This is a genomic window from Idiomarina sp. H2, from assembly GCF_004364275.1.
Taxonomy (GTDB): Bacteria; Pseudomonadota; Gammaproteobacteria; order Enterobacterales; family Alteromonadaceae; genus Idiomarina; species Idiomarina loihiensis.
In genome coordinates this window covers 1-230,686 of the sequence record NZ_SNZY01000001.1, presented here as the reverse complement: position 1 = coordinate 230,686, position 230,686 = coordinate 1, and the positions used below count along the sequence as shown (strand labels likewise).

222 protein-coding genes, 8 tRNA genes and 3 other RNA genes (1 of these 233 cut by a window edge) are annotated in these 230,686 nt (G+C 47.9%); 96 read left to right on the top strand and 137 right to left on the bottom strand.

Annotated elements, in window-relative coordinates:
• The 5 genes in view from DET62_RS01155 to DET62_RS01135 are tightly spaced (each overlapping or abutting the next) and all read left to right on the top strand, a layout consistent with a single transcriptional unit that may run on beyond the window.
• Nucleotides 1-852 carry the 3' portion of a DUF58 domain-containing protein gene (locus DET62_RS01155; RefSeq protein ID WP_011234247.1) on the top strand. Its footprint begins 108 nt before the window's first position, so the window shows 852 of its 960 coding nt (coding positions 109-960); its start codon lies off the left edge, out of view; the stop codon is at nt 850-852.
• A complete protein-coding gene (locus tag DET62_RS01150) occupies nt 852-1,328 on the top strand; it encodes a DUF4381 domain-containing protein (RefSeq protein WP_011234248.1) in 477 nt (158 codons plus the stop codon). Before DET62_RS01155 ends, DET62_RS01150 begins: the two co-directional genes overlap by 1 nt.
• The gene (locus tag DET62_RS01145) at nt 1,321-2,304 is read left to right on the top strand and encodes a VWA domain-containing protein (RefSeq protein ID WP_011234249.1); all 984 of its coding nucleotides are present in this window, start codon (nt 1,321-1,323) and stop codon (nt 2,302-2,304) included. Before DET62_RS01150 ends, DET62_RS01145 begins: the two co-directional genes overlap by 8 nt.
• Complete coding sequence (locus tag DET62_RS01140; protein ID WP_110012634.1) at nt 2,301-4,133, top strand: VWA domain-containing protein; 1,833 nt, start codon at nt 2,301-2,303, stop codon at nt 4,131-4,133. The genes DET62_RS01145 and DET62_RS01140 overlap by 4 nt, the downstream gene beginning before the upstream one ends.
• Nucleotides 4,127-5,857, top strand: coding sequence for a BatD family protein (locus DET62_RS01135; RefSeq protein ID WP_110012635.1), 1,731 nt, complete (start codon nt 4,127-4,129; stop codon nt 5,855-5,857). Before DET62_RS01140 ends, DET62_RS01135 begins: the two co-directional genes overlap by 7 nt.
• A gap of 70 nt (nt 5,858-5,927) precedes the next feature.
• Here DET62_RS01135 and DET62_RS01130 read toward each other — a convergent pair whose 3' ends face one another.
• From DET62_RS01130 to DET62_RS01080, 11 genes are all read right to left on the bottom strand, one after another.
• Nucleotides 5,928-7,796, bottom strand: a complete 1,869-nt coding sequence (locus tag DET62_RS01130) for a SurA N-terminal domain-containing protein (protein WP_110012636.1) — start codon at nt 7,794-7,796, stop codon at nt 5,928-5,930.
• Nucleotides 7,797-7,949: 153 nt separating this feature from the next.
• Nucleotides 7,950-8,222: a nucleoid-associated protein HU-beta gene (gene hupB, locus DET62_RS01125; protein WP_011234253.1), complete on the bottom strand. Its 273-nt coding sequence runs from the start codon at nt 8,220-8,222 to the stop codon at nt 7,950-7,952.
• Between the two features lie 304 nt (nt 8,223-8,526).
• Nucleotides 8,527-10,851, bottom strand: a complete 2,325-nt coding sequence (lon, locus tag DET62_RS01120) for an endopeptidase La (protein ID WP_011234254.1) — start codon at nt 10,849-10,851, stop codon at nt 8,527-8,529.
• Nucleotides 10,852-10,972: 121 nt separating this feature from the next.
• Nucleotides 10,973-12,244, bottom strand: a complete 1,272-nt coding sequence (clpX, locus tag DET62_RS01115; RefSeq protein WP_011234255.1) for an ATP-dependent protease ATP-binding subunit ClpX — start codon at nt 12,242-12,244, stop codon at nt 10,973-10,975.
• Between the two features lie 28 nt (nt 12,245-12,272).
• Nucleotides 12,273-12,893, bottom strand: a complete 621-nt coding sequence (gene clpP, locus DET62_RS01110; protein ID WP_011234256.1) for an ATP-dependent Clp endopeptidase proteolytic subunit ClpP — start codon at nt 12,891-12,893, stop codon at nt 12,273-12,275.
• A gap of 99 nt (nt 12,894-12,992) precedes the next feature.
• Nucleotides 12,993-14,294: a trigger factor gene (tig, locus tag DET62_RS01105; protein ID WP_011234257.1), complete on the bottom strand. Its 1,302-nt coding sequence runs from the start codon at nt 14,292-14,294 to the stop codon at nt 12,993-12,995.
• A gap of 180 nt (nt 14,295-14,474) precedes the next feature.
• Nucleotides 14,475-14,702 (bottom strand): hypothetical protein, encoded by a 228-nt coding sequence (locus DET62_RS01100; RefSeq protein ID WP_011234258.1) that lies wholly within the window; start codon nt 14,700-14,702, stop codon nt 14,475-14,477.
• A 100-nt stretch (nt 14,703-14,802) separates the two neighbouring features.
• A tRNA-Pro gene (locus DET62_RS01095) sits at nt 14,803-14,879 on the bottom strand.
• Nucleotides 14,880-14,906: 27 nt separating this feature from the next.
• Nucleotides 14,907-14,982: transfer RNA gene (locus DET62_RS01090), tRNA-His, on the bottom strand.
• Nucleotides 14,983-15,008: 26 nt separating this feature from the next.
• A tRNA-Arg gene (locus DET62_RS01085) sits at nt 15,009-15,085 on the bottom strand.
• 28 nt (nt 15,086-15,113) lie between these two features.
• Nucleotides 15,114-15,190 (bottom strand) — tRNA-Pro (locus tag DET62_RS01080).
• Nucleotides 15,191-15,430: 240 nt separating this feature from the next.
• On the opposite strand from DET62_RS01080, the gene folD reads away from it, so the two are divergent.
• Nucleotides 15,431-16,291: a bifunctional methylenetetrahydrofolate dehydrogenase/methenyltetrahydrofolate cyclohydrolase FolD gene (gene folD / locus DET62_RS01075; protein WP_110012638.1), complete on the top strand. Its 861-nt coding sequence runs from the start codon at nt 15,431-15,433 to the stop codon at nt 16,289-16,291.
• 3 nt (nt 16,292-16,294) lie between these two features.
• Here the strand turns inward: folD and DET62_RS01070 are convergent, their stop codons facing one another.
• The gene (locus DET62_RS01070; protein WP_110012639.1) at nt 16,295-17,029 is read right to left on the bottom strand and encodes a TadE family protein; all 735 of its coding nucleotides are present in this window, start codon (nt 17,027-17,029) and stop codon (nt 16,295-16,297) included.
• A 111-nt stretch (nt 17,030-17,140) separates the two neighbouring features.
• Nucleotides 17,141-19,759, bottom strand: coding sequence for a type I DNA topoisomerase (gene topA / locus DET62_RS01065; RefSeq protein ID WP_110012640.1), 2,619 nt, complete (start codon nt 19,757-19,759; stop codon nt 17,141-17,143).
• Between the two features lie 296 nt (nt 19,760-20,055).
• Here topA and astB point away from each other — a divergent pair, with 296 nt between their 5' ends.
• On the top strand, nt 20,056-21,399 hold the full coding sequence (astB, locus tag DET62_RS01060) for an N-succinylarginine dihydrolase (protein ID WP_011234262.1): 1,344 nt from the start codon (nt 20,056-20,058) through the stop codon (nt 21,397-21,399).
• 34 nt (nt 21,400-21,433) lie between these two features.
• Here the strand turns inward: astB and purF are convergent, their stop codons facing one another.
• The 10 genes from purF to fabB form a co-directional block, all read right to left on the bottom strand.
• Nucleotides 21,434-22,951, bottom strand: coding sequence for an amidophosphoribosyltransferase (gene purF / locus DET62_RS01055; RefSeq protein ID WP_110012641.1), 1,518 nt, complete (start codon nt 22,949-22,951; stop codon nt 21,434-21,436).
• Nucleotides 22,952-22,965: 14 nt separating this feature from the next.
• Nucleotides 22,966-23,460 (bottom strand): CvpA family protein, encoded by a 495-nt coding sequence (locus tag DET62_RS01050; protein WP_011234264.1) that lies wholly within the window; start codon nt 23,458-23,460, stop codon nt 22,966-22,968.
• A gap of 89 nt (nt 23,461-23,549) precedes the next feature.
• A complete protein-coding gene (locus DET62_RS01045; RefSeq protein ID WP_243734820.1) occupies nt 23,550-24,038 on the bottom strand; it encodes an SPOR domain-containing protein in 489 nt (162 codons plus the stop codon).
• Nucleotides 24,039-24,098: 60 nt separating this feature from the next.
• A complete protein-coding gene (gene folC / locus DET62_RS01040; RefSeq protein WP_110012643.1) occupies nt 24,099-25,391 on the bottom strand; it encodes a bifunctional tetrahydrofolate synthase/dihydrofolate synthase in 1,293 nt (430 codons plus the stop codon).
• Nucleotides 25,391-26,269: an acetyl-CoA carboxylase, carboxyltransferase subunit beta gene (accD, locus tag DET62_RS01035; RefSeq protein ID WP_011234267.1), complete on the bottom strand. Its 879-nt coding sequence runs from the start codon at nt 26,267-26,269 to the stop codon at nt 25,391-25,393. Before accD ends, folC begins: the two co-directional genes overlap by 1 nt.
• A gap of 91 nt (nt 26,270-26,360) precedes the next feature.
• A complete protein-coding gene (truA, locus tag DET62_RS01030; protein WP_110012644.1) occupies nt 26,361-27,146 on the bottom strand; it encodes a tRNA pseudouridine(38-40) synthase TruA in 786 nt (261 codons plus the stop codon).
• 11 nt (nt 27,147-27,157) lie between these two features.
• Nucleotides 27,158-29,515 (bottom strand): FimV/HubP family polar landmark protein, encoded by a 2,358-nt coding sequence (locus tag DET62_RS01025; RefSeq protein WP_110012645.1) that lies wholly within the window; start codon nt 29,513-29,515, stop codon nt 27,158-27,160.
• A 79-nt stretch (nt 29,516-29,594) separates the two neighbouring features.
• Entirely contained in the window at nt 29,595-30,611 is a 1,017-nt protein-coding gene (locus DET62_RS01020; RefSeq protein ID WP_110012646.1) for an aspartate-semialdehyde dehydrogenase, read from the bottom strand.
• A 9-nt stretch (nt 30,612-30,620) separates the two neighbouring features.
• Entirely contained in the window at nt 30,621-31,766 is a 1,146-nt protein-coding gene (locus DET62_RS01015; RefSeq protein ID WP_110012647.1) for a 4-phosphoerythronate dehydrogenase, read from the bottom strand.
• Between the two features lie 21 nt (nt 31,767-31,787).
• Nucleotides 31,788-33,002, bottom strand: coding sequence for a beta-ketoacyl-ACP synthase I (gene fabB, locus DET62_RS01010; protein WP_011234272.1), 1,215 nt, complete (start codon nt 33,000-33,002; stop codon nt 31,788-31,790).
• Between the two features lie 133 nt (nt 33,003-33,135).
• On the opposite strand from fabB, the gene mnmC reads away from it, so the two are divergent.
• The gene (mnmC, locus tag DET62_RS01005) at nt 33,136-34,956 is read left to right on the top strand and encodes a bifunctional tRNA (5-methylaminomethyl-2-thiouridine)(34)-methyltransferase MnmD/FAD-dependent 5-carboxymethylaminomethyl-2-thiouridine(34) oxidoreductase MnmC (protein WP_110012648.1); all 1,821 of its coding nucleotides are present in this window, start codon (nt 33,136-33,138) and stop codon (nt 34,954-34,956) included.
• Here mnmC and DET62_RS01000 read toward each other — a convergent pair.
• Nucleotides 34,921-35,217 carry a YfcL family protein gene (locus DET62_RS01000; protein WP_011234274.1) on the bottom strand — a complete coding sequence of 99 codons (297 nt, stop codon included), beginning with the start codon at nt 35,215-35,217 and terminating at the stop codon, nt 34,921-34,923. The two genes, mnmC and DET62_RS01000, sit on opposite strands and share 36 nt — an antisense overlap.
• A 105-nt stretch (nt 35,218-35,322) precedes the next feature.
• Here DET62_RS01000 and fldB point away from each other — a divergent pair, with 105 nt between their 5' ends.
• Both fldB and DET62_RS00990 read left to right on the top strand, forming a co-directional pair.
• A complete protein-coding gene (gene fldB, locus DET62_RS00995) occupies nt 35,323-35,844 on the top strand; it encodes a flavodoxin FldB (protein ID WP_034820885.1) in 522 nt (173 codons plus the stop codon).
• Between the two features lie 5 nt (nt 35,845-35,849).
• Nucleotides 35,850-38,252: a zinc-dependent metalloprotease gene (locus DET62_RS00990; protein WP_110012649.1), complete on the top strand. Its 2,403-nt coding sequence runs from the start codon at nt 35,850-35,852 to the stop codon at nt 38,250-38,252.
• A gap of 18 nt (nt 38,253-38,270) precedes the next feature.
• Here the strand turns inward: DET62_RS00990 and DET62_RS00985 are convergent, their stop codons facing one another.
• The 3 genes from DET62_RS00985 to DET62_RS00975 all read right to left on the bottom strand — a co-directional run bounded on the left by DET62_RS00985 (nt 38,271) and on the right by DET62_RS00975 (nt 43,234).
• Nucleotides 38,271-38,663 carry a hotdog domain-containing protein gene (locus tag DET62_RS00985; protein ID WP_011234277.1) on the bottom strand — a complete coding sequence of 131 codons (393 nt, stop codon included), beginning with the start codon at nt 38,661-38,663 and terminating at the stop codon, nt 38,271-38,273.
• A gap of 40 nt (nt 38,664-38,703) precedes the next feature.
• Complete coding sequence (locus DET62_RS00980; RefSeq protein ID WP_110012650.1) at nt 38,704-40,935, bottom strand: DPP IV N-terminal domain-containing protein; 2,232 nt, start codon at nt 40,933-40,935, stop codon at nt 38,704-38,706.
• A 139-nt stretch (nt 40,936-41,074) separates the two neighbouring features.
• Complete coding sequence (locus tag DET62_RS00975; protein WP_110012651.1) at nt 41,075-43,234, bottom strand: TonB-dependent receptor; 2,160 nt, start codon at nt 43,232-43,234, stop codon at nt 41,075-41,077.
• 176 nt (nt 43,235-43,410) lie between these two features.
• Here DET62_RS00975 and DET62_RS00970 point away from each other — a divergent pair, with 176 nt between their 5' ends.
• On the top strand, nt 43,411-45,057 hold the full coding sequence (locus DET62_RS00970; protein WP_110012652.1) for a M28 family metallopeptidase: 1,647 nt from the start codon (nt 43,411-43,413) through the stop codon (nt 45,055-45,057).
• Between the two features lie 126 nt (nt 45,058-45,183).
• Complete coding sequence (locus tag DET62_RS00965; RefSeq protein ID WP_011234281.1) at nt 45,184-46,887, top strand: GNAT family N-acyltransferase; 1,704 nt, start codon at nt 45,184-45,186, stop codon at nt 46,885-46,887.
• Here the strand turns inward: DET62_RS00965 and DET62_RS00960 are convergent.
• Complete coding sequence (locus DET62_RS00960; RefSeq protein WP_011234282.1) at nt 46,869-47,570, bottom strand: UDP-2,3-diacylglucosamine diphosphatase; 702 nt, start codon at nt 47,568-47,570, stop codon at nt 46,869-46,871. The two genes, DET62_RS00965 and DET62_RS00960, sit on opposite strands and share 19 nt — an antisense overlap.
• A gap of 4 nt (nt 47,571-47,574) precedes the next feature.
• Entirely contained in the window at nt 47,575-48,072 is a 498-nt protein-coding gene (locus DET62_RS00955; RefSeq protein ID WP_110012653.1) for a peptidylprolyl isomerase, read from the bottom strand.
• A gap of 117 nt (nt 48,073-48,189) precedes the next feature.
• Here DET62_RS00955 and cysS point away from each other — a divergent pair, with 117 nt between their 5' ends.
• Together cysS and DET62_RS00945 are read left to right on the top strand one after the other, a co-directional pair.
• Nucleotides 48,190-49,569, top strand: a complete 1,380-nt coding sequence (gene cysS, locus DET62_RS00950; RefSeq protein ID WP_110012654.1) for a cysteine--tRNA ligase — start codon at nt 48,190-48,192, stop codon at nt 49,567-49,569.
• 28 nt (nt 49,570-49,597) lie between these two features.
• Complete coding sequence (locus tag DET62_RS00945; RefSeq protein ID WP_110012655.1) at nt 49,598-51,142, top strand: leucyl aminopeptidase family protein; 1,545 nt, start codon at nt 49,598-49,600, stop codon at nt 51,140-51,142.
• 87 nt (nt 51,143-51,229) lie between these two features.
• Here the strand turns inward: DET62_RS00945 and DET62_RS00940 are convergent, their stop codons facing one another.
• On the bottom strand, nt 51,230-51,829 hold the full coding sequence (locus DET62_RS00940) for a Yip1 family protein (protein ID WP_011234286.1): 600 nt from the start codon (nt 51,827-51,829) through the stop codon (nt 51,230-51,232).
• A 198-nt stretch (nt 51,830-52,027) separates the two neighbouring features.
• On the opposite strand from DET62_RS00940, the gene miaE reads away from it, so the two are divergent.
• Nucleotides 52,028-52,810, top strand: a complete 783-nt coding sequence (miaE, locus tag DET62_RS00935; protein ID WP_011234287.1) for a tRNA isopentenyl-2-thiomethyl-A-37 hydroxylase MiaE — start codon at nt 52,028-52,030, stop codon at nt 52,808-52,810.
• 44 nt (nt 52,811-52,854) lie between these two features.
• Here miaE and DET62_RS00930 read toward each other — a convergent pair whose 3' ends face one another.
• The 3 genes from DET62_RS00930 to DET62_RS00920 all read right to left on the bottom strand — a co-directional run bounded on the left by DET62_RS00930 (nt 52,855) and on the right by DET62_RS00920 (nt 57,676).
• Nucleotides 52,855-54,138: a dicarboxylate/amino acid:cation symporter gene (locus tag DET62_RS00930; protein WP_110012656.1), complete on the bottom strand. Its 1,284-nt coding sequence runs from the start codon at nt 54,136-54,138 to the stop codon at nt 52,855-52,857.
• 97 nt (nt 54,139-54,235) lie between these two features.
• Nucleotides 54,236-55,234, bottom strand: a complete 999-nt coding sequence (gene sohB, locus DET62_RS00925; RefSeq protein WP_110012657.1) for a protease SohB — start codon at nt 55,232-55,234, stop codon at nt 54,236-54,238.
• A gap of 72 nt (nt 55,235-55,306) precedes the next feature.
• Nucleotides 55,307-57,676, bottom strand: a complete 2,370-nt coding sequence (locus DET62_RS00920) for a VolA/Pla-1 family phospholipase (RefSeq protein ID WP_110012658.1) — start codon at nt 57,674-57,676, stop codon at nt 55,307-55,309.
• Between the two features lie 185 nt (nt 57,677-57,861).
• Here DET62_RS00920 and DET62_RS00915 point away from each other — a divergent pair, with 185 nt between their 5' ends.
• Nucleotides 57,862-58,614: a YciK family oxidoreductase gene (locus DET62_RS00915; RefSeq protein WP_110012659.1), complete on the top strand. Its 753-nt coding sequence runs from the start codon at nt 57,862-57,864 to the stop codon at nt 58,612-58,614.
• An 81-nt stretch (nt 58,615-58,695) separates the two neighbouring features.
• A complete protein-coding gene (locus DET62_RS00910; protein WP_110012660.1) occupies nt 58,696-59,766 on the top strand; it encodes a hypothetical protein in 1,071 nt (356 codons plus the stop codon).
• A 13-nt stretch (nt 59,767-59,779) separates the two neighbouring features.
• On the opposite strand, the gene DET62_RS00905 is transcribed toward DET62_RS00910, so the two are convergent.
• The 12 genes from DET62_RS00905 to DET62_RS00850 all read right to left on the bottom strand — a co-directional run bounded on the left by DET62_RS00905 (nt 59,780) and on the right by DET62_RS00850 (nt 71,376).
• Nucleotides 59,780-61,897 carry an aminotransferase class V-fold PLP-dependent enzyme gene (locus DET62_RS00905; RefSeq protein WP_110012661.1) on the bottom strand — a complete coding sequence of 706 codons (2,118 nt, stop codon included), beginning with the start codon at nt 61,895-61,897 and terminating at the stop codon, nt 59,780-59,782.
• 56 nt (nt 61,898-61,953) lie between these two features.
• A complete protein-coding gene (nqrM, locus tag DET62_RS00900) occupies nt 61,954-62,166 on the bottom strand; it encodes a (Na+)-NQR maturation NqrM (RefSeq protein ID WP_034819948.1) in 213 nt (70 codons plus the stop codon).
• A gap of 11 nt (nt 62,167-62,177) precedes the next feature.
• Nucleotides 62,178-63,206, bottom strand: coding sequence for an FAD:protein FMN transferase (locus DET62_RS00895; protein ID WP_110012662.1), 1,029 nt, complete (start codon nt 63,204-63,206; stop codon nt 62,178-62,180).
• A 3-nt stretch (nt 63,207-63,209) separates the two neighbouring features.
• The gene (gene nqrF, locus DET62_RS00890) at nt 63,210-64,436 is read right to left on the bottom strand and encodes an NADH:ubiquinone reductase (Na(+)-transporting) subunit F (protein WP_110012663.1); all 1,227 of its coding nucleotides are present in this window, start codon (nt 64,434-64,436) and stop codon (nt 63,210-63,212) included.
• 36 nt (nt 64,437-64,472) lie between these two features.
• Nucleotides 64,473-65,081, bottom strand: a complete 609-nt coding sequence (gene nqrE, locus DET62_RS00885; protein ID WP_110012797.1) for an NADH:ubiquinone reductase (Na(+)-transporting) subunit E — start codon at nt 65,079-65,081, stop codon at nt 64,473-64,475.
• A 5-nt stretch (nt 65,082-65,086) separates the two neighbouring features.
• Entirely contained in the window at nt 65,087-65,719 is a 633-nt protein-coding gene (locus DET62_RS00880; RefSeq protein WP_011234298.1) for an NADH:ubiquinone reductase (Na(+)-transporting) subunit D, read from the bottom strand.
• On the bottom strand, nt 65,712-66,488 hold the full coding sequence (locus DET62_RS00875) for a Na(+)-translocating NADH-quinone reductase subunit C (RefSeq protein ID WP_011234299.1): 777 nt from the start codon (nt 66,486-66,488) through the stop codon (nt 65,712-65,714). The genes DET62_RS00880 and DET62_RS00875 overlap by 8 nt, the downstream gene beginning before the upstream one ends.
• Nucleotides 66,481-67,683 (bottom strand): NADH:ubiquinone reductase (Na(+)-transporting) subunit B, encoded by a 1,203-nt coding sequence (locus DET62_RS00870; protein WP_110012664.1) that lies wholly within the window; start codon nt 67,681-67,683, stop codon nt 66,481-66,483. The genes DET62_RS00875 and DET62_RS00870 overlap by 8 nt, the downstream gene beginning before the upstream one ends.
• 2 nt (nt 67,684-67,685) lie before the next feature.
• A complete protein-coding gene (locus DET62_RS00865; RefSeq protein ID WP_110012665.1) occupies nt 67,686-69,026 on the bottom strand; it encodes a Na(+)-translocating NADH-quinone reductase subunit A in 1,341 nt (446 codons plus the stop codon).
• A 174-nt stretch (nt 69,027-69,200) separates the two neighbouring features.
• Nucleotides 69,201-70,379 carry an enoyl-ACP reductase FabV gene (fabV, locus tag DET62_RS00860; protein WP_034819919.1) on the bottom strand — a complete coding sequence of 393 codons (1,179 nt, stop codon included), beginning with the start codon at nt 70,377-70,379 and terminating at the stop codon, nt 69,201-69,203.
• An 84-nt stretch (nt 70,380-70,463) separates the two neighbouring features.
• A complete protein-coding gene (locus DET62_RS00855; protein ID WP_034819916.1) occupies nt 70,464-70,784 on the bottom strand; it encodes a BolA/IbaG family iron-sulfur metabolism protein in 321 nt (106 codons plus the stop codon).
• A gap of 115 nt (nt 70,785-70,899) precedes the next feature.
• A complete protein-coding gene (locus tag DET62_RS00850; RefSeq protein ID WP_110012666.1) occupies nt 70,900-71,376 on the bottom strand; it encodes a hypothetical protein in 477 nt (158 codons plus the stop codon).
• A gap of 116 nt (nt 71,377-71,492) precedes the next feature.
• On the opposite strand from DET62_RS00850, the gene DET62_RS00845 reads away from it, so the two are divergent.
• Nucleotides 71,493-72,803, top strand: coding sequence for a capsule assembly Wzi family protein (locus DET62_RS00845; protein WP_110012667.1), 1,311 nt, complete (start codon nt 71,493-71,495; stop codon nt 72,801-72,803).
• Here the strand turns inward: DET62_RS00845 and DET62_RS00840 are convergent.
• Genes DET62_RS00840 through DET62_RS00825 form a run of 4 tightly spaced genes read right to left on the bottom strand, consistent with a single transcriptional unit; the run spans nt 72,800 to nt 78,029 of the window.
• Nucleotides 72,800-73,354 carry an ABC-type transport auxiliary lipoprotein family protein gene (locus tag DET62_RS00840; protein ID WP_110012668.1) on the bottom strand — a complete coding sequence of 185 codons (555 nt, stop codon included), beginning with the start codon at nt 73,352-73,354 and terminating at the stop codon, nt 72,800-72,802. The genes DET62_RS00845 and DET62_RS00840 overlap by 4 nt on opposite strands.
• Nucleotides 73,347-74,987 carry an intermembrane transport protein PqiB gene (gene pqiB / locus DET62_RS00835; RefSeq protein WP_110012669.1) on the bottom strand — a complete coding sequence of 547 codons (1,641 nt, stop codon included), beginning with the start codon at nt 74,985-74,987 and terminating at the stop codon, nt 73,347-73,349. Before pqiB ends, DET62_RS00840 begins: the two co-directional genes overlap by 8 nt.
• Nucleotides 74,984-76,237, bottom strand: a complete 1,254-nt coding sequence (locus DET62_RS00830) for a PqiA/YebS family transporter subunit (protein WP_110012670.1) — start codon at nt 76,235-76,237, stop codon at nt 74,984-74,986. Before DET62_RS00830 ends, pqiB begins: the two co-directional genes overlap by 4 nt.
• A complete protein-coding gene (locus DET62_RS00825) occupies nt 76,200-78,029 on the bottom strand; it encodes a sodium:proton antiporter (protein ID WP_110012671.1) in 1,830 nt (609 codons plus the stop codon). The genes DET62_RS00830 and DET62_RS00825 overlap by 38 nt, the downstream gene beginning before the upstream one ends.
• Before the next feature lie 174 nt (nt 78,030-78,203).
• Between DET62_RS00825 and DET62_RS00820 the strand changes: the two genes are divergently transcribed.
• The 9 genes from DET62_RS00820 (at nt 78,204) to bfr (DET62_RS00780) (ending at nt 87,205) form a co-directional block, all read left to right on the top strand.
• Nucleotides 78,204-79,229, top strand: coding sequence for a Fe(3+) ABC transporter substrate-binding protein (locus tag DET62_RS00820; RefSeq protein WP_110012672.1), 1,026 nt, complete (start codon nt 78,204-78,206; stop codon nt 79,227-79,229).
• A gap of 22 nt (nt 79,230-79,251) precedes the next feature.
• Nucleotides 79,252-80,880 (top strand): iron ABC transporter permease, encoded by a 1,629-nt coding sequence (locus DET62_RS00815; protein WP_110012673.1) that lies wholly within the window; start codon nt 79,252-79,254, stop codon nt 80,878-80,880.
• Nucleotides 80,881-81,939: an ABC transporter ATP-binding protein gene (locus tag DET62_RS00810; RefSeq protein WP_034819897.1), complete on the top strand. Its 1,059-nt coding sequence runs from the start codon at nt 80,881-80,883 to the stop codon at nt 81,937-81,939.
• Nucleotides 81,940-82,012: 73 nt separating this feature from the next.
• Nucleotides 82,013-82,954 (top strand): CorA family divalent cation transporter, encoded by a 942-nt coding sequence (locus DET62_RS00805; protein ID WP_034819895.1) that lies wholly within the window; start codon nt 82,013-82,015, stop codon nt 82,952-82,954.
• Between the two features lie 101 nt (nt 82,955-83,055).
• Nucleotides 83,056-84,927 (top strand): acetate--CoA ligase, encoded by a 1,872-nt coding sequence (locus DET62_RS00800; protein WP_110012674.1) that lies wholly within the window; start codon nt 83,056-83,058, stop codon nt 84,925-84,927.
• Nucleotides 84,928-84,963: 36 nt separating this feature from the next.
• Nucleotides 84,964-85,941, top strand: a complete 978-nt coding sequence (locus DET62_RS00795; RefSeq protein WP_110012675.1) for a calcium/sodium antiporter — start codon at nt 84,964-84,966, stop codon at nt 85,939-85,941.
• Between the two features lie 62 nt (nt 85,942-86,003).
• The gene (locus DET62_RS00790; RefSeq protein WP_110012676.1) at nt 86,004-86,228 is read left to right on the top strand and encodes a (2Fe-2S)-binding protein; all 225 of its coding nucleotides are present in this window, start codon (nt 86,004-86,006) and stop codon (nt 86,226-86,228) included.
• A 33-nt stretch (nt 86,229-86,261) separates the two neighbouring features.
• Nucleotides 86,262-86,738 (top strand): bacterioferritin, encoded by a 477-nt coding sequence (gene bfr, locus DET62_RS00785; RefSeq protein ID WP_034819886.1) that lies wholly within the window; start codon nt 86,262-86,264, stop codon nt 86,736-86,738.
• The gene (gene bfr / locus DET62_RS00780) at nt 86,738-87,205 is read left to right on the top strand and encodes a bacterioferritin (protein WP_110012677.1); all 468 of its coding nucleotides are present in this window, start codon (nt 86,738-86,740) and stop codon (nt 87,203-87,205) included. The genes bfr (DET62_RS00785) and bfr (DET62_RS00780) overlap by 1 nt, the downstream gene beginning before the upstream one ends.
• Nucleotides 87,206-87,586: 381 nt before the next feature.
• Here bfr (DET62_RS00780) and DET62_RS00775 read toward each other — a convergent pair whose 3' ends face one another.
• Complete coding sequence (locus tag DET62_RS00775) at nt 87,587-88,465, bottom strand: S24 family peptidase (protein ID WP_110012678.1); 879 nt, start codon at nt 88,463-88,465, stop codon at nt 87,587-87,589.
• Nucleotides 88,466-88,492: 27 nt separating this feature from the next.
• On the opposite strand from DET62_RS00775, the gene DET62_RS00770 reads away from it, so the two are divergent.
• The 47 genes from DET62_RS00770 to DET62_RS00545 all read left to right on the top strand — a co-directional run bounded on the left by DET62_RS00770 (nt 88,493) and on the right by DET62_RS00545 (nt 125,106).
• On the top strand, nt 88,493-88,894 hold the full coding sequence (locus tag DET62_RS00770; RefSeq protein WP_243734821.1) for a helix-turn-helix transcriptional regulator: 402 nt from the start codon (nt 88,493-88,495) through the stop codon (nt 88,892-88,894).
• Nucleotides 88,891-91,071, top strand: a complete 2,181-nt coding sequence (locus DET62_RS00765; RefSeq protein ID WP_110012679.1) for a DDE-type integrase/transposase/recombinase — start codon at nt 88,891-88,893, stop codon at nt 91,069-91,071. The genes DET62_RS00770 and DET62_RS00765 overlap by 4 nt, the downstream gene beginning before the upstream one ends.
• Nucleotides 91,072-91,110: 39 nt before the next feature.
• Nucleotides 91,111-91,821 (top strand): ATP-binding protein, encoded by a 711-nt coding sequence (locus tag DET62_RS00760; protein WP_110012680.1) that lies wholly within the window; start codon nt 91,111-91,113, stop codon nt 91,819-91,821.
• A gap of 36 nt (nt 91,822-91,857) precedes the next feature.
• A complete protein-coding gene (locus DET62_RS00755) occupies nt 91,858-92,394 on the top strand; it encodes a helix-turn-helix domain-containing protein (protein WP_110012681.1) in 537 nt (178 codons plus the stop codon).
• Nucleotides 92,382-92,900 carry a hypothetical protein gene (locus DET62_RS00750; protein WP_110012682.1) on the top strand — a complete coding sequence of 173 codons (519 nt, stop codon included), beginning with the start codon at nt 92,382-92,384 and terminating at the stop codon, nt 92,898-92,900. The genes DET62_RS00755 and DET62_RS00750 overlap by 13 nt, the downstream gene beginning before the upstream one ends.
• Before the next feature lies 1 nt (nt 92,901).
• Nucleotides 92,902-93,168, top strand: coding sequence for a hypothetical protein (locus DET62_RS00745; RefSeq protein ID WP_110012683.1), 267 nt, complete (start codon nt 92,902-92,904; stop codon nt 93,166-93,168).
• 9 nt (nt 93,169-93,177) lie between these two features.
• Complete coding sequence (locus tag DET62_RS00740) at nt 93,178-93,780, top strand: DUF3164 family protein (RefSeq protein ID WP_110012684.1); 603 nt, start codon at nt 93,178-93,180, stop codon at nt 93,778-93,780.
• Nucleotides 93,778-93,840, top strand: an RNA gene (locus DET62_RS00735) — hammerhead ribozyme type II. Before DET62_RS00740 ends, DET62_RS00735 begins: the two co-directional genes overlap by 3 nt.
• Before the next feature lie 27 nt (nt 93,841-93,867).
• Nucleotides 93,868-94,602, top strand: a complete 735-nt coding sequence (locus tag DET62_RS00730) for a hypothetical protein (RefSeq protein ID WP_110012685.1) — start codon at nt 93,868-93,870, stop codon at nt 94,600-94,602.
• Nucleotides 94,595-95,170 (top strand): helix-turn-helix transcriptional regulator, encoded by a 576-nt coding sequence (locus DET62_RS00725; protein ID WP_110012686.1) that lies wholly within the window; start codon nt 94,595-94,597, stop codon nt 95,168-95,170. The genes DET62_RS00730 and DET62_RS00725 overlap by 8 nt, the downstream gene beginning before the upstream one ends.
• Nucleotides 95,169-95,231, top strand: an RNA gene (locus tag DET62_RS00720) — hammerhead ribozyme type II. The genes DET62_RS00725 and DET62_RS00720 overlap by 2 nt, the downstream gene beginning before the upstream one ends.
• Before the next feature lie 9 nt (nt 95,232-95,240).
• Nucleotides 95,241-95,696 (top strand): hypothetical protein, encoded by a 456-nt coding sequence (locus DET62_RS00715; RefSeq protein ID WP_110012687.1) that lies wholly within the window; start codon nt 95,241-95,243, stop codon nt 95,694-95,696.
• Nucleotides 95,695-95,757: hammerhead ribozyme type II (locus tag DET62_RS00710), an RNA gene on the top strand. The genes DET62_RS00715 and DET62_RS00710 overlap by 2 nt, the downstream gene beginning before the upstream one ends.
• A 6-nt stretch (nt 95,758-95,763) precedes the next feature.
• Nucleotides 95,764-96,324 (top strand): regulatory protein GemA, encoded by a 561-nt coding sequence (locus DET62_RS00705; protein ID WP_110012688.1) that lies wholly within the window; start codon nt 95,764-95,766, stop codon nt 96,322-96,324.
• Entirely contained in the window at nt 96,314-96,724 is a 411-nt protein-coding gene (locus tag DET62_RS00700; protein WP_110012689.1) for a Mor transcription activator family protein, read from the top strand. Before DET62_RS00705 ends, DET62_RS00700 begins: the two co-directional genes overlap by 11 nt.
• 9 nt (nt 96,725-96,733) lie before the next feature.
• A complete protein-coding gene (locus tag DET62_RS00695; protein ID WP_110012690.1) occupies nt 96,734-97,174 on the top strand; it encodes a hypothetical protein in 441 nt (146 codons plus the stop codon).
• 37 nt (nt 97,175-97,211) lie between these two features.
• Complete coding sequence (locus tag DET62_RS00690; RefSeq protein WP_166635809.1) at nt 97,212-97,763, top strand: glycosyl hydrolase 108 family protein; 552 nt, start codon at nt 97,212-97,214, stop codon at nt 97,761-97,763.
• Nucleotides 97,760-98,098, top strand: coding sequence for a hypothetical protein (locus DET62_RS00685; protein ID WP_110012692.1), 339 nt, complete (start codon nt 97,760-97,762; stop codon nt 98,096-98,098). The genes DET62_RS00690 and DET62_RS00685 overlap by 4 nt, the downstream gene beginning before the upstream one ends.
• Nucleotides 98,088-98,627: a hypothetical protein gene (locus DET62_RS00680; protein WP_110012693.1), complete on the top strand. Its 540-nt coding sequence runs from the start codon at nt 98,088-98,090 to the stop codon at nt 98,625-98,627. Before DET62_RS00685 ends, DET62_RS00680 begins: the two co-directional genes overlap by 11 nt.
• On the top strand, nt 98,614-98,835 hold the full coding sequence (locus DET62_RS00675) for a TraR/DksA C4-type zinc finger protein (protein WP_110012694.1): 222 nt from the start codon (nt 98,614-98,616) through the stop codon (nt 98,833-98,835). Before DET62_RS00680 ends, DET62_RS00675 begins: the two co-directional genes overlap by 14 nt.
• A complete protein-coding gene (locus DET62_RS00670; RefSeq protein WP_110012695.1) occupies nt 98,835-99,152 on the top strand; it encodes a DUF2730 family protein in 318 nt (105 codons plus the stop codon). The genes DET62_RS00675 and DET62_RS00670 overlap by 1 nt, the downstream gene beginning before the upstream one ends.
• Nucleotides 99,149-99,439 carry a hypothetical protein gene (locus DET62_RS00665; RefSeq protein ID WP_110012696.1) on the top strand — a complete coding sequence of 97 codons (291 nt, stop codon included), beginning with the start codon at nt 99,149-99,151 and terminating at the stop codon, nt 99,437-99,439. Before DET62_RS00670 ends, DET62_RS00665 begins: the two co-directional genes overlap by 4 nt.
• 1 nt (nt 99,440) lies before the next feature.
• Complete coding sequence (locus tag DET62_RS00660; protein WP_110012697.1) at nt 99,441-100,001, top strand: DUF3486 family protein; 561 nt, start codon at nt 99,441-99,443, stop codon at nt 99,999-100,001.
• An 18-nt stretch (nt 100,002-100,019) separates the two neighbouring features.
• On the top strand, nt 100,020-101,651 hold the full coding sequence (locus tag DET62_RS00655) for a terminase family protein (protein ID WP_110012698.1): 1,632 nt from the start codon (nt 100,020-100,022) through the stop codon (nt 101,649-101,651).
• A gap of 9 nt (nt 101,652-101,660) precedes the next feature.
• Nucleotides 101,661-103,238, top strand: a complete 1,578-nt coding sequence (locus DET62_RS00650; RefSeq protein ID WP_110012699.1) for a DUF935 domain-containing protein — start codon at nt 101,661-101,663, stop codon at nt 103,236-103,238.
• Between the two features lie 184 nt (nt 103,239-103,422).
• A complete protein-coding gene (locus DET62_RS14420) occupies nt 103,423-103,590 on the top strand; it encodes a hypothetical protein (protein ID WP_166635810.1) in 168 nt (55 codons plus the stop codon).
• The gene (locus tag DET62_RS00645) at nt 103,590-105,020 is read left to right on the top strand and encodes a phage minor head protein (RefSeq protein WP_110012701.1); all 1,431 of its coding nucleotides are present in this window, start codon (nt 103,590-103,592) and stop codon (nt 105,018-105,020) included. The genes DET62_RS14420 and DET62_RS00645 overlap by 1 nt, the downstream gene beginning before the upstream one ends.
• On the top strand, nt 105,017-105,214 hold the full coding sequence (locus DET62_RS00640) for a hypothetical protein (protein WP_110012702.1): 198 nt from the start codon (nt 105,017-105,019) through the stop codon (nt 105,212-105,214). Before DET62_RS00645 ends, DET62_RS00640 begins: the two co-directional genes overlap by 4 nt.
• Nucleotides 105,214-105,651 carry a phage virion morphogenesis protein gene (locus DET62_RS00635; protein WP_110012703.1) on the top strand — a complete coding sequence of 146 codons (438 nt, stop codon included), beginning with the start codon at nt 105,214-105,216 and terminating at the stop codon, nt 105,649-105,651. Before DET62_RS00640 ends, DET62_RS00635 begins: the two co-directional genes overlap by 1 nt.
• Nucleotides 105,652-105,927: 276 nt before the next feature.
• On the top strand, nt 105,928-107,094 hold the full coding sequence (locus tag DET62_RS00630) for a phage protease (RefSeq protein WP_166635811.1): 1,167 nt from the start codon (nt 105,928-105,930) through the stop codon (nt 107,092-107,094).
• Nucleotides 107,094-107,492 carry a hypothetical protein gene (locus tag DET62_RS00625; protein ID WP_110012705.1) on the top strand — a complete coding sequence of 133 codons (399 nt, stop codon included), beginning with the start codon at nt 107,094-107,096 and terminating at the stop codon, nt 107,490-107,492. The genes DET62_RS00630 and DET62_RS00625 overlap by 1 nt, the downstream gene beginning before the upstream one ends.
• 11 nt (nt 107,493-107,503) lie before the next feature.
• Nucleotides 107,504-108,382, top strand: a complete 879-nt coding sequence (locus DET62_RS00620; protein WP_110012706.1) for a Mu-like prophage major head subunit gpT family protein — start codon at nt 107,504-107,506, stop codon at nt 108,380-108,382.
• Between the two features lie 75 nt (nt 108,383-108,457).
• Entirely contained in the window at nt 108,458-108,919 is a 462-nt protein-coding gene (locus DET62_RS00615) for an HI1506-related protein (RefSeq protein ID WP_110012707.1), read from the top strand.
• Between the two features lie 3 nt (nt 108,920-108,922).
• Nucleotides 108,923-109,345, top strand: coding sequence for a phage protein Gp36 family protein (locus DET62_RS00610; RefSeq protein WP_110012708.1), 423 nt, complete (start codon nt 108,923-108,925; stop codon nt 109,343-109,345).
• Nucleotides 109,345-109,794, top strand: coding sequence for a hypothetical protein (locus DET62_RS00605; protein WP_110012709.1), 450 nt, complete (start codon nt 109,345-109,347; stop codon nt 109,792-109,794). The genes DET62_RS00610 and DET62_RS00605 overlap by 1 nt, the downstream gene beginning before the upstream one ends.
• The gene (locus tag DET62_RS00600; RefSeq protein WP_110012710.1) at nt 109,784-110,707 is read left to right on the top strand and encodes a hypothetical protein; all 924 of its coding nucleotides are present in this window, start codon (nt 109,784-109,786) and stop codon (nt 110,705-110,707) included. The genes DET62_RS00605 and DET62_RS00600 overlap by 11 nt, the downstream gene beginning before the upstream one ends.
• A gap of 26 nt (nt 110,708-110,733) precedes the next feature.
• A complete protein-coding gene (locus DET62_RS00595) occupies nt 110,734-111,048 on the top strand; it encodes a hypothetical protein (RefSeq protein ID WP_110012711.1) in 315 nt (104 codons plus the stop codon).
• Between the two features lie 5 nt (nt 111,049-111,053).
• Nucleotides 111,054-111,404, top strand: a complete 351-nt coding sequence (locus DET62_RS00590) for a hypothetical protein (RefSeq protein WP_110012712.1) — start codon at nt 111,054-111,056, stop codon at nt 111,402-111,404.
• On the top strand, nt 111,401-114,367 hold the full coding sequence (locus DET62_RS00585) for a tape measure protein (RefSeq protein ID WP_110012713.1): 2,967 nt from the start codon (nt 111,401-111,403) through the stop codon (nt 114,365-114,367). The genes DET62_RS00590 and DET62_RS00585 overlap by 4 nt, the downstream gene beginning before the upstream one ends.
• The gene (locus DET62_RS00580; protein WP_110012714.1) at nt 114,364-114,957 is read left to right on the top strand and encodes a hypothetical protein; all 594 of its coding nucleotides are present in this window, start codon (nt 114,364-114,366) and stop codon (nt 114,955-114,957) included. Before DET62_RS00585 ends, DET62_RS00580 begins: the two co-directional genes overlap by 4 nt.
• Nucleotides 114,958-115,052: 95 nt before the next feature.
• The gene (locus DET62_RS00575) at nt 115,053-115,583 is read left to right on the top strand and encodes a hypothetical protein (RefSeq protein ID WP_133566264.1); all 531 of its coding nucleotides are present in this window, start codon (nt 115,053-115,055) and stop codon (nt 115,581-115,583) included.
• Nucleotides 115,580-115,984: a hypothetical protein gene (locus DET62_RS00570; protein WP_110012716.1), complete on the top strand. Its 405-nt coding sequence runs from the start codon at nt 115,580-115,582 to the stop codon at nt 115,982-115,984. Before DET62_RS00575 ends, DET62_RS00570 begins: the two co-directional genes overlap by 4 nt.
• The gene (locus DET62_RS00565) at nt 115,984-121,503 is read left to right on the top strand and encodes a phage tail protein (protein WP_110012717.1); all 5,520 of its coding nucleotides are present in this window, start codon (nt 115,984-115,986) and stop codon (nt 121,501-121,503) included. The genes DET62_RS00570 and DET62_RS00565 overlap by 1 nt, the downstream gene beginning before the upstream one ends.
• Nucleotides 121,500-123,035: an SUMF1/EgtB/PvdO family nonheme iron enzyme gene (locus tag DET62_RS00560; RefSeq protein ID WP_110012718.1), complete on the top strand. Its 1,536-nt coding sequence runs from the start codon at nt 121,500-121,502 to the stop codon at nt 123,033-123,035. The genes DET62_RS00565 and DET62_RS00560 overlap by 4 nt, the downstream gene beginning before the upstream one ends.
• Nucleotides 123,036-123,099: 64 nt before the next feature.
• Entirely contained in the window at nt 123,100-123,444 is a 345-nt protein-coding gene (gene avd / locus DET62_RS00555; protein ID WP_110012719.1) for a diversity-generating retroelement protein Avd, read from the top strand.
• A 288-nt stretch (nt 123,445-123,732) separates the two neighbouring features.
• Nucleotides 123,733-124,761 (top strand): reverse transcriptase/maturase family protein, encoded by a 1,029-nt coding sequence (locus tag DET62_RS00550; RefSeq protein ID WP_110012799.1) that lies wholly within the window; start codon nt 123,733-123,735, stop codon nt 124,759-124,761.
• A gap of 3 nt (nt 124,762-124,764) precedes the next feature.
• Entirely contained in the window at nt 124,765-125,106 is a 342-nt protein-coding gene (locus DET62_RS00545) for a hypothetical protein (protein ID WP_110012720.1), read from the top strand.
• 110 nt (nt 125,107-125,216) lie between these two features.
• Here DET62_RS00545 and DET62_RS00540 read toward each other — a convergent pair.
• From DET62_RS00540 to DET62_RS00515, 6 genes are all read right to left on the bottom strand, one after another.
• Nucleotides 125,217-125,304 (bottom strand) — tRNA-Ser (locus DET62_RS00540).
• Nucleotides 125,305-125,350: 46 nt separating this feature from the next.
• The gene (locus tag DET62_RS00535; RefSeq protein WP_110012721.1) at nt 125,351-126,982 is read right to left on the bottom strand and encodes a methyl-accepting chemotaxis protein; all 1,632 of its coding nucleotides are present in this window, start codon (nt 126,980-126,982) and stop codon (nt 125,351-125,353) included.
• A gap of 118 nt (nt 126,983-127,100) precedes the next feature.
• Nucleotides 127,101-127,760, bottom strand: coding sequence for a gamma-glutamyl-gamma-aminobutyrate hydrolase family protein (locus DET62_RS00530; RefSeq protein ID WP_110012722.1), 660 nt, complete (start codon nt 127,758-127,760; stop codon nt 127,101-127,103).
• A complete protein-coding gene (locus DET62_RS00525) occupies nt 127,733-128,710 on the bottom strand; it encodes an amidoligase family protein (RefSeq protein ID WP_110012723.1) in 978 nt (325 codons plus the stop codon). Before DET62_RS00525 ends, DET62_RS00530 begins: the two co-directional genes overlap by 28 nt.
• Complete coding sequence (locus tag DET62_RS00520) at nt 128,703-130,088, bottom strand: M28 family metallopeptidase (RefSeq protein WP_110012724.1); 1,386 nt, start codon at nt 130,086-130,088, stop codon at nt 128,703-128,705. The genes DET62_RS00525 and DET62_RS00520 overlap by 8 nt, the downstream gene beginning before the upstream one ends.
• Nucleotides 130,089-130,181: 93 nt before the next feature.
• Entirely contained in the window at nt 130,182-132,095 is a 1,914-nt protein-coding gene (locus DET62_RS00515; RefSeq protein ID WP_034819870.1) for a PilZ domain-containing protein, read from the bottom strand.
• A 68-nt stretch (nt 132,096-132,163) separates the two neighbouring features.
• On the opposite strand from DET62_RS00515, the gene DET62_RS00510 reads away from it, so the two are divergent.
• Nucleotides 132,164-133,006 (top strand): SDR family oxidoreductase, encoded by an 843-nt coding sequence (locus DET62_RS00510; RefSeq protein WP_011234324.1) that lies wholly within the window; start codon nt 132,164-132,166, stop codon nt 133,004-133,006.
• 16 nt (nt 133,007-133,022) lie between these two features.
• Here DET62_RS00510 and DET62_RS00505 read toward each other — a convergent pair whose 3' ends face one another.
• The 18 genes from DET62_RS00505 to DET62_RS00420 form a co-directional block, all read right to left on the bottom strand.
• Nucleotides 133,023-134,444, bottom strand: a complete 1,422-nt coding sequence (locus tag DET62_RS00505; protein ID WP_110012725.1) for an FAD-dependent oxidoreductase — start codon at nt 134,442-134,444, stop codon at nt 133,023-133,025.
• A complete protein-coding gene (gene gltB / locus DET62_RS00500) occupies nt 134,444-138,910 on the bottom strand; it encodes a glutamate synthase large subunit (protein ID WP_110012726.1) in 4,467 nt (1,488 codons plus the stop codon). Before gltB ends, DET62_RS00505 begins: the two co-directional genes overlap by 1 nt.
• Before the next feature lie 139 nt (nt 138,911-139,049).
• Nucleotides 139,050-140,090, bottom strand: a complete 1,041-nt coding sequence (nadA, locus tag DET62_RS00495) for a quinolinate synthase NadA (RefSeq protein ID WP_110012727.1) — start codon at nt 140,088-140,090, stop codon at nt 139,050-139,052.
• Between the two features lie 142 nt (nt 140,091-140,232).
• Nucleotides 140,233-140,308, bottom strand: a tRNA-Lys gene (locus DET62_RS00490).
• A gap of 30 nt (nt 140,309-140,338) precedes the next feature.
• Nucleotides 140,339-140,414, bottom strand: a tRNA-Lys gene (locus DET62_RS00485).
• 132 nt (nt 140,415-140,546) lie between these two features.
• Entirely contained in the window at nt 140,547-141,257 is a 711-nt protein-coding gene (gene ybgF / locus DET62_RS00480) for a tol-pal system protein YbgF (RefSeq protein WP_243734822.1), read from the bottom strand.
• A 68-nt stretch (nt 141,258-141,325) separates the two neighbouring features.
• Nucleotides 141,326-141,862, bottom strand: a complete 537-nt coding sequence (gene pal / locus DET62_RS00475; protein ID WP_110012729.1) for a peptidoglycan-associated lipoprotein Pal — start codon at nt 141,860-141,862, stop codon at nt 141,326-141,328.
• 53 nt (nt 141,863-141,915) lie between these two features.
• Nucleotides 141,916-143,265 (bottom strand): Tol-Pal system beta propeller repeat protein TolB, encoded by a 1,350-nt coding sequence (gene tolB / locus DET62_RS00470; RefSeq protein ID WP_011234331.1) that lies wholly within the window; start codon nt 143,263-143,265, stop codon nt 141,916-141,918.
• Nucleotides 143,266-143,276: 11 nt separating this feature from the next.
• Entirely contained in the window at nt 143,277-144,194 is a 918-nt protein-coding gene (gene tolA, locus DET62_RS00465; RefSeq protein ID WP_227016311.1) for a cell envelope integrity protein TolA, read from the bottom strand.
• A gap of 2 nt (nt 144,195-144,196) precedes the next feature.
• Nucleotides 144,197-144,625: a protein TolR gene (gene tolR, locus DET62_RS00460; protein ID WP_011234333.1), complete on the bottom strand. Its 429-nt coding sequence runs from the start codon at nt 144,623-144,625 to the stop codon at nt 144,197-144,199.
• Nucleotides 144,622-145,332 (bottom strand): protein TolQ, encoded by a 711-nt coding sequence (tolQ, locus tag DET62_RS00455; RefSeq protein ID WP_011234334.1) that lies wholly within the window; start codon nt 145,330-145,332, stop codon nt 144,622-144,624. Before tolQ ends, tolR begins: the two co-directional genes overlap by 4 nt.
• 3 nt (nt 145,333-145,335) lie before the next feature.
• Nucleotides 145,336-145,746 carry a tol-pal system-associated acyl-CoA thioesterase gene (gene ybgC / locus DET62_RS00450; RefSeq protein WP_110012730.1) on the bottom strand — a complete coding sequence of 137 codons (411 nt, stop codon included), beginning with the start codon at nt 145,744-145,746 and terminating at the stop codon, nt 145,336-145,338.
• Nucleotides 145,747-146,147: 401 nt separating this feature from the next.
• Complete coding sequence (gene ruvB, locus DET62_RS00445; RefSeq protein WP_011234336.1) at nt 146,148-147,167, bottom strand: Holliday junction branch migration DNA helicase RuvB; 1,020 nt, start codon at nt 147,165-147,167, stop codon at nt 146,148-146,150.
• 9 nt (nt 147,168-147,176) lie between these two features.
• Nucleotides 147,177-147,794, bottom strand: a complete 618-nt coding sequence (ruvA, locus tag DET62_RS00440; RefSeq protein WP_110012731.1) for a Holliday junction branch migration protein RuvA — start codon at nt 147,792-147,794, stop codon at nt 147,177-147,179.
• 12 nt (nt 147,795-147,806) lie between these two features.
• Nucleotides 147,807-148,343: a crossover junction endodeoxyribonuclease RuvC gene (gene ruvC, locus DET62_RS00435; protein ID WP_110012732.1), complete on the bottom strand. Its 537-nt coding sequence runs from the start codon at nt 148,341-148,343 to the stop codon at nt 147,807-147,809.
• The gene (locus DET62_RS00430; protein WP_110012733.1) at nt 148,344-149,093 is read right to left on the bottom strand and encodes a YebC/PmpR family DNA-binding transcriptional regulator; all 750 of its coding nucleotides are present in this window, start codon (nt 149,091-149,093) and stop codon (nt 148,344-148,346) included.
• A 16-nt stretch (nt 149,094-149,109) separates the two neighbouring features.
• Nucleotides 149,110-150,879, bottom strand: coding sequence for an aspartate--tRNA ligase (gene aspS / locus DET62_RS00425; protein WP_110012734.1), 1,770 nt, complete (start codon nt 150,877-150,879; stop codon nt 149,110-149,112).
• Nucleotides 150,880-150,953: 74 nt separating this feature from the next.
• Nucleotides 150,954-152,447, bottom strand: a complete 1,494-nt coding sequence (locus DET62_RS00420; protein ID WP_243734823.1) for a diguanylate cyclase — start codon at nt 152,445-152,447, stop codon at nt 150,954-150,956.
• 54 nt (nt 152,448-152,501) lie between these two features.
• Between DET62_RS00420 and cmoA the strand changes: the two genes are divergently transcribed.
• Genes cmoA through DET62_RS00405 form a run of 3 tightly spaced genes read left to right on the top strand, consistent with a single transcriptional unit; the run spans nt 152,502 to nt 155,128 of the window.
• On the top strand, nt 152,502-153,233 hold the full coding sequence (cmoA, locus tag DET62_RS00415) for a carboxy-S-adenosyl-L-methionine synthase CmoA (RefSeq protein WP_110012735.1): 732 nt from the start codon (nt 152,502-152,504) through the stop codon (nt 153,231-153,233).
• A gap of 8 nt (nt 153,234-153,241) precedes the next feature.
• Nucleotides 153,242-154,213, top strand: a complete 972-nt coding sequence (cmoB, locus tag DET62_RS00410) for a tRNA 5-methoxyuridine(34)/uridine 5-oxyacetic acid(34) synthase CmoB (protein WP_110012736.1) — start codon at nt 153,242-153,244, stop codon at nt 154,211-154,213.
• 21 nt (nt 154,214-154,234) lie between these two features.
• Nucleotides 154,235-155,128, top strand: a complete 894-nt coding sequence (locus DET62_RS00405; protein ID WP_034819822.1) for a LysR family transcriptional regulator — start codon at nt 154,235-154,237, stop codon at nt 155,126-155,128.
• A gap of 7 nt (nt 155,129-155,135) precedes the next feature.
• Here the strand turns inward: DET62_RS00405 and galU are convergent, their stop codons facing one another.
• Nucleotides 155,136-156,020, bottom strand: coding sequence for a UTP--glucose-1-phosphate uridylyltransferase GalU (galU, locus tag DET62_RS00400; RefSeq protein ID WP_110012737.1), 885 nt, complete (start codon nt 156,018-156,020; stop codon nt 155,136-155,138).
• A gap of 103 nt (nt 156,021-156,123) precedes the next feature.
• Between galU and DET62_RS00395 the strand changes: the two genes are divergently transcribed.
• On the top strand, nt 156,124-156,435 hold the full coding sequence (locus DET62_RS00395; protein ID WP_110012738.1) for a DUF6170 family protein: 312 nt from the start codon (nt 156,124-156,126) through the stop codon (nt 156,433-156,435).
• Here DET62_RS00395 and DET62_RS00390 read toward each other — a convergent pair.
• The 11 genes from DET62_RS00390 to ccmA all read right to left on the bottom strand — a co-directional run bounded on the left by DET62_RS00390 (nt 156,404) and on the right by ccmA (nt 165,121).
• A complete protein-coding gene (locus DET62_RS00390) occupies nt 156,404-157,393 on the bottom strand; it encodes a response regulator (protein ID WP_110012739.1) in 990 nt (329 codons plus the stop codon). The genes DET62_RS00395 and DET62_RS00390 overlap by 32 nt on opposite strands.
• Nucleotides 157,394-157,466: 73 nt before the next feature.
• Nucleotides 157,467-158,201 (bottom strand): VacJ family lipoprotein, encoded by a 735-nt coding sequence (locus DET62_RS00385; protein ID WP_110012740.1) that lies wholly within the window; start codon nt 158,199-158,201, stop codon nt 157,467-157,469.
• The gene (gene ccmI, locus DET62_RS00380) at nt 158,198-159,406 is read right to left on the bottom strand and encodes a c-type cytochrome biogenesis protein CcmI (RefSeq protein WP_110012741.1); all 1,209 of its coding nucleotides are present in this window, start codon (nt 159,404-159,406) and stop codon (nt 158,198-158,200) included. Before ccmI ends, DET62_RS00385 begins: the two co-directional genes overlap by 4 nt.
• Nucleotides 159,399-159,860 carry a cytochrome c-type biogenesis protein gene (locus DET62_RS00375; RefSeq protein WP_011234350.1) on the bottom strand — a complete coding sequence of 154 codons (462 nt, stop codon included), beginning with the start codon at nt 159,858-159,860 and terminating at the stop codon, nt 159,399-159,401. Before DET62_RS00375 ends, ccmI begins: the two co-directional genes overlap by 8 nt.
• Nucleotides 159,857-160,405 (bottom strand): DsbE family thiol:disulfide interchange protein, encoded by a 549-nt coding sequence (locus DET62_RS00370; protein ID WP_110012742.1) that lies wholly within the window; start codon nt 160,403-160,405, stop codon nt 159,857-159,859. The genes DET62_RS00375 and DET62_RS00370 overlap by 4 nt, the downstream gene beginning before the upstream one ends.
• Nucleotides 160,398-162,353, bottom strand: a complete 1,956-nt coding sequence (locus tag DET62_RS00365) for a heme lyase CcmF/NrfE family subunit (RefSeq protein WP_110012743.1) — start codon at nt 162,351-162,353, stop codon at nt 160,398-160,400. Before DET62_RS00365 ends, DET62_RS00370 begins: the two co-directional genes overlap by 8 nt.
• On the bottom strand, nt 162,350-162,832 hold the full coding sequence (gene ccmE, locus DET62_RS00360) for a cytochrome c maturation protein CcmE (RefSeq protein ID WP_011234353.1): 483 nt from the start codon (nt 162,830-162,832) through the stop codon (nt 162,350-162,352). Before ccmE ends, DET62_RS00365 begins: the two co-directional genes overlap by 4 nt.
• Nucleotides 162,816-163,046: a heme exporter protein CcmD gene (ccmD, locus tag DET62_RS00355; RefSeq protein WP_011234354.1), complete on the bottom strand. Its 231-nt coding sequence runs from the start codon at nt 163,044-163,046 to the stop codon at nt 162,816-162,818. The genes ccmE and ccmD overlap by 17 nt, the downstream gene beginning before the upstream one ends.
• Nucleotides 163,046-163,783, bottom strand: a complete 738-nt coding sequence (locus tag DET62_RS00350) for a heme ABC transporter permease (protein WP_110012744.1) — start codon at nt 163,781-163,783, stop codon at nt 163,046-163,048. Before DET62_RS00350 ends, ccmD begins: the two co-directional genes overlap by 1 nt.
• Before the next feature lies 1 nt (nt 163,784).
• Nucleotides 163,785-164,468, bottom strand: coding sequence for a heme exporter protein CcmB (gene ccmB / locus DET62_RS00345; protein ID WP_011234356.1), 684 nt, complete (start codon nt 164,466-164,468; stop codon nt 163,785-163,787).
• Nucleotides 164,465-165,121: a cytochrome c biogenesis heme-transporting ATPase CcmA gene (gene ccmA / locus DET62_RS00340; RefSeq protein WP_011234357.1), complete on the bottom strand. Its 657-nt coding sequence runs from the start codon at nt 165,119-165,121 to the stop codon at nt 164,465-164,467. Before ccmA ends, ccmB begins: the two co-directional genes overlap by 4 nt.
• A gap of 78 nt (nt 165,122-165,199) precedes the next feature.
• On the opposite strand from ccmA, the gene DET62_RS00335 reads away from it, so the two are divergent.
• Nucleotides 165,200-166,837 carry a flagellar hook-length control protein FliK gene (locus DET62_RS00335; protein WP_110012745.1) on the top strand — a complete coding sequence of 546 codons (1,638 nt, stop codon included), beginning with the start codon at nt 165,200-165,202 and terminating at the stop codon, nt 166,835-166,837.
• The gene (locus tag DET62_RS00330; protein ID WP_011234359.1) at nt 166,834-167,115 is read left to right on the top strand and encodes an EscU/YscU/HrcU family type III secretion system export apparatus switch protein; all 282 of its coding nucleotides are present in this window, start codon (nt 166,834-166,836) and stop codon (nt 167,113-167,115) included. Before DET62_RS00335 ends, DET62_RS00330 begins: the two co-directional genes overlap by 4 nt.
• A gap of 6 nt (nt 167,116-167,121) precedes the next feature.
• On the opposite strand, the gene DET62_RS00325 is transcribed toward DET62_RS00330, so the two are convergent.
• The 12 genes from DET62_RS00325 to flhA are packed head-to-tail and all read right to left on the bottom strand — an operon-like array spanning nt 167,122 to nt 179,421.
• Complete coding sequence (locus DET62_RS00325; protein WP_110012746.1) at nt 167,122-167,574, bottom strand: DUF2802 domain-containing protein; 453 nt, start codon at nt 167,572-167,574, stop codon at nt 167,122-167,124.
• On the bottom strand, nt 167,575-168,078 hold the full coding sequence (locus tag DET62_RS00320; RefSeq protein WP_011234361.1) for a chemotaxis protein CheW: 504 nt from the start codon (nt 168,076-168,078) through the stop codon (nt 167,575-167,577). It lies immediately after the preceding gene.
• Between the two features lie 21 nt (nt 168,079-168,099).
• Nucleotides 168,100-168,957 (bottom strand): chemotaxis protein CheW, encoded by an 858-nt coding sequence (locus DET62_RS00315; RefSeq protein ID WP_011234362.1) that lies wholly within the window; start codon nt 168,955-168,957, stop codon nt 168,100-168,102.
• A 3-nt stretch (nt 168,958-168,960) separates the two neighbouring features.
• The gene (locus DET62_RS00310; protein WP_011234363.1) at nt 168,961-169,737 is read right to left on the bottom strand and encodes a ParA family protein; all 777 of its coding nucleotides are present in this window, start codon (nt 169,735-169,737) and stop codon (nt 168,961-168,963) included.
• Between the two features lie 12 nt (nt 169,738-169,749).
• On the bottom strand, nt 169,750-170,910 hold the full coding sequence (locus DET62_RS00305; protein ID WP_011234364.1) for a chemotaxis response regulator protein-glutamate methylesterase: 1,161 nt from the start codon (nt 170,908-170,910) through the stop codon (nt 169,750-169,752).
• A gap of 15 nt (nt 170,911-170,925) precedes the next feature.
• Nucleotides 170,926-173,076, bottom strand: a complete 2,151-nt coding sequence (locus DET62_RS00300; RefSeq protein WP_110012747.1) for a chemotaxis protein CheA — start codon at nt 173,074-173,076, stop codon at nt 170,926-170,928.
• A gap of 13 nt (nt 173,077-173,089) precedes the next feature.
• Nucleotides 173,090-173,839, bottom strand: a complete 750-nt coding sequence (locus tag DET62_RS00295) for a protein phosphatase CheZ (RefSeq protein ID WP_110012748.1) — start codon at nt 173,837-173,839, stop codon at nt 173,090-173,092.
• A gap of 13 nt (nt 173,840-173,852) precedes the next feature.
• Nucleotides 173,853-174,236, bottom strand: a complete 384-nt coding sequence (cheY, locus tag DET62_RS00290) for a chemotaxis response regulator CheY (protein WP_016341317.1) — start codon at nt 174,234-174,236, stop codon at nt 173,853-173,855.
• A 37-nt stretch (nt 174,237-174,273) separates the two neighbouring features.
• Nucleotides 174,274-174,999, bottom strand: a complete 726-nt coding sequence (locus DET62_RS00285) for an RNA polymerase sigma factor FliA (RefSeq protein ID WP_011234368.1) — start codon at nt 174,997-174,999, stop codon at nt 174,274-174,276.
• Nucleotides 174,992-175,864, bottom strand: coding sequence for a MinD/ParA family protein (locus DET62_RS00280; protein ID WP_011234369.1), 873 nt, complete (start codon nt 175,862-175,864; stop codon nt 174,992-174,994). Before DET62_RS00280 ends, DET62_RS00285 begins: the two co-directional genes overlap by 8 nt.
• Nucleotides 175,865-175,920: 56 nt before the next feature.
• Nucleotides 175,921-177,255: a flagellar biosynthesis protein FlhF gene (gene flhF, locus DET62_RS00275; RefSeq protein ID WP_110012749.1), complete on the bottom strand. Its 1,335-nt coding sequence runs from the start codon at nt 177,253-177,255 to the stop codon at nt 175,921-175,923.
• 12 nt (nt 177,256-177,267) lie between these two features.
• Nucleotides 177,268-179,421: a flagellar biosynthesis protein FlhA gene (flhA, locus tag DET62_RS00270; RefSeq protein ID WP_011234371.1), complete on the bottom strand. Its 2,154-nt coding sequence runs from the start codon at nt 179,419-179,421 to the stop codon at nt 177,268-177,270.
• A 167-nt stretch (nt 179,422-179,588) separates the two neighbouring features.
• Between flhA and DET62_RS00265 the strand changes: the two genes are divergently transcribed.
• From DET62_RS00265 to DET62_RS00240, 6 genes are read left to right on the top strand one after another with little or no spacing between them, the layout of a single operon-like run.
• Complete coding sequence (locus DET62_RS00265) at nt 179,589-180,005, top strand: prepilin-type N-terminal cleavage/methylation domain-containing protein (RefSeq protein ID WP_243734824.1); 417 nt, start codon at nt 179,589-179,591, stop codon at nt 180,003-180,005.
• A complete protein-coding gene (locus tag DET62_RS00260) occupies nt 179,999-180,499 on the top strand; it encodes a prepilin-type N-terminal cleavage/methylation domain-containing protein (protein WP_110012750.1) in 501 nt (166 codons plus the stop codon). Before DET62_RS00265 ends, DET62_RS00260 begins: the two co-directional genes overlap by 7 nt.
• Nucleotides 180,500-180,511: 12 nt before the next feature.
• Complete coding sequence (locus DET62_RS00255; RefSeq protein WP_110012751.1) at nt 180,512-180,706, top strand: Type II secretion pathway-like protein; 195 nt, start codon at nt 180,512-180,514, stop codon at nt 180,704-180,706.
• Nucleotides 180,687-181,031 carry a prepilin-type N-terminal cleavage/methylation domain-containing protein gene (locus DET62_RS00250; protein ID WP_110012752.1) on the top strand — a complete coding sequence of 115 codons (345 nt, stop codon included), beginning with the start codon at nt 180,687-180,689 and terminating at the stop codon, nt 181,029-181,031. The genes DET62_RS00255 and DET62_RS00250 overlap by 20 nt, the downstream gene beginning before the upstream one ends.
• A 28-nt stretch (nt 181,032-181,059) precedes the next feature.
• Nucleotides 181,060-181,314, top strand: a complete 255-nt coding sequence (locus tag DET62_RS00245) for a type II toxin-antitoxin system RelE/ParE family toxin (RefSeq protein WP_110012753.1) — start codon at nt 181,060-181,062, stop codon at nt 181,312-181,314.
• Nucleotides 181,298-181,630: a helix-turn-helix transcriptional regulator gene (locus tag DET62_RS00240; protein WP_110012754.1), complete on the top strand. Its 333-nt coding sequence runs from the start codon at nt 181,298-181,300 to the stop codon at nt 181,628-181,630. Before DET62_RS00245 ends, DET62_RS00240 begins: the two co-directional genes overlap by 17 nt.
• Here DET62_RS00240 and ispH read toward each other — a convergent pair whose 3' ends face one another.
• Genes ispH through murJ form a run of 6 tightly spaced genes read right to left on the bottom strand, consistent with a single transcriptional unit; the run spans nt 181,631 to nt 189,005 of the window.
• Nucleotides 181,631-182,575, bottom strand: a complete 945-nt coding sequence (gene ispH / locus DET62_RS00235; RefSeq protein WP_110012755.1) for a 4-hydroxy-3-methylbut-2-enyl diphosphate reductase — start codon at nt 182,573-182,575, stop codon at nt 181,631-181,633.
• A gap of 36 nt (nt 182,576-182,611) precedes the next feature.
• Entirely contained in the window at nt 182,612-183,052 is a 441-nt protein-coding gene (gene fkpB, locus DET62_RS00230) for an FKBP-type peptidyl-prolyl cis-trans isomerase (protein ID WP_110012756.1), read from the bottom strand.
• A 10-nt stretch (nt 183,053-183,062) separates the two neighbouring features.
• Nucleotides 183,063-183,590, bottom strand: a complete 528-nt coding sequence (lspA, locus tag DET62_RS00225; RefSeq protein WP_110012757.1) for a signal peptidase II — start codon at nt 183,588-183,590, stop codon at nt 183,063-183,065.
• A complete protein-coding gene (gene ileS / locus DET62_RS00220) occupies nt 183,583-186,417 on the bottom strand; it encodes an isoleucine--tRNA ligase (RefSeq protein ID WP_110012758.1) in 2,835 nt (944 codons plus the stop codon). Before ileS ends, lspA begins: the two co-directional genes overlap by 8 nt.
• A gap of 26 nt (nt 186,418-186,443) precedes the next feature.
• The gene (ribF, locus tag DET62_RS00215) at nt 186,444-187,382 is read right to left on the bottom strand and encodes a bifunctional riboflavin kinase/FAD synthetase (RefSeq protein WP_110012759.1); all 939 of its coding nucleotides are present in this window, start codon (nt 187,380-187,382) and stop codon (nt 186,444-186,446) included.
• A gap of 60 nt (nt 187,383-187,442) precedes the next feature.
• Nucleotides 187,443-189,005: a murein biosynthesis integral membrane protein MurJ gene (murJ, locus tag DET62_RS00210; protein WP_110012760.1), complete on the bottom strand. Its 1,563-nt coding sequence runs from the start codon at nt 189,003-189,005 to the stop codon at nt 187,443-187,445.
• Between the two features lie 192 nt (nt 189,006-189,197).
• Between murJ and rpsT the strand changes: the two genes are divergently transcribed.
• Nucleotides 189,198-189,458: a 30S ribosomal protein S20 gene (gene rpsT, locus DET62_RS00205; RefSeq protein ID WP_011234382.1), complete on the top strand. Its 261-nt coding sequence runs from the start codon at nt 189,198-189,200 to the stop codon at nt 189,456-189,458.
• A gap of 106 nt (nt 189,459-189,564) precedes the next feature.
• Here the strand turns inward: rpsT and DET62_RS00200 are convergent, their stop codons facing one another.
• From DET62_RS00200 to DET62_RS00115, 18 genes are all read right to left on the bottom strand, one after another.
• On the bottom strand, nt 189,565-189,858 hold the full coding sequence (locus DET62_RS00200; protein ID WP_243734825.1) for a hypothetical protein: 294 nt from the start codon (nt 189,856-189,858) through the stop codon (nt 189,565-189,567).
• Nucleotides 189,859-189,862: 4 nt separating this feature from the next.
• On the bottom strand, nt 189,863-190,285 hold the full coding sequence (fliS, locus tag DET62_RS00195) for a flagellar export chaperone FliS (RefSeq protein ID WP_110012761.1): 423 nt from the start codon (nt 190,283-190,285) through the stop codon (nt 189,863-189,865).
• Nucleotides 190,286-190,301: 16 nt separating this feature from the next.
• Nucleotides 190,302-191,693: a flagellar filament capping protein FliD gene (gene fliD, locus DET62_RS00190; protein WP_110012762.1), complete on the bottom strand. Its 1,392-nt coding sequence runs from the start codon at nt 191,691-191,693 to the stop codon at nt 190,302-190,304.
• A gap of 12 nt (nt 191,694-191,705) precedes the next feature.
• Nucleotides 191,706-192,116: a flagellar protein FlaG gene (locus DET62_RS00185; protein ID WP_110012763.1), complete on the bottom strand. Its 411-nt coding sequence runs from the start codon at nt 192,114-192,116 to the stop codon at nt 191,706-191,708.
• 213 nt (nt 192,117-192,329) lie between these two features.
• Complete coding sequence (locus DET62_RS14590) at nt 192,330-193,745, bottom strand: flagellin (RefSeq protein ID WP_110012764.1); 1,416 nt, start codon at nt 193,743-193,745, stop codon at nt 192,330-192,332.
• 304 nt (nt 193,746-194,049) lie between these two features.
• Nucleotides 194,050-195,264 carry a flagellar hook-associated protein FlgL gene (flgL, locus tag DET62_RS00175; protein ID WP_110012766.1) on the bottom strand — a complete coding sequence of 405 codons (1,215 nt, stop codon included), beginning with the start codon at nt 195,262-195,264 and terminating at the stop codon, nt 194,050-194,052.
• A gap of 5 nt (nt 195,265-195,269) precedes the next feature.
• A complete protein-coding gene (gene flgK / locus DET62_RS00170) occupies nt 195,270-197,285 on the bottom strand; it encodes a flagellar hook-associated protein FlgK (protein WP_110012767.1) in 2,016 nt (671 codons plus the stop codon).
• Between the two features lie 90 nt (nt 197,286-197,375).
• Nucleotides 197,376-198,344, bottom strand: coding sequence for a flagellar assembly peptidoglycan hydrolase FlgJ (gene flgJ, locus DET62_RS00165; RefSeq protein WP_110012768.1), 969 nt, complete (start codon nt 198,342-198,344; stop codon nt 197,376-197,378).
• 15 nt (nt 198,345-198,359) lie between these two features.
• Nucleotides 198,360-199,460 carry a flagellar basal body P-ring protein FlgI gene (locus DET62_RS00160; RefSeq protein ID WP_110012769.1) on the bottom strand — a complete coding sequence of 367 codons (1,101 nt, stop codon included), beginning with the start codon at nt 199,458-199,460 and terminating at the stop codon, nt 198,360-198,362.
• Nucleotides 199,461-199,470: 10 nt separating this feature from the next.
• Complete coding sequence (gene flgH / locus DET62_RS00155; protein WP_110012770.1) at nt 199,471-200,145, bottom strand: flagellar basal body L-ring protein FlgH; 675 nt, start codon at nt 200,143-200,145, stop codon at nt 199,471-199,473.
• Between the two features lie 34 nt (nt 200,146-200,179).
• On the bottom strand, nt 200,180-200,968 hold the full coding sequence (gene flgG / locus DET62_RS00150) for a flagellar basal-body rod protein FlgG (protein ID WP_110012771.1): 789 nt from the start codon (nt 200,966-200,968) through the stop codon (nt 200,180-200,182).
• 21 nt (nt 200,969-200,989) lie between these two features.
• Entirely contained in the window at nt 200,990-201,733 is a 744-nt protein-coding gene (locus tag DET62_RS00145; RefSeq protein WP_110012772.1) for a flagellar basal body rod protein FlgF, read from the bottom strand.
• Nucleotides 201,734-201,838: 105 nt separating this feature from the next.
• Nucleotides 201,839-203,296 carry a flagellar hook protein FlgE gene (gene flgE, locus DET62_RS00140; protein WP_110012773.1) on the bottom strand — a complete coding sequence of 486 codons (1,458 nt, stop codon included), beginning with the start codon at nt 203,294-203,296 and terminating at the stop codon, nt 201,839-201,841.
• Nucleotides 203,297-203,311: 15 nt separating this feature from the next.
• Nucleotides 203,312-203,995, bottom strand: coding sequence for a flagellar hook assembly protein FlgD (flgD, locus tag DET62_RS00135; protein WP_034819617.1), 684 nt, complete (start codon nt 203,993-203,995; stop codon nt 203,312-203,314).
• A 14-nt stretch (nt 203,996-204,009) separates the two neighbouring features.
• Nucleotides 204,010-204,462 carry a flagellar basal body rod protein FlgC gene (gene flgC / locus DET62_RS00130; RefSeq protein ID WP_034819615.1) on the bottom strand — a complete coding sequence of 151 codons (453 nt, stop codon included), beginning with the start codon at nt 204,460-204,462 and terminating at the stop codon, nt 204,010-204,012.
• A gap of 6 nt (nt 204,463-204,468) precedes the next feature.
• The gene (gene flgB / locus DET62_RS00125; protein WP_110012774.1) at nt 204,469-204,873 is read right to left on the bottom strand and encodes a flagellar basal body rod protein FlgB; all 405 of its coding nucleotides are present in this window, start codon (nt 204,871-204,873) and stop codon (nt 204,469-204,471) included.
• 100 nt (nt 204,874-204,973) lie between these two features.
• Nucleotides 204,974-205,810, bottom strand: a complete 837-nt coding sequence (locus tag DET62_RS00120; protein WP_110012775.1) for a protein-glutamate O-methyltransferase — start codon at nt 205,808-205,810, stop codon at nt 204,974-204,976.
• 92 nt (nt 205,811-205,902) lie between these two features.
• Nucleotides 205,903-206,838, bottom strand: a complete 936-nt coding sequence (locus DET62_RS00115; protein ID WP_110012776.1) for a chemotaxis protein CheV — start codon at nt 206,836-206,838, stop codon at nt 205,903-205,905.
• 162 nt (nt 206,839-207,000) lie between these two features.
• Between DET62_RS00115 and flgA the strand changes: the two genes are divergently transcribed.
• From flgA to flgN, 3 genes are all read left to right on the top strand, one after another.
• Nucleotides 207,001-207,723: a flagellar basal body P-ring formation chaperone FlgA gene (gene flgA / locus DET62_RS00110; RefSeq protein ID WP_011234401.1), complete on the top strand. Its 723-nt coding sequence runs from the start codon at nt 207,001-207,003 to the stop codon at nt 207,721-207,723.
• A 116-nt stretch (nt 207,724-207,839) separates the two neighbouring features.
• The gene (gene flgM, locus DET62_RS00105; protein WP_110012777.1) at nt 207,840-208,163 is read left to right on the top strand and encodes a flagellar biosynthesis anti-sigma factor FlgM; all 324 of its coding nucleotides are present in this window, start codon (nt 207,840-207,842) and stop codon (nt 208,161-208,163) included.
• Nucleotides 208,163-208,564 (top strand): flagellar export chaperone FlgN, encoded by a 402-nt coding sequence (gene flgN / locus DET62_RS00100; protein ID WP_034819602.1) that lies wholly within the window; start codon nt 208,163-208,165, stop codon nt 208,562-208,564. The genes flgM and flgN overlap by 1 nt, the downstream gene beginning before the upstream one ends.
• 64 nt (nt 208,565-208,628) lie before the next feature.
• Here flgN and DET62_RS14495 read toward each other — a convergent pair whose 3' ends face one another.
• A complete protein-coding gene (locus tag DET62_RS14495) occupies nt 208,629-209,771 on the bottom strand; it encodes an RNA-guided endonuclease TnpB family protein (protein ID WP_110012778.1) in 1,143 nt (380 codons plus the stop codon).
• Nucleotides 209,772-209,962: 191 nt separating this feature from the next.
• Here DET62_RS14495 and DET62_RS00090 point away from each other — a divergent pair, with 191 nt between their 5' ends.
• The 3 genes from DET62_RS00090 (at nt 209,963) to DET62_RS00080 (ending at nt 211,820) form a co-directional block, all read left to right on the top strand.
• Nucleotides 209,963-210,442, top strand: coding sequence for an LPP20 family lipoprotein (locus DET62_RS00090; RefSeq protein WP_110012779.1), 480 nt, complete (start codon nt 209,963-209,965; stop codon nt 210,440-210,442).
• 97 nt (nt 210,443-210,539) lie between these two features.
• Complete coding sequence (locus DET62_RS00085; RefSeq protein ID WP_110012780.1) at nt 210,540-211,703, top strand: flagellar assembly protein FlgT; 1,164 nt, start codon at nt 210,540-210,542, stop codon at nt 211,701-211,703.
• Nucleotides 211,704-211,743: 40 nt separating this feature from the next.
• Nucleotides 211,744-211,820 (top strand) — tRNA-Arg (locus DET62_RS00080).
• A gap of 6 nt (nt 211,821-211,826) precedes the next feature.
• On the opposite strand, the gene DET62_RS00075 is transcribed toward DET62_RS00080, so the two are convergent.
• The 7 genes from DET62_RS00075 to DET62_RS00045 are packed head-to-tail and all read right to left on the bottom strand — an operon-like array spanning nt 211,827 to nt 221,099.
• Nucleotides 211,827-212,630, bottom strand: a complete 804-nt coding sequence (locus tag DET62_RS00075; RefSeq protein ID WP_110012781.1) for a sterol desaturase family protein — start codon at nt 212,628-212,630, stop codon at nt 211,827-211,829.
• Nucleotides 212,623-213,261 (bottom strand): CDP-alcohol phosphatidyltransferase family protein, encoded by a 639-nt coding sequence (locus DET62_RS00070; RefSeq protein ID WP_110012782.1) that lies wholly within the window; start codon nt 213,259-213,261, stop codon nt 212,623-212,625. Before DET62_RS00070 ends, DET62_RS00075 begins: the two co-directional genes overlap by 8 nt.
• Nucleotides 213,254-213,922, bottom strand: a complete 669-nt coding sequence (locus DET62_RS00065) for an ATP-binding cassette domain-containing protein (RefSeq protein ID WP_110012783.1) — start codon at nt 213,920-213,922, stop codon at nt 213,254-213,256. Before DET62_RS00065 ends, DET62_RS00070 begins: the two co-directional genes overlap by 8 nt.
• Nucleotides 213,906-215,525 (bottom strand): ABC transporter permease subunit, encoded by a 1,620-nt coding sequence (locus tag DET62_RS00060; protein ID WP_110012784.1) that lies wholly within the window; start codon nt 215,523-215,525, stop codon nt 213,906-213,908. Before DET62_RS00060 ends, DET62_RS00065 begins: the two co-directional genes overlap by 17 nt.
• A complete protein-coding gene (locus tag DET62_RS00055) occupies nt 215,504-216,571 on the bottom strand; it encodes an ABC transporter substrate-binding protein (protein ID WP_110012785.1) in 1,068 nt (355 codons plus the stop codon). Before DET62_RS00055 ends, DET62_RS00060 begins: the two co-directional genes overlap by 22 nt.
• Before the next feature lies 1 nt (nt 216,572).
• The gene (locus DET62_RS00050; RefSeq protein ID WP_110012786.1) at nt 216,573-218,765 is read right to left on the bottom strand and encodes an FAD-dependent oxidoreductase; all 2,193 of its coding nucleotides are present in this window, start codon (nt 218,763-218,765) and stop codon (nt 216,573-216,575) included.
• 9 nt (nt 218,766-218,774) lie between these two features.
• A complete protein-coding gene (locus DET62_RS00045) occupies nt 218,775-221,099 on the bottom strand; it encodes a TonB-dependent receptor (RefSeq protein WP_110012787.1) in 2,325 nt (774 codons plus the stop codon).
• A gap of 155 nt (nt 221,100-221,254) precedes the next feature.
• Between DET62_RS00045 and DET62_RS00040 the strand changes: the two genes are divergently transcribed.
• On the top strand, nt 221,255-221,740 hold the full coding sequence (locus DET62_RS00040) for a DUF547 domain-containing protein (RefSeq protein ID WP_227016314.1): 486 nt from the start codon (nt 221,255-221,257) through the stop codon (nt 221,738-221,740).
• Between the two features lie 68 nt (nt 221,741-221,808).
• Here DET62_RS00040 and DET62_RS00035 read toward each other — a convergent pair whose 3' ends face one another.
• The 3 genes from DET62_RS00035 to DET62_RS00030 all read right to left on the bottom strand — a co-directional run bounded on the left by DET62_RS00035 (nt 221,809) and on the right by DET62_RS00030 (nt 223,016).
• Nucleotides 221,809-222,402 (bottom strand): Fic family protein, encoded by a 594-nt coding sequence (locus tag DET62_RS00035; protein ID WP_034819574.1) that lies wholly within the window; start codon nt 222,400-222,402, stop codon nt 221,809-221,811.
• Nucleotides 222,392-222,556 carry a hypothetical protein gene (locus DET62_RS14415; protein WP_166635812.1) on the bottom strand — a complete coding sequence of 55 codons (165 nt, stop codon included), beginning with the start codon at nt 222,554-222,556 and terminating at the stop codon, nt 222,392-222,394. The genes DET62_RS00035 and DET62_RS14415 overlap by 11 nt, the downstream gene beginning before the upstream one ends.
• Nucleotides 222,557-222,713: 157 nt before the next feature.
• Complete coding sequence (locus DET62_RS00030; protein ID WP_110012788.1) at nt 222,714-223,016, bottom strand: helix-turn-helix transcriptional regulator; 303 nt, start codon at nt 223,014-223,016, stop codon at nt 222,714-222,716.
• A gap of 178 nt (nt 223,017-223,194) precedes the next feature.
• Here DET62_RS00030 and DET62_RS00025 point away from each other — a divergent pair, with 178 nt between their 5' ends.
• Nucleotides 223,195-223,917 (top strand): DUF1499 domain-containing protein, encoded by a 723-nt coding sequence (locus tag DET62_RS00025; RefSeq protein ID WP_110012789.1) that lies wholly within the window; start codon nt 223,195-223,197, stop codon nt 223,915-223,917.
• 54 nt (nt 223,918-223,971) lie between these two features.
• Here DET62_RS00025 and DET62_RS00020 read toward each other — a convergent pair whose 3' ends face one another.
• The 4 genes from DET62_RS00020 to DET62_RS00005 all read right to left on the bottom strand — a co-directional run bounded on the left by DET62_RS00020 (nt 223,972) and on the right by DET62_RS00005 (nt 230,239).
• On the bottom strand, nt 223,972-224,547 hold the full coding sequence (locus DET62_RS00020; RefSeq protein WP_110012803.1) for a FlgO family outer membrane protein: 576 nt from the start codon (nt 224,545-224,547) through the stop codon (nt 223,972-223,974).
• Between the two features lie 13 nt (nt 224,548-224,560).
• Nucleotides 224,561-225,136 (bottom strand): FlgO family outer membrane protein, encoded by a 576-nt coding sequence (locus DET62_RS00015; RefSeq protein ID WP_110012790.1) that lies wholly within the window; start codon nt 225,134-225,136, stop codon nt 224,561-224,563.
• A 119-nt stretch (nt 225,137-225,255) separates the two neighbouring features.
• Nucleotides 225,256-227,220, bottom strand: coding sequence for a S9 family peptidase (locus DET62_RS00010; RefSeq protein WP_110012791.1), 1,965 nt, complete (start codon nt 227,218-227,220; stop codon nt 225,256-225,258).
• 67 nt (nt 227,221-227,287) lie between these two features.
• Nucleotides 227,288-230,239 carry a TonB-dependent receptor gene (locus DET62_RS00005; RefSeq protein WP_110012792.1) on the bottom strand — a complete coding sequence of 984 codons (2,952 nt, stop codon included), beginning with the start codon at nt 230,237-230,239 and terminating at the stop codon, nt 227,288-227,290.
• Nucleotides 230,240-230,686 lie beyond the last annotated feature (447 nt).

The window sequence follows — 230,686 nt, the reverse complement described above, 5'->3', positions numbered from 1 at the left end:
CGCCATCATAAAAGTCTTCCACGCTCAAGCCAGACCGGCCCCTTGCTAAGCAAAAGCCGTGGTCGCGGAATGGAGTTTGATGAAGTACGACATTACCAGCCGGGCGATGATATCCGTTCCATTGACTGGCGGGTAACCGCACGAACCGGTAAAGCCCACACTAAGCTCTATCGCGAAGAAAAAGAGCGCCCGGTATTTATCTGGGTGGACTTGTCTCTGACTCAGCTTTTTGGCAGCCAATTTGTGTTCAAATCTGTTCAGGCCTGCCATTTAGCCGCGGCACTGGCCTGGCAGGCACAACATAAGGGTGATCGTATTGGAGGGCTCATTGGCAATGGCTGGCAACATCAGGAGCTAAAACCTATAGCCCGGCAAAAAGGCGTTCTACGTTTGTGTCATGCGCTTCTGGAAGTTCATAATGACAGCCTGACCCGTTGGCAAAACAAACAAAAACAGCAACAAAACACGCTGGACGATAACCTAAAGCGGATACGACAACTGGTTAAGCCTGGCAGCAGCATTCATGTTATCAGCGATTTTTATAACGCCAGCGAACGCTTTATGGATGGATTGCGCGTACTTTCCCAGCATAATTCGGTTCGTTGTTTTGGGCTTTACGACCCTATGGAGCATGAGTTACCCCAGGGGTACTCGTCGCATCCACTAGCAATTACCGATGGTCAGCAACAAGTCAGTATAAATCTAGCTGATCAACAGCAAAGAAAAACATATCAAAATGCCGCCGAGCTTCGTTGGAGCAATATTCAGCAAGAATTCAGGAAACGGAAGCTGGCTTTAACACCAATATCCAGTGCCTTACCGTTGGAACAGCAATGGGCAGAGGTAAAATAATGCAGCAACCGTCACTAAATAATCTTAATGATATTGTTGAGCCGGGAGCGGCGAGTTGGTGGCCGCCTTCGTGGCCGACAATTGCTATTGCCATAGCGCTTCTTGTCGGTACTGCTTTTTTTATTTTCTGGTTGATTCGGCGTCGACAGCAGTCGCACATACGCAAAATCGCGATCCGGCAGTTACAACAAGACAGAAACATAAGCATCGAAGAGCTTACGGTAATACTTAAGCGCACCGCGCTGGCATATTATCCCAGAGAATTCGTTGCGGAAAAACACAGTCGCCAATGGATAAGTTTTTTGCTCACTCCTCTGTCAGAAAAGGAAAAAGCAACTTATGAATCCTTGCTTAATGAGGCTAATAAAAACTTTTATGGCATTGCTGATAATAACTTTAATCAACAATACTACGAACTCGCTCACCTTTGGCTGAGCAAAGATTTGAGCAAACAACCCGGAGCCGAAGATGTTTGAATTTGCCTGGCCATGGATGTTTTGCCTACTGCCCTTACCCGCAATTATCTGGAAATGGTTTCCGGCCGTACGTAAAAATAGCTCGGCTATACGCCTTCCCAGTACTTACGGCTTAGTTAGCGGCAGTCAGAGCTCTGGTAAACGCTGGTTATTGTTACCGCTGATGAGTTTATGCTGGATCATGCTGGTCGCTGCGGTGGCTAAGCCTCAATGGTTGGGCGAGCCGCTAGCAATTCGGGCTGAAGGACGAGAAATTATGCTGGCTGTAGACTTATCTGGCAGTATGGAAATTGCAGATATGCAATTGGAAGGCCGCTCAGTGAACCGTCTAACTATGGTTAAGCACGTTTTGAGCGATTTCATTGAACGCCGCGAAGGTGACAGGCTCGGACTGATTCTATTTGCAGACACGGCCTATTTACAGACTCCCATGACTTACGATCGCAACACCGTAAAACAGATGCTTAATGAATCTGTACTCGGCTTAGTTGGCGAACGAACCGCGATAGGAGATGCTATTGCTTTGTCTGTGAAGCGCTTTCGAGACGACGAAAAGTCAAACCGGGTACTGGTACTACTAACCGATGGTCAGAACACAGCCGGTAACCTGCCCCCTGAGCAGGCACTTGAACTGGCTCAGGCTTACGATGTAACGATATACCCTATTGCGGTCGGTGCTGAAGAAGTAGTCGTTGATAGCTTTTTCGGGCAACGAAGAGTTAATCCAAGCCGCGACCTGGACGTACCTTTAATGCAAAGTATCGCTAAACAAACTGGTGGTAAGTACTTCCGTGCTCGCAGTACCAATGAACTCGAAGAAATTTATCAACGCCTGGACAAGCTGGAACCTATTGCTGGCGACCCTCAGCAACTAAGACCTCGAGTGAGTTTATTTTACTGGCCATTGGTAATAAGTTTTCTTCTGTTTATTGCGTTAGCCATGTTGCACTATCGACCATGGGGGAGACGTTCATGAGCGAATTTCACTTATTGCGCCCCTGGTGGTTACTGGCTTTAGTTCCAGTTGCACTACTGTATTGGCGTTTACTCTACAGTCAGAAACATCAGGCCGGATGGCATCAATGGCTCCCCGGGCACCTGTCAAAAGTATTGGTTAAGTCAGGGTCACAACCGTCTCTCTGGCCTGCCCACCGTTTTTTGTTAATTTCAGTTCTGGCAACACTGGCTCTTTGCGGGCCCACCTGGGAACGACTACCACAACCGGTTTACCAGCTTGAATCGGGACAGGTCGTGATTATGGACATGTCGCCATCGGTTTTAGCCGATGATATTGCCCCTAACCGTTTAACCAGAATGAGATACAAAGCCATTGATTTAGTCCGGGCAGGACTTGATGGTGATACCGGCCTTATTGCTTACGCCGACGATGCTTTTATCATCAGTCCGCTTACTGCCGATAACCGTAATTTAATAAATTTAATCCCATCACTGTCACCCGATATTATGCCGGCGCAAGGCAGTGAACCCTTGTTAGCTTTGAAGCTGGCTGACGATTTATTAAAAAATGCCGGCTACCCTCAGGGCGATATATACTGGCTTACCGACGGCATCAGTAGTAACGAACTCAACCAACTCAGTAGTTACTTGCGTTCTGTCGATCATAGGGTTTCTATTCTGGCGGTTGGTACTGAAGAAGGTGCTGCAATTCGCGATAGCTCAGGCCGTTTATTAAAAGACAACAATCAGGTCATTATTGCCAAAACTTATCCTTCACGATTATCCGATCTGGCTTCTATTACGGGAGGAGCCTTTTCATCAGTAACCGCCGACAATCGTGATATTGATAAACTCATAAACCAGGCACCACTGACGCGTGAAGGTAAAGACGGCGATGAACAACAGCAAGGAGACGCATGGCGTGATATGGGTCCTTACGTTGCCCTCTTTATCTTACCTATTATGTTGTTTAGCTGGCGTCGGGGCAGCCTGCTTAGCCCTTTATTACTCTCTATGTTATTGCCTTTAATCGGCTTCAGTCCCAATGTGCATGCTGCACAAGAATCCGTCTGGCAGAAGCAGTTGCTAAACCGTGAGCAACGTGCACAGCGTTTATATCAAGAAGAAGAATACCAACGGGCGGCTAACCTTAGCAGAACTCCGTTTCGTCAGGGCGCTGCTCTGTATCGCGATGGTGACTATGAAGCCGCCGCCGAAGCCTTTTCTCAAGGCGATTCGGCAGAGGCGCAATATAATTTAGGTAATGCACTGGCTAAGCAGCAACAATACGATGCGGCAATAGAAGCTTACGACAACGCTTTAGAACAACGCCCTGACTGGTCCCAGGCAGCCGAAAATAAGCAACTCGTTGAGCAATTGAAGCAACAGCAGGAATCAGAAGACTCCGGCGGTTCAGACGAATCCTCCAAGGAATCAGATTCTGATAAAAACGAATCGGATAAGAGTTCTGAGCAAAGTGGTGACGGCGAGGAACAACAAAATAATCAGTCCAATAACAGTGATGGGCCCCCTAATCCTGATGAAAGGGGTCAAGAGGATGGAGAGCCGGAGCCGGAACAAAAAGAACAGGAGCCTTCTCAAGAAGAACCCCAGGAGCAGCAACGCCAGGACACAAGCCCAGAAAGCCAGGAGGAATCCAGCCAACTACTTCAACAGAAGGTGCGCGAAGGCGAGATTGACCCTGAAAAAGCCCAACAACTGGAGCAGTGGATGAACCGGGTGCCGGATGACCCAAGTATACTGCTACGTAATAAAATGCTTCTGGAGAGCCAGAAACGGCGTCAGCGCAGAACCTCAGAACCCCAGGGAGACGATAAAAAATGGTAAGAGTATGGCGACACATTATCTTATTGATGAGCTTTTTACTTGTGAGCCAACTTGCTCACGCCGATGTCTCTGAGGTTACTGCTACGGTAGACCGTAATCCGGTTACGGCGAACGAATCCTTCGTATTAACGATAACCGTTGATGACGATGTTGCTAACGACAGCTTTTCGCCATCTAAACTACTAAAAGACTTCGTTGTAGGCAGAACATCGGTCAGTCGCCAGACATCAATGATCAACGGAAAACTTAGCAAACAGACGCGCTTTACAACCGTGCTTATTCCCCAGTCTGCCGGAGAATATAAAATCCCCGAAATTAGCATAGGTGGTGTCTCGTCGGCTCCTATTTCATTGCAAGTCCTGGAACCCGGCAACAAACAGGATAACGAACAGAAAATCGCTTTTCTGGAAGCTCGCGTAGACAATCAGCAAGTCTATCTGCAGCAGCCTATCACTTATGTTGCACGGCTATTTCTTGCGGCCGACTTGAACAAAGGAAACTTAATACCGCCTGAAGCAGAAAACGCCGACATTCAGCAAATTGGCAGGGATGAAGAAAGTACAGAAATGGTGAATGGCAGGCGCTATAAGGTTTATCAGCGTGTTTACCAAATAACGCCAAGCAAGTCAGGTTCTTTAAGTATCGCAGGCGCCCGTTTCGACGGCGAAGTTTTCACTCAAGGGCAACGCTCTATCTTTTCGTCTTTCTCCAACACACAGCCTGTCAGCACCATTGCTGAAACTATCGAGGTTGAGGTGCAGGCCGTCCCTGATAGCTGGCAAGGTCACTGGTTGCCTAGCGAGCTTGTCAGTGTTTCTCAATCCGTTTCGCCTGAGCAAGAAAGTTATACCGTAGGTGAACCTTTCACTATTTCCTATATGCTGACCGCTGTTGGTGTAAAACCAGAGCAGCTACCAGACGTTCGACCAAGCTTCCCCGATACGGTGAGAATTTATCCGGATGGCGATGAGACGGATCAATTTAGTCGCAACGGCGTTATTATCTCTCAAAAAACAATAAGCTTTGCGGTCGTCCCCAATCAGCCAGGACCATTAAGAATTCCGGCACTAAATATCCCCTGGTTTAATACCAAAACGGGCAAACCTGCATCGGCGGTAACCGAAGAGCTAAACTTTTCTGTCGCAATGGGTGACGGAATGCAATCTATTCCGAAGGCAAGTAATAATGCCGAAGCTAAAGCGACTGAAGAGCAGCAGCTAAATGATGAGGAAGTAACTCAAACTGAGGCGAAAACCCAATCAGTTGAATGGAATACCTGGATAGTTAGCTTACTCGCCCTGGTACTGATTGTTTCAATTATACTGAACGCGTACCTTCTCTGGAGTCGAAGCACAAGCTCTAAGAGCAAAGTATCGACGCGTAAAACAACAGAAGATAAACCTCACAATCTAAACAAAGACAAATTATGGAGAGAGTTTCAGCTAGCTTGCCGTAACAATAACGCACAAGAAGCAAAAGAGTTTTTGCTGAAATGGGCAAACCGCTATTTTGAACGCAGCTTTAATAGCATAACTGAGCTGTCTCAATATCTTTCAATAGAAAATGCATGCTCAAGCTTGCAACAAAGTCTTTATCAGCCGAAGGCTACCTCATGGCAGGATGGAAAAGTGCTTTATAAAGAAGTTAAGACCTCTATAGAAGCAAAAAAAAATATAACAACTACTAAAGACGTGTTGCCAAACTTGTACAGCAATAACGGATAAACTCACTACAATAGAAATAAAAAAAGGCTCAGACTTGTCACGGTCTGAGCCTTTTTTGCGATATCAACGTCTACGGAGTTGATAAACGTTTTATATCTGCGTCCGCTTTTAAGTTATTAATAAAGGCTTGCAACATAACCTGAGCCTGACGGTTCCGCATCTGACTCTTTAACTCGTCAAGTTGGCTGTCATCAGTACTTCCTGGAGAAACTTCGGTCAGTGCAACCACAGCAGCATCTCCATTCGGTAACGCAACCGTGTTAAAGACGCTCTCATCGCTTGCTGAAGGAGACATTGAGAATAGCTCACGTACAATAGTTCTTGGGTGCTCACCATTGTTACGCTGAATGCTATCTACCCAGACAATTTCGTCGCTCACCTCTTCACCCGCTTTCCAGGCTTGCATCCATTCATTAGCCTGCTCAAGCGCTAATTGCTGAGCTTTTTCTACGCGCAGTTCGGACACTATTTTTTCACGAACTTCGTCCAGCTCTTTTACTCGCACTGGTTGATGCTCAGTTACACGTACTACCAGTGACCGATCATCTGAAGTTTCAATAATATCGCTGTTCAACTTCTCTTTAATTAACTGCTCTGAAAATAGGTTATTGAGAACAACATCGTCGCTCAAGGGCGTTGGGGCTCTGTCACGAGTGAATAAATCGGAACGGCGTACAGTGGCTCCAATTTCTTCAGCAGCGGGCTCCAATGTGTCAGGTTGCTCAAAGCTAATTTCCGCCAGTTTCTGTTGTTTTTCAAAATAGCGATCTTCTGCCTTTTCGGTTAACAACTGTTGACGCACTTCGTCTTTCACTTCGCTAAATGGTGTTACTGAACCTTCGCGTAAATCGGTAAGTTTAATAATGTGGTAACCAAAGCTCGTTTCAACAACGTCTGATAAATCACCAACATTTTCTAACTCAAAAACGGAGGCATCGAAATCTTCATCCATCATTCCGGCTTCTATCCAACCTAGATCTCCGCCCTGCTCAGCTGAGAAAGTATCGTCTGAATAAGTTTGCGCTACCTCCGAGAAGTCCGCACCTTGTTTAAGTTCAGCAAGTGCTTCTTCAGCTTTCTTTTTAGCGTTATCAGTCTCGAACTCGATCAGAATATGAGAAACACGGCGCTCTTCTTCGGTCGAATATTGCTGCTGACGCTCATCATAATATTGACGCACTTCTTCATCTGAAATCTCAACTTCTGATTCAACAGCAGCTAAAGAGAGCTCAACATAGGCGACGCTGAGTTTTTCCTGAGTCCGGAACATATCTTGATTTTGCTGATAGAAGTTTTCGATATCCTGTTCTGCAATCTCTACCTGCTCTTCGAAACTTTTATTGCTTGCCACTAAAAAGCCGCCTGAACGCGACTGGCTTTGTAAGCGCATAAAGGCAATAGCTTCAGGTTCAAGCACGAACGCAGTCGCAGACAAGCCTCGTAGTAACTGATTTCGGGTCATATCCTGTTGCATCACTTTTGCGAAAGCTTCAGGGCTATAACCCGCATTACGCAAAGCCATCAGGTAAACATCGTTATCAAATTGTCCTGCTGTACGAAATTGAGAAATATCACGGATTGCAGCTTTTACCTGCTCAGGGCTCACTCTCATCCCGTTATCTTCAGCGTATTGCACTAAAAGCTCTTGTTCGATGAGTTGCTCTAATACTCCACTGCGTAAATTACGCATATAATCTGGATCGGAAGTAATAGCAGAAAACATATCACCAAACTGCTCTTGCAAGCGACTACGCTCATTTTCATAAGCACGATCGTAGTCACTACGAGGAATTTCTTCTCCATTAACTTTTGCGACAGCATCTTCTGTGTCACTAGTGATATAACCACCAACACCTGCTAATGCAAAAGTTAGAATGATTAACACAAGAATGGCCTTAGCAGTATAACTCTGCGAGCCTTCCCGAATCCGCTCTAACATAATAAGGCTTTCCTTATTTAACCTGAATAAACAACGTCACATTATAAGGTGATTCGTCTTAAAACTCACCATTCATACAAAAAAATAACCCGAGGTTTTATAAACCTCGGGCTACTATTATTATTCTTTAAAAAAAGCGCTAATGCGCTTTAATTAATTTACTGCGTCTTTCAGTGCTTTACCTGCTTTAAAAGAAGGAACTTTAGCAGCAGCGATCTGAATAGTCTCACCCGTTTGAGGGTTACGACCAGTACGAGCAGAACGCTCACGCACGCTAAACGTACCGAAGCCAACTAATGCGACTTGGTCATCTTTTTTTAGAGCATCAGTTACTGCATCGATCATAGAGTCCAGAGCACGACCAGCAGCAGCCTTAGAAATATCTGCACCTGCCGCGATTTTGTCAATAAGCTGAGACTTGTTCACAGTATCATCCCCTTAGATTGTTATTATCAAGTTTCCGTGGTTCCATTCGGATTTTAAAATGGGCCAGAACGGTTATATCAAGCTTGATTTAATTGTTCAAGCACCATTAGTCCAAATGGCTTTCCTATCCAGCTGTTCGTATGTCATACATGTGAATCAGCTATAAACTCTAGGCTACCACAGTCTTTTAGATTGAAAACCCTTTTTACTCACTTTTTAACGAAAAAATGCGGTCTGAAGCATGATTTCTCATCCGCAGACCGCATTCTAGTGCTTGAATATGACTTTAGTATTATATTGCTGGTTACTCCTTAACCAAAGCAACATCCAATACTTCATCAATCCATTTTACCGGCTGAATCACTAAGTCCTGTTTTACGTTGTCAGCAATTTCTTTCAAGTCGCGTTCATTTTCTTTAGGAATTAACACATGCTTGATTCCACCACGGTGCGCAGCCAGCAATTTCTCTTTTAAACCACCAATGGCCAGCACTTCACCGCGCAACGTAATTTCGCCCGTCATTGCTACATCAGAACGAACAGGTTTACCGGTTAACGATGACACCATAGCTGTCACCATAGCAATACCTGCACTGGGCCCATCTTTCGGTGTAGCGCCTTCTGGCACATGCACGTGAATATCGCGTTTTTCATGGAAGTCTTCCGCAATGCCCAGCTTGTCAGCACGGCTACGAACCACTGTCAGAGCAGTTTGAATCGACTCCTGCATAACATCACCCAGGGAACCTGTGGTGGTTGTCTTTCCTTTACCAGCTACATTAGTAGCTTCGATAGTCAGCAAGTCTCCGCCAACTTCAGTCCATGCTAAGCCAGTAACCTGACCGACTTGATTCGCTTCTTCAGCTTTGCCGTAATCAAACCGTTGCACGCCCAAATAGTCGCTAAGATTGTCGCCGGTAATCTCAACATGTTTTATCGATTTATCCAGCAAAATTTGCTTAACCGATTTCCGGCACAAGCGCGACAGCTCACGTTCGAGGTTACGCACCCCGGCTTCGCGGGTGTAATAACGGATAATGCCAATAATCGCACTGTCCTGAACCGTAATTTCTTTTTCTTTTAAACCGTTACGGCCAATTTGCTTGGTTAACAAATGTCGCTTCGCAATATTCAGCTTCTCTTCTTCGGTGTAACCCGACAAGCGAATCACTTCCATGCGGTCTAATAATGGCGCTGGAATATTCATACTGTTAGATGTCGCCACAAACATGACATCTGACAAATCGTAATCGACTTCAAGATAATGGTCATTGAAGTTAATGTTTTGCTCAGGATCCAGTACTTCTAGCAATGCTGAAGCCGGGTCACCGCGCATGTCAGCCGACATTTTGTCAATTTCATCTAACAGAAACAGTGGATTACGAACGCCAACTTTTGACATTTTTTGAATCAGTTTACCCGGCATAGAGCCAATATAAGTACGGCGGTGACCTCGTATTTCTGCTTCATCGCGTACGCCCCCTAGCGCCATGCGCACATACTCACGCCCCGTCGCCTTCGCTATCGACTGTCCAAGCGAGGTTTTACCGACACCTGGAGGACCTACTAAACAAAGAATCGCACCTTTCACTTTGGTGGTTCGTTGTTGTACCGCAAGATACTCAATAATACGTTCTTTAACTTTCTCCAGCCCGTAGTGATCAGCATCTAAAACTTTTTCAGCATGAGCTAAATCTTTCTTAATACGCGAACGTTTCTTCCATGGAACCGATACCATCCAGTCTATATAGCCGCGCACGACAGTCGCTTCCGCTGACATGGGTGACATCATTTTTAATTTTTGTAACTCAGCTTCAGTCTTTTTCTTCGCTTCTGCCGGCATCTTGGCGTCATCGATTTTCTTCTGTAACTGCTCAAATTCATCGACGCCATCTTCGGTTTCACCCAGCTCTTTCTGAATGGCTTTCATTTGCTCATTCAAATAATATTCGCGCTGGCTTTTTTCCATCTGTTTTTTAACGCGGCTACGAATGCGCTTTTCCACCTGCAGAATATCAATCTCACCTTCCATCAGAGCCATCAGATGCTCGATGCGCTCCCGAATGTCAGTAATTTCAAGAATGGCCTGCTTTTCTGCAAGTTTCAGCGGCATATGGGCAGCCATTGTGTCCGCTAAGCGATCGCCGTCTTCAATGCCGGACAGAGACGTCAGTACTTCCGGCGGTATCTTCTTATTTAGCTTTACATAGCCTTCGAACTGATTCAGTGCCGAACGAATAAGAATCTCTTCTTCTTTTTCCGGTAACTCTTCCGCGGCCAGATAATGAATACTAGCTTGAAAGTATTCTTCGTTATCCTGCAATTCATCCAGCTGCGCCCGTTGCTTACCTTCAACCAGCACTTTAACGGTGCCATCGGGTAGTTTCAGTAGCTGTAGAACTGTCGCAACTGTACCTACCTGATAAATATCCTCAGTAGTAGGTTCATCCACAGAAGCGTCTTTCTGAGCCGCCAGAAAAACTTGTTTATCTTCATCCATAGCGGCTTGTAAGCATCGAATCGACTTTTCCCGACCGACAAAGAGTGGTATCACCATATGCGGGTATACCACGACATCTCTCAACGGCAGAACCGGCATCGTTAATTGTTCGGTGCGCTCTTCGCTCATTAAATTCTCTCCCGACCTAGGTTTACTTTGTAATATGCGGTCTTTACCTGAAAGTTCAATCCTTGACAGAAAAAAAGGGCCTTTCCGGCCCTTTTTCGAACACTTTTAATACAGTTTCGGATTATTCGCCCGAAGCCTGCTTATTTTTCTGCTGATTCGCGTAAATTAGAATAGGATCGGATTCACCAGCGATTACCGACTCATCCACCACAACTTTCGCGACCCCTTCAATAGAAGGCAGTTCATACATAGTGCCCAGCAGAACACCTTCCACAATGGAACGTAGACCACGAGCACCTGTTTTGCGAGCCATAGCCTTTTTCGCGATAGCTCTTAAAGCATCTTCACGAAACTCCAATTCAACGTCTTCCATTTCAAACAAAGCTGAGTATTGCTTGGTTAACGCATTTTTTGGCTCACGCAAAATTTCAATCAACGCTTCTTCATCCAGCTCATCTAGCGTGGCTACAACCGGTAAGCGACCAATGAATTCGGGAATCAAGCCATAGCGAACCAAATCTTCCGGTTCCACTTTAGCAATGATTGCCCCTTCTTCACTTTGCGTCTTACTCTTCACTTCTGCGCCAAAACCAATACCTGTTCCGGTAGACAAGCGTTGCTCGATAACTTTATTCAAGCCAGCAAAAGCACCGCCACAGATAAACAGAATTTTTGATGTATCGACTTGCAGAAACTCTTGTTGAGGATGTTTCCGACCACCTTGTGGCGGCACAGAAGCAACTGTTCCTTCAATCAGTTTCAGTAAGGCTTGTTGTACACCTTCACCACTGACATCGCGAGTAATCGACGGATTGTCCGACTTACGTGAAATCTTATCAATCTCATCAATATAGACAATACCACGCTCTGCTTTCTCAACGTCGTAATCACACTTCTGTAAAAGCTTTTGAATTATGTTTTCAACGTCTTCGCCAACATAACCCGCTTCGGTTAATGTTGTTGCATCTGCCATAGTAAATGGCACATCCAAATAACGCGCTAAGGTTTCAGCCAGGAAAGTTTTTCCTGAGCCTGTCGGACCAATTAGCAGGATATTACTTTTGCCAAGCTCAACTTCCTGCTTGGCTGAACCGCGTAAGCGTTTATAGTGATTATAAACGGCTACCGACAACACCTTTTTGGCGCGATCCTGACCAATAACATAGTCATCCAAATGCTTACGGATAGCTTTTGGCACAGGCAACTCATCCTGATCCGGAACCGGAGACAGTTGATGAATTTCTTCTTTTAGAATGTCATTGCATAGCTCAACGCATTCATCACAAATGAATACGGACGGTCCTGCAATAAGCTTCTTAACTTCGTGCTGACTTTTGCCACAAAAAGTGCAATATAGCGGCTTATCGCCGTCACCTTTGGACTGATCCGTCATGCTTTTCTCCTAACTGCTCTGCGCCAACTCAGGACTCTTCGCCACGCTGACGTAAAATACCATCAACCAGGCCGTAATCGATTGACTCTTCTGCCGATAAAAAGTGATCGCGATCAGTGTCTCTGGCCACTTTCTCGTAATCCTGACCTGTGTTCTCCGCTAACATACGGTTTAAGCGCTCTTTCAGATCCAAAATTTGTTTCGCATGAATTTCAAAATCTGACGCTTGTCCCTGGAATCCCCCCAACGGCTGGTGAATCATCACTCGGGAATTAGGTAAACAATAACGTTTACCCTGAGCACCACCAGCCAATAGGAACGCGCCCATACTGGCCGCTTGGCCCATACATACCGTGCTAACATCCGGCTTAATAAAGCGCATGGTATCGTAAATAGCCATACCCGCTGTCACTACCCCACCAGGCGAATTAATGTAAAGGTAAATGTCTTTATCAGGATTATCTGATTCTAAAAACAGTAGCTGAGCCACAATGAGATTGGCCATGTGGTCTTCTACCTGACCACAACAAAAAATGACACGTTCTTTTAAGAGACGTGAATAGATGTCGTAAGAGCGCTCACCTTTCGAAGTCTGCTCGACGACCATAGGGACTAGCTGTGCCATTGGATCCTGAATATCGCTCGACATGTTTTATAAAGCTCCTGAAATAAAAATGGCTCGTATGAGGTCATACGAGCCATTAAACCAAGCTGTAGCGGGACCCGTCAAGGATTCCGTTACACTAGATTACTGCTGCTTCGGATTCATGATGTCATCAAAGCTCGCTTTTTTATCTTTAACCGAGGCTTTTTCCAACACGAATTCGATTGCTTGCTCTTCCAACGCTAAGTTACGAACTTGCTGCATCATATCGTTGTTTGACTTGTAGTATTCCACAACTTCCTGCGGGTCTTCATAAGCAGAAGCTGCCGTTGCGATGATTTCATCAACTTTCTCATCATCAGCTTTAAGCTCGTTACCACGAATCACTTCACCTAATAACAAACCAACTTTAACACGCTCTTTCGCTTGTTCTTCGAACAGCTCCGCCGGTAAGTCAGGCATTTGTTCAACATTACCACCGAAACGTTGAGCCGCTTGCTTACGCAACTGGTCAATTTCCTGGTCGATCATTGATTTAGGCAGTTCAACGTCGTTGTTTTCAACAATACCTTTCAGTACTTGTTCTTTAACTTTTGCTTTCACTGCGTTTTTCAGCTCACGTTCCATATTTTTGCGAACTTCTTCTTTCAACGCTTCAACGCCGCCTTCTTTCACACCAAACAATGCAACGAACTCATCGTTTAGCTCTGGCAGGTCACGTGCTTCAACTTTCTTCGCGGTTACCACGAATTGCGCTTCTTTACCTTTCAGGTTTTCAGCGTGATAGTCTTCCGGGAAAGTGACTTCAATAGTCTTTTCTTCGCCCGCTTTAATTCCTTTGATTTGATCTTCAAACCCAGGAATCATGCGACCTTCGCCCAGCTCAAGCGCGAAGTCGTCAGCTTTACCGCCTTCAAATTCTTCACCGTCAATAGAACCAACGAAATCCATAGTGACACGGTCACCCTTTTTGGATTTACGCTTAACTTCTTTCCAGTCAGCATGTTGTTTCTGCAACGTTTCCAGCATGTTGTCGACGTCTTTCTCTGTGACTTCAACAGCAGGCTTTTCAACTTTTACTTTGTCCAGGTTCTGTACTTCTACTTCTGGATACACTTCGAACGTAGCCGTGAACTCAAGATCTTTACCTGGCTCATTGACTTTAGGTTCAATTGCAGGTGCGCCAGCAGGGTTCAGTTTTTCCTGCATAACAGCTTCAAAGTATTTACTTTGCATGATACTTGACGCTGCACGTGAACGGGCTTCGCGACCAAACAGCTTTTGTAATACGTTTGGCGGAATTTTTCCTTTGCGGAAACCATTCACACGACGATGGCGATATTCTTCTTTTAATAAGCGTTTTACTTCGCTATCAATTGTATCTGCCGGGACTGTAACAGTCACACGACGTTCTAAACCTTGAGTTGTCTCTACAGAAACCTGCATTGCTTCATTACCTCGGTTTCAATCAATGAATGTTACTCGCATCAACTTATCATTATAAAAATGAGATACGGCAACGGCGTTGACCTTTAAAAATGACGCAGCATTATAGCGAGGTGACCGCCCGGAGTCGAGCCCCCGAGCGGCAATTTTTAGGCTTCACTTTAACGGAAGGAAAAATAACTAAGATTTATCTTTAAGCTCAAGGAGTAGATTGTTGATTTCGCCCAGTTTATCCGGTTTATCCCCGGCCATATTTTCTTGATCGGCGACTTCGGTTTCCAATTCATCATAACGCCACTGCGTCAGCACTTCGATTTTCTGCTCGTTTGAAAGCTCAGGATCATTTGCCACGTCTTGCGGAGAATCGAACGCTTCAGCGGGATTCTTTAAACTTTTCTTAAAGTCCATAACAATAGCTCCAGCCAAGGATTAACAACAAAATCTTTTGATTAAGTATTAGATAAATGTAGCAGTAGTGGCTGAAAAGAAAAAGGGGGAATTAGTGTAATGGTCGGCGATGCAGGATTTGAACCTGCGACCCCTTGGACCCAAACCAAGTGCGCTACCAAACTGCGCTAATCGCCGAAATACAGGATGTTACTTCAAAAGAAATGGGGTGGATGATGGGACTTGAACCCACGACAACCGGAATCACAATCCGGGGCTCTACCAACTGAGCTACACCCACCACTGAGTGATTTCTTTGGCGCGTTATGGCGCACCCGGCAGGATTCGAACCTGCGACCCACGGCTTAGAAGGCCGTTGCTCTATCCAACTGAGCTACGGGCGCATATCGAACCAATAAACCGTCAAGAGAATGGTCGGCGATGCAGGATTTGAACCTGCGACCCCTTGGACCCAAACCAAGTGCGCTACCAAACTGCGCTAATCGCCGAATTTCTCCGAAAGCCGTGTCATACGCAGCTTTTAAAAATACTATTGCTGGTCGACAACGGTGGCGAATATTACCTGCTGAAGACTGACCCGTCAAACTTTTTTTCGGTTATCAGTGCCGACTGGCTACTTTTGCAACAACCTGACGACTAAACCAACAACCGGTGACATTCAGGGCAGAAAAAAGTTACAATACAACTTATATATCACCTTGAATTCTCTCATCTTTGGGAACGTCATTATGCCAGCTCAAATTATCGATGGTAAAACCATCGCTGCCACTGTTCGCCAGGCGGTTAAACAGCAAGTAAAAGAACGCATTGATTCCGGATTACGCGCACCAGGGTTAGCTGTTGTTCTGGTCGGAAGCGACGCCGCTTCAGAAGTTTACGTGGGCAACAAGCGCCGTGCCTGTGAAGACGTTGGTTTTCGTTCGTTTGATTACGACTTACCAATAACCACAACACAGAAAGAACTTGAGAAGCTCATTGAAGATCTGAACGATGACGACGCCGTAGATGGTATTTTAGTTCAGCTTCCGTTGCCTGCGGGTCTGGATGCCACACCAATTTTAGAAAGAATTCGCCCGGATAAAGATGTCGACGGCTTCCATCCATTCAATATTGGACGTTTGTCACAACGTATCCCGGCTTTGCGCCCCTGTACCCCCAAAGGTATTATGACACTGTTAGAGCATACGCACGTTGACTTACACGGCTTAAACGCAGTGGTTGTCGGGGCATCGAATATTGTTGGTCGTCCAATGAGCCTGGAGTTATTACTGGCAGGAGCAACAACGACGGTGTGTCATCGCTTTACCAAAGACTTATCCGATCATGTCAAGCGTGCTGATATCGTTGTTGTTGCGGTAGGCAAAGCGGAGTTCATTCCTGGCGAGTGGATTAAACCTGGCGCCATCGTCATAGATGTAGGAATGAATCGCCTGCCCGATGGTCGATTAACCGGTGACGTGGAGTTCTCTGTCGCTGCCGAGCGAGCCGGCTGGATCACTCCTGTTCCCGGTGGCGTTGGCCCCATGACAGTTGCCTCGTTAATTGAGAACACATTGCAGGCCTGTGTCGATTATCACGACGTTCGTTAAATTTTATTGCTGTCGGTAGCCGCTTAACATGACATGTTGAGCGGTATTCGATAACCCCCACAACGGTTTATCAAATAAAGTACTTCGGCCTGCACAGTAAGTCGCGGCTTTTGAATCTGAGACTAAACTCTGTGTTGCCGCCAGAAAATCAGCAGCAATTGGAATTTCCAGTGGCAAGCACCAATAAGTTTCAATAACCAAAACGCGTGCCTGATGCCATTCCTCGGAGGCATTATCGCCAGCCCGTGCATGATAATGGTCAACCGAAATTTCCAGTACGTCTTTTTGCAATTCGTTATCCCAGCGCCAGTCCGAAAACTGGCGAAAATCATTAGTACTGGGTGACAGAACCTTTAATTGTCCAAAGCGCGAGAAATGAAGTCGCTGTTTAGCTATAGCCTCAGCTGCGGCGGCTATTTTGTTATCTATGTTCAGTTGTGGTTTTAAACCGGCCATTCCTGCCGCCAGCGTGTTCACCATGGCATTATTGTTACCATGGTTAAGACTTCCTGCTCTCACTGCATACTGATTCGCTACTGTAAGTGTTTGCTGCGCCCACCAAATAAAGAGAACCTGAACAAAAGTAAAAACGCAGGCGACAATAACAGGCCAAACGACCAGCAACTCAACACTCGCCTGCCCGGATTGTTTTTTCAATATTTTAACGGGGTTCAGAAAAGAAAAACCCGCTGCCGGAAAAGCAGCGGGAAGTGTTATGCTCAAGCGAGACAATAACATGAGGACCTCCGTGTCCGGTGTGCCGTGTCCTTCAATAGACACCGCACTATGTTAGTCCTGCTTTTATATTTTAACTATTGGCAAAATGAGTGTTTGCTCGTAAGCCTTTAACTACTTTTCTTCTACCTGCCATTTACCACTGCGGTAAAAAGCCTTCCAGCCCGTTTGTTTCTTCTTAATTTCAGTAACAACGTACTGTTCTTTGTTCTTTCTTGAAAAACGAACAATAGCATCATTACCGTCATCATCTTCTTTCGGGGCTTCAGCCAGGTACTTGAACTTTTCCGGTAAACGATCTTTAAACTTAGCCAGTTCTTTTACCGTAACTGCCCGAGTTTCTCTCGATTTAGGGAAGGTATTGGCCGACAGGAAAATACCGGAGGCACCGTCTCTTAGCACAAAGTAAGCATCCGACTCTTCACAAGGTAACTCAGGCAACGGCACTGGGTCTTCTTTCGGTGGCGCAGCTTCCCCGCTTCGCAGTAATTTTCGGGTGTTTTTACACTCACTGTTAGTGCAGCCGAAGTACTTACCAAAACGTCCCGTTTTTAACTGCATTTCAGAACCACACTTATCGCATTCAATGGTGGGTCCGTCATACCCCTTAATGCGGAAAGTCCCCTCTTCAACCAGTTGACCGTCACATGTTGGGTTGTTACCACAAACATGAAGCTTACGCTTTTCGTCAATAAGGTAACTGTCCATTGCGGTGCCACACTTAGGGCAACGCTTTTTGGCACGAAGCGCTTCTGTTTCGCGCTCTTCTTCGTCAGTCACCTCTATCGCTTCTTCGCCCGGTGTCAGGTTAAGCGTTTTGGTACAACGTTCTTTGGGCGGTAAGTTATAGCCAGAACAGCCAAGGAATACGCCCGTGGACGCTGTTCTTATTCCCATTTTACGACCACACTCAGGGCAATCGATATCGGTAAGAACCATGCTGTTCTCACGCATGCCGCCCTCAGTCGGTTCCAGTTCTGCTTTTTCCAGGCGCTCTTTAAAGTCTGCATAAAACTTATCCAGAGTCTCTTTCCAGTCACGTTTCCCGGCAGCAATATCATCCAGCGCCTGTTCCATTTCTGCCGTAAAGTTATAATTCATTAGCTCAGTGAAGTTCTCAATCAACCGATCATTGACAATTTCACCCATTTTCTCGGCAAAGAAACGACGGCTCTCCACCCGAACATAACCGCGATCCTGAATGGTAGAAATAATTGAAGCATAAGTTGATGGACGACCAATGCCTCGTTTCTCCAGTTCTTTGACCAGAGAAGCCTCACCATAACGCGCCGGTGGCTTAGTAAAGTGTTGTTCCGGGTTCAGTTTCTCCAGCTGTAATGCATCGCCTTTTTTCACATCAGGCAAGGTCGCATCACCGTCTTTTTTACTACTGGCCGGAGGCATCACCTTAGTCCAACCGGCAAACCGCATCACGCGTCCGCGAGCTTTCAATTCAAAATCGCCGGCGGTTGCCGTCAGGGTGGTACTATCGTATCGAGCCGGTACCATTTGGCAGGCCACAAACTGACGCCAAATCAACTCATACAAACGCTGCGCGTCTCGCTCCACAGAAGCCAGTGACTCTGACTTAACCTTCACATCTGACGGACGTATCGCTTCGTGCGCTTCCTGTGCGTTACTTTTTGCACCATAGCGAACAGGAGCGTCCGGTAAATAATTTTTACCAAAGTCCTTGGTAATTAATTCACGACAAGCATCGACAGCCTCAGAACTTAAATTGGTTGAATCGGTACGCATGTACGTAATGTGGCCTGCTTCATACAGACGCTGAGCCATCATCATGGTTTTCTTAACGCCAAAGCCTAATCGGGTACTGGCGGCTTGCTGCAGAGTCGAGGTAATAAAAGGCGCACTGGGTTTACTGGACGTTGGCTTATCTTCACGCCCGGTAATTTCATAGCCGGCTTTTTTCAGTAGTGCTAAAGCTGCGTCCGTTTCCTGTTTATTGGACGGACGGAAGTTCTTACCAGCCTGCTTCATCACCTGCATGCGCAGAGACTCGTCCGCAGGCGTGTTTAAGTCTGCATGAACGTCCCAGTACTCTTCCGGTACAAAGGCTTTAATTTCACGCTCACGTTCAACCACAAGCCTTACAGCGACAGATTGGACACGTCCTGCTGACAACCCTCGGGCGATTTTCTTCCACAACAAGGGCGACACCATAAAACCAACGACCCGATCCAGGAAACGTCGGGTCTGCTGCGCATTAACCCGGTCGGTGTTCAGCTCTGCCGGATGTTGAAAAGCTTCTTGAATGGCTTTTTTCGTTATTTCGTTAAACACCACGCGTTTATATCGCGAGTCATCACCACCAATAAGTTCCCGCAAGTGCCAGGCTATCGCCTCTCCCTCGCGGTCCAAATCCGTTGCCAGAATAATTTCATCTGACTTTTTGGCTAACTGTTTTAGCTCTTTAACGACTTTTTCTTTTCCCTGCAGAACCTCGTAATGCGCTTCCCAGTCATTTTCCGGGTCAACCCCCATACGAGCAATCAGTCGCTTATAATCACGTTCTTTCTGGTATTTTGCCTTAGCATCCGGCGACATCTTGCGTACTTCTGCAGCCGGCTTACTCTTTATTGTCTCAGTGGCACGGGTAGGCAGATCACGGACATGACCAACACTGGACTTAACGACAAAGTCCTTACCTAAATACTTATTAATCGTTTTGGCTTTTGCCGGAGACTCGACAATGACGAGCGATTTTGCCATAGAATAATCGTTCTCTTGTTGTAGATGACCGTGTATATACGTGCTAACAGTAACAATTACAAGTGCAATTGCTCTTTAGCGGCCTTTTTTAGGTATATCGGTTATCGCTTGCAGAAACAACCGCAACTCGGTTATTTGATAAAAATTCGCACAAGTTAAATAAACAGTCACAATTACGTTAGCAAGCCAAAGTCCAGAAAAATAAAGGCTTTCAAGGCCGTTTTAAAACAGTATAATGGCAATTAAGTTTCTATTTTTAGGTGCACGATACGTGCAGGGAGTATCGACAAGTGAGCATGCAACACTTCGAAGTCAACTATGACGGTTTGGTTGGGCCAACTCATAACTACGCTGGACTGTCGTTCGGCAACGTTGCCTCTTTAGCCAATGCAAAAGCAACATCCAGCCCCAAACATGCTGCCCTGCAAGGTCTGAAAAAAATGAAAGCCTTGCACGATATGGGAATGAAGCAAGGTGTGTTGGCGCCACAGGAACGCCCGGATATTTTTGCATTACGCCGCCTGGGCTTCCACGGTACCGATTCCGAGGTTTTATACCGTGCAGCAACCGAAGCGCCCGCCATATTTCAGGCCGTTTGCTCCGCTTCCAGTATGTGGACAGCCAATGCCGCGACAGTTTCGCCCAGTGCAGACACAGCAAATGGGAAAGTGCATTTCACTCCGGCGAATCTGACCAATAAGTTTCACCGTTCGTTAGAACCACAAACCAGTGGCCGTATTCTGCAGGCAATGTTCAATAATGGTCGTTATTTTGAGCATCACACCCACCTGCCGGACAATGAACATTTTGGTGACGAAGGTGCCGCGAACCACACCCGTCTGTGTCGTGAATATGGTCATGCCGGAATTGAGCTCTTTGTTTTTGGCCGTTACGCCTTCGACAGTTCTAAACCAGCACCTAAGCGCTTCCCGGCAAGACAGACTCTGGAAGCCTCTCAGGCAATTGCCCGGTTGCATGGTTTAAGTGAAGACAACACCGTTTACATTCAGCAGAACCCCGATGTTATTGACCAGGGCGTATTCCATAATGATGTTATCGCGGTCGGTAACCAGAATGTGCTTTTTTATCACGAGCAGGCCTTTACTGATACCGAGTCGAAATTAGCAGAAATTCAACGTAAATTCGGCGAACATCCGCTACATTTCATTAAAGTTGCTACAGAACAAGTGAGCATTCAGGACGCAGTAAATACCTACTTATTCAATACTCAGTTAATTACACCGCCCGACGGCCAAATGACCATTATCGCGCCTACAGAGTGCCAGGAAAACGATAATGTCCGTTCCTATCTTGAGCAGTTGACGCAAAGCGCTGACAGCCCAATTAAGCGGGTTGAGTACTTTGATGTGAAACAGAGTATGCGCAACGGGGGCGGTCCAGCCTGTTTGCGTTTACGTGTTGCTTTAAACGATGAAGAAATAGCGGGTGCAAACCAGAATTGCCTGATGTCTGACGGGTTATTTAATCGTTTGAATCAATGGGTAGAGAAGCATTACCGTGATGAGTTAGCAGTAGATGATTTACGTGACCCGGCGCTACTGGAAGAATCACGCACGGCACTTGATGAGTTAACACAAATTATGAAGCTGGGTTCGGTGTACCCATTCCAGCAAGACTGAGCGCCCAGCGCTCAGTCTTTTATTTCAGAATGAATTAATCGTTGTCGTTGTGAAGTTCGAGGTTGGCGTCTTCTGAGCCGTCACGATCGGACCTTGCAACGTCATTACGTGCCGCATGCAAACGATCTAAGTACTCCTGGCTCACATCACCCGTTACGTATTCACCACTGAATACCGACGTATCAAAACGTTTAATTGATCGGTTCTCTGCTCCTACTGCTTCAATTAAGTCGTCAAGATCCTGATAAATGAGACCATCAGCTTTAATTATGTCACGAATTTCCGTTGCTTCACGTCCGTGACCAATCAGCTCGTTAGCGCTTGGCATATCAATGCCGTAAACGTTCGGGAAGCGAATTTCCGGAGCAGCTGAAGCAAAATATACTTTCTTCGCACCGGCTTCACGAGCCATTTCAATTATTTGCTCTGACGTTGTTCCACGTACAATTGAATCATCAACCAGCAGAACGTTCTTACCACGGAATTCCGCGCTAATGGCATTTAACTTTCGGCGTACTGATTTACGTCGCTGAGTCTGTCCCGGCATAATAAAGGTACGACCAATATAACGGTTTTTCACAAAGCCCTGGCGATAAGGTAAGTCCAGCACGCTGGCTATCTCTAAAGCGATATCACAGCTGGTTTCAGGAATTGGAATAACCACATCAATATCGAGTTCGCCGTAATCACGCTTTATCTTCTCGCCCAGCTTACGGCCCATATTAACCCTTGATGCATACACCGAAATGCCATCAATAAACGAGTCGGGACGCGCAAAGTACACGTACTCAAAAATACACGGACAATGTATTGGCTTATCAGCGCACTGACGAGAATACAGCTTGCCATCGTTTGTAATATAAATAGCTTCGCCAGGCTCGACATCGCGCATATATTTAAAACCGGTGCCGTCAATGGCAACGCTTTCAGAGGCAACAATGTACTCTTCGCCGTCTTCGGTATCACGTTTACCCAGAGCTAAAGGACGAATGCCCCATGGGTCACGGAATGCAACCATGCCATGACCCAGAATCATGGCTACCACAGCGTAAGAACCACGAACCTGACGGTGAACCGCGGTCATGGTGCGAAAAACGTCTTCTTCGCTCAGCGTTAAACTCTCGTTTTTATCCAGCTCATTGGCAAAAATGTTCAGCAAAATTTCCGAGTCGGAGGTGGTATTAATATGACGACGGGCCGTTTGAAACAAATGTTCCTGAACGTCAGCAGCATTAGTTAAGTTACCGTTGTGCGCCATGGCAATACCAAAAGGCGAGTTAACATAGAATGGCTGCGCTTCTGCTGAGCTCGAACTTCCGGCCGTAGGATAACGCACATGACCAATACCGACGTTACCCGACAAGCGGTGCATGTGACGCGTATGGAACACATCCCGCACCAGTCCGTTGGCTTTTCTTAAACGCAAAGTACAGTGTTCATCAACTGTCATAATACCAGCGGCGTCCTGGCCACGATGTTGAAGCATAGTTAACCCATCGTAAAGCGCTTGGTTAACGGGTTGCTTACCAACAATACCAACAATACCACACATGTCTTTTCACCTTTTTATACAGGTTGAGGGACTAAAAAACTGGAGCTGTTTTCCAGGTAACTGAAAAACCACTGAATAAATACACCGAAATGGGGAATTAACACGGACTCCTTCCACCAGTCACTGGAAGATAAGGTAGTAAAGGAGTCGATAAAGAATAATAACGCACTGACAATTAGCACTCCGCGTAAGGCACCAAAAACCAGACCAAGTACCCGGTCGGTTCCGGACAAGCCGGTGTGATGGACTAATTGAGAAAGAATATAGTTGATAATAGCGCCCAGAATAAGTGTCGCTACAAATAGTGCAGCAATAGCGGCTGCGTTTCTGACCAACGGGTCCCCAATTTGGGTAAAGTATACCGCAAGATCTTCGTAGAACTGACTAGCGATGAAAAAAGCTGCTATCCAGATGGCCAGAGATACGGCTTCTTTAACGAATCCTCTTACCAGGCTGATAAGCGTAGAAAGGCCAATAACAATGATAATGGCGTAGTCAATCCAGAGCATAGTGACTCACAATTGCTGAGCTAAAGACGCGGGCGATTTTAACAGAATGCGATTCATAATGTGATTTCTTTTCGCATATATTGCAAAACTTATGGCCGGTAGGTAATGACCTTACCTTCAAGGCCAGTTAGCTCTTTTAACGGCGTCAGTTGCTTTTCTAGTTCTGTTTTTGATGTATCCGGACCAACCAATACACGGATCAAAGAACCTCCGGACGTCTCTTGAGAGTATGCGGCAAAGCCTTTTGCCTGTAGCTGTGAAATAAGCCGCTTAACACTATCTTCCTGACTAAAAGCACCTAACTGAATAACCCAGGCTTTACCATCGACCGCGAACTCGGCTGGCTCACGTGGTGGAGCTTGTACGTTGCTGTCCTCCTGAACCGAAGCGGCCTCATCTGCCGTTTTCTCAACATCTGATGATGCTTCTTCAACCGTAACGGGTTCTGCTACAGTTGTATCTGATAGAGTTTCCGGCTTCTTCAGCTGCTCCTCTACTGCGGGTTTTAATGGAATGGTTTCCATTGGTTCCACAGGCTCTTTCTTTTCGCCATCAAGCACATCTGGAATAATGATCACGGCTAACGCCACAAGTATTAAAGTGCCAACGAGACGATTTTGTAGAGGACTGGACAAAGCTCAAGCTCCTTTTAGATACGCGTTAATTCTCGCTACAGTGTAAAACGAGCCGAAGCCGAAAACCAGAGCTTTGCCGTCATTCATTTGCCATTGCTGCGCTGCTGTCACTGCTGCTGCAAACGCCTGCTCCACCGATTCAAACAGATAACAGGATTCTGTAGGTAATTTAGCATTGATCACCAAGTTATCAGCAGTTTCACCACGCGGCTCTGACAGTGAGCCAAGATACCAGGCAGAAGCCTGAGAACTCAAGGCATTAGCGACACCGGCATGGTCTTTGTCACTTAACATCCCCACAACAGCAAAAATTTTATGTTGTGGATAAAATCTATTCAAATAGCGACTAGCATAAACTGCAGCCTGCGGGTTATGCGCAACGTCCAGCAAAACTTCAATACCATTAACGGTATCAGACTGCATTCTCCCAGGTAAACTTGCCCGAGTAATACCTTCACGAATAGCCGATAAGCTGACTGGTAACGGCAATTGTTCGATAGCCGCAATGGCTGTTGACGCGTTGATAAGAGGCAGTTTTGGTAACGGCAAGTCATTCAATTGGGTGTTCTGACTACGATAACTCCAGCTTTCATCGTATTCGGTACGATGAAAGTCACGCCCGACTTGATAAAGCCTAGCCCCGATGCGCTCCGCGCTTTCTGCAATACTGGCCGTTGGACTTGCTTCACCACAAATTAATGGCTTACCCGATCTGGCAATACCGGCTTTTTCATACCCAATGTGCTCACGATTATTTCCGAGAAAAGCAATGTGGTCGATGCCGATACTGGTGACCACAGCCACGTCTGCGTCAACACAGTTAACCGCGTCTAGACGCCCACCCAGGCCTACCTCAAGAATAGCGACATCCGGAGACTGGCGACCCATTAACCAAAGCGCCGCTAACGTACCAAACTCAAAATAAGTTAATGACGTATTGTTACGAGCCTGCTCAATAGCATGAAATGCTTTAACGTGTTCGGAGTCCGGCAATTCTTGCGCATTAACCCGAACTCGCTCGCGATACTCGGTAATATGCGGTGAAGTATAAACGCCGGTAGTGTAACCTGCCGCTTGCAGAATCGTTTCCAGATAGCAAACTGTTGAGCCTTTACCATTGGTTCCGCTAACCGTTATGACTAAAGCTGCCGGCTTTAATACGCCGGCATTAGCAGCCACTCTGGCTACACGCTCCAGACCCATATCGATATTTTTCGGATGAAGTTTTTCGAGGTAGGTCAGCCACTCCTGCAGTGATGCAGTCACTGCAGGAGCTGATGAGGATATCTCCGCCATTACTCGTTTACACTTACTTCCGTAGCTTCGGTAGAAGGTAAGTTTTGCATTTTCGCCAACAAACGGGCAACAGTATCGCGCATATCACGACGGTCGGTAATCATGTCGATAGCCCCATGTTCCAGCAGGAACTCAGCGCGTTGAAAACCTTCCGGTAAGGTTTGACGAACCGTTTGTTCAATAACCCGAGGTCCGGCAAAGCCGATGAGAGCTTTTGGTTCAGCAATATGAATATCGCCCAACATTGCCAGACTCGCAGAAACACCACCCATGGTCGGGTCGGTTAATATCGAGATGAACGGCAGGCCTTCTTCGCTCATACGAGCTAAAGCCGCAGAGGTCTTAGCCATTTGCATTAACGACATCAGAGCTTCCTGCATACGAGCACCGCCGGAGGCAGAGAAACATACCAGCGGAATACGATGCTTAAGGCAGACTTCGGCAGCCAGTACAAACTTAGCCCCTACCACCGATGCCATGGAGCCGCCCATAAAGTTAAAGTCAAAGGCAACCGCGACTAGAGGAACGCCTTTTACGGTACCTTTCTCGGCAATTAGGGCGTCGTTCTCACCCGTGCTTTTTTGCGCGGCAGCAATACGGTCTTTGTATTTTTTGGAATCTTTAAAGCGCAGAACATCTTTTGGCTCTAAATCTGTGCCTATTTCTTCGCGATTGTCTTTATCCAGAAAAATATCTAAACGGCTGCGCCCGGTAACCCGCATGTGATGATCACACTTAGGGCAAACATTAAGGCTGCGTTCTAAATCAGCCTTATAAATAATATTGCCACAGGCCGTGCACTTACTCCACACGCCCTCTGGAACGCCACGTCTTTTGTTAATTTTTGGCTTCGCAAGAATTCTTTCTATCCAGCTCATACTATTCCGCCCAAAGGCTGTTATTAGTCAATTTGATGTAGCTTACATGGTACCACAAATGGGTCAAGCAAAGAGGTCATAACAGTGACTCTTAATCGCCTAGCCACAAAGGTCCCAGTGGAGCCTCCGGTATATTATAGTGTTCTGGGTAAGTTACTGCCACCAGGTAAAGTCCGCCGGGTTTCGCTGTAGCTGCGGCCTTGGTGCGGTCTTTTTCTCTTAGCAGTTCGCCAATCCACTCCGGCGGCTGCAAATGCTGGCCAACAACGATCAGGCTGCCGACGATATTGCGCACCATGTGGTGCAAAAAGGCATTCGCAGAAATATCCACGATAATATAATCGCCACGGCGTTCAACTGTTAAATCGGAAACCTTGCGAAACGGCGTATGCGACTGGCAATGAGATGCCCGAAATGCAGTAAAGTCGTGTTCACCAATAAGCGCCTGAGCGCCTTCTTGCATAACTTCTGCATCAAGTGGCTGATGATAATGACTGACCCCGGCCGAGTGGATACCCGGACGAAATCTGGTATTAGCAATAATATAACGGTAACGCCGCGACGTCGCACTAAAACGGGCACTGAAATCACTGTCAACTTCCTGCGCCCAACGCACAGCAATACCGGCCGGTAAATTACTGTTCACGCCTAATGTCCAGGCGACATCAGCTCTTGGTACCGGGACATCAAAATGCACTATTTGTGCAGTGGCATGAACGCCAGCATCTGTTCTGCCAGCGCAGGTTACCTCAACAGGCGCATTCGCTATTTTACTCAAAGCCTCTTCAACACACTGTTGAACACTGGCTACTTCACGTTGTCGTTGCCATCCATAATAACGACTGCCGTCGTATTCAAGGCATAAGGCCATTCGCATACTACTTTATCCTACGAATCTAGTTTTTGTTGCAGCGTCTTAGCTTCATTTGCCAGCGCTTCATCATCACCTTCTGCTAATTGCTGAAGAATCTCCCGTGCTTCATCCTCTTCGCCCATTTCAATATAGGCTCTGGCCAGGTCAAGCTGACCCGCCGGATCATCATCTTCTGGAGCACCTTCAGCATCTCCCGATTCATCATCCGGTAAAACGTCTTTTACTGCCGAGGACTGATAGCGATCGCTGTCTTCGTCTTCCTCATCGGCGTCCGCCATTAAGGAGTCAATATCCACAAATTCATCATCGTCGGTAGCACTAAACGCGTCAGTTTCGGCTTCCTTTTCGGTTTCGTCTTCTTCTGTCGCCAGCTCATCTTCATCGGCAGTGTTATCTGCGTTATCAGTACCGCCAAATAATGATTCTAAGTCTTTGTCAGCTTCATCTTCAGCCTGATCAAGTTCCGCATCGTCGTCGGGAACTTCTTCTTCAAGATCATCCAGATCGTCCAGCGACTGCGTCAGCTCATCCGACTCTTGCAGCAACTGTTCCAGATTATCCTCTTCGGTGTCCTCTTCTACAGGCTGGCTCTCCTCTTGCGAGGTTAGCTCGGTTTCTTCAGGTTCAGCAGTCTCTTCTGGTTGAACCTCATCAGCGTCTGGTTCATCTGCTGCTTCGGAGCTGTCTATTTCTGTGCTTTTCGCTTTCTCACCTTCCGGCTCATCGGCTTCGTTTTCTGCAAGACCTAATTCAGCGAGAACATCATCAACTTCGCTGTCGTCAAAGTCATCCGGCAACAAATCATCGTTTTCTTCATCAGGTTCGCTTTCACCTTCGTCCGGCTTTTCATCAGCCGCAGGCTCATCATCGCTCTCAGCTTCTTCAGGGGTTTCTGAAGGCGCGTTGTCGGACAGAATGTCATCGATATCGTCGACATCCGCTACTGCAGACTCTTCTTCTGTTGCTTCACCTTCTTGCTCAATATTTTCTGAATCAGGTTCATCAGCGTCTACACTTGATGACTCCGGCGACTCTTCTTCATCATTGACGGAAAGGTCAATGGCCTGTTCATCGTCGTCGTCGGCTTCGCCAAACAAACGGTCCAGCTCATCCTGAGACAGTTCACTAGACTCTTCGTCTTCTTCATCCGGCAACACAGCCTGATCATCATCATCCAAATCGTCTTCTACAGCCGGTTCAGCTTCTGCTGCCGGTTTTGGCTCTTCCTTCTTGGCATCGTCTTTTCCATCATCAAGACGAACGCTCAAATCAGCGGCTTCCGGTTCGCTCGAGTTCCCGGTTAACTCGGCCTCTAACGCACTTAAGTCGTCACCTTCATCGTCAGCACTTTCTTCACCGTCGATATCGAATAAACCATCCGTACTGTCGTTAGGCACATCACCCAGCAATTCTTTATCGAGTTCAGCCGCGGCTTCTTCTTCGGTGAGCTCTTTACTGGTTTTCTCTTCCTGCTCTTCATCTTCCTCTGCCGGTTTCGTTGAACGGCGTAAAAAGAAGAAAACAATAAGACCGATAATGAGCAGAGCCGGCAACACCGATACAAGCAACATATTCAGAGGGCTTTGCAGCCAGTCGGAAAAACCTGACTCCTCCTCCATTTCTTCCCGGGCTTGCTGTTCAAGCAACTCTCGCTGTTGAGCTAATACCTGTTGAAACTGAACTTCCAGCTCATCGGTTTTGCTTACATTACTGGCGAGCTCATCTAAACGCGACGCTAACGAGTCAATACGCTCCTGCAGAGACTTATTCTCTCCATACATGCGTTCAACCGCCTGCATAGACTGCTGCATATCAGAGCGTAGCTCCTGAAAATTTTGTTCCTGACGCTGTTCAACTTCCTGAATGGTTTGTTCAGCTTTTGCCCTGGCTTGTTCCAGTAACTGTTGCTGTTCAGCGCGAGTTTTCTGGGTGTCCTGCCGAGCTTGCGAGAGTTGTTGAGACTTGGTTTTTAATTGGCTATCTACCACGACTTGCCGACGAGCCGCTTCGGGGTTAACCATTTTGATTTCTTGCAAGGAAGGTATACGCAGGTAAAAACCATTGAGCATGCGGTTCATATTACCATCGACGAAGGCATCGTCATTAGCCTGCACAATAGCAACCATAGTCTGATACTGGGTCACACTGGAGTGTGGCTTATAACGCCGCGCAATATCCCACAAGGTGTCGTTGCTGCTTATAGGCCCATAGCGCTCCTGGCCGATACGAACATCGGTTGCTTCTGAGCCTTTCTCGCCTTTTATAACGACGCCATCCTGCCAACCTGCTGCAGCGACAGTCATACTGCCGGACAACACCATGGCTGCCAGCGAGAAGTATCTCAGTACCTGCACTATCTTGGTTTTTCTCATCCTTTAGTCTCTGCCCGCGCTTTGCTCTTATCTTTAACGGCGTTCGTTAAAAAAACTTTATGACATACAGCTGCTGAAATTACCAGTAATCACGAATTAAAGTTTCCGCAATTTGTATACTGTTGGTTGCCGCGCCTTTGCGTATGTTGTCCGATACAACCCACAGGTTCAGTCCATTAGGGTGGCTGATATCTTCCCGTACCCGCCCTACAAAGACATCGTCATTGCCAGCAGCATTTCCCACTTGAGTCGGAAATTCCTCGCGCTGTTCCATTAAAGTAACACCAGGAGCCTCACTTAACAGCTGTTTTGCATGCTCAGCGGTAATTGGCTGCCGCGTTTCGATATGAATGGCTTCTGCGTGTCCGAAAAATACAGGAACCCTTACCGCCGTAGGGTTAACCCGAATACTGGGGTCATTAAATATCTTTTGGGTTTCCCACACCATTTTCATTTCTTCTTTGGTGTAGTCATTCTCCTGAAAAACGTCTATTTGAGGAATGCAGTTGAAAGCAATTTGTCGACTGAAGTTCGCGACCGTCGGCTGCTTGCCGTTTAAAAGTTCTGCAGTCTGCTTTGCCAGCTCTTCCATCGCCTCTTTACCAGCACCGGATACCGACTGATAGGTGCTGACATTTATGCGCTCAATGCCAACCGCATCATGAATAGGCTTAAGTGCCACCATCATTTGAATGGTCGAGCAATTCGGGTTAGCAATAATATTGCGGTTTCTGAAATCGGCTAGCGCCCAGGCATTAACCTCCGGCACCACCAAAGGAATATCCGGCTCGTAGCGATATTCAGAGGTGTTATCAATAACCACACAGCCTGCTTCAGCAGCTTTGGGGGCGAACTCGCGTGAAATTGAACCGCCCGCTGAAAAGAACGCGATATCAGCATTAGACCAGTCGAACTCACCAGCATCTAACACTTCTATTTCTTCGCCATTAAAATCAACTGTTGCGCCAACAGAGCGGGCACTAGCTAAAGGGAAAAGTTCTGCCACCGGGAATTTTCGCTCAGCTAAAATTTCTATCATTTGCTGGCCCACTAAACCTGTTGCACCTAATACAGCAACGCGAAACCCATGTGACATGCTAACTCCTTACTTAGACAATAGCCGGGCACTAAAGCCCAACTGTAAAAACTGGATATATTGCTCGCTATTATGGCATGTAACGACCTGATTAATGAACTCTCTGCGCGGGCTTTCTTTGCGATAATTGCGTCGTAAACTATCAAAACCTTCGGTAGTGAGACCCTGTTGTCGGAAAAGTTCATCGTCCCGGAACAAGTCGTAGTGTTCTTTTGCCCACAAATTAAGACTTTCCAGTGAATTCAACTCATCGGCATCACGTTCATTCCAGGCCTTCCCCGGCAACACATCAGACAAAGTCTTATCGGCGGGCTTACCAAAGTGTTCCAGCAATGCATTTGAAATCATTACCGCCCCGCCGACTTTACCTTCCAGACTGTGTCCGGCAATGTGTGGAGTTGCGATATCAACATAAGGCACTAAGCCTGACAATACTTCGGGTTCATTCTCCCATACATCCAGCACCAGCGATGGCCGCTCCCCCTGCTCTACACGCTCCAGTAAGGCATTATTGTCGATAACCGCACCCCGGCTGGCATTAATTAGTAACTGCTGCGAATGCAGTGACTGCAATGCCGTATTTTCAAACAAATGCTGAGTCGGGAAATCGCCGTCCCGCGTCAGGGGGACATGACAGGAGATAATATCGGCCGTTAGTACACGCTGCCAATGGTCATGCACAAACTTAACGCCTTTTTTACACAAGGGCGGATCATAATAATGAACATTGAGTCCCAGAGCTTCCAGCCTTTTTCCCGCCGCTTTCCCCGTATGCCCTGCACCAACAATAGCAACATCGATTTCGTCAGCTATATACCGGGATTTGCCATTTAACCAATTGAGCACGGCGCACAAAACATACTCACCAACTGACTGCGCATTCGCCCCCGGCGCGTGTGCAAAGCCAATGCCTCGCTCTTCTAGAGCCTGAAGATTGATATGCTCAGTGCCAATGGTTGCGGACGCAACAAACTTAAGTTCGGGAGCTTGTTCTAAAAGTACTTCATCAACTTGAGTCACAGAACGCACGAGTAAAGCATCAGCTTCTGCCAACAGTTTCTGCGGAGGGATTCGTTCAGAAAAGTAGGAAAGTGTTCCCGCACCCGACAATAAGTCGGAAAGTGCGGGAATATTCTGATCGGCAACGATTTTCATCGAAATAACCGATCTAGTCGATTATTCAGAGTATTGGCGCATCACTAACGATGCGTTTGTACCACCGAAGCCAAAGCTATTAGACATAACCGTTCTAAGTGGTGCTTCAGTCGTCTGCTGAATAATGTTCATGCCGTCGGCTTTTTCATCCAACGCTTCAATATTGATTGAAGGTGTAACAAAACCATTCTTAAGCATAAGCAGAGAGTAAATAGCTTCGTGCACACCAGCTGCGCCCAGAGCATGGCCTGTCATTGCTTTAGTAGCACTAATCATCGGCGTTTTCTCTGGGAAAACTTCACGAATAGCTTCTAACTCTTTAACGTCACCAACCGGTGTACTGGTACCGTGAGTATTCAGATAGTCGATTGGAGTATCCACCGTTTCCATTGCCATTTTCATGCAACGAACCGCGCCTTCACCCGACGGAGCTACCATATCGTAACCGTCTGAAGTCGCACCGTAACCAACAATTTCACCGTAAATTTTGGCGCCACGAGCTTTTGCCGCTTCCAATTCTTCAATAACCAGAATACCGCCACCACCAGCAGGTACAAAACCGTCTCGCCCCTGGTCGTAGGTACGTGAAGCTTTTTCAGGCGTATCATTGTACTTAGTACTTAATGCGCCCATAGCGTCAAATTCCATGCCCAGGGTCCAGTGCAGTTCTTCACCACCGCCGGCAAATACTCGGTCTTGTTTACCGAACTGAATTAATTCCAGCGCATGACCGATACAGTGCGCAGAGGTTGCACAAGCAGAACTAATTGAATAGTTAACACCTTTAATTTTAAAAGGTGTTGCCAGGCAAGCTGAAGTCGTTGACGCCATGCAACGAGGTACCATGTATGGGCCAACTTTTTTCACGCCACGTTCACGCAAAATATCAGCTGCTGCAACCTGATGTTCACCAGAAGCGCCACCGGAACCAACAACTAACCCCGTACGCGGGTGAGAAACTTGCTCTTCGGTTAAGCCTGAATCCTCGATAGCCTGAGCCATTGCGATATAGGCATAAGCCGCCGAATCGCCCATGAAACGCAACGCTTTGCGGTCAATATGGTCTTTAGGATCTAACTTAACTTCGCCCCATACCTGACAACGCAAGCCCATTTCAGCAAAAGATTCTGAACGGGTAATACCCGATTTGCCGGTACGTAATGACTCCAGCACTTCTTCTTGATTGTTCCCGATACTTGATACAATACCAAGTCCGGTGATAACAGCTCTTCTCATTCTATAATCCTGTCTGACATTGCTACGTCGATATCTTACCAACGTCGTGTGTGAATGTGGTCTGCTTTGTCCACTGTTGTTCGTAAAGTTGTTATTATAGCGGTCATCAACCAATAAATCATGGGATAGCCGCTTGAATTCTAATTCATCTGTTCAGTTTAACGAGCAAGGCGTACCCGTTTCCACTACTTTCGATGATATTTATTTTTCTGTCGAAAGCGGTGTTGACGAAAGTCAGTACGTATTTCTGGCGCAAAACGGATTACCCCGTCGCTGGCTGTCGCTACCGGCTCATTATAGCTTTACCATAGCCGAAACCGGGTTTGGTACAGGTTTGAACTTTCTTCTGACCTGGAAACGTTTTTTAGAGCAGGCACCTGCCAATACACGTCTCCATTTTGTCAGTTTTGAAAAGTTCCCTTTATCGCGTCAGCAACTTGAACAAGCATACCAATTACTGGAACCCTTAAAGGAATTCAGTCAGTTGTTTCTGGAGCATTACCCGGCAACCGATCCCGGCTGTCATCGCATTATCCTATCACAGGGCCGGGTCATTCTGGATCTGTGGATAGGCGACCTCAATGAGCTATTGCCCGAATGGCTTCCACAGGCACAACACCAAATTGACGCCTGGTTTCTCGACGGTTTTGCTCCGGCAAAGAACCCGGAAATGTGGCAGCCCACACTTTTTGATGCCATGAAGCAAACCGCACACAGCGAAACAACCTTTGCTACCTTCACCGCTGCTGGCAGCGTAAGAAGAGCACTACAACAAAGCGGATTCGAAGTTCAAAAAGTAACGGGCTTTGGTCGCAAACGAGAAATGCTTTGTGGTCACTACCATAGCGCCGAAGTTTGTCAGAAATATTACGACAGACGTGACGTTACCATTATTGGTGGCGGCATTAGCGCGGCATGTTCAGCCCTGGCACTGAAGCAAAGAGGCGTTAACGTCAGAGTCGTTAGTGCAGGTAGCGCCGACGGCGCATCCGGAAATCCTCAAGGAGCCGTTTACCCTCTGTTACACGCCGAGCATACGCCGCTCAGTCGCTTCTATTGGCAGGCGTTTTCTACAGCCACCAGCTTCTACCGTAATTTTTGTGACGACCACTGGTTTCCCGTGGGGGTTATGCAGCCAGCATTTAACGACGACAGAGCCCGGCGTTATCAACGTATAGCCGATGAACTGTATGCGCCAGACACGGTACGCTATTTATCTCAGCCGGAAGCAGAACAAGCAGCCGGGGTTTCGCTGGCGGTTCCGGCGCTGCTTTACCCTAAAGCCGGATGGTTACGACCGGCGGCTGTGGTCAAAAGTCTTTTAGAAGCAGCACAAATTGATCTTATTGAAGGCGAAGCTAAGGCTCTGGAGAAAACTGAAAGTGGCAGTTGGCAGATATCACTAAAGGACGGAAGTTTGCTGGCCGCTGAGCGAGTTCTTATTGCCACCGGTCATCACATCAATGGGTTATTGCCGGAAAGCGTTAACCCCCTGCCAATACAACCAGTTCGCGGACAAGTCAGTCTGGTTCAAACAACACCGTTATTATCTTCACTAAAAACGGTTTTATGCTTTAAAGGGTATTTAGTTCCGGAAGATGGCAACCATCACTGTGTTGGCGCAAGCTTTAATCGCGACAGAGAGGATTTAGAACCAACCCCCGAAGATGACGAAGAAAACCTGAAACAACTCGCTGAAAACGCGAAGCAGCCATGGGCTGAATCTCTGCAGTTAACATCCCAAAGAGTCTCGGTACGGGCGACCAGCCCCGATCACCAGCCTGTTACCGGAGCGGTTGCCGAAAACTTATATGTCATTACAGCGCTGGGGTCTCGGGGCTTCACTTCTGCCCCTATTCTGGCAGAAGTGATTGCCTGTCAGTTAACCGGAGAGTTAACGCCGTTAACTCAAGATGCTTTACGCCGCATCTCCGTTAGTCGCTTTAAGGGCTAACTTATCCAATACATTGTTAATGTGAGTCTGGTCAGCCGGAGACAACTCATGCCGCGTTTTGTGAACTGCCTCACGCAAAGCCGGCATAATTCTCTCCGGTTGAGTCTCACCAGCCATTTCCAGTTGCGCAACGACTAAGTCGAAATGCCCGCGCAAATAACCGCAGGCAAATAGCTCGTCATCTGTGCCGGAAACCACCGCATCATCGAATACGGTTTCAAGTCGTTCCACTAATTGATCAAAGTCCGTACGAGTTCCCATCTGCAGTTTCCCGTTGAAAAACAAAGGCGCTCATTCTAACGGTCTTTTTGTTACAATGCATCCGCATCAAAGACTCAACCTATGACAGAGGTAGTTATTATGTCCCTGGAAATTGGCTTGTTTTACGGCTCTACCACTTGCTATACCGAAATTGCTGCAGAAAAAATTCAGCAAGCCATTGGCGAGGACATTGTTCAGCTGTTTGATATAAAAAATACCCCGCTAAAAGAAGCTGAGCAATTTGATATTCTTATTTTTGGTATTTCCACCTGGGATTTTGGCGAACTTCAGGAAGACTGGGAAAGCCATTGGGACGACATAAATGACGTGAACCTGCGCGGTAAAGTTGTTGCGCTGTTTGGAATGGGTGATCAGGAAGGTTATACCGACTGGTTCCAGGACGCTCTGGGCATGCTGCACGATGCCATAGCCAACCACGGCTGCAAGCGCATTGGTTTTTGGCCAAATCAGGGTTACGAATTTGCCGCCTCCAAAGCGTTAACCGCAGATAACACTCAGTTCGTCGGTTTATCACTAGATGAAGACTCCCAATATGAGCTATCAGATGAACGTATTGAACAATGGACGACGCAAATTTTAGAAGAAATTGCCGAACAATTAGGATAATAAAAATGCAAAACTTTCTTTCAAAAACCCTGCTGTTACTCGCTTTGTTGATGTCGGTAACGGCCCAGGCAAAAACCGAAGCTCCCGGCATTGACGAGTTCACTTCGTCATTTCAGGAGCACCCCGGTTTTTTCACCTTTTACCACGATGAAGCTAGTGCAAAGTTTTATCTGGAAGTGCCGAGGCAAGGACCACAGTTTATTTTTCAAACCAGTCTTCCCTGGGGGTTAGGTTCTAATGATGTCGGGCTGGACCGCGGTCAACTGGGTGAAACTCGGTTAGCATCATTTCGTGTTGAAGGAAATAAGGCGTTATTGGTTCAACACAATACCGAGTTTCGTGCACAAACGCGGAATCAGGCTGAACGCAGCAGTGTCGATCAAGCGTTTGCCGACGCCGTGCTTTATGGTTTTGACGTTGTTGCGAGCAACGATGAACGTGTGTTAATCGACTACACCCCTTACTTGTTTAGCGATGTGCACGGTGTTAGTAAGCGCTTACAGCAAACCGAGCAAGGACAATTTAAGGCCGATACAAGCCGCTCAGTCATTTACCCTGAACGTAGCAAAGCCTTTTCAGAAAATACGGAGCTAGAAGCGAAAGTCACTTTTGTCGGTGACGGAAAAGGGCAGTGGATAAATCAGGTTGCGGCCAACGCCGATGCACTTTCTTTGCACCTGCACCACTCCTTTATAAAGCTACCTGACGCCGGATACCAACCCCGGAAATTTCATCCAAACAGCGGTTTTTGGGCTCACAGCTTTAAAGACTACGCAGCACCTCTTGGCGAATCGATGACAGTGCAATATATCCCGCGTCACCGGTTGAATAAGAAAGACCCTATTGCCTCACAAAGTGAAGCGCGTGAACCTATTGTTTATTATCTTGACCCAGGTGCACCGGAACCTGTCAAAACGGCACTGCTTGAAGGTGCCCGCTGGTGGGCTCAGGGCTTTGAAGCCTTAGGTTTCGAGAATGCTTTTCAGGTAAAAGTTCTGCCCGACGGTGCTGACCCTATGGATGTGCGCTACAACGTTATTCAGTGGGTTCACCGGGCAACCCGTGGCTGGTCTTACGGCTCGTCGGTAATAGACCCTCGTACCGGCGAAATCATTAAAGGTCATGTCACCCTGGGGTCGCTGCGTGTTCGCCAGGATATGAAAATAGCCGAAGGCTTGTTGACGCCTTTTATCGAAGACCGCAGTGAACTTAAAAGCGCGGTAAAAAATATGGCTCTGGCTCGTATTCGCCAATTAAGTGCACACGAAATAGGCCATACCTTAGGAGTAGCTCATAACTTTGCTGCCAGCGCGTCAGACAGAGCTTCCGTTATGGACTACCCTCACCCGCTGGTAAACCTGACAACCGATGGCGGTTTAAGCCTAAGCAACGCTTATACAGAAGGCTTAGGAGTATGGGATAAGCAAGTTCTGGCTTATGGGTACAGTGATTTTGGCGGTATGCCATCGTCTGACGAGCAACTCGCCCGTATTCTGGATGAAAATAAAACACTCAATCTCAGCTTCATTTCAGACAGAGATGCACGCCCTGCCGGTGGTGCTCACCCTCAGGCACATTTATGGGATAACGGCAGCGAACCTGTTACCGAGCTTGAACGCCTGCTTTCAGTGCGCCAGCAAGTGCTGGATAACTTCAGCAAGGACATGCTGAACAGCGATCAGCCATTAAGCCAGTTACAATCGATCTTTGTGCCTATTTACTTGCTGCACCGGTACCAAACAGAAGCCGCAGTAAAATGGTTAGGCGGCGTTAACTACCATTACTATATGGCTGACGACTCTACGGACGACTACCAGCCGGTAGGGGCCGCCAGACAACAAGCGGCTCTTAAACAGTTGTTAAAAACCATTCAGGCAGATACTTTGCGTGTGCCTTCACATATTAAACAATGGCTGGTTCCGTCAGCTTACGGTGAAAGCTCATCGCGCGAAAACTTCAGTGGTAAAACAGGGCTAATACCCGATACCGTCAGCATGGCTGCCAGTGCGGCGGATCACAGTTTAAGTTTGATGTTAAACAGCCAGCGTCTGAACCGGTTAGCACAACAACACGCGGACAATGACCGAGTGCCTTCTCCGGCCGGACTGATGACAGCTATTTTCAATACCGTTTTCAGCGACTGGGAAAACGCAAAGAAAGCCCCGGTTCAGCAGCGCTTGCTGGCAACAGCTATCAACGCCGAAGTAAGAGCGGTAAAAAATTCGGGACTGGCTGCAGAGACCCGGTTAGTTATGCGAGCTGAGCTTGCTGAGCAACAACAGAAGCTTGCCAAGTCCGACTCACTACTCGTAAAGCAATTGGCAAAAGATTTAGATAAATTCTTAAACGAAGGGGAATGGCCGGAACAATACGAACCCGAGCCGTTACCGCCGGGTTCGCCAATTTAAATGAAAGATCAGAGCCGCTTAAAGCGGCTCTGGAAAATCGTCTAACTGCTCTTTGGTTTTGCCATGAGGCGTTGGCTGACGAGTTTCCGGATCAATATGTACGAAAACAATATCATCAGCTGAACAAATATTTTGCTTGGTGTGCTTATTGCGTACCAGACAAGTAATCGCTAACGACGTGCGTCCCACAGATTTCACCTGCAGACCAAATTCAACGACATCGCCCTGAAACGCCGAAGTTTCAAAGGTAATAGCGCCAATATGCTTAGTTACCAGGCTTTTTGCCCCTAACTGGCAACTGGCAAAGATATAAGCTTCTTCGTCAATCCATTCTAAAATACGGCCACCAAATAACGACCCGGCAAAGTTCAAATCATTTGGCATAACCAGTCGGCGAGATAAAAAGCGCATAGTCACTCCTTGTTCATGGAAGATATGTACATATTATAACCTATTGTTCGCCAATGGTTTGTTGAAAAAATTGAGCAATCATTGAATATAAATGAATTTTTGTATTACGCCCGTTAATAGAATGCTTTTTCCCCGGGTAATTCATCATTTCAAAAGCCTGAGCGTTGTCCTGCAATTGCTTATACAGCTTCGTGCTATGAGTAAACAAAACATTGTCATCCGCCATTCCATGGTAAATCAGTAAATCACCTTTTAAGTTATCGCTGTATGGAAAAACCGATGAGTTTTCATAGGCATTACCATCACCCGGCATGCCCATAAAACGTTCGGTGTAATGCGTATCATACAAACGCCAGTCGGTTACCGGTGCGCCAGCCACTCCAGCCTTAAAATATTCAGGTGCTTTAAACATAGCCAGCAGCGACATGTAACCGCCGTAACTGTGACCATATATACCGATGCGCTTTGGGTCGACATAAGGCAGGCTGGTTAAATACTTAACCCCAACCACCTGATCATCTACTTCCGGGCTCCCCATATTTTTATAAATAGGTGCCTCAAAACGCTTTCCCCTATTCGCCGAACCGCGGTTATCCAGAGTGAAAACAATAAAGCCCTGTTGAGCCATATATTGAACAAAACCACTGCCCCAGCTTTTGGTTACTCGCTGCGCTCCGGGACCGCCATAAACATACACCAGCACCGGATATTTTTTTTCTGCATCAAAATCTCCTGGCTTGGTCATTTTGTAATAAAGCGTCTGCCCGTCTTCAGCTTTTAGCTCACCGAACTCAGGGTAACGCCAGTTTCTCAAGTAAGGAGACAGTGGATGCTCATCTGTCACTTCGTTTTCAGCCAACCACACCAAATGATTACCAGTTGGCCCGTGCAAACTTACTTGTTTGGGCTGCTGAGGCGATGAGTAGGTGTCCAGATACAAGCGCACATCGGCATCAAATTCAATATGGTGCATACCTTCACGCGTTGTAATGCGCGTTGGGTTGGCCGCAGAACTTGCATTTAGCTGAGTACGATACAGGTGAGATTCTAGTGGTGATTTTTTCCGGGCGGTAAAGTACAGCGTGCCAGTACTTTCATCAATAGCTTCCAGTTCATCTACTTGCCAATCGCCAGAACTCAATTGACGAATTAACGATCCGTCCAGGCGATATAAATAAAGATGTTTGAAACCGCTTCGTTCAGATGCCCAAATGAAATGCTTATTATCATTTAAGAAATACAAGTCATCGTGCAGATTCAGCCAGCTATCTGAGGTTTCTGTCAACAACTCACGCTGGGTTTCACTTGTTCGATTATAAAGCCAAAGCGTCAGTGCTTGCTGATCTCTGCTTTGCCATTGATAACTCAAACGTTTGCTGTCACCAACCCACTTAACCCGGGCTAAATACCCATCATTTAGCTTATCCAGCTGCAGCCAATTGGTCTGTTTATCAGCAATTTGATATACCCCAAGGTCAATCTCTACGTTGTCGCTTCCGGCGAACGGATAACGCTGTTGTATGGTTTCAATTCGGTCCGCGTATATCTCACTGCGGGTAGCGAGAGGCACAGGACTTTCATCAACTTTGGTTAACGCAATAGCCGACTCATCCGGAGCCCACCAGTAACCGGTCATGCGCTTCATTTCTTCCTGGGCAACAAACTCCGCCATACCAAACTTAAGCGTGTTACCGCCTTCGGTTGTAACCGCATGTTCTTCACCACTGGCAAGGTCAATAAAGTACAAATTCTGTTCGCGGACAAAAGACACGTAGCTGCTTTTTGGCGAGAACTTAACGTCAGTTTCAAAAGCATCCGTTTTTGTCAGCTGAGTCACTTTTTCTTCGTCAGTCTGGTAATAAAAAACATCACCGTTATAGGGAAAAAGCAGCGCATCCCCTTTTGCTGACCAGCTGTACTCAATTATGCCATTGCCGCTAATACGTTGGCGTTCCCGGCGGGCTTTCTCTTCGTCGGATAATTCAAGTTCACTGGCAGCTATCTGGTCTGCCGCAACTAACAATTTATGTGTCTCGGCCTCGATATCGTATAACCAGAGATCATAACGTTGCGGCTCTTCCTTACTGCCTTTTAAGTATGAAAGGTATTGCCCGCCGGGCGCAAACTTTAACGATTTTGGTGTTTCCCCCGTAAGACTGGGGCCACTAAACAAACGTTCTACGGTTAACTCTTCGGCAAAAACAGAGAGACTAAAAAAGCTAAAAACAATAATAGCAATCGCCTGAATACGACGATTAAAATGAAAAGGCATGATGCAAGATCCAACGATGAGTTTATTACCACTTATATTAACAAAGTTCGGGATAAAAATCGGTTGGCTGCGGTGAAATAACACGAAAACGCTACCGCCGAATTACGACGATAGCGTTATTTTCGGGAGGGCGGTTCAATTAGAAGCTAATAGATACGCCAGCCTGGAAACGACGACCGGTAACAGGTGCGTCATCTTTTATAAAGGAGCTGTGAACAAAGCCTAGCTGATCTGTCAGGTTTTCACCTTTCAGATAAAGCGTAGCACCGTAGTTTGCTAACCACTCCGGGTAAAAATTGACGCGGGCGTTCAGTAAGCCATAAGCATCGGTTACGGTCTCATTCTGCCCTATTTTATCCTGTTCCATGTAGCGCGTATAACCGATAGCACCATCCCAGCCAACGGCCTGATAACGCACTTCTGTACCAATGCGTTGCGCCGGGATTCTCGGTAAATCATCGCCATCACGCTGTTTTGCACGGGTATAGTCACTAAAACCGTGAAGTGACCACTGTTCTGTGAATTTCCAGTCTAACTCGAGTTCATAACCATAAAGCTCGGCGTCAACTTGTTTAAACTGAACCACTTGCAGACCGCCATGATCATGCTCGCCTTCGTGTTCGTGCTCCTCTTCGTGGGCATGCTCTTCGTGGTCATGGTCCTCATCACCATGCAATTGTTCACTGTTAAGGCCAATAAAATCATCGTAAATGAAATCATCAACGCGATTGTAGAACACGTTCAAATTTGCATGAAAGCTGTCATTTTCATAATGCAACCCGACATCAATGTTGTTTGACGTTTCGGTTTTAATTGCCACATCGTTTGGCTCAACATGATACTCGTCAAGCTCTTCTTCATGTAGTTCGTAACCCAGGCCAAGTTCATAAGTACGGGTTGCAAAGTGATTCCCGTTAGCAAAGACTTCATTTGCAGCAGGAGCTCTTTCTGCATGACTGAGGTTAAATGAAACCGAGGTGTGATCATTGAAGTGGTAGAGATAACCAGCAGACGCTGAAGTGGCATCAAAGGTATCCAGTTTGCGCTCCTCACTGGAAAGCGATGTGCGCTCGTGACGAACACCTAAATCAACGTGATGAGAACCAAATTCCTGCTCTACGACCCAGAACAAGCCTTGAGTGCGACGCGAGGTATTCGGCGTAAAGGCTTCTTCTCCAAAAGCCGCTTTATCGCTGATGTCCCACTGCCAGCCGACAGCACCTTTCCACCCTGCAATTTCTTTATGCTGACCAATCAGTCGTATCTCTTTTTGTTCATTTTCAAATTGAGTCGCAACGAAATTGTCTTCAATTTCCTGATGCTGGTAGTCAGTTAAAGCGGCGCGAAAATCTAAGCGGTTAAAGCCACTGAATGGATTACGCCACTGACCGGCAAATTGAATACGTTCCTGCTCCAGGTCTGCATAAGGGCCGGCCTCTGCGTGTTCATGCTCGTCTTCATGACCCGGCTCTTCCTCATGCTCATCTTCTTCCTCACCATGACCGTGGTCATGACCGGGAATACCGTATTCCTGATAGAGTCCCTGGTAAGACACTCCGAAAAAGCCGTCATCAAACTGGTAGCTGGCACCAATGGTGCCACCCTGAGCATCAATAAACGAGTTCTCAACATGGTCTACCGTTTCACCTTCGTCATTCGTAAAGGATGGCGTCTCATAATCATTGGCGCGGCGAATAAAAGCATCGGTATAAAGTGCCCAGCGACCATTGCCTATTTGCAAGTCGTAAGAGCCTTCTTTGTTATCATTATTGGTAGAGGCTGACACATTTGCATTACCTTGAATGCCGTAAACAGGCTCAGAAGGGATCCGGTTGTCGACCACGTTAATCACGCCACCAATTGCTCCACTACCGTAAAGCAAAGTTGCAGGCCCTCTTAATACCTCAATTTGTTGTGCTGTACTGGTTTCCGTTGTAACTGCATGATCGGGACCACCACGGGATACGTCACCAGTATCGAGACCATTTTGAGTAATTTTCACTCTTGGTCCGCCCAGTCCACGAATAATGGGTCTACCAGCGACATTCGCAAAATGAGTGTTATTGATGCCCGGTTCCATTGCCAGAGTTTCCCCCAGACTATGAGCATTCTTTTGCTTAAGCGCGTCACCAGAAATAATATTGACCGGCTGTGCTGATTCAAGCGCTGTCTTATCCAGCGGGCTTGCATTAATGACAATGACTTCATAGTCATTAATGTGTTCATGTTCTTCTTGCTGTTGCGCATGCACGACGGTACTTGTTGCCAGTAATGCAAGAGTTAACGCATTCAGTTTCATAACCACTCCAGTTAACGTTGTTTCAGATTAACGCCATCTCGTTATTGTAATAATATAACATTACAAAATCCTGATACGTTTTGCAACACTCTTTCAACTATCCACTCTGGTTGTCTGTTATCTGCTGCGGTACACTAGCTTCGCTATTACGATAAAAATAAAACCAAGGACATGATATGAAGCCATCCCATATTCTTCTGCCCGTTACATTAAGCCTGCTGGTAGCGGCTTGTGGCGCATCAGAACCCGAGTCAAAAACGACGGAAATCCGTGCTGAGGAATCCAATATTCGTGCTCATTTAGAGTTTCTTGCAGACGATGACCTTAAAGGTCGTGAAACCGGTAGCAACGAGCACGAAATTGCCTCGAACTACATCGTTTCTGAATTCAAGCAGTTAGGCCTTGAGCCTGCAGGTGATGACGGCACTTATTATCAGCGCATTCCTTTTCGTAAAAGTACACTGAAAGAAAACAGCGCCCGAATGACCTTTGAAAACAATGGTGAAGTGGTCGAGTTTGAATTCCCTAAGCAATTCATTACCGGTCCAAGTCATTATGAAGAAAAGGACGAAATTACTGCGCCATTAGTTTTTGTCGGCTATGGTATGGAAGCTCCTGAATTTGGTCTTGATGACTACAACGGCCTTGACGTAGAAGGCAAAATTGTTGTCATGTTAACCGGCCGTCCGGAATTTTTACCTAGCGAGGAAGGTGCTCACCTGGCCAACATTAAAAGTGATATTGCCCGCGAAAAAGGTGCTGTTGGCATTATTACACTACACACACCAGTGCGCGAAAAAACTCGCAAATACGAAACCAGTGTTTATTACACCAAGACACCTCGCATGACCTGGTTAGGTCCTAATGGCTTACCTAAAGGCGAAGAACAGCAGTTAAAAGGTTCTGCCTATATTGATGATGAACCTGCAGAGAAACTGTTTGCGAATGCTCCGACTGAATTGAGCACTATCTTCGAGAAAATTGAGGAAGACCCGGACTTCTCTCCTAAAGGGTTTGAACTGGAAGGCGAAGTCACCCTGGCTCGTGAATCGCGTCACGAGGAAATTTCCAGCCCTAACGTCGCAGCCGTATTACCTGGTTCTGACAAAACGCTGAAAGACGAATACGTTGTTTATACTGCGCATTCCGATCATATCGGCGTAGTAAAAGACATGAGTCGCGAAGACAATATCAATAATGGCGCGATGGATAATGCCAGTGGCGTTTCCATTATGCTGGAAACCGCGCGCTTGTTTGTAGAGTCAGAGCAAGAATTTGACCGTTCAATTATGTTCTTGTCGGTAACTGCAGAAGAAAAAGGTCTGTTAGGTGCGGACTACTTTGCCAATAACCCAACGGTTCCTTTAGAAAATATCGTAGCAAACGTAAACCTGGATATGCCGGTACTACTGTATGATTTTGCCGATGTCATTGCCTTTGGTGCTTCTCATTCAACTTTGGGTGACACTGTTAGCAAGGCAGCTCAGCAATTCGATACAAAGCAAAGCCCTGACCCTATGCCTGAGCAGGCTATTTTTACTCGCTCAGACCATTACACTCTGGTCAAAAAAGGCATTCCGGCGGTATTTTTAATGACTGGCTTTACCTCACGTACCGAAGGTGAAGACGGCGGCGAAGTCTGGGGCGAGTTTTTTGCTGAGCACTATCACAAGCCCAGCGATGGACTCAATTTAGATATTAACTACGAAGCAGGAGCCCGCTTTACCAATATTAACTTTGCCATTGGTAAAGAAATTGCGAACGCCGATAAGCGTCCACAATGGCTGGAAGACTCATTCTTCGGTAAGCAATTTAACGACTAAGCGTACTGTTAAAGCACAGAACGAATTCCAGGGAGTCTTAACCGGCTCCCTTTTTGTTAGCGACCGTCATTAAACTGTCATTTACGCTCTCTACACTTTTACCATCAGTAGCTGCCGGAGCACTTGATGTTATCTGTAGACAAAGTCGTTAATGACAAGCTTCCACTCATTAAAGGTAAACCCTGGTTAGAAAAGCCAACAACCTGGGTTTTACGCAACCTTTTACACGAAGAAGACATTCAGAAGTTTGGCAAAAGCTCGCCCTCTTTAGAAGGCATAGACTTTGTTGAACACACTCTGGACTACTTCAATTTCACTTACTCCTACTCTTCGCAAGAACTGGATAATATCCCTGTAAGCGGACGTCTGGTTATTATTGCGAATCATCCGATAGGCTCTCTTGATGGGCTGGCGTTATTAAAGTTAGTGAGTGAAATGCGCAGCGATGTAAAAATAGTTGCCAATGAATGGCTGTCTGCACTCGAACCTCTTAATTCTTTATTGCTGCCGGTTAATGTCTTCGGCGGCAAACCCAGCCGCAAAGATATTCGCAACATACATAACCACCTTCACGACGAAGGGTGCGTCATACTGTTTCCTGCAGGTGAAGTGTCGCGGTTACGCCCTAACGGGGTACGTGACACACACTGGCAAAGTGGCTTTCTGAAAATAGCCAAGGCGACTCAAAGTGACATTTTGCCTATACGCCTTGATGCCCACAACTCTGCCTGGTTTTACACCGCTTCTATGGTCTACAAGCCTTTAGCTACCATGCTCCTGGTGAAGGAAATGTTTCGTCAGCAACGTAAGCAGGTTAAGTGTCATATAGGGCAAAGAATTCCGGTTGAAGCCTTTCTTCATCAGGGGTTGAGTGTAAATCAGCAGGTTAAACTGTTTAAAAAGCACCTGTACCGTTTAGGCACTCAAAAAAAGCCGATTTTCCCGACTCAAACAGCAATAGCCCGTCCCGAGTCGCGCCAGCCTTTGAAAGCGGCCATTGAGGCCTGTGAATTACTGGGTGAAACCCCATGTGGCAAAAAGATTTATCTGTATGAATTCAGTGGTAGCTCCCCTATTCTTCGGGAAATAGGCCGCTTAAGAGAAGTGGCTTTTCGCACCGTGGGCGAAGGTACCTGGCGTAAACGCGACCTTGATGAGTACGATACCTGGTATATGCACCTGATACTCTGGGATCCGGATGATCTTGAAATTGCTGGTGCTTACCGTCTGGGCGACTGCAATAAAATAATAGAAACGCACGGCCAAAACGGACTCTACAGTGACGGATTCTATGAGTTCTCAGACGCTATGAAGGAGATTTTTCCGCAAAGTCTGGAGCTGGGTCGCTCATTTGTTCAACCCCGGTACTGGGGTAAACGCAGTCTGGACTATCTTTGGGTTGGTATTGGAGCTCTGTTGCGTAAGCACCCAAATTATCGTTACTTATTTGGCTCTGTCAGTATTAGCAACGCCTTACCAAAGGATGCACAGGCCGCTTTAGTTAAATTTTACAGCAGCCATTTCCCACCGCAAACACCCATGGCAAGGGCGAACATTCCTTATCGTTTAAACACCGACTCAACGGTGCCTGACTTTACCGGTAACAACTACGCCGATGAATTTGTTCTGCTAAAAAGCTACATGGCAAATATCGGTTCCGCCATTCCCACACTTTACAAACAGTACTCAGAGCTATGCGAACCCGGCGGAGTGCAGTTTTTAGAGTTTGGCGTTGACCCGGATTTTAATCATTCGATAGACGGACTGGTGTTAGTGGATACCACCAAACTCAGTGCGAAAAAGCGCAAGCGTTATTTAGAAACGAGATAAGCACTGGCCTGCTGATACCAGTCGCCCAATACAATACGTTTAGCAGGTTTGCCGTCACCGAGAGTAAAGCAATGCACGGCCGGACGGTGTGTGTGACCATGAATTAGCTTTCTAACGCCGTGCTTTTCCATAACATGCAGCACTTCACTGTGCTGAGCATCCATTTTATAAAGCTGTTCCGGGGTTAATTCAGGTCTTTGGCTACTGGATTTTTGCCGTAACCGATTAGCAATACGCATACGCCAGGACAAGGGTAAGCTGCGCATAATACCTTTGACCATAGCATTCTGGATAATAGCCCGATAACGCAGATAGCCTTTATCCAGCGTACATAAGGTATCACCATGCATCAGCAGTATCCGCTCGCCATACAAGTCAATGACCGTTTCATCCGGGAGAAGAGTTAAGCCAACGTCGCTGGCAAAACGCTCACCCACCATGAAATCACGGTTCCCGGCCATAAAGTAAAGGCGTACACCGCTATCCGTCATGTGCTTCAGCTGACTTTTTACTTGCGCCGCAAATTCGCTGGTGTCGTCGTCGCCCAGCCAGGCATCGAACAAATCACCTAGAATATATAGCGCATCAAGATTTTGGTGTTGCTGACAAAAGTCATCAAAAGCAGCCAGAATATCTGGCCGCCCCGGACTTAAATGTAAGTCAGCGATAAAACCGGTGGTCATGGAATCAGTCTTTAACCGACACACTTTCAATAACCACGTCTTCAACCGGCACGTCCTGATGGAAGCCCGCTGAACCGGTTTTCACGTCTTTAATGGTGTTTACCACATCCATACCTTCAACAACTTCAGCGAATACACAATAACCATAGCCATTCGGTGTTTCATTCTGAAAGTTTAAAAAGGCATTGTCGTTCACGTTAATGAAAAACTGAGACGATGCGGAATGAGGATCGGGCGTGCGCGCCATAGCCACCGAGCCAACCACATTGGGTTTTGCTGCCGGCGCTTCGTTTTCAATATTCGCGCGTGTTTCTTTTTGCTTCATGCCGGGCTCAAAACCACCGCCCTGCACCATGAAGTTACTAATAATACGGTGAAAAATTGTGCCGTCATAAAAACCGTCACGGGCATACTGTAAAAAGTTATCTACAGTCTTAGGCGCGGTTTCATTGTGCATTTCTAAAGTGATATCACCATGATTGGTATGTAAAACGACTTGCATTGAATGTACCTGTTTCATTGACTAAACCAGCCAATAGTGTACCAGAGCCGTACCATAGGTGGTATCATAAGCCCCCAGTTTTCATCGCTAACCGTTTAAAAGTAAGAGACACTATTTATGGCATTAACCGTATTTAACACCCTCACCCGCAAAAAGCAGTTATTTGAGCCTATTCAACCCGGCCACGTGGGTATTTATGTGTGCGGTGTTACCACCTACGACTACTGCCATATTGGTCATGCCAGAACCTATGTCGCCTTTGATATCGTTGTGCGCTATCTGCGTAAGCTGGGGTACAGCGTTAAATATGTCCGCAATATCACCGATCTGGACGACAAAATCATTAAACGTGCAGCTGAAAACGGAGAAGATTTTCATCAGGTGACTGAGCGTTTTATTCGGGAAATGCACAAAGATTTTGACGCGTTGAACTTAGTCCGTCCCGATATTGAACCACGTGTAACCAGTCATATGGATGAAATTATCCAGATGATTGAACGCCTTATTGAAAACGGCAACGCCTATGAAGCCGGCAACGGCGACGTTCTGTTTGATGTTTCCACATTTAACGATTATGGCAAGCTCAGTCGTCAGGACTTAGAACAATTACAAGCCGGTTCGCGGGTTGATGTTGATACAGCCAAGCAAGATCCGCTCGACTTTGTACTCTGGAAAAGCGCTAAACCCGGAGAGCCCAGCTGGTCTTCTCCCTGGGGTGAAGGTCGCCCGGGCTGGCATATTGAATGTTCAGCAATGAATAAGAAGCACTTAGGCAGCACTTTCGATATTCATGGTGGCGGCTCTGACTTGTCTTTTCCTCATCATGAAAATGAAATAGCTCAAAGCTGCTGCGCAAATCAATCTGAGTACGTAAAGTACTGGATGCACAGCGGTATGGTGCAGGTCGACAATGAAAAAATGTCGAAGTCACTGGGTAACTTTTTTACGATTCGCAGCGTACTGGAACAATACGACGCGGAAACGGTGCGGTACTTCCTGTTGTCGAGCCACTATCGCTCGCAGTTGAACTATACTCAGGAAAATCTGGATCAGGCGCACTCCGCTCTGGAGCGCTTATACACCGCATTGCGTGACATAACACCGCAAACCGCCAGCGAAGAACTGCGTAGCAAATACTGGCAGAGCTTTCAGCAGGCAATGGACGATGACTTAAACGCACCGGAAGCCATGAGTGTGTTATTTGAAATTGCCCGGGAAATTAACCGCAACCGCGAGAGTGCTCCGGACACAGCCGCGCAGTTAGCGCACGTTTTGCTTGAGCTGGCTGAAGTTATGGGGCTGCTGCAACAGTCTCCGGAAGAGTTTTTACAGGGTGACGACGACGATGTCGCCAAAATTGAAGCGTTGATTGCCAAGCGTAATCAGGCCCGGGAAGATAAAGACTGGGCAGCAGCAGACGAAGCCCGTGATGAACTAACCAACATGGGCATTGTTTTAGAAGACGGTGCTGAAGGCACCCGCTGGCGTCGCGCTTAACCGACAAACTGATTAAGAGGTTTTACCTATGGCATTTGCACAGTTGCAAATCGTCAGCTCACTGGCTGACGCATACTCAAAAGATGGTGCCGACGCACTTATCTTAATTGGAAATTTTGATTCTATTGACGACTCAGCTTTGGCTGAAACTATCCAGCAGGCACAAATTACCGATCAAAGAGTAGGAAAACAGCCGTTGCTGTTAAAAGCAGACGGTGTTCCGGGCCAGCGTTTGGTCGCTGCGCCTACCGGGCCGTTAAACCGTGACTTTGACGATGTCCGTCAAGTTTTCGATGCGGCACATGCTGCAGCAAAAGTCGCACAGGATGCTGGCGCACGCCATCCGGTTATTGCCCTGAATAATGTCAACGTAAATGACGAACGTTATCAGCAAGCCTTTTTAGCCGCTTACCTTGGCTTTTGTCAGGCACTTTATCAGCCACTGGAAGCTCGCGAAGCTCATGGTGAAGAAGCCATTGAACCGACCCAGAACGTCATTTTAGTCGGAGAGCTCGACGCTGAATGGGCTATGGCAGTTGAAGCCGGTAAACGCGTTGCCCGCGACCTTGCAGGTACCGAACCTGAGCGTATGGCACCACCTAAATTCGCTGAGTATTGCCGCCAGGCCTTTGCCCACACTTCGGTTAAGGTCACGGTTATCGATGACTACCAGCAGCTACAGCATGAGTATCCTCTACTGGCAGCCGTTGGTCGCTCGTCAATGGCTGTAGAGCGTCACCGCCCTTGTGTTATTCGCCTTGAGTACCACGGCAATAACCCGGAACGTACGGTCATGTTTGCCGGTAAAGGTATTGTTTACGACACCGGTGGTGCTGACTTAAAAACCGGTGGTCATATGGCCGGTATGAGCCGCGATAAAGGTGGCGCTGCAGGCGTTGCCGGCTTCTTAAAAACGGTTTCGGAAATACAGCCAGAACACCTTAATGTGATTGCTGAAATTGGCGCGGTACGTAACAGCATTGGTTCGGATGCTTTTGTTGCCGATGAAATTATTACCGGCCACAGCGGAAAGCGTGTTCGCATTGGCAATACCGACGCCGAAGGTCGCCTGATAATGGCCGACTTGTTGTCGCATTTACGTGAGGAAGCGGCGAAAAGTGACGGAGAACACGAGTTGTATACGGTAGCAACTCTGACAGGCCACGCAGCCCTTTCAAAAGGTCCATACAGTGCTCTGGTACCCAATGGCCATGCACGTCGTCAAAATCTGGCTCAGGCTCTATTCAATGCAGGCGAAACCTATGGTGACCCGACAGAAATATCCTGGTCGCGTCGTGAAGATTTTGACTTTGTTAAAGGCCGTACCTTATGCGATGACCTGTTGTCATCTAACAACGGTCCTTCTGCCGCTACGCCACGTGGACACCAATTCCCAATGGCATTTCTGACCGGGGTGTCCGGTCTGGACAATCATGGCATTGATAGTGAGCACCCAATAAGTTATATCCATATTGATATTGCCGGTAGCGGTGTGGAAGGCGGAGACTGGCAACACGGCAAACCAACAGCAGCTCCGGTTACTTGTCTGGCGGGTCATTACCTGAAGAAATAACTTTTACGAAAGCACTTTATTGAAAACAATAAAAAATGCCCGGTTCTGGTTAAACAGAACCGGGCATTTTTTTATTTAGCATTTACCTTAAGAAATAAAATCTGGCCCAAAACCATTGGTCCATAAAATGGCGGTTGTTGCCATTAATACAACCATAGCAATAAGACCTGCGGTCACTACCGAGCTCGCGTACAGAAAGCCACGTTCTTCCGGAATGTGCATAATAACCGGTAGGCCTGAGTAAAGCAGGTAAACCGAATAAGCCACACCAATAAGAAAAACGGAAGCAACAAACCACAGCTCAGGATAAATTGACGCTATCCCCGACATAATAACCGGAGTTGCCGCGTAAGCTGCTAATTCAAGCGATTTCGTATAGCTGGGATCAGCACCAAAGGTTTTTGCCATCCAGTAAATTAAGTAAGCCAACGCAAACGTGGCTCCCAAAATACCAATATACATTGCAACGCCAAGCATGATGCCACTGCTTTGGGTAAGATAAATAGACTCGCGGGCACCAACACTCCAGCCGATATGAGCTGAAGCATAGTAAGCTGCCAGACAAGGTAATATTGCTATCAGTAAAATATGAGAACACGAATAAAGAAAGCTCTCACGCTTGCTGTCTATCGATTTCCACTCTTGCGCTGGATGGGCGTATAAACCCCAAATATGATTCAGTATCATAATTTCACTTCCCCATAGTTCGCGGTCATACCGCCAAATTCGTAAATACGTTATAATTTTTGATGCGGGTACTTCTGAAAAATTCACCCCATGTATCTAATATTCAGCACCACCGGTATTCTGTCAAGGCCTTTTGTTATAGAACAAAGGGTTAGTTGTTAATTTCTTATTACACCTTTTACGCCAAGAAGGATCGCTGTGAACTATAGTCTCGTCGAACCCTATCTAAATCTACTCGACCCAATACACTCGTTTTTACTTTGCCGAACACCTCCTGAGTGGGTTAAGCAAGCGTCGCTGGCTGAGAATCTGCCCGTCATCTTACTGGATCATTTGCACTGTGAGCTAAAAGCGGCTCAAAGTGCAGCCTTATTGCTGCGCCGTTATGCCGTTAATAAAGATCACGGACAAACCCTGCTTGACGCTCTGCAGCCATACGAAGACCTGGTTTATCGCGGTATCGGAGATTTTCAACAACTTAAACAAAGCAAGCAGCTGTCTCACGCTTTACAAGCCGCAGAGTCACAACCATACGCCGACGAAATTATTGATAAAATGTCCCGTTTAATTCGGGAAGAGCTACATCACTTCCAGCAGGTTCTTGAAATAATGCAGGCGCGTGATGTGCCCCTTTATAAGCTCAGCGCATCGCGTTATGCGGCCAGCCTGATCCGGCATGTACGTACATACGAGCCGCAGGCTTTAATTGATAAGTTAATTATAGGCGCTCTTATTGAAGCGCGCTCTTGTGAGCGCTTTGCCGCACTGGCTCCTTATCTGGATGAGGATATAGCTCGCTTTTACGTGTCCCTGTTACGTTCAGAAGCACGCCATTATCAGGATTACCTCGAGTTAGCGCAGAAGCTAAGCGATACGGACATTACCGAGCGGGTTAATCAGTTCAGAGAGTGGGAAGCAGAATTGATTATGTCTGAAGATACTGAGCTACGTTTTCACTCAGGAGTACCAGTGCACGCTTGAGTGTGCACCGGCTCTCAAAGTAATAACCGGAAAAACGTCAGCCGTTAGAGCTCTTCCAGCTTTTTGCCAGCGTCGTTGTCATAATAAACATCTTCATCAAAGTCGCCTTCTGAGCGCGCAACCACACAGCTGACCATAGCGTCACCGGTTACGTTAACTGCGGTTCGGGTCATATCCAACAAGCGATCCACACCGATAATAAGGCCAATACCTTCAACCGGTAAACCAACTTGCTGCAGCACCATGGCGAGCATGATAAGCCCAACCCCGGGCACTCCGGCAGTACCGACCGATGCAAGAGTTGCAGTCATAATCACCATCAGGTATTCAGCAACACCTAAGTCCAGGCCATAAACCTGCGCAATAAAGACGGTAGCAACACCTTGCATAATAGCCGTACCATCCATGTTGATGGTAGCGCCCAGCGGCACAGTGAAGGAACCGACACTGTTACTAACACCTAAACGACGGGTAACGGTTTCTAATGTGATAGGCATAGTCGCATTACTGCTTGCTGTGCTAAAGCCAAACAGTTGGGCATCCCGCATCTTACGCATAAAGATACCCGGCTTAACCCGTGCCAGAACGCGCATAAATAAGGGGTAAACAATTAAACCATGAGCGAGCAGCACAAACAGCACAAGCAGGAAGTACTTCGCCAGACTGCCTATCATTTCCACGCCAATTTCCGTAAACAGCTTAGCCATTAACGCAAATACACCATAAGGCGCCAGGTTCATTAAAATAACAACCAACTTCATGATGACCGAATTTAAATCATCAAAAAAGCCTTTCAAACGTTCACCCGGTTTACCAACCAGAGCCATAGAAATACCGAACAGCAATGCAAACACAATAATCTGCAGCATATTGCCTTCAGCCATAGCGTTAATGGGGTTGTCGGGAAACAAATTAACAATGACTTCGCTGACCGATGGTGCTTCACTGGGCTCAAAGCTGGCATCTGAAGCGCGCTCAATACCCGAGCCCGGTTGCACCATAATTGCCGAGCCAATTGCAAAAGTAATTGCTATGGCCGTGGTGACCATATACATGCCCACTGCTTTTCCGCCTAAGCGCCCAAGCTTACTAGGGTCACTTAAGGAACAGGTACCGACCACCAGTGATACAAACACCAATGGCACAACCAGCATTTTCAAAGAGGTAATGAATATTTGACCAACAACGTCGAAAAGACCATTGGTTAAATACAAAGAAACCCAGGCATTATCACCGGCAACGTAACGAATAATGGTACCGAGAATGATCCCAGCGACCATGCCGATAACAATGCGGCTAGTCAGACTGAGTTTTTTCTTTTCGCTCATAAGCGTCCTTTATTATTCATTCTAGAAAAACTGCGACAGCCTAGCAGAAAGCTTTTAAATAAGCAGCTATAAAACTGTAAGCCTCGCTGAACACCTTCTATTGTGCGACATCTGACCGGGTTAAGGAAGATTTTAAGGTATGAATAATAACAGACATACCTTTCGCAAAACGTTCACTTAGCGGTTTACGGATAACATACTGTAATTTTAATACGTCAAAACCTTTATGCTGTTTCATTAACCACGCGTCACTGGTCGTCACTTCATCAATCAGGCCAAGCTCTTTTGCTTCCTGACCTGACCAGACCTCGCCTGTTGCTACTTTGTCTATATCCAGTTCACTTCGGTTTTCCTGAACAAAAGACTTAAACTGACGGTGAATGGCTTCTAAATCCTGTTTAAACTTACGACGCCCTTCATCAGTATTTTCACCAAAGATAGTCAAAGTGCGCTTATATTCACCCGCGGTTAATTGCTCAAAATCGACATTATGCTTTTTCAAAAGCCGATGAAAATTCGGTATTTGCGCAACCACGCCTATTGAGCCGATAAAGGCAAAAGGTGCCGCCATGAGCTTATGACCAACACAGGCCATCATATAACCGCCGCTTGCAGCCACTTTATCTATAGCAACATTAACGATTAAGTTATGCTCTCTCAAACGCAGCAACTGAGCCGCCGCCAGACCATAACCATTAACCACACCACCGCCGCTTTCCAGTCTTACCAGTACTTCGTCTTTCTCGGTGGCCAAGTTTAGAATAGCGTTGACTTCATGGCGTAAACTGTCGACCTCTTTTGCATCCATGCTGCCTTTAAAATCAATAACAAAAAGACGTTTCTCTTTATTCTGCACAGCCTTCTTTTTCTTTAACGCTTTCAGTGCTTTTTTCTGAGCTTTTTTATCCATAAGCTCAATTTTCAATTGTTCACTCAGCTCATTCAGCTCTTTAGATAAATGCGTGACTTGTAAGTCACCTTTACTCTTTTTCTGTTTCTGCGCCGCTTGAGCAATAAGGCCCACAATAAAACCAACAGCCACCACAATAATAGCGGCTTTTAGTAAAAAGCCTCCAATATCAGCAACAAAATCCATACCACTCTCCTAAAACGAAAAAGGCCAGCATAACTGCCGGCCTTTGAATACCAAGTGTTCAATAACCTGAGATTATTCTACCAAATCTGCGTCGCTGATTGTCACTTGCATCATATCAGATGCAAACCAAAATGCGATTTGTTGCTGCATTTCAGCCGTAACCGCCGCAGACGATTCTGAACTAACTAATGAAGCGTGCTCTGCATCACCGCCAAAACGAACGATGCCCGACACTGAATTGCCATCAGGTGTTGTTGTCTCAGAAATGCCCTCTAAACCTAGTAATCCGGCTAGAGGTTCGGTACCTGCCAAAGGTTTATTTTCAACTGCGTTTGGAATTACTGCATCACCTACAGCTTCAATCATAAGTACAGGTGTTTCCGATGCGACTACGCTACTTGCATAGTTAACAGGGTCGCCTGAATCGATAACGGTCTGAGCCGCAAAAGCGAACTGTTCAAGAGTTGCATTAATTTGCGCAACTTGCTGTTCTGACGCTTGTGCCATAAATCCTGCGTAGAATTCTTCAAGAGTCGCGCCGCCAGCGATAGCCTGGTCGGCCGCCGCTTTAAACTCTGGGTTAGACGAATAGAGTAAAGTTGCTTTAATAGTCGGTCCGAAGCTGTCAGAAGCCAATAGGAAACTCGCTATGCTACCACCTGGCATACCTAAACTTGAGGCTTGAACAGAAAACTGTCCATCAAGAGCCGCAAGCGGGCTGTCTTCACCGAAAGACGTATTAGCTAAGGCTGTGAAACCAGTTCCGGCAATTGCGCCTAAAGAATGTCCAACAAAATGCACATCCTGACCGTTTAGTTCTTCTGTAGCACCCGCATCCTGAAAGTAATTCAAACTTAGACGAAGCCCAATAAGGTCAGTAATAGACTGACGCAAGTTATCTCGTGTCGTTAATAAACTGCTTAAGTTCATATAAGCGGTAACGCCACTTTCACTGGATGCGTCGATATCATCAGTGCCGTCATTGTCGACATCAAATGCACGCCCGCCATGCAATGGATGGTCGATGGCAACAGTCGCAAATCCGGCTACTGCGAAAGTCCCCGCTATTGCTGCAGCATTTTCTTTCTCGCCCGTAATACCGTGTTGGAAGATAATAACAGGCCAACCATTGGCCGGAGCGGTTAAAGGATCAAGCCCCATTGTAGCTCGCACGCCATTTGCCGTTGCCAAATCAGGAATGGTAATAAACGCTTCTATAGTCTGATCGCCCTGATTTGCAGGAATAGGATTATATCGAGTTAAATTGCGTTCCTCATCAACACCTTCAATATCAAAGCAGTCGTTAGGCGGCAGCATCAATTTTGGATCATCAATCATTGCAGCACTGATTCCCTCAGCTGCAGCATCAATTTCACCAGCCTGCAAAGCATTTAGTATAGCAGCCGGACTATCACATTGAGCCGTCCACCGTCCTGTCAAAGGTGCATTTGGGTTCTCTGTAGTAGGTAACGGCGAGTAATAAGGTAAGTCTACCTGCCCTCCATAAACTTTTGCTGCACTTGCTACAGCCAGAACGTTCGGATCAGTAATTCCTGCGCCGGACAAAACCGTATTCAAAGTAATCCCCTGAGAAACGGCTTGAAGCACTGGTGGATTAGAAGCCGAAACCCGTTGTCCTAGTAAACTTTTTGTCGCGCCCAAAACATCACCCACAGACTGTGTAGTAAAGTTCGAGCTGTAAATCACGCCTTCAGGATCAACGCCAAACTGCTCTAAAGAACCTTCATAACTGTTAACCAGGCGCTGCAGAGAGACTGCACTTGCATCACCTGAAACAGGCTTCTCATCGGCATTACGCTTCATTAATGTATAGGTTTGTGATGGTTTAACATCGCGACCGAGGGAGTCTTGAATATTGTCGGTCAATACCACCAGGTAACCGGTTTTAGGTTTGAATGGACGCAGTGGTACAACGGCAACACTGCCCTCACCCGTTGCTTTAACCGTAAAGTCGGTATTGTGTTCAAGCTCACCTGTTACGGCACATACAGCCGCAGGATTTGCAGCGGCACATTGCTCAGAAACAGCGCTGCCGCCCTGAATCGTTTCAAATACCCGTATTGAACCCTGAGCTTCCAGGCTCGCAGCTTCAATAGTGACTTTCTCACCGTTTTCATCAACTGGTAATGAGAAATTAAAAGTTAAGGTTGAGTGCGTACCCCAGCCATCAAGCCCATTGATAGCAACCTGAGGGTTTGCTATATCTGACGCATCTTCAACCGGCAAATTCAACGTACCGTCAACTGATCCGCTTAAGAGTATGTTTGTTGGTACAGGTAAAGCACCATTCGACGGATCAAAAACTACGCGAGACGCAGCAACACTAACTTCAGTTTCTGTAACAGGAGCTTCGTCACCGCTACCACAGCCTACAAGGCTAAGTGCAGAACCAATTGCAAGCGGAAGTAATAATTTCTTCATGAGGTATCCTCAATTCTTTTTATGATTTGTTATTTTACGTCTTCTCTTAACGATTTTTATACACCTGTATCAAATAAGATGAAAGGCTTTTTACCGATTTTTCGTTCGTTTGCTGAGAAGTTACTCGAATATCGTTACAATAGCCCACTCACCCGACCACAGTCCAATGGTATTAAGAAACTGTTATGGAAATTAAAACCGTACATGATTATCAGGCAAGCCCTGAATTATTGAAAAATAAGGTTATTTTAGTTACTGGTGCAGGCGACGGAATTGGTCGTCAAGCTGCTCTAAGCTACGCGGAACATGGTGCTACAGTTATTTTACTGGGGCGTACGGTCAGCAAGCTGGAGTCGGTCTATGACGAAATTATCGCTCAGGGAAGCCCACAACCGGCAATTATTCCGCTAGATATTAAAGGCGCGACAGAAAATCATTACCGCGATATGGCAGCGACCATTGCCGATCAGTTCGGTAAGCTTGACGGCGTGCTGCATAACGCTGGTTTGCTTGGCATTCTGTCCCCTTTTACTCACATTGAAAAAGACAGCTGGGACGACATTATGCAGGTTAACGTAACGGGTCAGTTTGCCATGACTCAGGCACTGATTCCGGTAATGGAGAAGTCGCCAAATGCATCGTTAGTATTTACCTCCTCCGGCGTAGGAAGAAAAGGACGCGCATTCTGGGGGCCATATTCGGTCAGTAAATTTGCCACCGAAGGCATGGCTCAGGTTATCGCCGACGAGTATGAAGGTACTAAATTACGCACTAATGTCATTAATCCCGGCGCGACCCGCACAGCAATGCGTGCGAAGGCGTATCCGGCAGAAGACGCTAAGTCGCTTAAAACGCCGAAGGACCTGATGCCAACTTACTTGTACCTGATGAGCGACGCCAGCATTCCGGATAATGGCTTGTGCTTCGACGCTCAGTAAACCGGCAGCTTCGAACTGACGTATCGGTAAAAATGAAACGTGTTACACTCAATAACATGCATAATTAATTAGGTTACGTCTATGACATCGAAGCTACAGCAGCGAGCCGCTACTATACTGAGGCTCGCTTTGCCCTTCAGCGCATTGTTCAGTTTGTCAGCAGTGGCTGAGCCTCCGGAGATCGAAGTTTTTGATAACGTCCGCCAGCAACAATGGGTGGGGGTAAGTCCTGTTAGTCGCGATACTATTTGGATCTCCGGTGAGAAAGGAACCGTAGCCAGAACCACAGATTCAGGGAAGAGCTGGGAATATTTTCAACCCGGACCTGATGACCTCGATTTTCGCGATATTGAAGGGATTGATGACCGCCGCGCCTATGCATTAAGTGTTGGCACAGGAGGTCAATCACGTATTTATTACACTGATAACGGTGGTAACAGTTGGCGTCTGCGTTATCGCGGCGAGGCGGACAGCTTCTTCAACTGCATGGCACTAGCTCCTAGCGGCGAAGCCTGGGTGCATGGCGACAGTGTTGGAGACGAATGGCGGATGGTACGCAGTGCCGACGGTCGCAACTGGATGCAAGTTCGTAGTGCGGTTGCCGAGCCACCTCAATCTAACGAAGGTGGTTTCGCCTCAAGTGGCAGTTGTGCCCGATTTAATAACGACAACTGGATGATTGCAACGGGTAATGCTGATAAAGCTCGAGTATTAATTAAAGGCTCGTTTGGCATTCGCTTTCGTGTGGTAGAAACACCAATGGAAGCAGGCCCTATGGCGGGCATTACCAGTGTGTGGCCTATTGACGATAAAACCTTTTATATTGCTGGTGGTGACTTAAATGATGCTTCTGGCGATGAAAACCGTTTATGGCATTATCAAAATAACGAATTTGAAGCCTTGCCCGGGCCACCAATTAAAGGCGCTCTTTATAGCTTGAGCCTTATCGATCACAACGGTTCCTGGTTACTAACGTCTAACCCCCAGGGCGCGGCGGCACTTAACCTACAAACTAAGAAATGGTTTAAGCTCTCTGATGACAACATCTGGAATATTCAGTGTCATGGGGATATCAGTTGCTGGCTGGTTGGTAAAGACGGCTACGTTGGCCGTTTGCAATGGCAGGCGCCGCAACAGCGCCCTAAGCTCTAACAGTTCACGTACATTAAGCGGCTGGAGAACTTAATAAAGCCAGCCCACCTAATAAGTGACGGCTATTAAATCCGTGCCGCTTAAGCACGTTAGCGACAACCTGGCTTCTGTTGCCCGAGCGACATAAGCAAATAATATCGCGTTCTCGCAAGTGTGAGTTACTGTGTATAAACTGAATGACTTCAGTCAATGGTACATTAACCACCTCTGCATTACAGGGAATATCGGACAACACGTGCTCCTGCCGCTCTCGCACATCAACAATTAATAAATCATCGCGATGCCAGAATTCGTCAGTATCCCCCACCGGAATATTAACCCCTTCATCAACACGACAGTCACCGTTTAATTCACAAGGCGTGTAAACAATATGGTGCTCTGAGTCTTGCCCCGGGCAAATAAGCGTACTCTCGCCTATAAAGCACTCATAAGTGCTCGATGCTGCCTCAGACCCGGTAAATAAAAAGTCTGAACCCACCCGGCTTTTCAGCGCAGCCGATTCACTTAATACATAAACCGGATTACGGTTACCGACTCGAAATAAACGTCGCTCACCGATACTCACACAGCCACTGACACTGCCTTCGCATTCCATTGGAACCACGTCACAGGAATCAGTAGCAGACTTAGGCCAGCCAAACACATCGTACTCGTCTATTGACTGCTCAGGCATGAGTATTGGTAATAACAACTCAATAGACTGGCTGGTAATTGAATCAGCGGATGTCGATACCACCGCTTTCACTTGATAATGCTGGCAGCTGACAATATTCTCAATTCTGCCAGCCAAAGCCGGATGAGGATCGATAACGGCTATTTCTTTAGCTTGCTTATCTATTACCAGGTAACAGCAATGATCGTCGTACTTCAGTTGCACAACACCGTCTAACTGAGCGTCGTTATCGTTATTCGTGTCCGCAACAATCAAGCAGGAATTTCTCAATGCATCAGCAGCTTGTTTTATACGTACACAAGCCTCAGTAATTTCCTCTTGTCGCGTTGCCGGACCAAAAGATAATCGAATAGCAGAACCGCTGCGCCACTCTTCCAGCCCCATAGCGTCTAAAACAAAGCTTTTTGTTACCTTAGAACTGCATGCAGAGCCTGAACTCACTCTTATCTGACAGGCGTCAAAAACATCCATAATATCGCGCGAGGCAACTCCTTCTACGGAGAAGTTCAGCGTAGTAGGAACCGAACGCTCAAAGTCATGGTTAAATACAATAGAGGGGAAAGCTGACCGCAGGGCTTCAACCAACTGAGATCGATAATCCTGTAATTTAGCTTCACTATGAAAGCGACGGTTACTGTCATCCAGCATCAATTCAAATAACGCATTTAATGCTGCTATTCCGGGTAAGTTTTCGGTTCCGGAACGCAGACCTGACTCTTGCCCTCCACCAATAATTAGAGGGGTATAAGGGGCTGAATCCCGAACCGCCATAAACCCAATGCCTTTGGGCCCATAAAGCTTATGACCACTAAACGGAGCGTAATCAATGGTTGTTTCATCTAAATTAAGAGCTTTTTTCCCTAATACCTGAACGCAATCAACCATCCAGGGTACATCCGGGCTATGCTGACGTATCGTTTCTTCCAGTTGTTTTAAGTTCTGAATAACACCGGTTTCGTTGTTAACAGCCATAGTGCATATCATGGCAGCATCTTTTACATGCTCAGCAATAAACTGGCTATCCAACAGGCCTTGTTTATCAACTGGAATGGCAACAAGCTCAGCTTTCAGTCCAAGTAACTGATTCCAATGAGCCAGGGCCTGGGGCACGGCTTTGTGTTCTGTCGCACCATACAGGAGGTATTTTTTTCGCTTATCGGGAGCAACCTGCATAGCTGCATGAATTGCAGAAACCACAGCCGTCTGAATGCCTTCTGTCGCGCCACTGGTAAAAATAAGTCGACCTGACGGCAAACCAACAATTTTACGAGCTAACTGACGGGTGGTATCCAGAATATAACGAGCTTTTAAGCCCGTAATATGGCTACTTGAAGGGTTACCAAAAACTGTTTCCATCGTATGCGAAACAGCTTGAATAATTTCGGGAAGTACCGGAGTGGTAGCATTACAGTCCAGATAAAGTTCGTTTGCGTTTGTCTGAATATCTACTGGTTTCATGCCACCCTCCAAATTAACTAAAAGTTATATGTTTATAACCTTTATGACTAAAAGGGTCAATGAATCTGGTTTTCTTTCCAGGCTTGTTCCTTTTTCATCCTGTCTTTTCGCTTGTCGCATGGTTCATCACAGTCACAGGCTTTTTCCATGCCCAGAGCGCCGATGCCACCACAGCTACCGGAAATTGTCTTGCGCTGTACAATATAGCCAACGGCCATCGCCAGCACAACGATAATAAATAAGGCGAATACCATTATAAAGGTTTGCATTAAAACTCCTACTACTGCTCGGCCAACAACGGCTTAAATGCATCACTCATATACTCTTCAAAACCGTTTTCGGTTTTATAAATGAGCATAACTGCCATATTGTGTCTTTTTGCGAAGGACTTTGCTCTTTCCGTCCCCATTACAAATAAAGCAGTTGCATAAGCGTCGGCAGACATTGTGTCCTCGGCATAAACTGAAGTAGAAACCAAGTTATGCTGCACAGGAGCACCGGTTACCGGGTTAATAATATGCGAATATCGTTTACCATCTTCTTCATAGTAATTGCGATAATCACCCGATGTCGCCAAAGCACCGTCTTTAAATTGGACAACATGTTGCACCGCACGTTCCGTTGAAACCGGTTTTTCTATCGCCAGGCGCCATAATGCTTCATCCGGCTTGCCGCCTTTTGCAATAACCTCACCGCCAATTTCCACCAGGTACTGCTTTATACGCAACTGATCCAATAAGTGAGCCACTCTGTCGACGCCGAAGCCTTTGGCTATAGTAGACAGATCGACGTATAGATCAGGGTTATCCTTAATCAATTGATGATTTTCTACACGTAGTTTCTGATAGCCCGTTTTTTCCCGAACCGCATTCAACTCTTCTTCAGACGGTTCTTTTTCTGGTCTTGCCTGAGGACCAAAGCCCCAAAGATTCACCAGAGGACCAACGGTTATATCCAGAGCACCTTCCGTTTCCTCAGCAATTTCGAGACCACGATTAACTACCCGTTCAAGGTCACGGCTAATAACCATAGGTTGGGTACTTTTAAACTGATTAAACTGGGAGAGTTCAGACTCTGGATCATAAGTCGACATTTGTGCATTAACTCTTTTGAGCACTATATCAACTTTCTTCTGAATCTCTTCTTTGTTGTGTCTGGGATCCTTAGAGTAGACAGTGACACTATAGGTGGTTCCCATAGTCTTACCGCTAAAGGATATTTTCTCAGGTGCATCAGAACAAGAAACTAAAAAGGCCAGCCCCAGAAGGGCTAGCCAAATTTTAGCAATCGACAGTTTCGATAGCATCATGAATTAACCACCAAAGTCATCCAACATGATATTTTCGTCTTCAACGCCTAAGTCTTTCAACAAGTTGATAACTGCTGCGTTCATGACCGGTGGTCCACACATGTAGAACTCACAATCTTCTGGTGCGTCGTGGTCTTTAAGATAACGCTCATAAAGAACGTTGTGAATAAAGCCAGTATCACCTTCCCAATTGTCTTCAGGCTGTGGATCAGACAATGCCACGTGCCAGTCAAAATTTTCGTTCTCTTCGGCCAGCATGTCGAAATCTTCAACATAGAACATTTCTTTTTTAGAGCGGGCACCGTACCAGAACGAAACCTTACGATCAGTTTTTATACGACGCATCTGATCAAACAAATGAGAACGCATTGGTGCCATACCAGCACCACCACCAATAAAGACCATTTCAGCGTCAGTGTCTTTGGCAAAGAATTCACCAAATGGACCTGAAATTGTGACTTTGTCGCCTGGCTTCAGACTGAAAATGTACGATGACATTTTACCTGCAGGCAAGCTTAAGTCGTTAGGTGGCGGCGTCGCTATACGGACGTTCAGCATAATAATGCCTTTCTCTTCCGGATAGTTAGCCATTGAATACGCACGCACAACTTCTTCGTCAACTTTAGACTCAACATCAAAGAAACCGAAACGATCCCAATCTCCGTGATATTCTTCAGAAATATCAAAGTCTTTGTATTTAACGTGATGCGGTGGAGCTTCAATCTGAATGAAACCACCCGCACGGAAAGGCACTTCTTCGCCTTCCGGCAACTGAACAATAAACTCTTTAATAAAGGTTGCCACGTTGTCGTTAGACTTAACCGTACAGTCCCACTTGCGAATACCAAAAACTTCTTCTGGTAATTCAATTTCCATGTCCTGTTTCACGTTAACCTGACACGAAAGACGACAGCCTTCACGAGCTTCACGTTTGGTAATGTGGTCAAGTTCGGTCGGCAATATGTCACCACCACCCTCTTTAACTGTGACACGACACTGGCCACATGAACCACCACCACCACAAGCTGACGAGACGAAAATACCAGCATTAGCCAGCGCGCCCAGAAGTTTAGTACCTGGCTGGGTCACGATTTTTTTGTCTTCGTCGTCATTAATCAGGATTTCCACATCACCCTGAGGTACCAGCTTTGATTTTGCGAACATAATAATCGCAACCAAAGCCAGTACGATGATGGTAAACATCCCTACACCGAGATATATCTCTTGCATCGATTCGTACCTTTTTTTACCGATTCAACACACTGGTTATAAGGATACGCCGGAGAACGACATAAAGCCCAAACCAATCAGACCCACTGAAATAAATGTGATACCTAAGCCACGCAGGCCATCAGGTACATCTGCATATTTCAGTTTTTCGCGCACTGCAGCCAGAGCAACAATAGCTAAAGCCCAGCCAACACCACTACCAATTCCGAACACAACGGATTCGCCGAAATTGTAATCACGCTCGACCATGAAAGCTACGCCACCAAAAATAGCGCAGTTAACGGTAATGAGTGGCAGGAAAATACCCAGTGCGTTGTACAATGCAGGCACATATTTATCCAGCGTCATCTCCAGAATCTGTACCAATGCCGCAATAACACCGATAAAGGTCAGGAATTTCAAAAAGCTTAAGTCTGCATCCGGGAAGCCCGCCCATTCCAGAGCACCTGGCGCCAGAATGTTGTGGTAGATTAAATTGTTTACCGGTACTGAAACACCCAGTACAACAATAACCGCGACACCCAGACCAAATGCCGTTTTTACTTTCTTAGATACAGCCAAAAACGTACACATACCTAAGAAGAAGGACAATGCCAGGTTTTCAATGAAAACCGCGCGGATGAACAGGTTGATATATTGTTCCATGACCATTACTCCTTAGGTTCAACTTGTTCAGTGCGGAAGGTACGCAGTACCCAGATAAACCCGCCAATGATGAAGAAGGCACTTGGTGGCATCAGTAACAAGCCAACCGGCTCGAACCAACCACCTTGTGATGCCAGAGGTAAAATCTGTACATCAAACAAGCTGCCAGAACCAAAGAGTTCACGAATGAAGCCAACAACCAACAGCACCACTGAGTAACCTAAACCGTTACCCAATCCGTCCAGGAAGGACATAAACGGAGTGCTCTTCATAGCGTAAGCTTCTGCGCGACCCATAACGATACAGTTAGTAATGATTAAGCCAACGAACACTGACAACTCTTTAGAAATTGAGTAAGCGTAAGCCTTTAGTATCTGGTCAACGACAATAACCAAGCTCGCGATAATTGTCATTTGAACAATAATACGTACGCTTGACGGAATATGATTCCTGATAATCGAAATAAACAAGTTAGAGCACGCAACAACAGCGGTTAGTGCAATGCACATAACCAACGTGTTGCTCATTTTCGACGTTACAGCCAATGCAGAACAGATACCAAGAATCTGCAGTGCGATGGGGTTGTTGGCGAATATCGGTCCGAATAATACGGACTTCATTTCTTTTACATTAGCCATTGTTCAACTCTCCCTCACGAAGTTTCTTGAGTAATGGACCGTAACCATTTTCGCCCATCCAGAATTGAACCAGGTATTCAACACCATTACTGGTCAAAGTTGCACCAGAAAGCGCATCAACTTCGTGCTCGCCTTTGGCGCCGCCTTTTACCACTTCAAACTGGACGTTACCGTCCTCGCCGTAAACTTCTTTACCTTGCCAAGTTTTTACCCAGGCCGGATTGGTGATTTCACCACCAAGCCCCGGAGTTTCAGAGTGCTCGTAGAAGTTAACGCCTTTAACAGTGTCAAAGTCGCCTTCTAACGCCAGCAAGCCGTACATGGTTCCCCATAGCCCCTGGCCACGAACATGAAGAACAAGACCTGTTGTTTCGCCGCTTTCATCTTTAACAAGATAAATCTGTGTTAAATTTTCGCGGGTACCTAAACCAGCAGGGTCGTTCTTTTTCTCAAGTTTTTTACTTCTTTCAGGGTCACTCGCTGCTTTGCGGTTGCTAAAAGATGTCGGGTCAATGTCTTCCTTAACGGTTAAATCTTCAAGGCTGACAACCATGGTATCGATGCGTTGCTTGTAAGTTTCAACAACGTCGGTATCGGCTTCCAGAATACCGGCAGCATCCAAAACGTTCTTCTGCATATCAAGTGCCGCATTCTTTTCCTGCATTGGTTTCAAACCAATAGCAGCACCAGAAACAACAATTGAGCAAACCAGGCAAAGCGCCAGCACGACACCAACGGTCTTGCCTAAACTTTCATTTTTCTTAGCCATTGCGCGCTAACCTCCGTTTGATATTTGCCTGTGCTACAAAGTGGTCAAATAACGGTGCAAATACGTTAGCAAATAAGATGGCCAACATGATGCCTTCCGGGAATGCCGGGTTAATGACACGAATCATGACCGTCATAAAACCAATTAACAAGCCGTACGCAAACTTCCCTTTATTGGTAAAGGACGCAGATACCGGGTCCGTAGCCATAAACATCATTGCAAAGGCAAAACCACCTAATACTAAGTGCCAGTACCAAGGCATTGCGAACATTGGATTGGTCTCGCTACCAACAAGGTTAAGTAGCCCGGAGAACAGAACCATACCAGCAAAGACACCCAGAACGATACGCCAGGAGGCAATACGGAAATAAATTAACGCTAAGCCGCCAATCAAAATCAGTAAGGTTGAGACTTCGCCTACTGATCCCTGGATGTTACCAAGGAAGGCGTCCCACCAAAGCTGAGTATTCCCATAATCCATTTCACCCAGAGCCGCTTTACCCAGGTTTGTTGCACCAGAAAAGCCATCGACGGCAGTCCAGATGGAATCACCTGACATGCTGGCAGGATAAGCGAAGTATAAGAATGCGCGACCGGTTAGTGCCGGGTTAAGGAAGTTGCGACCAGTACCGCCAAAAATTTCCTTACCGATAACGACACCAAAGGTGATACCTAAAGCAACCTGCCATAATGGCGTTGTTGCCGGCAAAATCAGGGAGAATAAAACCGAGGTAACGAAGAAACCTTCGTTAACTTCGTGCTTACGAATAGACGCAAACAGGACTTCCCAGAAGCCACCAACAAAGAAGGTAACCGCGTAAATAGGCAGGTAGAAACACGCGCCATACCACATTTTCGCGCCCCAGCCGGCATTAGCGCCTAACTCGCCACCGAACAAGTGGAATAACCCAACCTGCCAGACGTCAGAAAGCGCATAGCCGTCAGCCAAAGCCAAAGCAGCCTGGTTACCAACGTTATACATACCCCAGAACATTGCCGGGAACGTCATCATCCACACCAAGATCATAATGCGCTTAAGGTCGATACGGTCACGAACATGCGTAGCCGACTTAGTCACAGTACCTGGTGTGTACAAAATAGTGGCTACGGCTTCGTAAAGCGCGTACCACTTCTCGTATTTACCGCCTTCTTCAAATTGCGGTTCAATACGCTCGAGTGTGTCTTTCAAGCTCATGGTTAGCCTTCTTTCTCAATCTTAGTGAGACAGTCACGCAGCACCGGGCCATATTCGTACTTCCCGGGGCAAACATAAGTGCACAATGCGAGGTCTTCCTCGTCCAGTTCCAGACAACCCAACTGCTGACCTTCATCAGTATCCCCTGATAACAAGTCACGTAGCAGTAATGTTGGCAGAATATCCAAAGGCATTACGCGTTCGTAGTTACCAATTGGAACCATTGAACGTGAAGAACCATTCAGTGACGTTGTCATGCTAAATAACTTCTTCGGATTAAAGTGTCCGGCATAAGCGCGTGTAACTGAGTGCAAGTCCGAGCCAGGACGTATCCAGCCCAGAAACTCTTTATAATTGCCTTCCGGAATAACGCTAACCTGATTATGGAAACGACCTAACCAGGCGTGTTCGTTATCCGCAGTGTGACCATGCAGGACTGACCCTGAGATAATACGTTGATTATCACCACTTAGCTCACCATCCGTTAACTCATGCAAGTTAGCACCTAAGCGGGTGCGCAGCAGGCGAGGCTCTTTAACGCCTTCACCGGCAACCGCAACAACGCGATCAGTAAAGATTTCACCTGTAGTGAATAACTTACCGTAAGCGATAACGTCCTGATAACCGATGTGCCATACCGGGCGTTTAATGCTCGCTGGCTGAAGGAAATGTATATGAGTACCAACCAAACCTGATGGATGAGGGCCGGAAAATGACTCCAGCGTGACATCTGCGTCGCCAGTATCAACTTCAGCGTCACCCGCTTTACAAACAAACAACTTGCCTTCGGTCAGGTTAGAAAGAACCTTCAGACCATCAATGAAAGCTTGTTTCTGTTCATTTATAAATAAAGTTGGGTCGCCAGCTAACGGGTTAGAATCCATCGCGTTGATAAAAATCGCGCTGGCTTCTGCATCTAATGCCGGAGTTTTGCTGTAAGGACGGGTACGGAGCGCAGTCCATTGACCAGACTCAACCAGAATGTCCTGAACTTTTTCACGACCTAATGAATTGAGCTTGTCGCTGTCAAATTTGTCAAAAGTAACCTGCTCGTCACCTTTCAATTCAATAACAACCGCCTGCAATACTCGGCGCTCACCACGCAGGATGTCTTTTACTACACCAGCACCAGGGGCTGTGTACTTGACACCAGGGTTTTTCTTATCCTCGAAAATCAGCTGACCTTTTTTAACCTGGTCACCTTCTTTCACGTGCATGGTTGGGCGCATACCCACGTATTCTTCACCTAGGGTAGCGACTGTCGTCACAGCCTTACCGTCGGATAGTTCTTGCTGGGGCGCCCCTTTAATAGGGATGTCCAGCCCTTTCTTGATCGTAATCATATGCGTTTGCACTACTCGTTAAGGGAAGATTCATCACAACCAGCCACTGGGGCTGGAAACCTGAATAATCAAATAGTTACCGACACAAACAACCGCCTTCAGGGGGCTTGTCATCGGCAACCTGAAACATTTTCCACACTTATCGATGGGATTTTAGCATTTTTCCCACAACGCTTACCAGTTTACTTTTGGATCAATATCCGCGTCATAATCAACGTTATCAAAGCCAAAACCGAATAAGTGCAGAAACTCCTGATGATATCCTTCGTAATCGGCAAGCTGATGGAAGTTATCCTGAGTTACTTGCTCCCAGAGTGCTTCTATTTTTGCCTGAGTTTTATCGTTGGTTTCGTAGCCGTCCATGTGAAGCCGGCCTGCGTCATCCAGCTCCGGATTACTATTATATAGACCTTCAGTAAACAGGCGGTAAATTTGTTCGATACAACCTTCGTGCGTGCCTTCTTCTTTCATCACTTTATAAATTAATGAAATATACAGCGGCATAACAGGAATAGCTGAACTCGCCTGTGTTACCAACGCCTTTAATGAAGAAACGTAAGCTTTCAGATTAAGATCATCGCATTCGGTGACGAGCTCTGATGCCGCGCGATCCAGATCTTCTTTTGCGCGGCCGATGGTTGCATGACCGTAAATTGGCAATGTCAGTTTTTTACCTATGTAAGTATAAGCAGTGGTTTGACAGTTTTCGGCCAAAACGCCCGCATTATGCAGAGCTTTAACCCAGCGTTCCCAGTCTTCACCGCCCATCACTTTTACGGTATTGGCAATATCTTCATCGGTAGCCGGATCAAGTGTCACTTCGTGTACCTGATCTTTGTCCGTATTGTAGGTTTTGGTTGTGTATTGTTTGCCTATTGGCTTTAACACTGAACTGTAGACTTCACCGCTATCGGGGTCTTTACGTTTAGGTGATGCCAGGCTGTAAACAACGAGGTCAATTTTCCCCATGTTTTGCTTAATGTAATCGATACTTTCCTGCTTAATTTCATCAGAAAATGCGTCGCCATTAATTGAATGGAAAGCTAAACCGGCTTTGTTCGCTTGCTGATGAAAAGCGGCGGTATTATACCAGCCAGCTGTCGCTGTTTTCTTTTCTGTAGGCTCTTTTTCAAAACACACACCAAGAGTATGGGCTTCGCTACCAAAAGCAGCCGTAATTCTTGACGCGAGTCCATAACCTGTGGAGCAGCCTATGACTAATACATTCTTGGGGCCATTGGTAATGGCAGGCTTATTACGGACAAATTCGATTTGACGTTTGACGTTTTCGGCGCAACCCACCGGATGAGAATTGGTGCAGATAAAACCGCGAATTTTTGGCTTAATGATCATATTGATGTGTCCCTGTTGTTCGCATTATTTCGGCTATTGTAACCAATCAAACGACAGGAACACATCAGACATGCGGAATTTTTCTTAATTTGCCGCTATTTTCGACCCACCCAGGCAGTTGGGTGAACGTCTGGACTCTCCCAGTTGCTCCCACTCACCTTGAGTATAGGTGTGTAGCGCCAATGCATGGATATGATTCATTAATTCATCCGCTAAGATTTTATTAACCGCACGGTGTCGGTTAATGAGTCGCTCACCACTAAACTTCGGAGTAACTAAGACCACTTTAAAGTGAGATTCAGCATTAGCACCACCCGAGTGCATATGGCTTTCGTCTGCCACTTCCAGATGCACCGGAGTAAACGCTTCGCGCAACTTATTTTCAATATTTAGCCCAATAGACATAACTGCTCCCCTCTGCGTTTGCCTCTAATCTTCAGTTTAGATTACTTATACTGAATCGCAGAAAATTTTTACAAAAACCTGCTAACTCTACGAATTTTCGACAAATAAAGTTTGTTCAATATTCAGAGTCATCAACTGCCGCATGACAAACTTCCTCACTTGAGGATAAGCTAACGACAGCAGGAAAAACTGCATCCACAACTTCGCCTTTTGAGGCAGAGGCCGGTTTAACCACGTGATAGCGTTGTGCACTGACATTTCCTTCTGCCTGCCACAGTAAAACATCGGTTTTATCAAAAAGCCTGGACAAGGCATCTAAGCCCTCGCTTCTGTATGGGGGAAACGCGGTACTTTCTCCCGATAAGCGCCAGCCTCGTAGCTCTGCCTCCGATGCCAGCAAAGCCTCATTAATGCGGTTACGACAAAAGCTGAGCTCAATCGTTGCCCGGCTCAATTGCCAGTTATCATTAGGCAGTAACTGTTCGTCCAGAGCTTTAACTTCAGCGCTGCGCAAATTCGTTGTACCTTCCTGACTGCAGCCACTAAGAACTGCGAGGAATAGCCCTGCCATCAAAAAATTTTTAAAAGTCATAAGGAAACCTCCAAGGCTTGATATTATAACTGAAAAGCGCAGATAAACCGTTGTCTTAGTGTTAAAATTTCTGGCAGTATAGAGTGTAATTTGTCATAGGGATTCAAATCAGTTTCATGTCATCCATCTCATTTTTTCGTAACGCCCTTATTGCTGGTGGTCTTAGCTTACTCATTACCCCTTCTGCGCTTAGCTCCGTATGGATTGAAGCAGATGACGCAGAATTGCGAAACAGTCTGATTGTATTAGCTGAATCAGGGCTTATCAAAACACCTATTCAGCAATTTCCAGTTACCTGGAAGAGCTTACTGCCTGAGTTGGATGCGCTTGAATTGAAAGACCTAAGCCCAACCCAGCAATTGGCGTTACGCCATGTACGTCATCAATTGTCACAAGCTCAGAATGGGCCTAAAACACGATGGTATATTGGTGCAACGGATAGTGAACAAGTCGTTCAGGATTACGGCGACGACACCTATGAAGAAGGTAAAATTAGCCTAAGCCGCAGTATGCACGGTACTAACTGGGCGGCCAGAATTCAGGTGAATTATCGTCAGGACCCTTTTGAAGGCGACCACAAAAAGACTCTGGATGGCAGTTACTTAGCTTACAACCTGAATGACTGGAGTTTCAGTCTGGATTCACTGCCACTGCGTTGGGGGCCGGCAGAGCACAGCAGCTTGCTGTTTTCTAACAATGCCCGCCCTATGCCCAAAATTCGAATCGATTACGCTCCTGATTATCCGCCTGCCGGAATGAATCCATTCAAAATCAGTTTATTCAGTGCCTATCAGGACGATGGATACAGCGACCATTATCGGGTCAGCGGCATCCGCTTTTCCAGTCAGTTATTTCAGCATTTATGGTTTGGTATAAGCGCCATTGAGCAGAGCGGCGACAACCGCCCCGACAACCGGATGTTGACCGCCGATGCCAGAACCGGTTTCGACTGGGGGACTCATCAGTTTTCAGCTTACGCAGAACTGGGTATTGACCGAAAACTGGAAACCGACGACAAACCGGTATATACCCTGGGCGCACAATGGATGACAGGCTCTAAAGAACGTCGTCATAGCTTCACGGTTGAATACAGTCAGTTAGACGGCGGAGAAGAACACGACTTTTATTCACTGGACGAAAACCAACGACAATACTTTCTGAACCACCAGCGTAATCCCGGCTCGCCTTTCCCCCGTGAGAGTCAGACTGTATCTGCCAGCTATCGCCAGTTTTCAGCCGACGGTTCTGCCTGGACGGCGCTGGTCAGTCATAGTAAAGAAAAAGATGATGACACTCTGTCACGGGCTTTACTGCGGCGCACTGAACCTGCTTTTTCGGGGTTAGTTAAACTCTCTCTGCAATACCTTGACGGCAGCAATTACGACGGCGAAGTGGGCGTTCAATTGAGTGGAGAATGGCGCTTTTAACGCGCCAGCTTCTGCCCTACTCCCAGACTGATGGTGTCCATAACATCAAGCCAGGCTTCATCCAGAGCATTGACTAACGCAGGATAGCCGTCACTTTTCAACGGCATGCTTTCAGTAAAGGTTCCTTTCAGCACCGTCTGGTTATCCTGACTTTTATACTCCCAGTGACCCGCAACAACGGCCCGTGAGTCATTACTTCCATAAAAATCGTCAACCCAAACCGTTAGCTTGCCTTCGCAATTGTCAGCCAGCAAAAGGCGCTGAGCACTACGCTGAAGTTGATGCGCCAGAGGCGTACTCCAACGGTGCTGCCGGGCACTATGCCAGCGGGTTTCATCCTGCTGTAGCTGCAACCCGGGTTTCGCCGCTGAATCACCCACAAATACAGGACGCTTATCCGCATGACACAAGGCTTCCGCGGACTCACTCAAATGTGGAAGTCGATATTGCGTTATCTCATATGAGTTAGAGGAACACCCGGCGAGCAACGCAATTGCTGCACCAGTAACAAACGGCTTGAGTATTTTTGGAAAAGAATATCTGCTATTCATAAGCTTTCGGCTCCGGATCGGGCTCTATAGATGGGCTAAAAATAAGCGAGTTCGGCTGTTCCTGTAACAACTCAATTACCGGTTTTAACTCACGTGAGAGCTGCTCAATTTCAGTTAACGTTTGATTCAGCTGCTGTCGTGTCGGGGAACCTTCATTAAAACTGCCGGTAAGCTCTTTCAGCTGAATAAGATTTTGCTGCAATAACTGAGGCAATTGCTTCATTTGTGGTTGCTCAACAATAGCCGCCAAACTTTCCGACACACTATCAAGCTTCCTGGCCGTACTGTCGACCGAACTCATCGCTGCCGAAAAGTCATTAAGTCCTTGCTCCAGTGGCAACTGATTGAACTTATCCAATAGCGCCGTTAACTTTTCTTCCAGTCGAGTGAAGTCACTAGCCATTGCCGGCATAACCGGGTATCCGGCAAATATATCGTCGCCACTTTTCTCACCTGCGTTCGGATAAAAGCGAACATCGACAAATAAGGTATTGGTTAACAAGTTAGAGGCTCGGATATTCGCTCTTAAACCCTGCTTAAATAATTCTGGCAAACGTCTTTCCCAGTTTTCAATATCGGTATCGGCCACCAACCCTCTTAGGCGCTCAGGTTCAAAGCGAATAAGAATGGGAATACGTTTTAAAGGAGCTTCATCACCGTTTTCCGGGAACCAACGCAGCGGCACCTCTCTTACCGTGCCAACACGCACCCCTTTAAATTGAACAGGAGCTCCTTTTTCAAGACCCGCAATAGACTCATCCAGTAAAACAACGTAATCAATACCGTGAATATAGCCTTGCTGTTTTGCTTCCTCCAGACTTTCAAACAGCTCAAACTCCTGTTCACTGGTAAGCTTATCCCCCCGTGGCTGTCCTTCAGGAACACCAAAAGTCACACTGGCTCCCAATAGGGACTCGATGGAGCCCAAAGCCAAGTCCAGTCCCTGAGAATTCCACTGAATAGAAACCCCCCGCTGCAACCAGAACCGCGTATTTTCGGTAATAAGCTCATCATAAGGAGCCTTCACAAAAATTTGATATCGAGTTTGTCGTTCATCGACCTGAAACTCCGACTGCTCTACCTGACCAACGGTGAAACCTTGATATTGCACTGAGTCACCTACTGTTACGCTGGTTTGCCCCTCGCTGGTCAAATTTAACCGGCGCCCTGGAGTTTCTTGAGAAGTAACAGGTGGCTGTTCCAGTGCTTTAAAATGCGACTGCTGCTCCTTAGAGTCTCCTGGCTGCAAACGAATATAAGCACCTGATAGTAAAGTTCCCAACCCGCTAATTCCCTGTCGTCCAATTCTGGGTTTTACTACCCAAATTCGGGTCTCCGAGTTTAACATTCGCTCGGTGCCTTCGTTCATCGCCACTTCTATAACAGCCGAAGAAAAGTCTTCCGACAGGCGCACTTCAGTAACCTGTCCGACGTCTACGTTACGAACTTTCACCTGAGTTTTTCCGGCTTCGATGCCTTCGGCGTCCCCTACCGCCACAGTAATAGTGGGCCCGGTTCCGCGCGTATCCTGCCAAACCATCCAAAGCGCCACAGCAAGAGCCAGCAGCGGTACAATCCAGACCGGTGATATGCCGGAAAATTTGCGGACCTTAGTCGTTGAACTCTCTGTCATTTATCTGCCTCTCGCCAGAATAAGCGTGTATCAAAACTCATCGCTGCAAGCATAGTAAGAACCACAGCTGCCGCGAATGAAACCGCAGCACTGCCCGGATAAACCGACATAACGGAACCACTACGAACCAAAGCTACCAGTATCGCAACAACAAAAATATCGATCATTGACCAGCGCCCTATCCAGTCCGTCAGTTTGAATAAAATAAGACGGTGGCGAACCGTTTGCGGAGTTTGCCAGCGAGCTAATATTAGCAAAGTTATCAGCACCAGTACTTTAGCCACAGGTATAACCAGACTGGCGACAAAAACAATAGCCGCTATTGGTTTATCCCCACTTTGCCATAACTCCGTTACTCCGCCAATTATGGTTGACGGTTGGTCGCTACCAAATCGGACGGTTTCCATAACCGGTAACCAATGCGCTGGAATTAACATAATAGCGCCGGCAGTAATTAACGCGACCGTTGTGCCTGGCCTACGCCACCAGGATGTTTTCTGTGGCTCTGTGCATTGGTAACAAGTATCAGCGTTCTGAGAATTCAGTGCATAACATACCGGGCAAGTCTGTAACCCTTGTTCAAATGCTGTCATTCCGGGTTGACCGTCAGGTGCTGACTGTGACGTTTTAATCAAATGCCGCCAAACGGGTGTCTGTTTCACCCGTTCATAAACGAAAAGTAACAGCACAACAAAGGCGCTAAAGCTCCAGAAGCCCTCCAGTAAGCGAATATCTGCCAGGCTGGAGATCTTAACCAACGCCACCAAAGTGCCAAGCAGGAAAACGTCGGTCATTAACCAAGGTTTTAGATGTTCGGTTAAGCGCAGTAAATATAGACTACTTCGGTTTCGTGCTGCGTTTTTAGCATGACTGTAAACCCAAATCAGGCTCACCAGGTAAATAAACGGAATGAGAATAACCGTTAAAAGAACTAAAACAGCCAATACTTTTTCGTGAAAATAAGAAAGCTGCCACGCAGTGTCCAGTAGGGTCATTGACTGTTCAACACCGGCCGCAGAATAACGAATAAAGTCGACCGATAGACTGGCTAAAAGCATGACCAGAGCCGAGGTGGCTATTGCCACCAAAGTAAAATGCTCTGTTCTCCTGCCATGCTCCAGAACGTACCCGCAACGTGGGCACTCAGCGCGTTCATTCCCGGAAAGAGAGACGAGTCGGCTTACCCAGTCACATTGAGGGCAGCCGACAACATCATTCTTTTCGCTCTGCGTTATCCTGCTCGACGTCATTTTCTTCAGGCTCCGCTGAAATCATGGCTATTACTGTCCAACCCGACTGTGGTATCAATTCCCTTTCAGTGGTAAAAATATGGAGTTTTTCGGCATCGTCCAGCGCAAACATCGGCAACGCACGAGTTCCATACTTCTGCTGGTAGTCTGCAAAACTAAAACTGTCGGTAATAGGTGTCGACTTAATTTTAGCGCCTTTAAAATGCAGGCTTGCAAGCTTTGAATAGGTTACGCTGTCGCCAAATAAGTTTAATGTCTTGCGGTAACTTTCGGTCAACTGATGGCTGGCTCGGTAATCCTGCTCTCCACCGTTTAAACCATGCACTTTTCTGGAACCAAACCAATCCTGATAGTACATAGACACTAAGGGGTTCAGCTGTTTGTAGGGCGACATAACCAACAACTGGCCAAGGCCGGTTAAATCAATATTATTAGCTGCGTGTTCAGAAGCCGGGTTACCAAAATACACAGGTAAGTTATCCATTCGCGCTAACTTGATGTTTTCCCAGTTAGTATCAGCCAGACGCACGGGGATGCCGCTTTCCTGTATGCTTTTTGCAACGGCCCGCGCCATTTGATTAGCACCGAAAATTAAGAAGCCTTTGGCTTGTGGTTCCAGCAGCCCAAGCATTCTGGCTAATGGTTTCGCGGTTAAACTCTGCAATACAACCGTGGTCATTATCACCAGAAAAACCAGTGGAACAACCGCCGCAGCTTCGGTCCAGCCAGATTCTTCCATTTTTAACGCAAATAATGCAGAAACTGCCGCCGCAACAATACCGCGAGGCGCTATCCAGGATAATAAAACCTTATCTTTAAATCTTAATTCGGTTCCTATCGCAGACAACCAAACAGCCAGAGGGCGCACCGCAAACAAAATAATGGCAATTAGAATAACTGCGGGCATTCCCAACGCATCAAACTCTGCAAAATCCAGCCGCGCTGCCAAAATAATGAAAAGCGCAGAAATAAGGAGCACACTGAGAGTTTCCTTAAACTCTAGTATTTCTTCCATATTGAGGTTACGCGTATTGGCCATAACCATACCCATAACCGTAACGGTTAATAAGCCGGATTCATGTTGAATAGCGTTGGATAACGCGAAAACTCCCAGCACTATGGTTAGGGTAGCAACGTTTTGTAAATAATGCGGGAACCAGCCACGACCTAAAGCTAAACCTAACAGGCGAGCAGCGCCCCAGCCCAGAGCAAAACCCAGAGCAATGGTTGTCGCGAAAGCCTGCAACGCGTGCAGGAAAGCGACATCCTGACTGGCAATAATAAACTCGTATACCAATACCGCGAGCAAAGCACCCAGCGGATCAATAATAATGCCTTCCCAGCGTAGAATATTTGCTAACTTATTAATCGGCCGGATAGAGCGTATCATAGGCTGAATAACGGTAGGCCCCGTTACCACAACAAGTGCGCCAAACAAGGCTGAAATTTCCCAGCCATAGCCCATAATAAAGTGCGTTAGCACCGCTATAACAATAAAGGTTACCAGCATGCCTATGCTGACCAGATTGGTTACCATACGGCCATGACCACGAATTTCTTCAAACTTAAGGGTCAGGCTGCCTTCGAATAAAATAACCGCTACCGCTAACGAGACAAAAGGAAATAACAAGTCTTCAAATAGCGAGTCGGGTTCAAGTAACCCCAGAGTAGGCCCTAGCAATAAGCCACAAATTAATAACGGCAGTATTGCCGGCAACTTAATACGCCACGCTAACCACTGACAACTAATGGACAATACGCCAATCAGGGCAAGCATCGATAAGTCAGACATAATTTCTCCGCTGAAAGTAAGTCGTTTTAGAATAGCAGAAGCTAACACTCTGACTACCCTCAAATAGCGAATTTAGATGACTATTTTTTTAAATGAGAATGGCTATCATTATTCGCTTTGTTTGATATAATCGTCGCGTTTCTCTTAAAATAGTTCGTTAAGGAGTCATCTGAAATGCGTAAGTTTCATTCACTACTGGCAATACTTGCTGCGACTTCTGCGACACTGGTGTCCTTCACTAGCGCCGCCGCTGAAGTTAATATTTACTCAGCCCGAAAAGAAGCGCTGATCAAACCCGTTTTGGAAAAATTCACTGAAGAAACCGGCATCGAAGTTAATTTATTAACCGGTAAAGCGGACGCGTTGCTGGCCCGATTGAACTCCGAAGGCGAGAACACCCCGGCGGATCTATTTTTAACCGTTGACGCAGGTGCTCTTCACCGCGCCGTTGAAGCAGACGCGTTTCAGGCGGTAAACTCTGACGAAATTAATTCAGCCGTTCCTTCTCATTTTCGCTCTACCGACAACCTTTGGTTCGGATTAAGTTTACGCGCCCGCCCCATTTTTTACTCGCCAGAGCGCGTTAACCCGGACGAACTGGACTCTTATTTAAGCCTCGCAGATGAAAAATGGAACGACCGTATCTGCATCCGCTCTTCCAATAATCTGTATAACCAGTCGTTAGTTGCTGCGCTAATTGAACACCACGGCGCAGAAAAAACTGAAGAATGGGCAGAAGACTTTGTCGAAAACTTTGCTCGCAAACCCGTTGGTGGCGACCGCGACCAAATTAAAGGCGTAGCTTTTGGTGTTTGTGATATCGCTATTGCCAATACCTATTACTTTGGTCATATGCTGAACTCCGACGACGCAGAAGAGCGTTCAGCGGCCGAAAAAGTTAAAATATTCTGGCCAGCACAGGACAAACAAGGTGCTCATGTAAACGTCTCTGGCATAGGCATTACCAAACACGCTAAAAACGTTGACGAAGCTCAAAAGCTCATCGAGTTCCTGGTCTCTGAAAAATCACAAAAATGGTATGCTCAGGCCAACTATGAATACCCGGTTCGCGAAGGCGTCGAGTGGAGCGAAACACTCCAGCAATGGGGTGACTTTAAGCAGGATGACATTGAAATGGATATTCTGGGTGAGAATAACGGCGACGCCGTGCGTTTAATGAACCGTGCCGGCTGGCGTTAATTTACTACCAGGAGACGTATAGATGAACCGTGGCACGCTGTTGCTGTTTGCCGTCGCGGTCTTGATAGGGCTACCACTCATAGTGGTAGCTTTGTCGTTACTGAACCCTCAATGGGACACTCTGCAACATCTTTGGCAAACCGTGATACCGGAATACATCGGTCATTCAGTGATCTTATTGTTCGCTGTCGGTACCGGTGTCACTTTGCTCGGGGTAAGTACGGCCTGGTGCATTAGTCAATACGATTTTCCCGGCTGGCGTTGGTTAAGCTGGGCGTTATTGCTGCCACTGGCTATGCCTGCCTACATTACAGCTTATACCTATACAAGCCTGCTCGATTATGCCGGCCCGGTACAGGGGGTTATCCGGGACATTTTCTCTGTCAATATAGGTGAGTACTGGTTTCCTGAAATACGCAGCCTGAACGGTGCTATCTTTGTTCTTTGTATTGTTCTTTACCCCTACGTCTACCTTATTACACGCTCCGCTTTCATGCAGCAATCGACAACCGCGTTTGAAAGTGCAAAAACCCTGGGCGCCAGCTCATTAAGAAGTTTCTGGAAAGTTGCTCTGCCACTGGCGCGACCGGCTATAGCAACCGGCGTCACTCTGGCATTAATGGAAACTCTGGCTGATTACGGCACCATGGAATACTTCGGCGTCACAGTGTTTACCACAGGTATCTTTCGCACCTGGTATGGCATTGGCGATGCGCAGGGAGCGCTGCAACTGTCCGCTTTATTGCTGGTATTCGTCATTATTTTGATAATGGTTGAACGTTACTCCAGACGTCGCGCTCGTTTTTATCAACAGCGCTCTGCAACCAAGCCTCCTCAGCGGCGACCACTAAGCGGCTGGCGAGCGGCTCTGGCTTCGCTGGTCTGCTGGCTGCCCGTTGTGCTTGGCTTTGTTATACCAGCGACACAACTGCTCTTGTGGTCGGTTCAGAAATCAGAAATATGGCAGCAAAGCGAATTCTGGATGTTAACCTTCAACACACTCTGGTTAGGCTTATTAGCGGCGTTGATCACTGTTGCTCTGGCATTATGGCTTGCTTACGGTCGCCGGCGCCACCCTACCCGACCTTTACGCGCGGCTATCAGTCTGGCGGGCATGGGCTACGCTATTCCCGGTATTGTTATAGCCGTTGGATTGTTATCGCCTTTAGCCTGGCTAGACAATCAAATTATCAGTATCAGCGAATGGTTATTCGACTTTAATCCCGGTTTATTATTCTCTGGTACCGTTGTCGCGCTTTTGTTTGCCTACAGTGTCCGGTTTTTATCGGTGTCCTTGCAAACCGTTAACTCGGGGCTGGAACAAATCACACCGCAAATGGACGATACAGCGAGAACTCTGGGCGCCAGCGGTAAACGTATTTTATGGCGGGTTCACTTACCCTTGCTTCGCAGCCCGTTATTGGCGGCGTTAATTTTGGTGCTGGTCGATGTGATGAAAGAACTGCCCGCCACGCTGGTATTACGTCCATTTGATTTTAACACTCTGGCAGTGCGCGCATTCGAAATGGCCTCTGATGAACGCTTAGCTGATGCCGGGCCCCCCGCATTGATGATTGTCGCAGTCGGGCTAATTCCGGTTATTATGCTGTCCCGGGCCTTACGCAGTAAAACACTGAAAGCAGGAGAGTAAATGAGCACATTACTGAATATTGACGCAGTCAGCATCCAGCTCTCCGGTGACCTCATCGTCGACAGACTGAGTTTGTCTCTGGAGCCGGGTGAGATAGGTTGCCTGCTAGGCCCCAGTGGCTGTGGGAAAACCACTTTGCTGCGCGCTATTGCCGGCTTTATTCCGGTTTCCGGCGGACAAGTTGAGCTGCACGGAAAAACGGTCTCATCCAGCCAGGTGCAAATACCAACCGAGCAAAGAGAAGTTGGTATGATGTTCCAGGATTTTTCATTATTCCCCCACTTAACTGTGGCCGACAATATCCGTTTTGGCATTAATCGATTACCCAAAAAGCAGCAGGAAGAGCGAGTTAAAGAGCTGCTCATCCGCATTGGTCTTAACGGTTATCAAAATCGCTACCCGCACGAGTTATCCGGAGGACAACAACAACGGATTGCTCTGGCCCGCGCTCTGGCTCCGAAACCTAAATTGATGCTGCTTGATGAGCCCTTCTCCAGTCTTGATGCCGAACTACGCGAAGTGCTGGCTCACGACGTAAGACGATTGCTAAAAGAAGAAGGTATTACCGCATTACTGGTGACTCATGATCAGCAAGAAGCTTTTGCTATGGCAGATAAATCCGGCGTGATGTATTCAGGTCAGCTACTGCAGTGGGAAACGCCTTATGCCCTTTATCATCAACCAACGCATCAACTGGTCGCCGACTTTATTGGCCGCGGCGTTTTGCTGAATGGCGAAATAAGAGAACATCAATTACATTGTGCATTTGGAATCATAGAGCACTCTCAGTTGCACAACAAACCCGACATGAGTGTTAACTTTTTAGTTCGCCCCGATGATGTATTAATTAATAACGATAGCAGTATGCAGGCCATAGTGGTTGGCTGCGGTTTTCGTGGTTCGCATTATCTCTATACTCTGGAGCTGGCCGACACCAGTCACGTGTTGGCGGTCGGTCCATCACACCAACCGTTAAAAACAGGCGAACAAATTGGAATTGATATCGACTTTGATCATTTGGTCGTATTCGACTCGTCTTTGTGCGAGTTGCCCGACTAACTGATGCGTAAAACAAATGACAAGTTGAATACCTCACTATAGACTCTGAATAATTGTCATATGTGAGGATTCTATGGATTTTTTAATTGACGCATGGGATTTCAGTCAACATCCCGCAAAACAACTTCAGTCGCCATCGCGCGCCACAGAAAACACCTGGTTTCATTTTCAGCGTGATGCCGAAGGGTTAACCGAATGGTTAACTCAAGCCGGTATACCAGAACCTCTTATTGATGCGGTACTGGAAGAAGATACCCGTCCTCGTTTTCAGCGTTTACCCGACGGTTTTATGCTGTTGCTACGGGGTGTTAATTTAAACACGGGTGAATCTCCCGAAGACATGCTCAGTCTGCGCCTACTGTATTATAAAGGCGCGTTGTACAGCTTTCGTAAACGTCCTTTTTTATCCGTAGCAAAATTGCGTGAGCAACTTGGTCAACAAATAGGGCCGGAGTCGTTACACGACTTTATCGTTGCCCTCATTGAGCAATTAAACTTACGAATTGAAGATGTGGTGTCCTCAGCGGAGCAAAAATTGGAAGCTATTGAGGGTGAAGGCTTTGATAATACCGCATCGGTTCAGATAAAACTCACCGCTTTGCATCGTCGTCTGTTACGCCTTAACCGCTTTATCCGCCCGCAGTTGGCCGCTTTAGAAAAACTCAGTACCGAAACCGAAAAGGTTATGAGCACAGAGTTGCACCAATGGCTTATCAACGAGCGCGATACCACTCAGCGCTTATTCGAGCAAATTGACCTGATGCTGGAGCAAATCTGGATGCAGCGCGAGCAACTGCAGCAGGCCATAGCCGAAAAAATGAATCGCAACACCTATTGGCTCTCGGTTATTGCCGGAGTGTTTTTACCCCTCAGTTTTTTAACCGGTGTTTTTGGAATAAACATTGGTGGTATGCCCGGGGTAGAAAGCGAAGGTGCATTTATGATTTTCTGTGGTGCGCTGGTAATTATCGCGATTGTCGAATTCCTGTTGTTGAGACGCCTGAGATTCTGGTAAACCTGACTTATATCAAAGCGGTTTAGACCTAAGTCGAATAGGAAATTTAAGCCAACAGAATATGCTTAAAGGCTCTGCATAAAAGGATTTGAGGTAGTGCTATGCAAGCCTATAAAAACGTTTACTCCGAAGCTCAGCAAGATCCTGAAGGTTTTTGGCTGGAGCAAGCGCGTCGCTTAAATTGGTTCAAAATGCCTAAAGTCGCAGCCCGGGTCAAAAAGAATGGACTGGCAGACTGGTTTCCGGATGGCGAAGTTAACATCAGTTATTTAGCACTCGATGCACAAATTGAAGCAGGCCGCGGCGAGCAAGTCGCTTTGTATTACGACTCACCGGTTACCGAAAGTAAAACCAGTTACACCTTTAATCAGTTACGGGAGCAGGTTGCCTGCTTTGCTCATGTGCTGAAGCAACACGGCGTAGAAAAAGGCGACCGGGTTATTATTTATCTCCCTATGATACCGCAAGCCGCTATTGCAATGCTGGCCTGCGCTCGCATTGGGGCCATTCACTCCGTCGTTTTTGGTGGCTTTGCTGCGCACGAACTGGCTGTTCGCATCGACGACGCGGCTCCCAAACTCATTATCACCGCGTCTTGTGGTATTGAGGGGACCAAAGTTCTGCCCTACAAACCTATTGTGGATAAAGCTCTGGCTGAAGCGAGCTACAAACCGCGCACTATTGTCTACCAGCGCGAGCAGTGCCAGGCAGAAATGCAAGAAGGTCAGGACACCAACTGGGAACAGGCATTAGCGACAGCAAGCCCTGTAGAAGCTGTTCCTCTACCGGCAACTCATCCTCTTTATATTCTCTATACCTCGGGCACTACGGGCAAGCCGAAAGGCGTTGTGCGCGACCACGGTGGTTATGCCGTTGCCCTGAATTTTTCTATGAATTACGTTTACGGATTAAAGCCGGGGGAAGTCTTCTTCACGGCATCCGATGTGGGCTGGGTCGTTGGTCACTCTTATATTGTTTATGGTCCGCTGCTCTTTGGCTGCAGCAGTGTACTCTACGAGGGCAAGCCGGTTAATACGCCAGACGCAGGAGCCTTCTGGCGCATAGTTCAGGACTATAACGTCAGCGCCATCTTTTCTGCTCCTACGGCTTTCCGGGCAATAAAAAAAGAAGACCCTGAAGGCGAATTTATTCAGCGCTATAACCTAAGCTCACTGAAACGCATTTACATGGCCGGAGAGCGTTTAGATCCGGCTACCTATGAATGGACAACCGAATTAACCGACTTGCCGGTTTACGATCACTGGTGGCAGACCGAGAGCGGCTGGCCAATGTGCGCTAACCCTGTTGGTATTGAAGCGGTAAAAGTAAAACCTGGCTCTTCCACCTTTCCGGTTCCCGGCTATGAAATCAGTGTCCTCGACCCACTGGGAAAAAGTTTAGGCAGCAAAGAAGAAGGGGCAATTTGTGTACGCTTACCTTTACCTCCCGGATGTCTGACTACCGTATGGGGCGATGAACAGCGGCTGCACAGTAGTTACCTCAACGCCTTTCCGGGTTATTACTGCAGTGGCGACGGAGGGTACATCGACGAACAAGGCTATGTTTTTATCATGGGCCGTACAGACGATGTAATAAACGTTGCAGGCCATCGCTTGTCTACCGGAGAAATGGAAGAAATTCTAGCCGCTCACAAAGACGTTGCAGAATGTGCCGTTGTCGCCCAACCCGACGAACTAAAAGGTGAATTGCCGGTTGGTTTTGTTATTCTTAAAAACGCCTCCACTATTGGTCACGAGCAATTGCAACAGGAACTTATCCAGTCAATACGAGCAGAAATTGGCGCTATTGCCTGTCTTAAAACCTTACATGTTGTGTCGCGGCTACCTAAAACACGGTCAGGAAAAATACTGAGACGTCTTATTCGGCAGGTATTACAAGGCCAGGATGTCGCTGTTCCTTCAACCATTGATGATCCGTCAAGTATTGATGCTATTAAGGAAACCATGCGTTAAACTAGCGCCCTTTCTTTTAAACAGGATCAGGGTGTTATGACGTTATCGATTGTTGCGGTCATTATAGGTTTGGCTGTTTTGGTCTGGAGTGCCGACCGCTTTGTTGAAGGTGCAGCCGCAGTAGCAAAACATCTGGGCATGGCGCCATTAGTTATCGGTATGGTCATTATAGGCTTCGGTACATCGGCGCCGGAAATGGTCGTATCGGCATTGGCGTCAATGCAGGGCAACCCCGCATTAGCACTGGGTAACGCTTATGGCTCGAACATAACCAACATAGCGCTGGTTTTAGGTATTACCGCCATGCTCGCCCCTATTGCGGTTAAATCTGTGGTTATCCGCCGTGAAATGCCAGTGCTAATCGCAATAACCCTGTTAAGCGCCCTCTTTTTGCTCGACTATCAAATTACCAGACTGGAAGCTATTCTTCTGTTAGTTGTTTTTGTTGGCTACATGGGCTGGTCAATCTGGATAGGTTCAAAAAGCAGCGACGACAGCTTAGCCGCGGAATTCACCGAAGAACTGGACGCAAACCCTCTGCCAATGAAGCCCGCTATTATTTGGCTTATTGTGGGCTTATTGCTGCTCATTGTCAGTTCACGTGCTTTAGTGTGGGGCGCCGTAAACATTGCGGTATCACTCGGCGTCAGCGATTTAGTCATAGGCTTAACTGTAGTCGCCATTGGTACCTCCTTACCAGAGCTTGCTTCCGCCATTGCGGCAACCCGCAAGAATGAGCACGACCTGGCACTGGGCAACGTTATCGGCTCTAATATGTTCAATACTCTGGCTGTGGTGGGTATTGCCGGTGCTATCGAGCCGGTTTCGCTTGAGCCTCTGGTATTAAGTCGCGACTGGGTTGCTATGGCTGTACTGACATTACTGCTAATGGTCTTTGGTATTCGCAAGGCACGACAAGGGCGAATTAACCGCGTACACGGGTTTATCTTTATCTGCCTGTACTTGCTCTACACATTGTACTTGTTGAAAACCGGCTTCATCGCCCCGCAATAAAACACTATTGCAAATCGTTCGCATTTAACATAGACTGTCACTATCAAGTGAGGTGATAGTCTATGTATGTTTGTCTTTGTAAAGGTATTAACGATAAAGTCATCCATCAGGCCGTAGTTTCTGGTGAGGTGAACTCAATGCGAGACTTACGCCAGCAATACGGTGTAGCCTCACAGTGCGGCTGTTGTAAAAACTGTGCCAAAGATGTTCTTCACAAAGCCCTCGAACAACGTTCTAATCAAGCAGGTAAAGAGACTCAACTTCCGGTTTCCGTATGCTACACTTAATTCATACCTAGTGAATTAAGGAGTAATACGGCTATGAAAGGTGATGCTAAAGTCATCCAGCAACTGAATAAAATACTGACGCTCAAACTTACCGCTATTAATCAGTACTTTCTTCATGCCCGCATGTATCGTAACTGGGGCTTCGAAAGTTTGAACAAGCCTGTTTATAAAGCCTCTATTAACGAAATGAAGCACGCCGATGTGCTTATCGAACGCATTTTGTTCCTGGAAGGCATTCCTAATTTGCAGGAACTGGGTAAGTTATACGTTGGTGAAGACCCAAGAGAAATGCTGGAAATGGACCACAAAGTCCAGTTTAATGATGTCAGCGCAATACGCGAAGCCATAAAAGAGTGTGAGATACACAAAGACTATGTCAGCCGTAACGCATTACGCGATATTCTCGACTCGCAGGAAGAGCATCTCGACTGGATTGAAACTCAAATTGATTTGATATCGCGCCTGGGTAACGAGGTCTATTTGCAAACAAAAATTCAAGGAGCTGAATAATGCGCAGAGATAACAATGTCGTTGAGCAACTAAATCGCCTGCTGGCCTTTGAACTCACGTCAATTGACCAGTACACCTCACATTCGCGTCAGTACGAAGACATGGGTTTAATGAAGCTTTATGAGCGCATTAACCATGAAATTGACGACGAGCGCGGTCATGCAGACTTGCTCATTCGCAGAATTTTATTCCTGGAAGGCAAACCCAACATGAGCAATCGCGAACCTCATACCATAGGTTCGGATGTTCGGGAGATGCTGGAAAACGATCTACAGCTTGAGCACAACAACGCCAAAACACTGCGTGAAGTCATTGAATACTGCGAAGAAGTTGACGATTACGTTACTCGCGAAATGCTGGTCGGTATTTTAAAAGATACCGAAGAAGATCACGCGTACTGGCTACAGATACAACTGAACTTAATGGATCGACTGGGTGAGCAGCTGTATTTACAAAGCATGATGTAATCCAGTCCCCTCTTGTAACGGGTCACCTAGATTAAATCACCAGTGCAGTGAAACTGAAACGCGGGAGAATCCAAAATCATGCGGGAGAATCTGAGTAAAGCTTGTCGTGACGCTGTGTGCGACGATGTCGCTTTGTTTGGTTTCGGTTTAGCCTGTGTCGCAAACTTTTTTACAGAATCCAGAGGTTAGCGACACGCTGCGTTTAAATGCCGGATTCGCTCAACGCCTTTTAAAAAGCGGTTTAAAGGCTGTTTGTTGTAAATTTATCGGTGCGGAAATTGTTGATTTCAGAGCCGTCCAGGTTGGCGTCCGAAAATAGGCTTGCAGACCGCACCGCACAAGCTCTATAAACATTATTTATAGCGCGACTTTTTGACATCATCAAAATCTATCTGAGTGTTTGTCGATTCGGACCACCTTCCCAATCACTTCAACTTTTTTACTGTCTTCCTGGTTCAGTTGCTCGTTGGAGTAATGCTCATTATCGGTCATTAAATGGAGTCCGTTGATTTTATGCTCCACTCTTCGCATAAATACCTTGCCCTGGACGCTAACCACATAGATGCCGCTGCTGGATAACGAGGCTCGGTCATCAATGATTGCGATCTCTCCCTGGGCAATTGTCGGTGCCATTGCTTCATCGGTCGGGAAAGCCGCTTTTAGGTGCTTGGGGTCGAGTTTTTTATCTGCCACCCAGCTCCGGCGTACGGGGTGAAAATTATAAAGGTCTAAATCTGTTCCGAAGTCGTGAAAGGCTGACTCGTTTTTGGGATTAATAACCGGCAATAAATAAAATGATTTAAATGGCTCGCTGAGCTCATTAATTAATTTACGAAATGCGACGTGGTTTTTAATTCCAATTTCGTCATATATCTCATGAGTATTATTAACCTTTGTTTCTGGCGGAGTTGGCTCCATGAGGTTATCAAATATTAAATTTAAAGCGTCTACTATTGCTTTCGTTTCTGTCGCTGAATTATCTGCATCCTCATAAATTTGCTTTGAAGTTTTATCCAGCATCATATTTCCGTTACCGGTCAGCAGCCAAAGCGGACTAACCCCTAACTCAGCGAACTTTTTTAGGACAACAGTTGAAGGGTTGCTTACATCCTGTTCGTTTGCCTGGTAACCACGAAGTGACATATCGACCATCTCTGCAAACGTTGATTGGTTGAGCCCAACCTCCTTCCGGGCTGCTTTAAGTCGCTCCCCAACCGTAAAACTTTGGGAATCTGAATTTTTTAATTCCATGTTTTTCATGCACTTACCTTAAAGTCACATTATTTTATGGTAGTCACTATTGTAAATAGTAACTTTATTTATCATCATGGCTTTATGAACACACAAGAAAGCCGCAAAAAAACCAGGATGGCACCTGGTCCTGCTTCCGACATGCACCCTGCTGACATCAAGTGTGCATTGGAAAAAGCAGGCTGGACGTTACGCCAGTTATCAAAAAAACACGGGTTCTCACCCAATGTCGTTGGTCGTGCTTTCCGGCGTCGTTATCCAAAAGCCCAAGAAATAATAGCTGAGGCTTTAGGTATGAAGCCTTGGGATATATGGCCTTCTCGTTATGACGAGAATAACAATCCGATCAAAAAGCATCGTGGATGGCCGACGTCGAAATCATTCAAACCGAAGCATAGTACAGAAGCTTCAGATAAGCGACAAGGAGAGCCGTCATGACGCTTGAGCAATCCTTAATTCCTGACGAAATTTCCGCAGCTGAACTGGCCGACATTATCGGCAAGCAAGAGCGGACGGTTTACCGTTTAAAAGAACGGCTTGGCTGGGCTGAAACAGAGCCTAAAAAGGTTGGTAGCGGAAAACCAAAACGGTTCATTTTAGTGCACTCTCTCGATGCTGAAACGCTTGAGACGGTAAAAGCGCATTATCTTCAAACCAAGAGTTCGGAAGAGTACCGGACGATTTTCGAAGGCTTGAGCGACGCTGCTATCGCACGTGGTAAAGCCGCTAGTGACATTCTGTTCCACTGGTCACTGTATTCACAAGGGCACGGCTCAGGCCGGCTGGCTCACGAGAGCTTTGCCAAGGCATACAATCGTGGTGAAGTCGAAGTAAATGCCGATACGCTAAAAACTAAGCGCCGCATAAGCTATACCACGCTTTATCGCTGGGAAAAGGATTATAAGGACAAAGGCTTTGTCGGTCTTACCGGTCAGTATCGTAAGCGGAAACAGAACAAAATCGCCAATCAGCCAGAGCTGGCTGATTTTGTTCAAGGCTTGATATTAAAGCGCCCAAGCCTGACAACGAAGGCTGAACAAATACGTCAGCTTATCGCGTCCAAAAAAGTGACCGAAGGGCGTGATTGGCATGTTCCAAGCCCTTCATCCATCCGCCGTTATGTTAAGTCGTGGGTTGAGAATAACCGCGCTTTAATTGCACTGAGCACAGATCCTGATGGATACAACAATTATATCCGCCCGTTATTCAGCCGCGATGATACCGGTCGCTATCCTAACGATTTGTGGCAATTAGACAGCACCCCAGCTGACGTTATTTTACAGGATGGTCGCTTCCACCTAGTTGCGGGGATTGATGTTTATACGCGCCGATTAAAAGTCATTGTTGCGCCTCAGAGCAACTCTGAAAGCATTTTAACACTGCTTAAACACATGATTATGGACTGGGGATTGCCGAATGATGGCGGCTGCGTAAAAACAGACCAAGGTGCTGATTACAAAAGTAACGCAGTAAAAATGGCGTTAAAGCGACTCCAGGTCGAGCAAACCATCAGTAATGCCTACTCCGGTTGGGAAAAATCGTTCATCGAGAGGGCTTTCAGAACGTTAAACCATTCCATCCTGGAATGGATGGCTGAGTTTTGTGGCCACAACGTTGCAGAGCGAAAACGCATTGAGGCGGTTAAGAGTTTTGCGCAGCGCCTGGCAGCTAAGAAACGCAACGGCGGAGAGATTATTGAAAGCAGCCTGACGTCTTATGAGCTTCAGGAGATCATCAATCAGTGGGTCGATATGTACCACGACAAGCCTCATTCCGGCCTGAATAAAAAGACGCCTAACCAGGTTTACCGTGAGTCTCGCTATCAGAAGCGTGTTGTAGACGAGCGTCAGCTTGTGGTTTGTATGAATTACGCCGGTTCGCGGTCAGTCACTCGCGGCGCTATTAAGCTGAACAACCGTGAATATGCCGCTGAGGAATTCCAAGATCCGACCACCGCTTATCTCGAAGTGGATGTTCATTACGACCCTGAGAACTTAGGTCGCGTTTTTTGTACACCTAAAGGAACGGATGGTACCGGCCAGGTCATCGTTGCATACGACAAAGAGTTGGTCGGCAATGAAATTGACCGCGCCCCATTCCAAAAGGCGCGCGCCGAAGGACAGCGCAAGCTGCGCGGATTGCTCAGGGAGCATAACTCCAAGGCTAGGTCGTTTGATATTCAAAACCTGCATAAAGCCCCTCTTGAAGCTGCTAAACAAGCCAAGCAAAACGTTACTGGCTTTGAAAGAGCGCCCGTTCAGGCTGCCAACCCATTTGGCGATATTGAAGCGGCTATTAAACGCTCAGCGCAAACCTCTGAATTTAAAGACACCGTCGAGGCTAAAAGCATCAGCGAAATGATTGCCGAGCAGCAGCGCGAGAAAGAGGAATTGAGCGCTCAGGAAGCGCCTATCCGCGAGCGTCGCCAGAAAATCATCCGTACCGAGGCGGACCTGATCCAAATGCTCATTTACAAAGAGCTGGAGGAAGGTTTAACCGAAGAAGAGCAAATGAAAGTTGAGGATTACATGATGAGTGACGTTGGTGAAATGCAGGTTAAAGCATGGCGTCAAGTCGCAACCTACGAGCACGCTAAACGAGCCAAAAACGGTTAGCGCGCTCGTAAATTACCACCCCAAAAGAGGACTTAAATTATGAAACATAAAGTGGTTACAGTCAAAAACGTTAACAAATCAATGAATCTGTTACGTAACTTGCAGAGTCGGTCATCAATTATCCCAGGCTTGGGATTGATTCACGGCCCCTCTGGCTTCGGTAAAACCACTACCGTTGTCTGGATGTTCAACCAAACCCGTAGCATCTATGTGCGCTGCTATGCCACCGACACACCCAGCTCATTCTTAGGGCGCGTGTTGCAGGAAATGGGTGAGGTACCACGTCCACCGCTTTCCAACATGGTTGACCAAGTGATTGAGCGCATTGTTATGGATCGCTGCTGCCTCTTTATTGATGAAATCGATCATGCAGTCAGTAACGACCGCATCATGGAAACCATCCGCGACATCTACGACAGCACCGAAGAGCCAATTGTAATGATTGGCATGGAGAAAATCGCCAAGCGCATTAGGCACCGCAAGCAAATGTCTAACCGCATCTCCGAGTGGGTCGAGTTTCAGCCGGCCGACCTAGACGACATGGAAATGCTGGTTAAAGAGCTGTTCGAAATTGATGTGGACATCAAGGAGGACATGCTCAGCTACATCTGCAATGAGAGCGGTGGCGACATGCGTCAAATTCTTGTTGCCCTGGAAAAGATTGAGCGTTTTGCCATGGCAAACAAGCTCGACGCAGTGGACCGCCGCAGTTGGGGCAAAGAGCCGCTGTTCCTATTGCAACGCCGTTAATGGCTGTCGTGCGCTAAAGATAATAAGGATAATCCAATGGATCATAAAAAGTTGTCAGTAACCGCCGAGTGTCAGTTAGCCGTTATGCGCGAGCTCGGCCAGTTCACCCGCTACGATGTGATGCGCAAGCTGGACGTGTCCCGCACCCATGCGCAGACCATGGTTAACCGCCTTCGTCGTAAAGGCTATGTCGAAGAAGTGGGCTTTACTGAAGGCCGTTTAAAAAAGCGTTTAAAGGTCTTTCAAGTGACCAGCAAACCCATCGACCTTGCCTTACCGGCACGTCAGAAAATCTGGAACACCCTGCGCATTTGCCGGGCGTTCACCAAGCCCGAAGTGTGCGCCGCGGCAGATGTCAGCATGGCGCTGGTTTCACGCTACGTGAACGAGCTTATTCGCTGGGGCTATGTGCGCAAAATCAACAATGGCCGTCCGGGCGAAGTAGCCGGTTATGCCCGTTATCGCCTGCTACGCAATACGGGCCCTGACTACCCTCGCGTGGCACCGCAAACCTGCTCCGACCCCAACAACGGCGAAGTGCGCAAAGTGGAGGCTGAATCATGCAATGGATAGACGTGTTAAAGCGCGAAGTCAGCAAGCAAGGATTAGGCGCTGTAGCTGAAATGATGGAGACCAGTCGTGCAGCGGTATCGCAACTGGTCAACGGTAAATACCCCGGCAACCTTGACCGCATGAGAGCCCGCGTTGAGGGCGTGTTCTTTAACCGTACTGTGGAGTGCCCGGTGGCCGGTGAAATACCGGCACAGCAATGCTTTAGCAATCAGCGCAAAAAGCCCGGTAGCAATCCGATGAACCTGCGTTTTTTCAAAGCCTGTCGCAGTGGCTGTCCGCATAGCCAGCAGAAGCAACAGTTCGGCGGTGAAGTGATTCCCACGCTGTACGTCAGCACCGACGAGCCACAGGAGTACAACCCGCATCGCACGTTGCACCTGTTAAAGACCCAGGCGACCAGCCAGGAAGACAGCAGCAAAGACGCGCAATTGACTTACATACAGTTGCTGGAGAGCGAAGTACACAACCTCGCAGCACGCCTAAAAACAGCAAACAAAGGTGAGTGACATGACCAAACAACAACAAAACTGGGCCGTCGCAATTCAGGCAGTGGAAAAGCTTCAGGCGCTTAATATCACCGTGTGCAATGTGTGTATTTCGGCCAGCAAACCGGTGATCACCATTGAACCACCCAAGGGCGTGCGCTTTGCGCAGCGCCCTGCCGAAGTCTCAATCCGCCGGGGCGGCGGTGAGCTCGTCAGAATCCGTACCGGAATGTTCGAAGGCTGCGCTGTGCGCTGGCTGAACGAACGCATCATTGACCAAGTGCACTAGGGGAAACCAATGCAACAAGAACAGTACAAAAAAGACGCCAAAGGCCGTCTGATTCCGATTGACCAAATCCACGAGCTGGACATTTTAAAAGATGACTTTGTGAACGAGATGGTCACCAAAGCCAAAGAGAAAAACGGCGATTTAAAAGCCTTTAAAAAGGCGTTATTCGACGACTTTGGCACCTTCATGGAAATGATAGCCGAGCGCTACCAAACCACAGTGGGCGGCAAAAAAGGCAACGTGACCATCTATTCATTTGATGGTCGTTACAAGCTGTCAGTTGCTGTCCAGGACCGCATCACCCTGGGCCCTGAATTACAGGTGGCGGAAAAACTCATTAAAGAGTGCGTCCGGGACTGGTCACAGGATGCCCGCTCCGAGCTTAAAACCTTGGTTGAGCGTGTCTTCGAGACCGACAAGGAAGGCAATATCAACACCCGCGAAGTGCTGGCACTGCGTCGTTATGAAATTGAGGACGAGCGCTGGCAAAAAGCCATGGACGCTATTTCTGACGCCATCAACGTGGTCGGCAGCAAAGAGTACATGCGCTTTTACGAGCGTGACAGTGCGGGTGATTACAAGCCTATCTCCGTCGATTTTACCAAAGTCTAGCGAAACGCCCTTCGGGGCGTCTGTCAGGCGTGGCGGCCAGGCACTGATGAGCAGCCAAACATTGAACCAAAACAACGAGGCAGAACAATGAAACTCGATTTTTTAAAGACATTGCAGGAGGTACAGCCCTGCGGCCTACGGGCAATTATAGAAGTACTTGATGAGAGCTATCCGGTAATGGCGTATTCCGACTGGAAAGAACTTGCGGTGCAACTGATTGACGCTGGTTTTATAAAGCGCCAGGGCAACGGTCAGTACAACGTCACTCCTGCGGGTAAAGAAGCCATCGCCAAAGGCAAAGAGTTTTTAGAGGATGCACTGGGCAGTGATCAGGAATCCGATGAGCCGGAAGGTGATCATGGTGAACTGAAAATTACCGGCTATGACATGGGCGAAGGTGATTATCACGCCGAGACTGAAATTAAGGCATCGTCGAAGCCAGCTCCTGAACACCCTTGGCGCAAGCCTTTGCTGGCTAGTAATCCAGTTACCGAGGAAATCCAAAGAAAGGAGCGCGAGGAAAAAGCGCGCAAGGCAGATGATACAACAGCCGAAGAAACGAAAGGTCACGCTAAAGAGAGCGCAACTGCGGAATCTATAAGTGATTCACTCTCGTTCTCAGAGCGTACCCCAAAGCACGATGTGCCAATGAAGTTCTATGCATGGACCACAAAGTCCGACCTCGAAAAAGTCGACACCGACGAGCTATTAAGCCGCCATCAAGTGCTTAAAGAGCATCTGGATGAAATCAAGTCAGTGGTTAATCAGCGAATCAACAGCGCTTTTTATCCGAGCACGCAACGGGAGAGCGGCCATGTCTGAGTTAACCAACCGCCTAAAGCGCGCTAGAGCTCATACAGGCCTAAACCAAACCGACTTTGCTCGCCAAGTTGGTCTATCAATGCGTGGTTATCAAGCGCAAGAGAGAGCTATTGCTAGGCCTTCATTCGCGGTTTTAGAGAAGTTCGCCGAACTAGGAATTAATGCAAATTGGTTGCTTACCGGTGAAGGGGAAATGCTACTTAATGATACGGGTGAAGGCAAGTTCAAGGCACTGAGGCAAGAGGTTGTTCGGGTGTTGGCCAGAATAAAAATTGGCAAGATACAAACCAAAAAGGAAGTCTACGGAGAGCTGTATAAAGCGCTCTATGATAAACGCCCTACGGAAGAGCTGCCAGCCGATGAGACACCTAATGCTGAACAGCCAAACGAGACATCGCTTTTGGAAACCCAAGTAAACGCCAATAAAAAGAAGATCGACACCTTATGGGAGTGCGCCCGGGCTACCAATATCCAAATTGAATGCTTGCTTAAACTAAACAACCGCACTCGCCAGCCACTCATTAAGCGAGTATGGGACTGGGTGTTCGGCAATAACGTAGAAGCCTAAGCGAAACGCCCTTCGGGGCGTCTGGCTGGCGTGGTTGCCAGTCACTGATGAGCAGCCAAAAGGTTTTAAAATGGATAAATGGAAATCTCTAGAAAGCCAACTCCAAGGCATGTTTTGCGAGGTTAAGGCGCAAGTTGAGGGTTACGAGCTGGAATTTAAAAAGCAGTTAGACGGCGAAAAGCTGGTGGTCAGCGTGTTCGTTAACGGTTGGATAAAAGGTGCATGGGCATCGGTTGACCCAGAGGGTAACCCAAAACATCCAGAGGGACGCTTCTGGTGTCCGAAGAAAATGCGTGTATGGCCAAAGAAGAGATACGCAGAATTGAAACGTATTTACGGCAAAAAGAAAGCAGACCATATGACTGCGTTACGCGTGAGCTGTGTGCTGCCCGCCTTCAGCTCTCCCAGAGCCCTGACGGCATTTTACCGTAAGCATTTTCCTGAGCTTCAATTCGTTTGCCAGAACTGTGGAGAAACCTATGAAGTAAGCTGCCAAGCCTGCACCGCTGAGCAAGTTGGCCAATAAGCGAAACGCCCTTTGGGGCGTCTGACTGGCGTGGTTGCCAGTCACTGATGAGCAGCCGAGGTGAGTAATGAATAGCAAGGCAAGATTAATACAGCTTATCCATGTGGCCAAGCGAGAATTGCATCTCGATGATGCAACCTATCGAGCCGCATTGCAGGGCGTTTGCCAAAAAACGTCATGCAAAAACATGAGCGTGGCCGAGCTGGAAAAGGTTTTTAATCACTTTGAAGAAAAAGGCTTTGAAAAACGCGCTAAAAAGAACAAAAAACGCCAGTCGCCCTCTTCTAAAAAGCCAGTCAGAGTTGGAGAGGTTCGTGTTATCCGGGCTATTTGGATACAGGCGGCCAAAGATAAGTTATTACACGACGGTTCGGAAGAAGCCCTGGATAATTGGGTTTTCCGTATGAGCGGCGTTCGTCACGTTGGCTGGTTAAGCTATGACAGCGCTTTCAAAGTGCTTGAGTCATTAAAAAAATGGCATAAGCGTCTGATGATCAATTGGTTAGATGCTGAATTCGGGTATAGTTATGCGCTCCTGGACAAGGACGAAACGTTGCCGTACGCAGAAGTAAGCAAGGTCTTTGAGGCGTGTCGTAAGGCTCAAGAGGAGCGCAAAAATGCAGAATGAAATGTTTGAAGACGATAAAAACCTTGATGAATTGTTGAGCAAAGCGGAAGATATAGAGCTTGATTCAACGGCATGGCCGCATGCACTGGCCGAGCTGGTCAGTATTTTTAAAGATGAAATGACCAGTTCTGCTAAGCTGGACGAAGGCAAAGCGTTAAAGCTGGCAAAACGGCTAGTAGCACGCCAGGCGCACCATATGGGTGGCAGGCAGTATTATCTGCCACGTGATGAACGGCTGAAAAAAGCTTTGCGCGATGTCGATATTTGGCAACGTTATGATGGTCGCAACATTGATATGCTGCAACGCGAGTACGGTTTAACGAGCCAGCAGATTTACGCGATTTTGCGCGAGCAGCGCCAGTTAGAGCGCGACCGTCGTCAACATAAACTATTTGGGTAGGGAGGCCTTATGGAACAGCAAGATGATTTCAAACAACAACCGGAAGACAGCGATTCAGGGCAAGTATATGGGATTTTAGCCGCCATCGTTTTGGTGCTTATTATGTTTTACTTTGCCTACGCAAAAAGTGATGTTGATTTATTCGTAGAAGATATGGACAGGAGTTGCTATAGACAGGTGGCCAGCGCTCTGTCTGATGAAAACCGAGATGCTCACGACTTCGAAATAGATGAAGTTTATGAGCACAGCGATGGTGAATATACTGTAGTTGGCGATGTCACCTCGCATTCGCGCAATCTTGGTTTATATCACTTCTGGGACTTTGCCTGTGATGTAAGCATTGACGACGAAGGCAATCAAACACATTCAATGGTTCAGCTCACTGTCGAGCACAAAAAATTCAAGAAGTTCCTTTCTAACCACATCCCCAAAAGTAGCAAAACGCTTTAATCCCCACGTTTGACCAATAGCCGCCACCATGGCGGCTATGAACAAAAAAACACTTTTCTCAGACCAAGACGCCGAGCTCCAGAAAACCTTTGAACTGGGGCTGGCCTTTGTATTCGAGGTTGAAGGCATTGAGTCCGACGACCCCGACGACAAGGGCGGCTTAACGCGTTTCGGCATCGCCCAAAACTATAACCCGGACGTGGACGTGGCTCGACTCACTCGCGACCATGCCGAACTGCGCTATCTAACCAATTACTTCTATCCGGCCAGCTGCGAGGACTTACCGCGCCCTATCGCTATAGCGGTGTTCGATGCGTCGGTTAATCATGGCTCGATAACCGCCGTTAAGCTGCTCCAGTCAGCACTGCGTGTCAAAGCCGATGGACTCATTGGTCCGGTAACAATTGCCGCGATTGAGTCACGCAACCAACAGCAATTGCTCATTGATTTTCTGTCACATCGCGCCCTGCGCTACCACGAAATTGCCGCAGAAACGCCGTCGCAAACCAAGTTTATACGCGGTTGGATGCGTCGTTTGTTCAAGCTTCAGCATTACCTTAACAACCTTTCAAAAGGGGTTCGGCAGTGAATGGGCGCAAGATCAAATTGCCTGCCCCGACCTTTCCGACCACGGGGTTTCATGGCTTTAAGAAACGCTTTGTGGAGGGCTGGAACGAGCGCCTGATTGCTGAGTTTAACCATCGTTTAAACGGCACTGAAGTTACCTTTAAAAACCCGTTTGGTCCGGTTCACTTAGCCAGAAGTTATGAAGCCGGCTGGTTCGCTGTGAGCGACATTGAAATTGACCAAATGATGGTCATGAATGAGCGCGCCGTCAGTAATGACGATGCGGGCCGTCGCCTGTTTAACCAAACCCGCCAACGCTTGTTTGGCAAACGCTATGGAGCATCTCATGTGGGATAAAGTAAAAGAGTTTATCGGTGGTGCGGCTCCGGTCGTTGGCTCGCTATTAGGTGGGCCCGCAGGCGGCGCGACCGGCTCATTAATCGCCAGTTGGCTGGGTGTTGAAGACAGCCCGGAAAAGGTTTTAGAGAAGTTACAGACCGACCCGAAAGCCATGGTTGAGCTGAAGAGAATGGAAAGCGAAGAGCGCAAACAGTTGCGTGAGCTGGAGCACCAGGCCGCTATGGCCAAGCTAAAAGACCGGCAGCACCAACACGAGCAGCAACAGGAAACCATTCGAAGCGGTGACAACGCGGAAGATGAGTACGTGCGCCGCACTCGCCCGAAGATTGCACGGCGGGCGTTTTACTTCGGCTTTGCCTATATCGCGCTGTTTGAACTGCTGGCGGTGTTCGATAAAGGCGACGGTGCCAGTTGGGAAATTGCCGGCATGTTCTTAGCGCCGACCCTCGCTTATATGGGTTTCCGCACGCTAGACGGCTTCGGTAACAAATTCAAGTTTTTGGGTAAAAAGAATGGATCAGTTTGACCGCGCCCAGAAGCTGGAGCAAATACATCGAGACCGGGCTATCAATGCCGCGAAAAGACGACCGTCCGAGCAGCCAATGTTTGTCGAGGGCATTCAGGTCTGCATTGATTGCCTGGACGACATTGACCCAGTGCGCCTTAAGCATATTCCCGATGCGGTGCGCTGTATAAGTTGCCAACAAGATTACGAACGGAGGAATGTGCAGTGATGCAGTGGCTAGTGGACTTCGCGCCTTACATTATCGCGGCGCTTCAGATATTGGCATTTCTGGGGTTCTTGGTGCTGTCCAAGCATTTCGCCTCTCGCTCTGCCCAGGAGAAGAACGAGCAAGAGCTGCAAAAGGTTAACTTGCGCCTGACTCGCGTAGAAGACGCGGTAGAGAAAGCGCCCAGTCATGGCGAAATCAGGCAGCTGGAGCGACAGCTCGGGCAAGTGAGTTCGGATATTAAGCGGTTGGAGCCGTCCATAAAACAGCTTAGCAACCACGTCGATATGCTGTTCGAAAAGGAGCTTAATAAGAAATGAGTTTGCGCCAAATTCGGGCGGAGAGCTTCCGCCTATCGATCTTAATTGCGTTGGTCAATGAGCCCAGTTATCGCATGAATGATAGCGAAATTCGCACGGTGTGTGCGCACTTTGGTAACTCAATGAGTAGCGACGAATGTCGGGGCAATCTGCACTGGCTGGAGACTCAGGGGCTGGTCACGTTGGATTCTCATACCGGCTACACCATTGCCAAGTTGACCACCCAGGGGCAGGACGTAGCCGAGGGCATCATTACATGGCCGGGCGTAAAACGCCGGAGAGCCTGACATGAGTAAAAAAACACGCGGCAAGCCGAGCAAAGTGGATCAGTTACCCGGGCAAATTAAAGAGCGCCTGGACAAGCTATTGCGCGATGGCCGGTTGACTCAGGCGGACATTCTTGAGCAGGTGAACCAGGCTATTGATGGTTCCGGCTTGCCGGATGAACTGAAGCTGTCACGCTCAGGGTTAAACCGTTACGCCACCTCGATGGAGACGGTTGGTCAACGTATCCGCGAGGCGCGTGCTGTTTCCGACCAGTGGATAGCCAAGCTGGGTACCGAGCCCTCCGGCGAAGTGTCACAACTGCTTATCGAGATGGTACGAACGCTTGCGTTTGACCAGGTGCTGAAGATGAGCGACAGCGGTGAAGCCGTTGAACCGAAGATGTTAAAAGACCTTTCACACGCCATCGAACGGCTGGAAAAAGCGGCGGTTGAATCGACCAAGCGAGAGCTTGAATTGCGCAAACGCATGGCCGAAGACGTTGAGAATGACCTGCGCGGTGTTGATGGCATGTCGGAAGAGCTGGAAGACCGAATTCGCGGCATTCTGCTGGGCCGGGAATAACCATGACAGGATATAGCGATGGCTAAAATGAAGGTGCGGCCAACGGCACCACCGCGCAAGATAGACTTGCGCGAAGAGTGCCAACTGGCCGGGGTGGATTCCCATGACAGCGACTTGCGACTTTCACCGGCCAAACAGCCGGTGTTACTGCCTTATCAGGCGCGCTGGATGGAAGATGACGCCAACATTAAGATTGCTGAAAAGTCGCGCCGGACCGGTATCACCTGGGCGGAAGCTAGTGATAACGTCTTAACCGCATCCAAACCTAAGCATCGCGGGGGCGGCAATGCGTTCTACGTCGGCTCTAAAAAGGAAATGGCGCTGGAATACATTGCCGCCTGTTCGTTGTTTGCTAAAGCTTATAATCAATTAGCTGAAGCTGACGTCTACGAGCAGCCATTCTGGGATGAAGGCAAACAGGAAGAAATACTCAGTTATATGATCCGCTTCCCCAACAGCGGATTTAAAATTCAGGCACTCAGCTCACGCCCGTCGAACCTGCGTGGTTTGCAGGGTGATGTGATCATCGATGAAGCCGCCTTCCATGAGTCCCTCGATGAATTATTAAAAGCGGCCATGGCCTTAACCATGTGGGGCAACCGTATCCGCATCATATCGACCCATAACGGCGTTGATAACCTGTTTAACCAGTACATTAACGATGCCCGGGCGGGCAAAAAAGACTACTCGGTGCACACCATTACCCTGGATGATGCCATCGAGGAAGGGCTTTATAAACGCATCTGCTTTGTGACCGGGCAAGAATGGTCTTTAGAGAAGCAACAAAAGTGGCGGGATGATCTGTATAAGAACGCCCCGGATGAAGCCTCGGCCAATGAAGAATATGGCTGTGTGCCCAAGCAATCAGGCGGTCACTACATTAAGCGGGTACTGATTGAAAACGCCATGGTGCGCGACCGCTCTATTCCAATCGTGACGTTAAAAGCCCCGAAAGACTTTGAGCTGCGCACCGAGGAAGCCCGCAACCTCTTTATTGATATGTGGTGCGAAACACACCTGCTGCCCCTGCTGGAGCAGTTAAACCCGCTCAACCAACACGTCTTTGGTGAGGACTTTGCCCGTCGCGGCGATATGTCCGTATTTCTGCCGCTGGAAATTAAGCCGGACTTATCCAAACGCACCCCGTTTGTGGTGGAGCTGTCGAAGCTGACTTACGACGGCCAGCGTCAAATCATGTTTTACATTTTAGAGCGCCTGCCCCGCCTGCGCGCCATGGCGTTTGATGCCACCGGTAACGGCGGTTACTTAGCCGAAGCCGCCGCACTTAAATACGGCGTCGAAATGGTGGACCAGGTCATGCTAAACGACAACTGGTACCGCGAGTGGATGCCGAAACTAAAAGCGTCTTTTGAAGACGGCATGTATGAGTTGCCGCGTCATCAGAACGTCCTGGATGACTTTGCCAAAGTGCAGGTTAAAAACGGCGTTCCCAAAATTGATAAGGGCAGCGACAAACAAACGGATGGCACACAGCGCCACGGTGACTTTGCGGTTGCATTGGCGATGGCCGAACGCGCCAGTTGGATGGACGGCTCGCCGATTGAGTTCGAGGCGCTGCCGGCTAAACGCAGTGAGTGGGATGATGACGATGATGTCGATGTTTACGAGCCGTTCGACGGTGCCTGGTAGGAGAGCCTTATGAAACCAAGAGTAAAAGTTTATAACGGCGATAAGATTGATTTAACCGCCCTTCAAGAGGCGCAAACAGAGCGCTCTGAAGTCGCGCACTTATTGCAGCATTTCAGTAACCACCCATCGCGTGGGCTGACCCCGACCAAGCTGGCGGCCATTTTAAATGATGCCGAGCTGGGCAATATTGTTGCCCAGTGCGAGCTGGCTGAAGACATGGAAGAAAAAGACGCCCACATTTTCAGTGAGCTGCAAAAGCGTAAACGGGCTATGCTGGGCGTGGACTGGACAATTGAACCGCCGAAAGATGCCAGCAAAGCCGAAAAACGCGATGCCGAGATGATCACCGAATGGCTCGAAGACGGCGACTTCCTCGACGACTTAATTCTGGACATGGGCGATGCGATTACCAAAGGCTTCAGCGCCACTGAAATGAAGTGGCAGTACGAGCAGAAGCTGTGGACGCCGGAGCTTGAGTGGCGTGACCCGGCGTGGTTTAAAACCCATACGCTGTTTCGCAATGAGCTGCGGCTGCGTGACCACACGCCGGAAGGTGCGGCACTCGAACCGCTTAACTGGATAGTGCACCGCCACCAGGCGAAAAGCGGTTACATTGCCCGTACCGGTCTGGTGCGTGTGCTGGCCTGGCCGTTCCTGTTTAAGAACTACTCGGTGCGTGACTTGGCCGAGTTCCTTGAGATTTACGGCCTGCCGCTGCGCCTGGGCAAGTACCCCACGGGTGCCACCCGCGATGAAAAAAGCACCCTGCTGCGGGCGGTGATGTCGATTGGCCACAATGCCGGTGGCATCATTCCCAAAGGCATGGAAATCGAATTTAAAGACGCGGCCAAAGGCTCATCCGACCCATACAAAACCATGATCACCTGGGCGGAGCAATCCCAGTCCAAAGCAATACTGGGCGGAACACTGACCTCGCAGGCCGACGGCAAGACCTCAACCAATGCGCTAGGCAACGTGCACAACGAAGTGCGTCAGGAACTGCGTGACTCGGATGTTAAGCAAATTGGCCGCACATTAACATCACAGCTCATCATGCCGTTTTACATGCTGAACGGCACCAGCTTTACAAGTGAGCATCGCCGCCTGCGCTTTAAGTTCGACACCAAAGACGCCGAGGACTTAAAAAGCTTCAGCGAGTCGGTACCGAAACTGGTGGGCATGGGGATGCGCATTTCGAAACAGTGGGCGCATGAGAAAACCAACATTCCCGAAGCCAAAGACGATGATGACTTGCTGGTTGTCTCCAATAACAAATCACTGGTACCGCCGGCAGAGCCTGAACCAAAAGCCGCGAACCGGCGCATTGTGTCATTGCGTCGTGAGAGCGATATTGACGATGACGCGACCGATGATTTTATCAGCCAGCTGCAACAGCGCATGGCTCCCATGCTGGAGAATATGACCGACGAAGTGCGTCAGCTCGTTGAGCAGGCCGAGTCCCTGGAAGAGCTTCAGGACGCACTGGCGGAGCTTGATATTGACAGCGAGCAAATGGGCAACCTGATAGCACAGTCAATGCTGGCCGCTGAGCTGGCCGGTCGCTCGGATGTGGAGGACGGTGAGTGATGATAATTAAACGCTTTGAAGACCGCTACCGTGGCAACGGCTGGCACATATCTGGTCGGCGATGGACAATCGCATTTCGTTGGCGCTGGCGGGCAGCATTCATTAGACCGCCAGGGAAGCCGGGGTATACCCGAATTTACATAGGCCCGGTGGAATTTGAGTGGCGCGCTAAGGTGGGTAACTTATGAAGTACATCGGAAGCGGGTTATGGGCTGTTGCAGCGGCGTTCTTGGAAGTATCAGGCTTTGGTTTTAGCGCACTTATCTTTGGTGTTGTCGGTCTGCTCATTGCTATGCTTGGCTCTAGTAGCGCTGTGTTTAAGCTGAACTACAAAACCAAGGACGGTGAGTAATGCCGAGCGCTCAGTACGGCTCTCTGCCCTTTGAAGAGGCGATAAAGTACTTCCGGCAAAAGCTCAACGTGCCGACGGAGCGCTGGGCGGATGTCTGGGGCAAAGCGCACGACCGTGCCTTTATGGTCGCCGGTGCCATGAAAGACGATTTACTCAATGACTTTCGCATGGCCGTGGATGATGCCATTGCTAACGGCCGGTCAATTAGCTGGTTTAAACGTGAGTTCAAAAACATTGTGGCGCGCCATGGCTGGTCGCATACCGGCAACGCGAACTGGCGTTCACGGGTTATCTATGAGACCAACGTCAGGCAGAGTTACAACGCGGGCCGTTACGCTCAGTTGCAGCGCTTCCCTTTCTGGGAATATCGCCACGGTGACTCCATTGTGCCAAGGCCATTGCATTTATCCTGGGACCGCTTGGTATTGCCAAAAGACGATCCATGGTGGGCGAAGCACTTCCCGACCAACGGCTACGGCTGCAAGTGTAAAGTCTATGGCCGCTCTGAAAACGAAATGCAGCGCCGTGGCCTGACACCAGGCAACGCACCCAATGACGGCACGTATGAATGGACCGACACAGTCACGGGTGAGGTTTTTGAGATGCCGCGCGGCATTGACCCGGGCTTTGACTACGCGCCCGGTTCAGGTGTTGAAACCCGCTCATTGGCTCAGGTTGCCGAGCGCAAAGCCAAAGTCTATGAGCCGCCCGAGCGGGTGGTACCGGATTTATTTTCCACGGCCAGAGGCGTCACCAACGATACCTTTAACGCGATATGGCAGCGCGCCCCGGGTAACCTGAAGAGCTCAGTCGATACGCTCAGCCGGTTTATGGCTTTGCACCCGACTAAGACGCTCTTTATTAAGCAGACCGAAATTGGCACCAACAATAAAGCCTCGCGCAATATTCAGGAGGACGTGGCCGCATACCTTGGCCTCGATGCCAGGGACCGTCAGTGGACGTATGGGCGCGCTACCCGCGCCGCAGGATATACGGCTGTGCCCTGGGACTTTACAGTAGTGAAGGTAAAAGCCGACACCCGCTTTTCTAATGTCGATTTAACGCGCATTCAAACCGAGTTAAAAGCACTCTTAAACGAGCGCCGCGACGGCAAGCTCGAATGGTCAATGTCTCGCCGTTTGCGCCAAAAAGGCTATAATGATGACGGTGTGTTAATTACCTGGTTGCATGAGCTTGGCCATCAGATCCACTTTTGGGGTGGACAGGCCAACTGGACATCACGTGCTCGCGATGGCCTTATCACGCGTTACGGCGGCACCAACGCCGAAGAGTTCTTTGCCGAGCACTTTGTTATGTGGTTTTTTGCCCGCGATGAGCTGCGCCGGTGGTCGATTGATTTGGCCGACTGGATAGATGAGCAGGTAGACAGTGCCATGACATCAAATCGAAAAGGAAACTGGAAACGATGAGTAAAGGTGTTGTAGAGACCGCACAAGAAATTGTTAATCAATCGCCGACCGTTGAGAATGCGCGGCGGTTGAATCGTCTTATTCGTGAGGCCAAAGGTGAAGATAAAGACTTTATCTATGATCTGGTCGAGTCGTTCCTGATGCAGGTGGAAGAGCCCAGTCAGCGCGATGCGCTGCTTAAGGAGATAGACTAATGGCCGGTGCACGCGTTGTTGTCGATGGCAGTACTGCCGTTATAAAGCAAGTCCTTGACACATTGCGCAAGCAAGGCGTTGACCTCAGCGAACCCAACGCCGAAGTGGGTGAATACCTGATTGAATCGCACCAGGACCGCTTTGACCGCGCCGAGTCACCAGACGGTGATGCCTGGGCGCCGCTGTCGGAAAGTTACAAGGCGCGCTCTAAACGCCCCAGTGATATCCTGATTGAGGACGGCATACTCAAAGGGACGCTGAACTACAACGCCTCTCAGGAAGAGCTGTTGTTCGGCACGCCGATGGAATACGGTGCCGCCCACCACTTCGGTTACGAGAAACGCAACTTACCCGCCCGCCCCTGGCTCGGATTATCCGATGAGGATGAAAACGTCGTTATCGCGATTTTTCGGGCGCACCTCTCAGAAGCGTTTTAAGCGCCTTAAATGATTTATCCGCTACGATGGTTCAAAGTCACCCCTGAAAATCCCGTGACGGAAAATTTAAACGGGTTTTAAACGGGGTCAGGGTGTTTTGCTCGGGTGCGGTTTTACACCTGCGCGTAATAACCCACAACTTTTGATTGAAAACTGACCCGTTGTTCTGGATAGTAATAACGCCTGGTCAACCACCGACCACCAAAGCTACCCCCTCAAAAAGTAGCAAAACACTTTAATCCCAACCTCCCCCCGAGTGTCGCCAATATGGGCGGCATGAAAACGAAAAAGCACCCAAACCCAATTGTCGCTCTGACGACTCGCCGCCCGGAGGCTGATGCTTCCGGCATGGCCGTTATGAGCACCATCATTACGCTCGCCGAATCCGGCAAGCGTCGCGTCCAGCTTTTGCCTGACGGTGAGTTCCGCGCCAAGGACGGTCGTCCGTTCGATGCCCCGCACTGGGTGATGAACCAGGACGTTGCTGACCGTTTGATTAGCAAGGTTTCTGCCCGCGCTAACGATCTGCACTTTGACTACGAGCACCAAACCCTGAATTCAGAAGCTAACGGCAAAGAAGCGCCGGCGGCGGGCTGGTTCCGTGAGCTTGAGTACGTGCCAGGCGAAGGGCTATTTGCGCTTGAGCCGGCCTGGACATCCAAAGCCAAAGCCTACATCGACAACAAAGAATACCGCTATGTGTCGGCTGTGTTCCCCTACGACAAAGAAACCGGCGAAGTCACCGACCTCTACCACGCGGCGCTGACCAACGACCCCGGCTTAGACGGCATGAAGTCGCTGGCGGCCATGAAGCACTTTACCCCTACGCCCGAGTCCTCGGGCATTCAACCACAACAGGAAGATAGTCCGATGAACGAAGCACTGAAATTGTTGCTGACGACATTAGGCATTGAATTTGAGGCGAAAGACCTTGAAGACAAAGCCGCCTGTAAAAAGCTCGCCGACAAGGCTGATGAAGCAATTGCCGCACTGAAGGCAAAAGCCGAGGCCTCGGATGAGCTGACGACAGAAGTCGCAGCACTGAAACAACAGCAGGCCGACCCGGCCAAGTACGTTCCGATTGAGGTGGCTAACGAGTTGCGCACGCAAATCGCGGCCCTCAAAAGCGGCGGCGATGAAGCAGCGGTTGCTGCCTTGATTGACACCGCGCGCTCGGAAGGTCGCTTACTGGCCTCGGAAGAAGCCTGGGCGAAACAGCTGGCTGAAAAGCACGGCGTTGAAGCGCTCAAATCGAACCTTGAATCACGCCCTTCGGTAGCGGCCCTTACGCGTGACAACAAGGACAAGGCGTCTGGCAAAGACAGCAAGACCGTCACAAAGCCAGATGGAGAAGAAACCGAGTTAACAGCGGACGAATTGGCGATTTGTAAAGCCTGCAATCTCGACCCTGAAGACTACAAGAAACAGCGAGGTGGTCAGTAATGCCATTAACGAATGACCGCGATACTCATCGCTCAGACCTGACGCTGGTCACCGACCCGGTGGCGGCATCCGCCCGCATTTTTGGCGGTTCGATTGTGATGCTGGACAGCTCTGGCAATGCCGTGCCGGGTGCTACAGCAGCCGACCTGGTAGCTCGGGGCATTAGCCAGGAGCACGTGGATAATTCTGCCGGCAGCGCCGGTGAAAAAAACGTCCGCTCTCGCCGTGGTGTTTTCTGCCTGACGAATGACGGCAGTGTGACCCGCACAGATATTGGTGGCCAGGCATACGTAGTCGATGACGAAACTGTGGCAAACAGTGACGGCACCGGCACACGCTCGGCTTTGGGCAAAATTATTGACGTAGACGCCAAAGGTGTCTGGGTCGAAATCGCTTAAGGGGCGTTGTAATGATTGTTAATAAACAGAACCTGAGCACGCTTTACGTTGCGATTAAAACCGCGTTTAACAAGGGTTTAAAAAGCAACGAAGTGCTATGGAGCCGCGTGGCGACGGAAGTCCCATCGAGCACCAAAGAAGAAAGCTACAAGTGGCTGGGTCAATTCCCGCGCCTGCAAAAGTGGATTGGTGACCGTGTCATCAAAAACTTAAAAGCGCACAGCTACTCAATCACTAACGAGAAATTCGAGTCAACCGTCGGTATTCCGAAGGACGACATTGAAGACGACACCTACGGCGTGTTCACCCCGTTGTTTGAAGAGATGGGTTATTCCGCACTAACGCACCCTGATGAGCTGGTGTTTGGTTTGTTGGCCAAAGGCTTTGATGAGCTGTGTTACGACGGCCAGAACTTTTTCGATACCGACCATAAGGTAGGCGAAGACTCGGTGAGCAACATGCAAGCCGGCAGCGGTGTGCCATGGTTCCTGCTCGACACCAACCGTCCGTTAAAACCGATCATCTTCCAGAAGCGCCGTGACTACAGCATTAAAGCGCGTCAGGACGATACCTCGGAAGCGGTCTGGCAGCGTGATGAGTTTGAGTACGGCGTCGATGCGCGGGTTAACGCAGGCTTTGGCTTGTGGCAGTTGGCCTTTGGCTCGAAAGCTGACCTGACCGCCGCGAACTTCGATACCGCCATGGAATCCATGATGGGCTTGAAGTCAGACGAAGGTCGTCCGCTGGGTGTTCGTCCTAACTTGCTGGTCGTCGGTCCGAAGAATCGCGCCAAAGCGAATCAGGTGATCGAAGTGATGAACCAGGAAGGCGGCGCGAGTAACCCGAACTACAAAGCCGTTGAAGTGTTAGTGGTTAGCTGGCTCGACTAAACGATTGAGCTGATGTTCTCCCTGGAGCCGCCTGTGCAGTAACGGCGGGCGGCTTTTTTTAACCGAGGAAAGACGATGTCTAAGAGTAAATTAATTGCAGCCATTGCTATGGTCGCCGCCCATGACGGTTACCGCCGTGCGGGGATTGACCTGGTCAAAGGCGAAAATAAGCTGGAAGTGACAGAAGCACAGTTTGCGCAGCTCGATGCTGACCCGCGCATTTCCGTGCAGCGTGTGGCTGAAAGCAAGTCATCAACCAGTCAAAGCACCGGAGGCGATAAAAAAGAGCCGACGAAAGTGACCTTTGATGCCGAAGCGCCGGACGAGCTGGACTTATCCAAGTTCGAGCCCGAAGGCTTAGCCCATTACGTGGCCGCCATTTACGCTCAACACAAAGCCGGCAAGCTGGAGCTTAATGCTGACGGCAAACCGAACGTGGGTGACTTAGCGGTGGAAGTGGACGGTAAAACGGTCAAGCCAAATGCAACAGACCGCGATACCGTTTGGGAAGGCTACAAAGCGTTAATTGGAGCCTAAGCGATGAGTTATTGCTTAGTGACTGACCTTGTGGCGCGTTTTGGCGAGCGTGAGCTCATGGCGCTGACGGACCGGGACGGGACAGGCTCTGTCTCCGATGTGGTTGCTCAACATGCAGTCGATGACGCCTCGGCGCTCATTGATGGTTATTTGCATGGCCGTTATAACCTGCCCCTGAACCCGGTCCCCAGCGTGCTGACCTCGCTGTGTGCAGATATAGCTCGCTATAAGCTGTACGACAACGATGCGCCTGAGGTCGTCACTAAGCGATACGACACCGCCATTGCCTTTTTGAAGTCAGTTGGTCGTGGCGAGGTGACGCTTGGTGTCAACACCGACAATAGCGCCCCAAGCTCGACCGACCTGCCGGATATTCAGTCAGGCGGCAATGTGTTTAACCGCGATAAATCCAAAGGCTTTATCTGATGATGCGCGAGTTGATTGAGCAGCGCCTGCAAACACTTACGCTGGATGGTGAGCCGGTGTTTCAGCACATTGAGTCCGCCACCAACCTCGACTCGGTCATCAAAAATAATCGTATTGCGACGGACACAGCCTTCGTTATTCCGATGACGGACCGGGGCGCAGCTGACCAGCTGAACACTTATCAGTTTCAGCAGCCCATTACGACCGGCGTTGGTGTGGTGATTGCCTGTCGTAGCATTAACGACCGCCTGGGCAGTGATGCCATTGAGCGCATGGAGTCGCTGAAAGTTCACGTTCGCCAGCACCTTTTGGGCTGGGAGCCAAGCGAAACCTATGAGGCCTTGCTGTTTGACCAGGGCCGCATTGTGTCATTTAGCAAAACAGCGGCCTTTTGGTTAGAGCAATACCGCAGCCGCTTCACATTCAGAGGACAAGACCATGTCTCGTAAGACGAAAAAACGCCTGTTGCTGGCCGCATTGCGTGATGCCGGCGGCTACGGCGAAGACCACATTATCGACAATGCGGTGACCCCCAAAGCCATGCAGACGATGGACTTGGAAGTCACGCCGATTGAAGCGACGGAAGTGGACCGCGAGTTCGACAACGGTCGCCCGGGTAATAATCAGTTTCTGGTTGTTGGTAAGCACTGCAAAGTGACGTTCTCAGTTGAGCTGACCGGCGGCAGCGACCCGATTACGCCGGCCAATTACACAACGGTGCTTCAGGCCTGCGGCTTTAGTGAGACCGTCGGTACCACCGAAGTGACGTACGAGCGTATTGACGACAACACCGAGAAAGACGTGACGCTTCACGCCTATATCGATGGTGTGAATCACAAAGTTTTGGGCGCGCGTGGCACCTATAAGTACATCGCCAAAATCGGTGAAGTGCCCAAGATTGAGTTTGAGTTCACCGGCCTGTTTGGTGGTCTAGCGGGTGAAAGCATCCCGGCAGCGGACTTTAGCGGCTGGCAAATTCCGGCCACGGTCGGCGCGAAACACACCACTATGACGCTAGACAGCACTGAGTTGTCGATGCACGAGTTTGAGCTTGATGGCAAAACCGAAGTCATTTACAGCGAGAACACCAAATCCGAGCAGGTGTACATCACTGACTGGAAGCCCGACGGCAAGATTGTGTTTGAAGCGCCGGCACATGCCGATTTTGATCCAACGTCTGTTTATGTCGCCGGTGCCACGATGCCAATCAACTTAGTGCACGGTACGGTTGACGGCAACATCGTCACCATCGCCAGTACGGCCATCCAGTTAGGTAAGCCCACCTACGGCGATAAAGACGGTGTACTGACGTTCGACTGCCCGTTCCGGGTTATTCAAGATGAAACGCTGGTGACTGCGTAGTCGCCGGCTAACAGGGAGAAATAGACATGGGTTTTAAGTTTAAACGCGTTAATGAAATTACCTGGCCGGTGACGGCAGACGTCCCTCAGGATGGCGGCAAAACCGAAAAGCACGACTTCTTTTGTCGGTTCCGTTACATCACCCGCTCTGAATTTAATCGCCTTCAGGCACTGGGTGAAGAGGCGCTGATGCGTCATGTGATTGTCGGTGTGGGTGAGACGAAAGAAGACATCGATACCACTGAAAAGACGATCCGCGAAGTGACCGAAGTGCCCTATTACACCTCGGCCATTTACCAGGCATTTCTAAAAGTGCTGATAGGGGCTGAAGCAAAAAACTAGAGTCCGTGGCCCATCAGCTTGCTAAAGGAAACGCCGCCGACCCGAAAGAAGACGCGGCGTTTATCAAGCAGATGGAAGCTGCGGGAGCTCCGAAAGAGCTGATAGAAAAACAGCGCATGAGCGCCGCCAGTAGCGATGAGATTGAGGTATTAAACAGCTGTTATCCGGCGGTTGAATGGTTCTTTCAGGTGTACGACCTGCTGCGCTGGAACCAGCACTTTTGTTTAGGGCTGGATGTGGTGGCCGTAGAAGCGGATGCGCGAATGCGCGGTATCGAGATAAACCCAAGCGATTATCAGAATCTGCGCACACTAACCGCTTACTACAGCGATGCGATTAACGAGGAGAGCGCGTGAGTAACGATTTAAGCTTGATGATACGCCTTAAGGGCGAATCCTCAGACCTGGTCAATGCACTCAGTAAAGCCAGCGCCCAGAACCGGGTACTTAATGGCGAGCTGCGAGCATCCGGCGCAAGCTCTCAAACCGCATCGCGTGGCTTTGACCAGGTGACCCGCCAAAGTAGCGCCATGGGCGGTGCACTTCGCACTGCCGGCATTGCCATTACGACGTACTTCGGTGTGACCCAACTCCAGAACATGGCCACTAACCTGACCAGTGCTGCCGGTAAGATGCAGGATGCGGAGGTTCGACTTCGCAACCTGACCGGCTCATCCGAAGAGTTTGCCGAAGCGCAAAGCTTTATCAGCGAAACAGCTGAGCGCCAGAGTCGTGACATTCTGGTATTAACCGATTCCTACGCTCGCTTATTGGCGCTTCAAAGTGGTGGCATCGTCACTGGGGCCGAAACTCGCGAAATCATGATCGGCATCAATGATGCAGCGGCGGGTTTAGGTGCTACTTCAGCTGAAGTGCAGCAAGTCATGTACGGCTTATCGCAAGCACTCGCCTCGCCTGTTGTGCGTGCCGAAGAGCTTAACCAAGTGGTTGAGTCGCTACCCTCATTGCTGCAAGCCATGGACAAAGCATCCGGTGCCGGTGAAGGTGGCTTTCGGCAAATGGTTAATTCCGGCCAGGTGACCTCTGAGTTTTTCAAAACAACGCTTATACAGGCACTGAAGAAGTGGGAAGGCGCTGCCGAGTCTACCTATGACAATATTAATTCGAAAATTCAGCGTAACCGCAACAGCTATTACGCCATGGCTAACGCCTTCGAAGATCCGATTGATGATGCGTTGACCCCGCTGTTAAACGCACAATCTGCCGCGATGGAGTTTGCGGCCAATAATGCCCAGACCCTTGCCACCGCATTGCAAGGCACTCTGATTGCGGGCGTTGGCTCACTGACCGGTATGCTCGGTGCCTATATCGTGGCACGTGCACGTGCCACCCAGGAAGAAACCCGATCACTGGTGGCCAAACAGCGCTCGCTTCAGGCGGAATACCAGCAGGCGGTAGCGGCGCAGCGTACAGCACAATTTGAATTGAACAAAGCGGCAGCGTTTCGTACCTCAACCGCCGTACTGACGGCCGCAACAGCGGCAACCAACCGCTACACAGCCGCACAAACCGCGCTAACGGCAGCGAACGCCCGCGTCACAGCCGCGCAAACCGCTAACGCAGCCGCGACCGCAGCGCTTGCCGGTCGTATGGGGATGCTGGGACGTATTGGTGGCGGTGTTTTACGAATCCTAGGTGGCTGGCCGGGCTTGCTTATTACTGGCGGCCTGGCATTGATGACCTTTGGCGGGCGTGCTAAAGAAGCCGCTGAAGACACGTTCGAATACTCTGACTCGCTTTACACCTTATCAGATGCCATAACCAAAACGGTCGATCAGCTCAAAGCCGATCAGCAGGCCGCTGGCACCGAGTTGCAAAAACTTTCCGCACACTTAGATGAGCTAGTAGCAAAGAAAAAGTCATTAGAGCAAAACAATAAGATGACGGCATTCAATGTCTTTGCTGGCGACCCTGGTCAAACTTACGCTAATGAGAAAGCTGAGATTGAGAGCCTAGAACTTCTCATTGAAGAAGTTCAGAAAAAAATTAAACAGCTAAAAGAAACTCAGGGCGAGCGCTCCACCGTCATCGACAACAAGAGCGAATCCAACAACCAGGCTGAGCAAGAAAAAGAAAAAATGCGCCTTAAGTCTGTTCAGGAGCAGGCGCAAAAAATGCTGGAAAGCCTTGAGAAGCAAAAGCAACTTCAGGGGCAGGTGTCAGAAGCGGCTAAGGTTCGCTATGAAGTGGAGCATGGTGCGTTAAAAGAAATCGAAGCCACTACCAAGCAGTTGCTGATTGAGAAAGCCAAAGAGCTGGACGCGGAAAAAGAGCGTCAGGAGCTTCAGTCGACCGCTAAAGACTATCTGGCCAACCTGCGCGAGCAGGCGAACGTGCACAACATTACCACCGAGCTTGCCCGGGTTCGTTACCAAATTGAACACGGCGAGCTTCAGGGCATCAATGCTGAACTGGAGAAACGCTTACTAAACGAAGCGCGCTTGGCCGATGCCGCGCGCCAAAAAGAAGAGCAAAAACAGGCCGACAAGAAAACCGAGCAGCAATTCACGTCGCTGACCGGCTCAATGGAAAACGACCTGATGAGCCCGGAGCAGCGGCTTCAGGCTGAATACGAAAAGCGTCTGGAGTTAATTGACCAGTACGGCCAGCTTGAAATCGCCAAAACTCAGGAAGTTGAACGGGCAAAACTTGCGGCCAAACAGTTGTTCGACAAGCAGACCGAAGAGCTTCAGCGCAAGCAGCTGCAAACTCAGCTCTATGCCGGCCAGCAAATCTTTGATGGTATGGCGGGGCTTGCCAAAGCCTTCGGCGGTGAACAATCAGCAGCTTATAAAGCGATGTTTGCGGTCAGCAAAGGCTTTGCTATTGCCCAGGGCGTTCTGAACCTGTCGACGGCTATATCCAATGCGTTTGCCCTGCCCTGGCCGACAAATATACCAGCGATGGCCACCGCAGCGACCGAAGGTGGTCGCCTGCTTACCACCATCAAAGGCACGACTTACCAGGGACAGGCTCACGATGGTATTTCACGTGTGCCGGCTTCGAATGAAGGCACCTGGATGCTGCGCCGTGACGAGATGGTGCTTAACCCGCGTCAGCGCGATAACTTCGAACACCTGGTTAACCGCGTTGACGGCATGTCTGGCGGTCGTGGCGGCGCGCAGGTCATTGAGTTCTCGCCACAAATTGCCATTGATGCCCGGGGCGCTGCCGAAGGTGTGGAGAACCGTTTAGAAGGCGTTATGGACGAGATGATGGAGCAAATGAAACAAGAGCTGTACGACGATTTTGCCAACAACGGTCCGCTGTCTCAGCGACTACGGAGTAATGCGGCATGAACCTATTCCCGGACATTGAGCCAACACGCAGCGGCTTCACCATAAGCTTTGCCACTAAATCCATGCTCTCGCCTTATAACCAGGTCGAAGAAATCTGGGAAGAGCCCGGCGACAAGTGGCACATTTCGTTACGTTGGGCGTTTATGACCAAAGCGGAAGGGCGTCGATTACGTGCTCACTTGTTGGCCCTGCGCGGCCATAGTGGCGTGACCTTTATCGAAGACACCGCGCACAGCAACGAAGGCAGCTGGAACGGCACGCCGGTTGTGCACGGGTCGAACCAATACGGCGTTCAATTAACCGCCCGGGGCTTTGCAGCGTCGCAAACGGTCGCCAAAGCGGGTGACCGCTTTCAACTCGGTAACCGGCTGCATGAATTAACTGAAGATGCGGTCAGTGATGGCAGTGGCATTGTCACGCTGAACTTTCAGCCGGAGATTATCACGGTGCCACTGGATGGGGATTTTCTGATCCACAACCGGCCACGTGTGCGCGCCATGCTAAAAGAGCCGGACAAGCTACCGTCCTTCTCTGGCACAAAAGCCGGCTTTCGTAATATCCAGGTGGATTTTCAGGAGGCGTTACGATGAGCCGCTTTACGGAGCCGAGCATTGAGCAGGTGCTGCTAAGCACCGACCCCAAACGGCAACTGGTATTCGCTGAAATCGAGTTCCCCAGCGGATGGGTGCGAGCGCACACCGGCGTGGGTGAGCGTACTTATAACGGTCAGGTGTATTTGGGAGTTGGCGAGTTGGCAAAAATTGGCAAGTTCAAAGAGTCTGCCGGCAAGTCGCCCAACGGTTTTGAAGTATCACTGCTTCTGGATGACCTGACGTTGTTCTCGGACATCGTCAATGAAGACCCGACCGGCCTAACCGCCCGGCTGCATTTAGTCGGCCTCGATGACAAGCGTCGCATCACCGGCGGTGCATTGTTGTTTGATGGTTTCAATGGTGGGCTGTCGGTGAAAAAAGGCAAACCGTTCACCGCCACGCTGCGAATGACCGACTGGTATGAGCGCTGGAGCAACCCGGTGCAAAACGCCCGTATTAGCAACGAGGCGCAACAAGCCATTCACCCGGGCGACAAAATTTACGATCAGGTTGAGAAGCTGGCTAAAGGCATCGACAGCGACGTGCCAGGACAACAAGTTGGCGGCGGCAGACCCGGCGGCGGTGCTTCGCCCAAACGAGTACGGAGACTGAGCGAGCGATGAAACGAAAAAATGACTGGCCGACCGAGTTGGCCAACTTCCTTTTAAAGACCCGTAAAACGCCGTTTAAATGGGGCGAAAACGACTGCTGTTTGTTTGCGGCCAACGCCATTTTGGCGATGGGTGGCAAGGACGTGGCCAAGGACGTTCGTGGTCATTACACAACGGCTATTGGTGCACGTCGCATCATGAAGAGCTTAGGTGCGGCCAATGTAGTTGAGCTCTTGACCCAGCGCCTGGGTGAGCCGGATGGCAAGCTCATGCGCGGTGCAATCGTAGCTGTTGAGTCAGACGGCCAACAAGTTGCCGGCGTGTTTTATCACAAGCCCTGGGCGCTGACCGTAAACGACGGCTTGCAGGGAATGCCGCACGAATCCGTTATCGCGTCATGGAGTCTTAGCTAATGCCCCCGGTTATTGTTGCTGTTGCTGCGGGTGTTGCCGCCGGTGCTGCTGTTGCTGGTACTGTTGCGGTCGCGACCGCCTGGGCGATAGGGATAGCCGTTGCCGCTGGCACCATCGCCTTACAAAACTCACTTCAACCTGAAATGCCTGGCGTTGAAGAATCAGTCAATGAATCACAAACGCTAACAACTCAGCCGCTACAACCGCATCGGGGGATTTACGGCGAAGGCGTTGTATCAGGCTCTATTATTGGCTATGGCAAGCGGCGAATGGGCGATAAAGAAGCGCATGTTGTCGTCGTGACCTTGGCTGGCCATCAGATAGAGTCAGCAGAGCTTTACGAGATTAACGGCAAGCCAAAGCCGAGCGGAACCACCGCAGAAATCATGCGGGGCGACCAAACAGAAGCCAACCAAACTGCCTTGCAGTACTGCGACGGGTGGACAGAAAGCCACGTTGGCTTTGGCCGCTCGTATGCGGTCGTTACCATTCCAATTGACCCGGAAGAAATGCCTTCAGGCCTTCAGAACATCACGTTCAAGGTCAAAGGGAAGCGTGTTTACGACCCACGTAAAGACACCACCGCCGGCGGCGATGGGCCGCACCGGGCCAATGATGAACTAACGTGGGAGTGGTCTGATAACGCCATCTTGTGCGCCTTTGATTACCAGCGCTTTCATGGCTTCCGCAAGCTTAGTCTGAATAAGTTCGACCTTGCTCACATTATGGATCAGGCGAACGTCTGCGACGAAATGGTCAGCTACACAGACAGCGATGGTGAGCAACAGTCAGAAAAGCGCTTTACATGCAATGGCTCATGGACGTTCGACCAGTCACCACCCAAGGTGCTTGAGCGTGTCTTAAGCTCTTGTGGCGGTAAAGCATACCGTCGTGGCGGCAAAATCTACCTTCATACGGCAAGCTATCATGGCATGGCTGAGTTGACACTCACGGATAGCGATGCCGCCGGTGAAGTGGTCATCACGCCGCACCGAGAGCTCAAAGACCGTTGCAACCTGGTACGCGCATCACTACAAGACCCGAAAAAAGGTTACCAGCCGACTGATGCGCCAGTCGTAACGAACAGCATTTATGTCGAGCGTGACGGCATGGAGCTCGAAAACGAGTTGCAGCTCAACTTTACCAACTCGTCTACCATGGCCCAGCGCCTAATGAAATACCACCTTGAGCGCAACCGTGCGGGGATGCGCATTCAGTTTCCTTGTAAGGCAAAAGGCCTATTGGCCATGGCGGGTAAAACGGTGCACGTTGACCTGCCTAACGAAGGTATTGATAAAGAATTTGTCGTTACCGACTGGAGCTTTGACGTTAAATCCAAAAAGATAGAGCTTGTACTGGAAGAAGAGTCACCAGAGCTTTACAGCGACAGCCTGGTGCCCTCTGAAGGCAATCTGACACCCAACACAAACCTGCCGGACTTTACACGCCCGGACGCGCCGGAGTCACTAAGCTTTGTCGTTGACTCAATATCGACGCACCGCCAGGGTTACGTGACCTGGTCGCACCCGACGCCTCGGGCGGTGACCGAGTACCGCATTGTCGTGCGCAAAGATGGTGATGACGTCGTTGAGTACCCGGTCATTGCGCGCAGCGGCGTACAGCTTAAGCAGGACATTAACGGTCTCGATGCCGGCCAGTACAGTATCGAGGTCTACGCCCGTAACCGCTACAACCGAACCTCCGTGCCGGCCACTATATCGCTGACACTGAATGTGCCCTCGCCACCAACAAGCCTGGGCGTTACTGCCGGCAACTGGGAAATAACCCTTGCGCCGACGCTCGCCGGTATCGGGTTGGGCACGATGTTCGAATTTGCTTATGGCACGACTGACAACATCATCGGTCGTGGAGCCAGCATTGTTATTCCCGGATTAACGCCTGATACCGAGCACGAGGTATTTGCGCGCACGGTGAATGTGCTGGGTAACTCTGACTGGCTATCTGCCACGGCTCAGACGACAAAAGATACATCGCAGGTCGATCCCATTATTGACCAGTACACCAGTCGTTTAAGTACCGTTGAAACGGATTTTCAGCGTTTCGTTGAAGAAGATTATGCCGATTTGCAGCAGCTCGTTAACGCCAATGCACAGGAAATGCAGGTGCGCTTTGGCTCGGAGTTGTTTGCCCGGGAAGAATCAGACGCCGCCATTTTGTCCGGCATTTTACAGTCTGCTGCATCACGCGATGAAATGCGCCGCCGTATAGACTACTCAATGGAGCTAATTGATGCCGCCATTGAGGTTAACGCTGAAACTGGCGAAATCACCAGCCGGGCATTTGCTTACACCGATGAACGCTTCACCCAGGCACAACAAAATATCGACGGTGTTGCCGGTCAAATTGAAACAGCGGTCGAGCGCATCAGTTACGCTGAAGAGCAGGTCGAAGCACTAAACTCAGAAATTCTTTTAGTGCCAGGGCTGATTGAACAAAAAGCGACAGCCATTGTATCGAACTCAATTGCCGCGCTGGAGCCAGCACACGCATTTAACTTCTTTGACAGCGCCCAGGGATGGAGTGCTGTCACCGGAACCGTCACGCCTGGCGTGAATAAAATCCTGCTAACGACGGGTGACATAGAGAACCAAGCGCTTAGCTACAACGGCTCGGAATTTCCGGTAATCAGAATGAAGGTGCGGCGGACGGCTGGCGACGGCTGGCTGGGCAATATCACGGCAACATTCACGGATGACACGACACAGACTTACCAGGGCATTATTGAGCCGATAGCCTCAACAGGCTCTGATGTTATTCGCATTGTCGACTTCACAGCACTGGAGAGCTACCACGGCAACATCAAAGGCCTACGGATAACGCTTGGCCAAACAACCGCTGATGAGTTCGAGTTAACCTCTCTGAACATCGGCAAATCAGACGCCGCACTCCAGGATTTAACCAATATCCAGGCACAGGTCACTGAAGCCAGTTCACAAATATCCGCGCTCGAAGGTCAGATTCAAGACCGCGTAACGGTCACTACATACGAAGAAAACGCAGTAACCCGGTCAAATGTGGAAAGCGTGCTGGACGGCCTCGACAGCTATGCGAGCATCAAAGCGGTCTATCAGTCTGTGGATGAGAACGGCGTCATCAATAAAGCCAATGAGGCCGCTATATTCCTGGATGGCGCAGAAGGCACATTCACATCCTTTGTCAGCAGCCTAAATGAAGAGCTTAACGAGCGGGATAACGTCATCGACCAGAAGCTTACCAACCTAGAGCAGACCTTTGACCCGGACGGCACGATTAGAACGCAGGCTTTCGGTATTTCAATGGCAAGAGAGATAGCCGATGAGGCAGCAATAGAAGAGCTCAAAAACACGCTTGATGGCGGTCTTGTTCGATTGGGTGAGCTCGACAAAGACGCCCGCTTTGCGTTAGCCCTAAATCAGCTGCAAATCGACGTATCGGAAGAAGGCTCGCTGGCGAAAAGCATTGACCAACTGAACAGCTTTACCCAGCAAGCCGGCGAGCAAATCGAGGCGCAGTCGTCACGAATTTCTCAGGCGGAGACCGATATTCACGGCTATGCCCGGGCGCTTCAGATATTGTCTTCACGCGTCGGCTCATCGGAGAATTTTGCGCAGGCGCAAATCTCACTCAACAGCCAGTATAACGAGCAGATGGAAGCGTTTGAGGCTAGGGCTTACATTGGAGTCGAGCAAGTCCAGGACGGCCGCGCAGTAATGACAGGCATTACCATTGGAGGCGTAACCAACGCTATCAGCGTCCAGGGCGACATCTACGAATTCGCCAATACTGATGGCGTTCCGCAGATGTACTACAGCACTGAAGACAAGACCTGGTTATTTGCCGGCAATATGGTTATCGGCGGCACTCAGGTAAGCACGCCGGAAGATTACCAGCGCATCACGGACAACAACCTCATCAGGCCGTCAGCGCATTGGACGCCAGGAACAAGTGGCTCGCAGGGGCCGTTCAGCAAAAACGGCTCGGACGATGAAAACGCGGTTGAATACCAGACCGGTCCACTGGGAGCGGTTGAGGCCATCTGGACGACAGCCAACGGTAATGATAATGGCGATGGCGGCTGGAATATCGATGTAAATATCGATCCCGATAAGACCTACCGCAACACCGTCTGGATGAAGCAAACCGGCGGCAACAACCAGCGCTTGTACCTGGGGTGCTCACAGTCAAACACAAAGAACCTGGATGGCACCAGTAACGGCAACCCATACCACTGGAGCGGCAATCTGCCGCAGTTGGATAAATGGTACCTGGTTATTGGCATTATTCACCCGCAAGGATACAACGGTAACGGCTCTGACCTGTCCGGCATTTACGACCCGGAAACGGGTGAAAAAATCACGAGCATCACGGAGTTTAAAAACGCCGGCGGCGGCACCCAGCGGCAACGTGTTTACCGTTATTACGTCACCAATCCGAACCACAAAGCTCAGTTTGGCCGCCCGCGCTTCGAAGAGGTCAACGGCAACGAACCAACGTTAGGCGCGCTGATTGGCCGCATCCCTCAGGATGGAGAGCAAGGGCCAGAAGGCCCACAGGGACCTCAAGGCCCTCAAGGACCGGAAGGACAACAAGGCTCAGATGGCGCAACCGGCCCCGGCTTTTTTGGTGGTCGTTGGGACACTATCAACTGGAACCAGGGATACGCCCGATTCCAGGAGGTTGCTGGCCGCGACCCAATCGCAGGCGACATTCTTGTGCAAACCCTGACCGACGGCTCGGACTCAGACGCTCGCCAGCGCCGCCCAGACAACTCAGGCTGGCAGTCTGTCGCCTTACTGATTAACGGCAGTATGGTGGCCACAGGAACGATTGCCGGGGACCGGCTGGTCGCAGGCACCGAATTGAACTCTCCAGTTATAAAGTCTGGCGAGCTCCACCTGGTCGGCCCTAACTATATGGAAGTGAAAACATCCACTCCGTTTGGGCCCAACAGCCTATTGGAGTGGCGCGGCCCCAGAAACAGCTACACATTCAATGAGTCAAATAAAAGCGTTAAGTTTGACGGACTCACCAAGGCAAATGCCATCGCTTACTTTAGCGCCGACGGTGACCAATACTTCGGCGGCTCAATCACTGCCGGCACACTGAGAAATGCAGTGCAATCAACCCAACTCGGAAACACAGACGTAACGGTTGGACCGTTTGGCTCTAACGGCGGTTTAATCGAAATTAAATGCTCAGTAAACGCATCCAGAAGCTCTGGCTTAGTGGCGGGCAACTGCCCATATCCGGCACCCGCAAACCCTTCCGGCACCCTGCGACTCTACAGAGAAACGGCAGGTGGCGATATTCTTGTCGCCACTCAAAACGTGAGCGGCAGCTACCAGTGCCATGACGAAGGCCCCGAGTTCATCGAGGTCTGGCAACTGAGCGGCTCATTCACCTATACAGACAACCTGCAAACAGCCAGCAACCGAACCTACCGGCTTGAGGTTCAGCACAACACCCCATTACAACCCAACGGCTCACAGAGCTTATCGCTCATTACGGAGGAAGCATGAGTATCCTATGGAGAGCAACCAGCGTTACCGTAACTAACGGCAACCGATTCATAACAGTACAGGCAGGCGATGATATTGCCGCCTTAAAGCCCGGCGCAACGCTGCATATTGATGGACACGTTCTCGAAGTGAAGCGCACCTACACCACTGATGGCGGTATAGACACTATCGAGACCATTGAAAACTGGGACGCAGGCTCAGCAACAGGGAAAGTCGCTAAGGGCGTTTTACACCCCGGCGCAATCCTGGCACTGAGCGAGCAAGCGAAGCAACTCATAGAGGCGTCCGAGCTGCTATTCGGTAGTCAGTCAGTTAGCCCGACAGCCGACTCAATTGGTAAACGCGATAGTAGTGGCCGATTAAAAACCACCACCCCAAACGCCAACGAGGACGCGGTCAACAAAGGCTACTTAAAGGGCGCCGCAACTCGGGATGTCGGTACCGAACCTGACAATCTGCCAGATACCACAGAGCTTAATAAGCGCCTGGGCACCACCGGCAATGTCATCAAGTCAATATCAATTCCGGGCGGCTTGTCGTTCATCCCTGACACGCTGCGCAAGCAGGTTGAACTGTCAACCCAAGGGAAAAACACGGTTCTTTACAACGCCAACGGCGACCCCTCCGTAATGGTGCCTATCTACAAGTTCAGATATGAAGACTTGGGCTTTGCCGGCGACCCGTTCGGCACCGGTGTTGCGACCGCATTTATGGTCAACGGCGTGGAAAAATCCGAGGTGTTCATCGGCGCATTCCAGGCGCACTTACACAACAGCCAGGTCGTATCATTGCCCGGTCTCGACCCACGAACATCGGTTGATTTTGATACAGCGAAATCATGGTGCCAGGCGAACGGCCAGGGCTGGCATTTAATGTCAGAGCACGAGTGGGCAGCGATAGCACTCTGGTGCATGGCAAACGGATTTGAGCCTCGCGGCAATACCAACTACGGACGCGCTCACGACGCGACCCACGAGATTGCTCGCCGGAATGACGGAGGCATTGCCGGTGACTCATCCGGCAATGGTGCGATACTGACAGGCTCGGGGCCAGAAGCATGGCGTCACGACAACTCTCCTTTCGGCATTGCTGACCTGACCGGCAATATATGGGAGTGGAGTGACCAACTTAAGCTAGTCGATGGCCGCGTTTACTGCACCACTGACAACAACTTTGAGGAGGACGAAATCAACTGGGTGCCGCAGGGGCATTACCTGTCCAACGAGAGCGGGAACCTCACACTGAAGAACAGCCCAGGCGTATCGAATGAGGACGGACTCAGCACCGACTGGGGCGCGCTATCAAAAGAATCTGGCTACAGCGAATCACAGCTACTGCAACGCCTGCTATTCTCACCTGCCGGCATCATTCCGCAAGGCCGTCTATACGCCCGAACGGGAGGCGAACGGCTCCCGTTTCGTGGCGGCGGCTGGAGCAGTGGCTCCAATGCCGGTCTCGCCGCTCGCGGCTTGAACTACGAGCGTTCGAGCACGGGCAGCAGTATCGGGTTTCGCCCCGCTTTTGTTGCATGAGTTCTTGCGCTTGGTTTCCTGTTAGCTGCGCGATAGCGCAGCATTACTTTTAAGTGGTTTTAAAATGCACGTACAACAAGATTTAATCGTCATTCAACGCATCGAAGAGATGACAAAATACGGATATAAAGCACTCGCTCACTTCCCGAAATCGGAGCGGCATGTGTTGAGCGCTGAAATCCGCCAGAGCATGTTTCGACTGCTGCGGTTGATGATTGTTGTATCAAAGCGCTACCACAAAAAAACAACGCTACAGGATGCTGACGCAGAGCTTGAGTTAACCCGCAGACTAGTACGACTAGCCAAAGATCTCGGGCATCTTCCATTCAAGAAATACGAGGTTTGGAGTCGTCATCTGGCAGAGATTGGCCGCTTCATCGGAAGCTGGCTTAAAAAGGAAAAGGGCTAAGTGCTACAACGGCTCCCGTATCGTGGCGGCAACTGGAACAATGGCTCCAATGCCGGTCTCGCCGCTCGCAACTTGAACAACGAGCGTTCGAACACGAACAGCAATATCGGGTTTCGCCCCGCTCTTAATGATTGCCCGAAGCAGCGCGGCCACGGCTTCGCTGACAGCGCATCTATTAAAAGGGCGCTTAGTCCTCACCCACAAGGTGAAACATATACAGGCAGCCGTAGGCTAGTAGGCGCACCGAGCGCTTTCGACTGCCGCCCTAAGCAGTCAAAAGGATTTGAAGTGAAGACATACAAGAACCTTTACCCGAGCATTTACGAACTCGAAAACTTACATAACGCCTACTTAAAAGCGCGCCTCGGGAAGCGTGAACGCACCGAAGTGCTGCGCTTTGAGCGAGACCTGGAAGGCAACCTAATCCGCCTTCAGGAGCACCTGATAAACGAGACCTACAGCACCGGCCAATACCGAAAATTCTACGTACACGAACCCAAGCACCGACTGGTGGCCGCATTACCGTTCCGCGACCGCGTAACTCAACACGCGCTTATTAGTGTGATAGAGCCGATTTGGGAGCGCCGCTTCATTCATCACAGCTACGCCTGTCGCCCCGGTCGAGGCATGCACAAAGGCAGCACTCAGGCACAGCAATGGCTGCGCCAAGTCCAGCGACAGCATGGCACCGCATACTGCCTAAAAGCCGATGTCAGCAAGTACTTTGCATCGATTAACCAGCAGGTGCTAACCGGTATATTAAGCCGCAAAATAGCTTGCCAGCGAACACTAGACCTTTGCAAAAACATCATGAGCTCATGGCCGGAAGGACTGCCAATCGGAAACCTCACGAGCCAGCTATGGGCTAATGTTTATTTGCACGAGCTGGACGCTATGGTTAAGCACAAATTACGCATCCACCGGTATATTCGCTACATGGATGACTTTGTCATTATTCACCACGATAAAAGCTATTTAAAAGCCGCTTTAAATACTATTACTGAGTTTTTAAATAATGTTTTAAAACTGCGCTTAAATAATAAAACGCAGATATTTCCGGTCAGCCAAAATAACGGCCGAGCACTCGATTTTCTCGGCTATAGAACATGGCCAACTCATAAGCGAATACGCAAAGATTCCGTTAAACGAATGAATAAAAAGATGAAGAAGATGGCGCGCCTTTACGCCGTCGGAGACATCGACCACGACTATATAAAAAGGCGCATTGTAAGCTGGATAGGCCACGCACAATACGCCGACTCATACCGCATCAGAAACAAAGTCTTAGGCTCTGTTACGTTCAAACGAGAGGGTTAAACCATGTACACCTATATATTTAAAGGACAAACACACAGCGACTTCAGCATCAGTTACATGCAGCAAATAGGCATGGACGAAGAGCAAATAGAAGCCGTTAATAACCAACGCAACCACGATTTAAAAGTTGCTAAAGAGAAGGTCCGAAAGGAGTGCTCTCGACGCATAGCTCGGCACTGGAACGAGGTAGGACAAATCAACGCCGCACTGGGCATCTACACACCGGAAGAGACAGAGTCATGCAAGCAATGCATTGAAGCACACAGAAGCGCCTGCAACACCCTGCTAAACAACCCTGACCTGCTAGATATTAACTATAAAAAGGATGGACATTGGCCGTCATAGAGCGGCCTTTTGTTTCAGTTTTTTCGGCGCGGCGTTGCAAAATGCGCGGCTGGCTACACCTCTTTCTGCAGACACAAAAAAACCGCCTCAAGGGCGGTTTCTTTTGTATCTGGCGGAGAGAGAGGGATTCGAACCCTCGATACGTTGCCGTATACACACTTTCCAGGCGTGCTCCTTCAGCCACTCGGACACCTCTCCAGAACGGCCGCTATGGTAGGGGTTTTAGCCGTTCTAATCAAGGGGTTTAAGCAATTTTAAAGCGTTTCATGCCATTATTTAATCGTTTTGCCAGTTCGTTCAGCTCACGGCTGGCTTCACTAATTTGCTCTGAGCCCGCTGCTGTTTGCTCAGCAGCCTGAGTAATGGATGTGAAGTTCTGGTTTATCTCTTCCGCTACGGCAGTTTGTTCTTCCGCTGCAGTCGCAATTTGCGCGTTCATGTCGCTCATTTTTGCAACCGAGCTATTCACCGCATGCAAAGATTTACCGGCGGAGCGTGCCTGTTCAACACTTTCTGCTGCCTTTTCTCTGCCTTTTTCCATAACGGTAACAGCGTCGTTGGCACTCACTCGCATGGTTTCAATTAAGCTTTGAATATTACGGGTTGAGTCCTGAGTTCGGTTCGCTAGTGCGCGGACTTCATCAGCAACCACGGAGAAGCCGCGGCCATGTTCGCCGGCACGGGCGGCCTCAATTGCGGCATTCAACGCCAGTAAATTGGTCTGGTCTGCAATGCCTTCTATTACTTCCAGTACTTTATGAATTTCTGCCGTGTTATCAGACAACTGACCAATAACTTTTGATGCACCTTCAACCTGGTTTGCCAGCTCTTCAATAGATCGTATAGTCGCTTCAACTTCACGGCTACCACCAACAGTCTCTTTATCAGTGTCGTCCGCCAGCTGAGCCGCCTGCTCTGTATGCTGAGCAACTTCCCGCACCGTCTGCGCCATCTGATGAATTGCCGTTGCACCCTGAGTGGTCTGCTCTTGCTGCTGAACCACTAATTGCTGGTTATCATTCGCTGTTTCAGACAACTCGTTCGATGAGTTCAGAATCGTATCGGCAGAATCATTAACGTCCTGCAGAATTTCTCTAAGTTGACGAACCATGCGGTTAACGTCTGCCATCATGCTATCTTCATAGCGTGTTCGGGTTGAGACCGTTAAGTCACCATCAGCAATGCGCTGCAATACTTCAGCCGCCTCTTCGGGCTCGCCGCCTATGGTGTGAGTCAGCTTGGCCACTATCCGCCAGGCTGCTATACCACCACTTATAATGGCAAAAGCCGTCACCCACCACATTAACGTGGCGAAATTTGCACTGCGATCCATGACCCCTTCGGTACCTGACGCTATATTCTGCTCCTGATAATCGATGAAGGTATTAATGCGATTCAGCCACTCCGCATAAACCGGAGACAATTCATTCAGTACGTACTCCTGCGCCTGTTGTCGGCGATCTGAACTCAGCAAACGCTCAGTTTCCTCGGCGGCGGCCAGTCCTCGCGCCTGCACGTCTTCAATAGCGGCCAATAATTCACGTTCTTTACTGCTAACCAAAGTGCTGTCAGAAAAAATAGCACTCATGCCCTTATCTGCTGTATTGTAATTCGCCTTTAAATCATCAATTAGCTCACGCAGCGGAGGACGATCAGCGGCATCATCCACAAGTACTAAATCGCGAAGAGCAATAGCCCGGTCATGGACACTGCCACGATAATTAATAGCAAAGCGTTGTTTTTCACTTCCTACTTCATTCACTCTAGTTAGTGTTTTATCTATTTCGCCAACTTGGTACGTACCGACAATTGTCGTTATAACAAGTAACAGTAGAATAAAGGCAAACCCCGCGTACAATCGATTTGCTATAGTCATTTAATGCTCCAGAATGCGATGAACTATTCATCTATGTAATTGAACGATTATACTAATTAGGCTTAAAGATGGATCAAAAAAATTGATATATTGATGACGGTATAATCGAAATGTTCAATTATTGTTTGATAAGCCAACGGAAAATTCTGAGCTGACTAGGTACATAGAATAGATACTCAGGATGCCACTGCACGCCAATAATAGTCTGTTCGGTCTGCCCTTCAGAAGCTTGTAGAAAACCATCGAGATCCCAACCCACAGCATGCATACCTACGCCGGTTTGCTTTACTATTTGCGAATGCAGGCTGTTAACTCGCAGTTTTTGTTTTTTACAAATTTTGGCCAACTGGCTCCGGGGCTCAATAAACACTTGTTTGGTTGGCAATAACCCGGGTCTGTTATAGGTTAGCTGTCGTAGCTCCCGAATATTCTGATTCAGTTCACCGCCCAGTACCACATTAATCAATTGCGAGCCACGACAAATACCTAACAGAGGCTTTTTTTCTTCCAGTGCCCAACGTATCCAGGCAATTTCAAGCTCATCTCTGTCGGGGTCGTATTCGCCGTCACGCTCCGGTGGTTGATTGTACTCAGATGGACTAATGTCATCGCCGCCGCCAATAATCACGGCGTCGATACCTTCGTGGTCGCAGCTGTGTCTGACACTCGCGCGCACAGGGGTTGCCCCAAGACACTTAAGAATAAGCCAGGTACACCACCAGGAAGGAGACCACCGTCTGGCGGTCCCTGTTACAACCACTCGCGGTCTTTGAGCCATTGCTGCAACCTTTCCTTCCAGTCTTTTTCTGAGACCCCTATTAGCGGGCGTTCAGCATCAGTGAATGCTTGCTTCCAGTACTCTAAAGCCTGTTCGTCGTTCGCCAGAGCATCCACTATCCACCAAATTTTCCATGGTTCGGTTAAATCCCAGTCTGGGTGTTCAAGCTGACAATTCGGTAAACGATAATGAAATGTCGGGCGGGCTTTAATCTTATTATCTTCCACCGCTTTCATAATTTTTTCTTCATTCAGAAAAGCAAACAGTGGCAGCATATCCAGCGCCCGGTTGCGGGTGGCATTATGTTCCAGATAATCATTAATCAGTTGCTCCTGGCTGACCTCCTGCTGAGAAACCAGCAAGCGAATGTAGGCTTCAGGATATTTATCAATATAAGGGCTCAGCTTTCGTGTTGTATCAACCCGGTGAGCCTCTACCAGCCACCATTGCAGCAAAGAAAATGCCTGCAAATAACGCAGCAGGGCATTTGGCTCTAACGACGGTACCTCGGGGTTAATGTGCACACCATAAGCCGCAATCCAGGACTCATCAGTGCCCTTCGCACCGGCTTCCCGTAAAGCATCGGTCACAGGAATTAACCGCTCACACTGCTCAAGAGTCAATGGCGGGCAAACAATTTCGATAGGTACCAGGTTCTCAGCTATGCTGCCTAACTCGCGCACCCAGGCAGAATTGTCTCCGCCTTCTGCTTTCGCTTTTCGCTTTAAATAGTCCCAGTCTATCTCAACTGTAAATGAACCTAGTTCATCCACTTCAACTTTTTGTTCCGCTTTAGAGACCGCAACCCGTTTCCCCGACAACTGTTGTTGCAGAACTTCGACAGTTCTCTCCAGGGTTAAACCGCTAAACTCCAGTTCGAAACCAACTCTTCGGTCTTCCCCTTCATAATTTAGCGGCTCGGTTAATGCTTTGAACAACGTTTTACTCAATAGAAAATGTCCCCGCTGGTCCCGGAAATACAACTGGGCTTTCAAAGCCATCGTTACTGACACTAGCTACACCGAAAATGTAATTATCGATCACCACATTCTCCAGTGTGTATTCGTTTACGTTACCCACATAGCGGCTGAACTGCCACTGAGGAGCACTGGTTAAACGCCAGTAAACTTTATAACCCGCAATGTTTTCTTTATCTTCCTCTTGTGCAGTCCAGCGCAGGGTTGTATCCGGTTTTACTGCACCTTCTATTTCGACATTAGCCGGCGGCCTTGGTGCCCACGACATGCTTGCCATAGAAACCGCGTTCAACGCTGTCAGTTTAGCGGCGTAGTCAAAGTCTACGCCATCGATGGTATCGCCATATTCAATGCCATCTTCCACACGAAGGTCCTGGTGCTGACGGTTATAATTTTCGTTGGTTTCCATAATACGGATACCGGCATAGCCTAAGTCATTAAAAGGTCTATGATGCCCACCACGACCAAAGCGATCTAAGCGATAAACAATCATAGTGTCTAAATTATTGATGTAACGATCGGCCACTGTATCAATGTAACGGGCTAAGTTGCGTGAAGGAGAATCCACTTCGCCACCATAAAAACGGCGCATGGTTGCTTCGCGATCCGATTCATTCATACGGGTGCCTTCAGCAAAAATACGTGCAGTAGTGTTATTAATGACTCCGTTAATGCCTTCAATGTTACCAATCATGTCATTATTAAGCACAGCGGTCAGATGCCAGCCTTCTTCTTTGGCTTTTTCGGCCAGAATTTTCCCACCAAACAGGCCTTGTTCTTCACCGGCCAGTGCCGCATAGACAATAGAACCGTCAAACTCGTACTGGGTCAGCACTCGCGCCGCTTCTAACGCGCCAGCTACACCAGAAGCATTGTCATTTGCGCCCGGAGCGTCCGAGGTATAATCCATAACATCGCTAACTCGCGAGTCGATGTCACCGGACATCATCACATAACGATTAGGGTCTGTTTTGCCACGCTGAATAGCAATAACACTTTTTACTTCCACAGGGTCGGGTATTCGCTTTTCTTCAGAGATAGTGTCGCTGACATACATCACCTCAAGACAACCACCACAAGCTTCAGATATGCGCTCGAACTCGGCAAAAATCCAGCGCCGCGCAGCACCTATACCGCGAGTATCAGATTCTGTTTCAGATAAGGTATGCCGCGTGCCGAAATCCACCAGGGTCTGAATATCGCTTTCAATGCGATCTGCCTGGGTTGCGCCGGCTATTTCATGTAACTTTTCCTGCTCTTTATAGTCAATGCCATCCTGAGCCATAACACTTAGCGGAGTGGCTAAACCAACACTTACCGCCAGTAATGAACTTGTCCACGATTTGAACATAATTGAATACCTGTTAATTAATGAGCTTGTTTCGATTATGAGGTATACAGCGGAGGATGGAAAGCCGCGCACAGGAGCAGCAGACAACAACCTTTATGGCTGCTCCGTTAGTTGTGCAAGCCCACTTAGAGTCTGAGTCACGTCTGTCAGGGTTATGACGCCGCGCAGTTGTTTAAAACTGGATTCCAGCTCTTTAGCCCGATGCGGTAAGTAGCGTTGAATATAAGACAAGTCTGTCATCAACTCGGCTGATATTTGATTCTGACAGGGCTGCCCTGCTACCAGCAGCGCAAGAAAGTTATCATCTTCATCAAGAAAGCGAATGTATTCTGCCGCCTCTTCAAAGCTGTCGTACTCGCTGATTTCTCGCCCCATAACGCCGTCTTTCTGAGTGGCCTGAGTAACTCTTAACAGTAATATACGCGGCGACAAACTGCTGTTCTCCGACACCCGACGCAATGACTTTCTTAGTTCTGAGCTCAGGCGCCGTCCGCCAAGTAAGCGTGCGTTGTTTGCTAACCAAAATTCAGTGTCATCAAACAATTTCGGTAAACCTTCAGAAATAGACATTAATGCGGCCAGTTGAGGCTCCCAGTCAACGCCGTTTTTATACAAAAACAAGGCGCTGGATAAAGCGTAACGAAACATATTCTGCTCTGCTGACGCTTCAGGACTAAGCAGTTTACAACTCAGTGCTTTAGCTCCTTTGGTCTGGTAGTCCTGTAGTACCGATAATTTCAGCTTCTCATTGGAATGTTCGCGCCAAAGAGGTGTTTTTATCGCATTCAATTCGCCGTAGCTTAACTCATCGTCTTTGCTGTAAGTGAGCGTCAGTTGATAACACCTTGCCCCGTAACCCGCCGCACGCAATGCGTTTAGCGTAGCAATTAAGCTTTTTTCTTTTTGTATAGCCTGCAGCGGCAGTAAGTACTCACGCCAGACTTTATTTATGGGCAAGCTAATACGAAACAAGGTAACTTGTCGGCGTGTTGGTTTTCTGGATTCTTGCAACTCATTTACCACAGATTGAACCCATGGTTGCTCAATAAGCTCCGCAATAAGATCTCTCTGGTGTTGCTGCCAGCTGTTCAACAGGGTTTGATTTGAGTTTGTCTGAACTAAAGCGCAGCTCGCTGAGCCAGCTTTTAGAATAATAGGCACAGCCTGAACGGCATCAAACCAGTAGCTTTCATGCCCCCGGGCTGTAACCCTCTGGGCTAAATGCTCAACATTAACTTTATAGCGACGCCGGGACTTGCTCAACATAGCCGCTAAAAACCGGCCTAGTTCGTCATCGCCAGCTTCATCCATGCGCCTTAAGCGTAAGTAAAGACAAAAGTCTTTTTCTTTGAGCCCAACTACCCGGTATTCATATTCCTGGGTTGCGTCAAACACAAAGTCGTCGCTAAGTCCTGAAAAGTAAACCTTTACGCGTGCATACTTCAAGCCGGTTAGCTGGGGATCAAAACCTAGCTTTAACTGCAGTCCATTATTAGAGATGTCCACAGTCATAGCGCTGAATTCCTGGCCATCGGCCAGCTCCATGGTCACAGCGCTGACCAGGTTAATCCGTTGCTCACAACGTTGGTACTCACGCCCGGCCACGAAACTGGCAAGCGCCTTCTCTTGTTCCTGCTGGGCTAAGGCTTTGTCTTCCGCTAACTGCTGATGCTGTGTTTTTAACGCTAATATTTGCTGTTTCGTGTCGTTTGTAAAAACGCCCTTATACAGTCGTAAGCCGTCTTCAAATAATCGTTTCGCAGCTAAATCAAAATAATGTACGCGCCCCTGAAAAGGGTAGGGTTCAATTTCGGACTGGATTTTCTTTCGAAGATCTATAACACCCAAAGCTGGTTTCGCTAACTCGGTAATGCGCATACGCGCCTGCAGCCTCTCGGGCCCGCTAAGATGTTTTGTTTTACGTTTAAACAGAGACTCAAATTGAGAGCGGTGATAATCTGTTTTAAGCTCATCAATCAGACTTTCTATTGAAGGGTCACTGCTCATAATGGGCTATTGTTCAGTATCTATATTAAGTTCAACATTTCTTTTACATTAACGCCAAGAGGATCTTCATGCAAACGCTTTTACTCGGTTACGGCGATATTGCAGACCGCGTTGCGCAACGGCTGAGCGGGCAAAACGAGCAAGTCACCGGAGTTTGCAGAACCCCGGAGAGCAAGCCGGTACGCCAGGGGGTCAATTTAGTTGCAGCAGACTTAAACAGTGAACAAGAGCTTTACCAACTGTTCCAGAATAAATGGGATAATGTTGTCATTACCCTGACTCCTGCAAAAGGCGCAGAAGATAGCTATCATCAGGGCTATGTCGTTCCCTGTCGTCACCTGCAACAGGTACTGTCGCAGCAAAGGCATCAGCCTAATATTATTTACGTTTCCAGCACCGGCGTTTACGCACAACGCGACGGCGAGTGGATTGATGAAAACAGTGCAACGGAACCGACGTCAGACTCTGGTAAAGCTCTATTACAGGCTGAATCCATTATCAATGCCTTACCGGGGCAAACCTCAATTCTTCGTTGCAGTGGTATTTACGGCGAGGGACGTGATTTTTTATTGCGTCAATTAACTCAGGGCAATGTCCAGCTTCGTGACAGCTGGACTAACCGCATACATCAGGACGATGTCGCTGGCTTTATTGTGCATTTACTTACCCAGGTTAATCAGCCCAAACCTGTTTATTTAGTTAATGACGATGAACCAGTCAAACAATACGAAGTTTATCAGTGGCTGGCTGAGCAGCTTGGAATTGAGCTGGCAGGAAACATTAATAAGAAAGTTGGTCCCAGAGGCTCTAAACGCTGTATGAACAAGGGTTTGAAAGACAGTGGTTACCAACTTCAGTATGCGAATTTTCGCGAAGGTTATGCGCCGGTTATTAAACAATGGCAGCGCTGATTGCGCTGCTCATAACTTATACGGCGTCGAAATAATCCAGCATTCCCTCGGCGGCGTTGCGTCCTTCTGCTATCGCCGTCACGACCAGATCGGCGCCGCGCACCATATCGCCACCGGCAAATATTTTCGGGTTGCTGGTTTGCATCGCAAACTCCGTGTCGCCAGTGGCCAGCACAGTGCCCCAGTTGCTTAGCTCCACTTTATGTTGTTGTAACCATTCTGGCGGGCTGGGCTGATAGCCAAAAGCAATAATCACCGCCGTTGCAGACATTATGAATTCTGAATCCGGCACAGGTTGTGGACGTCTGCGGCCATCCGCGTCCGCCGGGCCAAGTTCAGTACGCATCATTTTCACGCCGCTAACCTTACCCGAATTGTCCGTGACTACTTCCAGCGGCTGCAGGTTAAACTCAAAAGACACGCCCTCTTCGCGAGCATTCTGCACTTCTTTGCGCGACCCTGGCATATTACCTTCGTCGCGGCGATAAGCGCAGACAACCGAACTCGCTCCCTGTCTGATTGAGGTTCTGACGCAGTCCATTGCAGTATCGCCACCACCAAGCACAACCACGGTCTCGTCTTTCACATCAATAAGTGGATACTGAGACATAGGCTCATGAGCCATAAGCTTTTGTGTATTGCCAATGAGAAACGGCAAGGCAGGATAAACCCCATCTGCGTCCAGACCTTTTAGTTTTCCATCCAGCGCTTTATAAGTCCCCAGAGCTAAGAATACCGCATCATAATTGGCTTCCAGCTCAGCAAAACTGATGTCTTTACCCACTTCGACACCCAGCTTAAACTCAATACCCATGTCGGTGAATATTTCACGACGCAACGTCATGACCGCTTTATCCAGCTTAAATGGCGGAATGCCGTAGGTTAGCAGGCCTCCAATTTCCGGGTAACGATCGTAAACGACAGCTTTGACACCATTACGCGTCAATACGTCAGCACAGGCAAGACCTGCAGGCCCGGCTCCAATGACAGCAACCCGTTCCTGACGCTGAGTCACACCGCTTAAATCTGGTCGCCACCCTTGTTTAAAGGCTTCGTCGACCATTTGCTTTTCAATACTGCCAATAGTTACTGCGCCGAAACCGTCATTCAGCGTACAGGCTCCTTCACACAAACGGTCCTGCGGACATACCCGGCCACAAACCTCAGGCAGACTGTTGGTTTTATGCATCAGTTCAGCGGCTTCAATAACCCGCCCTTCATTGGCCAGCTCCAGCCACTGAGGAATATAGTTGTGAACCGGGCATTGCCACTCACAATAAGGGTTTCCGCAGTCCAGGCAACGATCTGCCTGGCCTTTTAGCTGCACGTCAGGCATTGGATCATAAACTTCTTTAAACTCAATGCGGCGCTCTTCAACCGGACGTTTCGGCGGATCAATGCGCTGCACGTCCAAAAACTGATAAATATTCTTGTTCATTACATCACCTGCACACGTAATTCTGCGGTTGACCGCGCCCGATGCCCTAAAAGCTCTTTCACATCTGCTGCTTTTGGTTTGACGATATAAAAGCTGTCCACTACTTGCTCGAAGTTGTTTAATAACTCGCGCGAGTAGTGACTTCCCGTTGCTTCGTGATGCTCATGAATTAAACCACGCAAGTGTTCCTGAATAATCGGGGTATCCACGGCAACGGCCTCAACCAATTCGTGGTTAAGCCGACGATGTAAGTCGCCGTCGCTGTCTCTTAAATAAGCAAAACCGCCGGTCATGCCGCCACCAAAGTTGATGCCGCACTCACCCAGTACCACCACAATACCGCCGGTCATATATTCACAACCATGGTCACCAATACCCTCTACCACAGCTGTCGCGCCGGAGTTACGCACCGCGAAACGTTCACCGGTACAACCGGCAGCATAAAGTTTTCCGCCAGTCGCGCCATACAAACAGGTATTGCCCATAATGACTGCTTCGTGCGTGTTATAACGACAGCCTGCTGGCGGCTTAATAGTAATTTCACCACCGGCCATACCTTTCCCAACGTAGTCGTTGGCGTCTCCGGTCAGATGAAGCTTTAAGCCTCCGGCATTCCATGCACCAAAGCTTTGTCCTGCGGTACCGATGAAACCTAAAGTAATTGGCGCAACAGCCATTCCCTGATTTCCATGCTGGCTGGCAATGTAACCCGATACACTTGCAGCAACCGAACGGTCGTCATTACGGATAGTCAAAGACCAATGACCTCCGCTGCGCTTATCGATAGACTCCTTGCACAACTCCAGCAATCGCTGGTTCAGCTGGCCCTGATCAAACGGCGGGTTCTTCTCGGTGCAATATAAAGAATGCTCTGAGCGAACCCCGGCTGACTGCAACAAGGCAATTAACTGTAACTGCTGCTGACGTTTGGTTTCACCAGTCAGCCGTTCCAGTAGGTCAACCCGGCCAATAGCGTCGGTTAACTTTTCCAGCCCCAATTGAGCGAGAATGTCACGCACCTCTTCCGCCATAAACTCAAACAGCTTCACCACACGTTCCGGCAAGCCGGAAAAATGCTCCCGCCGCAGGGTTTCATCCTGAGTGGCCACGCCTGTTGCACAGTTGTTCAAATGACAAATGCGTAAATACTTACAGCCCAGAGCAATCATAGGGGCGGTGCCAAAACCAAAGCTCTCAGCGCCTAAAATAGCCGCCTTCACAATATCCATACCGGTTTTTAAGCCGCCATCGACCTGCAACCGAATTTTGTGGCGCAAGTTATTCGCCACCAGGGCTTCGTGCACCTCAACCAAACCAAGCTCCCAGGGCGAGCCGGCATACTTGACCGAGGTCATGGGGCTAGCACCAGTTCCGCCATCGTAGCCGGACACAGTAATTAAATCGGCATACGCTTTCGCGACACCTGTAGCAATGGTGCCAATGCCAGGCGTAGAAACCAGCTTGACTGAAACTAAGGCTTTCGGATTCACCTGCTTTAAGTCAAAAATCAGCTGAGCTAAATCTTCAATGGAATAAATATCGTGATGCGGCGGCGGCGATATCAAGGTAGTACCAGCTACGGCGTATCGCAGTTGGGCAATTTCCGCAGTCACTTTTTCGCCGGGCAGTTGACCTCCCTCACCGGGTTTGGCTCCTTGCGCAACTTTTATCTGTATAACATCGGCATTAACCAAATAATGCGGCGTGACACCAAAGCGCCCCGAGGCCACTTGCTTAATTCGCGAGTTTTTTGCGTTGTTAAAGCGCTTCGGATCTTCCCCACCCTCGCCAGAATTTGAATGCCCGCCAATAGTATTCATGGCAATAGCTAAGGCTTCGTGAGCTTCGGCGCTTAACGCGCCTATCGACATAGCTGCCGTATCGAAACGCTGAAACAGGAGTTCTTTGGCTTCTACTTTTTCTTTTTTAATTTTTGCCTTTTCAGGCAATTTGATACTGAGCAAATCACGCAGGTGAGTCACCGGCCTCTCGTTAACAAACTTAGCGTAAACGTCGTAATCTCGCTGCTCGCCTGTTGCCACCGCGCGTTGCAGCGACGTCACAACATCCGGGTTATAAGCGTGGTACTCCCCACCGTGCACATATTTTAGCAAACCACCCTGAGCCAGTTTTTTTCGTGTTAACCAGGCGCGATGGAAGCTCTGCTGAAGATCCTGCTGTATATCGTCAAATCCGGTGCCATCAATGCGTGCTGGTACGTTCTCAAAGCAAAGACGACGCACATCTTCGTTCAACCCAACCGCCTCAAACAAGGAGGAGCCCCGGTAACCTGCCACGGTCGCAATACCCATTTTCGAGAGTATTTTCAGTAAGCCTTTATTCAGGCCTTTACGGTAGTTGAGCAATGCTTCTTTTATGTCCAGTTGAACTTTGCCCCGGGCGACCAGTTGCTCCACGGTTTCATACGCAAGGTAGGGATAAACCGCAGTGGCACCCATGCCTATTAACACCGCCATATGATGCGGATCACGCGCGGATGCGGTTTCAATAATAATGTTTGAATCACAGCGAAGATCATTCTTCACCAGCACTTGTTGCACCGCCCCAACGGCCATGGCTGCAGGTATCGTCAGCTGTTCCCGCTGTAAATCTCTGTCACTGAGAACCAGAATAACCGTTTGCTCATCCTTAACCGCGGTTTTTGCCTGCTCAACCAGGCTATCGATGGCTTGTTGTAAATTCTGCTGCTCTGGTTTAAAACCCAGCGACAAGGTGGTTGCCCGGTAATGTTGTTCATCAAGTTCACGTAGCTGCTTTAAATCGGTGTACATCAGGATAGGTGACTCAAATACTACCCGGTCGGCATCCCCTGATGCCTCGTTAAATACGTTATGCTCACGACCAATGATAGTGGAAAGCGACATAACATGGCGTTCACGGATAGGGTCAATAGCCGGGTTAGTCACCTGAGCAAACTGCTGCCGGAAATAGTCGTAAAGCAAACGCGGCTGCTTTGAAAGCACGGCGGTAGGTGTATCGTCCCCCATAGAACCCACTGCTTCCTGACCATCTTTCGCCAGAACACTGATAATTTGCTGTATTTCTTCTTCGGAATACAAATACGCTTTGTGAAAAACCAGCATGGTCTCGTCGTCATACAAGCGCTTACCCAGCTTGTCGGCGTGGCTGCGTTCAAACGGTATCAAGTGGCGACGGTGTTGTTCCAGCCATTGTTTATAAGGGTGACGCTGCTTGAGTTCTTCTTCAATTTGGTCGTTATACCAAATTTTGCCGGTATAGGTATCCACCGCCATCATTTGTCCCGGCCCTAAGCGGCCTTTTTCAATCACTTCCTGCTCGTCGTAATCCCAGATACCCACTTCGGAGGCAATGGTCAGAATACCCGAACGGGTCAAAACATACCGCGCCGGACGCAGACCATTTCTATCCAGACTGCAGGCCACATGCCGACCGTTACTCATAACCACGCCGGCAGGTCCATCCCAGGGCTCCATATGCAGAGAGTTAAATTCGTAAAAAGCACGCATGTCATCCGACATGGTGGCATCGCCCTGCCACGCCGGTGGGATCAGCAGGCGCATAGCCCGGAATAAATCCATGCCGCCGGCCAGCAGCAACTCCAGCATGTTGTCTAACGACGCAGAATCGGAGCCTGACAAGCCCACCAGTGGCTTTGCGTCCTGCAGGTCAGGTAGTAACGGCGTCTGAAATTTATAAGCTCTTGCCTGCGCCCACTGACGATTTCCTCGTACCGTATTAATTTCACCGTTGTGGGCAAGGAACCGAAACGGCTGAGCCAGCGGCCAACGCGGTTCCGTATTGGTCGAAAAACGTTGGTGGAAGACACAAATGGAAGTTTTCATTTGCGCATCGGCTAAATCGGTGTAATAAGCCGGCAAGTCTGCTGCCATCATCAGGCCTTTATAGACTAAGACCAGACTCGACAACGACGAAATATAGAGCTCGTCCTGATTAGGCATCAGCTTTTCTATGCGTCTGCGGGCCATATACAGACGTCTTTCTAAATCTTTTTTGCGCCAGCCCGGTGGAGCCGATACCAAAACTTGCTCGATGACCGGCTCAGAGGCTTTGGCACCTTCACCCAGTACTTTGTTGTTGACCGGAACTTTACGCCAGCCAGTGACCTCTAGAGTCTCTCGTTGAAGCTCTTGCTCAATTAAGTGGCGGGCAGATTCCCGTTTATCTTTATTGCGGCTAAAAAATACCATACCGACAGCAAATTTCTTACTTAGCTGCCAACCTTCAGTTTCTGCGTACTGACGGAAAAACTGCTCCGGCATTTGCAACAGCAAACCACAGCCATCGCCGGTTTTGCCATCGGCACCAATACCGCCGCGATGCTGCATACGGTCCAGCGCTTTTACTGCGGTGGAAATTAAACCTTGCTGAGCTTCGCCATTAATATCAGCGATAAGGCCAAAGCCGCAGTTATCACGGACATCAGCTGGATCATAAAGTCCCATGCGTATACCACTCGAATAATTATTCAATAATGCTAGATTACCATGCAGGCATTCACTTCGGTAGGCACTGGGGTTATTATTGTTATAAATATGTTGTATAGACAAAAAGTAAAAAGACCCCCGAAGGAGCCTTTTTAAATCATTTTAACGTTGCAGCAAATGCCAGCATTCGGTCAAGTGGCACCATGGCTTTTTTACCCAGAGCTTCATCGACATGAATCTCATGAGTTTCTCCACCGTTAGTCAGGGCTTCTTCTATCGCTTTTAAGCCGTTCATTGCCATCCAGGGGCAATGCGCACAGCTACGGCAAGTTGCGCCGTTACCGGCGGTAGGGGCCTCAATAAAGGTTTTATTTGGTTGCAACTGCTGCATTTTGTAAAAAATGCCTTTGTCCGTAGCCACTATGAAAGTTTCATTAGGCAATTCCTGACTCGCCTTAATAAGTTGCGAGGTAGAACCGACAGCGTCTGCCATAGCCACAATATTCTCCGGCGACTCGGGGTGCACCAGAACAGCAGCCTCCGGATGCAGCTTTTTCATGTCCTGCAGCGCTTTGGCTTTGAATTCATCATGCACAACACAAGCGCCCTGCCACAACAGCATGTCAGCTCCGGTTTCGCGTGCGATATAACCGCCTAAATGCTTATCTGGTGCCCAGAGAATTTTTTCTCCTTTAGCGTCCAGATGATCAATAAGCTCAAGCGCCATACTGGAGGTTACTACCCAGTCAGCACGAGCCTTTACCGCGGCGGAGGTGTTAGCATAAACGACAACGGTTCGATCAGGGTGTTGATCACAAAATTCAGCAAACTTCTCTGGCGGACAACCAAGATCCAAAGAGCACTCAGCTTTTAACGTTGGCATCAGTACTTGTTTATGGGGAGTAAGAATTTTAGCTGTCTCGCCCATAAAGCGAACACCGGCAACAATCAGCTTTTTCGCCGGATGGTCACGGCCAAAGCGCGCCATTTCCAAAGAATCGGCCACGCAGCCACCGGTTTCTTCGGCTAATGCCTGAATATCGGGGTCTGTGTAGTAGTGAGCCACCAATACAGCGTCTTCGTCAACCAGAAGCTGCTTAATGCGATTAACGGTCTCAACCTTCTCTTCCGCACTTAACGGTTTAGGTTTTGGAGGAAAAGTATAATCAAGGCTATCCAGAGTTTGAATCTCGGTCATGATACTACGGCTTGTTTTCCAAGTGTTCTTAATAAGTAAGGGTTATTATAGCGGAATTCAAGGCAGGCTTATAGCAAAGTCAATTTCGCCTTTCATTCTTCAATAGACTTAAGAGGTTTTGGTAATGAGATGAGCCGTGAAGTGGTGGGTTGTGCAGGATTCGAACCTGCGACCAATTGATTAAAAGTCAACTGCTCTACCAACTGAGCTAACAACCCAAATTCTGGTAATTCTTTTTATTGACGAAGTGGTGGGTTGTGCAGGATTCGAACCTGCGACCAATTGATTAAAAGTCAACTGCTCTACCAACTGAGCTAACAACCCAACGTCAATAATGTTGCCCGTTTCTGCTTGGCAACGGCGGCATAGTTTACTGAAATAGTGCGCGTATGCAACTGAAAATTGAAAAAAACTGTGCGACTGCTTAATTCACGAACACATGTTACCCAGTTGTTATTAATTGAGGCGTTGTTTCGCCAAATTAGCTTCCGTACTTTCTGGGTACTCTTTAATCACTTGTTCGTAATAAGCTTTTGCATCAGCCGACTTCTCTTGCTCACTGGCGATAGCACCAAGCTTTAATAAACAATCACCACGTTTATTACTGTCAGGGTAATCATTAACGACAGTTTCAAACTGTTGCTTTGCCTGATCGTATTGACGTTTGGCAAAAAACAGCTGACCTAACCAGTAGTGAGCATTAGGAGAGTAAGTCGAGTTTGGAAAGTTCTTCAGAAAAGACTCAAATGCGGGTATAGCTTCATCATAACGCTTATCCTCAAGGACTAAAGCTATCGCCTTGTCATAAGCATCATTCTCGCTAAGGTTTGGAGAATAGCTGCTATTGTCTGTTTGTGTCGGTACCTGCTCAAGGCTATTGTAATCGTTGCCGGCAGTTTCACTCTGGTTATTGCTCGACTTCAAATTACTGAAGCGACGATCAATTTCCTGATACAGCTCGCGCTGGCGTTGCAACAATTGCTCCAGACGGTACTCGTGCTCTTCCGTTATGCCCCTTAATTCAGCAACATCTTGCTGCAAAGAACCTAACTGATTAAGCATTTCAAGCTGAGCACTGGAACGGGCTTCGAGCATGCGCTCGATTTGTTCCAGTCGTTGCTCAACACCGCCTGAAGACGACAGTCCAGAAACAGGTGCCTGGGCCATAACAGCCCCAGGCACACACAAACATACAGCTAACAGCGTTTTTCTCATTACTATCCGTTACTTTTAAATTAGTAAACTAAAACAGCGCGACGGTTTTTCGCGTATGCGCGTTCGTTTGAACCATTTACCATTGGTTTTTCTTCGCCATATGAAACAGTCGAGGTTTGAGAATCCTGAACACCCAAGTTGTGCAAGTAGCTCTCAACTGCTTTAGCACGTCTCTCACCTAACGCGATGTTATACTCAGGCGTGCCGCGCTCGTCGGTATGACCTTCAATAACCACTTTCACAGACGGGTTTTTGACTAGGTAATCAGCGTGCGCCGACAACAGGTCGGTGTACTCTGACTGAACGTTAGATTTGTCAAAAGCGAAGTAAACGATGTGTTCTTTACGTAACGCTTCCATTTTTTGCTGACGTTCTTCTTCCATTCTTTGTGCGCGGTCTGCTGCACCAACTTCAACACCAGAGTCTTGCTCAGCTTGTTGATTGGTCTCCTGACCTGCGCCCATACCTGAATCAGTTTCCTGGTTTGAGCTACAAGCGGCCAGAGTTGCCATTGGTACAACGATTGCCAGAGCTTTTAAAAGTTTATTAAGCTGCATCCTTTTCGTCCTTATCGTTTTTATCGAACAATTCAACCATTCAGGCTTTTGTTTTACATAAATGGCGACCAAGCCGGTGACTTAATTTCACCATCGGTTGCCGGTAATCGTGCTTTAAAACGCCCATCGATAGAAACCAAAGCCAGTACTTGTTTATTATTATGCGTTGTACTGTAAATAACCATACTGCCATTTGGTGCCACACTTGGTGACTCATCTAAAGACGTTTTCGTTAAAACTTGCATGTTTCCACGCGGAAACTCTTGCTTAGCGATATGATAGTTACCACGTGTCCGGTTCACTAAAATCATATCTTCGCCGGACGGCACTAAGGTACCACCTAAATTCTGCTCACCATCAAAGGTTAACCGACGAACCTGACCTGATGATAAATTTACGCTATATAGTTGCGGTCTGCCACCTCTTTCTGAGGTAAACACTAAAGATTCACCATCTGGCGTCCAGTTAGGCTCTGTATCAATCGTACGATTACGAGTAACACGTTGCAAGTCCTTAGTTTTAATATCAAACACATAAAGCTCAGGATTTCCATCCTTAGATAAAACCATAGCTAACTTTTTGCCATCTGGCGAGAACACAGGGTTACCGTTTATCCCGGGGAACGACGTCAGCTTCTCGCGGCGGGTGGTATAAATATCCTGCATGAATATTTCTGCTGTTTTATTCTCGAAACTAACGTAAGCCAGTTTATTACCGTCAGGAGACCAGGCCGGAGACATCAACGGCTCGGGTGAACGTAGCAGTATTTTCTCGTTCGCACCGTCATAATCTGCAACCGCCAGTTTGTATGGATAGCGATCATCGTGGTTTACCGTGACATAAGCGATTTTTGTCATGAAAGCACCACGTTCGCCCGTTAACGCTTCGTAAGCAACATCTGAAATTCGATGTGCATAAGAGCGAAATTGATCACCATCAATAACGCTGGAGCGAGAATCAAGAACATGATCGTTACTCTGCACCAACTCGCCATTGCGTAACATCTGCGAATTACCGCCGGTAATTTGTCCCCGGAGTACATCAATAACTTCAAACTTAACCATGTAACGGTCAACTGAATACGGTTCTATTGAACCGACTAAAATAGCTTCTACGCCCATCTTAGCCCAAGCTGAGTAATCTATCTCGTCATCGGCAGCCGGGCGTTGTGGCATTGCACTTACAGGAATCGGATTAAATTTACCACTACGCATAAGGTCCGCAGCAATAACATCGGTAAGCTCGTTTGGTGCCTTTCCTTCACCTTTCCACTGAAAAGGCACAACCGCAATCGGCCGCGCCGTATCAATACCTTCCGTGATGACGATTTCCAGTACCCCTGCACGCACAAAAGCGGTTAGCGCAACAAAGAGTAAAATGCTTCTAATTAATATATTTTTCATCGGTCACCTTGTTACAACTGCGGTTTTACAGTCAATTTAATTGTACTCATTTGTTCATAAATTTCCGGATCTTCAGAAACCGGCAGTGTTGTAGCTTTTAATACGGCATTTTGTGCAGAACGACAAACGTTCGCATCACCACTACCCGTATCAACTGACTTAACGAATCCGCTAGGAGCTACTCTTATGGTTAACTCACATGACTTACCCTGCATTGAGTCATCAACATTCCAGTTTCGCTGAATAGTCTGCTGAATGAGCGCCTGATACTTTTCAACTTCACTCAGTACTTGCTGACGACGAGCAGCTTGTCGACGCGCCCGCTCTTCTTCCATTTCTTTTTGCAACTGAGCCTCACGTTCAGCCGCTTCACGCTGTTCTTGTTCACGTTTACGCTGCTCCTCGAGACGCTTACGACGTTCTTCTTCAGCCCGACGTTCAGCTTCTTCTGCTTCGCGTTTACGCCGCTCGGCTTCTTTCGCCGCAGCCTCAGCTTTGGCACGCTCCTGCGCCAGGCGTTCAGCTTCTTTCCTTTCTCGCTCTGCCTGTTTCCGTGCTTCCGCAGCTTCTTGTTTTTCTAGTTCCTGTTGACGCTCTATTTCTTTTTTACGTTGTTCTTCTCTTTCGCGTGCTTTACGCGCTTCCTCAGCACGCCGCTCAAGTCTCTCAATACGGCGTTGTTCAGCCGCCTCTTGCTCCGCTTTTTGCTGGCGAATTTTATCTGCCTGTTGTTGAACTTTGGATTTATCAACTGTGACTGCGCTAACAATCTCTTCTGACATATCCAGCTCGCTTTGATCTAAATTGACTTCCATCGCCTCCGGCGTCGAGGGAGTAAACTCAAAGCTAAATAACAACACACCCGCGATTGTAGCGTGTATAACAATCGAATATATCAGCGGTAAGGTTAAGCTATCTGATTTTGCCACAACTAATTATCCGACGAATCTGTCATTAAACCGACTGACGGCACACCCGCTCTTTGCAGTAACACCATCAGTTGCACAATTTGATTATAAGATACGGCACCATCACCATTGACCATAACCGGAGTATCAGGTTCAACCTGCAAATGAGCGGCAACCAAAGTTGCAAGTTCATCTGCCTGCATCGGCGTATCCTGGGAGTCACCCTGATTTAAATAATAGCGACCTTCAGCATCAACCGACGCCACTAAAGGCGGTTTACTCTCTTCAGAGAGAGGTTCGGCGGTTGCTTTCGGTAAATCAACTTTAACGCCCTGAGTAATCAAAGGGGCTGTTACCATAAAGATGATCAGCAGAACCAGCATCACGTCGATGTAAGGTACTACGTTAATTTCCGCAACCGGCTTACGACGCTTGCGCGGCATTACCATCATACCGTTTCGCCCTCTACTTTACTTTTGCCTGCCTGAGCCGAAGACTGCCGCTGTAAAATTGAGATGAATTCATCAATAAAGTTCATGTACTGATTATCAACTTTTTCCACACTAGTGGTAAATCGGTTGTAAGCAATAACGGCCGGTATCGCGGCAAAAAGACCCATCGCAGTTGCAATCAAAGCTTCGGCGATACCCGGTGCAACCATGGCCAGCGTAGCCTGTTGCACGGCACCTAAAGCGATAAAGGCGTTCATGATTCCCCATACCGTTCCAAACAAACCAATATAGGGGCTTATAGAACCAATAGTTGCCAGAATACCTAAGTTATTATCCAGCTTTTCGGTTTCTCGGGCGTGAGCTACGCGCATGGCACGAAACGCACCTTCAAGCATTGTCTGCGTATTTGTTGTTGAGTGGTTACGCAGCCGAGCGTACTCTTTAAAGCCCGCGTGAAACAGTAACTCCATTCCTCGTGCATTTTTAGCACGAGCCGAGATTTCCTGATAAAGGCGTGCAAGATCGACACCTGACCAGAATCTATCTTCAAACTTTAGCGCGTCATTTCGAGCCTGCTTCAACACTTTCTTGCGCTGAAAAATTAACACCCAGCCCCATACCGACATCGCCAGTAACATAACCATCACCAGCTTGACTAATAAACTGGCTTGCATGAATAAATCAATAAACGATAGTTCTGCTTCCACGCTTTAAACCCCTGACTGAATACGCGATATTATCGGTTCCGGAATAGCAACAGCTTTCATCGCCTGATTATCAATACAGGCTGCTAAAACAGTTGCCTGACAATGCACGCTGCCATCCTTCGCCAAAACTTGTTGTTCGAAAACCAAAGAGGCTTTCTTAATCTTTGTTACTTTAACAGTGACCATTAGTTCAGCATTAAACTTAGCCGCCTGCCGTAAATCCAGTTCTACCTTGCGAACCACAAAGGCTATATTGTGAGCTAACCAGGTATCCTGTTCAATCCCTAATGATCGTAACCACTCTGTTCGAGCTCTTTCAATGAACTTGAGATAATTAGCATAATAAACGATACCACCTGCATCCGTGTCTTCGTAGTAAACCCGGATAGGCCATTCAAATTCATAATGAGACATTACCACCTCAAGTAAAGTTCCGAAAAGTTACCTTTGTGTAATATTTTGTAAAGAAGCCCCTAAAACCATAACTGGTTACTTTGTCAGCAGACTTTTTTTTATAACAGAATGAAAAGAACAAAATATCAACACCATGATTTTTAAGATATTTTCTTTTTTGTTACAAATATGTTGCGCTTTTTTTGAACAGATAATGCAACTTCCGGATTAGTTATTGTAATGCGAACATCTAATTTTTCTTGTTTGATCAGAATCAGATTAACTTTATAATACTCAGCATATCAAAGACGAAGAGATTGGTTGTCACTTTTTCTGAGATTGTTTATTCAGTAATAGTTCCCTGGATTTAACTTCCTTCTTGTTGTTCTGTTTGCCCGCACATTGTGCGGGCTTTTTTTTACCTATTTTTCCGGCTTTAACCCAAAGTGCTGATAAGCTCTGGGAGTCGCTATACGTCCACGCGGCGTGCGTTGCAAAAAGCCCTGCTGAATCAAATAAGGTTCCAGAACATCCTCAATGGTATCTTTTTCTTCACCTATCGCTGCCGCAAGGTTATCTAACCCCACAGGCCCACCCATAAACTTTTCCATAATGGCTAATAACAGCTTCCGGTCCATATAATCAAAGCCAGCCTGATCAACGTCCACCATGGTCAAAGCGGCATTGGCTGTCACTTCATCAACGTCGCCATTACCTCTGACTTCGGCATAATCGCGTACCCGACGCAATAAGCGGTTGGCTATACGCGGCGTACCTCTTGAGCGGCGCGCTATTTCACGGGCACCACCGTCGAGCATACGGACATTCATGAAGTGAGCCGAACGCCCAACAATATCGGTTAATTCATTAACATCATAAAACTCAAGGCGCTGCACAATACCAAAGCGGTCGCGTAGCGGTGACGTCAGCGCGCCAGCACGAGTGGTAGCACCAATGAGGGTAAAGGGTGGTAAATCTAATTTAATCGAACGGGCTGCAGGACCTTCGCCTATCATAATGTCGAGCTGGTAATCTTCCATAGCCGGATACAGAATTTCTTCGACAACCGGGCTCAAACGGTGAATTTCATCAATAAATAAGACGTCGTGTGCTTCGAGGTTGGTCAACAACGCCGCTAAGTCACCGGCTTTTTCCAGAACCGGCCCCGAAGTTGTTTTAATACTCACATCCAGCTCATTCGCCACAATGTTCGCCAGCGTCGTTTTACCCAACCCCGGAGGACCAAAAATTAAGAGATGATCCAGGGCTTCCTGACGTTTGCGCGCGGCCTCAATGAAAATTCCCATCTGTTCAACGACATGCTTCTGCCCCGTATAATCCGCCAGAGTTTTAGGCCGTATGGCACGATCAACAGCCTCATCTTCACCCTGTACCTCGGGTTCAATGAGCCGCTGAGTTGGTATTTGATCGGCTTCTATCATGGGGCTTCCTTACGACAGCTGCTTTAGCGCCAGTCGAATCAAGGTCTCACTGTTATGTTCTGCAGAGTACACTTTTTGCAGGGCTTTTTCAGCTTGATTTTCTTTATAGCCAAGTGACTGCAAGGCGCTAATGGCATCAGTTCTTGCATCGGCCGGATGTTCTCCTGCATCCATACCCTGGCTATCCAGCGGTGCGCGATCAGTAAATGGCGTAGACGGCTGCCAGTCTTTGAGTCGGTCACGCATTTCAATAACCAGACGTTCGGCGGTCTTTTTGCCTACACCTGGCAATTTCACCAAACGAGTAACATCGTTTTGGTTCACAGCCATGACAAACTCATCTGCTGACATGCCGGATAAAATAGCCAAAGCCAGTTTCGGGCCAACTCCCTGAGTTTTCAGTAGTAACCGGAACAGCGAACGTTCTGAAGCAGAAATAAAACCATACAATAGCTGTGCATCTTCGCGCACCACAAAATGTGTGATTAATTTTATGGTTTCGCCCACCGGCGGCAATTGATAGAAGCAGGTCATTGGCAACTGAATTTCATAACCAATACCCTGTACATCTAATACCACTTCCGGTGGTTGCTTGCTGGTAAGTACGCCCTGAATATGACCTATCACTTTTTTACTCCGTTAACGCAAACGCCCTCGCACAGTTTTACGCGCGGCGCCTGCCATTTTAATCAGGTTTTGTGAACTGTGAGCATGACATAAGGCAACGGCAAGTGCATCTGCGGCATCTTCCTGAGGGCAACGCTGCAGATTCAGTAAGGCCATAACCATATGCTGAACCTGAGACTTCTCTGCACCACCGTTACCCACCACAGACTGTTTAATTTGTCGCGCTGAATACTCCGCTACCGGAAGCTCTGCACGTGCGGCAGCTACTATCGCCGCCCCTCGCGCCTGCCCAAGCTTTAAGGCGGAATCCGGGTTCTTTGCCATGAACACTTGCTCTATTGCGAATTCGTTCGGCTTAAACTGAGTAATGAGTTCACTGACGCTGTCATGAATGCGACGCAGCTTTTCCGCCAGGGTTAAAGGCTCTTTAGTGGTACCAATAACCTTTATACAACCACTACCAAGGTAATTCAGCTGCCGTCCGCGCTGCTCTATAACGCCGTAGCCGGTCAGTCTCGAACCCGGGTCGATACCCAGAATAATCGCCACTTAGTCGTCCAGTCGCGCAATGATCTCATCAGAGATATCGGCATTGTGATAAACGTTTTGCACGTCGTCTAAGTCTTCCAGCGCATCCAACAGTTTTAAAAAGGTTCGTGCGGATTCCTCATCCAAATCAACGCGAGTGTCAGGAACCTGAGTCACTTCAGCGTTGCTGGCTTCCAATCCTTTTGCATCCAGAGCATCTTTAACTGCACCGAAGTTCTCCGGTGATGTAATGACATCGATACTCCCTTCTTCATAAGCAAGGATATCTTCCGCGCCAGCTTCCAGCGCCGGTTCCATAACCTGTTCTTCGGTCACACCGTCAGCATAGCTAATAACGCCCTTCTTATTAAATAAGTAGGCGACAGAGCCGTCGGTACCCAAGTTACCGCCTAACTTACTGAACGCGTGGCGAACATCTGACACCGTCCGGTTTCGGTTATCGGTCATGCATTCAAGCAGGACAGCCACGCCGTTGGGGCCATAACCTTCATAAGTCAACTCATCAACGTTATCGCCTTCGAGATCACCCGAACCGCGTTTGACCGCAGTATCTATGGTGTCGCGCTTCATATTATTGGATAAGGCTTTATCGATAGCCGCACGTAAACGCGGGTTGGTTTCAGGGTCTCCGCCACCTTCGCGGGCAGAGACCGTTATTTCACGAATTAACTTGGTAAAAATTTTGCCGCGCTTAGCGTCCTGCGCGGCTTTCCGGTGCTTAATATTAGACCATTTGGAATGACCAGCCATATGTCACCTCTGTTGATTACTTGTCTTCCTTCACAATACTTTTTACGCCCAGCTCTTGCAATGCTGCCGGGTTCGCTGCGCCAGGCGCATCGGTCAGAACACAAGCTGCGGTGGTTGTTTTCGGGAAGGCGATAACGTCACGAATAGAGCTTGCGCCAACCATTAACATCACCAGGCGGTCTAAACCAAAAGCTAAACCTGCATGTGGTGGCGTGCCGTACTTCAATGCTTCCAGCAGGAAGCCAAATTTTTCCTGCGCTTCGTCTTTTTCAATACCTAACACTTCAAACACCGCTTGCTGCATTGCGTTTTCGTGGATACGAACCGAACCACCACCTAACTCAACACCATTCAACACCATATCGTAGGCGTTTGAAATAGCGGCTGCCGGGTTAGCTTTTAGCTCCTCGGGAGTCACATTGACCGGTGCGGTGAACGGGTGGTGTAACGCGGCCAGACTGCCGTCGTCTGCAACTTCGAACATTGGGAAGTCTACAACCCATAGCGGTTTCCACTCGTTACTGACCAGTTCAAAGTCTTTACCTAACTTCAGGCGTAAAGCACCCAAAGCTTCAGCAACAACGTTCGCTTTATCGGCACCAAAGAACAGGACATCGCCAGTTTGCGCTTTAGTGCGCTCTAATAATGGCTCAATCACTTCGTCCGGCAGGAACTTAAGAACAGGTGACTGCAAGCCTTCCCGGCCTGCACTGCGGTCGTTTACTTTAATCCAGGCCAAACCTTTCGCGCCATAAATGCCGACAAATTGTGTGTATTCGTCAATCATCTTGCGTGAAACGTTTTCAGCCTGCCCTGGTAAACGAATGGCTGCAACGCGGCCTTCTTCGTCATTCGCCGGGCCAGAAAAGACTTTAAACTCAACGTCTTTTAAAACATCAGCAACATCAACCAGCTCTAATGGGTTACGCAGGTCGGGTTTGTCACTACCAAAACGGCGCATGGCTTCGTGCCAGGTCATGCTCGGGAATTCACCTAAGTCCACATCAAGTAGTTGCTTGAAGAGGTCACGAGCCATTTGCTCGGTAATTTCCATGACCTGCTCAGCGCTCATAAACGAGGTTTCGATATCTATCTGAGTGAATTCAGGTTGGCGGTCAGCGCGTAAATCTTCGTCGCGGAAGCATTTAACAATTTGATAGTAGCGATCAAAACCCGACATCATCAGCAGCTGTTTAAACAACTGAGGGCTTTGTGGCAGCGCGAAAAAGCGTCCTTTATGAGTACGGCTTGGCACCAGGTAGTCGCGCGCGCCTTCCGGCGTTGCTCGCGTTAACATTGGCGTTTCTATATCTAAGAAGCCGTTGTCATCAAAAAAGCGACGTACTGCGCTGGTTACTTTCGCCCGGAACTGCAGTTTTTCGTTCATTTGTGGACGACGCAAATCAAGGTAGCGGTAACGCAAGCGCGCTTCTTCACTCACCTGCTGATTAAAGTCGATAGGAAGCGGCTCAGAGCGGCTTAGAATTTCTAAGTCGGTAGCCAGCAGTTCAACTTCGCCGGTTGCCATGTTTTTGTTTACCTGACTTTCCGGCCGACGGTTAACTTTACCGCTTAAGCACACGCAGAATTCCTGACGCAGGCTGTTTGCTGTCTCAAATAACGCTTTTTGGTCCGGGTCAAAAACAACCTGCAACAGCCCTTCACGGTCGCGCAAATCGATGAAAATTAAGCCGCCTAAGTCCCGGCGTTTATTTACCCAACCACATAACGTGACTTCTTGTCCCGCTAATTCAGCATTTATTTGTCCACAGTAATGAGTTCGCATGCGCGTTTATCCTGCTAGCTGTTGCAATGAATGTTTTTACGAAGCGCAACATTATAGCGGACTGACGACGAATGTCATCCGTCGTCGCCAGCCAGACGCACATCATTTTTACCCGCGACTTTTGCCCGGTACATAGCTTTGTCCGCAGAGCGAAGCAAATCGTCAGTGTTGGTACCGTTCTTAGGGTAAATAGCAACGCCAATGGATACACTAATTTCCAACTGCTGCTTTTTCACTTTATAAGGCTTGGCCAACTGCACAACCAATTTACGAGACACTGCCAGTGATGAACCGACACTGTTCGCTGTTGGCAGCAGGATAACGAATTCATCACCACCATGACGGCATACCGTGTCTGAACGCCTTAATAAAGTGCCCATTCGGTGTGCAGCCTGAACTAAGAGCTCATCGCCATAACTGTGCCCAAACTCGTCATTTATTTTCTTAAATCCATCGAGGTCTAGAAAAAGTACAGCAAAGGGTTTTCCCGTTCTTTCATTCTGACTGATGGTTTGCTCCAGACGATCCTGCATTAAGTTTCGGTTCGGCAATCCAGTCAATTCATCGTGCGTTGCAATATGCCGAATACGTCTTTCCGCTGCTTTACGTAATTTAATTTCCCGGCGTAATCGACTGTTCCAGATAGCAAAGCCAACAATAATTAATAACACGACAGAGCCGACTTTCATGGCAATATCAAGTAACTCTTTATTGCTCCAGCCCTGCTCTAACTGAAAACCGTACCATTTACTCTTTAATTCATTACGTTCACTTTCAGTAACGCTGTCAATGCCATGATTTAAAGCCATGACTATAGGTTGCCAGTCATCTCTCACCGCCAGATAAAGCTCTTCGCCTTGTGCATCATCAATAACAGAAAGCTCCGCTCCTGGCAGCGGCCGTTCCTGCAATTCATGAACCAACAACGGCAGGCTATCAACATAATAATCAACCGCATTATTACGCAACAAATTCACACCTTCACGGATGCCGTCCACTTCAACGGTTTGAACGCTGCGAAGCTGCGCCAGCTGCGGCACAATATTGTAACCTTCGACCACACCAATTTTGCTATCGGTTAACTGCTCCAAATGCAGACTGCCGCTGCTCAGTTGAGTGGTATTCATGGAAGCTACAGCCCAGGGCGTCGACCAGTAACTTTGGGTAAAATCCATAAACTGATTTCGTTCAACGGAGTAAGAAACGCTGGTCAGTACATCAATCTCTTTGTTTTTTATCGCCTCAAGGCAGTCACGCCAATGGCCGCAGGGCTTCCAAACTATTTTTGCCGAAATGTCCTGGGTAAACTTTTTAATTAAATCAACATCGAGCCCTATAGCTTTACCGTCTTTTATTGATACCAAAGGCTCCATCTGATCGGGCACACCTATACGCACCTCTTCATAGGCTTGGGTCCAGTTATCAGATTGGCCTGCATGACTATTAAAGACGGTTGTAGTAAAAGTGACAAAAATAGCACTTACTACACCTAAAGCTCGTTTCAATGTTTTACCCTCCACATCAATAGCGCGGATTTTAGTCGAATATTGCCTGTGCGTCAGTAGCATTTATCGGTAAAATGCCTATTAATCTGAATTCTTTATCGAATAAAAGTAGCTTCTATGACGCAACATGACACGATATTTTCAAAGCCTTTGCCCAGCATCTCTGACTTCTGTTTTGACCAACAGGTTGTCGAAGTATTTCCTGACATGATTAACCGCTCGGTTCCGGGCTACTCCAGTATCTTACAGACCTTGCCACAAATTGTTAGCCGCTATGTTCAGCCTAATAGTCACTTGTACGATCTAGGTTGTTCATTGGGCGCAGCGACCCTTGCTATACGTAAAGGGTGCGAGCAGACAGAAAACTGCAAAATTATTGGAATAGACAACTCTCAACCTATGATAGAGCGTGCGCAACTGCACCTGGATGGCTTTAAAAGCCAAATTCCGGTTGAACTTCACTGTCAGGATCTAGCCGAAACCGAAATTAAAAATGCGTCAGTGGTCGTACTAAACTTTACTTTGCAATTTATTAGCCAGGATAAAAGAGATGCAATTATACAGAACATTTTTAATGGTATGAATAAAGGCGGCGCGCTATTAGTCGCGGAAAAAGTACGCCACCCGGATGAATCTATGAACGACCTGCTCATTGAACTGCACCACAATTTTAAACGAGCCAATGGTTACAGTGAACTTGAGATTAGCCAAAAACGAGCAGCAATAGAAAACGTGATGAAAGTTGATACATTGCAGGCTCATCAACAGCGTTTTCAAAAAGCCGGTTTTCAGCACAGCTCGGTTTGGTTCCAGTGCTTTAACTTTGCCGCCATGCTGGCCGTTAAATAAGGGATATTATGGTTGATTTCAGTAAAGAACTTCGCGCACTTGTGCAAAGTCCGCACAGCCAGTGGCTGGATACTCTGGCGCCTCAACTTACGGCCTTTAAGAATAACCCTCACGGGAACTTAAAACGCTGGCAGCGAGTTCTAACACAATTGCCAGACTTGACCGCAAAACACGTTAAATTGTCCGATACCGTGCAGATAGGCGAAGCAGATGAGGCCTCTGATGCCGACAGGGCTCGCTTAACCGGCCTACTCCAGCAGTTACAGCCCTGGCGTAAAGGCCCCTTTGATTTATTCGGCGTTTTTATCGATACAGAATGGCGCTCTGACTGGAAATGGCAACGCGTAGCACCACATTTAGATGACCTAAACGGCCGTCAGGTGCTGGACGTTGGCTGTGGGAGCGGGTATCACTTATGGCGGATGCTGGAAGCCGGTGCTGAACACGTTTGGGGAATTGACCCGGGCGAGCTTTTTCTCATGCAGTTCAGAGCCATTAGTCAGTTAATGCCTTTGTCGTGGCAGCAACGAGCACACTTTTTCCCGGTTGGTATTGAACATATGCCGGAACTTAAAAGCTTCGATACCGTATTCAGTATGGGTGTGCTTTATCATCGTCGTTCACCTGTTGAATTTTTACAGCAACTCAAGTCTTTAATCCGCCCGGGCGGTCAGTTGGTGTTAGAAACCATTGTTGTGGAAGGTGATGAAACCACCGTCATGATGCCTGGTGAGCGCTACGCGCAAATGCGTAACGTCTGGTTTTTACCCAGCGCCAGTGCGTTGTCCGTCTGGTTAGAAAGATTAGGGTTCAAAGACATCTCTGTGGTTGACCATAATACTACCTCAATAGACGAACAACGGCGCACAGATTGGATGACCGGCGAGTCGTTAGCCGATTTTCTTGATCCAAATGACACAAATAAGACTATTGAAGGTTACCAGGCACCGATTCGAGCAGTGATTACCGCTCGGGTTTAGCCCCACCGGAGTGGAATCAAGATGAGTGTTTACCGACCGAAATCGACCATTGAGCAATGGCGTATCCTGCAGGCAGTTGTTGACTGTGGCGGTTACGCGCATGCGGCTGAAGCACTGAACAAGAGCCAGTCGTCGCTCAACCACGCTGTTGCCAAACTGCAACAAGTGGTAGGTGTACAGTTATTGGAAGTCAGAGGCCGAAAAGCTCACCTAACCGCGGCGGGTGAAGTTTTGCTTCGCCGCTCTCGTCAGTTAACCAATCTGACCGAAGAAATAGAGCAACTGGCGGATAACCTCGAGCAAGGCTGGGAGCCGGAAGTTAAACTTGCGTTAGAAATGGTATTTGACCGCAGTCTGCTAATTCCTGTGCTGGATGAATTCCAACAGCTTAGTCGGGGCAGTCGACTGATTATCAACGATACCGTGCTTACCGGCACCGTCGAGCAAATTCAGGAACAAACAGCTGATGTCGTTATTACACACCACCTGCCCCGCGGCTTTATCGGAGAGCCTATAGGTCAGTACAGTATGGATTTGGTTTGTCACCCTGAACACCCGTTGGCAAAGCTGGAACAACCTATTAACCAGAACGAGCTGTCTCAATATTTGCAAATAGTCATTCAGGATACCGGCAGCCAGCCGGTAGAAGACGAAGGCTGGTTAAAAGCCGAGCAACGCTGGACGGTAAGCCACTTTGATGAAGCTCTCAGACTCATTCGTAACGGATTAGGTTTTTGCTGGTTGCCAGGCTACATCGCTCAGGAAGATTTAGATTCTGGCAGACTGGCTAAAATAGAAGTTGAGGGAAGCAGTTCGCGCAAAGGCAGTTTGTATATGGTATTACCCAAAGCAGAACTAACCGGACCTTGTGCAAAAACTTTGTCGGAACTGATACTTAAGTACCAGTCCCGTTAAAAGACCTTTATTTCAGAGACTGAATGTAGGCTTTCATGTCGGCACCCAAGTCCGAGTGTCGCAAAGCATGTTCAACAAAAGCCTGAGCGTAGCCTAGTTTGTTGCCACAGTCGTGGCTCTTGCCTTTCATGTAATAAGCATTAACCGGTTGTTTTTCCAACAGCATTGCCATGGCATCAGTCAACTGAATTTCATTGCCTGCCCCCACCGGAGTCTTCTCCAACAGCGGCCATAAATCAGCTGAAAAGACATAGCGACCAACTACGGCTAAATCTGACGGTGCATCTTCAACTGACGGCTTTTCAACCAGTTGAGTAATACCAGCCTGTTCACCCGGACTCAACTCCGCGCCATTAATATCGGCTATGCCATATTTATTGACGTCTTGCTGCGGCACTTTTTCGACCATGACTTGTGAATGCCCGCTTGCTTCAAAGTTTTTCACCATTTCAGCTAAGTTATCGCGATTCAGTTTACAACTGGCTTCATCAACCAGGACGTCAGGTAATACGACGGCAAAAGGCTCGTCTCCGATTAATGGACGCGCGCACAGAACGGCATGCCCCAGACCTTTTGCAACACCCTGACGAACATGCATAATTGTGGTTTTTTCAGGACAAATAGCTTTTACTTCAGCCAGCAATTGGCGCTTTACCCTCTGCTCCAGAGTCGTTTCTAGCTCAAAGCTGGTGTCAAAGTGGTTTTCTATCGAGTTCTTACTTGAGTGAGTGACCAGAATGACATCGGTCAAACCTGCAGCGGCGCATTCCTCAACAATGTATTGAATAAGGGGGCGATCGACCAACGGCAACATTTCTTTGGGAATGGCTTTGGTAGCAGGTAACATCCGAGTTCCGAGCCCGGCTACTGGAATAACGACTTTTTTGACCATAACAGCTGTCCTTAAATTCTGTTCACTTCAGAAGCGCAAGTTTATAACCTTTTCCCATGTTATAATGCAACCCAATTAACAAAATTCAAATGAAAGACTGACTATGGCTTTATATTTTTCTTCGCGTCACATTCCGCAACTGTCTAACTACAGCTTTACTCAGCGAGCTATGATTTTATCCATGGCACAGGAAAAAATGCCGGTGCCGCGCCGCCTCATTTGTAATATGGCTAAATTGGTGCCTATTTGTCTTATTTTTTTCTTTATTGTAGAGGTCGAAGGTTGGTGGAAAGTTCCGGCTTTACTAGCGGCAGGTATTGGTTACCCACTATTTACACACCCCATTAATTTGAATATGTCACTGCCATACCTTGATAAAGCCATCAAACAGTTTGAGGCACAGCAGTCACAGTAAGCTCGGTGTTCTCGTGCCCGCAATGCAACTTATGTAAATGTTCTATTCGGTGCTCACGAAAATTGGCGTGCTGCCAGATACCTAACGCTAAGTCGGGCTTTGCTCCCGGCTCTGGCTCAAATTTATCTCCAGCCTGAGCCCATAACCAACTATGCTTAGTCGTATCCACAATGCCTACCAGAGCATCAAAAGCGGTTCTCACCTGTGAATGACAAAGCTCGTGGTTCAAGTGCTGTAATAACAACCCGGGCGCTAGCAAGGTATTATCATGGCCTGACAGATGCTGACGGATAAGCGGATCAATAAGAGTTTTCAATACCAGTAAAGGCAGTAAGTTCTGCTCCGTTGCATTTTGCGCAGCAGCCATAATGACTAAAGCCCTGCCCTCAGTTAAAGGCCGATAGTCAATCCAGATTGGAGCCTTTCCCGAGTCATTAATGGAACAGTTAAACTGGTAGCCATTAAGGTTTAATGGCCCGTCCGGCAGCAACTCATCAACCAGCCGCCCAACAACAACGTCGTCCTGATACAAAATATCAATATGAGCATCCAGCTCCCACACATCGTGCAGGTAGGTTTCTTCCAGCTGGTAACGTTGCAGGCAATTTTCTATCGCGTTTTCAATCACACTAAGGCTCTGCACAGGTTTAACCAGATAATCCCAGGCGCCAAGCCGGACAGCCTCACGGATATCGGACATTTTTTCAGAGGCGGAAATAACAATAATTGGAATTTGTGTGCAAGCTTTTAGCAGTTGTTCTATAACTTCAAGGCCGTCAATATCCGGAAGTTTTAAATCGCACAGCACAATATCCGGACATTGTTCCTGACAAAGCTTAATACCTTGTTTGCCATTATCTGCACAACACACATCATAACCGCTATTTACCAGATACTGTCTGACGACAGACTGAAATACCGGATCGTCTTCAATTAATGCGATGTGTGCTCGGGGCATTGTCACTTCTTAGTTATGACTCATGCCCTAAGCATTGTTCAGGAATGGTTAATCGTCAATAAGACTCGTCGACTCATTCGTCGTAATCATCGAAGTCATCGTCAAAGTCATCAAAGTTTTCTTCTTCAATCGGCGGGTTACCATCAAACACTTGATCCTGCCAGCGCTGATAATAAACGTCTTTAACAAAAGAGTAAGGATCCAGGGAGTTTTCCAGTACTTGCTCCTGATCACGCAAGCGCAGACGCAGTTCCAGCCCTTTTATGGCGTAACGAGCCAAATCTACCGGCCAACTTAACAACGGGTATGGAAAATATTGACCATCGGCATAGTCGCCCCCCCGGTCTACTACAACGGTTGGGCCCAAAAGCGGCAACATCAAATAAGGGCCTTCCGGCACGCCCCAGACCGCTAAGGTCTGACCGAAACTTTCTTCGCGCTTGGTAAGACCCATGGGAGTTGCCACATCGAACAGACCGACTAAACCCACGGTGGAGTTGACAACAAAACGCCCCAGTGAAATGCCAGCATCGGCAACTTTCCATTGCAGCAAGTTATTCACAAAAGATGAAGGTTCATCGAGGTTCTCGACTGCATTGTATAATGAGTTTCGAATTGGCTGAGGAACATATTCATAGGTTTCAGCGGCGGGTTTTAACACCGCCTTATCAACATCACGGTTAAACTCCCACATATCGCGGTTAAAATCTTCAAACGGGTCACGTGGGTCGGCATAAGGGTCTTCAGGTGTCGATGAACACCCAACCATAAACAGGGAAAGTAGTATTAAAAAACCATATTTTTTCATTCGTCAATCCGGGTCGATAAAGTCAAAGTTAATTCGGTTGAACCGTCAGCTTGTATAGCGACAGTCTCAGCTTCCAGATCACCCATCTGGCGATCGATTTTTTCATCCTGCGAAATACGTGCATGCACCAGCCACTCGTCAAGGTCACTCAACTTATAATCCGGTAACATGGCATTACTATTCGACAAGGTCACAGTCATAGGAAACTCACTCACGGGCTGCCGGACAACCGCCGCAGGCATAGGCTGTTCTGAGCCTGTAACGTAAACAAAAACTGTACCTTCAGCAGGCAAGTAACGACGCATTTCATCACTTAGCTTAACAGTAACCTTTAGCTCAACTTCAGATTTTTCCTGCTGACTCTTTGCATTTTCCAGCGCGTTAACAACTGCCTGATACCTACTGGAGTTTTCTGGTAAACGCTGTTTTAATAATTGCCATGCATTAATAGCCTGTTCCCAGTCCTGACGCTCGAAGGCCACAAAACCCAGTAATGATAAAGCTTCGATATTGTCGGGCTCCTGTTGCAGCGCATGGGCTAGCATACGAGCCGCTTTAGGCTGCCCGCCTTCCGTTCCGGACATTAATAAAAACCGGCTGTAACTGACTAAGGTGTTCACTCTGTCAGGCTCAAGTTCCAGAGCTTTCTGAAAAGCTTCTTCGGCGTCTTCACCTGCTCCCAGATCAACCATTAACCCAGCATAAATCCACCAGGCAACCGCGTCATCCGGTTCCCGCATCAGCTTTTGCCGTAAACCCAACGCAAAGGTATTTAAGTCTTCGCGGCTGGCTTGCTGGTTTTGTTGCTGCAACAATCTTTTCCCCAGCTCAGGTAACTGCTCGCGTGCATCTTCAGCCTGCAATTGTAACTGCCAACTGCCAAATGCCCAATAAAGGCCTGAGGATATAACCACCAAAAGTATCACCGGCACAATCACAGGTGCTCTTTGCCAGTTAACGCTTTCTTCAACATCCTGACTGTCATTCAAAAAGGTTTTATCCAGCTCCTGCTTTGCATGCTGATAATCTTCTTCCGGAAGCCCGTGCTGAGAGCGCTCTTCTTTAAGCTCTGACAAACGTTGTTCGTACCAGCGTTGATTTTCATCCTGACGTTTCTGATAACGTCTTTGCTTTCCTGTAGCAAGAAATACGAACACCACTGCAACGAGCAACATCAACAACATTAGTAACCATAAACTACTCATCGCCCGACTTCCTCAATTGCTGTAAACGCTCTCGTTCTTGTGGTGTTAATTCAACCGCCGCTTTTTTCTTGCGAGTCAAGCCAATGGCTACACCAATGCCAATAACAACTATCAGTAAAGGGCCCCACCAAAGAATACTGGTAGCCGTTGTAAAAGGTGGCTGGTAATGCACAAAATCGCCATAGCGGGCGACCATAAACTGAATAATTTCTTCGCGTGACTTGCCCTCTTTTAACATCTGATAGCTACGATCACGCATATCTTCTGCCAGAGGCGCATTAGAATCGGCAATATTTTGATTCTGGCACTTGGGGCAACGTAACTCCTTGGTTAACTGCTGGTAGGTTGCACGCTGTTGTTCGCTGTCAAACTGGTAATTGTTCTCATTTTCTGCTGATGCCGTGGAAGTCAATACAAACACTGCGACAAAAGCTAATAGCAATGAACGGATCATTCGGCCTCCTCCAGCAATTGCTGGTAAATGCCTTGCAGTTGATTCGACCAGTTGCGTTCATTAACGTCACCCACATGGCGATAACGAATCACGCCCTTGTGGTCAATAAAATAGGTTTCTGGGGCACCGTAAACACCAAATTCAAACGCAACCTCGCCCTGCGGGTCAAATAAATTCACCGTGTAAGGGTCACCCAGTGTATTTAGCCAGTTAACGGCTTTTTCCCGGGAGTCGTCTTTATAGTTAAGGCCGACAATTGGTACACCTCTTGAGGCTAGCTCATTGAGAAACTCGTGCTCAGCGCGACAGGTTGGGCACCAGGTAGCCCAAACGTTAAGCAGCAAAGGGCCCTCGTGTAACACTGACTGGTCGTAAGTCACCTCGCTGTCATAAAGATCACTCACTTCAAACTGTGGCACCGGCTCATCAATTAACGCCGAATTCAGCTCGGTTGGGTCGCTTCCAAGGCCTTTAAGTAAAAAGCCCACCAAGCCGATGAATAAAACCAGCGGACCAAATAAGATAAACCAGCGAAACTTAGTCATTGGCCATCTCCTTTTTGCCACGCTTACGATAACGTTTATCAGCAAATGCCATAGCGCCACCTATTGCCATGATAATAGCGCCCAGCCAAACCCAGCGGACAAAAGGTTTTATGTAGAAACGAATGGCCCAGGTTTCATCATCCAGCGGCTCGCCCATAGCAATATAGATATCACGTAGTAAGCTCGCATCCAGTCCTACTTCCGTCATACTGGTGCGTTGTACCCGGTAAAAACGTTTCTCGCTGGTTAACTGCGTTACTTCCTGCCCGTCTTTGTAGACAGTAAATACTCCCTGATCGGCATCGTAGTTAGGTCCTTCCCTATGCTGCAGGCTTTCGAACACAACGTTATAACCGATAACATCAACCGATTGCCCCGGCGCAAGCGCAATATCGCGCTCCTGCTCATAGTTTGAAACCAGGGTGATGCCGATAAGCGTTACGGCAAAACCTAAATGCCCCAGAACCATTCCCCAATGACTACCGGAAATTTTGGTCAGCCCGGCCCAACCCTGCTTGCGTTGTTTTACCGTTTGCTGGACTTCGGTCAGTGTAGCCAGAGCCACCCAGAACGCCAGAAACAGCGCAATAACCACCAACACGGGTAATTCGTCGGCCCAAATCTTCGGCAGCGTGTAGGCCAGAATCAGCGCCAAAGAAAGTGCTAAGGCCAGCGGTTTCAAAAGTGGTTGCATAGCTTGTCTGCGCCAGCGCATTAAGGGTCCAAGACCCAGCATTAATGCAAATGGAATAACCAGCCAGCTATACAGCTCATTAAAGAAAGGTGCCCCAATAGAAATGGTACCCAGACCAATTTCTTTATGAACCAGAGGTAGCATGGTGCCCAGAAACACAACTATCATAGCCGCCATTAACAAGACATTGTTACCCAGCAGCATCACTTCTCGAGAAAGCAGTTCATAACGGCTGTAACTTTGCATCTTTCCGGCGCGCAGGCCGTAAAGAATAAGCGAACCGCCGACAACCAGCCCCAGCAGTATCAGAATAAACAAGCCTCGGGCGGGATCGGTTGCAAACGCATGCACTGACACTAAAACGCCGGAACGTACCAAAAAGGTGCCTAATAAGCTCAAACTGAAAGCGGATATAGCCAGCAATACCGTCCAGGACTTAAAGCTGCCACGTTTTTCAGTTACGGCAAGGGAGTGCAGTAATGCCGTTCCTACCAGCCATGGCATAAAGCTCGCATTTTCAACTGGGTCCCAGAACCACCAGCCACCCCAGCCAAGTTCGTAATATGCCCACCAGCTACCAATGGCAATACCCAGTGTCAGAAAAATCCATGCCGCGAGAGTCCAGGGACGAGACCAACGTGCCCAGGCTGCATCAAGCTTGCCGGACAATAAAGCAGCAATAGCAAAAGCAAAAGCGACAGAGAAGCCGACGTAGCCCATATACAGCAACGGCGGATGAATGATCATTCCCGGGTCTTGCAGCAACGGATTGAGATCGCGACCGTCAACAGGAATGAGAGGCAAACTGGGATCAAAGGGGTTCGAAACCGTTAGCATAAACAAATAGAAGCCAATGCTGACCAGCCCCAGAATGGCAAGCACCCGGGCTATCATCGGCAATGGCATAGAGCGGGAAAATATCGCAACTGCGGCTATCCAGCCTGCCTGCATTAGCATCCAGAGAAGAAAAGAGCCCTCATGTGACCCCCACACCGCGGTAACCCGATACGCAACCGGTAGCTGACTATTCGAGTTTGCCGCAACATAAGCAATACTAAAGTCGTTACTGACAAAGCCCCAGACTAATAAAGCAAAAGCGATAGCGGTAAAGAAAAACTGGCCATAGGCAAACGGCCGGGCTAAAGCCATCATGCCGCCGTTTCCTTTCGCCGCTCCCCATAAAGGATAAACAGCCAGCAATACAGAAAAGGCCAGCGCAATCGCTATGGCAAGATGTCCTGCTTCAGCAATCATTGCCCTTCACCTTTTTCAACTGTATTTGGGTTTACATGTTTGATGCCTTTCATCTGCTCTGCCAGTTCCGGCGGCATATATTCTTCGTCGTGCTTGGCCAAAACTTCACTGGCTTTTAACACGGTAGGTTCAATCAGTTCTCCCTGAGCAACAATACCTTGTCCCTCGCGGAATAAATCCGGCAAAATCCCCTGATATAACACAGTGACTTCGGGGCCAATGTCTGTAATTTTAAAGGAAACTTCTAAAGTTTCGCGGTCACGCTCTACCGAACCTTCAACCACCATACCGCCAACTCGCATCCGCTGGCCAACCTGAGGTTTTTGTTTATCCTTGCCCTTGCCTTCAACCAGTTCCGTCGGTGTATAAAACAGATCGATGCTTTGACTCAATGCATACAGCATCAGTCCCGTTGCTACCGAAACCCCAATCACTAAAATAGCGACCCAGGTTAAGCGTTGTTTACGTCTTGGGTTCATTACCGTCTCCTACTGCTGCACGGTTGGCTGTGCGTCTGGCTAAGCGCTGTTGACGCTGTTGTAACTGCCGGCTTTTCTTAACCAACTGTCGTTTTGCCAATAAAGTTTCTAAAGCAACTCCGGCAAGAACAACAAAACTTAAAAAGAATGACAACCAGACATAAAGTCCGTACCCACCCATAGCAACGAAGTCAGTAAAACTGTCAAAAGCCATTAGTCTTGCTCCAGTCGTTGCTGTGCCCAGGTGCGGTGTAATTCGTGTCTTAGTATCTCATTTTTTAACCGCATCATCACCAAGGATACGGTTAAAAACGCGAAACCGGCCAAACAGATTAATAACGGAATTAGCATACTGGCCGCTATTGAAGGCCGTTCAAACTTGGTAATGGTCGCGCCCTGATGCAGAGTGTTCCACCATTCCACCGAAAAATGGATGATGGGCAAATTGATAACACCCACTAAAGATAAAATAGCCGCAGCCTTGGCACCGGTTCTGGCGTCATCGAAAGCAAAATACAAGGCCATAACACCGACATAAAGAAACAACAAAATCAGTTCAGAAGTCAGCCGTGCATCCCATACCCACCAGGTGCCCCACATGGGCTTGCCCCAAATAGCACCGGTTAGCAAAGCAACAATGGTTAGTGCCGCCCCCACAGGCGCAATTGCCGGTATAGCCCACTCTGCGGTTTTAATCTGCCAGATGAGTGCAATGCCTCCCATAATGGCCATGCCCATATAAGCGCCCATAGAAAAAATCGCTGCAGGCACATGCAGGAAAATAATTCGGTAACTGTCACCTTGCTGATAATCTCCCGGAGCAAATGCCAATCCCCAAATTACGCCGGTAATAAGAGTTACAAGTGTTAATGCCACAAACCATGGCAGCAGCTTTTGCAACAGGTTATAAGTTGCTTCGGGTTTTGCGTACGGATGTAACCATCGCCACATATCAATTCACACTCATTCTAATGCCAGCTGCTACAGCCAGCGGAGCCAATGTTACGGTTAAAACTGAAATTGCCGCCAGTATCGCTAACTGACCATGAACTGCAAGCCCCATTGAGGCATTTTCGACTGCCGCCGTGGCAAATATCAATAAGGGAATAAAAAGCGGAATTAAAATTAAACTGACCAGCGAACTTCCGCGCTGAACCTGCAAAGTTAACGCTGCACCAATAGCTCCCAACGCACTTAATGCCGGAGTTCCCAGCAGCAAAGTCAACGCCAGTGCCCACCAACCCTGCAACGGTAAACTCAGCAACAAAGCCAGAACGGGCGACAGAATAACCAGCGGTAAACCACTTAACAGCCAATGCGCCGTCATTTTCGCCGTAACCGTAAAGGCCAGAGGCTGCGGCAATAAACACAGCTGTTCCAGGGTGCCGTCCTGAAAATCATCGCGAAACAAGCGTTCAAGCCCCAACAAACTGGCGAGTAAAGCGGCTACCCAAATAATTCCGGGGGCAATACGAGCCAGAATATCAGGACCGGGACCAATGCCTAGCGGAAACAACGTCACGACCATTAATAAAAAGAGTAGAGGGTTTAAGGCATCGCTGCGTCGCCTTGCGGCTATTCGCAAGTCACGCTTCAGCAGGGTTAACCAGGTTTGTCTATTCGAAAGCTGACTCATAGCACCTCACCCCGGTATTCCAGAGACAGTTTTTCGGGCGTTAAACCTGACAAAGTCAGCGACTGATGCGAGGTAAAAATAATGGTGCCGCCTGCATCTAAGTGCTCGACAAAGCGTTGTTGTAATAAAGCTATTCCCTGTACATCCAAAGCGGTAAAGGGCTCGTCTAATATCCATAGCGAAGCCTGCGTCGCCCATAATCGAGTTAATGCAACTCGTCGTTGTTGGCCGGCAGACAGTCGCGTGGTTAATTCATCTTCTAACCCCAGCAGTCCGAGCTTCTCGAGCAAATCCCAGGCATCCACGTCTTGCACCGAGGATAACTGTTGCTGCCAGTGAAAGTTTTCCAGCGCACTTAGCTCGCCTTTAACCGCGGCTTTGTGGCCAATAAACAGTAACTGCTGACAGTATTCCGACCAGTTCTGATTCAGCGGCTGACCGTCAAAAGAAACAACACCGTCGGAGGGCTCCAGCAATCCGGTAAGAATTCGCAGTAACGACGATTTTCCGGCACCATTAGGCCCGCTAACCTGCCATAACTGACCAGCGCTCACGGAAAAGTCGAGATTTTCAAATAATACCCGCCCTCCACGGATTGAGCTTAGCTGCTCTGCGTGCAATAGTGGGCTGTTGGTGGAAGCAACTTGTGTCATGCGGATTTTACAACCGGAACCTTACTGGTAAGCTGACGCAAATGCCCAAGATTCTACCATAAAAATTAGGTAAAGCGCATGGCTGATATTAAGCAACTGTTACAACAAATGATGGCCTCTCCGGAACGAACCTTAGCTCGTGCCGAACAGCAGCAATTGTCCAGTCTAATGCGTATTTTTAGTGGCTCCGCCTCTAATGGCAGCGCAACCGCAGCCGCGACTCAGGCTCCGCAACAGGGTAATATTCCAACGCCTTCGATTAACGCGGGCCTGCTGAATCAGGCAAATACAACTCGGTTACTCGCTCAATTATTGGTTCAGATCAGTTTACCGGTAACTTTTGAGCCAGCGAAAGGCCAGCAACCAGCTCGTATTCAGGGTAATAACTGGCAATGGCCTAACCCACCTAAAAATATTCAGCCGCCATTAACGGCGCCAACGAAATTGCAACTGACAATAACTCAGCCAGATCCTAAACAGCCGATAGTTCGTGTAGCTCTTAGCACTGGTGCAACAAAGCCTGTGGCTGTTGCAGAAGTGCCGGTAACTCAACTGCCGCCCAAACTGGTTAAAGCCTTTGTTGAGCAAGGTCGGGTAGCTACAGTGCAACCGACACCGCAACAGCCGGTAACATCAAAGCCAGGCGCTCAACCCATTAACCAGCCAGTGAGTCAGCCAAACGCCGCTGCCCAGCCCTCACCAACGCAAAAAGTGTCGATACCAACGGCTACCGGGTTAGCAATAAAACAGGCTCAGCAAATAACACCCAAACAATTTCAACAGGCATTGCAGAACTTTATACCAGAAAGCCTGCGGCCTTCGCCCTTATCGACAAGCACGACTGAAAGCGTTCAGCAGCCAACGGCGCGATTATCAGCAGAAGCAGCAAGAGAAGCCTTGCAGTCGCCACCTAAGGCCTTACAACAGCTTTTAGTCAGAGTACTTCAGCAAATGCCAACAGCGGATTCCATGCAGCGCCCCCAGGCCTTGCAGAGCTGGGTCAGCGACTGGTTTGCGGCGCGCCCGGTCAGTGCTCAACCCAGTCAGCAAATGGGAGGTTTAGGGCAAATGCTAATGACGCTGCTGGGGCTGGCAATGCAGCAGCAACCGGAAACGACCAGCAATAGTTCAGCAGCGAGAACCTCACCAAATCAGTTTACTCAGGCCTTTATTCAGCAGGTGCTTAACCCTGCCCCTGAAAATGCAGGCGAAGTACGCGAACGTATTAATGCCCTGCTGCAACAATTACCGCAGCAACAGCTACAGCGACTATTACAACTTTTTACCGGTATCCTTAATTCAGCGCAGAGCAGTCAGGCCAGGCTTCAGGACTCGCCTGCCCAACAACCGGAATATTACATTCTGCTACCCGCTGATACACAAAAACCACAGCAGCATGAACTGCTTATTCGCAGTGAGCGCGAAAGCAGCAATAAAGAGAGTAACGGTCGCACCTTATGGTTATTTACTCTGCGCTTTGAACTTGAAAGTACCGGGCCTTTGCTGGTTAAAGGTCGCTATCATCCACAAGGGTCATCGGTTGACTTCTACACTGAAACGAAAGCGGCGCAAAAAGTGGTTGAGAGTAATGTCGAAAAGCTTGAAAAAAGGCTTGCCGAGCTGGAGGTTAACAGCGTTAAACTTCGGGTTCAGCAAGGCAAAATTCCAGACAATCTGGCACAGCAGCACAGCGGTATTATTCGGGTGACCGTATGAGTGACAAGAAAGAAAAACAAGCGATAGGTTTGTCTTACGACGGCTTTAATGCGCCCAAAGTCATAGCCCGGGGGTTTGACGAACTTGCTGAAGAAATTATTGCCGTTGCAAAAGAGCATGGCGTTTTAGTCCATGAAGATCCTTTGCTGTCCGATTCGCTGGCCAAACTGAATGTGGGCGATGAAATTCCACGCGAGCTGTACATTATTATTGCGGAAATTATCGCTTTCGCGTACTTACTGGATGGCAAATTCCCAAGACAATGGGAAGAGGGTTAAGCCGCTTTATGCGCCTTTCTTATGCAACGAGGTTAATAACTCAGCCTCAGCCTGCGGCAGGTCACATTCCTGCATCAGCTCTTCAACACTGGCTCCGCTCGCCACTAACTTAGCTGCGCGCTGATAAAGCTTACTACCCGGGTCCTGCTCCGCAACTTCTTGCAACCTTTGCTGTAACTGCTGTTGCTCCTCGTTTAGCTGCGCAACTTGCTGTTGCAACTGAGCAACCACTTGCTGCTGAGCAAAATCAGTCTTAGAGGGTGCTTCAGAGGGTTGCTGTTTGAACTGCTCACGTAAGGACAACACTTCACTGGCAGTTTCGGTCAGCATGAGCAAGCGCTGCTGCTGACGCTCGATGAGCTCAGCTTGCCGCCGCGAGGTAATAACCACCGCGACTAAAGCAATAAGCGCCAGCCCAAGAGCCAGCGCTGAAATAGCAAATAACCAGTTCGTCATCATTTAGCTCAGACGGGAAATTTCATCCCACTCTTCATCGGTGAGCATTTTATCCAGGTCAACCAGAATCAAGAGTTCGTCATCTCGGTTACTTACGCCTTGAATAAAGCGAGCACTCTCGTCAGTACCCACATTCGGAGCGCTATCAATTTCTGAGGTTTTCAGATAAACCACCTCGGCAACGCTATCGACTAGTATGCCAATAACCTGCTGTTCAGACTCAATGATCACAATACGTGAATTGTCTGTGACTTCGGTCGTCTGCAAGCCAAAGCGCAGGCGCGTATCAATAACGGTAACCACGTTACCGCGCAAATTGATAATACCTAATACGTAACTGGGTGCGCCGGGTACGGGAGCAATTTCGCTGTAGCGCAGCACTTCCTGAACCTGCATTACATTGATACCGTAAGTTTCCTGTTCCAGCTGGAAAGTTACCCACTGCAGAACTTCGTCATTCCCATCAACGTCAGTTTCATTCTTGATAGCGCGATTGTCTTTACTCATCTCTTACTCCGCCATGCGTTATTAATCTTGCTGGATATGTCCCAGACCTTTATCCAGAAGTGTAATCAATGCGTTAACATCCAGCAATGCACACATTCTGTCACGGACAACCCCGGCAAGCCAGGGTCGCTTATTATTTGTTTCCTTACGCCACTGAATCGATTGCGGCTGCAAAGGTTCACTGGTCACTAATTCTTCACACAACAGTCCCCATGGGCTGTCATTCAAAGTAATTAAATACTGATAATCTAAACTTTCTTCCAGCTCCGGTGTACATTTTTCTGGCATGACCCAACGAGCCGTATCAACCACCTGCAGTTTATTGTCACGCTCAGTCATAATACCGCGGAACCACTTAGGTTTTCCCATCAGCGGACTAATTTTGCCCAGTTGATGGATGCCTCCCAGGCTTTTTAGCGGCACGGCCAGAGTTAAGCCTGCCACTTTAAAAAATAACGCCTGAAAGTCCTGTTCCATATACTCTGACATCGCATCGGGAAGTGGCTCCTCTGGAGGCTCAGAAACCTCAAAGACTTCAGTTTCCACTTCCGTTTCGGTATCAGTATGTACTTCCGTATCAATGTCTGTCTCAGTGGTTGTCAGGTCAACAGTTTCTGTTTCAACTTCTGTTTCCGTAACCGTTTCAACCTCTGGTTCTTTATAGCTATCGTCCGCTTTTGCAGAAACTAAAGGTAATAAATCCTGCTCACGGTTTAAGCTAACCGTTTCTTCCTCAGCAACCGCCTGAATTTTCGGTGCCGCTTGCTCTAATAGCCGTTTAACCGGTTCATTGTCAAACTCAACCGTTTCTTCCTCAAGCAGTAAAGCATTGAGGTATTCTGCCATAGCGGCTTCACTGTTATCGCGTTTAGTCGTCATAAATCAACGCTCTTCCAGCTGCTTCAAATTAGTTAATAGTGACTGGTAAGCCAACACCCCTCGCGATTTCGGTGCATAAGCAGAAGGTGTGAGCTGCTCATTAGAGGCATCGCGGAATTTTGTATCTATTGGGATCATGCCATTCCAGACCGAGCGACCATAACGTGCAATGAGCTTCTTATACGTTTGCAAAGACGCATTGGTTCGCTTGTCATAAAGTGTCGGGATAATAGTATAAGCGTAATTCTCACCGCGAGACTTATGTATTAACGTTAAGGTTCGCATCATGCGCTCTAGCCCTTTGAGCGCTAAAAACTCAGTTTGAACTGGAATCAATACTCTCTGGCAACAGGCAAGGGCGTTGACCATAAGAACCCCCAGCACGGGCGGCACATCAATAAGAACATAGTCGAAATCATCAGCGACCATTGCCAGTCCACGTTTTAAGACCAGTCCCATACCATCCTGAGTGCCGAGTTTACGATCCAGCGTCGCCAGTGCCATAGTGGCAGGCATAACGCTCAGATGCTTAAACTGGGTAGGCAAAATACTGCGGCGCATCAAATCTGCACTTACAGCTTTACCAGCACTGAAGACATCAAAAGAGCCGGACTCCAGCGATTCTGAATCAATACCAAAATAGTAGGTTAATGACGCATGGGGGTCAGTATCAATACAAAGGACTCGCTTACCCTGTTCAGCCAATAGGCCTGCCAGCGCAACGGTTGTGGTGGTCTTTCCGACCCCGCCTTTTTGATTAGCTACCGTCCATACGATCATTCACTCATCCTGCTATAAGCCGCTGTAACCGACTTCTTTCATAATAGCCTTGGCCATTCCTTCGAGGCTGATACTGCGGGTTGAAATGCCCGCCTGGGCAACCGCTTGTGGCATCCCGTATACAACGCAGCTAGCCTGATCCTGAGCCCAAATAGTCGCGCCCTGGTCTTTCAGCATACGTGAGCCATCACGCCCGTCTGCTCCCATGCCGGTTAAAATCACGCCCAGCACTTTGCCCATATAGGTTTTCGATAAGCTGGCAAAGGTTAAATCGACACTCGGCTTATAAGTAATGCGCCCGCTAGTGTCATCTTTTATTCTTAGTCTTGCGCTACCCGGGCGGCCTTCAACCATCATCTGTTTGCCACCTGGCGCTAAATACGCGGTTCCGGCTTTTAGCACATCACCGTCTTCGGCTTCTTTAACATGCACCTGACACAGACCATCCAGACGCTGTGAAAAGGCCTTGGTAAAAGCCGCAGGCATGTGTTGAACCATAACAATAGGGTAAGGAAAATTGCCGGGCAATTGGGTGAGTATTTTTTGCAATGCAACAGGGCCACCGGTTGAGGTTCCTATCGCCAGTAATTGATAAGCCCGGTTGATTGTTAATGCGCCAGCCGATGTCGCTGTCCGCGCATCACTTTCACGCTGACTTTGCAGTTCATTATTACGTTGCCGGATACGATCCAGCGCTGTAGTAGGTTCAGACGAACGTTCAGGTTGCTTCGCAACAGGCGGCGGTGTTGATGCTCGCGCAGACGTTCGGCTTACCGGCTGCCTCGCAATCGCTATAACGCGATCCTGCAGAGTTTTTACTGCCTCGTCGCGGTTACGGGCGATATCTTCAAATTTCTTCGGCAGAAAGTCTGCGGCTCCCGCCTCGAGTGCGTTCAGCGTTGCTGTCGCCCCCTCATGAGTCAAGGAGCTGAACATCAAAATAGGACAAGGATTGCTGCTCATAATGGCTTTTACAGCATCAATGCCGTTCATTACCGGCATTTCAATGTCCATGGTAATAACGTCCGGCTTAAGGGTTCGGCTTTGTTCTACCGCTTCTTCGCCATTATTCGCACTACCAATCACTTTAATGTTGGTATTGTCTTCTAAAATCTCAGTCACCCGGCGTCTGAAGAACGCCGAGTCGTCTACCACGAGAACTTTTACAGTCATGAACGGTTTGTCCCGTTATCTTTTGGCGTAATACTTAAGCATGCTGGGCACATCGACTATCAGAGCAATACCACCGTCGCTGGTAATTGTTGCCCCGGCCATTCCTGGCGTACCCTGCAGTAACTTATCTAAGGGTTTAATAACCACTTCTTCCTGACCAATCAGTGCGTTCACCACAAAGCCTACTTGCTGGTTGCCTATTTGCACTACCACCACGTGACCTTGCTCATTGCGGGCAGAACCATCCGGATTACGTACCAGCCATTTTTCTAGAAAGAACAGCGGAATAGCACGGTTACGTACAATGAGAGTCAACTGTCCGTCTACGGTATTGGTGCGCTTCATATCCAGGTCGATAATTTCACTGACAACAGCAAGCGGCAAAGCAAAAGTCTGATCTTTTACGGCGACCATTAGTGTCGGCAATATTGCCAGAGTCAGCGGCACTTTAATCAAGAGTTCAGTACCTTTACCTAACTCTGAGTTAATTTTAACGCTACCGTTGAGCTGGCTGATTTTGGTCTTAACCACGTCCATGCCAACTCCACGACCGGAAATATCCGAAACTTGTTCTTTGGTCGAAAAACCCGCCGCGAAAATCAAGTTATAAGCATCTTCATCGCTTAAACGTGCAGCGGAGTCTGCGTCCATAATGCCTTTTTTAACGGCTATGCCTCTTAGTTTTTCAGCGTCCATACCAGCGCCATCGTCTTTAATCGACAGCATAATATGGTCACCTTCCTGAGACGCCGACAAGGTGACGGTTCCTGAGCGCGACTTACCATTCGCTTCACGCTCATCCGGCATTTCGATACCATGGTCAACAGAGTTACGAACCAAATGCACCAAAGGATCGGCCAGAGCCTCAACTAAGTTCTTATCTAAATCGGTTTCTTCACCGTACATCTCAAGATTGATTTCTTTCTTCAGGCTACGAGCCAGGTCACGGACAACCCGAGGGAAACGGCCAAACACTTTCTTAATTGGCTGCATCCGGGTTTTCATCACCGCGCCCTGTAAGTCGCCAGTGACAACATCCAGGTTCGAAATAGCTTTGCCCATTTCAGCACTGTCTGACTCATCAGAATTACTCAGGCTCAACAAACGGTTTCTGACCAGTACCAGCTCGCCGACCATGTTCATAATTTCATCTAAGCGCTTGGTATCAACCCGCACAGTAGTTTCAACCGGAGCAGGCGCTGGTGCAGCTGGCTTTTTATCTACCGGCTGAGCCGCTGCTGGTTTCGCTTTAGGCTCTGATTTCGGCTCAGGCTTCGGTTCTGGTTTGGATGCTGGTTTTGCCGCAGGTTTCGGCTGCGCTTTGGGTTCAGGCTTTTTCGGTGCTGGCTCATTAGCAGGCTTATCACCTTTCGGTGTCGGCGCTTTGCCACTGCCATGCAACTCGTCCAGCAAGGATTCAAATTCGTCGTCTGTTATTTCGTCGTCTTTTGCAGGCTCTTTCTGCTTTTCTTGTTTTTTCTCAGCACTTTGAGGCGCTTTCCCGCTGCCATGAAGTTCATCCAGCAATGACTCAAATTCATCATCTGAAATCTCATCACTGTCTTCATTTACCTTGGGCTTGGACGCCGCTGGCTTGTCTTCTTTTCCGGGACCTTTGCCTTCACCATGCAACTCATCCAGTAACGCTTCGAACTCATCGTCCTGAATTTCATCAATGCTGTCGCTGCTGCTTTCTTCTGCTGCAGGTTCTGGTTCCGGATCTGTTTCCTCGGCAGGTTCATCTTTTTGAACCTCTATAGGCGCTTCGTCCTCAGACTCTGGTTCACTCAACTTATGCAATAATTCCAGCAACTCCGGTGAAGCTGCTTCAGGTTCTTCTTTAGCGCGCACCTGCGCAAACTGAGTATTGATAGTATCCAAAGACTGAAGAATCACGTCCATCAGGTCGGAAGTTACAGTACGTTGACCAGTACGCAGGGTATCGAATACATTTTCCGCACCATGACAGGTATCAACCAGAGCCCCCAACGACAGGAACCCGGCACCACCTTTAACCGTATGAAAGCCACGGAAAATAGCATTCAACAGGTCTTTGTTTTGCGGGTCATTTTCCAGTTCAACTAGCTGTTCAGACAGTTGCTCGAGGATCTCTCCAGCCTCGATCAAAAAATCCTGCAGAATGTCTTCGTCCATATCAAAGCTCATGCGACTGATGCTCCTAGAAACCTAAACTGGACAACAAGTCGTCCACTTCGTCTTGTCCGCCAACCACGTCATCGCGTTGATCAGCATCGATAATTGGGCCTTCGGCATGGGCTGCATCTTTTTTAGGCGCAGGCCCTGCTTTTTCCGCGTTACGACGTTCTTCTTCTTTACCAAATATCTTCAGCAATTCAATCAGGTTCTTTTCAACGTCTTCGACTAATTGAATAACCCGACGAATAACTTGCCCGGTAATATCCTGAAAATCTTGCGCCATAAGCACTTCAGTCATTAACCCATGCACTTGAGGCATATTTTCACCACAGCGCTTAAGTACGTCATCGACCTCATGACATAAAGACTTGAATTCATTTAACTGAATATCGTTGCTCATTAACCGGTTCCAGGCCGGCATCACTTTCTCGACACGATTATGCATGTCGTCTGCAAGTGGCAGACAGGCTTCTACAGCATCCATGGTGCGATTCGCAGCGTCTTCAGTTTTTTCAATGACATATAGCAGTCGATTTTGCGCGTCCGGAAGATCATCCTGCGTCATTTGCACGATGCGAGGGTCAACCTGAAAGTCCTGGAGCGCTTCGTGGAGGTCTCTTGTTAACTGGCCCACAGAGGTAAACAACTTGTCATTACGACGGTTGTAAACATCTTCCAGTAATTGGTTAGCCTGCTGCTGTTTCCCGTCTTCCAGCAAGGCTACTAATTCCTTGGCTTGCTCCAGAGAAATATCATGGGCGTTATCAGACATAGTCGTTCGCCCTTTAGCTGATTCGTTCGAAAATCTTGTCGAGCTTTTCTTTCAACGTTACGGCTGTAAATGGTTTTACAATGTAACCATTTACTCCAGCTTGAGCTGCCATAATGATCTGCTCTCGTTTGGCTTCCGCCGTTACCATTAACACCGGTAAATGAGCCAGATTATCGTCTTTGCGAATTTCACGCAGCAAGTCGATTCCCTGCATACCCGGCATATTCCAGTCGGTTACGACAAAGTCGAAATCACCGTTCTGCAACATGGGCAATGCGGTATTACCGTCATCGGCTTCCTGTATATTGGTAAAGCCAAGATCACGAAGTAAGTTCTTAATGATTCGTCTCATTGTAGAAAAGTCGTCCACAACGAGAATTTTCATATTTTTATCCAAAGCACCCTCCACTGAGGCTCTCGATTACAACCAAAGTTTATTCAACCCAATTTTGCATTCGCGACTTCAGTCGCAACATTGCCTGACTGTGAATTTGACTGACTCGTGATTCACTCACGCTCAGCACTTCACCTATCTCTTTTAAATTCAATTCTTCGTCATAATACAACGAAAGCACCAAAGCTTCACGTTCTGGTAACGAAGATATTGTCGAAACCAGCGCTTTATGAAACGCAGCATTCTCAACATCTTTTTGCGGTTCATAAGCTGAACCCGTTACCTGCTCTGGCATGATAGCATCTTCTGATACACCAAGATCTTCAATACCAACGATTCGTCCCGTGCTGACATCCCGCAAAATATGATGATATTCATCCATACCCATATTCAGCTTTGCGGCCACTTCCGTGTCTTTTGCATCGCGTCCGGTTTCATTTTCAACCTGACGAATGGCTTCCAGTACGCGCCGATGATTACGATGAACCGAGCGCGGAGCCCAGTCACCACGACGAATTTCGTCCAACATAGCACCACGAATGCGAATGCCGGCAAAGGTTTCGAAACTGGCGCCTTTACTGTTATCAAAGTTACGCGCAGCTTCTAATAAGCCAATCATGCCTGCCTGGATCAAATCATCCACTTGCACACTGGCTGGAAGTCTAGCCATCATATGGTGTGCAATACGCTTAACCAGCCCGGTATGCTGTTCAATAATAGCATTCCGGTTGTCAGCAGTGGCGGCATAAACGGCAGCTTTATTCATTGGCAACATCCCGCTTACTCTCGTTATCGGCAGAAGTTATCAATTGTTCAAGAAAAAATTCTAAATGCCCGCCGGCTTGAGCCGGAACAGGCCAGTCAATGGCTTTCTTAGCCAAAGCTTTTATCGCTAAAGAAGCCGGCGATTTTGGGTAAGCCAGTACCATAGGTTGTTGTTTTCTAACAGCTAAACGCAAGTTGTCATCAAAAGGTATAATCGCGGCAAGCTCTAAAGCAACGTCTAAAAACCGATCGGTTACTTTAGTTAATTTATTGAACAATACTTGTCCGTCGCGCAGATTTCGTACCATATTGGCAACCACCTTGAATTTAAACAGGCCCTGCTCCCGGCTCAATACTTTTATCAGTGCATATGCATCAGTAATTGATGTGGGTTCATCACAAACCACTAATAAAACATCCTGTGATGCTCTGGCAAAGCTGACAACGGTATTACCAATACCCGCTGCAGTATCGACAATTAATACGTCATAGTTCCCCTGAAGCTGGCTGAAGGCTCTAATTAACCCGGCGTGTTCAGATTCGCTCAAGTCCACCATAGAGCGCGTTCCCGATGTTGCCGGAACAATTTTGATTCCCGCCGGGCCTTCAATCAGAATATCCTCTAACTCGCACTGCCCACTCAACACATGAGACAGGTTGCGCTCAACCCGCAGGCCTAACATAACATCGACGTTAGCCAGACCTAAGTCGGCATCCAGCACTAATACTCGTTTGCCCTGCTTTGCCATTGCGATAGCCATATTCAGCGACACGTTGGTTTTCCCAACGCCGCCTTTACCACCAGTTACCGCAATAACTTTTACTTTCGATTGTTTCATTCTTCGCAGACCGCTTGCTTGATCCATCGGGCGTATCTCTTTTCTGACTAGATTGATAACAGCTTCATATTATATTGACTCATTCAGCGAGAAAACGCCTCATTCCAGTACGATTTTGGCACGTCTGACACTGAGGAACAAATGCTTTTATCAAGCAGGCGCTCGGCCTCGGCAACCATAAAGTTCGCATCCGCTACCCGAATGTCTTCAGGCACTTGCTGGCCATTTGTTAAATAACCAACCGGTAAGCCATGTTCTATAGCTACGCTGATACTCTCACCTAAACTTAAGCATTCGTCCAACTTAGTGAAAATACAGCCAGACAAAGGCAGTGCTTTAAATTGCTTAACAGCATCCATCAGCACCTGGCTTTGTGATGTTGCAGACAACACCAGGTAAGGACGAATCCGCAATCGTGAATTCTGAATAAGCTGGCTTAACTGTTCGTTCAAACGCTTGTCGCGTTGACCCATGCCTGCCGTATCAATCAAAATAAGACTTTTTTGACGTAGCGCAAGTAATGCATCTGCCAGTTCCTGTGCATTTTTTGCCACTTTGACCGGACACCCTATGATACGACCATAGGTTTGTAATTGTTCACTGGCGCCAATACGAAAGGTGTCTGTGGTAATTAAAGCCACTTTATCGGCACCATGGCGTTGCGCATAACGAGCCGCTAATTTAGCAATCGTCGTTGTTTTACCTACACCGGTGGGGCCAACTAAAGCGACCGCACCACCGCGTGTCAAAATATCGTCAGAGGTGGTATTCAGTTGGCCTTCCAATAAATGCAAAGTCTGTTCCCAGGCCTCATCATCTGATCCGCCTTCAGGAATAAAACACGCAATCTGGTCGGCAACTCGTTCGCTCAAGCCCATATCCATTAACCGATTCATCAGCATAGAGCGGGTTGGTTCTTCACGATCCATTTCTTGTTTCATCAAGCCGCTCAACTGGTGTTCCAGCAATTGACGAATACCATTGACCTGAGAGCGCAGTTCAGCAATGGCCTGGGAGTCGTCGGCTGCCGGTGCGTTTACTTGTTCAGGGAAAATATCGTCGTTGAGTTGAGAGCCATTAAATTCTTGCGGCTCGGCTTTCGGTTCTGGCCGTTTGGACGCTTCAGCAACCGCTTGCGTAGCAGAGCGTTGCGCAGGCTGTTCAGCCTGTGCCTGACGCTGTAACAATTCCTGCAAAGATTCAGCCGGCACTTCTGGCGTCTTTGACGCGGCCGGCTCATTCGGCGCTTGTTCAGCCAATGGCTGTGCCTGTTGCGCATCGGGGTCAATGGCTGCAACCAGCTCAATACCACCGTTTACTTTCTTATTGGACAGGATAATAGCATCCGGACCTAAAGTTTCTTTAACCTGTTGCAAACCACGGCGCATATCTTCGGCAAAAAAGCGTTTAATCTTCACAAGCGACTCCCGTTACTCTTGTGTGGCGGTTTGTTCACCACCGTTTTGTTGTCCACCAATTGAGCTGACAATGCGAATTTGTTTATCATCCGGTACTTCCTGATAGGACAACACACGCATACCATCGGTAGCGTGACGCGCAAAACGCGCCATGGTTGACCTCAGAAGTCCAGAAGTCAGCAGTACTGAAGGCTCACCATTCATTTCCTGCTGCTGATGCACTTCGCGTAATGACTGTTGAAGGCGTTCGGCCAAACCAGGTTCGATTCCGGCCCCTTGCTGATTTCCGTCATTACCAGCCATTTGCAATGACTGATGCAACATCTGTTCCAACTCTGGTGCCAAAGTTATGACAGGCAACTCTGCGGCTCCCTCAGCAATGTCCTGAACAATTAAGCGACGTAGTGAGATTCTGACTGCAGCCGTCAATACTTCAGGGTCCTGGCTACGTCCTGCATACTCAACCAAAGTTTGTACAATGGTGCGCATATCCCGAATCGCAATGCCTTCATCCAGTAAGTTCTGCAGTACTTTCACAAAGTTACCCAGTGACAATAGATCCGGAATCAGGCCTTCAACCAGCTTAGGATGAGTACGGCCCAGACGGTCCAGCAATTCTTGTGCTTCTTCGTGGCCCAGCAGCTGAGAGGCATGGTTGGTTACAATCTGACTTAAGTGCGTAGCGACTACGGTTGCAGCATCAACCACGGTATAACCCAGAGTTTGAGCGTGCTCGCGTTGCTCAGGACGGATCCAGACAGCATCCAGGCCAAAGGCCGGATCTTTTGTCTTCTCACCGTCCAGCTCACCGAATACCTGACCCGGGTTAATCGCCATCTCCCAGTCATGACGAATTTCAGCTTCCCCCATGGTCACACCCATAAGAGTAATGCGGTAACTGTTGGGGCCTAAATCGAGGTTGTCCCGAATATGTACAGCCGGAACAAGAAAACCAAACTCCTGAGACTGCTTCTTACGTACACCTTTAATGCGTGACAGCAATTCACCGCCCTGCTGCTTATCCACCAAAGGAATTAAGCGATAACCAACTTCCAGACCTATAGTGTCAACGTGGCGTACGTCGTCCCAGCTGAGCTCTTTTTGTTGCGCCTGCTGAACTTGCTGTTCCTGTTCTTTTTCAACCAGTTCGCCTTCTTCAGTCTTGGTTTTCTTAAGTTTAAAGTAAGCCGCGCCGGCTAACACCGCAGACATGCTTAAAAAGGCAAAATGCGGCATACCGGGAATAACACCCATGGCAAACAATACCGCGCTGGTAATAACCAAAACCTTAGGGTTATCGAGCAATTGCAGAACAACCGCATCGCCCATGTCCTGGCTGTTATTTTCACGAGTAATGATAATGGCTGTCGCAACTGACAGTAACAATGACGGAATTTGAGCTACCAGGCCATCACCAATGGTTAACAGCGTATAAACTTCCACTGCCTCATTAAAGGTCAGGCCGTACTGAATCATACCAATCAGCAGACCGCCGATAATGTTAATAAAGAGAATAAGGATACCGGCTATGGCATCCCCTTTTACGAACTTACTGGCACCATCCATGGAGCCGTAGAAATCAGCCTCACGGGTTACATCGCTGCGTCGTGCTTTGGCTTCTTCCTGGTTAATTAGGCCCGCGTTAAGGTCAGCGTCAATGGCCATTTGTTTACCAGGCATAGCGTCAAGGGTGAAGCGAGCGGTTACTTCTGAAATACGGCCGGCACCTTTGGTGATAACCACAAAGTTGATAATAACCAGAATGGCGAACACCACCAGGCCGACAGTGTAGTTACCACCTATGACCACGCTACCAAAAGCTTCAATAACAGAGCCTGCAGCACCTGGCCCGTTATGCCCTTCTAATAAAACAATACGCGTAGAGGCAACGTTAAGGCTTAAGCGTAGTACCGTAGCAATAAGCAAAACGGTAGGAAAAGCGGCGAAATCCAGCGGACGTTGGGTATAAACCGCCACCAGCATAACTACCAGTGACAAAGTAATTGAAAATGAAAAGAGAACATCCAGCACCACAGCCGGAATTGGCAAAACAATCATCGCCAGAATGGCCATAATGGCCAACGGCGTTCCAAAACCTTTGATCAGATGCGCATTGTTCTGCGTGAAATTTCTAAAATTTACTAACTTTTCGGCACCGCCCGCCATACGTCTTCCTGTTGCGTCAAAAAGTTGAACCTGCGGTGTTTTATTCAAGAATCGAGCCAGCTTTCGTTTTATTCGGAGGTTATCTTACATTCGTTTCAGTTGGGGCTTATAGACAAAGCTTAAACAGCTTCTATACTCGTTGCTCTTCTTCAAAATAATGTGTTTCTATGCGCGGTTACTCTCTTATGGAATTGGTCGTGGCATTGGCTGTCAGTGCGGTGCTTGGTGCTTCTGCCCTGCCAATATTTACTCAACAGACAGAGTCTTTGTTGCTTCAAAAAGAGGCAAGCCGCTGGCTGTCTTATTTGCAGTTGGCAAAAGCCAGGTCCATAGCGAATAAGGAATATGTTGAAATCGACTTAGTCACATTCAGCAATGACTCCGAAGCCTCAGGTATTCAAACCGAATACACCTACAGCCCTTCCGCTTCACTTACTTTTTATGGTGAGTCAGCTGCCGCGACACCAGGGCATATCAGCCTAAAGGGCAAAAACCGGCAGGTAAAAGTCATCATCAGCAGTATCGGGCGTATTCGATTGTGCTTAAGTGAGGGTAATTCACTTCCGGGAATCCCCTCATGTTAATAGTATCTGAGCGCGGCAGTAGTTTAGTGGAAGTTCTTATAGCTTCGGCTATTGGTGCGATAGTTGTCATGGCGGCGCAGCAACAAATGCAATGGCAAACAGGAGTACAACACCACAAGTTATTGAGGGTCAATTTACTTTTAAGTGCTCAGTCAGTCGCAAATCAGTTTTTTGAAACTTTAAAAAATACTGCCGCAACGCAAATTTCGAACCCTCAGAACAATTGCTATTTGTTTTCTCAGCAAAACGGAGGCTCAGTTGGCTTCCGAATCAGAAATGAACAGCTACAGCACAACTCAATGACTCTCGATTGCGCCGGATATGGCTGGCAGTCCCTTACCGATAAGTCTCAATTCAAAGTCGCGCAATTTACTGCTGACTCTTACTCTCCGGAATCTGGTAGTGGGTTATCAAAACTTGTTGTAACTTTTACCGTTACCCACAATGCTCAGGCACATGTTTTCAAACGGACAATCACCCCTCTGGTTAACTAAATGGAGTTTACTATGAACGCGAAAGGATTCGCTCTGATACTCACCTTAATAACACTTATAAGTTTAAGCTCGGCCAGTTTAGCTGCACTGCTTTTCTACGCGCAAATGACAGAGGCTCAGCAACATCATCAATGGCAACAGCTTTCTCAACAACTTCACCAAGATTTCGAAGCAGAGCGCAGAGCTTATGAACTGGCACAAGAATAAAGGCTTTTCTCTGGTTGAAGTGTTGGTCGGAGCCGCACTAGTAACTCTTTGGTCCGTCAGTAGCCTGAAGCTTTTACAGGTTGGATTATCGGCGATTGACCATGCCCACACAAAAGCAAAGGCTGTGGAGGTTTTGATGACTTATTTAAGTGACGCTCAACAAGCGTGGGTTCAAGGTAATAACCCAGAACTATCGGTGGAAATAGGCCAACTTCATTTAAAAGCAGAGCTAACCAATATCGATCGGTTCAACGCGACCACCGAGGTAACCGTTTACTGGGGAAAAGATAATGAACTGACCCAAACATTCTGGCTTTCCCGATAAATTAGCAAAAACTTATTTATAATATATAATGAATAAAATTCAATGGACAAGAAAAGCGGTAAAGCAACTGCATAGAATTGCACAAAACGATAAAGAAAGGGTCTTTAGTAAAATTACAACCCTTCGTCAGTTCCCTGACTGCTTAAACATAAAAAAGCTGAAGGGATTTGAGGATACTTATCGACTGAGAGTTGGGCGTTACCGGGTGTTATTTCTATTTGTCGAAACTATTAAAGTCATTCGTATCGAAGAGGTGAGGAAACGAGATGAGCGCACCTACTGATGTACAAATCATCGAAAGAAACGGCCAGCCGGAATATGCCGTCATACCTTATGAGGACTACCTCTCACTTCTGCATTCACAGACAGACGATGAGTTTATTCCCCATGAAGTTGTGGAAATAAGCTTATTTACGGGGGGGAACATGGTAGCAGCCTGGCGGCGGCATAAAAAAATCAGTCAAACTGAGCTCGCCCAAAAACTCGGCGTTTCCCAATCAGCAGTAGCTCAAATGGAGCGTCCGGGTTATAACCACAGAAGCAACACGTTAAAGCGTATTGCTGATGCTCTGAATATTAACGTAGAACAACTTTTTTAATTAAACCGCGGGGTGAGGTCTGAGTTCGGGCGGAATTGAAAAAGTAATATTTTCCTCGCGGCCGCTCAGTTCTACTGCGGTTTTACCACCCCATTCCTGTAGCTTAGCAATCACTTCTTTGACCAGAACTTCGGGAGCAGAAGCCCCCGCGGTTACGGCGACTTTTTCATGACCGTCCAGCCAGGTTTTGTCAATGCAACTGGCGTCATCAATGAGATAAGCCGGCGTTCCCATTTTCTCGGACAGTTCCCGTAAACGGTTTGAGTTTGAACTGTTGCGTGCACCCACCACTAACATGACATCGGCATCGCTGGCTAACTCACGCACAGCATCCTGGCGGTTTTGAGTCGCGTAGCAAATATCATCTTTACGCGGCCCGTTTATCTCAGGGAATTTTTGCCGCAAAGCATCAATAACATCGGCCGTATCATCAACCGATAAGGTGGTCTGGCTCATATAATGCAGATTACCCGGGTCTTTAACTTCCAGGTTTGCTACGTCTTCCGGGGATTCCACCAAATAAATGCCTCCCTCGGCATTTTTATACTGCCCCATAGTCCCTTCAACTTCCGGGTGCCCGGCATGACCAATTAAAATGCACTCATGACCTTTGCGACTGGCGCGGGTCACTTCCATATGCACTTTGGTCACTAATGGGCAAGTTGCGTCAAATACACGTAAGCCGCGATCTTTGGCTTCTTGTCTTACCGCCTGAGAAACGCCATGGGCGCTAAAAATGACAATTTGATCATCCGGTACTTCGTGCAATTCTTCAACAAAGACCGCACCGGCATCGCGCAGTTTATTGACGACATATTTGTTGTGAACCACTTCATGACGAACATAAATCGGCGGTTCAAATATTTCTAACGCCCGCTCGACTATAGTTATAGCGCGGTCAACTCCGGCACAAAAGCCGCGTGGGTTCGCCAACAAAATTTGCATCATATCCTCCTGCGTTCAGCCCGGTTTATTCACCAATCATGGCTCAACGCTGATAATTTCTACTTCAAAAATCACCGTTTGTCCGGCCAACGGGTGATTAAAATCTATGGTGACTGTTGGACCCTCAACTTTACGAACAATTCCCGGTAAATCGGTACCGTCCGGTTGAGTAAATGCCAAAATAGCACCCACTTCGGGTTTGGTTTCGTCATTAAATTTCGCCGAATCCACATAATAGTAATTATCCGGGTTCGGTTCACCAAAGGCGTCTTTAGGTTCTAACGTGAACTCTCGTTCTGCACCCTCGCGCAGCCCCACCAGGCACGCCTCAAAATTCTCGGTCAGATTGCCATCACCCATCCGGAATCTGGCAGGCTTACCTGACATTTTTGTGCTGTCTGCAACTGAGCCATCGGACAGTTTAATGGTGAAGTGCATAACCACTTCCCGTCCGTGCTCTATAGGTAAACGACTCAAATGAAACTCCTTACTGCCCGTGACCGTTTTCGGCTTTGTCCCGACGGTTATCAAAAAAGGCTTCCAACAACATGAGTGCCGCACCAATAGTAATGGCCATGTCGGCTACGTTAAAGGCCGGCCAATGCCACCCCTGATAATAAACATCAAAAAAGTCGATGACATAACCGTACATTAAACGGTCAGCCACATTACCGATGGCACCCGCCATAATCAGCGAGAAGGCTAAGTTCTGCCGCCATAACCCCACCGGATTACGGCGCATCCAGATAAGCAGTACCACGCTGATAGCAATGGCTATAGCGGTGAAAAACCAGCGTTGCCAGCCGCCACCGTCACTTAAAAAGCTAAAGGCCGCACCGTAATTGTGCACATAAGTTAAATTGAACAGCCCGTCAATTAAGACCCGGCTTTCATAAAGCTCAAACTCACCCGCCACCCAAATTTTAGTAATTTGATCAATAACCACCAGCAACAAGGTCAGCCATAAAAAACGCAGCCCGGTCGCACGGTTAGTCTGGTTTGAAAAATCAGGCAAAACGACGCTCCTCACCTTCACCTTCAATATTGGTTACGCAGCGCTGGCATAAATCAGGATGGCTTGCTAGTGTCCCCACCTCTTCGCGATGATGCCAGCAACGCTCGCACTTCTTATATGCAGATTTCGTCACACTAACGGCCAAAGCCATTTTTTCCGCTTTCACTGCGTCAGCAGGCATATCGGTAGCAGACGCCACTTGCGCTTTTGATGTCAGTAGTGCGAAGCGCAGCTCTTCACCTAAACGGTTCAAGGCGGTAGCCAGCTTATCGTCAACATACAATGTGACTTCTGCCTGTAACGAACCGCCAATAACATCATCGCGGCGTGATTGTTCCAACGCCTGGTTAACCACATCACGAATGTCCAGCAACTGCATCCAGAATTCGTTTTCATCGTCCTTAACACCGGAGAACTCATCAAAGCCCTGATACCAGCTTTCCGTAAATACGTACTGACTGCGTTCGCCTGGTAATAAATCCCAAATTTCCTGCGCAGTAAAGCTGCAAATTGGTGCCATCCAGCGCACTAATGCCTCGGCAATATGATACAAAGCCGTCTGGCATGAACGCCGCGCTAAACCATCGGATTTTGCGGTGTACTGGCGGTCTTTAATAATATCCAGATAAAAGCTGCCCAGTTCAATGGAGCAAAAATGCATAAGTTTTTGCACCACACTGTGGAACTGGTAGTTATTGTACGCTTCCAGCAACTCTTTTTGTAAGTCCGCTGCACGCCCGACAATCCAGCGATCCAGCTCCACCATATCGTCTTTGGCAACCAAGTCGGTTTCAGGGTCAAAGCCGCTTAAGTTCGCCAGTAAGAAGCGCGAGGTATTACGAATACGGCGATACGCATCGGCTGAACGCTTAAGGATTTCATCAGAAACCGTCATTTCGCCGGAGTAATCTGCTGAGGCCACCCACAAGCGCAAAATGTCTCCACCCAGCTTATTCATCACGTCCTGTGGAGCAACCACATTACCAATAGACTTCGACATCTTGCGGCCCTGTGCATCCACAGTAAAACCGTGCGTTAATACCTGGTGATACGGCGCTTCGTCATACATTGCAACACCGGTAACCAGCGAGCTCTGGAACCAGCCGCGATGCTGATCCGAGCCTTCCAGGTACAAATCGGCAGGCCAGCGTAAGCCGTCAAACTCACGCAATACGCAATGGTGCGTCACACCAGAGTCAAACCAGACATCTAAAGTGTCGGTGACTTTGCGGTACTTGTCAGCTTCGTCGCCCAACAGGGTTTCAGGTTCTAAATCGAACCAGGCCTGAACACCTTCTTTTTCAATCAGCTGAGCCACTTTTTCCATCAGCTCAAGCGTGTCGGGGTGCAGCTCTTCGGTTTCACGATTCACGAAAATCGCAATGGGGTTACCCCAGGTACGCTGACGTGAAATACACCAGTCCGGGCGCCCTTCAACCATAGACTCAATGCGGCTCTGCCCCCACTCAGGGAACCAGCCGACTTTTTTAATCTGCTCTAAAGCACCCGCACGCAAACCTTTCTTATCCATACTAATAAACCATTGCGGCGTAGCACGGAAGATAATGGGGGTTTTATGGCGCCAGCAATGCGGGTAAGAATGCCGGTAACTCTCCGCGTGCATCAAATTACCCACTTCTCGCAGCTTGTCGACAATAGGCTCGTTTGCTTTAAACACGTGTTGCCCGGCAAACAGTGGCGTGTCGTCTTTGTAGACTCCGTTATCACCCACCGGGTTGTAAACTTCAATGCCGTATTTCTGACCCACTAAGAAGTCATCAACACCATGCCCTGGTGCAGTATGCACACAACCGGTACCGCTTTCGGTGGTGACATGGTCACCCAAAATGACCGGCACCTGCAGTTCAAACAACGGATGCTGCAGTTGCAGGCCTTCTAAATCTTTACCCTTACAGAAACCCAGCTTGTGGTAATGCGTGATATTCCAGCGCTCCATACATTCGCTAACCAAATCGTCAGCTAAAATGACACGCTCAGCGGGTTGATCGTCTCCGGCTTCCACCTGCACTAAAGTATATTCCAGCCCTTCAGCCAGAGTTACTGCACGGTTAGCCGGAATGGTCCATGGCGTGGTCGTCCAGATAACCATACTGACATCGCCTTCACCAACATGCCCTTCCGGCGTGCTAAAGCGCTCAACCGTTTCAGCCGTAGCTGCAACCGGCATACGCACATCAATAGCCGGTGAGTTTTTGTCCTGATATTCAACTTCTGCTTCCGCCAGCGCGGAGCCACAGTCAGTACACCAGTGCACCGGCTTAAAGCCCTGGTGCAAATGGCCTTTATCAATAATTCTTGCCAGAGCACGAACGCTGTCGGCTTCCTGCTTAAAGTTCATAGTCAGGTAAGGGTTATCCCAGTCGCCAAGCACCCCCAGACGTTTAAAGTCCGTGCGTTGCTGGTCAATTTGCGTCATGGCGTAGTCGCGACACTTTTCACGAAATTCTGCCAGATTCAATTTTTTACCCGGCTTGCCGTGCTTTTTCTCAACCTGCAGTTCAATTGGCAGGCCATGACAGTCCCAGCCCGGTACGTATGGCGCATCGAAGTCGCCTAAGGTTTTTGCCTTAACAATAACGTCTTTTAAAATTTTATTTACGGCGTGACCAATGTGAATTTGCCCGTTCGCGTACGGAGGGCCATCGTGCAGAATAAATTTAGGCTTGCCCGCTTTAGCTTGACGAATTTGACCGTACAGGTCAGTTTCATACCATTGCTCCAGCATTTTGGGCTCGCGCTGAGCCAGGTTGCCGCGCATCGGGAATGCTGTTTCTGGCAAGTTTAAGGTGTGTTTGTAATCACTCATGGGTCACTGTTTCCATTTCCGCATAGTTACTGACTCCGGCACGCTAATGCATCACGTGCGCGGGCGGCATCTTTTTCAATTTGTTCTTGTAAGTGCTGTAACGACGCAAAACGTTGCTCGTTACGCAATTTGGCCACTGGTGTGACCGTCATCTGCTGACCGTACAGATTGCCTGAAAACTCAAACAAATGCACCTCCAGCTGTACTTCATCGCCATTTAATGTTGGCCGTGTCCCCAGGTTGGCAACACCGGAATAGGTTTTGTCTTTCCCGTCAAACTGAGCGGTGACAGCGAAGACCCCATGCAACGGGCTTTTTAACCGCTTTAACGGCACGTTTGCGGTAGGAAAACCAATAGTCCGGCCATTTTTTCGCCCATGTACGACTTTGCCACACATTTGATAAGGCCGTCCGAGCATTTGTTCGGCCTGCTCAAAGTCGCCTTCTTTCAGTGCCTGACGAATGGCGGTACTGCTAACGCGTTGTTGTTGCTGACGATAACTGCGGGTATCGACGACCTCAAACCCCAGTTCTTCTCCGGCTTTTTGCAGCAACTCGAAGTCACCTTCCCGCTTATAACCAAAACGAAAGTCATCGCCCACAACCAAAAATTTAACGCCCAACTTACCCACCAGCGTCTGTTCAATAAACTCGCGAGCTGGTTGGCTAGCAAACTTCTTATTAAATTCAATGACAATATGTCGGTCGAGCTGCTGTTCACGCAAAGCCAGATACTTCTCACGCCAATTGGTTAAACGTGCGGGCGCTTTTTCAGGCTGGAACAGCTCTTGCGGTTGCGGTTCAAAAGTCATAACCGCTGAGGGTAACTTCAGTTGTTGTGCTTTCTCGCGAACTTGCTCCAACACAGCCTGATGGCCCAGATGCACCCCATCGAAATTGCCAATGGTTAGCACACAGCCGTGATGCTCAGCTCTGAGATTATGAGTACCGCGAATCAGTTCCATGCCCGCACAATCTTACTATTTTCCGGAAAAACGCGATTATAACTGATACTGACTTGATAATCAGTACTCGCGCGCACGGAAATGTCCCGGTCTCATGCCAGTAAGACCCAGTGCTCCAATATAAATGGCCGCACCAAACCCAATGACCTGCGCCAAAAGCCACGGGCGTTCAACCAACGAACTGGTACGCCAGGCTTCAATGTCAGGACTTAGCCACAGCACACCGGCTATCATCGCCGCAGTGGCAAACAACACCTGCAAAATAAAGCGGCCGGTGCCGGGTTGCTTTTTCAATACCCCTTCCCGCCACAAGGTAACGCCCAATAACCCGGCGTTAATAGCCGCAGAAGCCGCTGTTGCCAGCGCCAGACCAACGTAACTAAAGGGAATAGCCAAAGCAATGTTAAATACCATGTTCGCCACCATCGCAATAATGCCGTACTTAACCGGACGCTTTGTGTCCTGCCGGGAGTAGAACCCCGTTGCCAGAACCTTAACCATCATAAAACTTAGCAAACCGGTGGAATAGGCCATAAGACTGTAAGACGCCATACGCGCATCGTCCGGGCTGAAGGCGCCGTGCATAAACAGCACCATAAGCATGGGCTCAGCCAATACAAAAAGCCCCGCCATGGCCGGTACACCCAGCAACAGCACCATGCGAATACCCCAGTCCAGCGTGGCACTGAAGTTTTCAGTCGATTTATCCACATGGCGGGAGGAAAGGGCTGGTAAGATTACCGTAGCAATGGCAATACCAAACAGACCCAGAGGAAACTCTAATAAGCGGTCGGAATAATACAGCCAACTGATGGAACCGGTCATTAAGAAACTGGCAATGAGGGTATCCAGCAGCAGGTTAATTTGGCTAACCGACACACCAAAAATAGCCGGCAGCATCAGTTTGCGAATTTTGGTCACGCCCGGGTCTTTCCAACCCCACTTGGGTTTAACCAACAACCCCGCCTTTTTAAGAAACGGCAACTGGAACAAGAGCTGAATAAAACCACCAAAGAACACACCCCAGGCCAGCGCGTATTCCGGCTGCTCCATTTGCGGCGCCAGCCAGATGGCCGCAGCAATAATGGCTACATTCAAAAATACCGGCGTGAACGCTGCAACAGCAAACTTACCCAGCGTATTGAGTATGGCTCCTGCCATAGCGGCAAAACTGATAAACCATAAATAAGGAAAGGTAATGCGGAGTAAGTCGCTGGCAAGGACAAACTTTTGTCCCTGCGGACCGTCATTCCACCAGTCTAAAAACCACCCCATGCCAAAAAGCGCAGCCACAACCGGCGAAGCCACCACACCGAAAATGGTGACCACGGTCACAATGGTACCTAAGGTGCCCGATACCCTGGCAATGAGTAATTGCTGATCGGGCAGTTCTTTGCCCTGCTTGTACTCAGTGAGCACCGGCACAAAAGCCTGGGCAAAAGCGCCCTCGGCAAAGAGCCGACGTAAAAAGTTGGGGATTTTATTCGCAAAAAAGAAGACATCCGCCGCAGCACCCGCTCCCATCAGGTTAGCAATGACCACATCGCGCACTAAACCCAATACGCGCGAGATCAGGGTCATCGCGCTGACGATAAAACCAGAACGGAGCAAAGCTTTTGACACAAGAGTTCCTTTCGGCTGACAGCTAAGTTTCTGTTTTGATTGTAACTGAGACCAATGATGGATGCTATTTTATCAAAACCGCAGTTAAAGCACCGAGTTTTTCCCTTTTCACTGTTGACTTTTACAACAGAAAAGGCATAATCTGCGGCCTTTATAAGAGAAGCGTTCTGTTAATGAATTTAGGAGTTCACCTTGGCTAACATTAAGTCTGCTAAAAAGCGTGCGATCCAGGCCGAGAAAAATCGCCGCCACAATGCAAGCCGTCGTTCAATGATGCGTACTTACCTTAAACGTGTAAACGCAGCTATTGAGACAAAAGACAAAGAAGCAGCAAACACTGCAATGAAAGACGTAGCTCCAATGCTGGATCGTTACGCGACTAAAGGTCTTATCAGCAAAAACAAAGCGGCACGTCATAAGAGCCGTTTAAATGCTAAGATCAAAGCACTGTAAAAAGAATTACTGACCTGGGCTTAGGCGCAGGAAACGAAAAAACCGGCTAAAATGCCGGTTTTTTTATGTCTGTCGCACGACCTAAAATATTTTAATCCAGTATGAACTACCTGGTATAAGCTTTAACGCCTTTTTTACTTTTTGTAATTTTGCTCATCGCAGCACGTGCTTTTTCTTGCTCGGCTTCTAATGTTGGTTGAATTTCAGTTAAGTACTGATCTGCGTCCGCTACTGCTTTTACCCACTGCTGAGACTCTTGCCAATTTTCAGGAAGATTATTGAGGCTTTTAATCAGTCTGGCTAAAGTAGCGCTAGCAGACTCGAACTCCGAATCCGCTATCTCATGTTTAAGCTGTTCATGTAGCGTTGCTAACTTTTCAGGCTGCATTTTATTAGACATCTAATTAGGCACCCGAAGCCTGTTGCATCTGGTTTATAGCAACGTCTCGTTGTTCCATTGGAATTTGATCCCAGGCACCTTTAATATCAATCATTAAACGTGCAACTTCATCAATAATATCAATATCCAGTTCAATAGACGCATCAGCAATACGCGTGCTCATATACATATACAGTTCACGCAAATTACCTGCAGCGTTAGCACCCGCGCTGTCATCCAGGCTATAACGCAAAGAATCAACAATAGCCTGTGCCTTACTTAAATAAAGGCTTTTCTTTTCTAAGTCTTTTCGCTGAATAGCACCTTTGGCGTAATTTAAATTCTCCAGCACACCCGCCATCAACATCTGCACCAGTTGATAAGGGTCTGCTCCCGCGATGCGGGTTTCCAGAGAGCCTTTAGTGTAGCCTTTTAACTTGGCATTCATACGATATTACCTCTAATTAATCTTTGTTCCTGGTGAAGCCAGGGAGGTTTGCCAGCTGCGCACTGACCGAATTCCCACGACTTTGTAGTTGGCCAACTAAAGAATCCAACGCTTGATATTTAGCACGCAAGGTTTCTTCCATAGATTCCATACGAAGAGCTAAATCTTCACGACTATCAGCGACGCGATCTAAGCTTTCATTAATGGTGTTTTTACGCAACTCTAATGAACCACCACCGCCAACATACCCATCTAAAAAGCTATCCATACGGGCAGCCAAACCGTTTTCACCGCCAAATACAGACTCTAATGCTGATGGATTATCTTTCAATACCTCGCTGAAACTGGTTACGGGGTTTTCCGCTTCAAGTTTGCCTTCTTTATCCAGACCAAAACCTAAGTCAAACAACGTTTGCCCACCTTCACCAAACGTAGACGTCAGCACATTGTTCAACTGACCCTTCAAATTACGAACCGTGGCATCTCCCTGAAGCATACTTTTCTCACCACCAATTTCATTTAAAGAAGCAACAGCTCCGTTATAAGCTTTCACGAACGCATCAATCGACTTCTTAATACCATCTTCATCGCGGGCAATAGAGAGCTTGGCCGTCTCGGCATCTGTGCTTTCCTTAACCGCAGTAATGGTTGACCCCTGAATCACATCTTCAAAGATATTGGTGTCATTAGTTGCCTGAATACCATCAATTTCAATAATGGCGTCAGTCGCTTTATCTGCATCAGCTATAGACATACCACCTGTGCCACCACCGTTAGCTTCAGTAGAAATAGCATCAAACTCAGCGTTATCGTTGGTAACTGTCAAATCATTACCTGCACCACTTACGGTCGAGCGGAACACCAGTTTCGCTTCGGTTCCCGTATTAATGATATCGGCAGTAACACCAAAATTATCCTGAGAGGAGTTCACTGCTTTTCGAATGTCTTCAAGGCTTGAGCCTGCTTCAATATCTAACGTAAAACTTTCGTCGCCAGCACCAAAAGTCAATGACCCAGCATTAGTATTCACTTCATCATCAGAGCTTGCAAAAGCGCCATCAGCTGATACGGCTCGGCTACCTTTAGCCAATTGAGTTACTGAAATATCAAAATTGCCAGCACTGGCATTTTTAGTACTCTCAACAGTTACAAGATCGCCTGACTCCGGTTGCTTAACCGAAGCTTTCATTGCCCTGAATAAATCGCCGTCCGATAGTTTTTCAGAAGCATCCTGAAGCTTAGACAATACCGACCGCATTTCACCAACGGCAGACAACTCTACCTGCAATCGTCCTTCTTGTTGGTCAAGCCGGTTCTGCTTTGGAACTCGTTGAGCATCAAGCGTCGCTTTAACAATACCTTCCAAATCTAAACCTGAACGAGCACCTAATGATGAAACTAATGGCATACCATCACCTCTTTAAATTTCGTTATCGAACAAAATTCCTGCCCGATTTTCATTGTTATCGGCCATTTCTTCGATAGCTTTAGCTAACTTCACCGCAAGCTCAGAAGGTATTTGCCGAATTTTTTCACCACTTTCAGTATCCATAACCTTAACGACTGGTGGGTCACCTTTTTCGTCAAAAACAAATTGCAGACTGGTATTGCGTATAACCGAAGACTTATTAATTTCTTCGACCATATCTCCAATACTGGGTTCCTCAGTCAGAGCTCCTGACTTAGCACTTTCTGTACGCTCAGCTACCTTATCCTGTACCTCATTAACGGTATCAATCACATTCTGCTTATTGGGCTGTTGTGTCTGTACCGATCCTTTCCCTGTTGAGAGGAGGCTGAAATCGCGGGTATCCATTGATATATCCGCCATAATAATCACCTGTTCCCTATCAAAACATCAATTAAGTTTCTAACGGACGAGAGAAACAACTGTCCTTGTATGTTATCGGTATAGACTACTATAAACTTTAGTTTTTATTTGAAGTTTTTTTAACCAACCTTATTTTAGAATAAAAATTTCCTTCAGGCATAAAAAAACGGAGCCGAAGCTCCGTTTTTATACACTACTAAGTTTAAGTGGAGATTAACCCAGTAACTGCAGTGCCGCCTGTGGACGCTGGTTTGCCTGCGCCAGGATAGTCTGTGAAGCCTGCTGCAGAATCTGAGACTGAGTCAGTTTTGCAGTTTCAGCAGCAAAGTCTGCGTCTTTAATTCGAGACTTAGCACCTTCCAGGTTTTCAGCAATGTTCGCTTGGTTACGAATGGTTGACTGAAAACGGTTCTGAACCGCACCTAAGTCTGCGCGTTGAGCATCAATCTGTGCAATTGCTGCATCAATAGTTCCCAAAGCGTTTTGCGCGCCATCATAAGTACTGATATCAACCTGACCAATCTGGCTCAACGTTGATGCACTAGCACCGAAAATCTCAGTTTCGTCAGCAGTACCATCATTAGTGATAGAAAACGCATCACGTGATTCAAGCTGAAGTTCAGCGTCAACAACAACACTGGGGTTAGTGTCATCAGCAACAATTCCAGCACCAGTAGCACCAGCTAAAGTAACGGTGTTACCAGCCACACCACCAGAGATTTGAACGCCATTAACGTCTTGAGCATTTATGGTTAACTCACCGCCGTCAACAGTCGCATCAATACCGGCTTTACCCAGGTCTTCTGAAAGCTTAGTCAGTGAACCGTTGTATTTCGCCAAGTCAAAGGTTTCTTCGCCAATAGTTAAGGTACCAGCATCAGTACTCTGGAAGTTACTAATTGTCGCTGTAACTTCAGTAGAAGCAGTAACACCTGTGCCTGCACTGTTAACTTTACCAACGATATCCATTGCTTTATCAGTGGCAGTTACACCAATAACAGCGTTACCATCAGGGCCACCCAAGGTAATGTTACCAGCAGTCAAACCTACAGTGTAATCAGCTGCAGCTGTTGCTGTTTGTGTACCCAGAATTGAGCCAGCGCCAGTCACTTTGTTGTTACCGATAGCGTTAGCTGCTACGTCACGAAGACTTACAGAGATAGTCTCGTTAGCGTTAGCACCAACCTGGTATTTTTCAGTACCGAAGCTACCGTCAAGCAAGTTTTTACCACCAAAGCTGGTCGTTTCTGCAATACGAGTTAGCTCTTGCTGCAGGTTACCAATTTCTTTTTGCAGTGCGCCACGGTCAACATCAGAGTTAGACCCGTTAGCTGACTGAATAGACAGTGTACGCATACGTTGCAGGATAGTCGTTGACTCATCCAGTGCACCTTCTGCAGTTTGCGCCATAGAGATAGCGTCGTTTGCGTTACGGTTACCCTGGTTCAAGCCGTTTACCTGTGAGCTCAAACGGTTTGAAATTTGTAAGCCCGCAGCATCATCTGCAGCGCTGTTGATACGGAAGCCTGACGACAAACGTTGAAATGCTTGGTCAAGCGAGTTACCTGAGCTGATCAGCTGACGCTGCGCGTTCAATGAGCTGACGTTAGTGTTTACATATAAAGGCATAATAATGCTCCTCAGTTTCTGGCCTAAGCTTGGATTCAATCGTTGTTGCCAAGCTGGGAGGAAGTGTTCGGCTTCGTGTTTCGCCTGGTTAAAGTTTCCTCTCACAAAGGGTATCGGCCGGGGTTTGGGGAGCTTTAGGATTTTTTTGAAAATTTTTGAAGTTTTTTACGGCGGGGCGATATTTGTGATGTAGCCTGACATTTATGTCAGGATGGATATCTCACCTGACATAAATGTCAGGCTACAACATTACCGGGTTTGGTACCTCACCTGACGTGAACGTCAGGCTACATCACGGTATAATTTACAGGTAGTCGAATAGACTCAACTGGCTGACCCGGGAGAACACTTGCTGAGCCGCTGAATAAATGGTTTCATTTTTTACTAAATCGGTTAATGCTTCGGAATAATCCACATCAGATATATCTGACCGTGCTTTTTTATTCACTATTTCTATATCGGCATTACTGAGCTTGGCATTATCCATAACATTAAGACGCGCACCAACCGACGCCTGAGTGTCAGTTAAATCACCTATAATCGTATTAAAGTCGTCCAGCGCGAAGGCGATTTCACTCTCGTGGAAGCCTTTACTCTCTGGTCCTGAATCTTCAAGTGCGTCCGCTAAGTCGCGCATTTGCGTCAGTAAGTTACGAGACACCGGTTCGCCTATACTGTAGCTAAAAGAATCCCCGGCTACTGGCATATTATCTTTATCAAGCTCCAGACTCATACCATTATACTCAACCTTTCCATCAGTCACAGTACCGGTAACAACGGGGTTAACGCCATCATCAATCTCATAAGTATCCGGACCCGTAAAGTTAACGGTAAAATCGGTGGGGTCACCCGCAGCAATACGTGCCTCGGTATCGGCAATTAGCGCATTACGGTCAGTGACTTCCACTTTTTCAATAAAGTCTCCGCCAGCGGTTAAGTCAAAATCGACTCGTTTAGACACGTTTGAAAACGCACGACTGCCCGGGTCATTTGCCGGCAAATAAAGCGTAGGAGACAACTGAATGGTGCGCTGCCCCTGATCACCAACGTATTGGTAAGACTGAGTCGCGTCATCGAACTCCATTGGCTGAGTACGGTTCTGATAACCGGCAAAAATATACTCGCCCGATTCATCCTGAGCATTAGTTAAATCAAAAATTGACGCTTCAATATTGCGTAATTCCGACGCAATGGCTTTCCGGTTCGTCTGATCATAACTACCGTTGCCCGCCTGAACAGCCAGGGTACGCGCTTTCTGAATAGCAGAGGTAATGCTGTCTAATACACTTTCCTCACGACGCAAATTGTTTTCTAAAGTGATTGAGTTACGTTCAAATTGTTCGTTCTGACCAATTTTCTCGTTCAGTGCCAACACTTGCGAATTGCCAATAGGATCATCAGCAGGGCTTAATATTCTGGTTTGCTTAGTCAGCATCAATTGAATTCTATCCAACTGACTTTGTGAGGTTTGTAAGCTGTCCAGACCCCGCTGGAAAAATAAGTTAGTACTTAAACGCATAGTCATTACCTCAATGAATTCAGCAGGGTGTCAAAAATGGTTTGTGACGTTGTAATAATTCTTGCGGACGCAGTATACGCCTGCTGATACTGAATTAAATTCGCAGCTTCTTCGGACAGATTGACCCCGGCCTGGGAATCATAAAGTGCTTCAGTTTGTGACTTGATGGCTTCAGCTGAGTCGCGTAATACCCGATTTTGGCTAACCCGACTGCCCACATCCGACACCAGTCGACCGTAGCTTTCATTGAAAGTCATTGTGGGTTCCGCTTCTTCACCGCCAGAGCGCCGAACCAATTGCTGGCGTTGTAAGTCAGCCATAGCCTGACCGTTGCTATTATCATCAAAACCATTGGTATTGTATTCAATAAAATACTCATCACCAACAGCAGGCTCACCATTAATATCGACTTCATAATCCGGATCGGCTAAACCAGCCTGGTTTAAAATACCATTCAGGTCTGTCGTTCCCGTAATTGTGCCTATACTGTTTCCATCTTTATCAAACACTTCCAGGTCATAAGCGTTGCCGGTCTGTCCCGTCACTTCAATACGCGCCGGTGCAGTACCCAGTAAAGTATTGTTCGTGGTATCGTAATAATCGTTAGGCGTATTAATCGAATTAATTTCGATTCCAGCAGCGCCTTCGTTATCCATCCCGTCCTTCACTCGAATAGGGTTTGCCAAAGCAATATCTTCCGGGCGGCGAATGGCTAAACTGATTTCCGAAGCGGCATTATCCGCCGGCTTTGCCAAAAATTGGTCACCGGCATTCGCAGCACCAGTAAGATCTAGCGAAATCCCCAATTCCGCAATATCGACCGAACCAGGAGATGCCTGAGTCACCGTAATCGTGTCAGCTCCGCTTACCACCGTACCGTCACTATTTACTGGTACAATCTCATATTCGTCCGGGTTACCAGTTTTAGTAATACGCAGGTTTTCCGATGGAAACGATTTGCTGTTCCCCTCTAAAACACGTACTCCAATTTCAGCTGTGCCTGTGTTTTCGGCATAAGGTACCGCCTGTGACTCCGTTTTACCCAGATCAAAAATTTTACTACCCAACTGGTTATCCAGATCCATACCTTTTTGGTTCTGAGTATTCAAAGAATCTGCAATGCGCACCGCTAGCTGACCCAAACGCCTCTGAGTCGGCATTAACACTTGGTCACGATATTCCAGATAACCGCCAACAGAACCGCCAACTTCGTCGGTTGGCAAGTAAAACTCACTGACACCGCCACCGCTGTGCTCTTTTTTAAGAACCATTTCTAAGCGCTCGGTGTCAGGGTTACTTTTTACGGCAACCGCATTAAACCGTCCGTTTTCCAAAACCAGCGGCTGACCATTTTTCAAATTAACGGAAACAGCCCCATTTTTCTGTTCAATCGTGCTGAACTGAACCAACTCTGCAAGCTGTCGTAGTTGATCATCGCGTTTATTTAACAGCGCGTTTAAATCGCCATTGTCATTGTTTTTTCCTGCTGACGACTGAATTTTCACGTTCAGTTCGGCTATATTTTCTGAAATTGAATTAATGCGTTCAGTCGATAGTGTCAGACGATCGTTTATTATATTTTTTTGTTGGTTAAGGTATTGAGAGAAATCATTAAACTTAGTCACCATGGAACTAGCTTCAGCTAACACCAGTTGGCGGGCAGTCACTGAACCAGGGTCATTATTGGCATCCTGCAGGGTATTGAAAAAGCTTTCTATAGAAGAGGCAACATTAGTCGTACTATCACCTAATAAAGTATCCAATTGTTCCGCTTGTTGAAGATTGGCTTTGTAGTAACTGACTTTGGAGATATCGGTGCGCAACTGGCGATTGGCGAATTCGTCGATCATACGATTAACTCGCAGACGTTCCAAACCACCAAATTCACTTTCCAGGTATTCGGTGCGCTCGCGAACGTAGCTGTCCGTTTTTGTATTATTAATGTTCTTACCGGTAATTTGCAGGCTTTGTTGATGCGCTAATATGCCGTTTTTACCGATATTTAATAAGTCAAAACTCATCGATGACTCTCCAGTTACTCTGTGACCATTATCGGCACCTAACGAATATTATTTAGTTAAACCGGCAATTTTTCGCCGCCTGCGGCACCACTAAATGTCTTTATCAACAAAAGCCGGATTGTTTAATACCGACTGAATCTTCTGTGCGTACTGAGGATCCGTTGCGTAGCCCGCACTTTGCAACGCTTCAGCGTACTGGGCAGGATCATCAGCTACTTGTAACGCCTGCTGATAACGCGGATGCTCTTTTATAAAGTCAACGTAGTCTTGCAAACTCTGTTCCACATTGGCGTAAGAGCGAAACGCGGCGCGCTCTTTACGAGCGACTTCACCATCAAATTCCAGTGTACTGACATGAGATTTGTCGCCATCCCAGCGGGTATCTGCTTTTATATTGAATAAGTTATTACTGGAACCGCCATGCCGTCCGGGCACTAAACGTTGTCCCCACCCAGTTTCCAGAGCCGCTTGAGCCATTAAAACATCGGGGTTCAATCCGGCTTCCTTCGCTATTCGTTCGGCATGAGGTTTTAATGCGGCAATAAAGCTCTGTGGTGAATCAAAGGTTGCGCTCCCGTCACTTAACTTCGCCGTGTTAACGCGCTGGTTGCCGTAATATAAACCGGCATCAATACCGCCCTGATCACTCAGTTGCTTACTCATATCGGCACGGTTTTTCGCACGCGGGTCACCAAGGTTGGCACCACTACGATTCATCGACTCCGAAACATAACTGTTGTCACCACTCAATTGCTTTACCATCAACTCAGCCAGCCCAAGACTCCCCTGATTAGACAGCTCCGAAGTCAACTGCTGGTCATACATATCGCGGTACATATTGGTGTAGCGATTATCCAGTAAATTATCTTCCTCAAACACAGCATTGGCTTTGCGCATACTGCCCATAACCATATTCAGGAATATGGCTTCAAACTGTTGCGCCGCTTCCATCAGCGCTTCTTTGTCATCCGCTTTAAACGCACGCTTACGCAGCCCGTCCAGGCTGCTGGTATCCATTGCGTGTTGCGTTTGTTTTAGATGCGAGTTTGAAGCCGTCATATTTTTTAACTGCCGTTAAATAACGATGAGTTCGCCGGACAACGCACCGGCCTGCTTTAATGCTTCCAGTACAGCAATCATATCGCCGGGAGCTGCGCCAATCTGATTGACCGCACGCACCAGGTCATTCAATGTCGTACCGGGTTCAAACACAAACATCCGTGCATCTTCCTGGTTCACATCAATGATGCTCTGAGGCGTAATCGCCGTTTGCCCCTGACCAAACGGGTTAGGCTGATCAACATTAACGTTCTCCGCTATGGTCACCTGCATGTTGCCATGTGCTACAGCGGCTGGTCTCAACTCAACATTCTGGCCAACCACAATGGTTCCGGTACGCGAGTTTACGATAATTTTCGCCGACGCAGAGGCCTGTTGTACCTCCAGATTTTCCAGCGTCGACATATAACTCACCCGCTGACTCAAATCTCTAGGAGCTCGTACCCGTACAGAAGTCGCATCTATTGCCTGAGCTGAACCATCGCCAACTAAGTTATTAATGGTTTCAGCCATGCGTTTTGCAGTTGTAAAATCGGACTGATGCAAATTAAAGGTAAAGTAGTCAGAAGAGCCGAAGCCCGAAAGAACTTCGCGCTCAACCACACCACCACCAGGAATACGACCGACCGTAGGCGTATTAATGACAATTTTTGAGCCGTCATTACCTTCAGCGCCTAAGCCGCCCACAATAAGGCTACCTTGTGCTACAGCATAAACTTCACCGTTCGCACCTTTTAAAAAGGTTTGCAGTAAGGTTCCACCGGTCAGGCTGTCGGCGCTGCCAACAGAGGAGACCGTCACGTCAATTTTCTGTCCGGGTTTCGCAAATGCCGGTAAGTCAGCATGCACCGCAACGGCTGCTACGTTATCAATTTTAGGACGCTCATTCGCCGGAATATTAATACCGAAGTTACCCAGCATGGTACGAAAAGTCTGGTCAGTAAAAGGCGTCTGCTCGCCAGTTCCCGGCAAGCCAACAACCAGACCATAGCCAATCAACTGGTTAGAACGAATGCCCTGAACCGATGCGATGTCTTTTATACGAGAGGCTTGCACCGGAGCAACCAGCATTGAGAGCAAACTCACCGCAAGTGCGAATATCTTAAGCGTTCTCATGCCTTACTCCTTAAAATGGCCATATCGGGCTGTTAAAGAAACGGGTTAACCAACCCTGCTCCTGAACCTGGGCCAGACTGCCGGTACCCGAGTACTCGATACGCGCATTGGCGACACGAGTTGAAGGGATTTGGTTAGCCGCGGTAATGTCCTGCGGACGGATCATACCGGTTAAGCGAATATACTCATCGCCGGTATTAATGCGCATCCATTTTTCGCCACGCACAATTAAATTTCCGTTAGGTAGTACTTTAATAACGGTTACGGTAATTTCGCCATTTAATTGGTTACTCTGGTCAGAGCTGGCGTCGCCATTAAAGTCTCTGGTGCCATTCACCCCGGCAGAAAGAGGGTTACCACCGACGGTAATGTTCCGTCCAAACATGGTCGGAGCACCAAGCTCTGCCGAGCTTTCTTTCGAAGTTTCAGTCGTTGCTGTTTTACTGGCAGTGGTTTGCTCCTGCAAAGTCACCGTAATAATGTCGCCTAATCTGCGGGCTTTAATATCAGAATACAGGTTATCCGCGTAAGCATCCTGAAACAAAGAACCTGTTGGCACCACCGGCTGAGCACGCTCTTCCGGTAACACGGGTGCGTAATATGGGTCATCGGGCATAGGTTTATGCGGGGTTTGCGCACAACCAGCCGCAACCAATACTGTTAAAGAAACAAGGAAAAAACGCATAAAATCACCCGCTATTATTTAATGACGACAACAATTAAAGCTGCTGGTTAATATAACTCAGCATCTGATCCACAGACGAAATCACTTTCGAGTTCATCTCGTAGCCACGCTGACTTTCAATTAAGTTAACCAGCTCTTCGGTCACGTTCACATTTGAGGTTTCCAACGCGCCCTGAATGGTATTACCCATACCGTCAACGCCCGGAACCGCCTCTAAAGGAGCACCACTTACTGCTGTTTCTTTATAAAGGTTTTGCCCCATAGGCTCTAAACCGGCCGGATTAATAAAGTTAACCAGGTTAAGCTGCCCTACCACAATGTTGTCCGGGTTGCCGGGTTGGGTAACTGTCACTTCACCTTCTTGTGAAATACTGATAGACATGGCGTCTTCCGGAATTTGAATCGCAGGTTCTATATTGTAGCCATTACCGGAAGTCACTAGCTCACCATCTTCGTTCAGGGAAAACTGACCGTTACGGGTATAAGAGATGTTGCCGTCCGGCATCAGCACCTGAAAGAAACCTTTACCGTCAATCATCACATCCAGCGAGTTGTCGGTTGTCTGTACATTGCCCTGAGTATGAGACTTTTGCGTCGCCACCACCTTGGTACCGGCACCCAGCATCAAGCCGTTAGGTAGCTCGGTGTCCTGCGCTGACTGCCCGCCCGGCTGGTTAATGTTCTGATACAACAAGTCTTCGAATACCGCCCGGCTCTTTTTAAAGCCGATGGTGCTGGAGTTTGCCAGGTTGTTGGAAATAACTGAAATATCGCGCTGCTGCGCGTCCAGTCCGGTTTTACTTATCCATAATGCTGGGTTCATAATGTTTCTCCTGAGCTACGCTTAGCTGATTCTCATCAGCGACTCAGAACGCTGAGCGTTCTCATCGGCGGTTTTCATTAATTTGACGTTCATTTCATACTGGCGCTGCAGAGCAATCATGTGCGTCATTTCTTCGACGCTGTTCACGTTACTGCCCTCAAGAGCACCAATTTCCAGTTTGACATTGGCATCGGCAATGGCTTGCTGATCATCTTTTAACTTAAACAAGCCATCGTTACCTTTTTCCATATTGCCGTTCGGCGGGTTAACTAATTTAATGCGGTCAATCACTTCCATGGCATTCGCCGGCGCGCCCATTGGACGTATCGACACATTCCCGTTCGCACCTATAACCAAATTATCAATTGGCATAGGAACAAATATTGGCCCGTTATCGCCCAAAACGGTTTGTCCCGTTGAGTTTTTCAACAAACCGTCAGTCCCCACTTCCAAGCTACCGTTACGGGTGTAACGCTCATTGCCGTTGCCATCATCGACGGCAATCCAGCCCTGATCCTGAATGGCAACATCCATATTCCGACCAGTCGTTTGTATTGCTCCACTGGCAAAATTTTGCCCGGGGCTTTCCGTCATAGAAAAGACTCGTGTTGGCAAACCTTCACCAAAGGCCTGCATAGCCCGAGCCTGTTGCAAGTCGCCTTTAAACGCCGTGGTATTGGCGTTAGCCAAGTTGTTGGCACGAACAGCGACAGCGTTCATATTTTCTTTCGCGCCACTCATCGCTACCCATAGCATCTTGTCCATAGCTGACCTCCAGCCAAAAATTTGTCATCTGGGTTAAGCAATGCAGATTTCGTGCCAAAAAAAAGACGCCCGAAGGCGTCTTTTGTTAATCGTAACCAATAGCTATTATCGAATCTGAAGAATGGTCTGATTAATGGTGTTGTTTACTTCAAGCGAACGCGAGTTGGCCTGGAAGTTACGCTGCGCAGAAATCAAATCAACCAGCTCTTTGGTCAGGTTCACGTTTGAGTTCTCCAGTGCTGATGATTCAATAGCACCGAAAGTCCCTGAATTGGCCTGGCCTGCAAGAGCTTCGCCTGACGCACTGCTTTGTTTCCATGATGTACCGCCAACCTGAGTCAGACCTTGCTCATTCGCGAAGCGCACTAGTGCAACTTGGCCTAAGTAACGAGTATCACCGTTCGAGTATGTCGCTGAAATAAGCCCATCCTCTGCAGTTTCCACTTTAGTTAATCGGCCTAACGTACTGCCATCTTGCTCAAGAACGTTAACTTCAAATTCCGAAGCATACTGAGTAGGCAGTCTGTCTCCTTGCGGGTCTTGAAACTTAATATCCAAACTTTGGGCTGCATTTGCGCCATTGCTATATGTGCCACCCACTGCCACCGTCGCATCAGGAAAAGTTCCGTCAGTGAAACCAGGAGAGTTAGGACTCGGTTTGCCGTCTGGCCCAAAAGCCACACGAATCCCATTGTAGGGGCCGCCCCCCGAAAACGTTGCAGTTGGTTCTGCTTGCGAGTTCCCAATTACCGCTCCGCTAGCATCTTTCAACTCAGCGTCAACGCCCCGTCCATCGACAGTAGTATAAATGTCCCAATAAGTATCAGCATCAGCAGGAATTGCTGTACCCGGAGCGTTTTGTCCACCCTCTCCATCAGCTCGGCGAGCATAGTAGGTTGTCATTACATGAGACTCGCCAAGGGAGTCGTATATAGTTGTGGATGTTGATGAGGTATAACTACCAGTATCCTCGGGATTAAATGGCCTACCCTCAACATAATTTGGATCAGTGGGCACCGCTCCTGTGCGTATGGGAACTGACTCACTTCGCGAGTCGAGGTTAAACGACAGGTTCACGTTTTCAGTTAAGCTTGGCGCCCCAGCCGTGTCAGGAATACGAAGAGGCTGAGCAGTAGCTAAACTGGAGGACTGACTTGTTCCGGTCGTTTCATTAACAGGAAAACCGACCAAGTAATTCCCATTATTGTCAACCATATAGCTCTCGTTATTTAACTTAAACGCACCTGAGCGAGTAAAGTTGTAATCTTGATCGCCTATCTGGGATGCGGTTGCAAAGAAGCCATTTCCGCTAATGGCCATATCCAAAGAGTTTTCAGTAAAATCGAGCGTACCTTGACTAAATTGCTGTGCAACTGATGACGTTAACACGCCATCCCCCACCTTAGCTCGTCCCGAACTAAAGATACTACTGGCATAAACATCCGCGAACTCAGCACGTGATTGCTTGAAGCCGGTTGTTTTGACGTTTGAAATGTTATTTGCGGTTACATCTAAGTCTTTTTGTGATGCATTGATACCGCCGAGTGCAATATTAAATGACATAAGTCACCTCACTTGTTAGCTAATTTCAGTCACATCAGAAAGCTTGATGCCACCTAATCCTTTAAGATTCAAAACCACACCGCGGTCACCGCCGGTGCTGACACTTTGCACACGAGCGTGCATTTGCAATGGAAGCTCTTCAGTCTGACCACCTACTTGGGCATTCACAGAGAACGAATAATTTCCGGCGGGCGCTTCTTCGCCGTTAGACATAACGCCGTCCCACTCAAACTCTTTTGTTCCCTGCTCCACATCACCTAAATCAATGGTTTTAACCGTTGCTCCCGTGGAGTCTTTAATACTAATTTTTACATTCTGAGCCGTCTGCGGTGTCGCAATCATGCCCGTTACGCCAGCCCCTGATTCCAGGTTAGCCTGATCAGTCGGCACCAGAACTTTACGCCCAACCATAGTTGAAGCCTGAAGTGCCTGATTCGAGGTCATGTCTGTCGCAAATTGGTCAAATCGGTCTGACAGACCGCTAATACCTTCCGCCATTGTGAAACTGGTCATTTGAGCGATCATCTGATCGTTCTCGACCGGCTTAGACGGGTCCTGCATACTGAGTTGCTCTGTTAACAGCTTGAAGAAGTCTTCTTGCTCCAGCTTTCCCTGCTCATCTGGATCAGCATATCTGGCATCGTCTTCTTTCTTCCATTTCAAGTCGTCAATGTAGGAATTATTGCTTACGCCTTCCATTACTTATCTCCTGCTTACCCTTGACCCAGACGCAATAAACGTTGTGTCATTGTTTTGGCAGTGTCCGCTACCTGAACGTTTGTCTGGTAGGAACGCGAAGCCGAAATCATATTGGCCATTTCTTCCATGGTGTTGACGTTTGGACGGTAGATATAACCGCTTTCGTCAGCCATAGGATGATTTGGAGCATATTCAATTTGCAGCGGATCCTGACTTTCCACAATACCCAGTACTTTGACGCCGGCTTCCTGACCCGCCTGAGTCTGATTCGTCAGACTATTACCGCGATAGTCACCTTTAGCGTCGGCTAAAGCGGTCGCAAAAACCGGGTTTCTGGCCCGATAGGTTTCATCAATACTGCTGCTAATTGAGTTAGCGTTTGCGAGGTTACTGGCTGTTGTATTCAGTCGTACTGACTGAGCACTCATGGCCGAACCCGACACATTAAAAATGTTAAAAAGACTCATGACTTATTATCTCCCTTGTCCGCCCAGGGCTTTCTTCACACCGCTGATACGGCCGTCAAGAAAGTTCATGGTCATTTCATACTCCAACGCATTTTGTGCATACAAGTTTTGTTCCAACTGCACATCAACGGTGTTGCCATCGCCGGTATCCGGTTGCGTGGGTACGCGGAACTTTTCAGTTCCCTGAGGTTTAATTTCAACGCTGAAATGCTTTTCGTGAGTACGCGCCATTTTGTGGTTTTCCATACCGCGTTGCGCTTGTTGCAACGCCTGCTGAAAGTCCAGACCTTTAGCTTTGTAGCCGGGGGTGTCGGCATTGGCAATATTGTTGGCAATAAGCTCCGCGCGCTGAGTGCGTACACCCAACGTGTGTTGCTGTATTCCCATAAGCTTGTCCATGGAAAGTGCCATATTTTTGTCTCCACAGTGTTCGATAGTGAAGACAATGCAGGAAGTGTGCCAATTTAAGGAGGGATTATTACTTTTTCAGGCGGACATTTCCTGCAGGAAACTATTTTCTCCGGTAAATTATGCCTGGCTGGCAGCGGATCATCTCAAAATCCTCAGTAAGTCCTGAAATTGATTCGGATGCACCGAGAAAAAGATAACCGCCGGGGTTCAGCGATTGCCGGAATTGGGCAATAATTTTCCGCTTTACTTCAGGGGCAAAGTAAATAAGAACATTGCGGCAAAAAATAACATCGAATTTGCCCAGCAAAGAATAGCTGTCCAGCAAGTTCAAGTGACGGAAATGAATAAACTGCTTAAGCTCGTCTTTTACTCTCATGGAGCCGACTTTACTTTCGGCGTCCGTAAAAAACTTCTTTCTACGCTCAGCCGATAAACCACGCGCGAGAGCAAGACTATCGTACTCACCAATTGCACATTGTTCGAGAACCTTATTGGAAATGTCGGTTGCCGTGACTTTTATGCCAGCTCTTAGCCCACCCGGGTTTTTCGCCTTATACTCTAAGTACGTCATGGCAATAGAATAAGGTTCTTGCCCGGAGGAACAGGCTGCAGACCAAATTTTTAAAGGCCCGGTGTGATTCTTATATTCAGGAAGAATACGATCGTTCAGAATTTCAAACGGGTAAGTGTCACGAAACCATAAGGTTTCGTTGGTTGTCATGGCATCAATAACCGCTGCCCGCAACGCGCGCTCACTTAGTTTCATTGAGCGTTTTACGAGTTCCGACAGCGAATCGACATTAAACCGGCCCATTAAAGGGCTCAGCCGACTCTTCACCAGATACAGTTTACTTTCACCCAATACGATACCGCATTGATGTTCAAGGAACTGACGAAATTCCTGATATTCCGATAAACTTAATTCGCGATCTATCACGTTATATAAACAACTTCCGTTTCAGTTTCATTCGTTTCGTAGCCTGACGTTCACGTCAGGTCGAATATCGCACCTGATGCAATAGCATCAGGCTACGCAATAACTTCTGTATTCAGCCATTTTTGTACGGCGGTCGCCAGCTCATCCGGATGAAATTTTGCAATAAAATCATCGGCACCGACTTTCTTCACCATAGCCTGATTAAACACACCACTCAATGATGTATGTAAAATAACATGAATATCGCGTAAATTTGGATCAGCTTTTAACTCAGCGGTGAGCGTATAACCGTCCATAACCGGCATTTCGACATCGGAGACCAAAACGGGCACATGAGGATGCACTAAGCCCCCCACTTCCTTGGCTTTATCTTTTAAGTAATCTAAAGCTTCTTTACCGTTCTTTTTGACTTCGAGCGTAATACCCAAAGACTGCAATGCACGTTTTATCTGGTTGCGGGCAACCGAAGAGTCATCCGTAATCAAAATGGTTAAATCTTCTTTTGCAACATTGATAGGTGCATTCGCGACTTCTTCGCTGACATCCATATTAGCCGGCATAATATCAGCTAATATGCGTTCCACATCAATAATTTCAATTAATTCATCTTCCACTTTGGTCACCGCGGTAAGATACGCATCTCTTCCGGTACCTTTGGGCGGCGGCATCACATCTTCCCAGTTGATGTTAATGATGCGATCAACCCCTTCAACCAAAAAGCCCTGAATGGTTCGGTTGTACTCAGCAATAATGACGAAACGATTCTGAATATCGGTTAGCGCCCGACCACCGGTCGCCATACTCAAGTCAATAATGGATATAGCCTGACCACGGATATGCGCAACGCCACGAACCAGAGGGTTACGATTCGGCATAGCGGTAAGCTTAGGACATGGCAATACTTCACGTACTTTAAATACGTTGATGCCAAAGCGTTGTTTCCCATTTAGGTGAAACATTAATAGTTCCAGCCGGTTTTGACCGACCATTTGTGTGCGTTGATTCACTGAATCGAGAATGCTAGCCATTGTTCACTCCTGTTATGTGGCAGGCTACTTCTACTTCGGCACGGTATTTGCTTACATCTACATTAACCATACTGAAACCATCGAACTGCCGATCTTTTGACGTTATACCGTTTTTTTCGGCACTCGAACAGATAACCTTAACGGATAACATCAGGAATTTTTATGATAGTACGTAAATCGCTGCTGATCAGTTCGATTTTTTTTATAACTTGTGGCATTAATTCCGTTAACGCAAAAACGAGCGGTTCAGATGAAAGTCTGCGCTTTAATTACAAAGCGTTACAGGAACTGGCTCACAATTATGTGGAACAACGGGTTTCAGCGCCGGATAATGGTCGTGTGGAAGTCGTTGCCAATAACCTCGACCCGCGCATGGCTCCCAAAATTTGTTCGCAGCCACCAAAAGTAGGCCTGGCAACTAACGCCAACCTCGACAGCTACACTACCATTGAAATTGAATGTGTAGGCAAAACTAACTGGCGCACCTATGTGCCTGTTCGAATTTATCGCTACAAAAATGTTGTTACCGCAGCCTCACCTATGGCTCCGGGTCAAATGATAAGCGAGAGTGATTTAGTGTTTTCCGAAGTTGACCTTAACCGGGTTCGCTCAAATGTGTTTACTGACATGACGGCTTTAGTTGGAGCCCGCATTAAAAAGCGCATTGCTGCAGGTCAGGCAATAAGTGCCAGCGATACATGTCTTGTATGTGAGGGGCAAAGCGTTACAATAGTTGCACAAGATAAAACGTTGCGAATTACTGCCGCCGGAAGAGCCCTGGCTGATGGTCTCAAAGGTGAATCGGTTGTTGTTGAGAACGCACGGTCGAACAAATCAATACAAGCGGTTGTCACAGGACTAAACGAAGTGACTGTTAATTTATAAAATGCTTAATCAGAACCTGACGTGAGCGTCAGGCTACGTACTAAAATTTTTATTAAAGTATTTTTAAGTGTGGTCGATAAGTAACCGAGACATATTATCTAGCGAGGCTAAAAACCATGTCAATTAACATTAACAATGCCGGGCTGAAAAATGCCAACATTGATAGCAAATCCAGCAGTCGTCAAGTACAGAGCGATGCTCCGGCGAAGCCTGCTGCGGTTTCGCAAAAAGGTGGTGAGGCCGTTTCGTTAACCAGCGAAGCGCAGCAACTGAATGGCTTACAGGAAAAAGCAATGAACAGCAGCGGCATTGACCAGGCCAAAGTTGATAAAATTAAAGCCGACATTGAAAGCGGCTCATACAAAATTAACGTTGAACAGCTGGCCAATAAACTGGCTCAGTTTGAGTCTGACCTGTTCAGTAACGGCAGCAACGAATAATGACCGTGTTGGCGCCTGTTAACGAGATATTACAGGATATGGCAGACTCGCTGGAAAACCTTGCGTTGTTACAACAACGTGAGCTTAATGCCATTGTCGAGCGCCAACACGCTGATGTTAATGCTATTGCCGACGCCAAAGAAAAAACGCTTATCCATATTAGCGAACTCGACCAGCAATTGGCTCAACACCCTGACAACGAACAGTTAAAAGACGACGCGGACTTAGCTGAAGCGGTTGCTGCTATTAAGGCCACCCTCTCTGACGTTCAGCATCAAAGTCAGGTTAATGAACGCGTGGTGCAGTCAACGCTAAACAGTATTGAGCAGTTAAAACAGTCCATTTTACAGTCCGCACGAAAAGATACCCTTACCTACAATAGCAAAGGTAAAATCCGGTGACTTCTCACCGCCCTAACGGACGATGCTTCTTACTTCACTAGCCGTTGCTCGATAGTATCGAGTCTTACGCAGCTTCCATAAGCAGAAACGACTGTCCAGCCGCCTTTAATTCCAGAATGCCTTTATCACGGATATTGAGGGCAGCGTTTAAGTCGCGGTCTATATCCGTAGTGCCGCAAGATGGGCAGTCCCACTTGCGAACCGACAAAGGCATATCATCCATTTTGTGACCGCAACAATGACAAGTTTTAGAGCTGGCGTACCACTGATCGAGTTTTACTAGGTGCTTGCCTTGCTCTTTAGCCTTGTACTCCAACTTAACCACAAAGCTGTGCCATGAGGCGTCGGCTATGTGTTTCGCCAGCTTGCGGTTTTTCATCATATTGGCTGATTTCAATGTCTCAACTATCACCGCTTGGTTTTCGTCAACGAGAGTTCGAGAGAGTTTGTGTTGAAAGTCAGCACGAGCGTTAGCTACTTTTTCATGGCATTTGGCAACGAGCAAACGAGCCTTGGCTCGATTGGCACTGCCTTTTGCTTTCCTGGATAGCTGACGCTGCTTACGCCTGAGATTCTTCTCAGCACGTTTTACAAATCCTGGGTTGGCTGTCTTTCTGCCGTTTGACTCAATGGCAAAGTGAGAAAGACCCAAATCAATACCTGTCACTTTGCTCACAGTATGAATTGGGCTAAGTGCGCCCATACCATCATCCACAAGGATTGATGCGTAGAACTTTCCTGTTTTACTCAGGCTGACAGTGATGCTTTTAACTATGCCTACAATCTCACGGTGAATGTTTGCCTCTACAGGCTTCATTTTCGGTAGTTTGATTGCGCCATCAAGCATCCTTACGCCCACACAGTGGTAGCTCGATTGCCTGCCGTGTCTGCGCTTAAATCGGGGATATTTCGTTTTCAGTCTGGGATTAAAGAAATTATCAAAGGCTTGATGCAGGTTAATCAGAGCCTGCTGCAACGCGATTGAGTCATATTGTTTCAGCCAGTGATATTTTCGTGATTTTTTGGCAACGGCAAGCAGTGGCTTAATGTCTTTTTTCGGACTCAGGGTAACACCATGCTTGCGGTACATATAAGACTTCAAATGCAACGCTTTGTTATACGCAAAACGCACAGCACCAAACTGAGCAATTAAAAACTCAGCTTGTTCTTGCGTTGGATAGATGCGTACTTTGGTTGCTCTTAACATAGTAAGTGAAATACTGTTTATGTATACAGTATATTTGCACGCATCTTCACCTGAGTCAAGGTCGCAAGCTTCCTATAAAACCAACGTCTTATATCCCCGCCCGAATGGGCAAGGGTTTACGGCGAAATTGCTAAAGATTTTGCCAGTCCAGCCGTTATAACCATAAGTACTTTGTTCAATCAGAGGTCGTTATGGCTAAGCATTTACTCTCTTTCGCTCTACTTGCATCTGCGCTGTTATTAAGCGGCTGTAGTGCTTACAACAAAATTGTGTACGATCAAAAGCATGTTGAATGGGAAACCCAAACCCCAAGTGAATTTCCAGTGCTGAATGCGGTTGGCTACGCCCCTATTGAAACCCAGCAAGGCGAAAACGCACAGCTAAAAGACTTAAACGCTATGCGCGCCTCTAAGTTAGCCGCTTACCGCGAGCTTGCTGAACAAGTCTATGGCCAGCGCATAGCCGGCAGTAGCTCGGTAGAAGACTGGGCTTTAAACCGCGACAGCTTTCAGGCTTCTGTGGACGGAGTGATTCGCGGCGCCGAAGTCGTTAAAACTTATGCGGTCGGCGATTATTACGCGACTGAGTTGCGTCTTGATTTCGAAAAGGTTCACCGCCTGTATCAAAGCACCAACCGTCAGCAGAAAGTGAAACGCGTTGTCTATTATTAAGCGCCACTTTGATTGAGTTAAACATGGCAGGGTTTTTGCAGTTAATTCCGATAGTAAAGTAACGACTAAAAACTGACACTTGGGATGCATTAACACCATGAACTGGAAAACCCTGCTACTTATCACCTCTGTTTTCTTTATTGCTATGCCAAGCGAAGCGCGTTGGGTGGAAGCTCAGGGCACTGCCCGCATTATTAATGGTGACACCAATGCCGCACGCGAAAAAGCCATCGAAAACGCCCTTCAGCAGGCATTGTTAACCTCTGGTGGTAACATCTCCAGTATTCAGCAAGTGGTTGACGGCGTTTTACAAAACACCGAAACCCAGTGGAATAGCCAGGGCAATGTTGACCAGGTGACCATAGTTCGCGAAGAAGTTCGCGACGACCGCGTTATTGTTCTGCTCCGTGCGGACATCTGGAACCGCGAAGGCGACTGTACCCGCAGCAGCTACAAAAACTCCGTTACCGTTGTGCCGTTTGAGCTGCGCGACCGCGCCCATGGTACCTGGGGACAAATTTGGGAAATAGGCAAAGTTGCGGCCGAGCGTTTAGCCCGTGAATTAGGCGGCGTTGGCAGCCAGTTGCAAATTGCCCACACCCTGCACCGTCACGCCGGTTTAGACCAGGCACTCAGCGGCCTGAACCTGGAAGAATTAGGTCGTATGTCCCGCAGCATTGGTTTAGCTAATGACAGTCAGTTCGTTATTTTCGGCATGTTTGACGACCTGGCCATGATGGATACCAAATCTAGCTGGTTTTGGTCCAGCGACCCCGACCGCCATTATGCATTAACACTTTACCTTCTCGATGCCACCACCGGGCAGCTAGTAACCCGTGCACGAGTTGAGAACACCCAACCCTGGACCTTTGATCGTACCACCGACGTCGATGTTGCCACCGCACAATTCTGGAATGAACCTTTTGGTGCAGCACTGGATAGCGGCCTGCGCGACTTAGCTTCCGGCGTGAAAGAACAAGTGGTATGCAAACCGGTACGAGCCAGAATTATTGCCGTTGATGCCAACACCGTTCAATTCAACTTAGGTGAAAAGCACGGCGTACACACCGGCGATAAGCTAAAAATTGTGCAACCCAGCCACTTTACCGACGACCAGGGCCGTTATCGTCAGAAATGGCAGGTGAGTGAATTTGAAGTTGAGGTGTCCCAGGTGCAGCAGTCCACCGCCGTCGCTAAGCTGACGAAAGGGAACATGCTGCACAACGTTCAGGTGAACGACTGGGTGGTGCCGGTTAACTGAGGGTGAAACCCGCGGCAGCTTCTGGCATAATTCGCGGCACGTCCCCGTAGCTCAGCAGGATAGAGCAGCCGCCTCCTAAGCGGCAGGTCGCAGGTTCGACTCCTGCCGGGGACGCCATGCCTATCAATTCCGGGTAAAGGGGATCTTCAATAACCCCCAAAGTTTAGTGGTGAGTTTTGCGTCGCGGTATTCGTTCAGACCAATATCGACATTGTCAGAACCGGCTTTTGGCTTTTCGGTGAAGCTACGAAAGAGGTGATCCCACCAACTGACACTGAAACCGTAGTTACTGTTGGTTTCTTCTTTTTCTGTACTGTGGTGAATGCGATGCAGCTCCTGGGTAATGAGCACTTTGCGCACGAGCTTTTCCACAGGTTTGGGCAGTGCCACATTGCCATGATTAAACAAGGAGCAGGCGTTAAGAATAATCTCAAATACAATAACGGCTAGCGCAGGTGCGCCCAGAGCAAGAATGGCGGCTGCTTTTATGAAAAAACTCAGCACAATTTCGGCCGGGTGAAAGCGCAACCCGGTCGTGACGTCAAAGTCCGGGTCGGCATGGTGCACCCGGTGCATTCGCCATAAAAGAGGAATGCGGTGGAACAATCGGTGCTGCCAGTAAATAACGATATCCAGTACGACAATGCTGACTACCATAACCAACCAAAAGGGTATTTCCGTACCCGCCTTGCTTAAGTAATTAAGAAGCCCCCAGCCATTTTCTGATGCAACAAGCGCCACTCCGGTCAGGCCAACGGGCGCAATAATTCTCAGCAATACCGTATCGACGGCAACTATGGCGAGGTTTGCCGGCCAGCGCTGTTTACGTCTATAGCGGGGCTTGCGCTTAGGCGAGGCAACTTCCCACAACACCATAATAAGCAATACGCCAAGAAAAATGCTTAAGCGCCAGGCAGTTTCAGACATCGGTGCCCTCCGGCTTTGCCCCTGGCTGTTTCAGTGTGCGGTAACCGGCAACAATGCGGGTTATTGCGGTAAGCCAGCAGGCAGCGGCGAATATATAGGCCAGTACCGGAAAGTGCTGTGGCCACAAGCAAAACGCCACAAAAGCTACAATGGTTTCAAAGCCTTCGGTTAGACCGCCCATATAATGCAGTGACTTATTCGGATATTCCGGGTTTTCAATACCACGCTTTCCGGCAACGCTGGCAAAGGCCAGAAAAGTAGAGCCAGTACCCATAAAAGTGACTAACAACAAGCCTGCGGCAATGGCGTTCTGTTCGGGCGAGGCCAATAAAAAACCAAATACCACAGCACTGTAAAAAATGAAATCCAGCACAATATCAAGAAAGCCACCGGCGTCGGTTAGTTGAGTGCGCCTTGCTACTGCCCCGTCCAGACCGTCGCACAGGCGGTTGAGTAGAATTGCCACTAACGCGAATTCATAAAGCTCAAAGGCTAAAAATGGCACAGCCAGCAAACCGATAATAAAACCTGTTATGGTGACCTGATCAGCACTGACACCAACACGGACGAGTAAGCGCGCAGGGAGGTCGAGAATTTTTCGGGTTGCCGGAAGTAGCTTAGGGTCAAACATTAGCGACGTCTCCTTTTACCTCAGTTCCTTGTATTTCAAGCACACGGCCACAGGCATCTGCGCTGTCATGAGTAACTAATAAGGTCGGCATTTGTTTGTCTTTGAGTTGTGCAAAGGTCCACTGCCTGACATCTTCTCGCAAACTGGCGTCTAATGCCGAAAACGGTTCGTCCAGTAACATGGCCTGCGGCTCTGCTAATAACGAACAGATTAAAGCGATGCGAGCGTATTGCCCGCCGCTTAAGCTGTCAGGGTAAACCGTCCGTTTATCCGTTAGCCCCAGATTATTCAGCATGGCCAGAGCTTTGTCTTTTTGCTGCTGGTGGGTTAGTGCTGAACGAGGCTTTTGCGCAAAATAGCAGTTCTCTTCAACCGTTAAGTGCGGAAACAAACCGCCCTTTTGAAACATCATGCCAAGTTGGCGCGCGGCAATTGAGCGCTCGCCGATATCTTCGCCGTTTAACCTTAATTCGCCCTGAATATGAAAGTTAGGCAAGGGCTCACCAAGCACCCAGCGCAGCAAGGTCGACTTCCCTACGCCACTCGGACCCATCAGCGTGACAATTTCACCTTTTTCAACCGTCAGTTCATTCAGGCTGAATAAAGGCTCAGAGCCATTTTTTGTGCGCCTTTTTATTTCAAGGTTACGAATGTTCAGCATAACTTTTTGTCCTGATGAGTCCGACAGCAATAAACACCACAAGTGGCAGTAGCATTTGTAGCAGCGCATAAAGGCTGCCAATACGCCAGTCGCCGCCGCTGGCAACGCTAACGGCTTCGGTGGTTAAAGTGGGCGTTAAGCCCTGCCCCAACCATTGAGTTGGCAGGTACTGAGCAATACTAACCGAAAAGGCGACCGCAAAAGCTACTGCTATGGGCTGCTTTAACATGGGTAACATAATTCGCCACCAGGCAGCCCGGTAGCTATAACCCAGACTTTGAGCCCGGGTTAGCCATTGCTCGTTAAAGCGGGTATAAGCCCCATGCAAAACCAGATAGGCGTAAGGCAGAGTATATACGGCATGAGACCAGAACACCCACCAGGCTTGCCAGCCACTACTCAGTTGTCCGCCAACTAGCCGTTGCCAACCAAGCACCAAAGGCACCTGCGGAATAAACAACGCTACAAGTACAGGCCAGTAAAACGAAGCGGCGGCTTTCTGTCGTTGCCGTTGTAGCAGAGCAATTGCGGCTAGCGTGCCAAGTAACGTACTGAGCAGCGCCAGCCAAAAACTGTTTACTGCTGGCTCAGTCAAATAGTCCCATTCGGTTTGCCAGCGTTCGAGGGTCAGTTCTGCCGGCCATAAGTTTGGATAAAACCAATGTGTCGCTAAGCTTTGTATGGCTAAAACAACAATACCCCCCAACGACAGTACCCCCAGAAAAATCCAGGTATAACGGCTGGCTTTATGTGTGTTGGGTTTTACGGGTTGGGTTACTTTTTTACCGAGCACGAAGCGGCGATAGAAAGCATAATGCCGGGCATTTATTAATAGCAGTACTAAAGCTATAGCCAGTAAAACCCATGCACCGGTTATTGCCTTAATCTGACTACCGGCAGAGAACTGAAAGCTCCATTCATACACACGCTGCGCCAGCACGCCCGGCGTGTTACTGCCCACTAACAGCGGAATATCAACAACGGACAATGAGTAAATAATAACAGCCGCCATTGGTAGCGTTAAACGTCGCAATAACTCCGGCGTAACAATGCGCCACCAGGCTTGTCGTTCGCTGTAACCATAGCTTTGCGCCTGCGCCACCCACGAATTAACAGGCAGCTGTTTTAATTGGGCCGATATCATTAGTAGTAAAAATGGCAGCTCTTTTAAAATTAGAACCACCATAACGGTTAGTAGCGACTTTTCCGGTAATGGCCAGCCTGCCGATGGTGCCGGGAACATGCCGCTGACGCTTTCCACTAAACGTATCAGCCAGCCGGACGGGCTCATTAACAACATAAGGCCAACTGCAAAAGCCACATGCGGAATGGATAAAAGTGGTGACAGGAGCTGCAGCAGGCGAGCGTTTTTTAATAATACAGGCGCCATCCATAACGCCAGATAACAGGCAATTAATGGTGCGGCTACGGCGAGTATAAGGCTTGAAGCTATTGAATCGTAATCTGCCAGCAGCTCAGTTAAAGCTACTAAGTTGACGCCGGTTTCAGGGTCAAAAGACGTAACCAGCAGAAAAAGCACACCACTGCCAACCGGCAGAATAATGAGCAATAACCAGACAACTATTGATAACGTGCGGACCATTCCCGCTCCAGATACTCCTGCCAACTGGCATGAAAGTCGTCGGTTGGTTCCAGCAGCGAAGAGCCTTGCGCACTTTTAAGAACGGAAGGATCGCCCCAGCGATTGGTATCGGCTTTTCGCTTTTGAGCTTTTTTCGACAATAAAAACTCGATAACCGCTTTCGCAGCTTCATGGCTCTTAGAGCTTTTCGGCACCGCCAAATAATGGTTATTGGTTATGGCTTTGTCTGACACGGTATGACGCTCAACGCCCGCAGGCAACCGCCCCTGATTCACCAGGGTTCTATAATCATTGGGATTAAAGCTGACCGCCATCAGTAACTGCCCATTTGCCAGGTACGAAATCTGCTCACCGGCTGAGGAAGGGAAGTTTTCGCCCTGCTGCCATAACAGCGGGTGCAGTTGGTCTAAATAGCGCCATAAAGGCACGGTTAGTTCTTGTGCATTAACGCTATCCACCGGTTGCTGAAACACACTGCGCTGCTGCGGATGCATAGACAACAGCAACGACTTTAATAAGGTAGTGCCATGAAAGTCCGGCGGTTTAGGGTAACTAATGCGGCCTTTATTTTTCCGGGCGGCGTTAAATAGGCTTTCTGCAGTCACGGTTTTCTGGGAGAAAAGCCCGGGTCGGCTAATAAGGTTAAATTGCCCAACGCCCCAGGGCACTTCCAGCCCATCCACCGGTTCGCCGAAGTCCGTTTGCCAGTTAAGCTCCGGGTTAATATTATTCATTGCCTTAATTTCACCGGCAATGGAACGCAGAGCACCAGCCTCTTTCAGTGCATGAAAGTTTTCACCGTTTATCCAGATAATATCCGCGTTGGAATGACCGTCTATAATCTGCTTAACCACCTCGGAGGCATCCGCCACTTTATTATGGCGAAGCTGGATGCCCTGCTCTTGCAGTTCTTTTTGCGCCCAGCGTAAGTAACTGTTTACTTCCGGCGAGCCACCCCAGGCATAAAAGTTCACCACTTCCGCCTTTAATGGTAAGGCGGCAAAAAGTGTCACTAACAATAAACTGATGGCAGCAATAAGACGCATATTAACTCCGGCGCCAGCGATGAAATTTCTCAACCAATGTTAGCAGCTTCTGCGGCGCGTTGGCGCGCTTCCACTCGCCGGCCACGTATTTATTCGCCTCCGCCAGGGTCGGATAACTGTGTATAGTGCCCAGTATTTTGTTCAGGCCAATGCCGTGTTTCATGGCCAGCACATATTCTGCCAGTAGCTCACCGGCCTGCGGGCCAACAATATTCACACCCAATAGTTCATCTTTACCGGGCTTGGTCAGCACTTTCACCCGGCCGTAGGCACTGTTATCGGCAATGGCGCGATCCAGTTCACCGATGTCGTACTCGGTTACTTCGTAAGGTCTATCGGCTTTTTTCGCCTGCTGCTCGGTTAAACCCACATTCGCCACCTGCGGCGAAGTATAAGTTACCCACGGAATGACAGAGTAGTCCGCCCGGAAAGTTTTGAAAGGGTCAAACAAGGCATTTACCGAGGCATACCAAGCCTGGTGCGAGGCCACATGAGTCAGTTGGTAAGGACCGGCAACATCACCACAGGCGTAAATATTAGGAAAGTTGGTTTGCAAAAGCTCATTGGTACTTACCGTTTTGTTGGTTTGCACGCCAAGCTCTTCCAAGCCAAAGTCCGTTATATTGGGTTGCCGCCCCAGCGCAATTAACACCTTGTCGAAGGGTATCTCAATTTCTTTGCTTTGGTCGACATTCTGGTTATCAACACTTTCGTTATCAACCGTCTGCTCAGCAATAAGCACGGACTCGCCATTGTGTTGTTCAAAACGCAACGCTTTGTGGTTCAGCTTAATATCAATGCCTTCCGCCGTTAACCGTCGAGTTAGCAGTTCCACTGTGTCAGCGTCTTCCGGCTCCATAAGCCGCTCGGCCATTTCCACCTGAGTAACTTGTGAACCTAAACGCTGAAACGCCTGAGATAACTCACAACCAATAGGTCCTCCGCCAAGAACTAATAAACGTTTAGGCAGCTCTTCTAACTCCCAGAGGGTGTCTGAGGTTACGTAGTCGACCTTATCCAGCCCTTCAAAGTCTGGCACTAACGGCTTCGCCCCGGTCGCGATAATAATACTGCGAGTGGTTATGCGTTTGGTTTCGCTCTTACCTTCAACATTGCTGGTCACTTCAACTTCCCAGGGCGAAACAATGCGCGCATCTCCCTGCTCAACATTCACACCCAAGTTGGTGTAACGTTCAACCGAGTCATGCGGTTCTATCTCTTTTATAACTGACTTCACCTGCTGCATAACCTGCTTGAAATCAACCGACACTTTGCCAACATGAACACCCGCACTTGAGGCGTTACGCGCATTATGAGCAAGTTCGGCCACATGAAGTAAAGCTTTTGAAGGCACGCACCCGGTGTTAAGGCAGTCGCCGCCCATTTTGTGCTTTTCAATTAAGGTAACCTTTGCTTTTACTGTGGCCGCTATGTAAGCACTGACTAACCCCGCTGAACCGGCGCCAATAACCACCAGATTATTGTCAAAAGACTTAGGCTTTTTATAGCCTTTAAAGGCTTTACGGCGTTTCACAAAGGCCAGTACCGCTTTGGCAATTAACGGGAATATGCCCAATAGTACGAAAGCACCAATTAAATCCGCTGAAACCACATCACCTAAGCTGGATATCTGTGCTAACTGAGTTCCGGCGTTAACGTATACAGCGGTGCCCAGCAGCATGCCTAGCTGGCTTACCCAGTAAAAGGTCCAGACCTTTATTTTAGTCAGACCCATAACCAGGTTAATAACAAAGAACGGGAACAGTGGAACAAGACGCAGGCTGAGCAAGTAAAACGCGCCATCGCGTTCCATTCCGCGATTAATGGCCGTTAGCCGCTCACCAAATTTTTCCTGCACCCAGTCGTGCAGAATAAAGCGGGCACTTAAAAAGGCCAGAAAAGCACCGAGAGATGCTGCAAAACTAGCCAATAACAAGCCCCAGCCTAGGCCGAATATAGCGCCAGCGCCCAGCGTCAGAATAGTCGCGCCGGGCAGTGACAACGCCGTGCTCGCCACATAAATAACAAAATAAACTGCAAATACTTGAAAGGGGTAATCAACAAAAAGCTGATTAAGCTGCTGTTGCTTTTCTTTTAGTACATCCAGAGACAGATACTGCGTTAGGTCGAATGCAAACGCACTGATAAACAGCACAATAATAACTAACAGCAACAACAGCTTTTTCAATGACATGAGCTTTCCTTAAAATTTGTAATCGACGCTCAATCGAGCATGTCTTGGCTGCGATGGAAAAGCCAGGGTTGCACCAAAATAACCGCCTTCAAATACCGGTGACCAGTTGTCCTGATCGGTAGCATTGAACACATCAATACGGGCACTTAACTGCTCGTCAAAGCGATAACGTGCGTTCAGGTTTAGCGTGTGCTGGTCACGTATAAACACCGTTTGCAGATAATCTAGCGGGTAGTGCTTGGTATAACTTAAATCACCACCGACCGACCATTCAGGGGTTATCTGCCAACCAACAACCGCTGACGCCTGTACTTCGGGAATGCCCTGTAATTGTTGGTTTGACGCAGGAAACGCGGTGAAATTCGGCGAGCCAATACCTGTACCTTCAATAATATCGGGGCTTGAATCATCAAACACATCGGCCACCTGACCTGTACCCTGCGATGCCGTAGAGTTGTCATAGTGCGCATCAATATAACTGGCTGCAAGAGTTAACCAGTAACCGGTTTCGTGCGTTCCTGTGGCTGAAGAGAAATGCCACTGAGTTTCGAAACCCTCGGTGCGAATACCGCTGTTAGAGCCATCACGGTTGCGTAAGCTTCGCTTTTGGTCAAAGACCACAGCGTCCGCGTACCAGCGGGCATCACTTGGCGCGTATTTCACACCCAGTTCATAAAGCGAGTTCTCTGTGGCAAAGTTTTGCGAATCAATTTCACCGGCGGCATTTAATACCGTACCACCCGCCATCGCGTTCGACGTAGAGTCGCTCTCATAGGCGGTTGCATAGAATGTCAGATCGGGCGTCCAGTTGTACTGAGTTGATAAACTTACCGCGGTTAGCCAGTCACTGTAGGTATCACTCGCTGCTTGAACATCTTGAGGTGGAATAGGGTCTTTTGCGTCCACGTCGTAATAGTCGGCTCTTACGCCACCGGTGACTCGCCATTTGTCCGTAATATCCAGCTCGTGTTGAGCGAAAACACCCCACTGATAACTTTTTGAGTCGGTGGTGTCTGACGTAATAAAATCGCCCGCGCCATCGCCGTCAATGTCGTACTGGCTACCCGGCGAGACCCAGAGATCAGGACGCAACTCAATTAAGCTGGCTTTCTGATCATTAGTTAATGGAATGCGGCGGTTACTGAGTGGACCCGTCAAGTCAATAGGATTATCCGCCTCGGTTGAGAACTGGCTGTAACCCAGTACATCGTTAATTCGTAAGTTAACTCCTACGACCGTTTTCTTGTTTATGTGCAGTTCGGTGCGGTTTTCAAAGGTGTGAGCGCCATCAATAATTTCAACAAAACTGTTCTGGTTAATGCCTTCGCGGGTTAAATACTGATAATACGTGCGGTTAACCAACACCATGTCATCGTTCAGCCAATGCTGAAGTTTTGCGTGCAACAAAGTGGTTTCAGCGGTATTGGTGTCAAGCGGGTCAGTTAACGTGGTACTGCGGTCAATTCGAACCTCTCCGGTTGGGCTGACAACAGCCCCGGCTCCGGGAACCCTCGAACCATTTGGCTGAACACCCTGACCGGTAATGTACAAATTATGGTCTATCAGGTTTTGTGTCGGCCTATTAATGCCTGCGTTGTCTGTCCAGTCAACATCGTAATACTCTATGGATATATCCAACAGCGTGTCGTCGTTAGGCGCAAGCTTATACGCCAGCAAAAGGTCATTGCTGCGGTGCTGATGAAAGTCGTAAAAACTGTCTTCATCAACGTACTCTGCGCTTACTCGCAGGCCTTGCTCGCCCTCTTTTAACACCCAATTATGGTCTAGCTGTAACCGGTACTGCTCCCACTCGCCAAATTGGGCTTTCAAGGTTGAGTCCGACTCAGTCAGACGAGCGGTTTTGGGCTGCAAATTGACAAAACCGCCCACGCGTTGTGTGGTGCCCAGCATGACCGGTGGCGCGCCTTTAACAACGGCGATACCCTCAATAGCATTAAATGACATGGGAATACCAAGCCCATTGTTACCGGCCTGACGGCGCATGCCCGCTTCAAATAACTCGCCCAGTTGGCCGCGAATGGTCGGCAGCGATGGATTACCAAAACCTGCCGCAGCAAAACTGTTAGGCGCAAAGCGCGCAATATCGTGTAAGTCATTAATGGCAGCTTCTTCCATTAACGACTCACTAATAGCCGTGGCAGCACGGGGGATTTCCTGCAGGCTCTCCGCTAAGCCGAACAAACCTTCGGTTGTTTCTTCCGATGGCAGCACGACACTTCCGTCATCGCGACCAATAACCTCAATAACTTCCATTGGTTTTTCTTGTGCCACCGCCGTTAACGGCAAGAACCCTAGCCACCACCACTTTTTCATTTTTGTATTCCCTTATTTTTTATTGACTGTGGTTATACGCAGTTTTTGTATTTTTCGATTACGCAGAATCGCTTCAAGATTGATGATCTGTTTTTAAATTAATGCCCTACAATCAAAGAGTAGAAAACATAGTAATCCGAAGACAGGAACATGTAATGCGAGCGATACTCTTTATTTTAGGCTTAGTTTTTCAGATGCCAGCAGCTGCACAGTCATTTGACCCGTCTCATACCGCTTTTACTGATGTTCTGAATGATCATGTTAAGGTGTACGATGACGGTTTAAAGTCTGCGGTTAATTATCGCGATTTGGCTAAAAACCGTCAGCCTCTGGACAATTATCTCGCATCGCTGTCAGCAGTTGAGCCCGGACAGTATGAAAGTTGGACGCAGGACCAGCGACTGGCTTTTTTAATCAATGCATACAACGGTTTTACCCTGCAGCTTATTATCGACAATATCGATAAATTTGGGGCCGGCAAAGCGGATTCTATTCGCGATCTAGGCGGGCTATTTTCCAGCCCATGGGAGAAATCGTTTTTTACGCTACTAGGTGAAAAACGTACTTTGGATTGGGTTGAGCACGAAAAAATTCGTGTCGACTTTGACGAGCCCCGCATACATGCCGCTTTAGTCTGCTGACAGGAGCTCAAAGTTCACCGGTGACTGAGAACAAACACTTTGTTTTGCCTTTGTATTTTACAAAGCTTTTATAATTCTGTAATGGCCTGATTAAAAATGTTTTTTAGAAGAGTAAGATCCAGATTAACCCCCGCTATATTAGCCTCAATCCATTCCTGTCGAGAGATAAGGGGCCAAGTCACGTCATATCCCAATGCAAACAACATTTCTTCAAAAAAGAATCTCTGTACGCGACCATTTCCTTCTCTAAAGGGGTGCAATAGATTTATCTCACAAAATAAATCCGCAATTTGCTCGATAAATAATTCGTGGCTTTGGGCATTTTCTAATTGAGAAATATTTTTGAATAGCTTTTTAGCCTCAGGTTCTATGCGCGTACAAGTGCAAAATCGTGTTTCACCTTTGGATATATCAACATCTCTAACTTCACCCGCCCATTCGTATACATCCTGAAATAAATGGTGGTGGAGCGTTTTTAAGTGTTCAAACGTGAACTGTTGAATAGTCGCTTGAGGGGATTGATAGAGCCGGTAACGCTCTGCAGTAAACTCAATTTCGGCTTCGGCCAGTTTATCCGCATTCCGGATATCCAGCAGATTAATGAGAACATCCGTTCCAGGGTAGCAGTACTTATCTTGTGCTACCCCGTATTTATCGCGCATACTTGCGTTTTAGTGCCGCAATAGACTGATTTTCGCCTATATTTTTCAACGTTAGCCCTTCGTACATTAGGCTGGTTCTAAAGTTTTCCATTTTGGGGATGAACTTTGCTTTCTTTTTTTCTGCCGTAGCCGTAGAAGAAATTGTATTAGTCATAATGCCTCCTATATAAGCCAAATTATACCGTAAAAGCGGTTATATGTCATGGCGCCGTTTGACCAAATAATCCACATAAAACACGGTTAAAGCATTCAAACTTCACAGCTAATATTATGAATTGCCGGAAATATAACGACACCACAAACCTGACGCTTTAAATTTCAAATCCATGATGCTGGCCGTCTGGTAGCTCAATATCCAAACGCACTTTACCGCCGCCAGCTTCAATATAACGCTTTAGACTTGAGAGCTTTACGTCACGGCCCGACTTTTCCATCTTAGCTATAGTGGGCTGTTTAACGCCCAGCGCTTTAGCCATATCATTTTGCGTTTTTTTCATAAGCATACGAACTTCAGCTAAATGGATATCAAGCAGCATAGCCTCTGCTTTAGCTTCTGCATTGGCTATAATATCCTTATTTTCTGTTTCAAGTATTTGCTCTAATGTTCTCGCCATTTCAATTACCTCTCACTTAAACCTCCATGTTTATAGCTTTAAAGGTATATAGCATTTAGGCTATCGTCAAGTTTCTACGTTATTCTTCTCTAATGTAAGAGTTGATAATAAAATTATCGTTGACCCAAACCCAATGTAGTGACGTAATATCAGGCAACATCATTAAGAGGGTTCCTTTATGAAAGCGTTACACGGTTTGTTTATTCTTCTGGGGTTATTATCTGTTGTATTGCTGGCTATTTCCGGGCCTTTGTATAAAAGTGGTGCAGCAGAACTTGGCACCGCGTTCTTAATGCTTCGCTGGGCCGCTTATATTGGCGCAGCCACTTTTGTTCTCAACATTATCTGGTACTTTATTCGCCGCCCACAAGGGTTGGTTGCAGGGTTAAGTGGACTAGCCATTATTGCTGGCGGTTTCTCTTTTTGCATGCCTTTTAGTCAGTACCTTAAAGCGCAAAATGTACCTGCAATTCATGACATTACCACTGACACACAAAACCCACCGGAATTTGTTGCTATTGCGCCGCTACGTGCCGACGCACCTAACCCGGTTGAATACGCCGGCGAAGAAACCGCCAAGAAGCAACGTGAAGCGTATCCGGAATTATCAACCTATACATCTCTTGAATCCCCAGATGAGCTCTATTCGGCTGCACTGCTGGCCGTTGATAAAATGGGTTGGGAACTGATCGATAGCTCAGAAGCCGAAGGCCGCATTGAAGCCACTGCAACCACTACCTGGTTTGGTTTTAAGGATGACGTGGTTATCCGGGTTCGCAGTACTACTGATGGCAGTGAGCTTGATATTCGCAGTAAGTCGCGCGTAGGCCGCAGCGATGTCGGAAAAAATGCTGAGCGGATTCGCGAGTTGATGTCGTTGCTGAAACCGGAATTACGTTAGTAAAAGTTACGATAGAAAGTATTAGGCCTGACACAAAGCGTCAGGCCCTTTCTATTACGGGGCTTTGCGAAGTACCGGCTGCCCATAGTTTTCGTCCAGCTGCCTAACCGCCGACTCCGGAATAAAGACCTGCGCTACACTGGCCACTTCTTTGGTATTGATATTCACTAGCCGGGCGTTAGCCATAACGCCATCCCGGTGATGAGACAAAGTACCCACTAACACATGAGTAATTGGCATTATTTCGTCGAGTTCCAGGTAGTCACGAGTTAACGCAAAGTCACCTTTGGGAGTCACCCGAATAAAGTCAGTGGCTTTAAAGTCAAGAACGCTTAGCTCACGACTGTGCAGTTCCTGCACCAATTGCTCTGACAGAACCATACTTAACGGCGAGCTTTGATCATATTGACCAGTTATCCCAACTAAATTGGTTATACCGACCTTCACTGTATTCAAGCGAATGCTCGCATTATCCACTAACTGCTCCGCCAATTGCGCACTGAATTTAGCACTATCCGGCTGCGCATAGTTTTTCTCCGATGGAGCTTTCACGCCTTCTTGCTTAGCGGGTAACACCGTGCAGGCACTTAATGAAAAAACTGCAACGACTGTAAAACTGAATAACTTCATAACAGTGCCTCTTTTAATTACGTTGTAAACGGCCATTGACCAGCTCAGTTTGCTTATTTGGCCAGTACAAATGTTTGGGAACATAGCGATTCGCCGCCGCCAAAACTTCCTGATTACGACGGTCAATAATACGCAGGTTAACCATAGTGCCTTCATCTTTGCGGGAGAGAGTTCCGACTAGAACCCAGTCAACTTCAGGATGCTGTTCGAGGGCTTCAACATCACGAGATAGCAGGGTTGAACCTTCTTCTCCAATGGAAATATAGTTCTGAGCTCTAAACTCAACTAAACTCAGCTGACGCTCTTTCAGGTGCGCATAGATGCTCTCGCTAAGTTGGTGACTTAGTTTGTTTAACGAGTCGCCCGTTTGCGGCTGTTTTAGCGTTTCCGATAGCACCCAGCGGGTTATGCCGATATTCCCCTCTCTCTCTGAGTAACCTTGACCAGACTGAGTAAGTTGTTGCGTCAATTGCTGCGCCAAGTCATCTCCAATGGCTTCATGGGGATTATTACTGTTTGCTACTACCAAATTTGAAAACAAAAACATCGGCAAGGAAAAACAAAGAGTGATGAGCAACCGATTAAACATAGTCTGACCTTTACTGATATAGCCTATGGTTTGTTATCGGCAGGGAGCGGGGAAGGTTTAGGGGAAATCCTATCCCGTTGACTCTGAGCTAGGATTTCCTTTTTGAAAAACTTACCCTGTTAATGCAAATGTCTATTAAAAAATGTCAACATTTTTTCCCATCGTTCAATGTTATTCTCGGGTTTATAAAAACCATGTGCTTCTTTTTCTTTTACAAGCCACTCATATGGGTGATCTTTTTCGTCTAGTGCCTTTCGTAGCCTATGTGCATGTTCAATAGGAACGCGAACATCCTTTCCTCCATGAATTATAAAAACTGGAACTTTCAACTTATTAAGTTGATGTAACGGTGACTGCATTTCTCTTTCTTCTTTATCTGTTGGAAGCACCATGCTTAAATAATTTTGACCGGCATCTGCTTCAGAAATATCCCCTTGCTCAAACATTAGGTTCAAATCATAAACGCCAACAAAACCTACTGTACACTTGTATAAGTCAGGTTCACGAATAACGGCCATTAGCGCGGCATAACCGCCATATGAAGCCCCATAAACACACATACGACTCTTATCCGCTATACCTTTATCAACTAAATGCATAACACCGTCTGTCATATCATTTATCATAGTCGTGCCCCAGTTTCTATAGCCTGCTTTCAAGAACTCCCGACCATAGCCGCCTGAACCTCTAAAGTTGGGTTGTAAAACTGCGTACCCGTGCTCCGCAAGGACTTTAGCGTCAGTATCCAACCTAGTAAGGCTATCCCTAATTCCATGAGGGCCACCATGTGGTAAGAGTATCAAAGGTAAATCTTCCGCCTCTACACCCTTAGGTAAGGTAAGCAAAGCTTTTATGATACGTCCATCCCGGCTCTCATAGGTCATAATTTCAGTTACTGGAATTTCTTTTTTATCTAGCCAAGGGCGTGATTTTGTTATTAGAGACAACGCATTCTTTTCTGAATCAAAAAGATAAAACTCAGTGGGGTGATTCGAAGAGTTAACAGTTAATACCATCTTAGAATTGTCTTTTGTCGCAGAGTTAACAGCCACTTGAGTATTAGGGAAAGCTTGAGTAAGTGACTGAACAATTTTTTGAAACGGCCTATCTTTAACTCCATCAAATAAAACAACATCAATTTTGTCATACTCATAAGCTCCGCCAATCAGCTCATTACTGCGCCCGTTTTTTATACTCATAATCGGCATAAGGTCGGTTTCAGGGTGCTCTGCTAATACCTTAATATTTCCCGTTTTCAAGTCCATCAATGCAAGCGCCTTAGTGTCTGTGCTCGTGTCACTAAGACCAACCACATTATTACCGTTTGGTGTGATATCTACTGGATCAAAGCTTCCACCATCAGCGTTGTAACGGGAGACCTCACGCCAATCTTCATTAGCACCATCTCTCACCATAAGTACATTTTCATTACGCTCCTCTGGATCAACTCCTAAAGCCAGTCGAGATACCCCATTATCATCTAATAAAACTTGGACATTAGTACCCGAATACCATCTCAACGGAATACGTCCCTCTGGACGACTACGGCCACTATCAACTTTTAGTCTAAATAAATCAATAAACGGCTCTTTTGACCTTGGGTTAATAGCTAAAACCATGATCTGTTCAGGTTCATTAGGCAACAAGTCTACTATTTGCGTATAACGCTTCAAATGCTCTGAGCGTGGGCCCGTTAAAAACGTTTGACTACCTCCACTTACATCCATACTAAGAATTTCACCAGTCGGAATCGGAGAGTCCAACGCACCAACTTCTCGAGCCAATGTCATAACTAAGCGGTCATCGCTTACCCAATTAAAAGTATTAACCGACTGGCCTTTATTAGCCTTAGTCACCGATTTTATTTCATAGTTTTCTACATCCAATACTGTCAGTTGAATATCCCCAGCTTCATCACGAGACGTAGCCGCAAGATATTCCCCATTAGGGGAAATTTTAAGATCCATGAATTGTGCATGTTCAGCATATTTTTCCAAAACATTTTGTCTTGCCTTTGCATAGGCCATTTCTGAACCAATGCTCAAGAGCAATAGACACATCATTGATTTGATTAAAACTCTCATGATAACCCCTCAAAACAATAAAAAGCCCTCTCAACGGAGGGCTTTCACTTCTTTGCTTTATTAACCTTTAAAAACTATAAGTCAGATTAGCAAATACTCGGCGACCTAGCTGATCATACTGAGAGTATATAACAGCGTTACCTGTAGTCGAAACTCCATCGGTTGCTGTAGACACTTTTGGTGGTTCCTTATCAAAGATATTAGCAACCCCTAATGTCAAGTCCAAACCGTCAACCAGTTCCATATTACCTGAAAGCGTATGGTAAACCGTGGTACCAACCTCGCCAACGAAGTTATAGGTTTCTCCGCGGTATGCAGTTTCATTAGAACCATCATGATAATAGTCTAAATTGCTAACACTATCAGCGTAACGCATTGTCCAAGTCAGGCTCCAATCGTCACGAGAGAAAGTTGTATACAACTGACCTACATGCTTTGGTTCACCAATCTCGCCAATATATTGACGAACTTCGCTATCAGCAAATAATTGATAAGTATGATCTATTTGGTTTGTGTGCTCTAACACAACCCGAATATCACCAAAATCAAACTCGTCTTGATATGACAGGCTGATATCTACACCACGGACACCTTGACTCGCTACGTTTACATAACCTGCTTGTACTTCATCAATACCCCAGTCACCGTTTTCACCACCATTTCGAGTGAATAGATCGCACAAAGGATCATTAGGGAAATCGGCAGAACGATAACAAGTACCAACAATATTCGCTGATGTCAGTTTTGAAACTTGACCACTAATCTGGATATCATAGTAATCAATAGATGCTGCGAATGTATCTTCTGGGCTTGTCCAAACAAGGCCAGCACTTTCAGCAACCGAAGTTTCAGCCTTTAGTCTGTCTCCGCCACCACTAGTTATCTCATTAACAGAACTAGTACCGGAACCATCGTAATCTAAAGGGATTCCATCAGCCTGACAATTTTGGTAAACAGTTTCTGACACTCCGCCTTCTTCATAGCGAGTTCCGTAATCATAACATGGATCTACAGTTCGCTGACCGGGGAATGCGGTTTGTCCGGACAGATACAATTCATATAAAGCAGGAGAACGGAACGAAGTGCCTCGAGAAGCCCGTACACGCCAGTCATCATTAATTGCCCAATTTAATCCTAATTTAAACGTCGAATCGCTACCGTATGTGGAAACGTCAGTCCAACGAAATGAACCAGTTACGTCAACAGCTTGAGCGAAAGTTAAATCAGCAAGAATAGGGACTCTGACTTCACCGAAAACAGCTTTGGTATTCTGGGAACCCGCAGTACGACTAGCACTTGATAGTCCCCAAGAGTTTCCATTAGCACTTGTCTCGCCGGGTTTGTCGTCAATTTCATCTTTCTGATAAGACATACCAAAAGCTGCACCAACTGGCCCAGCTGGCAAGTTCATTAAATCGCCAGTTATATATGCTTCTAAAGTCTGCTGCTTATATATTGTTTCCCCTTCTTCGGTACCAAATAAGAAATCTCTAACTTCTTGACTCGGGTTTCCATATAACAACTGAGGATCAGCAAAATTTACATCAGTGCAAGTTTTGCCTGATTTAGCAGTGACTTCTCCGTCACAGTTAGTACCGTTTAGAGCGTTTGTTTGAGCCATCATCATGGAATCAGCAAAAATAACTTTGCCTCCATAAGTACCTTTATTGTAACTGTTTTGGTACGAAATATCCCAATCCCAAAAACCTATGCTACCTTCGATACCACCAACAAAACGAGTATAATCAACATCGACATCTGAGCCATAGTGGTCTGTCAACGCGACAGGCATAAGCAAAGCATCACCTTCAAAACCTAAATTTTCAGCAGGTATAGCTCCAACATCTCCAGTCCAGAACTGGCGATACCCTTGGGTTTCAGTACTACGAGCACTATGTAAAAGTTCTGAGTAAACAGATATAGTGTCCGTTAATTGATAATCACCCTGTAAATACAATGACAGAGTCTTGTTTTCAGGTAACATTGTCTCTTTATTACGGAATGGATGGTTTAAATTCCAAAGACCATCAGTTTCTTTGTCATAAGCACCGACAAACCAGCCTTCAGGACCACTAAGGCCTCCTGGTTGATCATTAATGCTCTCGTAACCGTTAGACTCTAACCAACCATCATAGTCATAAAAGACCTTTGCTCCGGGTTGAAGCCCATAAGCCCACATTCCATAACCCGTATCGTTACAATGATAATCACCCGTGCGAGGATCTATAGGATCTCCACGTGTGCCATCTTCGTTAAATAAGTAACGCTGAGTACATGCGTAAAAGTCCCTATCCCCACGCTCCATTTTTTTCTTTACATTATAGTCAGCTACAAAACGTATAGATCCTTTGTCAAAAGTTTCACCCCAAGATCCATTTATTCGTTGTGATTCACCACCTGACTCAAAAGGTTGACTCAAGTCGACAGAGAAAGTCTTTGAGTCGTCAGTCTTCGTAATAATATTAATAACACCAGCTACTGCATCTGAACCATATAGTGAAGATGCGCCGTCTTTTAATACTTCAACGCGCTCAATAGCCGAAATTGGCAACGCATTCATATCAAAAGATGAAACAGCTCCGCGAGTCCCTGCTGGTCCCGCTCGACGCCCGTTTAGAAGAACCAGAGTACGGTTTGCACCTAGCCCCCTCATTGAGATAGTCTCAGCACCAGCGCCACCATTTGTAACATAACCAGTCGCAAATGCCTGAGTTATCTGACTTGAACCAGCTGCCACTGTACTCGTTCTCAATAACTCACCTAGCGTATTAAGTCCTTGTTTTTCTGCATCTTCAACTGAAATAATATCAATTGGTGTTTCATTAGCAAAAGCATCAGTTCTAATACGTGAACCGGTAACTTGAATGCGCTCAGGTTGTTGCTCTTGAGCGCTCTGCTCTTCCGCAACATCCATTGTTTCTCTATCTACATTTTCCTGTGCTATTGCTAGCACAGGAAAGCCTAAAGACGCAGCCACTGCTGCAGCCGTTAAACTTTTACGGAATGTCATATTTTTCATGAGTAAAAACTCCCTGGAACGTTTTTATTATTTTACTTCTTACGCGAAGTGTTAAAGAATTTAACAGCAAGTTAAAACTTTGTAAAGTTTTAGTGGTTTTTGTTGTTACTTCTGACTTTGAACGCGGTACCTCATTCAAATTATCTTTAATAAGTGGACTTCCCAGCTTTCACGAGACAGTCTGTAGCTCCTCAAAGTATGCCTTCTTTTCAAAGTTAGCAGGCGATTGTAGTGGCAAACTAAATTTGGCCACCTAATTAGAGGTGCTATCATGCACCAAGAGACAATTAGGTGACAAGATGACAAAGAGACCAGAAGGGTTCTACCCAGATTTTACGGACACATCCAAAACGAGGCATAATATGCCCATAAGGAGTGTTCATGACCAAACGAAAAAAGTACAGCCCAGAGTTTAAACGTGAAGCCGTAGCGTTGACAAAACAGCCC

Bases quoted from the DNA above. Each gene is read 5' to 3' on its own strand.
- DET62_RS01150 (WP_011234248.1), top strand. From the start codon at position 852: ATGCAGCAACCGTCACTAAATAATCTTAATGATATTGTTGAGCCGGGA.
- DET62_RS01145 (WP_011234249.1), top strand. From the start codon at position 1,321: ATGTTTGAATTTGCCTGGCCATGGATGTTTTGCCTACTGCCCTTACCC.
- DET62_RS01140 (WP_110012634.1), top strand. From the start codon at position 2,301: ATGAGCGAATTTCACTTATTGCGCCCCTGGTGGTTACTGGCTTTAGTT.
- DET62_RS01135 (WP_110012635.1), top strand. From the start codon at position 4,127: ATGGTAAGAGTATGGCGACACATTATCTTATTGATGAGCTTTTTACTT.
- DET62_RS01130 (WP_110012636.1), bottom strand. From the start codon at position 7,796: ATGTTAGAGCGGATTCGGGAAGGCTCGCAGAGTTATACTGCTAAGGCC.
- lon (WP_011234254.1), bottom strand. From the start codon at position 10,851: ATGAGCGAAGAGCGCACCGAACAATTAACGATGCCGGTTCTGCCGTTG.
- clpX (WP_011234255.1), bottom strand. From the start codon at position 12,244: ATGACGGATCAGTCCAAAGGTGACGGCGATAAGCCGCTATATTGCACT.
- clpP (WP_011234256.1), bottom strand. From the start codon at position 12,893: ATGTCGAGCGATATTCAGGATCCAATGGCACAGCTAGTCCCTATGGTC.
- tig (WP_011234257.1), bottom strand. From the start codon at position 14,294: ATGCAGGTTTCTGTAGAGACAACTCAAGGTTTAGAACGTCGTGTGACT.
- DET62_RS01100 (WP_011234258.1), bottom strand. From the start codon at position 14,702: ATGGACTTTAAGAAAAGTTTAAAGAATCCCGCTGAAGCGTTCGATTCT.
- folD (WP_110012638.1), top strand. From the start codon at position 15,431: ATGCCAGCTCAAATTATCGATGGTAAAACCATCGCTGCCACTGTTCGC.
- DET62_RS01070 (WP_110012639.1), bottom strand. From the start codon at position 17,029: ATGTTATTGTCTCGCTTGAGCATAACACTTCCCGCTGCTTTTCCGGCA.
- topA (WP_110012640.1), bottom strand. From the start codon at position 19,759: ATGGCAAAATCGCTCGTCATTGTCGAGTCTCCGGCAAAAGCCAAAACG.
- astB (WP_011234262.1), top strand. From the start codon at position 20,056: ATGCAACACTTCGAAGTCAACTATGACGGTTTGGTTGGGCCAACTCAT.
- purF (WP_110012641.1), bottom strand. From the start codon at position 22,951: ATGTGTGGTATTGTTGGTATTGTTGGTAAGCAACCCGTTAACCAAGCG.
- DET62_RS01050 (WP_011234264.1), bottom strand. From the start codon at position 23,460: ATGCTCTGGATTGACTACGCCATTATCATTGTTATTGGCCTTTCTACG.
- folC (WP_110012643.1), bottom strand. From the start codon at position 25,391: ATGGCGGAGATATCCTCATCAGCTCCTGCAGTGACTGCATCACTGCAG.
- accD (WP_011234267.1), bottom strand. From the start codon at position 26,269: ATGAGCTGGATAGAAAGAATTCTTGCGAAGCCAAAAATTAACAAAAGA.
- truA (WP_110012644.1), bottom strand. From the start codon at position 27,146: ATGCGAATGGCCTTATGCCTTGAATACGACGGCAGTCGTTATTATGGA.
- DET62_RS01025 (WP_110012645.1), bottom strand. From the start codon at position 29,515: ATGAGAAAAACCAAGATAGTGCAGGTACTGAGATACTTCTCGCTGGCA.
- DET62_RS01020 (WP_110012646.1), bottom strand. From the start codon at position 30,611: ATGTCACATGGGTTTCGCGTTGCTGTATTAGGTGCAACAGGTTTAGTG.
- DET62_RS01015 (WP_110012647.1), bottom strand. From the start codon at position 31,766: ATGAAAATCGTTGCCGATCAGAATATTCCCGCACTTTCCGACTTATTG.
- fabB (WP_011234272.1), bottom strand. From the start codon at position 33,002: ATGAGAAGAGCTGTTATCACCGGACTTGGTATTGTATCAAGTATCGGG.
- DET62_RS01000 (WP_011234274.1), bottom strand. From the start codon at position 35,217: ATGGGAACTCGTACGGACTTTGATCAATTAGTGGAACGACTTGAAACC.
- DET62_RS00990 (WP_110012649.1), top strand. From the start codon at position 35,850: ATGCAAAACTTTCTTTCAAAAACCCTGCTGTTACTCGCTTTGTTGATG.
- DET62_RS00985 (WP_011234277.1), bottom strand. From the start codon at position 38,663: ATGCGCTTTTTATCTCGCCGACTGGTTATGCCAAATGATTTGAACTTT.
- DET62_RS00980 (WP_110012650.1), bottom strand. From the start codon at position 40,935: ATGCCTTTTCATTTTAATCGTCGTATTCAGGCGATTGCTATTATTGTT.
- DET62_RS00975 (WP_110012651.1), bottom strand. From the start codon at position 43,234: ATGAAACTGAATGCGTTAACTCTTGCATTACTGGCAACAAGTACCGTC.
- DET62_RS00970 (WP_110012652.1), top strand. From the start codon at position 43,411: ATGAAGCCATCCCATATTCTTCTGCCCGTTACATTAAGCCTGCTGGTA.
- DET62_RS00965 (WP_011234281.1), top strand. From the start codon at position 45,184: ATGTTATCTGTAGACAAAGTCGTTAATGACAAGCTTCCACTCATTAAA.
- DET62_RS00960 (WP_011234282.1), bottom strand. From the start codon at position 47,570: ATGACCACCGGTTTTATCGCTGACTTACATTTAAGTCCGGGGCGGCCA.
- DET62_RS00955 (WP_110012653.1), bottom strand. From the start codon at position 48,072: ATGCAAGTCGTTTTACATACCAATCATGGTGATATCACTTTAGAAATG.
- cysS (WP_110012654.1), top strand. From the start codon at position 48,190: ATGGCATTAACCGTATTTAACACCCTCACCCGCAAAAAGCAGTTATTT.
- DET62_RS00945 (WP_110012655.1), top strand. From the start codon at position 49,598: ATGGCATTTGCACAGTTGCAAATCGTCAGCTCACTGGCTGACGCATAC.
- DET62_RS00940 (WP_011234286.1), bottom strand. From the start codon at position 51,829: ATGATACTGAATCATATTTGGGGTTTATACGCCCATCCAGCGCAAGAG.
- DET62_RS00930 (WP_110012656.1), bottom strand. From the start codon at position 54,138: ATGAGCGAAAAGAAAAAACTCAGTCTGACTAGCCGCATTGTTATCGGC.
- sohB (WP_110012657.1), bottom strand. From the start codon at position 55,234: ATGGATTTTGTTGCTGATATTGGAGGCTTTTTACTAAAAGCCGCTATT.
- DET62_RS00920 (WP_110012658.1), bottom strand. From the start codon at position 57,676: ATGAAGAAATTATTACTTCCGCTTGCAATTGGTTCTGCACTTAGCCTT.
- DET62_RS00915 (WP_110012659.1), top strand. From the start codon at position 57,862: ATGGAAATTAAAACCGTACATGATTATCAGGCAAGCCCTGAATTATTG.
- DET62_RS00910 (WP_110012660.1), top strand. From the start codon at position 58,696: ATGACATCGAAGCTACAGCAGCGAGCCGCTACTATACTGAGGCTCGCT.
- DET62_RS00905 (WP_110012661.1), bottom strand. From the start codon at position 61,897: ATGAAACCAGTAGATATTCAGACAAACGCAAACGAACTTTATCTGGAC.
- nqrM (WP_034819948.1), bottom strand. From the start codon at position 62,166: ATGCAAACCTTTATAATGGTATTCGCCTTATTTATTATCGTTGTGCTG.
- DET62_RS00895 (WP_110012662.1), bottom strand. From the start codon at position 63,206: ATGATGCTATCGAAACTGTCGATTGCTAAAATTTGGCTAGCCCTTCTG.
- nqrF (WP_110012663.1), bottom strand. From the start codon at position 64,436: ATGCAAGAGATATATCTCGGTGTAGGGATGTTTACCATCATCGTACTG.
- nqrE (WP_110012797.1), bottom strand. From the start codon at position 65,081: ATGGAACAATATATCAACCTGTTCATCCGCGCGGTTTTCATTGAAAAC.
- DET62_RS00880 (WP_011234298.1), bottom strand. From the start codon at position 65,719: ATGGCTAATGTAAAAGAAATGAAGTCCGTATTATTCGGACCGATATTC.
- DET62_RS00875 (WP_011234299.1), bottom strand. From the start codon at position 66,488: ATGGCTAAGAAAAATGAAAGTTTAGGCAAGACCGTTGGTGTCGTGCTG.
- DET62_RS00870 (WP_110012664.1), bottom strand. From the start codon at position 67,683: ATGAGCTTGAAAGACACACTCGAGCGTATTGAACCGCAATTTGAAGAA.
- DET62_RS00865 (WP_110012665.1), bottom strand. From the start codon at position 69,026: ATGATTACGATCAAGAAAGGGCTGGACATCCCTATTAAAGGGGCGCCC.
- fabV (WP_034819919.1), bottom strand. From the start codon at position 70,379: ATGATCATTAAGCCAAAAATTCGCGGTTTTATCTGCACCAATTCTCAT.
- DET62_RS00855 (WP_034819916.1), bottom strand. From the start codon at position 70,784: ATGTCTATTGGGCTAAATATTGAAAATAAGTTGCGCGAAGCGTTTACT.
- DET62_RS00850 (WP_110012666.1), bottom strand. From the start codon at position 71,376: ATGACTTTTAAAAATTTTTTGATGGCAGGGCTATTCCTCGCAGTTCTT.
- DET62_RS00845 (WP_110012667.1), top strand. From the start codon at position 71,493: ATGTCATCCATCTCATTTTTTCGTAACGCCCTTATTGCTGGTGGTCTT.
- DET62_RS00840 (WP_110012668.1), bottom strand. From the start codon at position 73,354: ATGAATAGCAGATATTCTTTTCCAAAAATACTCAAGCCGTTTGTTACT.
- pqiB (WP_110012669.1), bottom strand. From the start codon at position 74,987: ATGACAGAGAGTTCAACGACTAAGGTCCGCAAATTTTCCGGCATATCA.
- DET62_RS00830 (WP_110012670.1), bottom strand. From the start codon at position 76,237: ATGACGTCGAGCAGGATAACGCAGAGCGAAAAGAATGATGTTGTCGGC.
- DET62_RS00825 (WP_110012671.1), bottom strand. From the start codon at position 78,029: ATGTCTGACTTATCGATGCTTGCCCTGATTGGCGTATTGTCCATTAGT.
- DET62_RS00820 (WP_110012672.1), top strand. From the start codon at position 78,204: ATGCGTAAGTTTCATTCACTACTGGCAATACTTGCTGCGACTTCTGCG.
- DET62_RS00815 (WP_110012673.1), top strand. From the start codon at position 79,252: ATGAACCGTGGCACGCTGTTGCTGTTTGCCGTCGCGGTCTTGATAGGG.
- DET62_RS00810 (WP_034819897.1), top strand. From the start codon at position 80,881: ATGAGCACATTACTGAATATTGACGCAGTCAGCATCCAGCTCTCCGGT.
- DET62_RS00805 (WP_034819895.1), top strand. From the start codon at position 82,013: ATGGATTTTTTAATTGACGCATGGGATTTCAGTCAACATCCCGCAAAA.
- DET62_RS00800 (WP_110012674.1), top strand. From the start codon at position 83,056: ATGCAAGCCTATAAAAACGTTTACTCCGAAGCTCAGCAAGATCCTGAA.
- DET62_RS00795 (WP_110012675.1), top strand. From the start codon at position 84,964: ATGACGTTATCGATTGTTGCGGTCATTATAGGTTTGGCTGTTTTGGTC.
- DET62_RS00790 (WP_110012676.1), top strand. From the start codon at position 86,004: ATGTATGTTTGTCTTTGTAAAGGTATTAACGATAAAGTCATCCATCAG.
- bfr (WP_034819886.1), top strand. From the start codon at position 86,262: ATGAAAGGTGATGCTAAAGTCATCCAGCAACTGAATAAAATACTGACG.
- bfr (WP_110012677.1), top strand. From the start codon at position 86,738: ATGCGCAGAGATAACAATGTCGTTGAGCAACTAAATCGCCTGCTGGCC.
- DET62_RS00775 (WP_110012678.1), bottom strand. From the start codon at position 88,465: ATGAAAAACATGGAATTAAAAAATTCAGATTCCCAAAGTTTTACGGTT.
- DET62_RS00770 (WP_243734821.1), top strand. From the start codon at position 88,493: ATGGTAGTCACTATTGTAAATAGTAACTTTATTTATCATCATGGCTTT.
- DET62_RS00765 (WP_110012679.1), top strand. From the start codon at position 88,891: ATGACGCTTGAGCAATCCTTAATTCCTGACGAAATTTCCGCAGCTGAA.
- DET62_RS00760 (WP_110012680.1), top strand. From the start codon at position 91,111: ATGAAACATAAAGTGGTTACAGTCAAAAACGTTAACAAATCAATGAAT.
- DET62_RS00755 (WP_110012681.1), top strand. From the start codon at position 91,858: ATGGATCATAAAAAGTTGTCAGTAACCGCCGAGTGTCAGTTAGCCGTT.
- DET62_RS00750 (WP_110012682.1), top strand. From the start codon at position 92,382: ATGCAATGGATAGACGTGTTAAAGCGCGAAGTCAGCAAGCAAGGATTA.
- DET62_RS00745 (WP_110012683.1), top strand. From the start codon at position 92,902: ATGACCAAACAACAACAAAACTGGGCCGTCGCAATTCAGGCAGTGGAA.
- DET62_RS00740 (WP_110012684.1), top strand. From the start codon at position 93,178: ATGCAACAAGAACAGTACAAAAAAGACGCCAAAGGCCGTCTGATTCCG.
- DET62_RS00730 (WP_110012685.1), top strand. From the start codon at position 93,868: ATGAAACTCGATTTTTTAAAGACATTGCAGGAGGTACAGCCCTGCGGC.
- DET62_RS00725 (WP_110012686.1), top strand. From the start codon at position 94,595: ATGTCTGAGTTAACCAACCGCCTAAAGCGCGCTAGAGCTCATACAGGC.
- DET62_RS00715 (WP_110012687.1), top strand. From the start codon at position 95,241: ATGGATAAATGGAAATCTCTAGAAAGCCAACTCCAAGGCATGTTTTGC.
- DET62_RS00705 (WP_110012688.1), top strand. From the start codon at position 95,764: ATGAATAGCAAGGCAAGATTAATACAGCTTATCCATGTGGCCAAGCGA.
- DET62_RS00700 (WP_110012689.1), top strand. From the start codon at position 96,314: ATGCAGAATGAAATGTTTGAAGACGATAAAAACCTTGATGAATTGTTG.
- DET62_RS00695 (WP_110012690.1), top strand. From the start codon at position 96,734: ATGGAACAGCAAGATGATTTCAAACAACAACCGGAAGACAGCGATTCA.
- DET62_RS00690 (WP_166635809.1), top strand. From the start codon at position 97,212: ATGAACAAAAAAACACTTTTCTCAGACCAAGACGCCGAGCTCCAGAAA.
- DET62_RS00680 (WP_110012693.1), top strand. From the start codon at position 98,088: ATGTGGGATAAAGTAAAAGAGTTTATCGGTGGTGCGGCTCCGGTCGTT.
- DET62_RS00675 (WP_110012694.1), top strand. From the start codon at position 98,614: ATGGATCAGTTTGACCGCGCCCAGAAGCTGGAGCAAATACATCGAGAC.
- DET62_RS00670 (WP_110012695.1), top strand. From the start codon at position 98,835: ATGCAGTGGCTAGTGGACTTCGCGCCTTACATTATCGCGGCGCTTCAG.
- DET62_RS00665 (WP_110012696.1), top strand. From the start codon at position 99,149: ATGAGTTTGCGCCAAATTCGGGCGGAGAGCTTCCGCCTATCGATCTTA.
- DET62_RS00660 (WP_110012697.1), top strand. From the start codon at position 99,441: ATGAGTAAAAAAACACGCGGCAAGCCGAGCAAAGTGGATCAGTTACCC.
- DET62_RS00655 (WP_110012698.1), top strand. From the start codon at position 100,020: ATGGCTAAAATGAAGGTGCGGCCAACGGCACCACCGCGCAAGATAGAC.
- DET62_RS00650 (WP_110012699.1), top strand. From the start codon at position 101,661: ATGAAACCAAGAGTAAAAGTTTATAACGGCGATAAGATTGATTTAACC.
- DET62_RS14420 (WP_166635810.1), top strand. From the start codon at position 103,423: ATGAAGTACATCGGAAGCGGGTTATGGGCTGTTGCAGCGGCGTTCTTG.
- DET62_RS00645 (WP_110012701.1), top strand. From the start codon at position 103,590: ATGCCGAGCGCTCAGTACGGCTCTCTGCCCTTTGAAGAGGCGATAAAG.
- DET62_RS00640 (WP_110012702.1), top strand. From the start codon at position 105,017: ATGAGTAAAGGTGTTGTAGAGACCGCACAAGAAATTGTTAATCAATCG.
- DET62_RS00635 (WP_110012703.1), top strand. From the start codon at position 105,214: ATGGCCGGTGCACGCGTTGTTGTCGATGGCAGTACTGCCGTTATAAAG.
- DET62_RS00630 (WP_166635811.1), top strand. From the start codon at position 105,928: ATGAAAACGAAAAAGCACCCAAACCCAATTGTCGCTCTGACGACTCGC.
- DET62_RS00625 (WP_110012705.1), top strand. From the start codon at position 107,094: ATGCCATTAACGAATGACCGCGATACTCATCGCTCAGACCTGACGCTG.
- DET62_RS00620 (WP_110012706.1), top strand. From the start codon at position 107,504: ATGATTGTTAATAAACAGAACCTGAGCACGCTTTACGTTGCGATTAAA.
- DET62_RS00615 (WP_110012707.1), top strand. From the start codon at position 108,458: ATGTCTAAGAGTAAATTAATTGCAGCCATTGCTATGGTCGCCGCCCAT.
- DET62_RS00610 (WP_110012708.1), top strand. From the start codon at position 108,923: ATGAGTTATTGCTTAGTGACTGACCTTGTGGCGCGTTTTGGCGAGCGT.
- DET62_RS00605 (WP_110012709.1), top strand. From the start codon at position 109,345: ATGATGCGCGAGTTGATTGAGCAGCGCCTGCAAACACTTACGCTGGAT.
- DET62_RS00600 (WP_110012710.1), top strand. From the start codon at position 109,784: ATGTCTCGTAAGACGAAAAAACGCCTGTTGCTGGCCGCATTGCGTGAT.
- DET62_RS00595 (WP_110012711.1), top strand. From the start codon at position 110,734: ATGGGTTTTAAGTTTAAACGCGTTAATGAAATTACCTGGCCGGTGACG.
- DET62_RS00580 (WP_110012714.1), top strand. From the start codon at position 114,364: ATGAACCTATTCCCGGACATTGAGCCAACACGCAGCGGCTTCACCATA.
- DET62_RS00570 (WP_110012716.1), top strand. From the start codon at position 115,580: ATGAAACGAAAAAATGACTGGCCGACCGAGTTGGCCAACTTCCTTTTA.
- DET62_RS00565 (WP_110012717.1), top strand. From the start codon at position 115,984: ATGCCCCCGGTTATTGTTGCTGTTGCTGCGGGTGTTGCCGCCGGTGCT.
- DET62_RS00560 (WP_110012718.1), top strand. From the start codon at position 121,500: ATGAGTATCCTATGGAGAGCAACCAGCGTTACCGTAACTAACGGCAAC.
- avd (WP_110012719.1), top strand. From the start codon at position 123,100: ATGCACGTACAACAAGATTTAATCGTCATTCAACGCATCGAAGAGATG.
- DET62_RS00545 (WP_110012720.1), top strand. From the start codon at position 124,765: ATGTACACCTATATATTTAAAGGACAAACACACAGCGACTTCAGCATC.
- DET62_RS00535 (WP_110012721.1), bottom strand. From the start codon at position 126,982: ATGACTATAGCAAATCGATTGTACGCGGGGTTTGCCTTTATTCTACTG.
- DET62_RS00530 (WP_110012722.1), bottom strand. From the start codon at position 127,760: ATGGCTCAAAGACCGCGAGTGGTTGTAACAGGGACCGCCAGACGGTGG.
- DET62_RS00520 (WP_110012724.1), bottom strand. From the start codon at position 130,088: ATGTTCAAATCGTGGACAAGTTCATTACTGGCGGTAAGTGTTGGTTTA.
- DET62_RS00515 (WP_034819870.1), bottom strand. From the start codon at position 132,095: ATGAGCAGTGACCCTTCAATAGAAAGTCTGATTGATGAGCTTAAAACA.
- DET62_RS00510 (WP_011234324.1), top strand. From the start codon at position 132,164: ATGCAAACGCTTTTACTCGGTTACGGCGATATTGCAGACCGCGTTGCG.
- DET62_RS00505 (WP_110012725.1), bottom strand. From the start codon at position 134,444: ATGAACAAGAATATTTATCAGTTTTTGGACGTGCAGCGCATTGATCCG.
- gltB (WP_110012726.1), bottom strand. From the start codon at position 138,910: ATGGGACTTTATGATCCAGCTGATGTCCGTGATAACTGCGGCTTTGGC.
- nadA (WP_110012727.1), bottom strand. From the start codon at position 140,090: ATGACCGAGATTCAAACTCTGGATAGCCTTGATTATACTTTTCCTCCA.
- ybgF (WP_243734822.1), bottom strand. From the start codon at position 141,257: ATGGCCCAGGCACCTGTTTCTGGACTGTCGTCTTCAGGCGGTGTTGAG.
- pal (WP_110012729.1), bottom strand. From the start codon at position 141,862: ATGCAGCTTAATAAACTTTTAAAAGCTCTGGCAATCGTTGTACCAATG.
- tolB (WP_011234331.1), bottom strand. From the start codon at position 143,265: ATGAAAAATATATTAATTAGAAGCATTTTACTCTTTGTTGCGCTAACC.
- tolR (WP_011234333.1), bottom strand. From the start codon at position 144,625: ATGATGGTAATGCCGCGCAAGCGTCGTAAGCCGGTTGCGGAAATTAAC.
- ybgC (WP_110012730.1), bottom strand. From the start codon at position 145,746: ATGTCTCATTATGAATTTGAATGGCCTATCCGGGTTTACTACGAAGAC.
- ruvB (WP_011234336.1), bottom strand. From the start codon at position 147,167: ATGATAGAAGCCGATCAAATACCAACTCAGCGGCTCATTGAACCCGAG.
- DET62_RS00430 (WP_110012733.1), bottom strand. From the start codon at position 149,093: ATGGCTGGTCATTCCAAATGGTCTAATATTAAGCACCGGAAAGCCGCG.
- aspS (WP_110012734.1), bottom strand. From the start codon at position 150,879: ATGCGAACTCATTACTGTGGACAAATAAATGCTGAATTAGCGGGACAA.
- DET62_RS00420 (WP_243734823.1), bottom strand. From the start codon at position 152,447: ATGCTACTGACGCACAGGCAATATTCGACTAAAATCCGCGCTATTGAT.
- cmoA (WP_110012735.1), top strand. From the start codon at position 152,502: ATGACGCAACATGACACGATATTTTCAAAGCCTTTGCCCAGCATCTCT.
- cmoB (WP_110012736.1), top strand. From the start codon at position 153,242: ATGGTTGATTTCAGTAAAGAACTTCGCGCACTTGTGCAAAGTCCGCAC.
- DET62_RS00405 (WP_034819822.1), top strand. From the start codon at position 154,235: ATGAGTGTTTACCGACCGAAATCGACCATTGAGCAATGGCGTATCCTG.
- galU (WP_110012737.1), bottom strand. From the start codon at position 156,020: ATGGTCAAAAAAGTCGTTATTCCAGTAGCCGGGCTCGGAACTCGGATG.
- DET62_RS00395 (WP_110012738.1), top strand. From the start codon at position 156,124: ATGGCTTTATATTTTTCTTCGCGTCACATTCCGCAACTGTCTAACTAC.
- DET62_RS00390 (WP_110012739.1), bottom strand. From the start codon at position 157,393: ATGCCCCGAGCACACATCGCATTAATTGAAGACGATCCGGTATTTCAG.
- DET62_RS00385 (WP_110012740.1), bottom strand. From the start codon at position 158,201: ATGAAAAAATATGGTTTTTTAATACTACTTTCCCTGTTTATGGTTGGG.
- ccmI (WP_110012741.1), bottom strand. From the start codon at position 159,406: ATGAGTAGTTTATGGTTACTAATGTTGTTGATGTTGCTCGTTGCAGTG.
- DET62_RS00375 (WP_011234350.1), bottom strand. From the start codon at position 159,860: ATGATCCGTTCATTGCTATTAGCTTTTGTCGCAGTGTTTGTATTGACT.
- DET62_RS00370 (WP_110012742.1), bottom strand. From the start codon at position 160,405: ATGACTAAGTTTCGCTGGTTTATCTTATTTGGTCCGCTGGTTTTATTC.
- DET62_RS00365 (WP_110012743.1), bottom strand. From the start codon at position 162,353: ATGATTGCTGAAGCAGGACATCTTGCCATAGCGATTGCGCTGGCCTTT.
- ccmE (WP_011234353.1), bottom strand. From the start codon at position 162,832: ATGAACCCAAGACGTAAACAACGCTTAACCTGGGTCGCTATTTTAGTG.
- ccmD (WP_011234354.1), bottom strand. From the start codon at position 163,046: ATGGCTTTTGACAGTTTTACTGACTTCGTTGCTATGGGTGGGTACGGA.
- DET62_RS00350 (WP_110012744.1), bottom strand. From the start codon at position 163,783: ATGTGGCGATGGTTACATCCGTACGCAAAACCCGAAGCAACTTATAAC.
- ccmB (WP_011234356.1), bottom strand. From the start codon at position 164,468: ATGAGTCAGCTTTCGAATAGACAAACCTGGTTAACCCTGCTGAAGCGT.
- ccmA (WP_011234357.1), bottom strand. From the start codon at position 165,121: ATGACACAAGTTGCTTCCACCAACAGCCCACTATTGCACGCAGAGCAG.
- DET62_RS00335 (WP_110012745.1), top strand. From the start codon at position 165,200: ATGGCTGATATTAAGCAACTGTTACAACAAATGATGGCCTCTCCGGAA.
- DET62_RS00330 (WP_011234359.1), top strand. From the start codon at position 166,834: ATGAGTGACAAGAAAGAAAAACAAGCGATAGGTTTGTCTTACGACGGC.
- DET62_RS00325 (WP_110012746.1), bottom strand. From the start codon at position 167,574: ATGATGACGAACTGGTTATTTGCTATTTCAGCGCTGGCTCTTGGGCTG.
- DET62_RS00320 (WP_011234361.1), bottom strand. From the start codon at position 168,078: ATGAGTAAAGACAATCGCGCTATCAAGAATGAAACTGACGTTGATGGG.
- DET62_RS00315 (WP_011234362.1), bottom strand. From the start codon at position 168,957: ATGACGACTAAACGCGATAACAGTGAAGCCGCTATGGCAGAATACCTC.
- DET62_RS00310 (WP_011234363.1), bottom strand. From the start codon at position 169,737: ATGATCGTATGGACGGTAGCTAATCAAAAAGGCGGGGTCGGAAAGACC.
- DET62_RS00305 (WP_011234364.1), bottom strand. From the start codon at position 170,910: ATGACTGTAAAAGTTCTCGTGGTAGACGACTCGGCGTTCTTCAGACGC.
- DET62_RS00300 (WP_110012747.1), bottom strand. From the start codon at position 173,076: ATGAGCTTTGATATGGACGAAGACATTCTGCAGGATTTTTTGATCGAG.
- DET62_RS00295 (WP_110012748.1), bottom strand. From the start codon at position 173,839: ATGTCTGATAACGCCCATGATATTTCTCTGGAGCAAGCCAAGGAATTA.
- DET62_RS00285 (WP_011234368.1), bottom strand. From the start codon at position 174,999: ATGAATAAAGCTGCCGTTTATGCCGCCACTGCTGACAACCGGAATGCT.
- DET62_RS00280 (WP_011234369.1), bottom strand. From the start codon at position 175,864: ATGGATCAAGCAAGCGGTCTGCGAAGAATGAAACAATCGAAAGTAAAA.
- flhA (WP_011234371.1), bottom strand. From the start codon at position 179,421: ATGGCGGGCGGTGCCGAAAAGTTAGTAAATTTTAGAAATTTCACGCAG.
- DET62_RS00265 (WP_243734824.1), top strand. From the start codon at position 179,589: ATGCGCGGTTACTCTCTTATGGAATTGGTCGTGGCATTGGCTGTCAGT.
- DET62_RS00260 (WP_110012750.1), top strand. From the start codon at position 179,999: ATGTTAATAGTATCTGAGCGCGGCAGTAGTTTAGTGGAAGTTCTTATA.
- DET62_RS00255 (WP_110012751.1), top strand. From the start codon at position 180,512: ATGAACGCGAAAGGATTCGCTCTGATACTCACCTTAATAACACTTATA.
- DET62_RS00250 (WP_110012752.1), top strand. From the start codon at position 180,687: ATGAACTGGCACAAGAATAAAGGCTTTTCTCTGGTTGAAGTGTTGGTC.
- DET62_RS00245 (WP_110012753.1), top strand. From the start codon at position 181,060: ATGAATAAAATTCAATGGACAAGAAAAGCGGTAAAGCAACTGCATAGA.
- DET62_RS00240 (WP_110012754.1), top strand. From the start codon at position 181,298: ATGAGCGCACCTACTGATGTACAAATCATCGAAAGAAACGGCCAGCCG.
- ispH (WP_110012755.1), bottom strand. From the start codon at position 182,575: ATGCAAATTTTGTTGGCGAACCCACGCGGCTTTTGTGCCGGAGTTGAC.
- ileS (WP_110012758.1), bottom strand. From the start codon at position 186,417: ATGAGTGATTACAAACACACCTTAAACTTGCCAGAAACAGCATTCCCG.
- ribF (WP_110012759.1), bottom strand. From the start codon at position 187,382: ATGGAACTGATTCGCGGTACTCATAATCTCAGAGCTGAGCATCACGGC.
- DET62_RS00200 (WP_243734825.1), bottom strand. From the start codon at position 189,858: ATGTCTAATAAAATGCAGCCTGAAAAGTTAGCAACGCTACATGAACAG.
- fliS (WP_110012761.1), bottom strand. From the start codon at position 190,285: ATGAATGCCAAGTTAAAAGGCTACACTAAAGGCTCTCTGGAAACCCGC.
- fliD (WP_110012762.1), bottom strand. From the start codon at position 191,693: ATGCCATTAGTTTCATCATTAGGTGCTCGTTCAGGTTTAGATTTGGAA.
- DET62_RS00185 (WP_110012763.1), bottom strand. From the start codon at position 192,116: ATGGCGGATATATCAATGGATACCCGCGATTTCAGCCTCCTCTCAACA.
- DET62_RS14590 (WP_110012764.1), bottom strand. From the start codon at position 193,745: ATGCCTTTATATGTAAACACTAACGTCAGCTCATTGAACGCGCAGCGT.
- flgL (WP_110012766.1), bottom strand. From the start codon at position 195,264: ATGCGTTTAAGTACTAACTTATTTTTCCAGCGGGGTCTGGACAGCTTA.
- flgK (WP_110012767.1), bottom strand. From the start codon at position 197,285: ATGAGTTTTGACTTATTAAATATCGGTAAAAACGGCATATTAGCGCAT.
- flgJ (WP_110012768.1), bottom strand. From the start codon at position 198,344: ATGACGGCTTCAAACTCGCATCTAAAACAAACGCAACACGCAATGGAT.
- DET62_RS00160 (WP_110012769.1), bottom strand. From the start codon at position 199,460: ATGAGAACGCTTAAGATATTCGCACTTGCGGTGAGTTTGCTCTCAATG.
- flgH (WP_110012770.1), bottom strand. From the start codon at position 200,145: ATGCGTTTTTTCCTTGTTTCTTTAACAGTATTGGTTGCGGCTGGTTGT.
- flgG (WP_110012771.1), bottom strand. From the start codon at position 200,968: ATGAACCCAGCATTATGGATAAGTAAAACCGGACTGGACGCGCAGCAG.
- DET62_RS00145 (WP_110012772.1), bottom strand. From the start codon at position 201,733: ATGGACAAGATGCTATGGGTAGCGATGAGTGGCGCGAAAGAAAATATG.
- flgE (WP_110012773.1), bottom strand. From the start codon at position 203,296: ATGTCATTTAATATTGCACTCGGCGGTATCAATGCATCACAAAAAGAC.
- flgD (WP_034819617.1), bottom strand. From the start codon at position 203,995: ATGGAAGGCGTAAGCAATAATTCCTACATTGACGACTTGAAATGGAAG.
- flgC (WP_034819615.1), bottom strand. From the start codon at position 204,462: ATGAGTCTTTTTAACATTTTTAATGTGTCGGGTTCGGCCATGAGTGCT.
- flgB (WP_110012774.1), bottom strand. From the start codon at position 204,873: ATGGCACTTTCCATGGACAAGCTTATGGGAATACAGCAACACACGTTG.
- DET62_RS00115 (WP_110012776.1), bottom strand. From the start codon at position 206,838: ATGGCTAGCATTCTCGATTCAGTGAATCAACGCACACAAATGGTCGGT.
- flgA (WP_011234401.1), top strand. From the start codon at position 207,001: ATGATAGTACGTAAATCGCTGCTGATCAGTTCGATTTTTTTTATAACT.
- flgM (WP_110012777.1), top strand. From the start codon at position 207,840: ATGTCAATTAACATTAACAATGCCGGGCTGAAAAATGCCAACATTGAT.
- flgN (WP_034819602.1), top strand. From the start codon at position 208,163: ATGACCGTGTTGGCGCCTGTTAACGAGATATTACAGGATATGGCAGAC.
- DET62_RS14495 (WP_110012778.1), bottom strand. From the start codon at position 209,771: ATGTTAAGAGCAACCAAAGTACGCATCTATCCAACGCAAGAACAAGCT.
- DET62_RS00090 (WP_110012779.1), top strand. From the start codon at position 209,963: ATGGCTAAGCATTTACTCTCTTTCGCTCTACTTGCATCTGCGCTGTTA.
- DET62_RS00085 (WP_110012780.1), top strand. From the start codon at position 210,540: ATGAACTGGAAAACCCTGCTACTTATCACCTCTGTTTTCTTTATTGCT.
- DET62_RS00075 (WP_110012781.1), bottom strand. From the start codon at position 212,630: ATGTCTGAAACTGCCTGGCGCTTAAGCATTTTTCTTGGCGTATTGCTT.
- DET62_RS00070 (WP_110012782.1), bottom strand. From the start codon at position 213,261: ATGTTTGACCCTAAGCTACTTCCGGCAACCCGAAAAATTCTCGACCTC.
- DET62_RS00065 (WP_110012783.1), bottom strand. From the start codon at position 213,922: ATGCTGAACATTCGTAACCTTGAAATAAAAAGGCGCACAAAAAATGGC.
- DET62_RS00060 (WP_110012784.1), bottom strand. From the start codon at position 215,525: ATGGTCCGCACGTTATCAATAGTTGTCTGGTTATTGCTCATTATTCTG.
- DET62_RS00055 (WP_110012785.1), bottom strand. From the start codon at position 216,571: ATGCGTCTTATTGCTGCCATCAGTTTATTGTTAGTGACACTTTTTGCC.
- DET62_RS00050 (WP_110012786.1), bottom strand. From the start codon at position 218,765: ATGTCATTGAAAAAGCTGTTGTTGCTGTTAGTTATTATTGTGCTGTTT.
- DET62_RS00045 (WP_110012787.1), bottom strand. From the start codon at position 221,099: ATGAAAAAGTGGTGGTGGCTAGGGTTCTTGCCGTTAACGGCGGTGGCA.
- DET62_RS00040 (WP_227016314.1), top strand. From the start codon at position 221,255: ATGCGAGCGATACTCTTTATTTTAGGCTTAGTTTTTCAGATGCCAGCA.
- DET62_RS00035 (WP_034819574.1), bottom strand. From the start codon at position 222,402: ATGCGCGATAAATACGGGGTAGCACAAGATAAGTACTGCTACCCTGGA.
- DET62_RS14415 (WP_166635812.1), bottom strand. From the start codon at position 222,556: ATGACTAATACAATTTCTTCTACGGCTACGGCAGAAAAAAAGAAAGCA.
- DET62_RS00030 (WP_110012788.1), bottom strand. From the start codon at position 223,016: ATGGCGAGAACATTAGAGCAAATACTTGAAACAGAAAATAAGGATATT.
- DET62_RS00025 (WP_110012789.1), top strand. From the start codon at position 223,195: ATGAAAGCGTTACACGGTTTGTTTATTCTTCTGGGGTTATTATCTGTT.
- DET62_RS00020 (WP_110012803.1), bottom strand. From the start codon at position 224,547: ATGAAGTTATTCAGTTTTACAGTCGTTGCAGTTTTTTCATTAAGTGCC.
- DET62_RS00015 (WP_110012790.1), bottom strand. From the start codon at position 225,136: ATGTTTAATCGGTTGCTCATCACTCTTTGTTTTTCCTTGCCGATGTTT.
- DET62_RS00010 (WP_110012791.1), bottom strand. From the start codon at position 227,220: ATGAGAGTTTTAATCAAATCAATGATGTGTCTATTGCTCTTGAGCATT.
- DET62_RS00005 (WP_110012792.1), bottom strand. From the start codon at position 230,239: ATGAAAAATATGACATTCCGTAAAAGTTTAACGGCTGCAGCAGTGGCT.